The sequence below is a fragment of the Nocardiopsis mangrovi genome (assembly GCF_042653925.1).
Taxonomy (GTDB): domain Bacteria; phylum Actinomycetota; class Actinomycetes; order Streptosporangiales; family Streptosporangiaceae; genus Nocardiopsis_B; species Nocardiopsis_B mangrovi.
This window is the reverse complement of sequence record NZ_JBHSFQ010000012.1, coordinates 1-164,499: the sequence shown is the minus strand read 5'-3', so window position 1 is coordinate 164,499 and position 164,499 is coordinate 1. Positions and strand designations below refer to the sequence as shown.

Genomic DNA, 164,499 nt, shown 5'->3' with positions numbered 1-164,499 from the left:
TGGGGCACGCCGGCGCGATCGTGTCGGGGTCGGCGGGGACCGCGGCGGCGAAGAAGGACGCGTTGGAGGCGGCCGGGGTGAAGGTCGGCAAGACCCCCACCGAAACCGCCGAACTCGCCCGCGCCCTCGTCAAAAGCGCGGCAACATCCGGCGCCGGCACATTCACGTGATGTTTCCGCGAACCGGCGAAATGCGGCCGTCGAAGGACCGGTTGCAGCAAGCGTCCCACCCCTTTCACCGCAGGAGAGTCGAATGACGCTCATGCTCAAGCCCGGGACCGAATGGGCCACCGTCTACCAGCGCTGCCGCGCCGTCGCCCCTGAGGCGTTCGGCGCCGACCGCGTGCACAACCACTGGGGTGGTGAGTGGCGCGCCGACGGCGCGCCGCGCGCCGCCTTCTCGCCCGTCGACGGCACCGAGATCGCCAGCCTGCCGATGGTCGGCCCCGACACCGCCGAGGCCGCCGTCCGCGCCGCTGCCGACGAGCACCGCAGGTGGCGCGCCGTCCCGCTGGCGCAGCGCCGCGCCCGCGTCCGCGCGACCCTGGACGCCTGGGGCGAGCACCGCGACCTGCTCGCGCTCGCCCTGGTGTGGGAGATCGGCAAGCCCTGGCGGCTCGCCCGCCAGGACGTCGACCGCGCGATCTCCGGCGTCGAGTGGTACCTCGACGAGATCGGCGGCATGCTCGACGGGCGAGCCCCGCTCGACGGCCCCGTCAGCAACATCGCCAGCTGGAACTACCCCATGAGCGTGCTCGCCCACGCCATGTGCGTGCAGGCGCTGGCCGGCAACGCGGCGATCGCCAAGACCCCCACCGACGGCGGGCTGGTCTGCCTGACCCTGGCGGTCGCGCTCGCCGCACGCGAGGGGCTGCCCTTCACCCTGGTCAGCGGGGGAGGCCGCGACCTCTCGCCGGTCCTGGTCCGCGCCCCGGAGATCGGCTGCGTCTCCTTCGTCGGCGGGCGCGACACCGGCGGCCAGGTCGCCACTGCACTGGCCGACCTCGGCAAGCGCCACATCCTGGAGCAGGAGGGCCTCAACTGCTGGGGCGTCTGGGAGTTCAGCGACTGGGACACCTTGAGCGCCCAGGTCCGCAAAACCTTCGACTACGCCAAGCAGCGCTGTACCGCCTACCCGCGCTTCATCGTGCAGCGCTCCCTGTTCGACCGCTTCCTGGCCGCCTACCTCCCGGCCGCCTCGGCGGTCCGCTTCGGGCACCCGCTGGCGGTGGAGTCCGCGGACGACGCCCTGCCCGAACTCGACTTCGGCCCGGTCATCAACGCCGCCAAGGCCAAGGACCTCACCCAGCAGGTCGCCGACGCCGTCTCCCGGGGCGCCGCGCCCCTGTACCGGGGGTCGCTGGAGGCCGCCCGCCTGCTCCCGGGCCAGAACACCGACGCCTACGTCGCCCCGGTGGCGCTCCTGGAGCCCCCGCGCTCCTCCCCGCTGTTCCACGCCGAGCCGTTCGGCCCCGTCGACTCCGTGGTCCTGGTCGACACCGAGGCCGAGCTGCTGGCCGCGATGAACGCGAGCAACGGCGCTCTGGTGTCCACGGTCTCCTGCGACGACCGGGAGACCGCCGAGCGCCTGGCGAGCGGCGTGCGGGCGTTCAAGGTCGGCATCAACCGCCCCCGCTCGCGGGGCGACCGCGACGAGCTGTTCGGCGGCTGGGGCGACTCCTGGCGCGGCGCCTTCGTCGGCGGCGAGCTGCTCGTCCACGCCGTCACGGAGGGCCCCGGCAACGAGCGCCTCCCGGGCAACTTCCCCGGCTACAGCCTGCACCCCGACTCCCACGCCTGACCCGGCGCCCCCGGAGGGGCCCGCGCTGCCCGCACACCACGGGAGCACGGGCCCCTCCGGTGGTGTGCCCGCGTGCGGTGAGGGCGGCAACACTCTGGGTGCCCGCTCCGACGCCTAGCCGATCGAGGGGTCGATGCGGGAGAGGCGGATCTCCTCGATGTCCAGGCGTGTCTGGATCTGCCGCAGCACGGTGTCGTCGATCCGCCGCTGGTCGCGGAGCCGGACGACGGTGGCGCGCTTGCGGCTCAGGAGGGCGAGCCGCAGGCGGGTGTACTCGCTGTCGAGCCGCAGGATCTCGTCGTCGGCGGATTCGCCGGTGTCGCGGGCGCGCAGGATCTCCAGGTGCTCCTCGTACTCCCCGCGAAGGCGATCGGCAACGGCCTGGTCGGTACCGAGGTTCGCCGCGACTTCGGGCAGCGCGTCCAGGGCCTCTTCCGCGGCGGTCACCTCGGCGAGCCGGCGCTCCTGCGTGACGCTGTCCCCGGGCAGCCGGGCCCAGCGCACGGTGGGTGCCAGGAGGAGCCCTTGGACGACCAGGGTGAGCGCGACGACGCCGGTCGTGATGAACACGATGAGGTCGCGTTCCGGGAACGGCGCTCCGGAGGAGAGCGTGGCGGGCACGGCCAGCGCGGCGGCCAGTGAGACGGCGCCGCGGAACCCGGCCATGGTGCTGACGGCGCGGGCACGGTTGCTGATCCGGCGCAGCCTCTGCTGGGGGCGGCGGTCGACGAGGCGGATCGTGTAGGCGGCGACCACGAGGAAGGCGAAGCGAACGGCGACGATGACGATGTAGACGGCGCCGACGCCGATCAGCGCCGTCCGCAGATCGGTGCTGACCAGGCCGCGCACCGCCGACTGGGCCTCGATCCCGACGAGCACGAAGAGCGCCCCGTTGATCAGGTAGGTCGCCAGCGTCCAGAACGCGATGGTCTGCTGACGGGTGGCGGCGGCCCCGATGCGCGGGCCGACCTGGGCCATGACCAGCCCGCAGACCACCACGGCGAGGACGCCGGATGCCCCGGCGAGTTCGGCGAGCAGGTAGGCGGTGAAGGGGAAGAGCAGGATCAGCACGCTGCCCAGCAGCGGATCCTCTATGCGGCGCCGGATGCGGACTCCGAGCCAGGAGATCAGCGCGCCGATGGCGATGCCGCCGATGTAGGCGACGGCGACCAGCCGGCCGATGTTCCCGATGCTCAGGTGCTCGGCCCCGATGGTGATGCCGACGGCGATGGCGTACAGGACGAGTGCGGTGCCGTCGTTGACCAGGCTCTCGGCCCTGAGCGCGGTGACGGTGCGGCGCGGCAGGCAGCGGGCGAGGACACCGACCGCGGTGGCGTCGGTGGGCGCGACCGCGGCGCCCAGGACCCAGGCCGGCCCCCACGGCAGGCCGAGCGCGTGCGCGGCGGCCGCGACGGCGGCGGCGGTGACGACCACCAGCAGCGTGCTGTTGAGGACGATGCCGCGCAGCGTGGCCCGGATCTCCCGCAGCGAGGTGGTCAGCGCCTCCCAGTAGAGCAGGACGGGCAGGAAGACCAGCAGCATCAGCTCGGGCGGCAGGTGCACCCTGCGCAGCTCGGACGCGAACCCCAGCGCGATGCCGGCGAGCAGCAGGAGCACCGGGGCGGCCACGCCGGTGCGCCGCGACAGCGCACCGCACACGAGGATGACCGCACCCAGGATCACGACCAGCGCGAGAGCCGCCACAGGGTCCCCCCTCCGCCTCGGCCGCACGCCCCGCGCTCCCATCATCCGCCCGGGTCGACGCCCCGGCCCGCCCCGACACTCGCCCCAAGCGCGCGAAGGGCGGCCCGCGCCCGGGCGGAGGCGCGGCGCGCGGCGGGAAGGGCGCGCCGCCACCGGGAGGCGCGTGGCACGCGGCGGCCGGAGGCCGCCCGCCGTTCTCGTCTCAGGCGCGTACACGCGCGGCGGGACACGCGGTTCCCGGAGGCCGCCGTGGCGGGCGAGCACGACGTGGTGCGGAGTCCGGCCGTGTCGCCGGCCGGCCCGAGGGTGGGGTGAGCGGTCCGGCCGCCCGGGGGAGCCGGGGCCCGGTCGCGCGGCGGGTCGTCCGCGGCGGCCGGGCGGGTGCTCCGGCCGCCGCACGCGGGTATGCGGTGGCGGGGCGCGGGGTTCGGCCGTGCTGCGGGTCGGCGGTCGAGGGCGGGTGGACCGGTGGCTTTCCGGTATCGGCCGCAGGGTGAGGGGTGGTCCGGCCGTCCCGGCCGCCAGGGGTGGGGCCGCGGGTGTTCAGGCGGTGGCGCGGGGGAGGGTGATCGTGACCGTTGTGCCGGACGGTCCGCTGTCGATCCCCACCGTTCCGCCCTGGGCCGCGACGAGGGACCGCACGATCGCCAGCCCCAAGCCGGCGATCCGCCCCGACCCGTCGGTGCGTGTGGTGACGAACGGCTCGAACACGTGGGGGAGGACGTCGGGATCGATCCCCGGGCCGTCGTCGGCCACGGTCAGCGCGACCGCGTCGTCCCCGCCCCGCGCGGCCACGCGTGCCCGCGTGCCCGCCGGGTTGTGGTCGACGGCGTTGGAGATCAGGTTGGCCAGGCACTGTTCGAGGCGGGCCGGGTCGCCGAGCAGGACCTCGGGCGGCGGCGCGTCGACGGTGACGGCGGAGGCGTGGGGCGGCGTCTCCGCCCGGGCGCGCACGGCGTCGAAGAGGTCGGGCAGGAACACCGGCTCGCGGCGGGCGTCGATCTCGTCGCCGCCCCGGGCGACGGCCATGAGGTCCTCCAGCACGCCGCGCAGCCGGTCGAGTTCGCCGCGGACCACCGCCGCCTCCGGGCCGCCCAAGAGCTCCAAGTGGCCCTCCGCGACGGCCAGGGGCGTGCGCACCTCATGGGAGATGGCGGCGAGGTAACGGCGCCGGCTCGTATCGGACTGCTCGATGCGCGCCAGCATCTGGTTGATCTCGGTCGCCAGTTCGGCGATCTCGTCGCGGGTCGCCGGAACGGGGACCCGGGTGGTGAGGTCATCGGGGGAGATCGCCTGGGCCGCGGCCGAGACCTCCCGGACGGGGTGCAGCGTGCGCCGCACCACGAGCCACAGCGCGACCCCGCCGCCGAGGACGCCGACCCCGCCGGCCAGCGCGGCGCGCAGCAGCACGGTGGCGGCCTCGTCCCGGCTCGGGTCCAGCGGTGCGGCGACCGTGACCACGACCACGGCCGTACCCGCTTCGTCCACGACGGAGGCGTCCAGGACCCGCAGCGGCCCCGCGCCGGTGTCGAGCGTACGCAGGCCGCTCTGCGTCTCCGGCGCGTCGCCGCCGCGCATGAGCGCGGCCACGCGGGCGGGACCGCCCGCGCTCTGGAGGCGTACGCCGTCGACCGTCACCAGGGACACGTGGCGGGCCCCGCTGGGCCGTACGGCGAGCGCCTGGCGGGCGGCGCGCTCCGCCTCGGGCCCGGACACCACGCCGTCGAGCCCCGCGGCGGAGGGCAGCCGGTCGGCGAGCGCGTCGCCGAGGAGCTCGGCCTCCTCACGCAGCAGGCGGTCGACGTCGGCCCGGCCCGACACGCGCACCAGTTCGTAGGTGAGTACGGCCACCCCGCCGATCACCAGCGCCATGACCAGCAGCGATCTGAGGATGACGCGGCCGGTGAGGCTCACCGGGCACCGTCGGCCAGCCGGTAGCCCACACCGCGTACCGTCTCGATGCGCTCGGCCCCGAGCTTGCGGCGCAGTTGGCTGACGTACACCTCGACCACGTTGGAGGCCCCGTCGAAGTCGTACCCCCACACCAGGTCGAGCAGGCGGGGCTGGGAGAACACCTGTCCGGGGTGGCGGATCAGCACCTCCAGCAGGGCGAACTCGCGTGCGGAGAGGGTGGCGGTGCGGCCGTCGGCCGACGCGGTGCGCGCCCCCAGGTCGAGGGTCACCCCGCCGGCGGCCAGGACGTCGCCGCGCTCCTGGCCGCCGGAGCGCAGCCGGGCCCGCACGCGGGCCAGGAGTTCGCTGAGGCTGAAGGGCTTGACCATGTAGTCGTCGGCTCCGGCGTCGAGGTTGGCGACCCGGTCGCTGACGGCGTCCTTGGCGGTGAGCACGATCACCGGCACCGAGGGGCGTCGCCGGCGGAGCCGGCGCAGTAGCTCCTCGCCGGGGATGCCCGGCAACCCGAGGTCGAGGATCAGGAGTTCGACATCGGGCGACAGCGCCATCGCCAGCCCGTCGACACCGTCGGAGGCGACCAGGACGCGGTGGCCGGCGGTCTCCAGGCCACGGCGCACGAACGAGACGATCCCCTGCTCGTCCTCCACCACCAGAATCGCCACCGCCGCAGCCCCCGCCCCGCCCGTTCCCCGCCGGATGGCCCCAGCGTCTCACGCGCCGCTGGACCGTCCCTGAGCGCAACCTGAAAACAGGCTTCAGGTCGCTTTCAGCCCCCGATCATCGCGGCGCCGGATGCTGGAACCGGAAACCACTGCGACAAGGAGGCACCATGCGCGGCCGAACGACGATCGTCCTCTCCTCGGTTGCCGGACTGGCGGCCCTCGGTACGGGCGCCTACCTGCTGGCCGACGATCCCGAGCACGCGATCGAGCCGATCCGGGTCAGCGGGGTCACCGCGGGTGAGGCGCCGGGCGGCGGCCCGGCGGACCAGACCGCGTCGACCCAGCCGGTGGCCGGGCTCGAACAGCTCGAGGGCGTGCTGAGCGCCGGGGACGACGTCGACGACTGGTACGTGTCCGGCGTCGAGGTCGACTTCGGCCCCGAGGAGTGGCTGCTGACGGACCCGGCGGTCCCCGGCCTCGACGGCGAGGGCGCCTCGGCGCCGGTCCTGGACGTCCTGCGTGGGCTGGAGGGCGGTGAGGTCACCCTCGGGGTGCGCTACGAGGACGACGACGACGGCGACCGGGACGACGCCGATGTGTACACGGTGAACGGGGCGTCCTACCGCGACCACGAGGGCGGCCCCGCGCCCTGGCAGGACACCGGCGACCGGCCCGAGGCCGACCGCGACGCGGTCGCCGCGGCGGCCGAGGCGGCGGTCGGCGACGGCGCCCGGGCCGGCGAGGTGGAGCGTACCCGCGAGGACGGGTGGGAGGGCTGGGACGTCGAGGTGCACGGCGCCGACGGCCGGGAGTACGAGGTCCTCCTCGACGCCACCGGCGAGGTCGTCGACACCCGCGCCGACGACTGAGCGCCGGGGCGCCCGCGGACCCGCCGGGTCACGGGGGCGCCCTGTTCGGCCGTCGAGCAGGTGCATGGTGGGGGCGGCGCCCGTCGGGCTCACCCGCCGGTGCCGGTCCGCGGCCGTTCGGGCGCGCCCGCCCTCCGCAGGGCTCGACCGCCGCGGCCAGGCGGGCGGCGTCGGCCTCGTCGCGGTCGCCGGCGGCGGGGGTGAGCCGCTTCGCGCCGCGGTAGGCGGCCCTTCCCGGGGAGGGGGCGTCGATGATGCCGATGATCGGGCGGACCGCGGCGTCCGGGCGCTGGCCGACCAGCGGTCCGAGGACCGCCGCGGCGACCTTCATGCCCGTCCCGGCGTCGCCGGCGAAGCCGGAACGGACGAGCCGGGACGGGCCCCAGGTCACGTAGGTGAGGCCCGGATCGTCGGCGGTGGCGCGGATGCCGAGCAGTTCGTTGGCGCGGCGCTGCTGGGCGTTGGACCGGGCGAAGGTGAACCCCTCGGTCATCTCCAGGTCGTCGAAGTCGATCGCGTCGGCCCGCGCGCCGGGAACGGCCGTGTTCACGACGACCGGCCGCCCGGCCGCGCGGAGGTTGGCCGCGAGCCCCGTGACGAGCAGGTACTTGGAGACGAAGAACAGCACCCAGGACGCCTCGTGCCCTTCGGGGGTGGTGTGCCGGCGCTGCCGGATGAACGAGGCCGCGAGGACCAGCGCGTCGATGCGCTCGTGGTCCGCCCGCACCCGCTCGGCCACGCGGCGGCTGTCGGCGACGGACGACAGGTCGGCCGCGACGAACTCCGCGCGCGACGCCGCCGACCGGTCGTCGTCCGCGACGGTCGCGAGCAGCGCCTCGAACTTGGTGCGGCTGCGCCCGACCACCACGACGCGGTCGCCCGCTGCCAGGAAGTGGCGTGCCAGCGCCGCTCCCATGCCGTCGGTCCCACCGGTGATCACGATCGTCCTCATGGCTCCGCCTCCACTCTTCCGGAACATGTGTTCCGCATCAGGTTAGCATTAATCGGAACCGATGTTCCGAATTGCTATAGTGAGGGGATGGCAGGGGATCGAGAGGACCGGAAGCAGCGGCGCGACGCCGTCGCCAACAGGGAGCGGATCCTGGCGGCCGCGCAAGCGGCCTTCCGGGACGGCGGCATGGCGGTGGACATGCGCGCCGTCGCCGCGGCGGCCGGCGTGGGCGTCGGCACCCTCTACCGGCACTTCCCCACCCGCGAGCACCTCGTGCAGGCGGCCACGGGGACCGACCTCGCCCAACTCGCGCAGGCGCGGCTCCCCGAGGGCGTCTCCGCGATCACGGGCCTCCGCGGGGTCTTCACCGCGACGGTCGGGCACCTCGCCGGGAACAAGGCGATGGTCGACCTCCTCGCCGCCGGGGCGCCGGCGGACGAGGACCTCCGGCGGTGCCTCGCGCACCTCACCGCGATCGGCCGGGAGGCGGTCGACCGCTCCCGGTCCGACCACACCCTCGCCGCGGATGTGACCGCCGACGACATCGCCTACCAGCTGCTCGGACTCATCCGCATCGCCCAGCTGCTCGCCGCCTCCGGACCGGGCGCGATGGACCACCAGATCGACCTGGCCCTCCGCGGCCTCGCCGCGACGTGACGGCCGGCACCGCCCCCGTTATTCCGGTTGACGTTGACGCTGCGGCAACCCCTACCGTCGGGGGACATGACGATCAACGTTCTCGACACCTATTCCGCCATGGGCCGGATCCTGCGGGCTCCGGCGGCCGACCGCGCCGCCCTGCTGGGCGCGATGCTCGAACCCCTCCGGGGCATGTACCGCTACGCCCCCGGGGAGATCGATCCGGTGGACATGCACCGGCAGTCGTTCGGGTTCCCGCTCGACCGCGACGAGGAGCGCTGCCTCGACGCACTGGAGACACTGGCGGCGGCCGGGGCGTGGGAGCGCATGCAGCGCGCCCTCGACGACGCCCTCGCCGTCCTGACGGAGGCGACACCGGGCCTGGAGGTTCCGGACACCACCGTGGCGGTGGTGCTCGGCGACCCCGGCGACGCCCTCTTCATGCGCCCCGCCCTCGGCCTGAGCGGGTTCGGGGGGATATCGGGCTATATCCTGATCACGCTCTGGCCGTTCCCCGAGAACGTCGACCGGGTGGAGGCCACCGCCGTACACGAGCTCCACCACAACCTGCGGTGGGGACCGGGCGGGGTCGTGTGGGACCCGATGACCGTCACCGTCGGCGACCACGTGATCGGGGAGGGCCTGGCCGACGCGTTCGCCCGCGAACTGCACGGCGAGGAGCGCGGCTACGCCCGGATCGGCGTGCCGCACCTGCACGACGACGAGGTCTTCACCAAGGTGGTGTCCGGGCTCGGCGTGACCGGCATGGAGAACTTCACGGCCTGGGTGCTCGGCGACGCCTTGGCGGAGCGCTTCGGCGGCACCGCGGTCGGGCTGCCGACGGGCGCCGGGTACGCGGTGGGCAACCGGCTGGTCGACACCTACCTGGAGGCCACAGGGCAGACCGCGGCGCAGGCTCTGCGGGCCGACAGCTCGGAGATCATCGCCACCGCGCTCGGCCGCGCGGGCTGACCGCCCGGCCCCGGCGGCGCTCCACCGCACGTTCCCGACAGCAGGAGTAGGCGATGGAGTGGACGATCCACGAGCTCGCGACCAGGGCGGGCGTCACGAGCCGCACCCTGCGCCACTACGACCGCATCGGTCTACTGGCGCCCTCCCGCGTGGGTGCGAACGGCTACCGCTACTACGGTTCGGCCGCGGCCGCGCGGCTCCAGCGGATCCTGCTGCTGCGCCGGCTGGGACTCGGCCTGGCGGCCATCGCCGGGGTCCTGGCCGAGGAGGTCGACGAGTTCGACGGCCTCCGGGCGCACATCGAGGAACTGGAGGGCGAGCGCGACCGGATCGAGCGGCAGATCCGGGCCGCGCACCGGACGCTCGAGGCCCTCCGGGCCGGGGCCGAACCGAGCATGGACGCGGTACTCAGCGGCTTCAACGACGACTACGAGCACGAGGTGGTCGAGCGCTGGGGCGAGCACGCCTTCCGGGTCAGCAACGACTGGTGGCACGCGAAGAGCATCGAGCAGCAGCGGGCCTGGCAACGGGACGCCGACGACCTCGTGGCCTCCTGGATCGCCGTCTGGAAGGCCGGGGTCGCTCCGACGGCGGAGCGCGCGCAGTCGATGGCCGCCCGGCACGTCCGGTGGCTGAGCGCGATCCCCGGCACCCCCACGGCCGAGGGCGACCGGGAGCGCTCGATCCTGATGGTGAAGGGCCTGGGCGACATGTACGTCGGCGACCCCCGCTTCTCGGCCATGTACCAGGATGCCGAGGGCGCGGGGTTCGTCCGCGACGCGCTGCACGCGTACGCGCGGACGCGGATGTAGGCCGCGCCCTGCTGTCCGCGCGCCGTTCCGGCGCGTGCGGCGGGTCGCCGTCGGCGGGGGAGCGGGGTCCTTGGGAGGATGCGGGCATGACGACGACGCTGCACCTGGCCGGAGAGGCCGGCGCCGACGAGCTGCTGGCCGCCGAACCGCTGGCCCTGCTCATCGGGATGCTCCTGGACCAGCAGATCGCGATGGAGACGGCCTTCGCCGGGCCCAAGAAGGTGGCCGACCGGCTCGGCGACGGCCTCGACCCCCGCCACATCGCCTCGATCGACCCCGACGCGTTCGCGGCGATCTGCGCGGAGCCGCCCGCGGTGCACCGCTACCCGGGCTCGATGGCCAAGCGCATCCAGGCGCTCTGCGCCTACATCGACGAGCACTACGACGGGGTCGCCGAGCGGCTGTGGACCGACGGCGCGCCCGACGGCCGCGAGGTCCTGCGCCGGTTCAAGGCGCTGCCGGGCTACGGCGACCAGAAGGCCCGCATCCTCCTCGCGCTCCTGGGCAAGCAGTTCGGGCTGGAGGCCGAGGGCTGGCGGGCGGCGGCCGGGGAGTACGGCGAGGAGGGCGCGCGCCGCTCCATCGCCGACGTCGTCGACGAGCAGACGCTCGCCGAGGTGCGCGCCAACAAGAAGGCCATGAAGGCCGCGGCGAAGAAGCGCTGACCGGCGCCCGGGTGCGGCCCGCCCCCGCGGGGCCGCCGGGCCGCCCGCGGATCCGGGGCCCCGCGGGTCGGGCGGGCGAAGTGTCGGGACCGGCCGGCGCTGGGGGCTGGATCACGCCGGCCGGTCTCCGCGCCTACCGTCCCGGCCGGCGGATTCACCCTGGGGCCGCCATCGGCGTCGTGGACGCCTTCTCCAGGGTGATCCGATGCCGGCCGGCGTAGACGTTCATCGAAGTGCCGCGGAGGAACCCGACGAGGGTCAGGCCGGAATCGGCCGCCAGGTCCACCGCGAGCGAGGACGGCGCCGACACCGCCGCGAGCACGGGAAGGCCCGCCATCAGCGCCTTCTGCGCCAGCTCGAAGGACGCGCGCCCCGACACCATCAGGGCGTGCTCGCGCAGCGGCAGCCGGTCCTCGCGCACCGCCCACCCCACGAGCTTGTCGACCGCGTTGTGCCGCCCCACGTCCTCGCGCACCGCGAGCATCTCCCCCTCGGGCGTGAACAGCCCGGCGGCGTGCAGCCCGCCCGTGCGGTCGAAGACCCGCTGCGCGTCGCGCAGGCGGTCGGGCATCTCCGCCAGGGTCGCGACGCCGAAGCGCACCGGGTCCTCGGCGACCGACCAGGAGGCGGTCGTGGCGACCGCCTCCAGGCTCGCCTTGCCGCACAATCCGCAGGAGGAGGTCGTGTAGAAGTTGCGTTCCAGGGTCATATCGGGGACCGCGACGCCGGGGGACAGGCTCACGTCGAGCACGTTGTAGGTGTTCGACCCGTCCTCGGTGGCGCCGGCGCAGTAGCGGATGGCGGCGATGTCCGCGGCGGAGGTGATCACCCCTTCGCTCACCAGGAACCCCGCGGCGAGGTCGAAGTCGTGGCCCGGCGTGCGCATGGTGACGGTGAGCGCCCGGCCGTTCAGCCGGATCTCCAGCGGCTCCTCCACCACGAGGGTGTCGACGCGGCTGCCGACCGTGCCGCCGCGGATGCGGAGGACCTTCTCGCGGACCGTGACGCGTCCCATGATCCCTATGCCTTTCCGGCGCCGTACGCGCCCGGCCGGGCGGCCGGGCGCCGGAGCGGTCCCCCGGCCCGGCGCCTTTCAGTCGTCATCCGTCGTCATATGCCGTTCTCAGTCGCGCCGTCGCTGCTGCACGTGCTGGAACCCGAACCGGCCCTTGATGCACAGGTTGCCGTGGGTCACCGGGTTGTCGTGGGGCGAGGAGACCTTGACGATCTCGTTGTCCTGGACGTGCAGGGTGACGTTGCAGCCCACCCCGCAGTAGGTGCACACGGTGGTGGTCTGGCTCTGGCGCTCTTCGTCCCAGGTGCCTTCGGCGCGCATGTCGAACTCGGTCGAGAACGACAGCGCACCCGTGGGGCACACCTCGATGCAGTTGCCGCAGTAGACGCACGCGGAGTCGGGCAGGGCGACGTCGTGCTCGGTGGAGACCCGGGCGTCGAACCCGCGGCCGGCGATGCCGATCGCGAAGGTGTTCTGCCACTGCTCGCCGCAGGCGTCCACGCACTTGTAGCACATGATGCACTTGCCGTAGTCGCGCACGTAGAGGTCGTTGTCGACCTTGGCCGGCTGCTCCACGGTGGCCGCGACGCTGCCGTCCCCCGCGTGGTGCTCCCCGGCGTGGCGGGAGTCGCGCTCGCCCAGCGGAGCGGGTTCGGCGCGGGGGCCGAAGCGCTCGGGCCGGGCCTCGTAGCGCTCCATCCACTCCGGGACATCGGGGGTCGTGGACAGGTCGACCGACGAGCCGAGGAGTTCGAGGACCATCTTGCGGCTGTGGCGGACCCGCTCGGAGTCGGTGGCCACCGTCATCCCCGGCTCGACGGCGCGCGAGCAGGCGGGGGCGAGGGTGCGGGCCCCCTCGACCTCGACCACGCACACCCGGCAGGCGTTCTTCGGTGTCAGGGTGTCGCCGTAGCACAGGGTCGGCACATCGGTGCCCACGGCCGTGCAGGCGTCGAGGATGGTGGCGCCCTCGGGCACCCGAACCTCGCGTCCGTCGACGGTGATGTCGACCAGTCGTCGTGGCGCGTCCAGGGATACGGGGGTAGTCACCTGACCTCCTTCAACGTCGTTTCCTCGGGGCCGAAGACGCCCAAGCGGTCGATGGCCGACTCAACGGCGTTCCACGCGGTCTGGCCCAGGCCGCAGATCGAGGCGTCGCGCATCGCCGCGCCCACTTCGCGCAGCAGCGCGAGGTCGGTGCGGCGCGGCCCGGTGCCCAGGGACAGGCGCTGTAGCGCCTCCTCCTGGCGGACCGTGCCCACCCGGCAGGGCACGCACTGCCCGCACGACTCGTCGCGGAAGAACGCGGCGATGCGGACCAGGATGGCCGCCAGGTCGACGGTGTCGTCCAGGACCAGCACCACGCCCGACCCCAGGGTGGCCCCCGCTTCGCGGGCGCCCTCGAAGGTGAGCGGGATGTCGAGTTCGTCGGCGCGGACGAACCCGCCGGCGGCGCCGCCGAGCAGGACGGCGCGCAGCGGCGCGGGGCCGGCGCCGCCGGCCAGGGTGAGGAGTTCGCGCAGGGTGGCCCCGAACGGCACCTCGTAGACCCCGGGCCGGCGCACCGAACCCGAGACGCAGAACAGTTTGGGGCCCGTGGAGCGGCCGGTGCCGATGCCCGCGTAGGCGGGCCCGCCCATGAGCACGATCGGCAGGACGTTGACCAGGGTCTCCACGTTGTTGATCGCGGTGGGGCGGCCGAACAGCCCGCGCTCGACCGGGAAGGGCGGCTTGCTGCGGGGTTCGCCGCGCCGGCCCTCGATCGAGTTGAAGATCGCGGTCTCCTCGCCGCAGATGTAGGCTCCGGCACCGCGGCGGATCTCGATGTCGAAGTCGAACCCGGAGCCCAGGATGTCGGTGCCCAGCAGGCCGCGGTCGCGGGCGCGGGCGATCGCGTTCTCCAGGCGCGACAGCGCCCGCGGGTACTCCCCGCGGATGTAGAGGTAGCCGGTCGCCGCGCCGTTGGCGTAGCCCGCGATGGTCATCGCCTCGATGACGGAGAACGGGTCGCCCTCCATGAGCACGCGGTCCTTGAACGTGCCGGGCTCGCTCTCGTCGGCGTTGCAGACGATGTAGCGGGGGGTTTCGGGGCGCCGGGCCGTGGCCTCCCACTTGCGGCCGGTGGGGAAGGCGGCGCCGCCGCGTCCGACCAGGCCGGAGTCGGAGACCTCGCGGATGACCCCGGAAGGGCCGAGGCGCAGCGCCTCGCGGAGCGCGGCGTAGCCGCCGTGGGAGCGGTAGTCGTCGAGGCTCTCGGGGTCGACCACTCCGACGCGGCGCAGCAGGATCAGCCCGGGGTCGCCGGACTGGGGCACGGCCGTGCCCGCGTCGGGCTCGGGCGCGGGGCCCGGCAGCGGGGCGGGGGAGAAGGTGGTGGTGCGCGGGCGGCGGTGGCCGTTGGCGGACGCGGGTGCGGCGGGTGCGGCGCCGTCGCCATCGCGGGTTCCGGTATCGGCGGGCGCGTCGAGCAGGTCGGCGGCCTCGGCCGGGGCCGCCACGGAGTAGGCGGGCGGGTCGCCGGCCTCGATGGTCAGGGCGGCCGGTGCGCGCTCGCACAGCCCCAGGCAGGGGCTCTCGTGCCAGACGAGGCCGGCGTCGGGGTCGGCGGAGCCGGCGGCGCCCGCGCGCTCGGTCATCGCCGCGCACAGGCGGTCGGATCCGGCGGCGGCGCAGGCGATGTCGGTGCACACGTGCACCACCCGCCGGGGGCGGCGCTCCATGGCGAACATGGCGTAGAACGAGGCGACCCCGTAGGCCTCGGCGGGCGGCAGGGTCAGCCGGCGGCAGATGTAGTCCAGGGCCTCCCGGCTGATCCAGCCGACGCGGTCGTTGACGGCGTGCAGCGCGGGCAGCAGCAGGTCGCGGCGCCCGCGCGCGGCGTGGCCGCCGTGGGCGAAGCGGAGGTCGGATGCCTGGCGCTCGCCGCCGTCCCACCCCGATTCCGGGGGGCCGAGGACGGCGTCCACGGCCGCCCGCTCGGTGTCGGTCGGCGGAGCGTCCAGGAAGTGCAAGTCCACGTGCCCGGTCACCTCGAATTCCGTGTAAGCCAGATCACAGCACTTTGTATACGGGCTACAGTATGCTCCGCGTTCGATCTCTCGGCAAGACCCTGTACCCGGTGGGTCACCCGGGATGTCGGCCGCGCGCCGCGCGGCCGGGTCCTGCCGCCGTCGACACAGGTCAGGAGCGGCGCGGAAGAAGGCGCCGTGCGCGCCCGCTCCGCGCGGAGGGCGCCCCGCCGCGCCGGGGGCGGCGCGGCGGGACGCACGTGCGTGGGCGGCGGGCTAGGTCGCCGCCGCGACGGCTTCGCCGTCCGGGGCGGGCTGGGCGACCTTCTCGATGCGCACCGCCGCCGCCTTGTACTCCGCCGTCCCCGCGATGGGGTCGGTGGCGTCCAGGGTCAGCAGCTGGGTGTCGACCTGGTCGGGGAAGTGGAAGGTCATGAACACCAGCCCGGCCCGCATTGACGAGGTCACCGACGCCGGCACGAGCACCGAGCCGCGCCGCGACGACACGCGCACGATCTCGCCGTCGGCCACGCCCAGCAGCTCGGCGTCCTCGGGCGAGATGTCGAGCAGCTCGCCCCGCCGCAGCGGCGAGGAGAACCCGCTCGTCTGCACCCCGGTGTTGTAGTCGTCGAGCCGGCGCCCCGTGGTGAGCCGGAACGGGAAGTCGTCGTCGAGCAGGTCGACCGGCGGGGAGTGGCCGACCAGGCCGAACGGCGCGGGGATGCCCCGCTCAACGGGGTCGGCCGACCACAGCCGGGCGTGCAGGTAGCCCGGTTCGAGCGTGTCCTCGGAGTAGCAGGGCCACTGGATGCCGTGGTGCTCCTCCAAGCGGGCGTAGGTCATGCCCCGGTGGATGGGCGACAGGGAGCGCAGCTCGTCCCAGACCTCCTCGGCCGAGGGGTACTGCCACGGGTGGCCCATCCGCTGGGCGAGGTCGCAGATGATGTGGATGTCGTCGCGGGCCCCCGGTGGCGGGTCCAGCGCCTTGCGCACGAGCTGCACGCGCCGCTCGCTGTTGGTGAAGGTCCCGTCGGACTCGCACCACGACGCGCTCGCCGGGAGCACGATGTCGGCCAGCTCGGCGGTGCGGGTGAGGAGGATGTCCTGCACCACCAGGTGGTCGAGCGACTCCAGGCGGCGGGTGGTCTTGAGCGTCTCGGGCTCGGACTGCACCGGGTTCTCGCCGATGACGTAGAGCGCCTTCAGCTCGCCCTCGTCCATCGCCTCGAACATCTGGGTGAGCGTCTTGCCCTTGTGCGGCTGGATGTCGGTGTTCCACGCCTTCTCGAACCGGCCGCGAACCTCGGGGTCGAGGATGTCCTGGAACCCGGCCAGGCGGTCGGGGATGGCGCCCATGTCGCCGCCGCCCTGCACGTTGTTCTGGCCGCGCAGGGGCTGGAGGCCGGAGCCGGGCCGGCCGACATGCCCGGTGAGCAGGGAGAGGTTGATGAGCGCCCGGACGTTGTCGGTGGCGTTGTGGTGCTCGGTGATACCGAGCGTCCAGCTCAGCTGGGCCCGCTCGGCGCGGGCGTAGGCGTGGGCCAGCTCGCGGATCGCCTCGGCCGGGACCCCGGTCTCGGCCTCGGCGGCGGCCAGCGTCCACGGCTCGACCAGCTCGCGGTACTCCTCGAAGCCGGTGGTGCCGCGCTGCACGAAGGTCTCGTTGACCAGGCCGGCGTGGATGATCTCGCGGCCGATCGCGTGCGCGAGCGGGATGTCGGTGCCGACGTTGAGCCCGAGCCAGCGGTCGGCCCATTCGGCCGACGACGTGCGCCGCGGGTCGACCACGTAGAGGCGGGCGCCCTTGTGCACGCCCTTGAGTACGTGCTGGAAGAAGATCGGGTGGGCGAAGCGGGGGTTGCCGCCCCACACGATGATCAGGTCGGTGTCCTCGACATCGGAGTAGGAGGACGTGCCGCCGCCCGAGCCGAAGGCCGCGGACAGCCCGGCCACACTCGGGGCGTGGCAGGTGCGGTTGCAGGAGTCGACGTTGTTGGTGCCGACGACGACGCGGGTGAACTTCTGTGCGACGAAGTTCATCTCGTTGGTCGCCCGGGCACAGGAGAGCATGCCGAAGGCGTTGGCGCCGTGCCGCCGGACACTGTCGGTGAAGGCGGCGGCGGCGCGGTCCAGGGCCTCCTCCCAGGAGGCCGGACGCAGCTCACCGCCCTCGCGGACGAGGGGGTGGGAGAGCCGTTCGTAGGAGGTGGGCTGGCGGTCCGATCGCATCTCGGCCTCGCTTGGGTCGTCGTGGCCACGGGTCATCGATTACAGAGATTGTCTACAGTATGCGTGGATTCGGACTGGCGGCAAGGCCGCCCGGCGCGGCGTGCGCAGGCGCGGGGCGGCGCGCCCCCTGCGCTCCGCGGGGCGGCGGGGACCTCCAGCTTCGCACGCGGCCGCCCCCGAGAGGAGGCCGCCGTGCCGATCGCGCCGGTGGGCACGGCCCGCCGCCCCGGGCACTCAAGCCGCCGACGTGCCGGCGCCGGTGCGCGCCGCCGGCACCGGAACGGCCGTCCCGTCGATGAGCCGCTGGTTGAGCAGCCGCGCCACCGCGTCCACCGACCGCAGGGTCGGCACCTCGGCGCCGGTCAGGTCCGCCAGCTCGACCACGGCCGTCAGGATCACGTCCAGCTCCATGGGCCGGCCGCGCTCGACGTCGTGCAGGGTGGAGGTGCGGTGGTCGCCGGCGCGCTCCGCCCCGGCCAGCCGGCGCTCGATCGAGATCCCGGGGCGGATGCCCAATCGGGCGGCCACCTCCAGCGTCTCGGTCATCATGGCCCGGGCGAGGGCGCGGGTGGACCGGTCGCCGCAGATCTGCGCCATCGTCGACCGGGTCAGGGCGCTGAGCGGGTTGAAGGTGATGTTGCCCATCAGCTTCACCCAGACGTCCTCGCGGATCTCGGGCTCGATGGGGCACTTCAGCCCGCCCGCGACCATGGCGTCGCTGAAGGCGCGGCAGCGGTCGGAGACCTCCCCGCTGGGTTCGCCGATGGAGAACCGGGTCCCCTCCAGGTGCCGGATGACACCAGGGCCGGCGATCTCGGTCGCGGCGTAGACGACGCAGCCGATGGCGCGCTCGACCGGGATCGCCCGGCTGACCGACCCGCCAGGGTCGACCGTGTGCACGCGCCGGCCGGCGAGCGGGCCGCCCATGCCGTGGAAGTACCACCAGGGGATGCCGTTCTGGGCGGCGACCACGGCGGTGGCCGGCCCCATCAGCGGGCGCAGCATCGCGCCCGCGTCGGCATAGTGCTGGGCCTTGAGGCCGAGGAAGACGTAGTCGACCGGCCCGACCTCGGCCGGGTCGGAGGTGGCGTGCGGACGTGCGGTGAAGTCGCCTCGCGGGCTGAGGACCCGGACGCCGTCGGCGCGGAGCGCCTCCAGGTGGGCTCCACGGGCGATGAGGTGGACGTCGGCCCCGCCGCGGTGCAGTGCGGCACCCGCGTAGGCGCCGATAGCGCCGGCGCCCAGAACGGCGATGCGCATGAGCGCTCCCTTCTCTCGGGGGACGGAAAGTGTATACAGTATGCTAAGCAAGCGCGGTCGTGTCAGTGGCACTTTCGACGGAGAAGGAACGTGCGACCTGGCGGGAACGGGAAGTTCTCCGGTTCTTCTCGCCGGTCCGCGGCCCCCGGGTCGCCGGGGGTGGGGGCTCCGCGGGGATGCCGCCGGCCACCGCCTGCGTGGTCGCGGGGCTCCGCCGCCAGCGGAGCCCGCGGCCGTCGTGCCGACGGCACGCGGCGCGGCAGGCTGAGAAAGATATGGGATTTCGTAGACTGTCTACACCATCCGTGACGGACCCGGAGTGACGCTTATGACCTCTCAGCCGTTGAAGGCCGCGGTGGCCGGGCGGGTGCAGCGGCCCGTCCCGCTGCGCGAAGCCGTCTACGAGGCGATTCTCGAACTGATCATCACCCGCGAGCTGCCGCCGGGCCGCCACCTGGTCGAGAGCGAACTCGCCGCCCAGCTCGGCGTCTCCCGCCAGCCCGTGCGCGAAGCCCTGCAGCGGCTCAACAACGAGGGCTGGGTCGACCTCCGCCCAGGCTACGGCGCCTTCGTGCACACCCCCACCGAGAGCGAGGCCGACCAGCTCCTCGCCGTCCGCGCCCTGCTGGAGACCGAATCCGCCCGCCTGGCCGCCCGCAACGCCGGCGCCCCTGAGATCGCGCTGCTGCGCGAGCTGTGCCGCGCCGGCGCCGACGCGGTGGGCGACGACGACGTCGACGCGGTGGTCACCGCCAACGCCGACTTCCACCGCGGCGTCATCCGCGCGTCGGGCAACAGCGTCCTGGCCGAACTCGCCGCCCAGGTCGACCGCCGCGTGCGCTGGTACTACGCCCCGATCGCCCGCGCCCGCGGCATGGCCTCCTGGCACGAGCACGCCCTGATCATCGACGCCATCACCGCCCGCAACGAGGACGAGGCGGCCCGCCTCATGCGCGACCACACCGAGCGCACCCGCCGCACCTACCACGACCGCATCGACCACCCCGGCGGCGACGAGGAGTAGCCGCGGCCCCGACCGGACCGGCGCCCCCGACCAGGCCGGCGCGGCCGGCCGTGCCCGCCGGCCCGAGGCGGCCCCGGTCCGGCCGGGGTCACACCCCGTCTCTGGGGATGGTGTTGTTCCATGTCCGCGACGAGACCCGCACGCCGTTCTCGAAGGCGTCGAGGGTGGCGTGCAGGAGGAACTCCGTCGTCGTGGACGACAGCACGGTCGTGGTGACGGTCTCGACGTCCCAGTCGCCGCGCTTGAAGCGCATCCGCCACTCCGTGCGGCCGCGGGCCGAGGTGAAGTCGTCGCCCTGGGCGTGGTAGGTCTCCGTGGAGCGGCGGGTCACGGTGAGGTCGATGTCCTCGAACCGGACCGTGCCCAGGTCCTTGACCACATTGAGCGACGATCCGTAGTCGACGAGGTCGCGCTCCACCCACCACCGGTGCTGGCCTGGGGCGATCTGGGTCGTGGTCAGCGGCTGGGTGCCCTCCGGCGGGTCGAAGGGGCGCGACGACACCCCGTCGCCGGCCTCGCACGGGCGGACGGGCAGGACCAGCTCGGTCGCGCCCGCCAGGAAGACCCGCAGCTGGACGGGCTCCGGCGGCGGCCACGCCAGCGGCCAGTACGACGTCGAGATCGACACCCGCAGCTTGTGCCCCGGCGGGAACGCCTGGGCCACGCCGTTCATGGCCACGGTCACGTTGTAGCGCCGGCCCGGGACCAGGCGCTCCGGCATCGAGTGGCCCTTGGCGTGGGTGAGGTTGAGCAGCCCGTAGGTGACCCGGGTGGCCTTGCCCTGCGGGTCGACGTCCGACAGCCGCACCGCGACCATGGCCAGCGGGCGGTCGCAGGCGAACTCCAGGTTCAGCAGCGGGGCGCCCAGGATCTCCGTCCGCTCGGTGAGCACCTCGCTGTCGAACACCAGCGAGCCGCCGTCCTCCTCCCGCTGGTCGTAGGGCAGGTCGGGCGGGGCGTTGTAGGAGCACCACTTGCCGGCGAACTGGCCGACGGTCAGCGGCGACAGCACGGTGGCCTCGTCGGCCGCCTCCGGGGCGACGACCGTGCCCGGCCGGGCCAGGTGGTTGGCCACGAGCGGCCGGCGCTCCTCGACGACGTGCGGGGAGGGCCACGACGGCTCGCCGACCCACCGGCCCGGGCGCTGGGCGTAGGCGGTGGAGGGCGGCACGCTCTCCTGCATCCAGCTGCGCAGCATCGGCTCGTCCATGACGTCGTTGTCGATGCCCTTGAGCCAGCGGTCCCACCACCGCACGCACTGCTGGAGGAAGCCGATCGCCGGGCCCGGGACGCCCAGGTGCGGGTACTTGTGCGACCACGGCCCGATGAGGCCGAGCCGGGGCACCTTGAGCGAATCCATCAGCCGGAACACCGCGTTGGAGTAGCCGTCGGCCCAGCCGCTCACGGCCAGCACGGGCACCTCGATCGCGGAGATGTCCTCGCACACCGAGCCGCGCTGCCAGAACTCGTCGCGCCGCTGGTGGCGCAGCCAGGTGTCGAGCCACAGCCCGCTGTGGTCGATCCGCTCGTGCCACATCCGCCGCCACTTGTCGCCCACCACCTCGGGGTCAGGCGGGCAGGAGGTGTAGGCGAACATGGTGGAGGCCCACGAGAGGTTGTCACTGAGCAGGCAGCCGCCCATGTAGTGGACGTCGTCGGCGTAGCGGTCGTCGGTGGAGCAGACGGTGATGATCGCCCCCAGGCTCTCGGGCCGCCGCGCGGCCACCTGGAGCCCGTTGAACCCGCCCCAGGAGATCCCCATCATCCCCGTGGGCCCGCTGCACCAGGGCTGTGCGGCCAGCCAGGCCAGCACCTCCTCGGCGTCGGCGAGCTCCTGCTCCAGGTACTCGTCCTGGAGCACCCCCTCGGAATCCCCGCTGCCGCGCAGGTCGACCCGCGCGCACGCGTAGCCGTGGCCGGCCATGTAGGGGTGGTGGATCGAGTCCCGCTGGGCGGTGAGGTCGCGCCGCCGGTAGGGGATGAACTCCAGGATCGCGGGGACCGGCTCCTCTTCGGAGGATTCCGGCCGCCAGATGCGGGCGGCCAGCCGGGTGCCGTCCGACATCGGGATCCAGACCACTTCGTCCTCGCGTACCTTGTGCGGCAGGGACGTCACGATGTGCATGGGTGTCCCTTCTCCTTCACTCGGTCGTCCTCTGGGCGCATTCGGGTCCGCCGGCGACGTCGTCGATCTCGAACGGGAGCCGCGCCACGCACCGGTCATAGGTGCGCTGGAGCTCCTCGGTGTCGTCGGCGGCGACGAACACCTGCGCCAATTCGTAGCTGTAGCTGTCCTGTCCGTGCAGGTCGGACAGGAGGTCGCCTTCCTTGACCGCGATCTTCACGTTCGTCCCCGGTATTTCGCGTTCCATGCGTTCGACGTCCTCCGCGGTGGGCACCGACCGCACGATCCCGTCGGTGAACCGGCGCAGGAACCACTTGGCCGCGACCGCGTACTCCCCGGCGCCGTGCGTCAGTTCCGGTTCGCGGCCCAGGGCCAGCCGGATCTGCGGCTCGTGGTTGGGCGCGCCGTCGACGTGGGAGAGCATCCGGGCGTGCGACTGCGAGTGCCGGGGGTTGACCTCCAGCAGGCGGATGTCGCCGGTCTCGTCGTCCCAGAAGAACTCGATGTTGAACGTGACCGAGTCCAGCCCGATGCGGCGGATCACCCGCCGGCTGAGGTCGGCCAGGCGGCCCTGGACGGCCGCCGGGAGCGAGGACGGGTACTGGTAGCGCAGGAAGCACGAGGTGCCGGGGTAGTGCAGCGAGTCCACGATCCCGTAGACCACGGGTTCGCCTCTCCACACGTAGCCCTCGACGGTCACCTGCCGGCCGCGTCCCTCCTCCTCGGCCAGGCACGCCGACCCGCCGACGCGGGCGATCTCGTCGGGCAGGTCCACCCGGTCGAGCACGAACTCGAAGGGCTCGCCCAGGCGCCCGCTCCCGTCGCGGATCTGGGCGAGGGCGTCGCGGAACTGCTCGTCGTCGGTGACGCGGAAGGCCAGGATCGAGGAGAACGACTTCACCGGTTTGAGCCACAGCGGATACCGCAGGTGCCCGGGGGGCCGCTCGGCGGAGAACCTGACCGCGGCGAAGCCGGGGACCTCGTCGATGACCGCGGCCTGCTCCAGCCGGCTCCAGTACTTGTGCTCGCAGGTGACCACGGACCGCAGCGACGACGCCGGGAGCCCTCGCTCGGCGCACAGGATCGGCACGAGCGCGCTGACGGGGAAGTCCCAGAAGCCGATGATGGCGTCGACCGTGCCCTCGAACGCGTCGAGCCGGGCACGGGCGGCGTCCAGCAGGTCGGGGAGGTCGATCCTGGGCCCCTGGAGCCGGTCCATGTCGAGGAGGGGGTGGAAGCGGTATTCGGACGCGCGCGGGAGGCCGTCGAGGACGGCGCGGTTGTGTTCGTCCAGCCCCAGGACGAAGACGTTGCTCTCCGGTTGTCGCATCATGAGGTGCCCGCCTACCCGGAGTTGGCCGCTCGGAACTTTCGAAACGGCAACGGGCGCCCCCGGAACGGCGGCGCCCGCCGCCGGTCCGGGGGCGGGGGCGCCCGCCGCGGGCGTCATTCGCGGCGCAGGTAGGCCATCGCCGACTTCATCCCGCCCTCGCCGAAGAGCTCGGAGACCGTGACGAAGTGGTAGCCCTTCCGGTGCAGGGCGCTCAGGATGCCGGGGAGCGCCTTGGCGCTGGGCTCGTGGATGTCGTGCATGAGGACGATGCTGCCCTCCGCCGCCTGCTTGAGCGCGATGTCGGTGATCTTCTTGGTGTCGCGGCTCTGCCAGTCCATGGTGTCGACGTCCCACAGGATCGCCGGCATGCCGATGGCCTTGAGCGTGCCCTCGTCATAGGAGCCGTACGGCGGGCGCATGACGGCCGGCCGCACCCCCGCGGCCTTCTCGATCGCGTCGGCGGTGCGCGCGAGGTCCTTGCGCACCCCGGAGTCGGACACCCCGGACAGGTCGGCGTGGTCCCAGGTGTGGTTGCCGATCTCGTGGCCGGCCTTGGCCGCGCGCTCGACCACGCCGGGCATCTCCCGCACCATGCTCCCCAGCACGAAGAACGTGGCGCGCGCCGAGTACTTCTCCAGCTCGTCCAGCACCCCCTCGGTGTACTGGCCGGGCCCGTCGTCGAAGGTGAGGGCCACGCACGGCACGCGCGAGCAGTCCAGGCCCGGTGCCAGGAGCGCGTCGGCGTCGGATCCGCCGAGGTCCACCTTGTGCTCGGGCTTCGTCTTCGCCGCGTCGCGCACCAGCGTCCCGAACTCCGACAGCAGCGGGTCGGTCCCCTCGTTGGAGAAGACGACCCGGACCTCCTCGTCGTGGCCGGGGATCTCGCCCGGGCTGAAGTTCACGGCCAGGGCGCCCGACGAGGTGAAGCCGATGTCGTCCAGCGGCGAGCCGGCCAGCTTCCGGGCCAGGGCCTCGGCGCTCTTGGGCGAAACGGTGAGCGGCGAGGCCGGCAGCTCCGGCTCCTCGGGTGAGACCGTGGGAAGCCCCGCCGGCAGCTCGTCCTCGTCGACCCCGTGCTGCTCGCGCAGCCGCCGCGCGGTCTCGGCCCCGGCGACGGTGGCCGACGCCTCGTCGCTGAACAGGGCCGTCCAGGGCAGCACGACGTCCTTGGCGGTGTCGTACCAGCGGGTGGTGCCCGTCTTCTCGGTCCCGGTCGCGGTCGTGCGGCTGCTGACCACGCGCGCGCCCAGGACCTCGGACGTGGCCGCCAGGAAGGTCGCCTTCTGGTCCAGTTCGGCGTCGCCCTCGCTCTTGCCGCCGGTCAGGAAGTCGGTCTGCGTCTCGGCCATGATGGTCCGCAGCTCGCTGGTGAACGTCCGCGCGCCGGGGACCGACGGAGACTCGATGCTGACGCGCACGCCGCCGCTCTCGGCGCGCTCGGCCAGCATCTGCGCGCCCTTGATCCACTTGGGCGCGACGGTGACGAGGTCGGTTCCAGCGGCGCCGTAGCCTCCGGACTGGCAGGCGGATGTCGCCAGGAGCGCCAGCCCGGCGCAGGTGCTCAGCACGGCGCGCGTGCGTTTGGGTATGCGCATTGCCACGGTGGCCCCTATCTGGTCGAGATGCCTCAGATCGGACAGTTGGTTCTGATCAGACAGTTGGTGTCTGACCAGGACGTCAACACGAAAAGTGGTCGAACGACTCCTTAACGTGAAAGTACGGCGCAGATGGCAACGCTGCAATCAGCCCAAAATCGTGCATTCGGGACCTATGGGCAGGGGTGGAGTGTGGGGGTTACCTGCGGATTACCCGGGAGGCCGCTGTGCGCGGGCGATGCCGGACGGACGGAGCGGGCGGAAGCGTCGTTCGTCGCTATTTTGGTCATTACCCGGTAAACACGACAAATGCGGTGAACGCCCATTTCACCCCTTGTGTGCGCGCCGTCCGGCCGTGCGGCCGGGGGGACACGGCGAAAACCGCTTGCCTCGCCGCGGCGCGGCCCCGTACCCTCTGGGACGTGCGCAACTGACATCGAGACCACGACCCGCGTCCGCGGCGGCCCGTCCCTCCAGGGATCGCGGCCCCATGCCCGGCGGGTGCCCGAACCCTTTCGGTGTGGCCTCGATGTCGGCTCCGGCGCACAGCCCGGCCCCCGATGGCCCGCCGCCGCGCCCGGAGTTCCACGAGGCCCACCTCCCCATGAACCAGGAGGTGGCCCTGTATGCAGCAGGCCATGAACACCCCGTCGGCCCCTCAGCCCGCCGCCGGACCGGCACCGTTGATCGGCGTCCGCGACCTCGCCAAGTCCTACGAGGGCCGGTCCGTCCTCGACGGCATCGCGCTCGACGCCGCCCCGGGGGCGCGCCTCGGCCTCGTCGGCGAGAACGGGATCGGTAAGTCCACCCTGCTCAGGCTCATCGCCGGCATCGAGGACCCCGACTCCGGCACGGTCGCGCGGCCGGAGGACACCGGTTTCCTGCACCAGGAGCCGCCCTATCCCGGCGACGCCACCCTGGCCGACATCGTGGAGCAGGCGCTGCGACCCGCCCGCGAGATCGAGGCGCGCCTCGCCGAACAGGCGGCCGACCTCCAGGAACGGCCTGATGACGCCGCGCTGCTCGCCGACTACGCCGCCACGCTCGAACTCGCCGAAGCGCGCGAGATCTGGGACGCCGACCGGCGGGCCGACATCGTCCTGGCGGGCCTCGGCCTGGACGCGGTGGAGCGCGGACGGCGGACGGACGCGATGTCGGGCGGCCAGCGCAGCCGGCTCGGCCTGGCCGAACTGCTCATCCTGCGCCCCCGGGCGCTGCTGCTGGACGAGCCCACCAACCACCTCGACGACGACGGCGCGGCGTTCCTGGAGGAGTACCTGCGCGCGCTGCCGGGGGCGGTGCTGCTCGCCAGCCACGACCGCCTGTTCCTGGACCGGGTGTGCACCGGCATCCTCGACCTCGACCCGGCGCGCGGCGGCCCCGCCTACTACGGCGGCGCCTACTCCGCCTACCTGCGCGAGAAGAAGCTGGAGCGCGAGAACTGGGAGCGCCAGTACGCCGACGAGCAGGCCGAACTGCGCCGCCTGCGGGAATCCGTGCGCACCACGGCCCGCAACGTCGGCTACAACCGGCCGGCGCGCGACAACGAGAAGATGGGCTACGACTACAAAGGGGGGCGCGTCCACAGCCAGATCTCGCGCCGCGTGCGCAACGCGCAGCGGCGGCTCGATGAACTGGACCGCGACCAGGTGCGCAAGCCGCCCGCCCCGCTGTCCTTCGGAGGGGCGCTCACCGGCGCATCGGGCGACGGCACGGCGCTCATGGCGCGCGAAGTCGCCGTCCCGGGGCGGCTCGCCCTGGACCACCTCGACCTGCCCGCAGGCGGGCGGCTCCTGGTCACGGGGCCCAACGGCGCCGGCAAGTCCACCCTGCTCCAGGTCCTCGCCCGCCGGCTCGACCCCGGCGGCGGCACGGTCCACTGGCAGCGCGGGGCGACCGTCGCCCTGCTCGAACAGGACGTCCGCTTCGCGGAGCCGGAGACCACGGCCCGCCGCTACTACGAGGCCATGACCCTCGACCGCCCCGACGCGCCGCAGCTGGGCGCGCTGGGCCTGGTGGCGCCGCGCGACATCGAGCGCCCCGTGGGGCTGTTGAGCGTGGGCCAGCGCCGGCGCCTCGCGCTCGCGCTGCTCGTGGCCACCTCGCCGCAGGTGCTGCTGCTGGACGAGCCCACCAACCACCTCTCCCTGGCGCTGGCCGAGGAGCTGGAGCAGGCGCTGCGCGGCACGCCCGGCGCGGTGGTGGTCGCCAGCCACGACCGCTGGCTGCGCCGCGGCTGGGACGGCGCCGAACTGCGCCTGGACGGTGGCCGCGTCACCGAGCGCGTCCCCGCGCCCTGACCCGCCCCGCCGATCCCGCACGCCCACGGGAAAGGCAGCGCACGACCGTACCCGGCCCCGACCGCCAGAGGCGGTCGGGGCCGGGTACGGCCCGCCGCCGCCTCCCCGCTGCTGGGGGCGGGGGAGTGCACCTGACGGGCCGGTCGCGGCGTTCGCGGTCGGATACCCGACCCCGCATACGCCCTGGCCCGACGCGCCGCCCGCCCACTGCGTGGTCGCGGACGCACGGCTTGCCCTGCCCGCCCACGGGCGGGACCGCTGCTCCGGTCAGGCGGGCTGTTCGACGTAGGCGTCACCGGCGAACCAGCGCAGCGCGGCGCGAAGCCGGTCGAGGCTCTGCTCATCCGCCGCACCGATGCTCTTGGCGGTGTACCTGATCGTGCCCTCCGGAGCGTTCGCTCCCTTGCCGAAGGAGGTTCCCTCGGAGGGCCAGAGGACGAGCATGGCAGTGCGCCCGTTGCCGACCACACTGACCTGCCCGATCCTGTCCCAGCTCAGGCTTTTCGGCCCGTTGGGGAGCCCGGCTTTCAGCCTTCGGTGGGTCAGGGTGAGCTGAGAGGGAGGGACGAAGAGTCCGATGACGCCGACTATGGCACCGGCCGCCAGGCCGAGGCCCGCTATCACGAGGAGCATTTCGGTGACGTCCACGGAGGGATGGACATCTCCCGCCGCGGTGGCGCCCACTGCGGCTAACCCGCCTAACCCCCAGATCAGCAGGATCCACAAGAGTGCCATCCCGCCGGCCGTCGGGAGTCTGCTTCCGGTGAACACCACTTCCCGGACCGGTTCCGGAACGGCCTGGCGCCGCTCGGGGATGTCGAAGGCCATCTTGACGGCGGCATCCGCCTTGACGTTGATGCTGCGGACCACGCCGCGCCGCCCGGGGACCTCCACCAGGAGGGAGCGCCGGCCCGGGGCGGGGGAGAAGGCCCGGGTTCCGCCCGCCCGCACCCCGCCCATGGCGACGCCGTCGACGATCACGTCTAGAGGCTCCGCGCTGAGATTGCCGACCACCAGCTCCGTCCCCGCCGCGTCGCCATCGGGCTCGGGGGCCGACCTCCGCTTCTCCTTCGGCCCGGTCCGGTCAGGTCCGGTGTCCGGGCGCCGTTTCCTCTTCGGCCGGGCGGCGCGCGCAGTGGGCGGTTCCCGCCGCGTGTCGGCGAGGGTGAGCGCGGCCGTGCGGTGGGTGATGATCCCGGTGAGGGCCTCGGGCAGCCACGGCCGGCCGGGGTCCCCGCCGGCGGCCGCGGCGGGGGCGGTGAGGTCGGCGAGGACCTCCTCCAGGCCGGGGCGGTCGGCGGGGTCCTTGGCCAGGCAGGCTCGGATGGTGGGGGACAGGCCGGCGGGAATGCCGTCCAGGGCGGGGTCCTCGTGGACGATGCGGTAGCCCAGCGCCTCGATGGGGCCCTCACCGAAGGGGCTGTGCCCGGTGGCGGCGTAGCCGAGGACGCAGCCGAGGGTGAAGACGTCGCCGGGCGGGCCGATCCGGCCACCGCGGACCTGTTCGGGGGACATGAACCCGGCGGTGCCCATGACCGTGCGGGTGCGGGTGGCCGAGGTGGTGTCCAGGGCGCGGGCGATGCCGAAGTCGATGACGCGGGGCCCGTCGGCGGCCAGCAGGACGTTGCCGGGTTTGAGGTCGCGGTGCACGATGCCGCAGGTGTGGATCGCGGCGAGCCCTTCGGCCAATCCGGCTCCCAGAGCGGCCACCGATGCCCGCGGCAGGGGACCGTGGCCTTCGACGGCCTCGTAGAGCGTGGGGCCGGGGATGTAGGCGGTGGCCAGCCACGGCGGGTTCGCGTCGGGGTCGGCGTCGACGACCTGGGCGGTATAGAAGCCGCCCACCTTGCGGGCCGCCTCCACCTCGACGGCGAAGCGGCGCCGGAAGGCCGGGTTCTCGGCCACGTCGGGGTGGACCACCTTGACCGCGACGGTGTGGCCGCCCGGGGAGCGGCCCAGGAACACCTGCCCCATCCCGCCGCCGCCCAGCCGTGCATGGAGGGAATAGGGGCCGATCCGCGCGGGGTCGCCGGGGCGCAGGGGGTTGGTCATGGCACCGCTTCCGGATGGGGGTCCGCTGCTCGATGCTGTCAGAAGTCCCCTGGAAACGCAGGACTCCTGCCCGCATCCGGCCACACCGCGCCCGGCGTCCGGACCATCAGGCGACGCGCGACGGTCCCGGCGAGCCCCGTCGTGCCACCCCGGCGCATTGTCACGGTACCGAGTGCCGGCGGCCGCACGCCTGCCGGCACGAGCGCCTCAGCGACGACGCCCCCGCCCGAAGGCGGGGGCGTCGCGTCGCGCCCGCTCACGTCCGCCGGCCCGCGTGCCGCGAGCGGGTACGTGACCGCGCCGGTACCCGCGATGACCGTCAGAGGTCGTACACCCCGTGGTCCTGGACGGGGGAGGGCATGGTCAGGGTGCTGCGGACCCTGAATGGGCTTTCCGTTGTCCGTCCCTCGGAATCCACCACCCAGTGCATCCGCTGGGTGAGTTCCGAGCAGTACACCCACGACGTGAGGCCGTTGTTGCCGATCGATATCGTGCAGTCCGGAGGTACCCGGGCCGCGTCCGCCGAGGCCACGCCACCTCCTGACACCAGGGAGGCGACCAGAGCGGCCGGGATCACCGCGGTGGCGAGAAGTCTTCTCATGACGGCTCCATGCATCGTCTCGATCCGCCCGCCCGGCGGGGTGGGCTGTGGCATCAGGATGCGCGCGGCCCGAGCGGAAGTCGTTGGCGCCGAGTGCCCGGTTCCTTGACGATGAACCCACCTACTCCATCCGCCCCGCACCGCGTACCCGGGCCACGAAGCACGACGCGTCCAGAACCCGCTCTGCCGCGCCCGGCCCCAAGAACTTCCCCCGCAGCGGCGGTACCGGGTGCGGGTGGGGGCAGGGGGGCGGGCGGAGCCCGCCCCCTCCGGTTCACACCGCCGGGTCGGGCTCGGCGGCCGGGGTGGCGATGCGCAGGGCGGCGACGAGTTCGCGGTAGAGGTCGTCGGTGCGCAGCAGTTCGGCGTGGGTGCCGATCGCGCGGGGGCGCCCCGCCTCCAGGACGATGATCCGGTCGGCGTCGATCACCGTGGACAGCCGGTGGGCGATGGTCACCACGGCGCCGCGGGCGGCCAGTTCGCCGATGGAGTGCTGGATCGCGGCCTCGGTGAGACCGTCCAGCTGCGCGGTGGCCTCGTCGAGCAGCAGGATCTCGGGGTCGGAGACCAGCGCGCGGGCCAGCGCGATGCGCTGCCGCTCGCCGCCGGAGATGACCGCCGTCGACAGCGGGGTGTCCAGCCCCTGCTCCAGGGTGCGCGCCCGCTCGTCGAGCCGGACGGCGCGCAGCGCCTCCCACAGGGCGTCGTCATCAGCCTCGGGGTGGGTGTAGCGCAGGTTGTCGGCCAGGGTTCCCGGCACCAGCGGGGTCTCCTGCTCCACGTAGGCGATGCGCCTGCGCAGCTCGTCCAGCGGCCAGTCCGGGAGCGGGACCCCGTCGAGCGCGATGTGGCCGTGCTCGGGCTGGAGGAACCGCAGCATGAGCGAGAACATGGTGGTCTTGCCCGCTCCGGACGGCCCCACGATGGCGGTGTGGCCGGTGCGGGCGATGTCGACCGACACGCCGTCGAGCACGGGCGCGCTGCCGGGGGCGTAGCGGGCCGTCACCCCGTGGAACGACAGCACCGGGCCCGGGGCCGTGCGCCGCCCCGCGCCGGCCCCGCGGGCGCCGCCGTCACCGGGCGCGCCGTCGGGAGCGGTGCCGGCGGTGGTGCGCGGCGAGTCGGGTTCGACGCCGAGCCGGTCCACCTCCGCGATCCGCGCCGCGGCGGCGATCCCCGATTGCAGCGACGTGACCACCTGAGACAGCTCCATGGCCGGCATCATCAGCTGGAAGACGTAGAGGAGGAACGCGACCAGGGCGGAGACGGTGAGCGCCTCGGCGCTGACCCGGTAGGCGCCGATCGCCAGGACGAGCATGATCGCCAGGGAGATGCCGGTTCCGGTGATGGTCCAGGCCACCGCCTCGATGCGCACGGCCCGGATCCCCTGCCGGGCGGACTCCTCGGCTTCGGAGACCACGCGGTCCGACTCGCGCTCCTCGGCGCGGCTGGCCTTGACGGTGCGGATGGCGCGCATCGCCCCCTCCAGCGCGGCGCCCACACGGCCGATCGCGGCCTGCGCCTGCTTCTGCGCCTCCGCCAGCCGCGGCATCAGCCCGGCGATCAGGCCCGTGACCATCGCGATCACCGCCACCACCACGCCCAGCAGGACCAGGTCGAGCGTCGCCATGAGTAGCAGGGCGCCGACCAGGCCGACGATGCTGTTGACGAAGCCGACGACGCTGGAGGCCACCGCCTCGCGCATGAGGACGGTGTCGGAGGTGACCCGGGTGACGAACTCCCCGCTGGAGCGGCCGGCGAGCTCGTCGATCCGGACCCGGAACAGCCGGCGCACCATGGAGGTGCGGACGGACAGGACGACCTGCTCGCCCAGGCGGCCCATCATGATCCACTGCACCAGGCCCACGACTCCGCCGACGACCAGGAGCGCCACCAGGACGCCGACCCAGGGGGCGATCGGAGCGGTCTCGGCCAGTCCGTCGAGGATCTCCTTGGTGACCAGGGGCGTCGCCAGGGAGGTGCCGGTGGCCACGAGCCCCAGCACGATGCCCAGCGCGAGCACCCAGCGGTGCGGCCGGACGAACGACCACAGCAGCCTGAGGTTGGCCCAGCGGACCGGGGGGTCGTCCGGCCGCGGGCTCGTGTCGGTTTCCACCGTGTACTCCGATCGATGATCGATGTTCAGGAACAAAACCGGAGGCTACCACTATGGGACATGAATGTCCCATAATTATTTTTCGGTGGTTCAGTATGGGAAGATCACGTGGTACGTTGCCGTGCATGACGAACCCTGTCAGTGAGCATTCCGGCACTCGTGGTCGCACCCGCCGCGCCATCATCGACGCCGCGGCGACCGTTCTCGCCCGCGACCGCGCCGCCACGCTCGCCGACATCGCCAAGGCCGCCGAGGTCGGGCGCAGCACCCTGCACCGCTACTTCCACGACCGCGACGACCTGCTGCGCGCCCTGGTCGAGGACTCCCTGCACGGGCTGGAGCGCGCGGGGACCGACGCCCACCCGCACGAGGGGCCCCCGCTGGAGGCCATGCGGCGGATGGTCGCGTCAATGGTCGAGGTGGGCGAACGCATCCTGCTGCTGTTCGGCGACGCCAGCCTGCTGGAGACCTACGGGCCCGCCGACGCCGCCGGCGACGCCGACTGCGCCGACGTCGACGACTCCCTCCTCGACCTCATCCGGCGGGGCCAGGCGGACGGCGTCTTCGACCCCGATGTCAGCGACGCCTGGATCCAGAACACCGTGTGGGCGCTCGTCTACACCGGCTGCGAGATGGCCGACAAGGGCCTGCTGCCGCGGCACGGGGTCGCCCAGATGGTGATGCGCACCCTGGAGAACGGCATCGCGGCACCCGCCGCGGCCGCCGCGCCGGCGGCGCGGCCCGCCCTCCGGGTGAACGCCGGGCAATGATCGTTCCACGATCGGCCCAAGGGCGCGCTGAGACCCGCACGGCCGGGCAGGTCCACCCCCGTGCGACCAATGCTCGCCCGAACCGTGGAGACCCTGCCCGAAGGTGTCCACTGGCGGTATGAACCCAAGTGGGACGGCTTCCGCGCCATCGCCGAGCGCGACGGCGGCCGGCTCCGCATCACATCGCGGTCCGGGCGCGGGCTCGACTCCAGGTTCCCCGAGGTCGCGGAGTCACTGCTGGCGGCGCTGCCCGACGCCACGACCCTCGACGGCGAGATCGTGCGCTGGTCGGGGGAGGGGCTCGACTTCGACGCCCTCCAGCGCCGCAACCGCGCCTCCGTGCCGGCCGCCCGGCGCCTCGCCGAGGAGGAACCCGCCCACTTCATCGCCTTCGACCTGCTGCGGCTGACCGAGGCCGACCTCACCCAGAGCGCGCTGTCCCACCGCCGCGACCGGCTGGAGAAGCTCTTCGCCGGCATCCACGACCCCCGCCTGATGCTCGGCTGGCAGACCACCCGCGCCGTCGTGGCCCGGCAGTGGTTCGACGGCCTGGCCGGGGTCGGGGTGGAAGGGCTCATGGTCAAGGACGCGCGGCGCACCTATGTGCCCGGCCGCCGCGACTGGCTCAAGCTCAAGCGCCGCATCACCACCGAGGCGATCGTGGGCGGCGTCATCGGCCGCCCCGACCGGCCCAGCGCACTCGTCCTGGGCCGCCTCGACCCCGCGAGCGGGCAGCTGCGCATCGCCGGGCGCACCGCGGACCTCACCCGCGCCCAGCAGGACGGGCTGGCCGGACTGCTGCGCGCGGCCGAGGACGGCCACCCCTGGCCGACCCGGTTGGCGCCCGCCTGGGGCACGGGCGAGCCCGTGGTCTACGTCCGGGTGGAACCGGAGCTGGTGGTGGAGGTCGAGCCGGACCCGGCGGAGTCGGCCGGGCGCTGGCGCCACGTCGTCCCCTACCTGCGGCCCCGCCCCGATGTACGCCCCGGCGAGGTCCCGACCGGGCTGGACATCGAGACGTGACGCGCCGGCCCCCGCGGGACACGGCGCGCCGGCCTCCGCCGCGGCGTACCGGCGCCGGGCGCGCGTCAGGAGGCGGAGGCCTGCCGCCGGGCGCGGGAGACGGCCTTCTCCAGTTCCGCGCGCGACATCTTGGAGCGCCCGGGGACCTTCATCTCGGCGGCCAGCCGCGAGAGGTCCGTCTTGGACATCTCCGACACCGGCGGCGCCTGCTGCGGCGCCCGCGCGCGGTCGCGGCCGGCCTTGCGCCCCCGGCCCTTCCGCGACCCGGTGTCGCCGCCGAGGCTGGCGCGCAGCGCCTCGGTCAGCTCGACGACGTTGGTGCGGGGCTTGGGCGGGCCCTCGTCGCGGTAGCGCAGCCGGCGGCCCTCGTGCTTGGCGTCGATCAGGTCGCCCAGCCGCTCCTGGTAGGCGTCGGTGTAGTCCTCGGGGCGCCATTCCTCGGCCATGGACTCGATGAGCTGCCCGGCGAGCTCCATCTCCCGCCCGGCGACGTCGGTCTCGGGGATCGCGGGCAGTACCTCCTCGGGGTCGCGCACCTCGTCGGCCCACCACAGGGTGCTCAGCGTCAGCACCCCGTTCTGCGGGCCGATGACCGCCAGGTGCTGGCGCTCGCGCATCACCAGCCGGGCGACGCCCAGCCGCTCGGTGCGCTCCAGGACCGCGCACAGCAGGTTGTAGGGCTTGGCCGAGGTCTTGGCGTCGGGGGCCAGGTAGTAGGTGGAGTTGTACCAGAGGGGTTCCACCGAGCCGGCGGGGACGAACGCCGAGATCTCCAGCGTCCGCGAGCGGCCTGGGGCGATGGTCTCCAGCTCCTGGGGCTCCAGTACGACGTATTCGTCGCTGTCGTCGACGTTGGCGCCCTTGACGATGTCGGCCGGCGCCACCTCCGTACCGGTGCGCTCGTTCACCCGGCGGTAGCGGACCCGGTCGGAGGTGCCCCGCTCGAACTGGTGGAAGCGCACGCCGTGGCGCTCGGTCGCACCGTAGAGCCGAACCGGCACGTTCACCAGGCCGAACGACAGCGATCCCTTCCACACCGGCGATGCCATGGTCCACCTCCCGTCCTCTCGTATGCCCCATGCCCGATATCGGGTAAATCGCCCGAACATAGGAGTAAAGACCGAAAGGGGTTCCGTGCCCGTTCCCGCCGCTGAGGCGCTGAAAGCGGGCGGCCGCACCGTCACCGTCCAGCGGCCGGGCAAGGAGCTGTTCGGCCCGGGCGGTGTGACCAAGGGCGAACTCGCCCGCTACTACCGTGCCGTGGCCCCGGCGATGGTGCGGCACCTGCGCGGGCGGCCGCTGGCCGTCCAGCGCTACCCGGAGGGCATCGAAGCCGAGGGGCAGGGCTTCTACGTCAAGAACCGCCCCGGGTCCGCCCCCGCGTGGGTGGCCTCGGCGGAGGTGCCCCACGAGCACGGCGGCACCTCGCGGATGGTCGTCTGCGACGGTGCCGCCACCCTGGTCTGGCTCGCCGACCAGGCGGCCATCACCCTCCACCCCTGGCTGAGCCGGATCGGCGACCTGCGCCGCCCCGACCGGCTCATCATCGACCTCGACCCCGCGGGCGACGACTTCCCCGCGGCCCGCCGCGCCGCCCGCGACGTCCGCGCCGTTCTGGAGGAGCTGGGGCTGGCCGCCTACGTCATGACCACGGGATCGCGCGGGCTGCACGTGGTGGCGCCCATCCGGCCCGAGATCGACGCCTGGCACGCCCGCGACCTCGCCCATGTGATCGCCGAGACGGCCGCGGCACGCCGCCCCGGCGACCTCACCACCCACGTGCGCAAGCAGCGGCGCCGGGGGCGGCTGTTCATCGACTACCTGCGCAACGGCTATGCGCAGCTCGCCGTGGCGCCGTACTCGGTGCGGGCCCTGCCCGGAGCGCCGGTGGCGATGCCCCTGGCCTGGGACGAACTGGACGGCGTGGCGTCGGCCCGCGCTTGGACGGTGCGGACGATCGGCGACCGCGCCGCCGCCGACCCGTGGCGCGATCTGGCGCGCCACGCGCGCTCGCCCCTGAAAGCGGTCGACCGGCTGGGCGGGTGAGGCGCGGGCGCCCGGCAGCGGACGGGGCCGGAGGCGCGGCCGGTCGTGGCCGATCGGACAAAGGGGATCTACGCCATAAAGGTGGTCGATGGCGTCATTTTCCCCCACCGGTAATGCCTGACCTCTGAAAACGTGACGGCCTCCGTCGGCGGCGCCGTCCGATTGCACTCGAATCGGTAACAGAACGCCCGTTCGAGGAACCTACGGCCGCGGCGCGACTCTCACATTTGAGAACATCGTTGCCATCACCACCGCAACCCGAAAGTGGGAGCACAATGAGCTACGGTACCGGGGGTCAGCCTCCCTATGGGGCAGGGGGCTGGGGAGGGCCCACCCCACCCCCGCCCGGTGGCGGCTACGGCCCGCCGCCGCCCCCGCCGCCCCCTCTGGGCCCCCAGCAGCCGCCCGCCAGCCAAGGCAGCGCGATCGGCGCCCTCATCGCCAACGTCATCGGGCTCTGCCTGTGCTGGGTCGCGACACTGCCCGGCCTGATCCTGGCGATCATCGGCCTGAGCATCGCCTCGAGCAACCCCTCGGCGGCGCGGACCTGCACCCTGATCTCGTGGATCCTGTTCGGCGTCGGTGCGGTGGCGGGCGTCATCTACATCGCCCTCTACGGATTCGCGATCTTCGGGTCGGCGATGTCCGGCTCCTACTAGCCCCCGCGCCCCGACGGGGCACGCGGCACCACGGTATCGACGCCCCGGCCTCTGGGCCGGGGCGCACTGCGTCGTCGGCCCGGAGGCCGGGGCACGGTGACCCGCCGCCGATGGGCGGGTCCGATCCGGGGCGGTGGCGGGGGACCGGAGTCAGCGCCCCGGGCCGGAGTGGTCGGCGTTGGTGATGACGACCGCGCCTTCACGCGTCCGGCGGGCCGATATCCGGCGGCCGAGCTGGGTTCCGGCAGCGCGGGCGGCCCTGCGGATCTTGTCGGCCTCGACCTGGGCGGGGATCTCCACGGCCTCCCGGCGGCGCAGCGCTCGGATGATCTTCGATACCAAGGCCGCGTGTTCGGCGTCGGCACGGCGCTGCTCGTCTCTGAGGGAGGACGTTTCAACGGGGTGAGGGTTGTCGGGCATGGTCCTGAGACTATCCGTGACGGCGGGAACTCACCAGGCCACGATTGTTAACACGTCGCGGACCAGGTGTTTCGCCGGAGCGGGCGGGGCGGGGGCCGCGGAGCGGGCGGTGGCCCCCGCCGCCGTCAGGCGGCCCCGCCGGAGCCGGCGAGGCTCGCGGCGACGATGCCGCGCAGCTGGGCGACGATGTCGGCGCGGTCGCGCTCGAATCCGGGGTCGGTCAGCTCCGCGGGGTCGGACGTGGCCAGGTCGAGGACGGGAGTGTGGACGTGCCCGGCGGGGATGGCGCGCTCCGTGGCGTCGCGCAGCAGGGTGTTGCGGTAGGCGATCTCGTTGGACAGGTAGTCGCCGCCGCCGCCCTCGCGCGCCTCGGAGCCCGGCGTGGGACCGCCGGGCCGGACCACGGGCTCGGCGGCGCCCGCGGGGACCTCGGTGACCTCGGCGTTCTCCGAGATGGGAAAGCGGCCCGCGGCGCGTTCCACGATGGCGTCGGCGGGCAGGGTCGAAGAGGTCCACTGCGGGAGCGGGCTGGGGGCGGGGAAGCCCCGCGCAGGCGGCACCGGGCCGGGGGCGCTGACACGCTCGTTGTCGGTGCCGTGGCCGCGCCGGGCGCCGTTGTACGCCTCCAGGTCGAAGCGGCCCACGCGGCCCTGGCTGACCGTGATGACGGCGTCGGCGGCGACCGCCCCCACACCGGGCGCGTAGTGCGGGTGGAGGGTGCGTTCGACCATGCCGTCGGTGAAGTCGCGCCAGCGCACCGGGAAGACGGCGGTGCGCACGACGGCGGTGCGGTCGCCGACGCGGAAGGTGGCGTCGTGCAGGGTGAGCGCGGCCACCCCTGAGGGGTTGGACCGGCGCACGTCCTCGTCCAGCCCGAAGGGGTCGAAGCCGGTGACGATGACCCGCAGGACGCGTTCGTCGGGCGGGAACACGAGGTCGTCGTGGCCCCGGGAGGCGAGTTCGAGCCGGCCGGAGAGCGTGGCGCGGTCGGTACCGGTGACGGGGAAGGCGGGCGTCCAGGCGCGCAGCCGCGCGCAGAGGGTCAGGCGGGCCCAGTACAGCGGGCGGTCGTCGGCGACCTCCCCGCTCTGCCGGACGGCCTCGGTCCACAGGCGCCGCCCATGGGCGGCGACGACCTGGCCCGCGTCGTCGAGGTCGGTGGCCGCGGCGAGGTCGGCCGCGAAGAGGGGGGCGGCCGCGGCGAACCCGGAGCCGCGAAGGATGGTCTGGGGCGCCTCCAGGCCGGCTCGGTCTTCCTCGATGGTGGTGGCGGTGGCGTTCATCAGACGTCCTTCGTGGATACCCCGGGCTTTAGACCAGGGAGGAAACGAAGCTCTTGCGAGGCAGGGCAGTGGGGTGGGTGGGCGATTCGCCGCCAGGCGGACCGCCGTCGTATGAACTTCGGCCTTGGATCCAGGCGTTGCTCCTTCGGGTCGGGTGGTGGGCCGGAACGGCCCCGCGCGGGTGCGGGCCCGTCCGCGCCGGCGTTGGGCCGCGGGGACGGGGCCCGGCCAGGGGCCGGGGGGCGGTCCGAGCGGGCGGACCCCGTCGGACCGAGCCGGAGTTTACCGTCCGGGGCGGACGGCCTCGGGCGGCACGCGGCTCCGGGGCGGCGGTTAGGCGGTGGTGGCGGGGGGAACGAGATCCGTGCCCGCCCTGCACCTCTCGACGAGGAGAGACCGCATGACCACCCTCCCCACCACTGACCTGCTGCGTGAGCGCGCCACGGCCGCACTCGCCCGCTGCGGCGCCGAGCCGGTCGACGACGCCGCCGGGCTGCCGGGCCGCACCCCCCTCACGGGCGGGGTGCTCTTCGGGGTGCCCGCGACCGATCCCGAGGGGGTCGGCGCGGCCGTCGGCGCCGCGCACGCCGCCTTCCGCGACTCCTGGCGCGACACGCCGGCGCCGCAGCGGGGCGAGCTGGTGCGCCGGCTCGGCGAGCTGCTGCGCGCGCACAAGTCGGACCTGGCCGACCTGGTGACCATCGAGGCGGGCAAGATCCGCTCCGAGGCGCTGGGCGAGGTGCAGGAGATGATCGACGTCTGCGACTTCGCGGTGGGGCTGTCCCGCCAGCTCTACGGGCGGACCATGCCCTCGGAGCGCCCGGGGCACCGGTTGATGGAGACCTGGCATCCGCTGGGCGTGGTCGGCGTCGTCACGGCGTTCAACTTCCCGGTGGCGGTGTGGTCGTGGAACACCGCGATCGCGCTGGTGTGCGGCGACACCGTGGTGTGGAAGCCGTCTGAGGCGGCCCCGATGACCGCGCTGGCCTGCCACGCGCTGCTGGCGCGGGCCGCCGCCGACACCGGGGCCCCGGCCGACGTCCACCGCCTGGTGCCGGGCGGGCGCGAGACCGGCGCGGCACTGGCCGACGACCCCCGGGTGGCGCTGGTCAGCGCCACGGGGTCGGTGCGCATGGGACGCGAGGTCGCGCCCCGTGTGGCGGCCCGGTTCGGGCGCTGCCTGCTGGAACTCGGCGGCAACAACGCCGCTGTCGTGGCGCCCTCGGCCGATCTGGACCTCGCCACCCGCGGGGTGGTGTTCGGGGCGGCGGGCACGGCCGGGCAGCGGTGCACCACCCAGCGGCGGCTGATCGTCCACGAGGACGTCGCCGACGCCTTCCTGGACCGGGTCGTGGCGGCCTACGGGCGGCTCGCCGAGCGCATCGGCGACCCCTTCGACGACGCGACCCTGGTGGGCCCGCTGATCGGCGAGGGCGCCTACGACGCGATGCGCGCGGCCCTCGACCGGGCCGCCGCCGACGGCGGCACCGTGCTCGCCGGCGGCGCCAGGTGCCTGGAGAAGGAGGCCCCCGACGCGTACTACGTGGAGCCCGCGGTGGTGCGGATGCCCGCGCAGACCGACATCGTGCGGGACGAGACCTTCGCGCCGATCCTCTACGTGCTGACCTACCGGGACTTCGACGAGGCGGTGGCGCTGCACAACGGAGTGCCGCAGGGGCTGTCGGGCTCGGTGTTCACCCAGGACCAGCGCGAGGCCGAGCGGTTCCTGGCGGCCGACGGAGCCGACTGCGGCATCGCGAACGTCAACATCGGCACCTCGGGTGCGGAGATCGGCGGCGCCTTCGGCGGCGAGAAGGAGACCGGGGGCGGACGCGAGTCGGGCTCGGACGCGTGGCGCGCCTATATGCGCCGCGCCACCAACACGGTCAACCACTCGGGCGAGCTCCCTTTGGCCCAGGGTGTGAACTTCCTGTGACCCGCGCGCGCTGACAGCCCGCCCGCGCGGCGGCCCGCCGCCGCGCGGGCGGGCGGGGAAGCGGGTGCGGTCCGCCGCCGTGAGCCGGCGCGCATGGACCGCCGCGCCGCGGGGCAGCGGTGGCGGTATGGACGTCCATCCGCCGCCCGATCCGCCGCGGCCCCGCGCCGGCCCGGATGCCCCGCTCCACGGCGCGGGGCGCCGGCCCGGCGCGCGCCCCCGCGCGGCGCGGGCGTGCCGGCGGCCGCGCACGCCCGGCCGGGGGGAGGGGTGAGCGTGTACCTCGACCACTATCTGGCCGTTCTCTCGCGGATCGAGACGGGGCTGGGCAAGGCGCTGGTGGCGGTGGGCCGCCACCATCCCGCCGACGCCGGCGTCGCCCACGTCTGCGCGCGCATGGCCCGGGAGTGCGACGACCACGCCCGCAGCATCGACGCGTTCGCCCGCCGGCACCTGCGGGACGCCTCCGGCGGCGTGGAGCACGCCGGGGCGGCGGCCTTCGCCGGCCCGCACGGCGGCGGGATCGGCCTGCTGCGGGACCTGCACGCCCTCTACCTGCTCGCCGCCGACTGCGAGATCTCCTGGACCATCGCCGACCGCGCCGCACAGGCGGCGGGCGACGCCGAGCTGGCGGAGGTGGTGGCCCGGTGCCGCGCCGAGACATCGGGGCAGGTCGCCTGGTTGCGCGCCCGGATCAGAGAGGTCGCCGGCGCGGCGGTCGCCGGGGGCGGGTGACCGCCGGCAGCCCGCCCGCGGCCCCGCACGCACGGTCCCGGCGCCGCCGCGACCGGGTTTAGCCGCGCGGCGCCGGGTCAGTGGTTGCCCGGACCATGACTGCGGCTCCAGGGGGTGCGAGGCGATGGAGGTCGACATCACGCTGCGGGTGGACGGCGAGGACCGTCCGGTGCGCGTGGACACGCGCACCACGCTGCTGGACGCGCTGCGCGACCGGCTCGGCGTGGTCGCCCCCAAGAAGGGGTGCGACCACGGCCAGTGCGGCTCGTGCACGGTACTGCTGGAGGGCCGCCGTATCGTCAGCTGCCTCACCTTCGCCGTCTCCCACGACGGCGCGGAGGTCACGACCGCCGCGGGGCTGGCCGACGGCGGCCGGCTCCACCCGGTGCAGCAGGCGTTCCTGGACCACGACGGGTTCCAGTGCGGATTCTGCACGCCGGGCCAGATCTGCTCGGCCGTGGGCGTGCTGGACGAGCTGGAGCGGGGCTGGCCCAGCCACGCCACCAGGGACCTCACCGCGCCCGTCCAGGCCGGGCGCGCCGAGATCAGTGAGCGAATGAGCGGCAACCTCTGCCGGTGCGGGGCCTACACCAACATCGTCGACGCGATCGAGCAGGTGGCGAAGTGATGCCCTTCGACTACCGGCGCGCCGCCGACGTCACGGGCGCCGTCGCCGCCGTGGCCGGCCGCCCCGGAGCGGAGTTCCTGGGCGGCGGGACCAACCTCGTCGACCGGATGAAGCTCGGGGTGACAGCCCCTGAGCTGCTGGTGGACGTCAGCGGGCTGCCGCTGGACCGGGTGCAGCCGCTGCCCCGGGGCGGCATGCGCATCGGCGCGACGGTGCGCAACAGCGACCTCGCCGCCGACCCCGGCATCCGCGCCGAGTACCCGGTGCTCTCCGAGGCGCTGCTGGCGGGCGCCTCGGGGCAGCTCCGCAACCTCGCGACCACCGCGGGCAACCTGATGCAGCGGACGCGCTGCGTCTACTACCAGGACACCAGCACGCCCTGCAACAAGCGCGAGCCCGGCTCCGGCTGCTCGGCCATCGGCGGGTACACCCGCCACCACGCCATCCTGGGGGCGTCGGAGTCGTGCGTGGCGACCCACCCCTCCGACATGGCGGTCGCCCTGGCCGCCCTGGACGCGATGGTGATCGTGCTGGGGCCCGAGGGCGAGCGGTGGATCCCGCTGGTGGAGCTGCACCGGCTGCCGGGCGCTGAGCCGGAGCGCGACACCGTACTGCGCCACGGGGAGCTGATCACGGCGGTCGAGCTGCCCGAGCCGATCCCGGGCGCCAGGTCGGGCTACCGCAAGGTGCGCGACCGGGCGTCGTTCGCGTTCGCCCTGGTATCGGCGGCGGCGGTGCTGCGGGTGGAAGAGGGGCGGGTGGCCGCCGTCCGGCTCGCGCTGGGCGGCGTCGCCCACAAGCCGTGGCGGGCCTTCCGCGCCGAGGACGCGCTGGTCGGCGCGCCGGCGACCGCGGCGGAGTTCCGCCGGGCCGCCGACATCGAGCTGGCGTCGGCGCGCACGCTGGCCGACAACGAGTTCAAGCTGCCGATGCTGTGCAACACGGTGACCGAGCTGCTGAGCGACCTCGCCGCAGAGGAGGAGCGATGATCGGGCTCTTGCGCACCCGCGCGGTGGGGGCGGGCATCGAGCGGCTGGACGGCCGGGCGAAGGTCACCGGGGCCGCCACCTACGCCTATGACCAGCCGGTGGAGCACCCCGCCTACGTCGCCCCGGTGCTGTCGGCGATCACGCGCGGGCGCGTGGTCGCCGTGGAGACCGGGGCGGCCGAGAACGTCGAGGGCGTCCTCGCGGTGGTCACGGCGGCCACGGCCGTGCGCACGGCCGACATCGGCGACGGCGAGCTGGACGTGCTCCAGGGCGACGAGATCGCGTTCCGCGGCCAGCTGATCGGCGCGGTGGTCGCCGAGACCCCGGAGGCCGCCCGGCAGGCGGCCGGACTCATCGAGGTCGCCTACGAGGAGTGGCCGCACGAGGTGGAGCTGCGGGAGGGGGGCGGCGGGCCGCCGCCCATCCCGGACCCGGGCGAGGACGACGTGCGCGGCGACGTGGACGGCGCCTTCGCGTCGGCGCCCTTCACCATCGACGCGACCTACACCACGCCGCCGGAGTACAACAACCCCATGGAGCCGCTGACCACCGTCGCGGTGTGGGAGGGCGACGGGCTCACCGTCTACGAGTCCACGCAGTCGGTACACGCGGTGCGGGAGACCCTGGCGCAGCTGTTCGGGCTGGACCTCGAACGGGTGCGGGTGATGGCGCCGCACGTGGGCGGCGGATTCGGGTCGAAGGGGACGGTGCACGCCCACCTGGTGCTGGCGGTGCTGGCGGCGCGCGCGGTCCCGGGCCGGCCGGTGAAGCTCGCGCTCACCCGGCGGCACATGTTCGCCCTGGCCGGGTACCGGACCCCGACCCTTCAGCGGCTGCGGCTGGCCGCGGGGGCCGACGGGCGCATCACCGTCATCGACCACGAGGCGTGGGAGCAGTCCTCGCGGGTCAAGGAGTTCGTGGAGCAGTGCACCACCCCGGTGCGCAACATGTACCCGGCGGCCAACCGGCGCCTGGCGCAGCGGATGGCCGCGCTCGACGTGCCGGTGACCTCGTGGATGCGGGCACCAGGGGAGTGCCCGGGGATGTACGCGCTGGAGTCGGCCATCGACGAGCTGGCCGAGACCTGCGGGATCGACCCCGTGGAGTTCCGGATCCGCAACGACACCGCCGTCGACCCCGACTCCGGCAAGCCGTTCTCCTCCCGCAACCTGGCCGCCTGCCTGCGCGAGGGGGCGCGGCGGTTCGGCTGGGCCGACCGCGATCCGCTGCCGGCCAGCCGCCGCGAGGGCGGCTGGCAGGTCGGCGTCGGGGTGGCCGGCTCGATCTACCCGGTGATCGGGTTCCCCGGGTCGGCGGCGGTGGTGCGGTTCGGCGCCGACGGGCGCTACCGGGTCCTGATCGGCGCGGTCGACCTGGGGACGGGGGCGTGGACGGCGCTGACCCAGATCGCGGCCGACGCGCTGCGGGTTCCCGTGGGCCGGGTCGACCTGCACATCGGCGACTCCTCGCTGCCGTGGGCGTCGGTCGCCGGAGGCTCCTCGGGAACCACCTGCTGGGGGACCGCGATCGTGGAGGCCGCCAAGGCGTTTCGCGACCAGCACGGCACGGACCCGGCCGAGGGCGACGAGGCGCGGGGCGAGGTCCGGGAGAACACCGCCCGGGAGCAGTACGCGATGCACGCGTTCGGGGCCCAGTTCGCGGAGGTCCGGGTGAACGGGACCACGGGGGAGGTGCGGGTGCCGCGCATGCTGGGCGTGTTCGCCGCGGGGCGCATCATCAACGCGCGCACGGCGCGCTCCCAGTTCATCGGCGGTATGTCGATGGGGGTGTCGATGGCGCTGCACGAGCAGGGGGTGCGCGACCCGCGGTTCGGGCACATCGTCAACCAGGACTTCGCCGAGTACCACATCGCCGCCAACGCCGACATCGGGGCGATCGAGGCGGTGTGGGTGGATGAGGAGGACCCGCACGTCAACCCCATGGGGTCCAAGGGGATCGGCGAGATCGGCATCGTGGGCGCGGCGGCGGCCATCGCCAACGCCGCCTACCACGCCACGGGGGTGCGGGTACGCGACCTGCCGCTCACGGCCGACCGGTTCGTGGGCTGAGGCCCGATGAGGCCCGGGGTCAGGGCGCGGTGGCGCCCGGGAGCGTGGGGACGCTGGAGACGAGCGCGAGATGGGCGCGCATGGCGTCGGCGGCGTCCTGGGGGTCGCCCGCGCGGATGGCCTCGGCGATGCGCTCGTGGCCGGCCAGCGACGCAGACGGCCGCTCCGGCTGGGACAGCGACTCCACCCGGGTCTCCATGATCATCGAGGAGATCTCGGCCATCATCCGCTCCAGCAGGCGGGAGCGCGCCGCGTGGGTGATGGCGGCGTGGAAGCGTTCGTCGCCGGCGACCCCGCGCTCGCCGCGGGCGACCTCCCCGCGCATCAGCTCCAGCGCGTCGTCGATCGCGGCGAGGTCGGCGGCGGTGCGGCGCTCGGCCGCGAGTTCGGCGAGCTTGACCTCCAGCGCCTGGCGCGCCTCGATGATCTCGGCCCGGCGGTTGTCGCGGTCGCGCAGCAGTGCGAGGACGCGGTCCTCGGTGACGGTGCGGCGGATGATCGCGCCGTCACCGTGCCGGACCTCGATGATGCCCTGTACCTCGAGGGCGACCAGGGCCTGACTCACCGACACCCGGCTGACCTGCAACGACGCGGCGAGTTCGCGTTCGGGTGGGAGGCGGTCGCCGGGCCGCAGCCCGGCGTCGCGCATGTATTCGCAGAGCCGCTCGACCAGCTGCTCGTACAGGCGGGGCCGGACGATGGGGCGGGGGCGGGACTGGGGTGGCACGCGCGTGGGCTCCTTCGCGGACGCGATGTCGTCTACACAGATTAGCCCTCCCACTGGACAGGCCACCGGCCGCAGCCGCCCCGCGCCCGCTCCGGCGGTGGGGTGTGCGGTCCTTCGTGCCCGGCCCGCGCCGATCGGCACGGCCCGCCTGCCTCCCTGCCGGAGGGGTGGCGCGGAAGAGAAGAGCAAATATGATCTACGTCATAAAGGTGGCTCTGCGGTCGCCGGCCACGGCCTTCGATGGCCGCAGCAGCGCGCTCCGGATCCCCTTCGCGCCGGCGGTGCGGGGTCGAGCGGCTCCGCACCGCCGGCGCCGCCTTACGGCCCGGTGGCGGGCGTGTCACGGGCGCCGTGCCCGTCGACCCTCCGCGCCCAGGCGGTGCGGTCGAGTGCGTACTCCACGATGTCGCCCCCGGAATCGGGGGCGACACGGCGGAAGGACAGCCCGGACTTCTCCATGACCCGGCGGGAGGCTGAGTGGGTGGCCCGGGTGATCGCCGTGACGCGGTGCAGACCGGGGTCGGTGAAGCCGGTGCGGATCAGCGCGCGTGCCCCTTCGGCGGCATAGCCCCGGCCCCACGCCGCGCGGCGCAGGCGGTAGCCGAGTTCGGCGGTGCCGGTGGCGCCGGGCGGGGCGGTCGTGGGCGGACGGAAGTGGAACCAGCCCAGGAACTCCGCGCGCGCCGGGTCGACGGCCGCCCAGAAGCCCAGCCGCTCGTAGCGCTCGTAGTAGCCCAGGATCCGCGGTAGCACCTTGTCGCGGACCACCTCGGGCGGGGTCGGGAACCCGCCGTTGATGTGGTGCATGACGAGCGGGTCGGAGTCCAGTTCCACGAGCAGGCCGAGGTCGTCGGGCGTGAAGCGGCGCAGCAGCATGCGCTCGGTCGCGGTGTGGATCGTCATCGCTCCTCCTCAAGGCGGGGTCGCGGACCCATGCTGCCCCGGGGCGGCACGGGTGTCGAGGAGCGGACAGCGGGGTGTGCCACCCGTGCTCACCCGTTGCAACGTGGGCATCGTCACCGGGCGCGGAAACGTCGCGGCTGTAGAATCCCGCGCATGAGCGTCACGCAGACCGCCGTTCAACGGTTGCTGGCAGATGAGTCGGGACGCAGGCCGCGACTGGATGCGCAGCGCAACGTCGAACGGCTGGTGGCCGCGGCGCGGGTGGCCGTCGCCGAGGTCGGCGTCGACGTCACCGCCCACGAGATCGCCCGCCGGGCCGGTGTGGGGGTGGGGACCTTCTACCGCCGCGTCCCCTCCCGCGAGGTGCTGCTGGAGGCGGTGCTCAGCGAGGTCCTGGGTGAGCTGGTCGACAAGGCCGACCGCGCGCTGGAGCACCCCGACCCCTGGACGGCGTTCTGCGGGTTCGCCACGGACTACGTCCGGCTGCGCACCGAGAGCTGCGGCATCAACGACGCACTCGGCGGCGACTGCGCGCTGCTGCTCGAACGGCCCTTCGCCGAACTGCGGATCCGGATGCGCAAGCTGGTGGAGCGCGCCCAGGAGGCGGGCGCCATGCGCGCCGATATCGCCTGGGAGGACCTGCCGTTCATGCTGGCGGCCGTGGCGACCGTCGAACGCACCCTGGGCATGCGCTCGGACCGGGGGCAGTGGGACCGCAACCTCCAGATCGTCCTGGACGGCCTGCGCACCGACCGCCCCAGCCCCCTGCCGGGTGTCCCGCCGGTGCCCGACGGACCCCGTCCGTCGGCGGCGGAGCCCGAGCCCGACTCCGAGTAGGCCCCCAGGGGGCAGCGGGAGCCGGACCCGCGCGCGTTCGCGCACGTGGGAGGGGCCGACCGACCGTCCTTCCCCGCTGCGTCACGCCTCTCGCGACGCGGCACCGGCGAACGTGGTCCTGACTCGGTTCGAGTGACTCGGGCGGCGCGCGTCCACGGTCGCTCGCAACGGGGCCCGCACCTGCTCCCGTGCGATACACGTTCCTACCTGGCCCGAAGGACACGTTCTCATCGCCTTAGGCGGTTCTTGAGACAGGGCGTCAGAAGCCGTATCAGCCTGGTCGCATGAACGATTTCGCGGCAGCGCTCCGCCACCAGTTGGAGATGGCGAGCGTGAACCAGGGGCAGCTCGCCAACGCGACCGGATGGAGCCGAGCCCAGATCTCCGCCTTCTGCACGGGCCGCAGGACACCGAAGACGAAGGAGACGGTGGACAAGCTCGACGAAGCACTGGGCGCGGGTGGCATGCTCACCCGCCGGTGGATGGAGGACAAACGCCGGGCCGCTCAGCCGGAATGGCTGCGCCGGGTCAGCGACCTCGACGCGATGGCGGCCGAGGTCCGATGCAGCCATCCGGGTCTGCTCCCCGCTGTGGCCCAGTCGGCTGGGTACAGCGAGGCGATTTTCCGAGTAGGGTTCCCGGCTTTGAGTGACGAGCGCATCGCGTCCATGGTGAAAGAGCGCCGTGAGCGGACTGAACACCTGCTCCGGATTGATGGTCCCATCATCTCGGTCGCGGTCCCGGATCTCGTATTGCGGGTTGCCGCGCGTGCGGCTTCGTGTGCTCTTCCGCACCTATTGGAGGTCAGTCATCGGATATCCGTGCAGATCGTGCCGGACGGCTACATGATGCCGGCGATCGGACCGGTGCGCGTGCTGTCGTTCCACGATCGGCTGCCGGTCGCCCTCGCAGAGCATGGGTCGGGGGTCGCGCTCATCGACCACGCTCCCGAGGTGATGCGGTATTCGTCGGCGATTACTACGATTGCCAACTGGGCACTCAATCCGGCCGACTCCCGCAGCAGGATTCAGGAGATCATCAATGACGCAGCATGATGCGTGGCACAAGTCGAGCTTCAGTGAATCGATGGCCAACTGCGTCGAGGTCGCAGAAGGATCGGTCACCCGGATTCGGGATACCCAGAACCGGCATGGGGTCATGCTCGCGGTCCCCGCCGCTGAGTGGGTCGCGCTGGTCGCCGGACTCGACCGGCTGTAGCACTCTCGGCAGTCGGCCCCCGGACCATACGGTCCGGGGGCCGACTGCTGTGCACCGGGGGATGGCGGGTCCGGACGGGCCCGGGCGGGCCGCCGGTTTCCGGGGGTGAGTGCCCGTCCCGCCGGGGGTCTGGGCGGGACGGGGCGATGTGGGACGGGGTGAGGGTGGGTCGCGATCTGGTCTCACCGCAGGTACAGGGCATGATCGGTACTTGACAAGCAAGGGGCCTGGCATATTGGCTAGGCCACTGTTCCTTATGAGCTGGTTCACAGCGATTGACCTGATTGCCCTACTACATCCCCATTTCGAACGGCTGGGACCTGTCTGCCATGCCTCCAGAAATCATCACGATCCTCGTACTGGCGGCGATGTTCGTCGTCGCCACGCTGCTGCCCGTGAACATGGGCGCCATCGCCTTCGTGGCGGCGTTCCTCGTGGGAACGTTCGTCCTGGGCATGGACACCGAGACCATCCTCGGCGGCTTCCCTGCCGACCTGTTCCTGATCCTGGTCGGCATCACCTACCTGTTCGCGATAGCGCAGGCCAACGGCACCGTGGACCTCCTGGTCCGATGGGCGGTCAAGGGTGTCGGCGGGTGGGTGGCCGCGATCCCGTGGGTGATGTTCGGCGTCACCGCGGTCCTCACCGCCATGGGCGCCCTCGGTCCCGCCGCCGTCGCCATCATCGCCCCCATCGCCCTCGGCTTCGCGGCCACCTACCGGATCAACGCGCTGCTCATGGGCATGCTGGTGGTCCACGGGGCACAGGCCGGCGGGTTCTCGCCGATCAGCGTCTACGGCGGAACGGTCAACGGCATCGTGGCCGGGACCGACCTTCCGTCGAACCCGATCGCCCTCTTCCTGGCCAGCCTCTTCTTCAACCTCGGCATCGCCATCGTGCTGTTCTTCGCCCTGGGCGGGCACCGGCTCTTCGGGGTGCACATCCGCGACTTCGAAAAGGTCGCGGCGGGGGGTGACGGCGCGTCGGGCGGCGCCACCGCCTCGGGCGGTTCCGGCTCCGCCGGCCCCGCCGGCACCGAGGCCTCGGGCGGCATCCGGCTGGAGCAGATCGCGACCCTCATCGGCCTGCTCGTCCTGGGCGTGCTCGCCCTGGGCTTCAAGCTGGACGTCGGGTTCGTCGCGATCAGCGTCGCCGTGGCCCTCGCCGTCCTGTTCCCCAAGTCGCAGAAGGGCGCCGTCGGCAAGATCAGCTGGGGCACCGTGCTGCTGATCACCGGCGTGCTGACCTTCGTCGGCGTGATGGAGGAGGCCGGGACCATCGAGTACGTGGGCAACAGCGTGTCCGGCCTCGGCGCGCCGCTGCTGGTGGCCGTGCTGCTGTGCTACATCGGCGGCGTCGTCTCGGCGTTCGCGTCCTCGACCGCCATCCTGGGCGTCACCATCCCGCTGGCCGTGCCCTTCCTGCTCCAGGGCGAGATCGGGGCCGTGGGCCTGATCGCCGCGCTGGCGGTGTCCTCGACCATCGTCGACGTCAGCCCGTTCTCCACCAACGGGGCGCTGGTGCTGGCCAACGCCAAGGGGGTCGACCCCGACCGCTTCTACCGGCACATCCTCATCTACAGCGGCCTGGTGGTCCTCCTCGGCCCGCTCGTGGCGTGGGGCGTCATGGTGCTGCCCGGCTGGATGTAGCGCCGGTCGCGCAGGCACCGGCCCGTGGACAAGGGGGCGCCGCTCGCGGCGCCCCCGCGGGCCGTCTAAGCTGAATTGGCTAGTCCAATAAGCCACTTTGGTCCCGTGTGTAAGCAGGGACCGTCTCCGAGGGGGAAGCCGATGGGCGATCGCCGCACAGCGCACGAGCTGCTCGACCGCACACTCGACGCCGGCACGTTCGTGTCCTGGGACACCCCGCCGATCGACGTACACCCCGACCCCTCCTACGCCGCCGACCTCGACGCCGCCCGCGAGCGCAGCGGCTGCGACGAGGCCGTCATCACCGGCGAGGGCCTCCTGCGCGGGCGCCGCGTCGCCGTCGTCGCCTGCGAGTTCACCTTCCTCGCCGGATCCATCGGCGTCGCCGCCGCCGAACGCCTGGTCGAGGCCGTCGAGCGCGCCACCGCCGAACGCCTCCCCCTCCTGGCCGCCCCCGCCTCCGGCGGCACCCGGATGCAGGAGGGCACCCTCGCCTTCCTCGCCATGGTCAAGATCTCCGCCGCGATCGCCCGGCACAAGGCGGCCGGCCTGCCCTACCTCGTCTACCTGCGCCACCCCACCACCGGCGGGGTCCTGGCCTCCTGGGGATCGCAGGGCCACGTGACCGTGGCCGAGCCCGGCGCCCTCATCGGGTTCCTCGGCCCCCGCGTCTACGAGGCCCTCTACGGCAAGGAGTTCCCCGAAGGCGTCCAGCGGGCCGAGAACCTCTACCGCAACGGGCTCGTCGACGCCGTCCTCGCCCCCGAGGACGTCCCCGCCATCGCCCACCGCGCGCTCAACGTCCTGCTCGCCCGCTCGGAGGGCGTTCCCGATGCCCCCGACCCCGGCGACGAGCCCGTCGGCGACGTCCCCGCGTGGGAGTCCATCACGCGCTCCCGCCGCGGCGACCGCCCCGGTGTGCGCCGGCTGCTGTGGTACGCGGCCACCGACGTCGTCCCCCTCAACGGCACCGGCGACGGAGACCTGGACCCCGGCCTCCTCCTGGCCCTGGCCCGCTTCGGCGGCGCCCCGTGCGTGCTGCTGGGCCAGGACCGCGCCCGCCAGACCACCGAGCACCCCTTGGGCCCGGCCGCGCTGCGCGAGGCCCGCCGCGGCATGCGCATGGCGCGCGACCTCGACCTGCCGCTGGTCACCGTCATCGACACCCCCGGCGCCGCCCTGTCCAAGGACGCCGAGGAGCGGGGGATGGCCGGCCAGATCGCCCGCTGCCTCACCGAGCTCGTCACCCTGGAGGTGCCCACCGTCGCCCTGCTCCTGGGCCAGGGCACCGGTGGCGGCGCGCTGGCCCTGGTCCCCGCCGACCGGGTCCTCAGCGCCCAGCACGCCTGGCTGTCCCCTCTGCCGCCCGAGGGCGCCAGCGCCATCGTGCACCGCACCGTGGACCGCGCGCCGGAGCTGGCCGACGGCCAGGGCGTGCGCTCGGTCGAGCTCCGCGACAACGGCATCGTCGACCGCATCATCGCCGAGCACGACGACGCCGCCGACGAGCCGGAGGCGTTCTGCGCCCGGGCGGGCGCGGTCCTGCGCCACGAGCTCACGTCGTTGCTGAACCAGGACCCGCGGGAGCGGTTCGCCCGCCGCTACGACCGCTACCGCAGGCTCGGGCTGCCGGCGTGAGCCCCCGTCCGCACCGCCCGGAGCCGCCCGGGCCGCCGCACCCGTACCCTCCCGCGGCGCCCGCACCCCCGCGGCCGGACAATACCGGGGTAGCCCGACACCAACGCCGAAACCAGATAGGGGCACACGTGACACGACCCAATGGACCGCTCACGGGGAAGGTCGTCGTCGACCTGTCGCGGGCGCTCGCGGGCCCGCACGCCGCGATGCTGCTGGGCGACCTCGGCGCCCGCGTCATCAAGGTGGAGCAGCCGGGCACCGGCGACGACACCCGCGGGTGGGGACCCCCGTTCGTCGGCCCCGAGGACGACCGCATCAGCACCTACTTCCTGTCCTGCAACCGCAACAAGGAGTCCGTCGAGCTGGACCTGAAGTCCGACGACGGCCGCGCCCTGCTCACCCGGCTCGTGCGCGCCGCCGATGTGCTGGTGGAGAACTTCCGCCCCGGCGTGCTCGACCGCCTCGGGTTCTCCGTGGAGCGACTGGAGGAGCTGAACCCGCGGCTGGTCGTCTGCTCGATCAGCGGGTTCGGCCACGACGGCCCCGAGGGCGGCCGCGCGGGCTACGACCAGATCGCCCAGGGCGAGGCCGGGCTGATGAGCCTCACCGGCCCTTCGCCGCAGGAGCCCACCAAGGTCGGCGTCCCCATCGGCGACCTGCTCGCCGGCATGAACGGCGCCTACGGCGTCCTCAGCGCCCTGCTGGAGCGCGAGCAGACCGGGCGGGGCCGCGTCGTGCGCACCTCGCTGCTGTCCTCCATCGTGGGCGTGCACGCCTTCCAGGGCACCCGCTGGACGGTGGCGGGCGAGGTGCCCAAGGCCATCGGCAACCACCACCCCTCCATCGCCCCCTACGGCGGCTACTCCTGCTCCGACGGCATGCTCCAGGTCGCGGTGGCCAGCGAGGGCCAGTGGGCCAAGTTCGCCGGACTGCTCGGCATCGACCCGGCCGACCCCCGCTACGCCGACAACGCCTCCCGCGTCACCAACCGCCCCGATCTCAACGCCGAGATCGAGGCGGCGCTCGCGGCCGGCACCCGCGACGAATGGCTCAAGCGCATCGGCGGCATCGGCATCCCCTGCGGGGCGATCCGCACCATCGACCAGGTCTACGAGTGGGACCAGGTGCGCTCCCAGGGGCTGGTGATCGGCGTGGACCACCCCGTTCTGGGACCCATCGAGCTGCCCGGTCCCGCCGTCCGCTTCGACCCCCGCGAGGGCGACGGCGACCCCGGCGCCGGCCACGCCCCGCCGCCCCGCCTGGGCGAGCACAACGCGTCGGTCCGCGCCTGGCTGGACTCCCTGGACGACACCGAGCCCGCCGGCTGACCCGCCGGCGCACCGGCCCGGACGCACCGGGCCGCGACCGCCGGGCCGCGCGCGGGGCTCCGACCGACGCGGCGCGGCCCGGCCGGCCGCACCCCGGACCCGCGCGGCTCAGGCGGTGAAGGGCCGCATGGCGATGCGGCGGCGGTCGTCGATCGGGCCGGGCCCGTAGCCGCCGTAGATGCTCTGGTGGACGGTGGGGTCGCCGAGGAACCCGTCGGGATAGCCGGGCTCGATCGCCGAGACCGCGTCCAGGCGGCGCAGGGCGTCGGAGTCGAGCTCGATGTCGCCGGCCGCCAGGTTGTCGCGCAGCTGGCCGGCGCTGCGCGCCCCCAGCAGCGGGATCACGTTGCCGGGGCGGGTGGTCAGCCAGGCGATCGCCACCTGCGCCGGCGACCACCCGCGCTCGCGCGCGAGCTCCACAACGGCGCGGACGGTCTCGTCGTCGCGGGCCAGGTCGGTGCCGAAGCGGAAGGTGTCGCGGCGGCCGCCCTCGCCCCGGAGGTACTTGCCCGTCAGCCGCCCTTCCGCGAGCGGGCCCCACGCCACCACGGCCGTGTCGGTGGCCTCGGCGAACGGAAGCAGTTCGCGTTCGGCGGCGCGGTCCAGGAGGTTCAGCCGCAGCTGGACGCCTGCGAACGGCGACCAGCCGCGCAGCTCCGCCAGCGTGTTGGCGCGCGCGATCTCCCAGGCCGGCCAGTTGGACACCGCGACGTAGTGCACCGTGCCCGCGCGCACCTGGTCGTCCAGCGCCCGCATGGTCTCCTCGAACGGCGTGAACAGGTCGCGGGCGTGCACGTAGAGCACGTCGATGTGGTCGGTCTCCAGCCGGCGCAGGCTGCCTTCGACCGAGGCGGCCAGGCTGGTGCGGTGGCTGCCGCCGGAGTTGGGGCCACCCCCCGCTGGGGCGCAGGTGAACTTGGTCGCGACCACGAAGTCGTCCCGGCGGCCCTTGAGCAGGCGGCCGAGGATCCGTTCGGAGCTGCCGTCGGTGTAGACGTCGGCGGTGTCGATGAAGTTGCCGCCCGCCTCGGCGTAGAGGTCGAACATCCGGGCGGCCTCGTCCTCGGCGGCACCCCAGTTCCAGTCTGTTCCGAAGGTCATGGCTCCGAAGGCGAATTCGGACACGCGCAGCCCGGTCCGGCCGAAAAGCGTGTAGCGCATCGCGGGTTCTCTCCGTCTTTCTCGTTCATCCGTGTTCGTACTACCGGACAGTTCAGCCGGAAACCGGGTGGAACGTCCAAGACCTCCTGCCATAACCTGATCGCATCGCTCCCCGGGAACCGCCGCGGTCGCGCGATCGGACACGAAGGGCCGGTTTTGGACGTCGACACCCGCGTCCTGCGCTACTTCACCGCGGTGGCGGAGGAACTGCACTTCACCCGCGCCGCCGAACGGCTCTACGTCTCCCAGCCGGCGCTGAGCAGGCAGATCGCCCAATTGGAGCGCAACCTCGGCACCCCCCTGTTCGAGCGCCGGGCCCGCGATGTCCGCCTCACCCCCGCGGGCGAGGCGCTGCTGCACGCGGCGCGGCGGACGACCGAGGCGTGGTCGGCGGGCAAGCGCGCGGCGCGCGCCGCGCGTGCGGCGGGCGACATGGAGCTGCGCCTGGGGTTCGAGGCGACCGGGGCGGGCGCCCTCACCACACGCGCCCGCGTCCTGTTCGAGCAGCGCAACCCGGGGGTGAAGGTGGTGCCGCACCGGTTCGACTGGGGCGGCGAGGTGCCCGCGCTGCGGGAGGGCGAGGTCGACGTCGCCTTCGTCTGGCTGCCGAATGACCTCACCGGCCTGCATACCGAAGTCGTCGCCGAGGAGCCCCGGGCGGTGGGGATGGCGGCCGGGCACCGGCTGGCCGGCCGGGAGTCGCTGACGATCGGGGACCTGCGCGGCGAGCCCATGCCGTGGGCGCGCCACGCGCCGCGCGCGTGGGTGGAGTGGTGGGGAGTGGTGCCGCGCCCGGACGGCTCCGAGCCGGTGTGGGGGCCGGCCAACGACAACGCCGAGGAGCTGCTGGAGTACGTCGCATCGGGAGTGGGGATCTGCATCGTCTCCCGATCGATCTCCGCCTACTACCAGCGCCCCGATATCGTGTGGCGGCCCTTGACGGGGGTGGAGCCGTTGCGGGTGGCCCTCGGCTGGCCGTTGGACACCCGCCACCGGCTGGTGCCCGGGTTCGCCGAGACGGTGCGCGAACTCGCGGGCGACCGGACCGCTCCCTAGGGCGGGCGGCACGCCGGGGGCCGCCCGCCCCTCCGGTCAGCCGTGCGGCTCGAACGGGCCCCGCAGCGGACCGCCGCTGAAGACGTCGCTGAGCCGTCGCTGTGTGGAGACGGTGTCGTTGAGCCGGGGGAACGGCTCGTCGGCGGGCATGTCCACCCCGAGGAAGCGGCACAGCGGCTCCCACCCGCGGCCCAGCTCGTAGACCAGCAGCCGGTCCGCCGGGATCTCCGCGCGCACTTGGGCGTTGTGCCGCTCGAAGGCCCCGATCGCCGTCCGCTCGTCGGGCAGGACGCCCGCCCGCGTGCCGAAGTAGGTCCGCCAGATCAGATCCAGTACCGGGCGCAAGCTCGTCATCTCCTTGAGAGCCGGAGAGGTCCCATCGGTGACCTGTTCCGCCGCCGACCCCAGGACGGTGTCGCGGGCGCTGGCGTACCAACCGCGGGGGTCGCGCACGGTGAGCACGACCTTCGCGTCGGGGAACGCCGCGGACAGCTCACGCCAGAAGAAGGAGGCCGGCCAGTCGACGGCCGATGAGAAGCCGGTGAAGACGCGGTGCCAGTCGGCCCCCTCGCGCCCCTGCCCGGTGGAGGCCGCCGCGGCGCCCTCCCACAGGGCGGGCAGGCCGGGGGTGCCCATCACGGTGAACATGTGGTGGCAGGGGCCGAACCCCAGCCGGTCGAGTGCGGCTTTCATCGAGCTCGTTCCGGTCCGCGGGAAGCCCGCGCCTATCACTCTGAGCATGCGTTCCTCCGGTGCGACACGCCATCGGATATCCCCGTAGTGCCGATGTGACCACGGAGGGTATCTACCCGCCCTGTGTCCGCCGAGCCCGCCGGAGCCGAGGAACCTCGGCCGCGGACCGGAGCGCACCTCCTTGCGGTGAAATGGCGCCCCGCATCCCGTTGCGGGGGTGGCCGTGGCCGTTCGTCCGCCCCGGAGCGGGGTGTGCGCCCGGGCCCGCGAGGTCCGGCGGAATGGGACGCATCCGCACACATCGCGATGCGGCCATGCGGTTTTTCGGTGAATATCGTCCGATGACCGAATTGAGAATCATAGGCGCGCGTTCCGGAAATCACGGACGTATTCGCGTCTGCGATTCGGTGATCCGAAGAACGCATTCGAGCTGATCCGATATGCCGGCGGATGCGCGCCGCCGCCCGCCGGAAGGAGGCGAATGCTCCTCCGCGCGCCGTACCTCCACCGAATCGACGGGGATCCCGCATATACGGCACCGTTTTCGGGGAATGCCCGGCCTCCGCCCGCCGCTGCCGATACCGTCCGGGAAGATACGACCGTCCGCGGCCGATGAGAGTAGGCGCGCTCATGGAAGCATTCATCCTGCCCGACTTCTACCTGCCGTACCCCGCGCGGATCAATCCGCACATGGAGGGGGCCCGGGAGCACGGAATGGAATGGGCCCGGGCCATGGGGATGCTCGACACCCCCACCCCCGGCGGCGGCCTGGTCTGGGACCACGCGGGCCTGGCCGCCATGGACTACGCGCTGATGTGCGCCTACACCCACCCCGACTGCGACGCCCCCACCCTGGACCTCATCACCGACTGGTACACCTGGGTGTTCTTCTTCGACGACCACTTCCTGGAGCAGTTCAAGTACGCCCGCGACCTCGACGGCGCGCAGGACTACCTCGACCGCCTCGAACTGTTCATGACGCTCGACGGCCAGGAGGCGCCCGTACCCGGGAACGCCGCCGAGGCCGGGCTCGACGACCTCTGGCGGCGCACCGTGCCGATGATGTCCGGCGGGTGGCGGCGGCGCTTCATCACCAGCACGCACAACCTCATGGTCGAGTCCATGTGGGAGCTCGACAACATCAACCGCGAGCGGATCGCCAACCCCATCGAGTACATCCAGATGCGGCGCCGGGTCGGCGGCGCGCCGTGGTCGGCCAACCTCGTCGAGGTCGCCGTCGGCGCCGAGATCCCCGATCCCATCGCCGCCACCCGGCCCCTCCAGGTGCTCTGCGACACCTTCGCCGACGCCGTGCACCTGCGCAACGACCTGTTCTCCTACCAGCGCGAGGTCCGCGAGGAGGGCGAGAACTCCAACGCCGTCCTGGTCTTCGAGCGGTTCTTCGACCGCCCCACGCAGGAGGCCGCCGAACTCGTCAACGAGCTGCTGACCTCCCGGCTGATCCAGTTCGAGGACACCGCGCTGGGCGAGCTCGCCCCCCTCTTCGCCGAGCACGCGGTGCCCCCGCACGAGCAGGCCGGGGTGGCCGCCTACGTCAAGGGGCTCCAGGACTGGCAGGCGGGCGGCCACGAGTGGCACGCCCGGTCCAGCCGGTACATGAACCAGGGCGCCGCCACCCCCGCGGCCGGGGTCCTCGGCGGCCCCACCGGCCTGGGGACCGCCTCCCTCCTGCCGTCGCTGTCGCTGGCGCCCGGGCTGCGCCACCGCGCCCGGCAGCGGTCGCGGCGGCCGTTCCAGCCCGTGGGGCACCTCCCGCTGCCCGAGCTGTACATGCCCTTCCCCGTCCGCACCAGCCCGCACCTCGACCGGTCGCGCCGCGACTCCGTCGACTGGGCGCGCCGCATGGGGCTGTTCGACTCCCTGCCCGGAGTGGAGGCCGGGGCGCTGTGGGACGAGCGCCGGTTCCGGGGGATCGACCTCGCGCACTGCGCCGCCATGATCCACAACCGCGCCGACCTCGACCAGCTCAACCTGTCGACCGACTGGCTGACCTGGGGTACCTACGGCGACGACTACTATCCCGCGGTCTTCGGTGCCACCCGCAACCTCGCGGCCGCGCGGGTGGCCACCGAGCGCCTGGGGGCGTTCATGCCGCTCGACGCCGGAGCGACCCCCGAACCCGCCGACCCCATAGAGCGCGGCCTCGCCGACCTGTGGCGCCGCACGGCCGGGCCCATGCCCATGGCGGGCAGGGCGCGGTTCCGCGCGGCGGTCGAGACCATGACCGAGAGCTGGCTGTGGGAGCTCGACAACCAGGCCGCGAACCGGGTGCCCGACCCCGTCGACTACATCGAGATGCGCCGCAGGACGTTCGGGTCGGACCTCACCATGAGCCTGGCCCGGATCGCCCACATGGGCGCGGTCCCCGACGGCCTGCACGACCACCGGGTCCTGCGCGAGCTGGAGACCTCGGCCCACGACTACGCCTGCTTCGCCAACGACCTCCACTCCTACCAGAAGGAGGTGGAGTACGAGGGCGAGGTCCACAACATGGTCGTGGTCGTGCAGAACTTCCTGGACGTCGACCGCTGGTCGGCGCGCGACGTCGTGGTCGACCTCATGACCGCGCGGATGGAGCAGTTCGAGTACCTGGCAGGACACGACCTGCCCGCCCTGTTCGACCGGCTCGGCCTCGACGACGCCGCGCGCGCCGCCCTCACCCGCCAGGCGGACGAGCTCAAGGACTGGATGTCCGGGATCCTCGAATGGCACCGCATGTGCGTCCGCTACACCGAGGCCGAGCTCCGCATCAGCCACGCCCCCCGCCTCCCGGGCCTCCCGCACGGTCCGCTCGCCCCGCGTCCGGCGGAGGCCGGGCGGCCGGCGGCCGTCGCGCACCCGCCGGCCGCGGTGCGCCGTCCGGCGGTCCCGGTCGCGGAGGAGCCCCGGCCCGTCGTGCCCCTGCGCCCCACGGGCCTGGGCACCTCGGCCGCCCGCCTGCCCGCCCGGCCGCACGCCGTCTGACCACCGCCCCCACCCGCGCCTTCCGGGCGGCGCCCGGAGCCCCGAGCACGCCGCCGCCCGGAGGGCCTTTCCGCGGTCGCCCGAGACGCGGGCGGCACGGACGAGGGCGGCGAACGCGTTCGAGACGTAGCGCAGGGCCGGTCCGCCGGTGTCGCCGCTCCGGCCGGCGGCCGCCCATTCGGGGCCGCCCGGCCGGGTCAGGTGCGGCGTTTGGCGTGGGCCGAGATCGGGCCGGTGAGGAGCTTGTTGAGGAGGGTGACCATCGTCGCGCGCTCCTCGGGGGAGAGGGCCGATGCCCATGAGCTCTCGCGGGCGTTGTGCTCGCCGAACGCCTCGGCGATCGCGGTGCGGCCCGTGGGGGTGAGGCTGAGGCGGACGGCGCGGCGGTCGTGCTCGGCGGGGCGGCGGGTGACGAGGCCGTCCTTCTCCAGGGTCTTGAGCAGGGCCGACACCGATGCGCGGCTCATGCCCGACAGCTCCGCGGCGGTCTTGGCCTCGACGTCGCCGGCCAGCCACAGCACGAACAGGACCCGGAACCCCGGCCATGTCCAGCCACTGGGCCGGTGCACGGTGGATTCCAGGTCGTAGACGACCATTCCCGTGACCCGGTGCAGCGTGAGGATCAGCCGCATCGCCTCGGTGTCGAGGGACGGCAGTTCGCGCCGGGCCTCGCTGACGGCGTAGTCGACGAAGGACCAGAAGGTCAACCGGTCGGGCGATGCGGGCTCCGGGGTCACTCCCCAAGGCTAGGGCAGGTATCGCTCCAGGTAGGGCGCTTTCCGGAGATCTTGTGATTCACGTCACCATAGAAAGTGATGCCCATCTCTATGGTGAGTCCTGGGAGTCGCGTTACGGTCATATTAATCAAATATTTGATCATATTCTCCCGGTTCACGGTTCACCCGGAAACGGCCCGGAGGTCAACGACCATGGCAGCCAAGCCCTTCGCATCGTCGGCGGACCTGACGGACAAGCCCCGGACGCTGGAGATCCTCGACGACGGCGTCTACGCCCTCACCGCCGAGGGCGATCCCAACATCGGGGCCATCGAAGGCGAGGACTTCCTCGTCTGCTTCGAGGCGCTGGCCACCCCCACCGCCGCCCGCGAGTGGCTCGCCCTGCTGCGCCGCCACACCGGCAAACCCGTCCGGTACCTGGTGCTGTCGCACTACCACGCGGTCCGCGTCCTGGGCGCGAGCGCGTTCGACGCCCAGACCGTCGTCGCGCACGACGCCACCCGCGCCCTCATCGCCGAACGCGGCGAGGCCGACTGGAAGAGCGAGTTCGGCCGCATGCCCCGCCTGGCCAAGGACGCCGCATCGGTGCCCGGCCTGACCTGGCCCACCGCCACCTTCTCCGACACCTTCACCATCGCCCTCGGCGGTGACCGCGGCGACCTCCACCTGCGCCACCCGGGGCGCGGCCATACCGAGGGCGACATCGTCGCCTGGCTCCCCCGGCAGCGCATCCTCTTCGCCGGCGACCTCGTGGAGGCCGAAGCCGCCCTCTACACCGGCGACTCCTACCACCGCGAGTGGGCCGGCCCCACCCTCGACGCCGTCGCCGCCCTGCGCCCCGACACCCTCATCGGCGGGCGCGGGGCCGTCACCCGCGGGCGGGCGGCCGTCGACGCCGCCATCGGCCAGACGCGGCACTTCCTGGAGACCATGATCCGCGAGGTCGGCGCCGTCCACGACCGCGGCGGCACGCTCAAGGAGGCGTTCACGGCGACGCACGCCGCCCTCGCCGGCCGCTACGGCCACTGGCCCATCTTCGAGCACTGCCTGCCCTTCGACGTCTCGCGCCTGTGGGACGAGTTCTCCGGCATCACCCGCCCCGTCATCTGGACCGCCGAACGCGACCGCGAGGTCTGGGACCTCCTCCAGGACTAGGGAGGCCCCCGTGCCCGCAGACGCCACCGCAGCAAGCCCTCCGGTCCTGGTGCTGGGCGCCGGTCCGGTGGGCCAGACCGCCGCCCTGCTCCTGGCCCGCTGGGGCGTTCCCGTGACCCTGCTCGACGGGCGGCCCCGCCGCGACGTCGCCGGGTCCCGCGCGATCGTCCAGCAGCGCGACGTCCTCGACATCTGGGACACCGTCGGGGCCGGCGCCATCGCAGAGGAAGGACTGACCTGGGACACCGCGCGGACGTTCTACCGCGACCGCGAACTGTTCAGCGCCGCGCCCGGCGGGCCCGGCGCCGGCACCCTCCCCCCGTTCGTGAACATCTCCCAGGCCCGCACCGAGCAGATCCTGGACGAGCGCATCGCCGACCTCGGCCTGGACGTGCGGTGGTCCCACGAGGTCGTCGCCGTCGAACAGGACGGCGACGGCGTCACCGCCCACTGCCGCACCCCCGCCGGCGCCGTCCGGCTGCGCGGCTCCCACGCCCTGGCCTGCCTGGGCGCGCACGGGCGCGTGGCGCGCGAGGGCCTGGGCATCGGCTTTCCCGGGGAGAGCTTCGAGGACCGCTTCCTCATCTGCGACATCCGCGCCGACCTCACCGGCTGGGAGCGCGAGCGCCGCTTCTACTTCGACCCCGCGTGGAACCCGGGCAGACAGGTCCTCATCCACCCCTGCCCCGGGTCGGTGTACCGCATCGACTGGCAGGTGCCGCCCGGCTTCGACCTCGGCCGGGAAGAGGCGTCCGGCGGGCTGGAGCGCCGGATCCGGCAGATCATCGGCGACACACCCTACGAGGTGGTGTGGCGGTCGGTCTACCGCTTCCACACCCGCGTGGCCAGCAGGATGCGGGCGGGCCGGGTGCTGCTGGCCGGCGACTGCGCCCACCTCTTCGCCCCGTTCGGCGCCCGCGGCCTCAACTCCGGCGTCCAGGACGCCGAGAACGCCGCCTGGAAGATCGCGTTCGACCGCAACGGGTGGGCGGGGGAGGACCTGCTGGAGACCTACGACACCGAGCGCCGCGCCGCGGCCCGCGAGAACGCCGAGATCACCGGCGCGACCATGCGCTTCCTGGTCCCCCGCGACGATGCCGGCCACGCCCACCGGCGCGACGTCCTGCGGCGCGCCGTCACCGACGACTCCGCCAAGGCCCTGGTCGACTCCGGCCGGCTCAGCGAGCCCTTCTGGTACACCGCGTCCCCGCTGACCACCCCCGCCGCCGACCGCCCCTTCCCCGGCCGCCCGCCGCGCGGCCGCGCGCCCGCGCCCTGCCCCGGCGTCCTGGTGCCCGATGCACCCGTCACGGTCCCCGGCGCCCCCGGGTCCTCCCGGCTGCGCCCGCTCGCCCGCGCGGGGCTGACGCTGCTCACCACCGGAACCGCCGAGGTGGAGGCCGTGCGCTCGGCCGCCGAGCAGGCCACGCCGGCCCCCGTCGAAACCTGGGCGCTGCCCCGCATCGACCCCTCGGGCACCCTGTCGCGCGCCCTGGGCAGCCGCCCGGGGGAGGTGTGGCTGCTGCGCCCCGACGCCCACATCGCCGCCGTCCCCCTCGCCGGCGACCCAGCGGGCATCGCCGCGGCCGTGCGCGCCGCCACCGGCGCGGCGGACGACAGCGGGACCGGCGGCACGGCGGCCACCCGCGTCCCCCCACCACGGAAGGAGCACGACGATGGCGTACTACCGCCTCCTGGGTGAGGTCCCGCCCACCCGGCACACCCAGCACCGCAGCCCCGAGGGCGGCCTCTACTACGAGGAGCTGATGGGCGAGGAGGGGTTCTCCGCCGACTCCTCACTGCTCTACCACCGCCACATCCCCTCGGCGATCGTGGACGCCGCGCCCTGGCGGCCCCCCGACCAGACCCGCACGCCCAACGCGCCGCTCATCCCGCGCCACCTTAGGCTGCACACGCTCTTCGGCGCCGGCTGGGCGGCAACCGACGCCGTGACGGGGCGGCGCCTGATCCTGGGCAACGACGACGTGCGCATCTCCTATGTGGCCGCGGGGCGCCCCTCGGAGCTGTACCGCAACGGCATCGGCGACGAGTGCGTCTACATCGAGTCGGGATCGGCCACCCTGGAGACCGTTTTCGGCGCGCTCGAGGTCGCCGCCGGCGACTACGCGGTCATCCCGCGCTCCACCACCCACCGCTGGGTCCCGCGCGGCGCCGAGCCGCTGCGGGCCTACGCGATCGAGGCCAACAGCCACATCGCGCCGCCCCGCCGGTACCTGTCGGCCTACGGCCAGCTGCTGGAGCACGCCCCCTACTGCGAGCGCGACCTGCGCGGCCCCTCGGCGCCGCTGCTGGCAGACGGCGCCGACGTCGACGTGCTCATCAAGCACCGCGGGAGCGGCCCCGGCGGGATCGCCGGAACCCGCTACACCTACCCGCACCACCCCTTCGACGTCGTGGGCTGGGACGGCTGCCTGTACCCCTACGCGTTCAACATCGCCGACTTCCAGCCGATCACCGGGCGCGTGCACCAGCCGCCGCCGGTGCACCAGGTCTTCGCCGGGACCAACTTCGTCATCTGCAACTTCGTCCCGCGCAAGGTGGACTACCACCCGCTGTCGATCCCCGTGCCCTACTACCACTCCAACGTCGACTCCGACGAGGTCATGTTCTACTGCGGCGGCGACTACGAGGCGCGCAGGGGATCCGGGATCGGCCAGGGGTCGGTCTCCCTGCACCCGGGCGGGCACTCGCACGGGCCGCAGCCGGGCGCCTACGAGCGCAGCATCGGTGTGCAGGCGTTCGACGAGCTGGCCGTCATGGTCGACACGTTCCGCCCGCTGGACCTCGGTGAGGGCGGCGCGGCGGCCGAGGACGCGGGCTACGCGTGGACGTGGTCGGGCCGCGGGCCCGACCGGTGATGCGTCCGGCGGCCGCGGGCCGGCCGGAGCGGCGCGGGGTCAGCCGCGGGCGGAGTCGTAGCCGTCGCGGGCCGCGACGACCTCGCCCATGCGGTCTTCGAGGAAGCCGATCAGCTCCAGCAGCTTCGCGGAGGTGTCGCGGCCCAGCGGGGTGAGCGAGTACTCGACGCGGGGCGGGATCTGCCCCAGGACCGTGCGCACGACCAGGCCGTCGCGCTCCAGAGTGTGCAGCGTCTGGGCGAGCATCTTCTCGCTGACGCCGTCGACCCGGCGGCGCAGCGCGTTGAAGCGGTAGGTGCCGTCGTGCAGCGCCGCCAGCACGAGGACGCCCCAGCGGCCGGTGATGTTCTCAAGGGCGCTGCGCGAGGCGCACCGCCGGGCGAAGACGTCGAAGACGACGTCGTCGAAGGCGCCGGCGCTCCCGGTGGGGGCGGCTTCGGGGCTGCTGGTCATGGGTCCAGCCTACCCGCAGGCGCTTCGCGGTGGCCGGTGCTCCCGCCCGGCCCGGGACGGTGGAAGCGCGTCCGCGCGGGTAGTGGCGCCCCCGAGGGTCGACCGCGGCCCTTGGGGAAGGAGGAACCATGGCGTCGCAGAAGAACGTCGCACGCGCCGTCGTCGACGAGACCGAACCGTTGTCGCGCCGCGCCGGGATCCGCCTTGCGGACCGGCCGGCGCCTCTGTGGCAGCTGCTGGTCCTGGTGAACCTGCTGTCCGCGCCCATCTCCGCCGGCATCGCCGTCGCCGCCGCCCGCGAACTGATGGCGGCCGGCGGTACGACGCCGCGCGGGATGGCCGGCATGACCTGGCGGCAAAGGGTCAAGGCGCTGGGGCGGGGCGGCTACGTGCGCTACGACGAGAGCACCGCCACGCGGCTCGGGGAGTGCGCACGCTTGCTGATCGACGACTACGGCGGCGACCTGCGCCGGCTCGCCGCCGAGGCGGACGGCTCGCGCGCCCGGCTCGAAAAGGGCCTGCGCCGCTTCCCGGGCATCGGCCCGACCGGGGCGGCGATATTCTGCCGCGAGGCGCAGGCGATCTGGCCCTGGCTGCGTCCCTACACCGACCGCCGCGCCCGCGACGGGGCGGCCCGCCTGGGCCTGCCCGAATCCGAGGCGCGCCTGGGCGCGCTGGTGCCGAGCCAGGACGCGGCGTCCTTCGCCGCCGGCCTCGCCACCGCGGCCCGCGACGACGCGGTCGTCGCCCGAATCCGCGCCATGGCCTCCTGACCCGCGGGGCCGCCGCCTCCCCGATCCTGCACCGTCGTGTGCGGAGATCGGGGAGGATTGGGGCATGCGTAGCGAACTGTTCGATCAAGTACGGGAATCCGCCCAGCCGGGGATGACCCTCCAGAACCCCAAGATGCTCCGGGTGAGCTTCAACGGCGAGTTCTTCGCCCGGCAGGGCGCCATGGTCGCCTACCAGGGCGAGGTGGACTTCGCCTACCAGGGGGCGGGCGGCCTCGGGAAGCTGTTCAAGAAGGCGGTCACCGGCGAGGGCCTGCCGCTGATGAAGGTCTCCGGGCGCGGCGACGTCTTCCTGGCGCGCGACGCCTGGGACGTGCACGTCATCGATCTCGACGGTGACTCCGTCACGGTCAGCGGCGAGAACGTGCTCGCTTTCGAGTCCGGCCTGAGCTGGGACATCAAGCGTGTCGAGGGTGCGGGGATCGCCACCGGCGGGCTGTTCAACACGGTGTTCACCGGGCACGGGCGGATCGCGATCGCCTGCCACGGCATGCCGGTGCTGCTCAATGTCGACCAGCCCACCTTCGTCGACACCGACTCCGCGGTCGCCTGGTCGTCGTCTCTGCACACCGGTGTGCGCCGCACGGTCAAGGCCGGGGCGCTGATCGGCCGCGGCAGCGGCGAGGCCGTGCAGCTGGCGTTCGAAGGCCAGGGGTTCGTCCTGGTGCAGGCGTCCGAAGGCCCCCAGGTCCCGGTCCAGGCGGGCTGACCCCGGCGGTGGGCGGGGCCGCGCCCCGTTCACCGCCCCCGCAGCGGACCGCGGAACCCGGTCCGCGCGGCGGCGCGAGGGGGCGTTCCCCTCGCGCACCGGAATGCGGCGTTCGCGCGGGCATCCGCGCGAACGCCGCATTGCCATTTCGATGCGGCTGGGGTCCGGCGCGCATTGGCGCGACCGTGCGATGCCCGTATCATTTCGGATCCGTTGCCGGCGATGAATCGGACCCTCTGAACCGCAGGGTGCCGGAAATGCCTTCCGTGGCGCGGGTGTCCGTTTCGCATGGGAATTCGGAAAACCTTTGATGAGAATCCTTGATATTGCTCTCAGAGGGGCGCTGCGCTGCCGTTCCCTGGTGCGATGGGCGTGTCGGCCCAATGGGCGACACGGGTGGGATGTCCGCTTCCGTGGTACGTGGGTATGCGCGGTGCGTGTTGCACCATGGTGAATGTGGGAGGATACTCGCATCCGGCGTCCGACGCGGCGTGTCGTTCTGTCGTTAATATCCGGTTCGAAAATGGGGAATGGAAAATGACCGACGCGGTCGACGGTGTTTCGGAGCTGCGCGCCTGGCTGATCGAGGAGGTCGCCCGGCGCACCGCGGCCGATCCCTGGCAGGTCGATCCGGCCGTGCCGTTCACCGCGCTCGGACTCACCTCCCGCGGTGCGACGGAGTTGACCGGAGCGCTGGAGATTCACATGGGGCGCCCCGTCCCCACCCTGCTCGCCTGGCAATACCCGACCATCGACACCCTGGCCCGGCACCTGGTCACCGGGGCCCACCCGGCGGCCGCCGCCGGCCGCGCGCCGGTCGCCGCCGCCCCCGCGGGGCGGTCCTTCCCGCGCTGAGTCGATCCGGGGCCGCCACACCGCCGTCGCCCCCGCCCATCGCGAACGGAGCACCACCGACATGACCGGCAGCAGCCCGACCCGCGCCGGCGACCCCGAGCGCGCCGGACCCGCCCGTCGTGGAGCCCGTGCCGCGCGAACCGGGAATTCCAGCTTCGCGCCCTCCTGGGGCGAACCCCTCGCGGTGATCGGCATGGCCTGCCGCCTGCCCGGCGCAACGGGCTCCCCCGCGTCGCTGTGGCGGCTGCTGACCGACGGCCGCGACGCCATCGGCGAGGTCCCCCGCGACCGCTGGGACGCCGCCCGCCACCACGACACCGAACCCGGGGTGCCCGGGCGGGTCGCCTCCCGCGCCGGCGGCTACATCGACGACGTCGGGGGGTTCGACGCCGCGTCCTTCGGAATCACCGCCGCCGAGGCCACGGCGATGGACCCGCAGCAGCGCGTGCTCCTGGAGGTCGCCTGGGAGGCCCTGGAACACGCGGGTCTCCCGGCCGGCGCGCTGGAGGCCACTCGCACCGGCGTCTTCGCGGGTCTGTCCCACATCGACTACGCCCTGCGCTGCGCGGCGGTGCGCGCCGGGGACGACGCCGTCCAGACCTACGCTCCCACCGGCAACTCCCACGCCGTCGCCGCGGGCCGCATCTCCTACCTGCTGGGCCTGAACGGCCCGAGCCTCGCCGTCGACACCGCCTGCTCCTCGGGGCTGACAGCGGTCCACCTGGCGGCGCAGAGCCTGCGCTCGGGCGAATGCGACACCGCCGTGGCCGGCGCGGTCAGCCTGATCCTCGACCCCGGCGTCAGCATCTCCTTCTCCCGCTGGGGCATGCTCTCGCCCACCGGCAGATGCCGCCCGTTCGACGCCGACGCCGACGGCCTGGTGCGCAGCGAGGGCTGCGGGGCGGTGGTGCTCAAGCGGCTGGGCGACGCCCTGCGCGACGGCGACGCCGTCCACGCGCTGCTGCGCGGATCGGCGCTCAACCAGGACGGGCGGTCCAACGGACTCACCGCCCCGTCGCCGCTCGCCCAGGCCGACGTCCTGCGCCTGGGGCTGGCCGCGGCGGGCAGCGCCCCCGACGACATCGGCATGATCGAGGCACACGGCACGGGCACCCCGCTCGGCGACCCCATCGAGTTCGGCGCGCTCGCATCGGTCTACGGGGCCGGGGGCGGCGACCGCCGCACCGCCCTGGGCTCGGTCAAGGCCAACCTCGGCCACACCGAAAGCGCCGCCGGCATCGTCGGGCTCATCAAGGCGGTGCTCTCCGTGCGCCACGGCGTCGTCCCGCCCACCCCGCACTTCCGCCGCTGGAACCCCGAGATCGCCGCCGAGGGCACCGGGCTGTTCGTCCCCGGAGAGCCGGTCCCGTGGCCGGCCCCGGGGGCCGCGCGGCTGGCGGCCGTCTCCTCCTTCGGTATCAGCGGCACCAACGCCCACGCCGTCGTCGAGAGCCCCCCGGCGCGGCGCCGCACCCCGCCGGCCGCGGCGGCCGGGGGCGCGCCCCTCGTGTTCCCGCTCTCGGGCGGCACCCCCGCGGCCGCCCGCGCCACCGCCCTGCGCCTGGCCGCGTGGGCCGAGACCGACGGCGCCGACGTCCCCCTGGCCGACATCGGGCACGCGCTGGCCCGCCGCAGGACCCACCGCCCCGCCCGCATCGCCGTCGTCGCCGGGGACCACGCCGGGCTCGCGCGGCGGCTGCGCGCCGCGGCCGGGGGCGACCGCGATCCGGCGGCGGGCACCGCCGGCGGCACGGCCCCCGTCGGAGCGCAACGCCCGCCGGTGTGGGTGTTCTCGGGGCAGGGGTCGCAGTGGGCCGGGATGGGCGCCGGGCTCCTGCGCGGCGAGCCCGCGTTCGCGGCGGCCGTCGACGCCATCGACCCGCTCGTGCGCGCCGAATCCGGGTTCTCGGTGCGCGAGGCGCTCGCGGGCGGCGAGGCCGCCGTCGGCATCGACCGCGTCCAGCCGACCCTGTTCGCGTTCCAGGTCGCGCTCGCCGCCGCGTGGCGGTCCCACGGGGTCGAGCCCGGCGCCGTCGTCGGCCACTCCATGGGCGAGGCCGCGGCCGCCGTCGTCTCCGGGGCCCTGACCCTCGCCGACGGCGTCCGGGTCATCTGCCGCCGGTCGGCCCTGCTGGCGGCCCTCCCGGGCGACGGCGCCATGGCCGCCGTCGAGCTTTCGGGCGACGAGGTCGAGCGCACGCTCGCCCGCGCCGGCGCCGGACCCGCGGTCGCCGACGGGTTTCCGGGCGGCGAGGTGGAGCCCGGGATCGCCGGCGGCGGGACCGGGGCCGTGGTCGCCGACGCGTCTCCGGTCGAGGAGGGGGAGGGCACGGTCGCCGGCGGCGCAACCGGTGTCGTGGTCGCCGTCCGCAACTCCCCGGAATCCACGGTGGTGGCCGGGCCGCCCGCCGAGGTCGACCGGCTGATCGGTATCTGGCAGGACAGCGGGACCCCCGCCCGCCGGGTGGCCGTCGACGTCGCCTCCCACTCGCCCGCGGTCGCCCCCCTCCTCGACTCCATCACCGCGGCGCTGTCGGAGGTCCGGCCCCGCACCCCCGCCGTGCGGTGCTACGGCACGGTCGGTCCCGACCCCCGCGCCGTACCCGCCTTCGACGCCGCGTACTGGGCCGACAACCTGCGCCGCCCCGTGCGCTTCGACTCCGCCGTGCGGGCGCTCGCCGACGACGGCCACCGCGTGTTCGTCGAACTCGCCCCCCACCCGCTGCTGACCCGGGCGGTCGAGGCCACCGCCCGCGAGGCCGGGCGGACCGTCACCGCGCTGCCCTCCCTGCGCCGCGACGAGGACGGCCCCACCGCGCTGCGCGCCCGGGCCGGCGCCCTCCATTGCGCCGGAAGCCCGGTCGACTGGGAGCGCGCTCACCCCGGCGGCGCCCACGCCGACCTGCCGCCCAGCGCCTGGGACCACCGCACGTTCCTGCTGCCTCCGGCCGAAGCCGGGTACGGGGGCGCCCCCGGCCACCCGCTCCTCGGCGCACACACCGTCCTGCCGGACGACCACGGCCGCCACGTGTGGAACGCCGACATCGGCACCGCTGAACTCCCGTGGCTCGCCGACCACCGCTTCAACGGCGTGGTGTTCCTGCCCCTGGCCGCCTACGTCGAGATGGCGGTCACCGCCGCCCGCACCGTCTTCGCGGCCGGCCCCGCCGACATCGAGGTCACCGGCCTGAAACTGGAGGCGTTCCTCGCGGTCGACGAACACACCCTGCTGTCGACCCGCGCCGACCTCGACCCGGTCGGCGACACCGCGGCGTTCTCCGTCTTCGCCAAGGAGGGCACCGAGTGGGTCCGCACAGCCTCGGCCCGCCTCCACCACACCACCCGGCGCTCCGCCCTCTACCCCGAGCCCTCCGACACCGCCCGCCCCGACGGGAACGGCGCCGGCGCTGATGGGAACGATGCCCGCCCTGGCGGGAACGGCGCTCACGCCGACGTGGACGGTACCCGTCCGGACCGGGACAGCGGCCGCGCCGGCCGGGACGCCGCCCTCTCCGACGGAAACGGCGTCCACGCTCATGGCGATGGTGGCGGCGCTGACGGGGACGGTGGCCGCGAACTCACGGCCGAGGAGTTCTACCGTCTCCTGGACCGCACCCCCATCGGCCTGGGCCCCCTCTTCCGCGGCGTCCGCGGGGTGCGGATGCCCGCCGGAGCCTCCTCGGACACCGCCGCCGCCGAGGGCAGGCTGGCGGTGGCCCACGCGGCTCGCGCCGCCGGCGACACCTGCACCGTGCACCCCCTGCTCCTGGACGCCTGCCTCCAGCTCTTCGCCGCTCCGCTGCTGGACCGGACGCCCGACTGCCGTGTCGGCCTGCCCAACGCCGTCGGCAGGATCCGGCCGCACGGCCCGATCGGCACCGGTGCTCACTGCGAAGTCCAGGGCCGCCGCGACCCATCCGGCGGCGTGACCGGCCGGTTCCGCCTTCGATCGGCCGACGGCACGCCGCTCCTCGACGCCGACGACGTCCGCATCGTCGTCGACACCGACGACCACCCCCGGCTCGCCGAGCGCCTGCACCGCGTCGTCTGGTCGGAAACCCCGTCCCCGAGTCACGCGGACCCCACCACCGGCCCGGCGGCGGCGGAGACCGGTGTCTGCGCCGCCCACCTCACGGACGGCACCACCACCGACACCGAGACCGCACCCGCAGTCGGCGCCGCTGCCGGCGCAGCGGGGTCCTGCTCTGGAGAGCCCTCCGCGCCCCCGCCCGTCGCACGGACGGTGCCCGCCGTACTCTCGGCGGACGGTGCCGGTGATACCGCGGCTCCTCGGATGATGACGGCGGCCGACATCGAGGCCGGCCGTGCCGTTGGCGTGGCGGGCCACGTCGCGGACGGTACGGACGCCTTCCCTGTCGAGGGGGCGGCCGCGGGTGGTGTTCCCGGTAGGGCTGCGGGCGTCCGTCGCGGGGCGCACTCCGTTCCTTCGGTGGACGCGCGGGTGGTCTCCGCGGGCCGGTCGGGGGAGGGTGTCGGTTCCGTTTCTGTGGAGTGCTCGGCTCCGCGGGTGCCGGTGGCGGCCGATGGCGTGGACGGTCGTGTCGTCGGCGTTGTCGCCCACGTCGCCGACGGTACGGGGACCGCCCCTGTCGAGGAGGTGGCCGGTACCCCTGATGGAGCCGCGGGCGTCCGTCCCGGACGGTCTTCCGCGCCTTCGGCCGACGCGCGCGTCGTGTCCGCCGCGCTGTCGGTGGACGGTGCCGGTCCGCGCGTCGCCGATCTCGCGGCCGCGGGGGCCATGGAGGCCGTCGGCGTGATCGGTCGCGTCGGCTGCGGGGAGCGGGCTTCGGGGCCGCTGCCGGAGATGACCGCCGCCTCCTGGGCCGGTGCGCTGCCGGTGCCCGGTGATCCGGGCACGGCGTCCGCGACTCTTCCCGTGCACGACGGCCCCGCGTCCGCCGGGCGCCCGGCCTCCGGGGGCGGCGACGCGGTGTCCGCGGGACCGGGGGCGGGCCGGGCTTCCCGGGCGGCGGGGAACGCCCTCGCCGGTGCCGTCGCGTCTCCGCCCGGCGCGTGGGTGGTGCTCGCCGAGGCGGGGGCGCTGTCGGCGTCCGTTATCGCGGCGCGGATCACCGGCAGCGGCGGAGCGGCCACCACCGTCGCCCTCGCCGCCGACGGCGTCCTCCCTGACACCCTCCCCGACATCCTGCGCGACCACCCGGGCCACCTGCGGGGCATCGTCGTCGTAGCCGCCCCGCCCCGCCCGGTGCCCGACCCCCGGCGCGCACGTGAGCGGGTCACCACGGTGCTGCGGCTGCTGCGCCACCTCCTCGCAGGCGACAACGGGCCCCTGCCCCGGCTGGTCGTCGTCACCACCGACGCCTGCCCCGTCCTGCCGGGCGATGGCAGCGCCGCCGACCAGGCCCCGCTGCGCGCCCTCACCCGCGCCGCCGGCCACGAACACCCCGAACTCGACATCGTCCACATCGACACCGACTCCGCGACCCCGCCCGCCCGCGTCGCCGAGGAGATCCTGTCCGCGCACGCCGACCCGGACGTCGCCCTGCGGGCCGGGCGCCGCTACACCGCCCGGCTGCGCCGCGCCCCGCTCGGCCCCGACGAGCGTCGCCGCACCCGCTGCGCCCCCGGCCGCTCCACCGTGGCCCTGCGCGTCCGCACCCCCGGCGACCTCGCCAGCCTGGAGCCGGCCGTCTCCGCGCGCCGCGCGCCCGCGCCCGGGGAGGCGGAGGTTCGCGTCCATGCCGCCGGGCTCAACTACGCCGACGTCCTCCAGGCCATGGGGGTGTATCCGGGGACGCGCCCCCTCGGCGCCGATGCCGCCGGCACCGTCGAACGCGTGGGGGCCGGCGTGCACGGACTCGCGCCCGGCGACCGGGTCGCCCTGATGGCCGACGGCGCGCTGCGCGGGCACGTCACCGTCCCGGTGGACGCCGTCATCCCACTCCCTGCCGACCTGGACCTCACCGACGCCGCCGCGCTGCCCTGCGCCTACGTCACCGCCTGGTACGCGCTCCGGCACCTGGCGCGGCCCCGCCCCGGCGAAGCCGTCCTCATCCACTGCGCGACCGGCGGCGTCGGCCTCGCGGCACTGCACCTGGCGCGCGCCGCAGGCGCCCGGGTACTGGCGACCGCGGGCAGCGAGGCCAAACGGGACCTGCTCCGGGCCATGGGCGTCGAACACGTCATGGACTCCCGGACCCTCGGCTTCGCGGAACAGGCCCGGGAGATCACCGGCGGCGCCGGGGTCGACGTGGTCCTCAACTGCCTCACCGGCCGCGCGCAGCGGGCCGGCATGGCGGCCCTGCGGGTGGGCGGCCGCTTCGTCGAGATCGGCAAGCGCGACCTCCACTCCGGGGCGGGCATCGACCCCGCCCCCTTCCGGAACAACATCTCCTTCACCGGCGTGGACCTTGCGCGCATCGCCGCCGACCGGCCCGACCTGCTCGCCGAACTGATCGCCGAAGTGGCCGCGGAGCTGGCCGCGGGACGCCTCCCCGCGCTGCCGGTCACCGCCCGTCCGCTGGCCGAGGCGGCCGACGCGTTCCGCACGATGGCGGCCGCGGCCCACACCGGCAAGCTGGTCCTGACCCTGCCCGATCCCGACGGCCCGCCCGATGCGGTCGCCGACCCCGCCGACGTGCCCGTCGTGCGCGACGGCGCCTACGTCATCACCGGGGGGCTGGGCGGGATCGGGCTGCGCCTGGCCGCCCACCTCGGCGGCAACGGCGCCACCCGGGTCGTCCTCAACGGACGCTCCGCGCCCGGGCCCGCGGCGGCGGCCGTCGCGCGACTGCGCGCCGCGGGCACCGACGTGCGCGTCGTGCCCGGCGACATCGCGGCACCCGGCACCGCCGAGCGGCTGGTGGCCGAGGCCGAGGCCGATGGCGTGCCCCTGCGCGGTGCCGCGCACGCGGCGGCCGTCATCGCCGACGGAACCGTCGCCCTGCTCGACGACGCCACCCTCGACCGCGCCTGGCGGGCCAAGGCCGAGGGCGCCTGGCGGCTGCACCAGGCGACCGCGGACCGCGACCTCGACTGGTGGCTGGCCTTCTCGTCGGCCGCGGCGCTGGTCGCACCGCCCGGGCAGGCCGGCTACGCGGCGGCCAACGCCTGGCTCGACGGGCTGGCCACCTGGCGGCGCGCCAACGGGCTGCCCGCCACCAGCATCGCCTGGGGCGCCTGGGCCGGCCTCGGCGCCGGAGCGCACATGGCGCGTCAGGGCCACACCATGATCACCCCCGACGAGGGGATCGCGGCGGTCGACCGGCTGCTCCGCCACGACCGCACCTGCACCGGCTACCTCCCGGCCGACGTGGACCTGTGGCGTACGACCATGCCGCACGCCGTGGCTTCCCCGTACTTCGCCGACCTGGTGGGCGACGGCTCCGGCCCGGCACACGCCGAGGCCGGCACCGACACCGGGTTCCTGGAACGCGTGCGCGCGGCCGGGGTCGCGCGGGCCGGCGAACTGGTCACCGAGCACCTGGCCGCCCAGCTGCGCGACATCCTCGGTGTCACCGCACGCGACATCGGCGGCGACGCCCGCCTCACCGACCTCGGCGTCGACTCACTGCGTGCCTTGGAGCTGCGGACGCGCGTCGAACAGCGCCTCGGAGTGCGGGTCCCGGCCAAGCTCGTATGGGCCGATGGCACCCTGGGCGGCCTCGCCGATCACGTGGCCGCCGTCCTGACGAAGCGGGGGCCGCGATGAGCCCCGCCCCCGCCCGATCCCGGGAGCCGTGCGGGTCGGCCGCGCGCGCCCGCGGGATGCTCCGGCGAAAGCGGGGGCCGGACTCCGGAGGACACGGCGCCGCCTCCCGGCGGCGGGTCGCGACGGGGCGGGGCACGACCGCCGACATCCGCGCCGGGCCATGTGCGCGCGCTCCCTGCCACCGCCTCCGCGGGGCGCGTCCCCGTACCCGCTTCTGCCGGCGTCCCCTCAGGCGCCGCCGTCCCACCATCGAGCCGCCGTGGCCCGGTGCCGATCCGTCCCCGCCCCGGGACGCATCCCCGCACCCCGCCCCTCTCCGGCGCCGCCCACCTTCACCGCCCGAGCCGGACCCCCTCCCGCGCCGGGCCCATGGCACCGGGCCCTTCCCTGCCCGGCCGCCCCCGTATCGACAGCGACCACCCCGGTCCCGCGCGTGCACCGACACGCCGCAGGTGCCGGGCAGTCACGAAAGGACGACCACCGGCATGCCGGCCCACCCGACCCCACCGCAGCTCATCACGCGGTTCCGAGGGCACGTTCGCAGGTGCGGAGACGCCCCGGCCATGACGTTCGCGGACTATTCAGCGGACCCCGCCGGACACGAGACCACCTGGACCTACGCCGAGATCGACCGGCGCGCCCGCGAGGTGGCCGTCGCTCTGCGCGCCGCCTGCGCGCCCGGCGACCCGGTCGCCATCATGTGCGCGCAGGGCCACGGCTACGTCGCCGCGTTCCTCGGGTGCCTCTTCGCGGGCGTGTGCGCGGTCCCGCTGCACCCACCGCACCCCTTCCGGCCCAACGACCGCCTGAACGCGCTGCTCGCCGACGCCCGGCCGGTCGCCGTGCTCGCCGACGGGGTGCTGGCCGAGGCGATCGGGGGCTACCTGGGCGAGGCCGGCCTGTCGGAGGTCCCGGCCGTGCTGGACGCGACCTCGATCGGCCGAGGGGGCGCCGGCTCGTGGGAACCCGGGGACCCGCCCGGCGACACCCTCGCCTACCTCCAGTACACCTCCGGCTCGACCGCCCGGCCGCGCGGCGTCCGGGTGACCCACACCAACCTCGCTCACACCGCCGACCAGTGCTCCGCCGCCTTCCGGGTCGACCACACGTCGGTGTCGGCGACATGGCTGCCGTTCTTCCACGACTTCGGCCTGGCCAGCGCGGTCACCATCCCGCTGGCCGTCGGGGCGCACGTCGTCGCCCTCGACCCCATGGCCTTCGTCCAGCACCCCTTGCGCTGGCCGCGGCTCATGTCGCGGTACCGCGCGACGTTCGTCCCGGGGCCCGACTTCGCCCTGGGGATGTGCGCCGACGCCGTGGAGCGGGCGTCGCGGGAGGACCTCGCCGATCTCGACCTGGGCTCGGTGATCGCGCTGGTCAACGGGAGCGAACCCGTCAGGGAGCGGAGCCTGCGCCGGTTCACCGACGCGTTCGCGCCCCTGGGGTTCCGGCCGGGCGCCCACGCCCCCTCCTACGGGCTCGCCGAGGCGACCATCATGGTCACCGCCACCCCGCCGGAACGGCAGCCGCGGATCTTCTCCTGCGACCGCCGCGAACTGGCCAAGGGACAGGCGGTGCCGGCGCCGGCCGACGCGCCCGGCGAAGCGCGGGGGGTCGTCTCCTGCGGGGTCACCTGGGGAGAGGACGTCGCGATCGTCGACCCTGACACCCGCATAGCGCTGGCCGACCGCCATGTGGGGGAGATCTGGGTGCGCGGGCCGGTCGTCGCGGCCGGCTACCACGGGGACCGGGAGACCGAGGTCGAGGCGTTCGGGGGCGGCCTCGTGGGCGCCCCCGAACAGGACTGGCTGCGGACCGGTGACCTCGGGTTCACCGACGACGGCCACCTCTTCGTCGTCGGCCGGCTCAAGGACGTCATCATCATCGACGGCCGCAACCACCACCCGGCCGATGTCGAGGTGTGCGTGGAGAACGCGACGGACGGTCTGCGGCGCGGGCACATCGCCGCCGTGCCGGTGGACGCCGGGGGGCGGGAGCGGCTCGTCGTCGTCGCGGAGCGCGCCCCGGGCATCGCGCTGGAGGGAGCCGAGGCGGAGCGCGTGCGCGCCGCCGCCCGCGCGGCGGTGGCCGAGCACCACGGCATAGCGGTGCACGACTTCGTCCTGGTCCCGAAGGCGACCCTGCCCAAGACCTCCAGCGGCAAGCTCCAGCGCTCGCTGTGCCGCGAACGCTACATGGCGGGAGAGTACCGGCGCTGAGCACCCTGCCCGGGTGGGGCGGCGCTCGCAGCGGCGAAGGGTCGGCGGGTCAACGGCCGGCCCGACGCCGGCGGTCCCCGATCAGCGGCGTGCGGTGGCCAGGGAGGCGGCCAGCGCGAGGAAGGCGGCTCCCGTGGCGCGGTCGATGAGCCGCCGGGCCCGGGCGGTGAGGTCGAACCGCGACAGCCGCCCCCCGACTCCGGCGTAGGCGAGCGCCGCGACCGCCTCCACCCCGATGTACGCGGCCCCCAGCACCGCGAGCTGACCCGCGACCGCGCCGGCCGCGGGGTCGGCGAACTGCGGGAGGAAGGCCGCGAACAGCAGCATCGCCTTGGGGTTGGACAGGGCGACCATGAACTCCCCCCGCGTGAGGTCCCACCGGCTCGGAGCGGGGGACGGCGGCGCGGCGGAGCCGGCGCCGGTACCGCCGGCCGAGGGGGCCCGGCTGTGCCAGAGCATCCGCCCGCCCAGGTACAGGAGGTAGGCGACCCCGCACCACTTCACCGCGGTGAAGGCGGTCTCCGAAGCCAGGAGGAGGGCACCGAGCCCCGCGACGGTCGCGGCGAGCAGCGCCAGGAAGGCCGCGAACCGGCCGGCGAGGGCGACCACGGCGTGGGCGGTACCGTGCCGGAGAGCGTTGTGCAGGGCGAGCAGCTGATTGGCGCCGGGCGAGGCGGCCACCACCACCGCGGCGGCCAGGAACGTGACCCACTGCTCGCCCGACATGGGGCCACGGTACCCGCCGCGCGGGCCGAGGCGCTGTTCCAGGGGCCGACTGAACGGGGAGAAGGACCGGCCCGGCCGACGCCTCCGACGCGTGTTCCTCCGCGGGCGACCATGGCCTTCCCCGCCCCCCGGCCGTGCGCGGCGACCGCGGACCCGCTCGCCTCCGGCGGCCCGCCATCGGGAGCGGCATCCCGCCCGACCGGACCGGCCACGATCCGCAGTGAGCAGGCCGAGCTCCGCCGCGCCCGCGGGTCCGGGCGCGGTGCGGGAACCGGCTCCCGCACCGCGCCCGCTTCTGCGGGGGTGCCTAGTCCGCCGCGCAGCAGCCCGCGCCGGAGACCTCGGGGTCGGAGTCCGCGACGGCGGTCGCGGGGGCCGCGCCCTTCTGGTCGCTGTCGCCCTTGACCACGTAGACCTCCCACGGCTCCCGGCCGGGGCCGTGGACCCACACCTTGTCCTGCACGGCGTAGCAGCAGGACGTGTCGTTCTCCTCGAAGGTCGCCAACCCGGCGCCCTTGAGGCGGTCGGTCGCCGCGTCGACCTGGGCGGGGGCCTCGACCTCCACGCCCAGGTGGTCGAGCCGGGTGTCCTGTCCGGGCTCGCCCTCGATCAGGACGAGCTTCAACGGTGGCTCGGCGATGGCGAAGTTGGCGTAGCCCGGGCGGCGCTTGGCGGGCTCGACCCCGAACAGCTTGGCGTAGAAGGTCACAGAGCCTTCCAGATCGGCGACGTTGAGGGCGAGCTGGACACGGGACATGGGGTTCCTCCAGGGTCATGTATCGACGGGCGTCGATACAGCGTTGCGTCCTGGATCGAAGTTTGTCAACATAGACGCATGTCGAAACAAGAGATCGGGATGCCCGCCCCCGCCGGCACGGTGCAGGACTGCTGCCCGGGTCTGCTGACGGCTCCACTGGACGAGGACCAGGCCCATGACCTGGCGCGGGTGTTCAAAGCCCTGGGCGACCCGGTGCGGCTGCGGCTGCTGTCGATGATCGCCTCGCGGGCCGGGGGCGAGGTGTGCGTGTGCGACCTGACGCCCGCCTTCGACCTGTCGCAGCCGACGATCTCCCACCACCTCAAGCTGCTGCGCGATGCCGGGCTCATCGCCTCCCAACGGCGGGGGACCTGGGTGTACTACCGGCTGCTGCCCGCCATGACCGACCGGCTGGCCGCGATCCTGACCCGCCCCGCCGGCGCACCCGTGCCCCGGGCCCCTGAGACGGCGCGGTGACCGCCCCCGCCACGGCCGCGGCGGCCCCGGCAGGAGCCGGGGGCCGGCTGCCGGTCCTGGACCGCTACCTGACGGTGTGGATCCTCGCGGCGATGGGCCTCGGCCTTGCCCTGGGCCGGCTCGTGCCGGGCCTGGGCGCGGCCCTGGGGCAGGCCGGTGTCGCCGGCGTCTCGCTGCCGATCGCGCTGGGGCTGCTGGTGATGATGTACCCGGCGCTGGCGAAGGTCCGCTATGACCGGCTCGGCGCGGTCACCGGGGACCGCCGGCTGCTATGGGCGTCGCTCGCGGTGAACTGGCTGGCGGGCCCGGCGGTGATGTTCGCCCTGGCCTGGCTGTTCCTGCCCGACCTGCCGGAGTACCGGACGGGGCTGATCATCGTCGGCTTGGCCCGGTGTATCGCGATGGTCGTCATCTGGAACGACCTGGCGTGCGGCGACCGGGAGGCCGCCGCCGTCCTGGTGGCGCTCAACTCCCTGTTCCAAGTAGTGGCCTTCGGCCTGCTGGGCTGGTTCTACCTCTCGGTGCTGCCCGGGTGGCTGGGGCTGGAACAGGCCGCGCTGGACGTGTCGGCCGTCGAGATCACCGGCTCCGTGCTCGTCTTCCTCGGCATCCCGCTGCTGGCCGGATACCTCACGCGGCGCCTGGGGGAGAGGGCCCGCGGCCGCGACTGGTACGAGACACGCCTGCTCGCGCGGCTGGGGCCGCTGGCCCTTTACGGGCTGCTGTTCACCATCGTGGTGCTCTTCGCCCTCCAGGGCGAGGCGATCACCTCCCGGCCGCTGGACGTGGCCCGCATCGCACTGCCGCTCCTGGCCTACTTCGTCCTGATGTGGGCCGGCTCCCTCGTCCTGGGCCGCGCGCTGGGGATGGGCTACCCGCGCGCGGTGACCCTGGCCTTCACCGCGGCCGGCAACAACTTCGAGCTGGCCATCGCCGTCGCCATCGCCTCCTTCGGCGCCGCCTCTGGCCAAGCCCTGGCCGGCGTCGTCGGCCCGCTGATCGAGGTGCCGGTCCTCATCGGCCTGGTGCACGTCGCCCTGGCCGCCCGCCGCTTCTTCCCACAGAGAGAAACCGATGATGTCTGATACGCCGTCCGTCCTGTTCGTGTGCGTGCACAACGCGGGCCGCTCGCAGATGGCCGCCGCGTTCCTGCGCCACCTCGCCGCGGACCGGATCGAGGTGCGCTCGGCCGGATCCGCGCCCGCCTCCGACGTCAACCCCGCGGTGGTGGAGGCGATGGCCGAGATCGGCATCGATCTCACCGGCGCCACGCCGAAGGTCCTCACCGCGGACGCCGTCCGGGACTCCGATGTGGTCATCACGATGGGGTGCGGGGACGCCTGCCCGATCTTCCCCGGCAAGCGCTACCTCGATTGGGACCTGCCCGACCCGGCGGGCAAGGGGGTGGCGGCCGTGCGCCCGATCCGCGATGAGATCCGCCGCCGGATCACCGGACTGGCGGCGGAACTCCTGCCCGCAACGGGCTGAGGCCACCGCGTCCGACCGTCCGCCCGGGCGTCGTCAGCCGGCGCGTTCGAGGAGGACGACCGGGATCGTGCGCTCGGTGGAGCGCCGGTATTCGGCGAATGCGGGGTCCTCGGCCTCGATCCGCGCCCAGAGGCGGTCGCGTTCCGCGCCCCGGGCGGGGATCGCGGTCGCGGGGAAGGCGTCGGCCCCGACCTCGACGGTGACCTTCGGGTTCGCGAGGACATTGCGGTACCAGAGGGGATCGTCGGCGGCACCCGCGTTGGTCGCGAAGACCACGACGCGGTCGCCGTCGGACATGTAGCGCAGGGGGTTGACGCGAAGCCGCCCGCTCTTGGCGCCGGTGTGGGTCAGGAGCAGGAGGGGGGCGCCGTCGAACATCCCGCCGACGCGGCCGCCGTTGGCCCGGAACTCCTCGATGACGGGGACGTTGAAGGGGGACGCGGTGGGCCCGGCGGCCTCCGGTGCGTCGCCGGTCGTGTCGTTGCTCATGGTGCCGGATCCTCTTCGGGGGTAGGCGCGGTCGGGACGTGCGGCGCGGGGATGCCGGGGGTGGTTCACGGCCGGAGGGCGCCGGGGCCGGGGCCGGGCAGGGTGAGCAGCGGTGAGTCCAGCGCCGGGGAGATCTGCTCCTCCTCGTAGGCGAAGTGGGCCTCCAGTTCGGCGGAGAGCCGCTCCAGCTCGGCGCGGACCGGGCCGGGGTCGTCGCCGGCCCGCAGCCCCGTCACGGTCTCCTCCAGGCCGGCGACGATGGCGGCGACGGCGACGTGCTCGTCGCGCAGCCGCTCCAGCGCGGGCGCGAGGTCGGGGAACCGCGCCTCCAGGATCGGGAACGTGTCGCTCTCCCGGGAATGGTGGTGGTGCATGGACGCGCAGAACGTCAGGCAGTGGGTGCGCAACCGGAGCAGCAGGTCGGGGGCGCGGCCCGCGGCCGTGCCCGGGGCCTGGCCGGACAGCAGCGCGTCGACTTCGGTGCGAACCGCCGCGAGCTCGCCGCGGAGGCCGTCGTGGATGCGCGCCAGCTCCGCGCCCAGGGCGCGGCCGCGCGCGGGGTCGGGGGAGTGCCGACCGGGGGCGGATACAGGGCCGTCCGGCGCGGGGGAGGCGGGCGTCGGGGCGTCGGGGCCGGGGGAGGCGGCGGCGGTCGCGTCGCCTGGGGAGACGGGTGCGCGGCGGGTCGCGCGTCGGTTCGCGTCCATGGGTGTCCTCGGAGTCGTTCGGTGCCGGGTGCGGCGGCCCGGGCGGACGGAGCCGCTCGCGGCGCGGGCCGACGGCCGTGACCGTGCGGCGGCACGCGGATAGCATCGACACACCTCGTGTCTTTGCTTTGCAAGTAAAGATATTTTGTGTTGTTGAGAAAACTACTTTGGAGACAAAGGTATGTCAACGCGTGACGCCCCCGACGCAGGCATGGGCGTCGACGAGAGCATCCGTACGCTGCTGCTCCTCACCCCGCGCATGGTCGGGCGCGCCAAGCGCACCCCGCCCCCAGAGGAGCTGCGCTCACTGAACCTCGCGCCCCGGCACCTCTCCCTCCTCGCCTACCTGCTCTTCGACGGCCCGCTGGGCGTGAGCGAGATCGCCGCGCGCCTGGAGGTGGCCCCGGCCACCGTCAGCCTGATGGTGGCCGAGCTCAGCCGCCAGGGGGTCGTCACCCGCACCGAGGACGACGCCGACCGCCGGCGCACCATCGTCGCCATCGACGAGCGCCGCCGCGCCGCGGTCGACGGCTGGCTGTCCAACGGCGCGCGCGCCTGGCGCGTGGCGCTGGAGCCGCTCACGCCGGCCGAACGCCGCACCTTCGTCACGACGATGGAGGCCTACGAGCGCGAACTCGCCCGAGCGGACGGGGGCGGCGGCTGACCGCGGCACAGGCCGCGGCGGGGCCGCCGCCATGTCCCGTGGTCGTCCGGCCCCGGAGTCTGCGCCGGGCCGGGGCGGGATCGCGGTACCCGCTCCGGCGGCCCGGAACGGCGCCCGGAGCGGGTATTCCATCCCGACGGGAACGGCGGCGGGTGCGCGGCCGAATCCCGGGTCTCCGCTGTCGGCGGCGGGGGCGCCATGCCCCGCTATCGACGGCTCTGCCCCGCCTCCATGCCTGGTCACAGCCGTGAGGACAACGGGGAGCGGTTTCGCTGAGTGCGCGCACGGACACGATCCGGCACGCCGAATCAGCCGAGCCGAATGGAGCACGCGTGAAGCGTCTCTCGACCGTCGCCGCCGCCGGTGCCCTCGCCGCAGCCGTGCTGCTGACCCCCGCCGCAGCGCAGGCCGACACCCTGACCCTCCCCCTGACCGAGGCGGTGGCGGCGCTGCCGGCCGTGACGGAGGACCGCACCGGCTATCAGCGCGACGCCTTCCGGCACTGGGTGGACGCCGACCGCGACGGGTGCAACACCCGCAACGAGGTGCTCATCGAGGAGGCCGTGGTAGCCCCGGTCGTGGACGCCCGCTGCCAGTTGCAGGGAGGGGAGTGGTACTCCTACTACGACGGCGTCACCCACACGGTCGCGCGCGGCCTCGACATCGACCACGTCGTCCCCCTGGCCGAGGCGTGGGACAGCGGAGCATCGGCGTGGGACGACGACCGGCGCCGCGACTACGCCAACGACCTGGGCGACCAGCGCTCCCTGGTCGCGGTGACGGCGTCGGTGAACCGGTCGAAGGCCGACCAGGACCCCGCCGACTGGCTGCCGCCGTCGTCCGAGGTCCACTGCCGCTACATCGGCGAGTGGGTGGCGGTCAAGCTGCGCTGGGGCCTGGCGGCCGACCCCGCCGAGCAGGACGCCCTCACGGCCGTCGCCGCGGCCTGCGACCCCGCTGAAGTCGTGGAGGTCACCGAGGTCCCCGCGGCCTGACCGGTCCCTGATCCCCGGCCGTGGCGATGAACCTCCCGGCCCGTCGCCACGGCCGGCTCCCCCGCTCGGGTCCCCCCGTCCCGCCTCCGGCGGGAGCCCGGCGGTCCGCACACCGGGGCCGTTCCCCGGGCCGCGTCCACGAGAGGAGCGCCCCCCGCGTGCGGGGGGCGCTCCGGGCGTTCACAGGGGAGGGGGAGGGGTCAGGAGAAGTTGACGTCGCTGCATCCGTAGAAGGTCTGGTCGAAATGGCTGGCCTGCCAGACCATGAACACGATGTGCCGGCCGCTGCGTCCCGGCGCGGAGACGTCGATCTCCACCGAGACGCCGTTGAGGCCGGGCTCGGTGCTCGGCGAGCCCGCGCCGGGGGCGACCACGCCGGTCTGGCCGGCGAGTTCGAGGTCGTCCCAGCCCAGCCGCTCGGTGAGCGGGTCGAACCCCTGCTCGGTGACGTAGACGCGGTAGTAGTCGGCGCCGTGCAGCGCCTGGTCGTGCACTGTCACGGTGAAGTCGTTCGCCACGTCGGTGGTCTGCCAGGCGCCGGGGGTGTCCATGGCGTCGTAGCGCCCGGACGCGGTCCGGCCGCCGCTGCAGAGCTGTCCGTCGGGCAGCGCGCCTTCGTGGTCGCCGCCGACCTGCTCGCGGTACAGGCCGTTCCAGTTCCACATGGCCTGGACGTCGGCTTGCCAGGCCTGCCAGCACATGGGGTCCTCGGTGGCCATGTCGGGGTTCTGGAAATCGCCGCCCCAGCGCTGCCAGCAGCCGTAGTTGCGGGAGGGCGGGTCGATGGTGGAGCCGTGGGCGGCGGCGTTGCCCACGAGGAACACCGACAGCAGGATCAGGACGGCCGAACCCACCACGGAGACGCGGCGGAACGGGGAGGAGAGGCTTCGGGCAGAGGACATCGGCACCTCGTCGAGATCAGAGGAGAATGGGGGGTCTCGATCTCGCGGCCTCGTGCCCCGATCGTAGGCCGCCGTCCGCCCACCGGCAAGACAGGTTTCCCTTCCGGGCGGCGGCCGGGGCCGCGCACCCGGTCGCCGGTCGGGGACAACGCGGATCTACGTCGTGAACGCGGGTGTGGGGTCCATGGAGGTGCGTGCGTACACGCCACCCGCACCGACAGTGACGAATGTGACGTGCGGCACACGACCAAGTCCCGTTGCCTGTGCTAACGTCACAGGTGGGTTGCACAGTCTTGATTTCGCCTGATCCCATGTGATCGCCCGCGGAGTTTTTGACCAGCGGGCATTTCTGTTCCAAGAAGGTTCGCAGCACCCCCGGACACCGCAGGGTGTGGGTCCGGAACTGATCTTCGGAATGGGGAGATCGCGCATGGCGCAGGGAACCGTCAAGTGGTTCAACGGCGAAAAGGGCTTCGGCTTCATCCAGCAGGACGCCGGGGGCCCCGACGTTTTCGTGCACTACAGCAACATCAGCGGCTCTGGCTTCCGCAACCTGGAAGAGAACCAGCGCGTTGAGTTCGACATCACGCAGGGCCCGAAGGGCCCGCAGGCCGAGAACGTCCAGGGCCTCTAACCCTGACATTCTGACCTAGCGCGGCGGGGGCCGCCCGGGCGACCGGGCGGCCCCCGCTGTCGTTTCGTGCGTCGTTGCCGAGTCTTGAGGATCGGATCCGCAGATGTTGGTTAGCATGCCGGATATGACCTCGACCCCGGAGTTGCGCACCGACCGGCTCATCATCCGAGACTGGGACATCTCCGACGCTCCGGCCGCCCTCCCGGTGTACGGCGCCGAACAGGTCGCCCGCTGGCTGACCCCCGAGATCCGGGCGGTGCACGACGTCGAGGCGATGCGGTCGGTCCTGCACGCCTGGGTCGAGGCCCAGCCCAACCTGGTCCCGCCCGCCGGCCGCTGGGCCGTGGTCCGCCGCGAGGACGGCCTCCTGGTGGGCGGCCTGTCGCTGCGCCAGCTGCCGCCCTATGAGGAGGACTTCGAGCTGAGCTGGCACCTGCGCCCCGACGCCTGGGGGTACGGCTACGCCACCGAGGCGGGCCGCCGGATCAGCGCGTGGGCGTTCGACCAGGGCATCGAGGAACTCTTCGCGGTGGCGCGGCCGAAGAACACCCGCGCCATCGCCACGGCCCGTCGCATAGGGATGGAGTGGGTCGGCGAGACCGAGAAGTACTACGACAGCCGGCTCCAGGTCTTCCGCATCCGCCCCGCCGACCTCGGCCGCGGCGCGCCCTGACCGCCGGGGGCGGCCGCGCCGGCGCCGACCGGGCGCGCTCGCCGCTTCGCGGCCCGTCCGCCCTCCCGGGCTCCCGCGGCCGGAAGCCGGTCACCCGGCGGGTAGAGTCCGCCCCATGAGCCCCGCCGAACGCGACCTCGACCGCCTGCTGGCCGCACTGGAGCCGCGGCTGCGCCCCGGCGGCTACGTCTTCACCCGCGTGGCGGCGCCGCCCGCCGGGGTGCGCCCGGTGGTCACGGTGGCCGAGGACGAGGCGCTGACAGTGGTCTGCGCCCAGGACGAGGCCGACGCCGCCGGCCTCCCCTACGACTACGTGGCCGCCTGGATCACCCTGCGCGTCCACTCCGCCCTGGACGCCGTGGGGCTCACCCACGCGGTGTCGGGGGCGCTCGCCGAGGCCGGCCTGCCGTGCAACGTGGTGGCCGGCTACCACCACGACCACCTGTTCGTTCCTGCGGCCGAAGGCCCACGTGCGGTCGGGCTGCTGCGCGCCCTGGCGGACCGCGCGGCGGCCGCGGCTCCCGGGGAAGCGGGGCGCTAGCACCGGCGGGGCCGGCGCCGGCTCAGTACACGAAGGCCACGCCCGCGGTCTCCCACACCCGCTGCGCCGGGTCCAGGGGGCGGTCGGCGGGCTGCCGGCCGGGCACGCGCCAGGTGGCGCAGTCGACGGGCCGGGCCCGTCCGCCCCCCGCGTCGGATGCCGGGTCCAGCAGGTCCAGGCCGGAGAACGCCGCACCGGCCTCCTCGGGCGTGCGGACCCGGCCCCACGCGGTTCCCAGCGAGTGGACCTTCCCGGTCAGCCACTCCCGCGTGGCGGGGTCGTCGGAGACCATGTGCGAGTAGATCAGCGCCGACCCGGGAGCCACCCGGCCCAGGAGGTCCCGTAGCAGATCAAAGGGGTCGTGCGCGTCGGGGACGCACTGCAGCAGGGACACCAGCATCAGGCACACGGGTCGGTCGGGGTCGACGATCCGGGTGGCGGCGACGCGGGACATGAGGTCGTCGGTGTCGCGGATGTCGGCGAGCACGACCGCGGTGCCGGGGTTGTCGGCGAGGATCGCCCGGCCGTGGGCCAGGACGATCGGGTCGTTGTCGACGTAGACGGTGCGGGCGTCGGGGCGGACCCTGCGCGCGACCTGGTGGGTGTTCTCGGTGGTCGGCAGCCCCGCGCCGATGTCGAGGAACTGGTCGAGGCCCCGCGCCGCGACGGCCTCGACCGCGCGGGTGAGGAACGCGCGGCTGTCATAGCTGGACCGGAACATCTCCGGGACGCGTTCCAGCAGGGAATCGACCGCGGCCCGGTCGACCTCGAAGTTGTCCTTGCCCTTGAGGATGTAGTCGGACATCCGGGCGACGCTGGGGACGCTCAGGTCGATGTCGGGGGGGAAGCGGCCGGGGGGCTTGCGGTCTGCCATGGAAACGCCCACCTCGCGCGGCATCGATGATCGTGCGGATGCTGCGCATCCTAGCCATCCGAGTCCGGTTCGATGGGTGATTCCTCAATAAAGGCGGTCCGAATAGCCCCTGCGCGCGCCATCCGCGGGGCCGCCGCGCGCCCGCCTCTCGTACAGCGGCGCGAGGTCGCCGACGAGACCTGCGGAGCCCTCCGGCGGGTCCACCGCCGGCACGACCGGTTCCGCACGCGTCACCGGGACGGCCCGGGGCGGCGTGGGGGACGACCAGAACCCCTCGGGGGAGTCCGGCAGAGGCGCGGGTGCGGCGTCCGCGGGCGGCGGGAGGTCGGGGAAGGCGTCGCCGCCGCCCGCGGCGGGGTCCTGCGGCGCGCTCCGGGAGCGGCGGCGCAGCTCGGACAGGAACGCGCCCCGTTCGCGGCCCAGCCAGGCCAGGAGCAGGAACGGGTCGTCGTCGAGGGAGCCGGCGAGCACGTAGAGCGCCGCGGCCACGTGTTTGCAGGGGTGCCCCCAGTCGGGGCACGAGCAGGTGAGCACGGTGTCGCCGAGACCGGCCGGGAACAGCCGCAGGCCCAGGACGTCGAAGACGCGCTCGACCTCGGGCGGCAGTTCGCCGGCGAGCAGGTGCGCGCGGAAGAGCGGCTGGCCGGCCAGCGCGGCGGTGACGGTGGCCCACTGGTCGTCGTCGAGGACGGGCACGATGAGGCTGACCCGGTAGGGGCGGGCACGCGACCCCTGGACCTGGGCGGTGACCTCGCCGGCGCGCACGGTGAGGGCGCGCACGGCACCCTGCCGGGCGTAGCCGCGGCCGCGTTCGAGGCGCCCGGACTCGGTGCCGGACTCCAGGGCCTCGATGAACCGGCGCGACCACCAGGTGCGGCCCTCACGGGGGCCGCCCGCAGCGGGGCTCACCGGGTGACCGCCTCGGGGGCCAGGCGGATGACGTCGCGCAGGTCCTCGGTCGACAGCTCGGTCAGCCAGTCCTCCCCGGTGCCGACGACGCTCTCGGCGAGCGCCTTCTTGCGCTGGATCATGTCGTCCACGCGTTCCTCCAGGGTGCCCACGCAGATGAGTTTGCGGACCTGGACGTCGCGCCGCTGCCCGATGCGGAAGGCGCGGTCGGTGGCCTGGTCCTCGACGGCCGGGTTCCACCACCGGTCGAAGTGGACGACGTGGTTGGCGGCGGTGAGGTTGAGCCCGGTGCCGGCGGCCTTGAGCGAGAGCAGGAACACGGCGGGCTCGGCGGACTCCTGGAAGCGCCGCACCATCTCCTCGCGCCGCGCGCGCGGTGTGCCGCCGTGCAGCCACAGCACCTCGCGGTCCAGCCGCGCGGCCAGGTAGGGCGCGAGCCGGTCGCCCAGGGCGGTGTACTGGGTGAAGCACAGCGCCTTGTCGCCTTCCGCCATGGCCTCCTCCAGCAGGCCCTCGACCCGGTCGAGCTTGCCCGAGCGCCCGGCCAGGGGGGATCCGTCGGCGAGGAACTGGGCGGGGTGGTTGCAGATCTGCTTGAGCCGGGCCATGGTGGCCAGCACCAGCCCCTTGCGCTGGATCCCGTCGGCGTCGTCGATGCGCTCGGTCATGTCGTCGACGGCGGCCTTGTAGAGGGTGGCCTGTTCGGGGGTGAGCGTGCACCAGGTGCGGATCTCGTGCTTCTCGGGCAGGTCGGTGATGATCGAGCGGTCGGTCTTGAGGCGGCGCAGGATGAAGGGGCCCGTGAGCCGCTTGAGCAGGGCCGTGCCGTCCCCGTCCCCGTCCCCGTCGCCGGCGGCGCCGGACGCGCCCGCGGCGCCGGGCGGGGGCTCCGCGCCCCCGGTGCGGCCGTGGACCGAACGCTCGACGCGGTCGGCGATCGCCGCGCGGAAGGCGGCCTGGGACCCGAGCAGCCCCGGATTGGCGAACTCCATGATCGACCAGAGCTCGCCGAGGTTGTTCTCCACCGGGGTGCCGGTGAGGGCGATGCGCGAGGCGGCGGGCAGTTCGCGGACGGCCCGCGCCTGGCGGGTCCCGCTGTTCTTGACGGCCTGGGCCTCGTCGCAGACGACCCGGTGCCAGGGCAGCGCCGCCAGTTCCGCGGAGTCGCGCAGCACCACGCCGTAGGTGGTGATGAGCAGGTCGCTGGCGCCGGCGATGCGGGCGAGGTCGTTGCCGCGCGGGCGCTGGGGGCCGTGGTGGACGTGCACGCGCAGGTCCGGGGCGAAGCGGGCGGTCTCGCGCTGCCAGTTGCCGACGAGGGAGACCGGGCAGACCATCAGCGTGGGGCCGGGGGAGGGCCCGGCACCGCGTTCGTCGGTGAGCAGGGCGAGCAGCTGGACGGTCTTGCCCAGCCCCATGTCGTCGGCGAGGATCGCGCCCAGCCCGAGGCCGCCCAGGAAGCGCAGCCAGGCCGCCCCCCGCTCCTGGTAGGGCCGCAGCGCCCCGGTGAAGTCCCGCGGGGTGGCCATGGGAGCGACCCGGCGCTCGGTATCGCCGTTGAGCAGGGCGCCGAGGGGGCCGTCGGCGTCGATCGCGGTGACGGGCAGCGCGCCGGGGCCGGGGTCCACGATCATGCGCAGGGCCTCGTCGCGGCGCATCGCGCCCCGGCCGCGGCGGCGCAGGAACTCCAGGGCGCTGCGCAGATGGGCCGGGTCGACCTCCACCCAGTGCCCGCGCAGCCGGACCAGTGGCTGTTTGAGGCGGGCGAGCTCGGTGAGCTCGCCGAGGTCGACCGGGGTGTCGCCGAGGACCGCGTCGAGGGAGAAGTCGACGAGGTCCCCGGGGGAGATGCCGCCACCGGCCGCGGCGGGCCGCTCGCGGGCGGTGAGCCGGAGCCCCAAGGACGGGCGCCCGGACCACTCGGGCAGCACGACGGCGAACCCGGCGGCGTCGAGCCGGGGGGCGGTGTCGCGGATGAACACATGGGCGCCGCCGGTGCCCATGGTGATGCCGGAGGGGGCCAGTTCCCGCAGCGCGCCGCGCACGGCCGGGTAGTGGCGGGCGGCACGGTTGAGATCGGCGAGCATGGCGGATTCGACGTCGTCGGGCAGCCACGCGCCGCCGTGGCCCAGCCAGAGGTCGGCCAGGGGGAGTTGGAGGCTGGGGTCGGTGCTGGACTGCACCCAGAACTCCACCCGCCAGGTCTCCGCGGCGGCGCCGGAGCCGGTGCCCGGCGGGGCCTGCGGGTCGGGGCCGGGGGAGCGCTGCGGTTCGATGAGGCGGAACAGGAGCCGGGCCCGGGAGGGCGCGCGTTCGGCGTCGTGGTGCCAGGCGCGCAGCCGGGCGGCCAGGGGGGCGGCCGTGTCGGCGGCGTCGGGCGCGAGGAGGGGATCGGAGGCGGTGAGGGCCGCGGCGAGCGGGGCCAGGCCGCGGGTCGGCGCCGGCCGGGCCCGGGCGACGGCGTCGAGGAGGTCGTTGAGGGCGTGGGCGGCCAGCGCCTGCGGCGGATCGCGGTCGGGGTCGGTGTGGGCGCGGGCGACGGGCGGCAGGGCGGCGGCGAGTTCGGCGGCCTGGGCGGCGTCGGCGCCGGTGAGGACGGGGCGCCAGAGGGCGCGGGGCGGGTGGCCGACGAGGCGGGGGAGCAGCCGCCCGGTCGAGGCGAGGTGCTCGGCGAAGTCGAGGACGGCGGCGAGGTGGCGCAGGCCCGGGCCGGTGGCGGTGTCGCCGGCGGGAGCGGCGCGCAGGGCGGCCAGGAGCGCGGGGGCGTGTTCGGCGGGGACCGCGAGGGCGGGCACGCGCCACGGGAGCAGGGCCGGGGCGGGGACATCGGGGGCGTCGGGCACGGGTCCCAGAGCGGGGGAGGGGAGGGGGTGGGTGGGGGATCCGGGCAGCAGGAGGTCGAGGGCGGTCGCGCGGGTTTTGGCGAGGCGGGCGCCGTGGTCGGCGCCGGTGCCGCCGGGGGCCGCGGCGAGGGTGTCGCGCAGGAGGGCTTCGGGTGCGGCGTAGGGGTGGGGGCGGGGCCGGGCGCGGGCGGCCGTGCGGGCGGGCGCGGTGGAGTCCTCCGCCCACAGCAGGAGTTCGCCGCCGGCGGGCGACGTCCGCCAGGCTCCGTGGACGACGAGCACCCGCGCCCCTTTCGGTGTCATGGTGTCCCCGGTGCGTGGCGCACCGGGAGGTGGACGGCTCCGGCCGTGTCCGCGGCCGTCCGGCCGGCGTGCCGCGGGCCGGTGCCCCGGCCCGCGCCCGGCGGCCCGCGCGCCGGGCCGAGCCCCGCCCGAAGGCGAGGCTAGCCCATGGGCGCGCAAGTGATCGCACGTGCCGACACGTGGTGGACACCGCGCCCCGGCCGCCCCGGGCGGCCGGGGCGGGGGCTCGTGCCCGGTGGGCGGCCCGCGGGGGCTAACGGCCCGTGGCGGTGCTCCGGGGGTGCGGGCCGGGCCCGGAGCACCGCCCACCGGTGGCCGATCGCCCACAGGGCCGGCGCCGGCCGTCGTGACGACCGGCGCCGGAGCGCGTGCCGCGGGGTCATCCGCCGTGGCGGGTGCCGGGGCGCCGGGCGGTGTCCAGGAGGTGGGCGGCCAGGGTGATCCACTGGTCCGGCGCGACGAAGGCGACCACCGTGGTGCGGCCGATCCCGGCGGCGGCCAGGGCGGCGTCGACGCGGTGGGCGGCGTGCGCCGTTCGCAGGGAGGCCCGCAGGGAGCCGCCCGTGCCGGTGAAGCCGAGGTCGACCAGGCGCCGGTAGGCGCCGCGCAGGTGCGCCGGCAGCAGCGGACGCGCCCGCCGGCGCAGGAGCAGGACGGCGGAGTCCACACGGGGCACGGGGTGGAAGCGGTCGCGCGGGATCCGCCGTCCCATTTCCCAGGAGAAGTCGGGCCAGGTGCGGACGGTGAGCCGGCTCCAGCGGCCGTAGCCACCGGTCCGTTTGCGCGCGTATTCGAGCTGGGTGACCAGGGTGGCCGAGGTCAGGCCGCGGGCGGCGAGGCACCAGTCGACGATGTCGGCCGTGATGGAGTAGGGGATGTTGCCGACTGCGGCGAAGGAGTCACCGGGGGGTGCGGCGGTGCGGATGTCGGCGTGTTCGACGGTGACCCCGCGTCCGGCGAAGCGCCGGGAGAGGCCCGCGGCGAGGGCGGGGTCGACCTCGTAGGCGATGAGCCGGCGGCAGGCGGAGGCGAGGAACCGGGTGAGCATGCCCTCGCCGGCGCCGATCTCGACCACGAGATCGCCGGGGCCGACCCCGGCGGTGCGCACCAGTGCGCGGGCGAGCCCGGTGTCGGTGAGGAAGTTCTGCGAGAGGGTGCGGCGCCGGCCGCGGTCGCCGCCGTTGCGGCGGGGGCCGGCCGCGGTGCGGCGCGCGGAGGCGCCGCCGCGGGGCGGGGTGGGCTGGGGGCGGTCGCGTCGTGCGGATCCCATGGGCACGTCCGTTCCTGCCGCTGTGGGGCGGCGGACGGGGACGGGCGGCGCGGGAGCGGCCGAGCTGCGGCCATGGGCATGCGAAAGCGATCCGGGCCGCCCGTCCGATGTTCGGTGGACATGGCTGGGCCCTGGACCGGTGTGGGGCCGCCGCGCGGGGCGGCGGCGGAAGCGAGCGAGCGAGCGCCGGGTATGCGTCGGAACCCCGGCGCCGCACGGCGCACGGGTGGTCGGACGGCACGGTGGTGCCGCCGCGGTGCGGCCGGTGATCGGGCGATCAGGCCGCGACGCGGGTCAGATGCGGGCTCGGGTCGACCGGTCCAGGACGTCGGTCCGGAGGCGCGGACGGCGCACGAGAGCCGCCCCCCACCGGGCCGAACCCCGGCGGTCGGTCAGAGCACAGATGCCACACATGAGGCGCAAGCTACCCCACGGCCGAAGGCGCGCGCCACGGGTTTTTCCGCGGGTGCGCAGCGGGCGGCGCCCGCGCGCCCCGGGCCCCCCTCCGGCGCCGAGACGGCGGATGCGCGGGTTTTCCACGATGAACGGGTACGCCCCAAGGGATTTCGATAAAGTGTTCTTGGGATGCGATTTCTGTTGAATTCCGAACGTTCCCCTGCGATCGGAATTCGCCGATCCGTCCGAATGGGTGGAGATATCACGGTCCGCGTTTCGCGCGGCCGGTGGCTCCTCCAAGCTTCCTTCCGCCCCCTCTCCGCCGTGCACCGCGCCCGGCGAAGGAAATCGAGGTGCCTTATGGAACTCCACGACGACCGGCCGGTTCCGGGTGGGGTCGCCCGTTTCTACGACACGCTCGGACCGCTGTTGAGCCGCGCGTGGGACGACAATTTCCATTTCGGCTACTGGGACACCCCCGACGACCCCCGGTCGGTCGAGAGCGCCACCGACCGGTTCACCGACGTCCTCATCGGGCGGCTCGGTGTCGACGTCGGGCACCGGGTGCTCGATGTGGGGTGCGGAATCGGCAAGCCGGCGCTGCGGGTGGCCCGGGCCACCGGTGCCGGTGTGCTGGGGATCTCGGTCAACGAGGGGCAGGTCGACGACGCCAACCGGCGTGCCCGGGCCGAGGGGCTGGACCGCCTGGTCTCCTTCGAGTGCGCCGACGCGATGCGCATGCCCTACGACGACGCCTCGTTCGACGCGGTCCTGGCGCTGGAGTCGATCCTGCACATGGACCGCGGCGTCGCCCTGCGGGAGATGGCGCGGGTGCTCCGGCGCGGGGGGCGGCTCGTCCTGACCGACGTGCTGGTGCCCGAGGGCGCGGGAGACGCGGACCTGCTGCGCAGGTCCGAGGAGGTCCTCAACGGGGGAGGGGCCACGCTCGACGACTACCTGCGCCTGACCCGCGAGGCCGGGCTCGACGTGGTCGAGCTGGTGGACGTCTCGCAGCACACCAGCCCGACCGTGCCCCGCATGGCCGAGCGGTTCCGGCGGAGCGGGCTGGTGGCGGATCCCGCCACCGACGCCGGCCGCATCGTCGCCGTCACCGAAGAGCTGCCCGAGGTGGGCTGCCTGATCCTCGTCGCCCGGCACGCCGCTCAGACCCGCTGAGGTACCGCGCCGATCGCACATTAAGAAATCTACGACGTACAGGCGTCGGTTGCGGTTCCACCGCACTTCGAACACACGAGAAAACCGGATCGAGCGGCTGCGCCGCCCTCATCGTCAAGGCGAGGCTTTCCCGGGCATGGCTTCCCCGGGAAACCCCTCCTTGCGAGGGCGGCGCAGCCCCGTGTACACGACGGGTCAGAAGGCGGCCTTGTCCTCCGTGGCCGCGGCGACCGCGCCGCCGAGGAGGACCGCCGCGGCATCGGTCGCCGCCATCAGGGTCGCCGCTTCGGTGTCGAGTCCCGCCAGGATGGTGTCGATCCCGCGCACGCCGGCGGTGTCGAGGAGCCGCTTCTCGTTGGTGACCCAGGTGCCGCGCGCGGCCATCACCGCGTGGGCGGCCTGGGCCGCGGCGACCGCGATCGCTCCGGCGGTGTCGGCCAGGTGCCCCCGCTGGGCGTGGGCGGTGCGGGCGTAGTCGAGCGTCAGGCGGGCATCGCCCCACCACCGGGCGGGGGCGGAGGTGCGCAGCGCCTCGGGGTAGCCGGGCCGCGGCAGCTCCCCGTGCAGGACCTCGTTCACCGCGAGTTCGGCGACCACGATGTAGGTCGGGACGCCCGCGAGGTGGAAGGCGAGGCGTTCGACGTCGAAGCGCCCCCGCTGTGCTTCTGCGAGGCGGAACTCGACGTCGTCGAGGTCGCGGTAGTGGACGTCGACCCGGCGGCCGTCGGCCTGGAGCCGGGCCCCGCCGTTGAACACGCCGCCGCCCCAGCCGCCGATGTCGGAGACCTCTCCCTCCCAGCCCAGGTGGCGGAGCTGTCCGGGGTCGAACCGGTGCCGGTAGTAGACGGCTAGATCCCAGTCGCTGTCGGAGGTGTGGGTGCCGGTGGCGCGGGATCCGCCGAGTGCCACGGCGTGGACCCCTTTGAGGTGGGCGAGGGTGTCGGTCACATGGGCGCTGAACGCCTCGTCGCTGAGCGGCATGATGGCACGGTAGCGGAGGGGTTCGGCCGTATGCTGTGCGGCGTGCTGCGAGAGATAACGGCGACCCGGTACGTGCTGCCGCTGCGTGAGGGCGGTTCGCTTCCGGGTCTGGTCGAGGCGGACGACCTCGGCATGTACGTGGTGAAGTTCATCGGTGCGGGGCAGGGGCGCAAGACCCTGATCGCCGAGGTGATATCGGGGGAGTTGGGGCGGCGGCTGGGCCTGCCGGTGCCGGAGCTGACGCTGGTGTGGTTCGACGCGGTGATCGCGCGGGGCGAGCCTGATCCGGAGGTCCAGGAGCTGCTGAAGGCCAGCGGCGGGCTGAACCTGGGGATGGACTACCTGCCGGGGGCGCTGGCGTTCGACCCGCTGGTGTACGAGGTGGACGCCGAGATGGCGGGGCGGGTGATGTGGTTCGACGCGTTCGTGGGCAACGTGGACCGGACGTGGCGCAACCCGAACATGCTGGTGTGGCATGGGCGGCCGTACCTGATCGACCACGGGGCGACGCTGATCTTCCACCACAACTGGTCCGGAGCGGGGCCGGCGGCGGCGCGGCGCTACGACGCCTCGGAGCACGTGCTGGTCGGGGCGCGGCCGGACGTGGCGGGGGCGGATTCGGAGTTCGCGGAGCTGGTGACGGCGGAGCTGTTGTGGGAGGTCGTAGGGCTCGTGCCGGATGCGTGGCTGGCGGACGAGCCGGGGTTCGGGTCGGTCGATGAGGTGCGCGAGGCCTATGTGGGGCACCTGCTGACGCGTGCCGGTACCCGCGGGTGGCTGCCGGAGGTGCCGCGGTGAAGCGTGACGTGTTCGAGTACGCGCTGGTGCGCGTCGTGCCGCGGTTGGAGCGCGGGGAGCAGGTGAACGCGGGGGTGATCGTGTACTGCAAGGCGCGGTCGTTCCTGGCGGCGCGCTGCGCGGTGGATGAGGCCCGGTTGCGGGCGCTGGACGCATCGGTGGACGTGGCGGGCGTGGCGCTGGCGTTGGAGGCGGTGGAGCGGGTGTGCCGGGGCGGCCCGGGGGCGGGCGCGGCCGGTCGTGAGGACGCGGGTCGGCGGTTCCGCTGGTTGACGGCGCCGCGGAGCACGATCGTGCAGCCGGGGCCGATCCACACGGGGCTGACGGTGGACCCGGAGGGGGATCTGGAGCGGCTGGCGGAGTCGTTGGTGGGGTGAGCGCGGCCGGCCCTGGTGGCCGGGTGCGGTGTGCTGCGGCGGGGTACCGGGGGTGCCCCGCCGTTGTGGTGCCGGGGGTCGGGGAGCCCGGTGGGGGGTGGTTGCGCGTGGTGCGGGGGCGTTGACGGGGTGTGGCGGGGTGGGTGGTGCGGGGCCGGGTGGGCGGTCCGGGTATTCGGGGGTGTCGCCGCTGGTGGAGGGGTGGGTAACGCAGGTCACGTCCGGGTAGTGGGCATCGGCGGATGTAGCGGTGGTGGGCGGGTGTTGGCATTGATCGGTGGCCCGGTGCCGCCGATCCCCCGACGCCGACGTGGATGGGAGTCTTTCGCGTGTCTTTGGCCCGTTCGTCCTCTGCGGAGGCGGTGACCGCTCCGGCGGAGCCGCGGTCGCGCCGCTCGGTGGCGTTGTTGGTGATGGTGTTGGGGACGCTGACGGCGATGGGGCCGTTGGCGACCGATCTGTATCTGCCGGCGTTCCCGGCGATCGCGGAGGATCTGGGGTCGTCGCAGGCGCGGATCCAGTTGACGCTGACGGCGATCATGCTGGGCATGGCGTTGGGGCAGCTGGTGATCGGGCCGATGAGCGACGCGTGGGGGCGTCGGGTGCCGCTGCTGGTGGGTGCGGCGCTGTTCACGGTGGCGTCGTTCCTGTGTGCGCTGGTTCCGTCGGCGGGGGTGTTCGTCGCGCTGCGGTTCGTGCAGGGGGTGGCCGGTGCGGCGGGGGCCGTGATCTCCCGGGCGGTGGTGCGCGACCTGTTCGAGGGCGATGACGCGGCGCGGTTCTTTTCCCGGCTGATGCTGGTGATGGGGCTGGCTCCGTTGCTGGGGCCGGTCTTGGGCGGGCAGTTGCTGCTGCTGGGGACGTGGCGGCTGCTGTTCGCGGTGCTGGGCGTGGTGTCGCTGGTGAGCCTGGCGGTGGTGTTCTTCTGGCTGCCGGAGAGCCTGCCGCGTGAGCGGCGCGGGTCGATGAACCTGGCGGGGCTGGTGTCGACGGTGGGGCGCCTGGTGCGCGATGTGCGGTTCGTGGGTCCGGTGCTGGTGCTGGGGTTGAGCTTCGGGATGATGTTCACCTACATCAGCGCGTTCTCGTTCGTGTCGCAGAACGAGTTCGGGGCGAGTGCGCAGCAGTTCAGCATGGTGTTCGCGGTGAACACGCTGGGGATCATGGTGGGCAACCAGGTCAACGGGTTTCTGATCGGCCGGGTGGAGACCGTGCGCCGGCTGGCGGCGGGTCTGGTGGGCGCGCTGACGGCGGTGCTGTCGCTGGGCGTGCTGGCGCTCGCGGGCGTGGGGGGCTTTGCGGGGCTGGTGGCGGTGACCGCGGTGTTCTTCGTGATGATGTTCAGCGTGGGGTTCGTGTTCCCCAACGCGACGACGCTGGCGATCTCCAGTCAGCCTCCGACGGTGGCCGGGACGGCGTCGGCGCTGATGGGGTCGTTGCAGTTCGCGCTGGGCGGCGGGTTGGCGGCGCTGGCGGGGTTGACGGCGTCGGGTGAGGCGAGCCTGGCGAGTATGGCGGTGGTGATGGTGTCGACGGGCGTGGTGGCCGCTGCGGTGTTCGTGGTGGTGGCGCGGAGGTCGGTGCGTCCTGCCGTGTGAGGTCGGATGATCGTGTGATGTGGCCCGGGTGCGTGGTGCGCCCGGGCCGTTGTCGTGGGACGGGTGTGGTGTGCAGGCGGATGGTGACGGTGGGTGATGCCGGGGGCGTGTGCGGTGGGTGAGGGGAGGAGGAGAAAGGCGGTTCCTGTTCAGGTGGGCGTTTTTGCGCTCTTTTCGCGTGTTGTGCGGGTTGCCGCCGGGTGAGGGGAACGTGCACAGTAGGGCACGTCCGTTTGACGTGCGAAATATCGGTGTGGAGGCGAGCGCGGGAATGGGACAGTCTCGGTCGGCCCCGGGGGCACAGGCCCGGGAGATCACGGGGTTGGGTGAGCTCGCTTACCGTAGTGCCGGCGCGGACGCGCGCGCCGACTTCTTCTCGCGGCGGGATACGGAGGGTGACTGGAAGCGGGTCTCCGCCGGGGAGTTCCTCACCGAGATGGGCGCCGTGGCCAAGGGCCTCATCGGCGTGGGCGTGGGCGCGGGCGACCGCGTGGTCCTGGTGTGCGGGAACCGCTACGAGTGGGCGCTGATCGCCTTCGCGGTGTGGGTGGTGCGCGCCGTGCTGGTGCCGGTCGCGCCGACGTGTTCGGCGGAGCGGCTGCGCCACATCCTGCGCGACTGCGGTCCGGCCGCGATCGTCCTGGACGACGGCCGGCACGCCCCGGTGGTGGAGGGGCTCGCCTATGAGCTGACCGATCTGGCGCGCACGTTCCGGTTGGACAGGGAAGGGCTGGAGGCGATCGCGCGGCCGGGCGCCTACATGGACTCCTCGGCGGTGCGGTACCGGCGCGACGAGGCGCGCCGCGACGACCCGGCGTCGATCGTGTACCCGGTGACGGGGCTGGTGCGGGCGCGGGGCGCGGTACTGACGCACGGCAACTACCTGTCGTCGGCGGCGGGGCTGGTGGAGCGGCTGGCTCCGGGCCTGCCCGGGCGCGCTCCCGGGCAGGAGAGCGCGCTGCTGCGGCTGCCGCTGGCGGGGGTGGCCGGGCACGCCGCCCTGGTGGCGTGCGTGCTGGCGGGCGTGCGTGTGGGTGTGGGCCGGCCCGGGGCGGGCTGGGAGGCGGATCTGCGCGTGTTCAAGCCCGCGGTGCTGGTGAGCGGCGCCGAGCTGCTGGGCCAGGTGTACGCGCGGGTGACCGACGGTGCGGGCGGTTCCGGGGATGAGGATCTGACGGCTTTCCGGGCGGCGACGGACCTGGCGGTGGAGTTCGACCGCGCCGAGCGCAAGAGCGCGTGGAAGCGGATGTCGCGGGCGATGTACGAGTGGATGTACGGGCGGGTCCGTGAGGCGCTGGGCGGGCGGGTCCGGCTGGTGGTGTGCGTCGGGGGCGGGCTGGAGGAGCGGCTGGACCGGTTCTACTCGGGGATCGGCATCGCGGTGTTCCAGGCGTTCGGGACGGTGGAGAGCGGCGGGGCGTTCACCGCGAACGCCCCGGGGGAGCGGCGCGCGGGTACGGCCGGGCGGCCGCTGCCCGGGGTGGAGATGCGGCTGGCGCGCGACGGCGAGGTGCACCTGCGGGGCCCGGGGGTGTTCGCGGGCTATTGGGGTGCGCCCGATGCGGGGCGGGCGGCGTTTCGCGACGGGTGGCTGGCCACGGGGTTCGCCGGCGAGATGGACAGCGGGGGGTACCTGACCGTGCGGCGGCGGCTGCGGGCGCAGGCGTCGCTGGCGGCGCCGCCGGAGCAGCCCGCCCGCCGCAGGCCCGTTGCGGGGCCGCCGCCGGCGGTGCCGCCGGTGCCCGCGGCCGGGGCGCGGGGGGAGGCTGCGGCGGGGGCGGTCGCGGCCGGCGCGGCGCCGGAGGCCGACCATGTCGCGGTGCTCGAGCAGCACCTGCGGGCGCACCCGCTGATCAGCCAGGCCATGGTGATCGGGGCGGGCCGGCCCTATGCGAGTGCGCTGGTGACGCTGATCGCCGACCAGCTGGAGTACTGGCGGCTGGTGAACAACCGGCCGCTGTCGCTGTCGCGCGAGGATCTGGCGGCCGATCCCGACCTGCTGCGGGAGATCCAGTCGGGGGTGCGCGCGGCCAACCGGGCGGTGCCCTCGATGTGGGCGGTGCGGGCGTTCCATGTGCTGGCGGAGGAGTTCACGCCGCGCAGCGGACTGGTGCTGGAGGACGGGCGGCTGCGGCGCGACGCGGTGCTGCGGGCGTTCGCCGAGGAGATCGACGGCCTCTACCGCATGCCCGAACCGGGGCCGCGGGAGTAGGGGGTGGCGGGGTGCCCGGGGCGGCGGCCCCGGGCGCGCCGCCGGCGTCTCGGCGGGGCCGGGTCAGCGGTTGAGGTAGGCCAGGACGGCCAGGACGCGGCGGCTGTCGTCGGTGGAGGGCGGCAGGTCGAGCTTGGTGAAGATGTTGTTGATGTGCTTGCTGACGGCTTTGTCGGTGATGAAGAGGCGCCCGGCGATGGCGTAGTTGGAGCGGCCTTCGGCCATTTCGCCGAGGACTTCGCGTTCGCGCGGGGTGAGGGCGGCCAGGGGGCCGTCGTCGTGCTTGGCCAGGAGCTGGGAGATGACGGCGGGGTCCATGGCGGTGCCGCCGGCGGCGACGCGGCGCACGGCGTCGATGAACTGGCCGATGTCGAAGACGCGGTCCTTGAGCAGGTAGCCCACTGCCCCGCCGTCGTCGGAGAGGAGCTCGCGGGCGTAGAGCTGCTCGACGTGCTGGGAGAGCACGAGGATGGGCAGGCCGGGGATCTGGCGGCGGGCCTCGATGGCGGCCTGGAGCCCTTCGTCGGTGAAGGTGGGCGGCAGGCGGACGTCCACGACGGCGACGTCGGGGCGGTGCTCGATGAGGGCTTTGAGGAGGTCGGGGCCGCTCTCGACGGCGGCGACGACGTCGCATTCGTGGGCCTGTAAGAGCCGGATCAGTCCGTCGCGGAGGAGGGCGAGGTCTTCGGCGATGACAACACGCACGGTAGCTCCATGGTGACGATGGTCGGCCCGCCTGCCGGGCTGACGAGGTTCATCGTCCCATCGAACGCGGCCAGGCGGCGCCGGATGCCTTGGAGGCCGGTGCCGTTGAGGAGGTCGGCGCCGCCGCTGCCGTTGTCGCCGACGATGATGACCATGCGGCCGCGGCCGTGGTTGATGCGGACCCAGGCGCGGTCGGCTCCGGAGTGCTTGGCGGCGTTGGTGAGCAGTTCGACGACGGCGAAGTAGGTGGCGGATTCCACGGGGTCGGCGGGGCGGCCGGGCAGCTCGATGTCGACGGTGATGGGCAGGTGCTGGGTGATGGCCAGGGCCCGCACGGCGCCGTCGAGGCCGCGTTCGACCAGGACGGGCGGGTGGATGCCGCGGACGAGGTCGCGGAGTTCGGTGAGGGCGTGGCGGGTGGTCTCGCGGGCTTCGGTGAGGAGTTTGCGGGCGTTGGCGGGGTCGTGGTCGAGCATCTCCTCGGCCATGCCCAGGCTCATGCCGAGGGCGACGAGGCGGGCTTGGGCGCCGTCGTGGAGGTCGCGTTCGATGCGGCGGACTTCGCTGGCCTGGGCGTCGATGGTCTCGGCGCGGGAGGTGGCGAGGTGGGCGACGCGGGCGGTGAGGCGGGCCTTTTCGTTGGGGGCCAGGAGCCAGCGGTTGAGGTGGGCGTAGAGGGTGACGGCGAGGGGGGCCAGGAGGCGGAAGGCGGTGAGCAGGGCGATGGAGATGAGGAGCGGGTACCAGCTGTCGTGGAAGCTCCACGTCCAGTTGAACAGGGCGCTGAGGGCGCTGAGGGCGCTGAGGAAGAGCAGGCCGGCGGGGACGGCGGCGATGGTGATGCCGGCGAGGGTGTTGACGGCGAGCCAGGCGAGGTCGCGCCAGGTGGCGGGGTCGGTGATGGTGGCGCGGATCTGGGCGCCCAGCCTCGTGTCGGGCAGGGGCCGGTAGGGGGTGGGGATGGGGCCGTCGTCGAGGAAGCGGCCGAGGAGCCGGCGGTGGGTGTCGGCGTGGGCGCGGATGAGGCGGGTGATGGTGACCAGGAGGGGCAGGCCGACCCAGATGGCGGAGAGGACGCCGGCGATGAGGAACAGGACGAGGAGGGCGGTTCCGGCGACGGCGTGGGCGACGAGGAGGAGGGACCAGGCCAGCAGGTGCAGGAGGCCGGGCCGGAGGGCGTCGGTTCGTGCCATGGGCGGGGTCCTTCCGGGCGGGGCCGCCGCGCCGGCGGGGGTGCGGTGGTGGGTGTCCTTGTTCATTGTGCTGGGGTGGCGGGCCGGTGGCAGGGGTGCCAGGTCCCCTATCGGGTGGGCCGGGCAGCGGGGGTCGGCTGGATCCTACCGGGCATGCCGCATGAGCTGTGGCGCCGCAGGCCGCCCTGGTCGCGCACCGCAGCGGGGGCGGGCGCCGGTGCCGGGTGAGCGGTGGGGGCGGGGCGCCGGCGGGGCCGGTAGCCGGGAGGGCGCCGGTGCCGTGCCGGCCGGCCTCCTCACGTCCTGCATGGTCGCCGAGGAGCCCCTCGGTCTGCTCCGCTCCGCTGCGGCACGCCGTACCGGGTATCGGGACCGGTGGCGGCGGTGTCGGCCCGCGCCGTGGACGGGGAGGGGGCGTCGGCCCCGCAGGCGCGCCGCGCAGTTCGTCCCCGGCGCGGCCATGGGCCTGATGGGAGTCGTCGAAGCGGCGGCGGCCGCGGGGTCTCCTCGGGGGCCGGCGGGCCGGGGCCACCGCTCGGGCGGGTCGAGCGGTGGCCCGTGTGACCGAGCGCCGGGCGTGAGCCGGACCCTGGGTGACGACCGCCGGGATCCCGGGAGCCGGGCCGCGTGCCGATCGCCCCGGCGGTGCCCGCCGCCTGTACGGCCGATCGGGGACGGGCCGGTGAAAATCCGTTGCGCGCCCCGGGCGGCTCGGTGAGAGTAAGGCCGACCCGTCCACGACTGAGAGGCCGCGACCGCCCGGCGTTCGCGGTGGGAGGTACCGTTCATGCTGTCCGAGCGCGACATCGAGGCGTTCGTCGAGGACGGGTTCGTCGCCCTGCGCGGCGCGTTCCCCCGCGAGCTGGCCGACCAGGGCCGCGAGCTGCTGTGGGCCGACCTCGGCTGCGACCCCGGCGACCCCGCCACCTGGACCCGGCCGGTCGTCCGCCTCGGCGGCTACCACGCCCCGCCGTTCCGGGAGGCCGCCACCACACCGGCGCTGCACGCGGCGTTCGACCGGTTGGTGGGCCGGGGCCGCTGGCAGCGCCTGGGCGGGCTCGGCACCTTCCCGGTGCGCTTCCCCAGCGATGAGGACCCAGGCGACGCCGGCTGGCACCTCGACGCGTCGTTCCCCGGCGCGCAGGGGGAGTACCGGGTCAATCTGCGCTCGCGCGGCCGTGCGCTGCTGATGCTCTTCCTGTTCTCCGACGTCGGCCCCGACGACGCCCCCACCCGCATCCGGGTGGGCTCCCACCGCGACGTCGCACCGCTGCTGGCCGAGGCCGGTGACGAGGGCCGTGAGTTCATGGACCTGTGCGGCGCGGCCGTCCCGGCCGGCGAGGGCCGTCCCGAGGCGCTCGCCACCGGCGCGGCCGGCGACGTCTTCCTGTGCCACCCGTTCCTCGTGCACGCGGCCCAGCCGCATCGGGGCACCGGGCCGCGCTTCATGGCCCAGCCGCCGCTGCTGCCCGTGGGGGAGTTCGACCTCGACGCGGAGCGGCCCACGCCGGTGGAGCGTCCGGTGATCGAGGCGCTGCGCGCCCGCTGACCCGCGCGCCCTACCGCGGGTCGTGTCCGCGTGTGCGGCGCGCGGCTTCGTGGCGGGTGCGGGTCCGGGGCGTCCGCATCGCGCCGGAGAGACGAGCGCGGGTACCTGCCGCGGGTCGACGGGCCGAGTAGGGGGCGGTCGTCGTTTCAGGGCCTGGCGGGGGCTCGGCCGCAGAGGCGCGCCCCGATCGCGGCGCCGCCCGCCGTCCCGCTTCCGGCCGGCGCCGCGGGGCGGCTCGGACCGTGCTCCCGGCGCCTTCGCCGCGACCGTGCGCGACCCCGCCCGGGGCGGGACCGCCATCGACGGCCGGTAGGCGGTGCCGGACGGGCCGCCGCACCACCCCGCCTGAGAAGGGGTGGTGCGGCGGCCCGTCCGCGGACCAGGCGCGGCGGCGGCGCGGGTCGGCCGGATCAGGCCCAGCGCATGTCGGTGGCGACGGGCAGGGAGTCGACCTTGGTCTCGGAGTGGGCGTTGAGTTCGGTGTACAGCTGGTTCCAGGCGTCCTTGGGGGAGTTGTCGGTGGTGGAGCAGCCGCCGCGCTGCTTGCAGGCGGCCTCTTGCGACATGGCTCCGGCGAAGCGGACCGGTCCCGAGCCCTTGGTGGCGCCCCAGGAGCTGATCGCCGACCACTGGCGGGCCTGGATGCCGTCGGTGCGGTAGATCTGCGGGATCGCCTTGATGGTGGGGGCGGCGCCGGTCGCCACATAGTGCAGGTCGGCGAGCTTCCACCCGTTGTTGCAGCTGGTCGAGCTGGAGCCGTGGGTGGGGCAGCCGTCGGCGGAGTTGGCCGCGTAGAGGGTGTGGTCGCTGGCCTGGGTGAAGGCGTCGACCCAGCCGCGCGCCCAGGAGGGCGACGACCATGCGGGTTCGGCGTCGACGGCACCGGTGATGGTGACGGCTTCGGTATCGGCCGTGCCGTCGACGATGGCGGCCCAGGCGCGGCCGGCGGCGGCACCGTCGATGCCGCCGTCGGACTTGTTGTTGACGCCCATGGCGAGGTCGGCGGTGGCGCCCCCGGTGCGGCACTCGGTGAAGCCTTCGGCCCAGGCCGTTGCGACGTCGGCGGCCGTGCTCGCGGCGACGCGGGCGCTGGTGGAGCCGGAGGTGGTTCCGGGCTGGCGGAGCTTGTCGCCCTTCTCCTGGGTGCCGAAGAACAGGACGCGCACCCCGTCGCGTCCGGTGCGCCCTTCGGCGCATCCGGCGTCGCGGGCGGCGGTGCGCTCGGCGGAGCCGCCGGCGAGCGGGGTGTAGCGGCTGACCGTCTGGCCGGGATAGGTGGCCGCCTCGGCGGGTGTGGCGGCGGTGGCGGCGCCAAGGGCGAGGACGGCCAGGGTGGTGGTGATGCGCTGGGTCGCGGTGCGGTGGCTGGTGTTCATGGCTGCCTCCGGCGGATGCGGTTGACGGGGGACCTTGTCCCATTCAGCCGCATCGGAGACGGTTCGATCACGCACCGTGAGTGTTGGGTGATTCTGTGTCATTCTAGGACGAATATGCAGGTGACGGGCGGTGTTCCGCCCGCGCGCAGGGGGCCGCCGCCGACCGCCTGCCGCCGACCGCCTGCCGCCGGGCGCCGGCGAGTCGGGCCACGCCGCGCGCCGACCGCCCGCAGGTGGCGGCGGTGGCCGCAGGGGGCGGCTCGTCGCCGACCCGGCGCCGCCTGTCGGTCGACGGACGGCCGGCCCGGGCCGACGCGTGACGAGCGGCCGCCGGCGCTCCGGCGCGGGCGTCGCACCCCCCTTTCCTGCTGTGGTCCGTGCGGTCATATCGCGGCGGCGGCGATGAGCAACGCGGCCACGGCCCACGCCAGGACGGCCGCGCCCAGCAGCGTGCCCAGCCCCGTCCGCAGGCCGCGGCTCGCGGCGTCGGCGCGTCCGGCGGGGGCGATGCCGAATATGCGGCTGCGGCCATGGCCGCCGAGGCGGTGGGCGGCGACCATGCGGCCGGTCGCGGCGTGCAGGTGGCCGGTGACGGTCACGGGCTGGCCCTGCTCCACCAGCCATTCGGCGAACCCCACGGCCTCCAGGCCCGACGGCGGGTACGCCAGGGGCAGCATCCACGGGAAGCGTGCGGCGACGCGGTGGGCGGATCTGGGCAGCAGGTGCGGTGCGGCGGCGTCGGCGAATGACTCTGCGGTGCGCGCGCGGCCGAGGCGGGGGTGGGGGTGCAGCCCGGCGGGGTGGACGCGGATGCTTCCGGTGTCGCCGGTGAGCCGGAAGGTGGTGGCCGCGGCGGCGGCGCGCCGGGCGACCAGCACGGCCGACCGCGGGCCGGGAACCAGGTGTGTCTCCAGGGCCCACCACACGCAGGCGCGATCGGTGAGGGGGGAGCTCAGCAGGCCGGCGGTGTCGGGTGCGGCGAGGCCGGTGATGACGGCGGGGCCCTGGCTCCCGCGCGCCAGGGCGGCGTCCACCGTCAGCCGCGGCAGCGCCTCCAGGGTGCGGATCCGGGGCAGCAGCGCCACGCCGGCGGTGAGCAGGGCGAAGCCGCCGATGAGGAGGGATGCGATGACGGCGTTCATGGCAGTCTCCGCCTGTGAGGGATTGGCAACTGCGTGTGAGACGCCGGAGGCGGTGGGCGGGTTCAGGCCGCTACCGGACCCCCGCGGGCGGGTGCCGCGGCCGTGGCAAGGGCGGCGCGGGCGGGCCCCGGTGCAGGTGGAAGGGGTGATGAGGGGTGCCGGGCGGCGACGGGAGGGACGGATGTCCGCTTGTGGCCGATTGCGTGCTCATGTGCGATCCGGGGGCCGATGACCTGGGCGGACGGCGCCCTGCGGGGGGAGTGCCCGCCCTCTGCCAGAGCGGAGGCGCTTGTCCGCTTCCGGCCTCACCGATGACGCCACCCGGCGCGTATGCGCCTGCGCGAGATCGCGCTGTGCGTGGGCGGTCGCGGGGGGAGTCGGCCTCGCGACCGCGCCATTTACCGTCGTCCCGCGATGAAGCTCAAAATTCCCTGATCAACGAGGTGGGGGCGCCCCGGCCGAGCGCGTCGTCCTTGGAAAGGGTGGACGGATCCCCCAGCGGGAGTTGGTGGACACCACGGGTTTCCACCATCTTTTTAGGCACCCGTCAGCCCGATTGAATCGCCTCGGGCGGTGCTCCGAGTGGGCTTGCGAGAACCGATCGATCGATCGATTCTCGGACAGGTGCGTGCGGGCGAAAAACCCCGGCTCAGGATCCGGCGGATGTACGCTCGGTCAGCTCCGTCACGGACGAGTGCTACCGCTGAACCCTGTGGTCATCCGGTCGACCCCGTCGTCGGCCGGGCCGCTCACCCCGCGCCGGTGCCGTCCTCGTCGTCGGGCACCCAGCGCAGGATGTCCCCGGGCTGGCAGTCCAGCGTGCTGCAGATCGCGTCGAGGGTGGTGAACCGCACCGCTTTGGCGCGGCCGTTCTTCAGCACGGCGATGTTGGCGGGGGTGATCCCCACGGCCTCGGCGAACTCGCCGACCGACATGTTGTGCCGGGCGAGGTGGACGTCGAGATCGACGACGATCGCCATCAGACCACCTCGGCCATCTCGGTCTGCAGGTCCATGGCCTTGCGCAGGAGGCCGCGCATGAGGACGAGCAGCATCGCCACGGCCGCCCCCGAGCCGGTCAGCACGATCGCGGCGCCCGCCGTCCCGATCAGCCCCATGTCGTCGTCGGGCGTGGGGATCTCGCCCACGACGAGGTGTACGGTGACCCCGGCCGTGAGCAGCGTCGCCACTAAGGTGGCCCCGATGATGACGTCGACCCAGAGGAAGGCCATGGGGGTGAAGACCGCATCGCGCCGGAAGACGGCGAGCAGCATCCAGACCCCGGCGAGGGCCACCTGGACACAGGCGACCCCCAGGATCGCCAGCGTTATATAGGGCGTGGCGAACGGCGCGTATGGGGGGAAGAAGGCTACCGCCTCGGCCGCCGCGCCCGGGATGACCACGAACTGGCCGAAGAAGCCGACGAGGATCGCCAGGACGGCTGCACTGCGTAGGGCGAAGATGAAGAATCGATCCATGCATCGATTATCAATAGATACCGATCGAAAATCAATAGGTTGGGATGGTCGTCCGGGTCCGCGGTGCCGTGGCCCCGGCCGCGAACCGGGTTCCCGACGTGATCTGTTTCTGCGCGGGCGTCGGGGGGCGACCGGCGTCCTGCCCCGCCGGGCGGGTGAGCCTCCAGCAGCCGCGGACCAGTGAACCCCATCTCCTGCGCCGCTTCGAGTGGAGGCTGATCGCTTGCGGGCACGCGGGCGAGAACTCCCGCGCGGGAGGCGCCCCCGCCGCCGGGGTGTTCGAGGGATCCCGGCCTGTCACGCTCGACCCGCCCCGGCGGCGACCGCCTCAGGTGGTGGGTGTCAGCGGTCAGGGGAGCCGAATGGCGAACCCCGCCTGAGCGAGGAGGCGGCGCAGGTAGCGCGTGGCCTCCTCCGGGGTGATCGGCTCGATGGAGAGCAGGAGCCGATGGATGATCGCCCCTTCCATCATGTCCATGAGCATGTCGACATCGGCCGCCGGGTCGATCTGCCGGTCGAGTCGCGCCTGGAGCATGATCGCCCGGGCCCGCTCGCGGCGCGGCAGGACATGGTGGGTCCGGTAGGCATTGAGCAGGGTCGGGTGGCTCGTGCCGGCGGCGAGGAGGCGGGCCGACAGGGAACGGAAACGCGGATCGGCGAGGGCCTCGCCCCATTGGGGAAGGAGCTGCTCGATGACCTCCGTCAACGGGACCCCCGGCGTGAGTCGTGGGGCGACGTTGGGCAGGTCGTCGCGGACCGACTCGATGGCGTGGGCGAGCAGGTCCTCCTTCGTGCGCCAGCGGCGGTAGACGGTCACTTTGGTGACCCCGGCGCGCTTCGCGACGTGCTCGATACTGGTCTGGTCGACCCCGCGCTCGATGAGCGATTCGACGGCGGCCCGCAGGATCGCCGTGTCGGCCTCCGGGTCTCGCGGCCGGCCCGGGCGCTTGCGTCGCGTCCCATCGGCGGTCATACCTGCGCCTGCCCACAGCCCAGGACACGGGTCAGCCAACGTGTCAGGTGGGGAGCCGCGGGAGGGCCCTGCCAGCCGAGATGGCCATCGGGTCGCACGAGCATCACGACGCCCTCCGCCGCCGGTTCATGTGGGCGCAGCACGGTGACATGGCCGCCAAGATACTCGCGCGCCGCTGCGAGGAGTGCACCGGGATCGGTCACGGCCGGCGGTAGGAGGAGCGCCCAAGCGCAGCCGAGTTCGGCGTGGAGCCGGGTCCGTGTCCCGTCGGCACGCCGACAGTCGAGGTCCGGGACGCGATCGCCGGCGTGTGGCCCGCGGCCTCTGCTGCTCGCGCCCAACGGGCCCTTGCGGTAGGTGACCCAGAGCTGGGAGGCGGTCCTGGTCGCGTTGCGCTGAACGGCGGGCAGGTTGAGCAGCGGGACGAAGAGGCGGTCGCGGACCACGCGTGTGACCGCCCGCTCGCCCACCAGGATCTTGGTGTTGGCTGTGGTGCCGGCGAGCACTTCGGTGGCCAGCGGCCGCCGTTCGGCGGTATAGGTGTCGAGCAGGCCGATGCCGGCGCGGCCCGCGGTGACGAGGGCCAGCTTCCAGCCGAGGTTCTCCGCGTCGCCGATGCCGGTGTTCATCCCCTGTCCGCCGATCGGACTGTGGATGTGGGCGGCGTCGCCGGCCAGCAGGACGCGCCCGCGCCGGTAGTCGGCCGCCAGCCGGCGGTGGATGCGGAAGACGGAGGTCCACTCCGCACCGCGGATCTTCACACCGCCGTCGCCGGCCCGGGCGGGGATGATCTGCTCGAACCGGTCGATGATCTGCCGCTCGTCCAGGCGTTCGTCGGCGGCCGGCGCGGGGATATCGGCCATCAGACGCCACAGGTCCCCGCCTTCGCGTGTCTTCTCACCGATGCCCCGCATCGGGATCGCGAGGAGGATCCCGTCTCGGTGGAACCACCCGGCCGACGTCGAGCGGTCCCGGTCCCAGCGCGCACGCACGTCCGCCAGCAGGAACTGCTCGACCACCGGTACGCCGGGGAATTCGATGCCGGTGCGACCGCGCACGGTACTGTGCGCGCCGTCGCAGCCCACCGCCCAGGCCGCGCGCAGCCGCGTCCCGGATGCGAACCCGGCGGTGAGGCCGTCGCCGTCCTGTTCGAGGTCCGTCAGCCGCGTACCCCATTCGACCTCGGTCCCCAGCTCGCTCAGCCGGCGCCGGAGCCCGCTCTCCACACTCGCCTGGGAGACGAACAGCGCCTGCACCGACTCGCCGTCGACGGGTGCGAAGCGCATCGTGGCGAGTGGGCGGCCCTGTACGTGCATCGCCATTCCCAATGGAGCGAGAGCCTGCTCGTGAAGGCCGTTCAGCGCTCCCATCCTGTCGAGGACCTCGACCCCGCGCGCGTGCAGGATGTTCGCCCGGGAGGTGGCGGCGGGCCCTGAGGCGCCGTCGATCACGCGGACCGGGACGTTGTGTGCGGCCAGGGAGCAGGCGAGTGTCAGCCCTGTGGGCCCCGCCCCGATGATCAGCACCTCGGTCGACTGCATCGCTGACTCCTTTGAATACGTGAACGTATCCGTATACTAATAGTACGCGCCGCGGTTGAGCCGGTGGTGGTGGGTGCGGCCGGCGGACGCCGGAAACAGCGGCGGAACGCCGAGCGCTTGGCCGAGGGGAGGCGTGGGTGCCATCGGCACCGGTGTTCACCCATTGGGACGGGTCGGCGTTGCATCCGGCGATGGCCGGGAACGAGGCGTTCAGGTGCCGCTGACAGGTTCGGCTCAGCGGGAATACGCCCGGCGAGGTGCCTACTGACAACACGGATCACGGAAACACAGAACCCCCTACGCACCCGCCAGAGCCGACCTACCCTTGCTGCCGGCGGGATCTGTCCGGGGAGCGTCGGAGGGCGTTTCTCATGATGTCGATCTTCATCCACCTGAGACGGACCTTTCCTGAGGGTGCGGGGCAACTGAACAAGGAGCACAGCCGTCTCAGGAACATGGCGACGCGCGGGGAACGGACGACGTGGGGCTCAGCGGGAATGCTCGCGGCAGGGCTGGCCATCGCCGGCGTGGGCGGCCTGGACTGGATGCGGCTCTCCGAGATCGTCCTGCGCGGTGCTCCGGGCACGGCCGACCGGCTCCTGGCGCTGGCCTACGCCGCCCTTCCCGTGATCGGCGTGGCCGTCTGCCTGGTCCTGGCGGTGCGCCGGGCCGCGGCCCCCTCCGGTTCACCGGCCGGTCGGACGGGCGCAGCGGGGGCGGCGTGGGCGATGCGCGGGTGGTCGGCGCTGGGCGTCCTGACCCTCGGTTCCGCGGCCGCGGTGGGGTGGGTCGACGTGTGGCGGATGTCCGCGGGCGACGGCCCCGTCCATACGGGGCCGGTCGTGTTCTCGGCGGGCGCGACGCTGGCCGTTCTCGCACTCGCCTGGCTGACGTGGGCCCCGCGGGAGTGGGCGCCGGGGGCGTTCCGGCGCCGGTGGGAGAGTGCCGTCTGCGGGGCGGCGGCATCCGGTGTGGCCCTCGCCTGCGTCCTGGGCCTGACGGGCGTGCTGGCCGTGGACGCGGCGACGGCGCAGGCGGCGGATCCGGGGGAGCCGGCCGCCGTGCCCGGCTCCGTCTCCGAGGTGGGCTGGACCTGGGAGCCGCCCGGGGGCCAGGAGGTCCTGGGCGGGCAGAGAGCGGGCCCGGGGGTGGTCGTGCACATCGGCGACGGGGCCGTGGCGCTCGACACCGCGACGGGTGAGCAGCGGTGGCACTACCGCAGGCCCGGGTCGGTCGCCGTCGGGGTGTTCGCGGCACCGGAGGTCTCCCGTGTGGTGGTGGTGTTCTCCCCGGATACGGGGCGGCGTCCGGTGGAGCTGCCGCCGCTGGTGGTCGTGCTCGACGCGCACACCGGCGCGGTCCGCGCGCAGTTCCCCGATACCGGTACCGGGTTCGCGGAGGTGGAGCCGACGGCGCTCGTGAGTGAACACGCCTTCGTCGTGGAGTCGCTCCTTGCGGCGGGCGGGGGCGCGCTGGCCGGGTTCGGCCTCACGACGGGGGAGCGGGTGTGGACGGCCGGCGGGTGCGACGGTGTCGAGCGGGCGATGGCACTGGAGGACGGCGTCGTGGTGCAGGTGGTGCGCTGCCGGACGCAGGGCGAGTGGGACGGCGCGGAGCGGGAGGTGCTGGCGGTCGAGGGGATCAACTCGCGTCGCGGATCCCGGCTGTGGCGGTACGAGGTGCCGGCGATGGGTCCGGCGTCGGCCGTGGTCTACCGGAGCGCGGACGGTGACGCGGTCGGCCTGCGCGGGGTGACCGGTGGCAGGGCCGTGGAGTCGCTGGAGTTCGATGCGCGGGGCCGCGTGGTGGCGCGGGCCGAGTTGGAAGCGGTGGAGGGCCCGGGCGGGGGCCTCGTGGAGGTGTCCCCCGGCGCGGAGGGCCTGCTCGGAGGCTGGGACGGGGAGGACCGGACGGTGGTGGGGTGGGAGGCGTCGGGTTCGGGCCGGGCGCGCGTCGTGGTACCGCCGCAGGGAGCAGATGTGGAGCAGGCGTCGGGGGCGGCGTTGGAGGACGCGGTGGTGGTGGGCTTCGCGCCGGTCGGGGCCGGCGGGGAGGCCGCCGCGGTGGTGAGTGCCCCGTGGGATGGCACGGAGGCGGCGAGGGTGGAGGTCGCGATCGGTGACGCTCAGGAGGTGTCCTTGGTGGCGGCGCCCGGGGCGGTCGTCGTGGTGGGGGCCGGTGGCGGTGCGGTGGCGGGTCTGGTCTGAGAATGGGCGGTCCGAGCACCGGGCGTGACGGGCAGGCGCCCATGGGCGGTGGATGGTCGGTTCGGCCGGTTCGCCGGTGATGGCATCGGTGGCGGTGGTCGAGCACCACCATGAACCGGGCCGAGCAGGCCGGCAGCAGCACGTCCCGGTGCGCCGCACCGGATCCGGTGTCACCGGCGGCACTCTGGACGGCCTGTCCGAAAACGTTCGATCTTCGGATACCCAGGGTGGTGGAGAGCACCGGGCGGGGCTCGGTATCCCGTGCTCGTGCTCCCTGCCGCGGAAACGGGCCGCTCACCTAAGCGCCGCCCCCATTGGCCGGATCCGCCCGGAGGACACCGGTCAGGTCAGGCCGGCGAGCACCTCGGCCATCGCGCCGTAGCTCTCACGGACCGCGTCGGCCTCGGCCAGCCGGTGGCGCTCAAGGCGGATCGCGCCCACGTGCCGGGCTTCGTAGACCCGCGCCCGCCATACCGCTGCGGGCGAGCGGTCCAGCGCACCGTAGGGCTGCCAGAACGCGGTCCGCTCGTCCTGCTTGGCCGTCGCCATACGGATGGTCCAGTCGGCGGCGGGGTCACCGAACCAGGTGCGGTCGAAGTCCAGCACGCCGGTGATGGTCGGTTCGGTGGCCGCCGGGTCCATCAGGGCGTTGACGGTCCACAGGTCCCCTGCCAGCAGCCTCGGTTCGGCGACCTCGTCGAGCTCGGCCCTCTCGTGCGCGGCCGCCGCGGCGACCTTGCGCACGTCCGCGGCATCCAGGCCGGCGCCGTCCAGGTCGGCGGCGATCTCCTCCAGTGACGCGATCACCGCCTCGCTCCACGTCCCATATCCCGGGCCGCCGACGGGCCCGAAGTGCGGGCCCCGCACGCCGTGCACACAGCGGGCGATGGCGCCCATCTGCCGGAAGAACGACGGCCACGCCGTACGCGGATAGGTCCCCAGGTGCTCGGGAGCCGGGACGCCGTCCAGGTGGGTCTGGACCATCCAGTCCCGGGCGATCACCTCGTGCGACCAGTCCGCTGCGAGCACCCGCGGCATCAGCGGCGCGATCACCGCCAGCCAGGGCAGGCTCGCGTACTCGTTGCGCATCAGGTGGCGCTCGCTGCGGAACTGGCGGGCCTGGGATGGCGCGACCCGCAGGATCACCGGCCGGTCCCGCCCGGACAGGGACACGCGGTAGACGCTGTTGTACATCCCCGTGCCCAGCTCGATGGCCGAAACCGGTGTGGCGGTGTCCCCGAACGCCCGACGGCAGACCTCCCCGATCTCCTCCGCGGTCAGTGACTGCTGGAACGCCCCCGGGGCGCGCTCAACCGGCTGGAAGTCCATGGTGCTCAGGATGCCCGGCGCGTGGGCTGTTCGTCACATCAGGTTGGCGAGTCCGCAGGCTTTGATCAGCCCGTTGTGCGTTTCCGGCGTAGGCGGTCTGCCCCCCTTCAAGGCGGAGCGGTCAGGACCCCTTGCCGGCCACATGGCGTTGGAGGCGGCGGATGATGTCCTGTTCGGAGACGGGGGGTAGGGGAGGCCCGCACACGCAGACGGGCCCCGGCGCGGTTGACTGCGCGGGGCCCGTCGGGCGAGTAGAGCGGACCGGTGCGGCGGTCGCCTCACGGCGATGGCACAACGCGGCTCCGAAGTCCGCCGGCGCACCCGCGAGAGCGGGGCGCAGACGCGGTATTCCGCGAAGGCAGTTGTGTGGAGCCCGGGGACACGTTCCGCACCGGCCCGCACACAGTGTAACCGGGGGGAGGGGGGCGATATTCCAGGCCGGGCCGCCTTTTCTCCGAGTGGGTCGGGGGCGCCTCACGGGCCCCGTCCGCCCCGGCGGGCTACGCCCAGCGCGCAGCGGACCGGGGTTTTCGGAATGACCGGATCACCCCCGCGCGCCCCTGACGCCGCGGGCGGCGTCACCGCCCGTGACCACGGCGACCCCGCGCCGCCAAGGGCCGTAGCCGTCCGTGCCGCGGGCCCCGGTGCAGGGCACACCGCGCCGCGCTGTGCGACACGCGGGCCGCAAAACCGTGTCCCAATCCGGCAACTCGCGGCCACCGGTTTCCCGCGCCTTGCCGCCACCTGTGATGATTCCCTATGTGTGGCGTGAACTGATCGGTGAACTGTACCCCGGCGCGGAGCTGCCCGGCCCGGCCGACGAGGCGATGATCGCCGGGATCGAAAAGGCATTGGCGCTGCCGCTGCCCTTCGAGCTGGCCTCGCTCTTGCGCGAGGCCAACGGGGTCGCCAACGAGTACGGCGACGCGGTCGTGTGGCCGGCCGAGCGGCTCGTCGAGGACAACCTCGCCATGCGTTCCGAGCCCGACTACCTGGAGCTCTACGCCCCCTTCGACGAGATGATCTTCTTCGGCGACAGCGACATGGGGCCGCAGTTCGCCTACGTGCACACCGACTACGGGCCCGGGATCGTGGTGTGGGACCACGAGAGCGACCGGCGCCGCCTCACCGTGGTGTCGATGCGCGACTACCTCGTCCGCTGCTTCACCCAGGGCAACGACTGGCACCGCTGAGCCCAGCGCAGGGCCGCCACGGCGTGGGCGGCCAGTCCGGCGGCGCCCAGGACGCCCCAGAAGGCCCATCGGCGCCACTCGGTGGTGCCCTCGGGGTGGACGCGGCCCCGGTTGAGGAGGAACACGGTGTCGGCCTGCGGGGGGCCGTCGGTGTCGACGGTCACGCCGCTCAGCCGGATCCCGCCGTCGTCCGAGGTGAAGGTGCCCTCCCATGCGCAGACTTCGCCGCCCCGGGTGCCGGTGCACCGCTCGCCGGCGGGGGAGAACGTGCCCGGCGTCCCCTGGCCGCTCGCTGCCGCGAAGGCGGGCGGGCCTTCGCTCACGCCGAGCCCGAAGGCGATGCAGCAGGGCAGGAAGGTCACCAGGAGCATCATGAGCACCAGGCCGGCCCTGCGCAGGGCATCGCGCATCGGACTCCCCCTCACAGCAGGCGTACCAACGTTCCGGGCCGATGCTACGGCGGCGCCGACCCTGGCGGCCGCGGTCGACGTCTCGGTCTTCACCACCGGGATCACCACCGTAATCACCGCCGGGCCGTGGCCGGGCGGGCCGGCGGTCGGAGCGGGTGCGGGCCACCCCTCGGTCTCCTGGGTCGGGGCCGCCTTGGCGGTGGCCGCGCTGGGCGCGGTGGCGTGGTCGGCGGCCCTGGAACGGGGGAGCCGGACTCCTGAGGCCGGTGCCGCCGGCACGCGCGTCGCATCGGGTGCCCCGGGGGCGTGAGCGGCCGTGCGGCGGTGCCGGGCCCGGCACCGCCGCACGGCGGGGCGGGTGATCATACAGCTCGCCCGGGTCCGGTGTGACCGCAATGCCGCTTCCGGCCACACCCGAACCGCGTTCGCCCCGCATGGCCTGCTGGTATGTCCGAAATCATCCTCAATATCACTGATCGTGTTCATAAGTAGGCACGTGTGCATGAATTCATGTGTGCACCTCGTGTCACTTGGATCTATCATTTCCCCGTTTTTAGCTATTTCGGGCATTAATGCCCTTTGTCTTGAATCGGGGATGACCATGGCGATCTCGCGCCGTTCCGCCTTACGCACCTCCCTCCTCAGCAGCGCCGGGCTCCTGCTCGCGGGCGGTGCGGCCACGGCCGCCTCCGCGGCACCGGCCCCCGCCCCCGCGCAGGCCGCCGACCCCGACGCCGCCCTGACCCTGCTCAAGGAGGGCAACCGCCGCTGGCGCACCTTCCGCCAGGCGCACCCCCACGAGGACGCGCGGCGCCGCGCGGCGGCCGTCGAGGGCCAGAGCCCCTTCGCCCTCGTCCTGGGCTGTGCCGACTCCCGGGTCCCCACCGAGCACGTCTTCGACCGCGGCGTGGGCGACCTCTTCGTCACCCGCTCCGCCGGCCAGGTGCTCGACGAATCGGTCCTGGGCAGCATCGTCTACGGTGTCGAGCACCTGCACATCCCCCTGATCGTCGTCATGGGCCACGCCTCCTGCGGCGCCGTCACCGCCGCCGTGGAGGCCCACGAGAGCGGCCAGGTGCCCGAGGGCCACGTCGGCTACCTCGTCGAGCAGCTGCTGCCCGTCGTGGAGGCCACCCCCGACAGCGGCGATGACTTCGTCGACGACTGCATCTCGGCCAACGCCCTGGACATCGCCGAGGCCCTGCGCGCCGACCCGGAGCTGTCCGGCCACGTCGACAGCGGCGACCTGCGCATCGTCGCCGCCCGCTACGAGCTCGACGGGTCCGCGGTCAACTTCCTCGACTGACCGCCGCCGCGGCGGTGCGGTCGCGGGGTCCGTCCCGCCCCGAACGGACCCCGCCCCCCTGGAGTGCCCGGAGACGCGCCCTCCCCGCCGCAGCCGGCCCGCGCCCCCCGACCGCCCGCACCCGTCGTCCAGCGGCGGTCCGCTCCCGGAGCGCGCGGGCCGGCACCGCCCCGTTGCCGGGCGGCTACTGCGCCAGGGCGTCGACGATCGCCTGCGTGGCCGCCCGCGTGCCCCCCTCCGGCGATCCGGTGGGCAGGATCCGGATCCGCCCGCCGGCGTAGGCCGCGCGCACGGCCGCCCGGATGCGCTGCGCCGGAACCGTGTGCCCCAGGTGTTCGAGCATGAGGGCGGCGCTGAGGACCTGGGAGGTGGGGTTGGCCAGGTCGCGGCCGGCGATCAGGGGGGCGCTCCCGTGGATCGGCTCGAAGTAGGCGTTGTCGTCGCCGATGTTGCCCGAGGGGCACATGCCCAGCCCGCCCACTGTTGCGGCGCCGACGTCGCTGAGGATGTCGCCGAGGAAGTTCTCCATGACCAGGACGTCGAAGTGCCCAGGGTTCGCCACCAGGTCGTGCCCTGCGGCGTCGGCGTAGCGGTAGTCGCGCTCGATACCGGGGTAGTCCTGGGCGACCTCGTCGAAGATCGAGCGGAAGAAGGCGAAGCTGCGCAGGACGTTGCTCTTGTCGACGCAGGTGACCCTGCGCACGCCGTCGGCGGGGGCGCCCGAGCGCCGCGACGCCAGTTCGAAGGCGCGGCGCACGACGCGCTCCACGCCCGCGCGGGTCATGAGGAGCTGGTCGGCGTAGGCCCTGTCGTTGCCGACGCCCAGGCCCCGGGAGAGGTAGAGCCCTTCGGTGTTCTCCCGGACGATCACATAGTCGATCTCCCGGTCGGAGCGCAGCGGCCCCTGGACTCCGGGCAGCAGGAGGATGGGGCGCACGTTGGCGTAGGTGTCGAGGGTGCCGCGCAGGATTCCGCCCAGGAGGCCGGCCTCGGTGCCGTCGGGGCGCCGCACCTCGGGCAGCCCGACGGGTCCCTTGAGGACGCCGTCGTAGCGGGTCTTGACGCGTTCGAGGGTGTCGGCGCTGAGGGCCGTCCCGGTCCTGCGGTAGGTGTCGGCCCCGGCGTCCTCGGTGGTGACGTGCAGGGCGAGGTCCTGGCCCGCTGCGGCGTCGAGGACCTGGAGCGCGCTGTCGACGAGTTCGGGGCCGATTCCGTCGCCGGGGATGACGGCGATGTCGAGTCGGGGGCGTGTGTCCAATGGGTTTCCTTTCCCCAAGGGTGGGCTGCGTCCGGGCGGGTGTGCGCCGCCGCGGTCGGCGGCGGGGCTCCCGCGCGCCCGGGAGGGCGGATGTGCGGCGCGGCGGGTACCGCGGGGCGTCCTGCGCCCGGTGTGCGCGGGCGCCGGGGCCGCCGGCCGCGCGGGCGGGTGGACCCGCCGGAGTTGAGGATGATTCACCGAATCAACATTGTCAATGTTGACTACATCTCGCAGTGTGCGTAAGGTCTCGTCAACTTCTTGGAGAGGAGATCCGTGGAAGACGATCCCCTGCTGACCGCGGACGAGGCCGCCGAACTCCTCGGCGTCCGCCGCCAGACGATCTACGCCTATGTGAGCCGGGGCCAGCTCCAGCGCCACTCCGAGCCGGGCACGCGCCAGAGCCGGTTCCGCCAGAGCGACCTCGACGCCATGGCCAAAGGCGACCGGGCCCGCCAGCCGGGCCGCTCCTCGCCCAGCAACCGCACCGCGGTCACCTCGATCGTCGGGGGGCGGCTGCTGTACCGCGAACGCGACGCCGTGGACATCGCCGGCGCCCTGTCCTTCGAGCAGGCAGCCGAGTGGCTCTGGCGCGCACACGAGGGCGCCGCACCCGCGTGGCGGCCCAGCGCGCGCCCGGGCTCGGAGGCGCCGGCCCTTCCCCTGCCCGACCAGTGCCTGCCGCTGGACCGGCTGAAGATCGCCGCAGCGGGGCTCGGCGCCGTCGACCCGCTGCGCTACGACCTGTCGCCGCACGCGGTGCTCGCCGTGGCCAGGTCCCTGCTGCCGGCGCTGGTGCTCGCCCTGCCCGCGCAGTCCGACGGCGCCCCGCCCCCCGCCGCGGACGCCGGCTTCGCCGCCGCGCTGTGGCCGCGCCTGACCGCCTCAGCGGCCGGGGACGACCGCGCGCGGCTGCTGGACCAGGCGCTCATCCTCAGCGCCGACCACGGGCTCGCTCCCTCCACCCGCGCGGTCAGGACGGCGGCGTCGGTCGCGGCCGACCCCTACTCGGTCGCGCTGACGGGCATGAGCGTGGCCAGCGGCCTGCGCCACGGGGGCTCCTCGCTCGGGGTGCACAGCCTGCTCACCGACATCGGGCGCCCCGACCGCGTCGAGGCCGTCGTCTCCGACCACCTGCGCCGCGGCGCCGCGCTCCCGGGATTCGGCCAGCCGCGCTACGAGGGCCCCGACCCGCGCGCCGGCTTCCTGCTCGGGCGGCTCCTCGGCGACCGCGACGCCGACCCCGACCGGCTGGCCGCGGTCCGCGAGGTCGTCGCGCTCGTCCGCGAACGCAACGACGAGCACCCCAGCATCGAGTTCGCGCTCGGGGCGCTGTGCTTCCTGCACGACATGGTCCGGGGGGCGGGGGAGGCCGTCTTCGTCCTGGCCCGCTGCGTCGGCTGGATCGCCCACGCGCTGGAGGAGTACACCGACGACGCGCACTGACGGCCCCGCTCGCACCGGGCCGACCGCCCCGCCGCCCCGCACACGCCACACCCCCGAACACGCCAACACCCCGCACCCGGCGCCGTCCCGCCCACCAGGCGGGCCGCCCCCTTCCGCGCTTCCCGGCGGCACCGACCCCGCCAGGACGGCCGGATGCTCCCGCCGTCCCCGACACCCCGCCTTCGCGTGGACACCTCCGCCGCGCACCGGGCGCCCCGCACGGCCCCGCCGACTCCGACGGCCCCGGGCGCGGCCGCGCCGCCGCCCCGCCTCCACGCACCTTCGCCCCTCGCCGCCCGCAGGCGCCGTCCGGTCTCCGGCACGCCCCGGCCGAGGCGTGCCCCGAGCCCGACCACGCCTGCGGCGTCCCCGCCGACAGCGCGGGCACCGACCCCGCGGTCCACCGCGTGAACACTGGAGAACCACCTATGCTCGCAGTTCTGGGTTTCGCGACCCTGGGCACCTTCATGCTGCTCGTCATGCGCAAATACATGATCGCCTTCGTCGCGATCATGGTCACGCCGATCCTCTTCGCGGTCGTCGCGGGATTCGGCGCCGACATCGGCGACATGATGCTCAGCGGCCTGGAGACCGTCGCCCCGACGGCCGTGCTCCTGCTCTTCGCCGTCCTCTACTTCGGCGTCATGATGGACGCGCGCCTGTTCGACCCCGTCTCCACCGCCATCATCCGCCTGTCCAAAGGCGACCCCGTGCGCATCTGCGTGGGAACCGCCGTCCTGGCCCTGCTGGTCGCCCTGGACGGCGACGGCACCACCAGCTACATGATCATCTGCTCGGCGTTCCTGCCGATCTACCGCCGGCTGGGCATCAACCCGCTGGTGCTCGCCGCCATCGCCACGATGGCGCTGGGGACCATCTCCGGGACGACCCCCTGGGGCGGTGCCGCGACCCGCGCGATCAGCGTCCTGCACCTCGACGCCACCGAGTACTTCGTGCGCATGCTGCCCTCCATGCTCCTCACCTCGGCGTTCATCGTCCTCATCGCCTACGTCCTGGGCCGCGCACAGCGCCGGAACGTCGACCCCGCCGCGATCGGGGAACTGGCCGCCGAGATCGCCGAGCGCACCCCGCAGGACACCCTCCTGCGCGATTGGCGCCTGTGGTTCAACGCCGCCCTGACCGTGCTGCTGCTCGTCCTGCTGATCCTGGGCGTGGCCCCCCTGGTCACCCTGTTCATGGGCGCCTTCGTCATCGCGCTCGTGGTCAACCACCCCCGCCTGGAGGAGCAGAGCAAGGTCATCGGCAAGCACGCCGGCAACGCGGTCCCGGTCGTCATGCTCGTCATCGGCGCCGGCGTCTTCACCGGCATCCTGTCCGACACCGGCATGATCGACGAGATGGCCTACGCGCTGCTCGCGGCCGTCCCCGAGTCCATGGGATCGCTGATCCCGGTCATGACCGCCGTCGTCGGCCTGCCGCTCAGCTTCTTCATGTCCAACGACGCCTACTTCTTCGGCATCCTGCCCGTGCTGGCGGAGTCGGCGCAGCAGTACGGGATCCCGCCCGTGGAGATCGCGCGGGCCGGGGTCATCGGCCAGATGATGCACTCGATCGGCCCCGCCTCCGCGCCCCTGTGGGCCCTGCTCGGACTCGTCCGGCGCGATCTGGGGGAGTTCCAGCGCTTCGCCCTTCCGTGGGTGCTCCTGGCGTCCCTCGCCTACCTGGGGTTCGCCGTCGTCACCGGAGCGATCTCGGTGGTCTAGCCGTGCGGTGCGGCCGGGCGCGCGGCCCCGAATGACCAGCGCTTAAGTGATATTTTGCGAGGGTCGCGCCCCGGGCGCACGATCATCCCCTGACGCGGAAAGAGCGATCCTGGCATGTCCGAGCAGTCCACGTCCGAACACCCCGCCGACACGCGGGTCCGCGTCCAGGGGGAGCCGGTCGACTCCTACCCCGAGCTCGCCCCCGAGGCCGCCCGGGGCCGGGTGCGGCGCATCACGGTCGTGGGCGAGGACGTCCTGCACCGGCGCAACCTCGACGTCGACCCCGACGCGTTCGGCACCGAGGAGCTCGCCGCCCTCATCGACGACATGTTCGCCACCATGTACGTCGCCGAAGGCGTGGGGCTCGCGGGCAACCAGGTCGGCGAGGACCTGCGGCTGTTCGTCTACGACTGCCCCGACGACGACGGCGTCCGCCACGTCGGCCACATCATCAACCCCGTGCTCAAGGAGCGCGACCCCGAGACCGACCAGCTGCTGGTCGAGAGCGAGGGCTGCCTGTCGGTCCCCGGCCCCCACGCCGACCTGCCGCGCGCCGAGCACGCCGTCGTCCACGGCTACGACAAGGACGGCCGCCCGCTGACCCTGTCCGGCAGCGGCTACTTCGCCCGCTGCCTCCAGCACGAGACCGACCACACCCTGGGCCGCCTCTACATCGACCGGCTCGCCGCGCGCCCGCGCAAGAAGGTCCTCAAGCAGATGAACGAGATGCGCAACGACGTCTTCGCCCGGCGCGAGGCCAACGCGGCCGAGTTCGCCGGCGGCGCCGCGGACGGCGCCGCCGGCGCGGGCGACTGATCCGCCCCCGCTGCATCAGGTGCCCGGCCCCGGCCGGGCACCGGGCTCACGCCGTAGCGGTCACGATGTAGTAGTCGATCAGGCCGTCCTCATAGGCCGGCAGCCAGTTGCGGCCCCAGGAGACGGCGAACTCCGTCTGGCCGATCCAGGCGTCGAACCACCGCCACACGTGCCCGCCGATCGGCTCCACACCCACACCGGCGAACCCGGCCGCCTCCAGGTCGGCGGCGAACCCGGCCACCGGCAACACCACGTCGACGCCGTTGCCCACGGTCTCCAGCAGCTCCGCCAGCCGGTCGGCGCCGTGCTCGCCCGGGGTGAAGAACGTGGCCACCGCCAGCCGCCCGCCCGGGCGCAGCACCCGGTGCGCCTCGCGCGCGAACCCCGACAGCTCCCCGAAGTGCTGGGCGGCCTCCACCGAGTAGAGGCCGTCGGCGCCGCCATCGGGCTCCGGCAGCGCGAACGCCGACCCCTGGCGGTAGGCCAGCCGGCCGCCGCTGCCGGCGAGCGCCTCGGCGTTGGCGCGCCGGGCGCGCTCCAACTGGGCCGGCGAAAGGTCCACCCCGGTCACCGAGGCGGGCCCGAACTCGGCCATGACCAGCGCCGCCCCCACCCCGATCCCGCAGCCCACCTCCACCAGCCGGTCGCCGGGCCCGGCGCCGAGCCGCCCCACCACCTCGCGGTACATGTCCTGCTGGCTGGCGGTGCGCTCCTCGACGGTGATGGGCCGCTCCGGATCGGGCGGCGCGCCCCGCCAGAACCCGAAGTTGATGAAGTCGCCGGAGAACAGGGAGAAGGACCCCAGGTCCTCCTCGCCGTACATGGCCGCGAGGCGGGCTTCGCGGGTGTCGGAGGAGCCTGCGGAGTGGGACATGGCGGTCGCCGCCTCTCGGTCCGGGGTCATCGTGTGCCTGCCCCGCGGCCGGCCGGCGGAAACGGGCCGGACGCCGGACCGCCGGCGCGCCCGACGTGAGCGGGCGCCGTGGCGTCGCACCCGGACCGCCCCGCAGCGCCTCTGCCGCCGTGCGGGGAGAGGTGGACGGCGGACACCGTGCGTGGGGCTCGGGGCCCAGCCGCGCGGGCCGGCCCCCATTACGCCCCGGCGGCCGACCCCGGTACCAGGTGAGCGGTGAAGCCCCACCCCACCAGCGCGTCGAAGGCGTCGCGCACCCCGGAGGGGACCGCGACCGGGGCGGCCCAGCCGCGCTCGGCATAGACGTCCAGGCGCTGGAGGTCTCCGACCAGGAAGTGGACGAGTTCGGCGGCCTCTGAGGCATCGGCAGGGTAGCCGTCGTATCCGCAGGCGTGGCCGCTGAAGGCCCACTCCGGGTCGGTCCAGCGGACCTTCGCGGTGGCCAGGGCGCGGCGTGCCATGTAGGGCTTGGCGGTGATCAGGATCCGGCCGGAGGCGAGGCCGTCCCGGTCGCACAGCGCGCGGCTGAAGTCGAGGTTCTCCCCGGTGTTGGTCGAGCGGTCCTCCAGCACCAGCGCGGAGCGGGGGACGCCCGCGGCGCGGGCGATGTCGGCGAACACCGCGGCCTCGGTCCGCTCCCATCGGGGATGGCCGTCAGAGCCCCCGGTGCGCCGGCCCCGGCAGCCGGAGCACAGCAGCAGAGGGGCGGCGCCCTGCCGCCACAGCAGCGCCGCGTGGTCGGCGACCCTGAGGTCGTGGCTGCCCAGCGCCAGGATGAGGTCGTGCCGGCCGGGATCGCCGGCGGGCAGCGCCGGAGCGGTGTGGAAGTCCCACAGCATCCGCGCGGCGGCGTGGACGTCGTCGTTCAGTTCCGCTGTCATCCCCGGAAGCCTAGGCCAGGCACCGCCTCCGGGCGCGGATCGGGCAGGGCCGCGGCGCCGCCGGTGTCCGGCCCCAGCCCAGGGGCGGACCGGCCGGCCCAGGTCCGGCTCCACCCCACCCTGCTGGCTCTGTGGATCAGGACGAGGGAACGCTTGTTCACGTCATCGAGCAACGTCCTGAGCTTCGTCGACGGGCAAGTGTCGATGGGATTCGGTAACGGCGCAGGACGATCGAGGCCGCGGTAAGCGGTCAGGTAATCCATGAGCAGTCCTCGACGACGCCGTGTGACGCCACACGGCCATGGGTTCGCGCCGGTGGTGGGCGCCGCGAGCCACGAGTCTGCGTGTCGATAGAGGCCAGGCGCCCCAGGCAGGGGAGTGCGCGAGCAACAGGCGTAGGGGGACTCGTTGTTCAGCCGTCGGACGCACGGGGGTGGGTGGTCAGTCCCGGCAGGACCAGGGTCAGCCAGCGGGCCCGGGCGGCGGGTGAGCGGTCGGTCGGGATCGCGGAGAAGAGCAGGTAGAAGTCGCCGACGGTGATGTCGGGGTGGATGTCGCCGTCGGCCTGCCCGGCCTGGATCAGCCGGGCGAGTGCTGCGCCGCTGCGGTCTTCGGCGCCGGTGTCGCCGCGGTCGGCGCCGAGGGCGCGGGCGGCGGCCTTGGCGGCGTGGTTGCTGACGGTGGACTCGACCGCGCGGGCGAGGAACCCGGTGATCTCCTCCAGCGCGCGCGCTCCCGATGCGACGCGCTCGCAGGCGGCCTCGGCGTCCTCGGCGACCCGCGCGACGTATTCGGCGACGATGGCGGCGACCAGGTCGGTCTTGTTGGGGAAGTGCCGGTAGAGGGTGCCCACGGCCACGCCCGCCGCGGCGGCGATCTCGTCCATCCCGGCATCGGGGCCGTGCAGCGTGATCTGCTCGCGGGCGGCGGTGATGATCTTCTGCCGGTTGCGGATCGCATCGGCGCGGGGTGGGCGGGTGTCGGGCATGCCACGTCTCCTGCGGTGGGTCGACTTGCACAAATATGAACTTGGGTTCATTATAAATGATGAACTGTGGTTCATCTTATGTGAGGACTCGACGCGACATGACCGACAAGACCGCCCTCGTCACCGGTGCCTCCTCCGGCATCGGCGAGGCCACCGCACTGAGACTGCACGCGCTCGGCTACACCGTCTACGGCGCCGCACGCCGCACCGACCGCCTGGAGCGGCTGGCGGCACGCGGCATCCGGCCGCTGGCCATGGACGTCACCGACGAGCAGTCCACACAGGCCGGGATCGACCGCGTCGTCGCCGAGACCGGCCGGATCGACGTGCTGGTCAACAACGCCGGCTACGGCTCCTACGGCGCCATCGAGGACGTGCCCCAGGACGAGGCCCGCCGCCAGTTCGACGTCAACGTGTTCGGCGCCCTGCGCCTGGCCCAGCTCGCGCTGCCGCGGATGCGCGCCCAGCGCAGCGGCAGGATCATCAACATCTCGTCCATGGGCGGCAGGCTCCACACCCCGCTGGGCGGCTGGTACCACGGCACCAAGTTCGCCCTGGAAGCCCTCAGCGACTGCCTGCGCCTGGAGGTCGCGCCCTTCGGCATCGACGTGGTCGTCATCGAACCGGGCGGGATCGCGACCGAGTGGGGCGCCATCGCCGCCGACCACCTGAAGGCGACCTCCGGCGGCGGCCCCTACGCCGACCAAGCCGACGCGGTGGCCTCCTCGCTGGGCTCCGAGGCCACCGCCCGCCGCAGTTCCCCGCCCACGGTGATCGCCGACGCGATCGGCAAGGCCGCCACCGCGCGCCGGCCCAGGACCCGCTACGCCGTCGGCTTCGGCGCCAAGCCGCTGATCACGCTGCGCGGTATCCTGCCCGACCGCGCCTTCGACGCGGTGATCAAGCGGGCCACCGGCATCCGTGGCTGACAGCCCGGCCCCTGGGCCGATGCCACATCCGGCGGGGACGCCCACCGCGGCCCGGCAGGGATGCGCGACAGCCGAGGGAACCCCGGGGGGCGTCTCGCGGTCAGACGGCGGCGGCCTGTTCGCTGCGGGCCTTGGCCGGCGCCGGCCGGGAGGAGTCGGTGCCGGTCTCGGTGATGGTGCCGCCGAGGGGTGAGCCGGTCCACGAGCGCCGCGCACGGCCGCGGGCCGGTGAAGGTCGTGGTCCGCCTGACGGGGCTCGTCGGAGGCGATGGCCGGGCTGTTCCTCTCCTCTCCTCCCGCTCGGTGAGCGCCTTGGCACAACAGCTCGGCCGAGGCGCCGGTCCGGCTTCACGTATCCGGGTTCGTCGATGCGGAGCAGGTCCACCCGCCCATAGCGGGCGACGGCCTTGGAGAGCCGCTTGACGCCGGCGGCCTCGATCAGCGCGTCGACGGGTTCGGTCGCCGGCGTGTACTTTCACCCGGAACCCGGCCATCGCCGACCTCGGTGCCCGACGCGATCCACCGGTGCGACCTTCCAATCCCCGCGTCGCCGATCAGGCGGAGCGGGCTGCCCTTGCGCACCCACTCACAAGCCGCCAGGGAGTGGATCGTGCCCGGTCGATGTCGGGGTTGGCGTCGGAGTCGAACTCCCGCAGCGACTCGTCCCGGGGAAGGCGGCCGCCTTGATCCGGCGTTCGCAGCGGCGCCGGTCGCGGTCGCCGCACTCGGCCATCAGCAGCGGCCAGGAACCCCCGGTAGGTCATCTGGCCGCGGGCGGCCGCTTCGGCCGGCTCGGGGAACTTCGCCCGGATGGTCGGCCGCCGCAGCAGCCGGCAGGCGGCGCGCCGCGCCGCTGTCCCGCCCTCCCCGGCCGGTGAGCGCGCATCGCGCGTTTCCGGCGAAGGCCGGACCCGCGGTCAGTGGGGCCGACCGCACGTCCGGCGGGGCGCCGGCGGACATCGGCAGCCGCACCTGCTGAAGGTGTCGCTTTCGCTCGTTCTCGGTGCCGGCGGATATCGGCTGGCGGCGGTGCGCCCCGCGCGGTTAGGGTCGGCCGCGCACCGCCCCGTGCGCCCCGCTACCGGCACCCGACCAGGAGCAGACGTGACCGCAGCCGAGCCCGACCTCTTCGAACTGTCCCTCGGCGTCTTCGCCACTCCCGATGCCGCCGCGGGGCTGGCCGAGGAGGCCCGGGCCCTGGTGGCCGGCCACGCCCCAGCGCTCGCGGGGTGGTCGGTGCGCGTCGACGACGGCGACACCCCCGTCGGCCCCGGCGACCCCATGACCGTCGCCGAGCTCTACGCGGAACTGGCCGAGCAGTGGAGCGTGGAGAACCCGGGCCGTGAACCGGGCGGGCGCGCCGTCCGCGAACTGCGCGTCGGCGTGCTCGCCGATCCCGCGCTGCGGCGCGGCCTCCAGGACCGCCTCGCGGCCCTGGCCTGCCCCGATCCCGGGCACGCGGGCCCCTGCCCGGTCCCGTGGTCGTCGGGGTTCTCCGGCCCGGGCGGCGACTCCCGCGCCGACCTCGAACGGCTCTACGGCCATCTGCGCCACGGAGTGCGCTGAGCGGCGCGGTGCGATCGCTCCCGGGCAGTCGGGCCGGCGTTGCGGGAGCCGCGGCGGCTGTCCGGCAGGGGCGGCGATGAGCGCTTCCGCGGGCATCGGCGGGGGTTTCGGCGGTGCCGGTGCGGGGTATCCCGGTTCGTACGACGATGACGGCCATCTGCGCGATGCTGGGCCAATCGTCGTTTTTCGCGGCGTCCACTGGGCAGGTCGCCGGGCCAATCCATCACGGTGGCCCTTGATCACGGCCGATGCGGCCCGATTCGACGTCCCCGGCGCCACGCCGGACCACCATGCCGGTGGCGGCCAGGGTCGCCAGGGCCCGGGCGTAGCGGGGGAGCTCGGCGGCGCCGACCCCGGCGTCGTCGCAGGCCGCCCGGGCGGTGGCGTGGCCGGGCAGCGCGCGTACGACGGCGAGCAGCCGGGGGTCCTTCAGGAAGGACAGGCGCCGGGTACCGAAGTGGTAGAGGAGCGCCCCGAAGGGCTCGGGCCGGACGGCCACCTGGGGGTGGAGATCCCAGGACCCGTCGAGGTCGATCGCGGGGGGCGTGTGGGGGGCGGGGGAGTCGTCGGGCGGCACGGGGCGGGCCTAGTAGACGCCGCACATGCCATCGATGGACACATCCTCCACGAGCAGGTCGTCGTCGATGAGGTCGGGTTCCTCGGCTCCGGGGAGGTGGTCGGCGGGCTGCGGGGCGTCGGTGCTCATGGGCTTCCCTTCACCGGCCGCGTGGGGGCGCCCCACGCGGGAGTGCGAATTCGCGCCACCTCTTGCACGGTAACCGCACACGGTGGCCGAGCGGAAGCCCTCAGTCCGCGGCCGAACCGCGTGCGGCCCCATCCGCCACAGCGGTCGCGCACGGGGCGCCGCGCGTCCCCGACCCCCGAGCCGCGCCGGCCGGCGCGGCCGGCGCAGGGCCGGGGCGGGCGCGGGGCCGGGGCGGGCGCGGATGCCGCCCGCGCGGTCCGGCCGGCCGGACCGCGCGGGCGGCACGACCCGCGACACGGCGAGTGAGCACGCATGTTGACCCTGACACCGTGTGAGGCCCTACACCTGGACGCACCATGTTCGCCATAGGAGACTTCGCCAGGCTCGGGCTGGTGTCGGTGCGGATGCTGCGCCACTACGACGCCATCGGCCTGCTGCGCCCGGCCCGCACCGACCCGGACTCGGGCTACCGCTACTACACCGCCGGCCAACTGCCGCGGCTCAACCGCATCGTCGCGCTCAAGGACCTGGGGTTCACCCTGGATCAGGTGCGCGCCATCTGCGACGCCACGGTCGCCCCGGAGGAGTTGCACGGCATGCTCCGGCTGCGCCGGGCGGAGTTGGAGGAGCGGATCGCGCGGGACACCGAACGGCTGGCACGGGTCGGGGCGAGGATCCGCACGATGGAAAGCGAGGGCCACATGCCCGGCCACCACGATGTGATCGTCAAGAAGGTCGCGCCCGTGCGCGTCGCCGAACTGCGGGCCACCGCAGACGGGTTCGGCCCCCAGCACATCGGCCCGGTCATCGGGCCGCTCTACGACGACCTGTGCCGGCGGCTCGACGCGGCCGGGGTCACCCCCGCCGGGCCGCCGATCGCCTACTACGAACAGGTGCCGGGCGGCGACGGGGTGATGGTGCACGCCGGCATGCAGGTGGCGGCCGAACCCGGGAGCGTGCCCGGGGTCGAGGTCGTCGACCTGCCGGCCATCGAGACCGCCGCCACCCTGGTCCACGAGGGCTCCATGGACGCGGTGGGCGCGACCGCCCAGGCGCTCGCCGACTGGATCGGCGCCAACGGCTACCGGAGCACCGGCTACTCCCGGGAGGTCTACCACGCACTGCCCGCCGACAAGGCGTCGTGGGTGACCGAACTCCAGGAGCCGATCGCCCCCGCCTGATCGCCGCCGTGCAGGGGCCGCGCGACGGCCCCGCGGCCCCTGCGCCACCGGCGTCCGGCGGGGCGTACCCTCGCCGGAGGGTCCGTATAACGGTCGCGTGCCTAGACTGCTCGGATGACCGAAACCCGTTTCCGTACGCTTCACGACCGCAGGTTCGGCTATCTGGACTTCGGGGGCGAAGGGCCCGTGCTGCTCGCCCTGCACGGGCACTTCGGGCGGGCGCGGCAGTTCGCTCCGCTGGCCGCCGCGCTCGCGGGCCGCTACCGGGTGCTCGCCCTGGACCAGCGCGGCCACGGCCTCTCCGACAACGGCGGGGCCTTCACCCCCGCGCACTACGTCGCCGACGCCGCCGCGTTCCTGGAGGCCCTCGACGCCGCTCCGGCCGCCGTCCTCGGCCACTCCATGGGCGGGATCGTCGCCACCCTCCTGGCCGCGCGCCGCCCCGACCTGGTCCGCGCCCTGCTGGTGGCCGACATCGGCATGGCCAACCACGAGCCCGAGGTCCGCCCGGTGCTCGATGTCTCCGCGTGGCCGGCGCGGGCCGCCTCCCGCGACGCCCTGGACGCCGCGATCGGCGACTCCGTTTCCCCCGCGCCCGGCTATTTCCTGGACAGCGCCGTCGAATCCGGCGACGGGTGGCGGCTGCTGTTCGATCCCGCCGACATGATGGCCTCGCAGCGCGCGTTCGACGGCGCGTACTGGGACGAGTGGGCGGCCGGGCCGCAGCCCGCGCTGCTCATGCGCGGCCTGGACAGCTTCATGCTGTCGGCCGGCACCGCCGCGCGCATGGCCGCCGCCCGCCCCGGCCTGCGCACCGTGGACTTTCCCGGATGCGGCCACTGGCTCGACCGCGACGACCCCGCGGCCTTCGCCGATGCCGTCGCCGCCTTCCTCGACGGCCTCCCCGCTCCGGCCGCCCGCGCGTGAAGAACCGCGGCCCGGCCCCGCTCCGGCCGCCCGTCCGTCCGCCGGGCCGCCCGACCCGCCTCTCCCCGACCCCGGCCGCCGGTCACGCCGGGACGCGGTTCCAGGAGCGGTGACCGCGACCGTCCGCCGGGGGCAGCGGTTGCACCGCGCGGGGTTCGCCGTCCGCCGGGGGTGGCGGTCGAAGCGCGCGGGGTGCCGACGTCCGCCTCGGCGGTGGCGCGTCAGGCCGCCGGCCGAACGGGCTGCCGGAGGACCGTTTTGAGCCTGGCGGGCTCGGTCCGGCGGGGGTCGCCGATGTAGATCTCGTGGTGGTGCCCGACCAGCCGCAGGCCGTTGGCCGCGAGGTACTCGTTGTGGAGCTCGGCGAGTACGGGGCCTTCGTCGTCGTAGGACCCGATGTGCAGGACCTGGGCACTGGTGCCCTCCGCCAGGACCTCAGGGCGGACCCCGGCGATCGCGGGCAGGCCCTTCTTGACCAGCGCGGCCGCTTTGGCCTCCTCGATGAGGTCGTCGGTGATCCAGTCGGGCTGGCTGATGAGCAGGCGCCAGTGCCATTCGTCCTTGGCGCGGGCGACGAACACCTCCGGGCGGTCCGACCACCACAGCCCTTCGAGCGGGCCGACCACGAAGTCCCTGTCGAGGGTCGCCTTGCTGGTGAACTTGATCGTGTAGGCGACGGAGTAGAGCGCCTCGACGGCGCGGGCGTAGCCGGGACTGGTGTTGGGGTCGCCGTGGCCGTCGACGGCGATGAACCGCTGAGGCGGCACGTCGACCAGCTCCCAGCCGGTGTTCTTGGGCGCGTAGTACCGCTTGAGCTCGCGTTTGACGTCATAGCGGGTCATGGGAGTCCGTCTTTCCGGTGGAGGGTTCGTCGATGGGTCGGCCACCGGGTTCGGTCGCCCTGTAGGCGGCCAGCCACTGCTGTTCGGCGGCCAGCTGGCCCAGCGCGTAGTCGAAGACGGCGCGGACGAAAGGGGGCGCGTCGGGCTGGGCGTCGCGGGCCGCGCCGATGGCGGCCGTCTTCTGCGCGAGTGCCGCGGCCCGCTGGTCGAGCGCGGCGTGCAGGCGTTCGGGCGGGATGGCCGGCTGATTGGCCAGGCCGACCAGGACGGGCGGGAACACCGGCCGGAGTTCGGCCACCGCCGCCTCGGCCGCCTGTGCGCACGCCCGGCGCCCCTCGGCCGTCGCCCCGTAGACCCGGCGGGCCTTACCCCGGGCGGGCGGCGGCGCGTCGGTCTCGGCGATGAGCCTCCGGTCGCGCAGCCGGCCCAGCAGGTAGTAGATCGAGCTGAAGCCGATCTCGGTCCACTCGCGCATGCCGCGCGCGTCGATGACGTCGTTCAGTTCGTAGCCGTGCCTGGGCTTTTCCACGAGCAGGCCGAGCAGTGTCAGCTCGGCGGGTGTCAGGTCCGCAGCCATGTCCATATTCTAGTACTAGAATATGGACGCGAGGGCATCCCCCTCGGCTCATCCGGTCGCCGCGCTGGGCAGTGTTCATCGAACTGGTGGGGTCGCGTAACCGGATGCGGATGGAGGCGGCTTGAACGGTTCCGTCGTGGATCGCGGCCCTCTCGTCGTACCCGGTCACGACCGCCCGGTTCCGCTCGAGACGTGTGCCCGACGATTCCAGAGCACCGGCCCGCCCCGCGGACCGTTCAAGGACGGAACCTAGGTCGGCGACGCCCCGGTGTACTCGCGTATCAACGCGGCCAGAACAAGGAAGTTGGGGATGTAGCTCACCTGCTGTGAGGTCGTGAACAGCTTCCCGGTTCGCTTGACGCAGAGGTAGCCGTTCTCGACCGTGACCCCGGAGATCTCGCCCCACGGGATCTCGGTGCGGTCGATGGTCACCGCGTGGGATGTTACGGTCACCGGCCCGAATGCGACCGGACGGCGGGCGGAGATCTCCGCGCGGACGCGGGGCAGATGGACGCGGGTCACGCCCTCCTCGAGCATCGGGCCCCAGGCGTCGATGCGGTCGAAGAGGGGCGCCCTGACCAGGTCGCCGTAATTCGCCTCGTCGGCGGTATTGGTGAGGACGGTGACGATGATGAAGGCGCCGAAGAGGCTCGCGATCATGCCCGACGCGGTGAGCAGATAAAGGATGAATCCGCCGCAGAGCAAGGCGGGGATCGCTACGGCGACCGGGGTCCACGGGGAGGGGCGGACGGGTCGGAATGTCGAACGAATTTCCCCCATTTCCAGGTCCTGTGCGGCCTGTTCGACTGAATCGTAGGGAGACGCGGTATCCGCCATGAAACCTCCTTTGTGGGTGCCCGCCAAACTTAGTACCAGATTCAACTTTCTTCGATTGATGGCGGCGCCGGCCCTAGCGGTTCCAAAAGAGTTCAGCCAGACGTAATGTTCCGATCGTCTTTTCCCGAAAGGCGGTCCGTTGCACCCATTCGGCGGATACGCGTCCACGGACGCCGGTGGACGGCGTCCGTATCATCCGCGGGACGTGCGGGCGGTCGGGACCAGGTGCGACTAAGAGCCGCGATCCATGACGGAACCGCTCACGTCGCCTCCATCCGTATCCGGCGATGCGACCTCACGCGTTCAATGAACACCGCTTAGCGGGCGGCGCCCCAGGTGCGGACCTTCGGCCGGTCGCCCTTCTCCCGCAGCAGCAGGACCAGCGCGCCGATGTTCCATGCGTCGTCGGCACCGCTGTGGTGGCGGCCCTCCAGGGGCAGGTCCGCCTGCTGTAGCGCCCGCGCCATGCCCACGGCCCCTGGGGAGCCCGTGGGCGTCGGCGAAGAGTCGCTTGGCGTTGGTGTGCTTGCGCGAGAACGGGTAGTCGACGTCGTCGGCGGAGCACTGCCGCGCGAACTGCTTGCGGTCGTAGTCGCCCCAGCTGGCCCAGGCGCGGACGCCGGCCAGGTGGCGCTCGTCCAGGAGCGCGCAGGCGGCGCGGAAGTCCAGCCCGGTGTCGACCTCCGCCTGGGTCAGGCCGGTCAGTTCGGTGCAGAACGCGCCGACCCGCGACCGCCACGGCCGGACCACGATGCGATCGCGCCCCACGCGCTCGCCCGCCTCCAGGTCGACCACGCACACCCCGATCTCGATGATCTCGTTGGCCTGCCCCTGGGGGACCGGCCCGTCCCAGCAGGTGGCCTCCACGTCGACGACGTTGAGGAGCCGCCGCCTCTGCGCACCGTCCATGCGCGGCACCCTGACCCGCGCACCCTCCCGCGATCACCTGGATTTCCCCGGTGCCCCGGTCCCTCGCGCAGCCGGACCGGCGGCGACCGGCTGGGGGAGCGGTCGGGCGCCGTGCCGCTAGCTGTCGGGGCCGCCGTCCGCCGGCTGCGCGGTGAACGAGGCGCTGTAGGCGGCGGCCCCGGCCACGGCGTCGGCCGAGAAGGTGACGTGGCCGACCGGGGCCCGGGTGCCGACCGCCTCGGCGACGCGGGCGGCATCGGGGAGGGAGAAGCCGCCGCACAGCTCGACCAGCGTCGCGCCCTCCTCGACCAGCCGCAGCGCGACCTGCGGGGCGTCGGCGGCCGTGGGGACGGGGACCAGCAGCGTCCGCTGCCCGCCGCGGTCGATGACGACCCGGTCGGCGACGGGGTCGGTCGAGGGGTGTTCGTAGATGTAGGCCCAGGTGGGCATGGGGTCCTCGTCTCGTCTCGGTGGGAACCGCTCGCCGTTCGGCCTCCACCGTAGGACCTCCAGTTAGGTCGAAGTAAAGGGCGGATCGGCCGCTCCCCGCGGGGCGGGACCGGGCAGTGGGCGACCCGGCGCTCGGTGTCCCTGTGGCGGTCAGCGTCTCGGCGCCGGTGCGGCCGGCCGGGTCCCCGCGTCCGTGCGGGCAGGGGGCGGGCCATAGCCTGGATGACGTGGTCATACGAGGTACCCCGCCCGGTTCCGGGGCGCGCGCGGAGGGGCCGGTGCGGCGCGGTGCGGCCGACAGCCGCAGGCTGCCCCTCTACGCCGCCGGCGAGATCGATGTGGAGTACGTCGTCCGGGGTACCGACGAGGCCATCGACCGTGACACCGCGTGGGAGGAGCACTCCCACCCGACGCACGAACTGCTGTGGAACCGGCGGGGCGCGTCGTCGGCGAGCGTGGGCCCGCGGGTGTGGACGATCACCCCGATGGTGGGCCTGTGGATTCCGGCCGGGACGCCGCACGCGGGCTGGACGCCCGCGGGGACGGTGCACCACGCGGTGCAGTTCCGTGTCCGCTCGGTGCCGGCGATCTCCGGCGAGCCCGTGGCAGTGGACGTGACGCCGCTGCTGCGGCTGCTGCTCGACCGGCTCACCGCCGAGGGCCTGGATCCGGCCGCCCGCGCCCGGACCGAGGCGGTGGTGTTCGACCTGCTGGCCCCTGCCCGCAACGGGCTGCTGCTGCGGATCCCGGAATCGCGGCTGCTCGCGCCCATCGTCGCGGCCGTGGGCGACGACCCCGCGGACGCGACGACGCTGGCGGGGTGGGCGTCCCGGCTGGGGGTGAGCACCCGCACCATCACCCGGGCGTTCCAGGCGGAGACCGGTCTCGGCTTCAGCCGGTGGCTGGCCACGGCGCGGGCGCAGCGCGCCGTCGAGCTGCTGGCGCGGGGCGAGCAGATCGCCGATGTCGCCGAGCAGGTCGGCTACCACTCGGCGAGCGCGTTCGGCACGGCCTTCCGGCGTGTCACGGGGATGAACCCGGCGCGGTACCGCTCGCGGTGACGCCGGCGCCCGAGCGGTGACGCTCCCGGTGATGGCGGTGTGCCCTCGCGCGGTCCACCGCTCCCGGTGACGACCGTATGCCACCTCGGTACCCCGGTCCCGGTGACGACCGCGTGTCCCCGCGCGGTACCCCGCTCGCGGTGGCGGCCGCGCGCTCCCGGAGCGCCACCCGTACGCGGCGCGGACCGCGCGCCTGCGGCGTGCTGTCCGATTCGAGAACTTTGGTGTCGCATTCGCGTGGTTGCGAACCCATCGCCCATCACTCTAAATTTGGTTAGGCAAACCTTACTCTGATTGTGTTTCGCGTGGTCACGGCCGCCCTCCGCCCGTGCGCCGCGCCCATGAGGGCTGCCCGCACGGCTCGGCGCGGCCGCGCTCGCGCGCGTCCGCCCAGCGGTGCCGGGCGCCCATGGGCGAAGCGCGATACCCGCCATGGCAGCGCCATGGCCGGCCGCACGGCCAGCACCGAAAGGACACCATGCCTCGCCCAACACGGCGGGCCGCCCTCCCCGCGGCCGCGCTCCTCACCCTCGCGCTCGCGGCCTGCTCCTCACCCGCCGCCGACGACGGGGCCGACGGCTCCGGAGACTGGACCCCCGTCACCATCGAGCACGCGCTCGGCACCACGACCGTCGAGTCCGAGCCCGAGCGGGTCGCGACCGTGAACTGGGCCAACCACGAGGTCCCCCTCGCCCTGGGGATCGTCCCGGTCGGCATGGCCGCGGCCAACTTCGGCGACGACAACGGCGACGGCGTGCTCCCGTGGGTCGAGGAGAAGATCGAGGAACTCGGCGCGGAGACGCCGGTGCTCTTCGACGAGACGGACGGCATCGACTTCGAGGCGGTCGCCGACACCCGCCCCGACGTGATCCTCGCCGCCTACTCCGGGCTGACCCAGGAGGACTACGACACCCTCAGCGAGATCGCCCCGGTCGTCGCCTACCCCGAGACCGCCTGGGGCACCCCCTGGCGGGAGATGATCGAGCTCAACAGCGAAGCCCTCGGCATGGCCGACGAAGGGGCGGACCTCATCGCCGGCCTCGAAGAGCGGATCTCCGCGTCCGTCGCGGAGCACCCGGGGATCGAGGGCAGGTCGGCGATGTTCCTGACCCACGTGGACACCTCCGACCTCAGCGAGGTCAGCTTTTACACCGCCCACGACACGCGCGCCATGTTCTTCGAGGACCTGGGCCTGGTGACGCCCGAGAGCATCGCGTCGGCCTCCGCCGAAACCGACCAGTTCTCCCTGACCCGCAGCGCCGAGCAGGCGGACGCGTTCGATGACGTCGACATCATCGTCACCTACGGCGGCGACGAACTCCTCAGCACCCTGGAGGACGACCCGCTGCTGGCGCAGATGCCGGCGGTGGCCAACGGGGCGATCATCGCCCTGCCCGGCGACGGCCCCCTGGGTACCGCCGCCAACCCCACCCCGCTGTCGATCGAGTGGGTCCTCGACGACTACCTCTCCCACCTCTCCGCCGCCGCCGACGAGGCCCGGTGACGACGCAGGACGCACCGACCCTCTCGGGCGCCGCCACCGTTCGGCGCCCGAGACGGGGCAGGGCCCTGTGGCTGCTCGCCGTGCTCGGAGTGCTGCTCGCCCTCGCGTTCGCCTCCATCACCGTCGGGTCCCGCGACGTGGCCTGGTCCGACATCGCGGCCGCGCTCGGCGGCGGGACCGACGGCTTCGGCCAGGCGGCGGTCGCCAAGCGGATCCCCCGGACCCTGCTCGCGATCCTCGCCGGCGCGGCGCTGGCCGTATCGGGCGCGGTCATGCAGGGGGTGACCCGCAACCCGCTGGCCGATCCGGGCATCCTGGGCGTGAACATGGGCGCCTCGCTCGCCGTCGTCAGCGGAATCGCCTTCTTCGGCCTGGCGTCGGCGACCGGATTCATCTGGGTGGCCATCGCCGGCGCGGCCCTCAGCGCGGCGTTCGTCTACGCCGTGGGCTCCCTCGGCCGCGGCGGCGCGACGCCGCTCAAGCTGGCCCTCGCCGGGGCCGCGACCTCCGCCGCGCTGCTGTCGTTCATCAGGGCCGTGGTGCTCCCGCGCGGCGACATCGCCGAGGGCGCCAGATCCTGGCAGGTCGGCGGTGTCGGCGGCGGGACCTACGCCAGTGTCGCCCAGGTCCTGCCGTTCCTGGTGGTCGGGTTCGTCGTCTGCCTGCTCGCGGCTCGAGGGCTCAACCTCCTCGCCCTCGGCGACGACCTCGCCGCCGGGCTGGGGGAGCGCGTGGCCGTCGCCCGCGCCGCGGCGTCGGCGGGTGCCGTGGTGCTGTGCGGCGCCGCCACCGCGGTCACCGGGCCGATCGCCTTCGTCGGCCTCGTCGTGCCGCACGTGTGCCGCCTGCTCGTCGGTGTGGACCACCGGTGGCTGCTGCCGTTCTCGGCACTTGGCGGAGCCGCGCTCGTGACGGCGGCCGACGTGGTCGGCCGCATCGTGGCGCGCCCCGAGCAGATCGACGTCGGCATCGTGACGGCGCTGATCGGCGCCCCGTTCTTCATCCACATCGTCCGCCGCCAGAAAGTCCGTGCGCTGTGAGCATCCCCACCGTTGAAGCCGTCGCCCGCGGCCGGGTGCGGCGTGCGCGCCGGCGGCGCGTCGTGATCGCCGTCCTCGCCGCTCTGGTCGTGCTGGTGTTCGCCGCGAGCCTGATGGTCGGGCAGACCTTCTATCCGCCCGGCGACGTCGTGCGGGTGATCCTCGGACAGGACGTCCCGGGGGCCTCGTTCACCGTCGGGCGGCTCCGGCTGCCGCGCGCCGTGCTCGCGGTCGCGGCGGGCCTGTGCTTCGGGTTCGCCGGCGTCACCTACCAGACCATGCTGCGCAACCCCCTCGCCAGCCCCGACATCATCGGGATCAGTGCCGGGGCCGGCACGGCGGCGACCTTCGCGATCATCGTGCTCGGCCTGGGCTCGACCGCGGTGTCGGTCTTCGCGATCGCCGCCGGCCTGGCGGTGGCCGTGGCCGTGTACGTGCTGTCGTACAAGGACGGGGTCGTGGGGACCCGGCTCATACTGATCGGCATAGGCATCGCGGCGATGCTCGACAGCCTCACCACCTACATCCTCGACCAGGCCGCCCAATGGGACCTCCAGGAGGCGACCCGGTGGCTGACCGGCAGCCTCAACGGCGCGAGCTGGAACGACGTCCTGCCGGTCGTGGCCGCGCTGCTCGTGATCGCCCCCCTGCTGCTGCGCCGGTCGGCCGACCTCGCCCTGTTCCCGCTGGGCGACGACACCGCGTCGGCCCTCGGCGTCCGCGTCGAGCGCACCCGGCTCATCGCGGTCGTCGGCGCCGTGGGGCTCGTCTCCTTCGCGACCGCCGCCGCGGGGCCCATCGCGTTCGTCGCGTTCCTCTCCGGCCCGATCGCGGCGCGCATCGTGGGGCCCAACGGCTCCCTCCTCATCCCCGCCGCACTCGTCGGGGCGCTCCTCGTCCTCGTGGGCGACCTGGCCGGACAGTTCGCGTTCGGAACGCGCTACCCGGTCGGGGTCGTCACCGGCGTGCTCGGCGCGCCTTACCTCGTCTACCTGATCGTCCGGACCAACCGCGTGGGGGGCTCCTTGTGACCACGGACCATTCACTGCTCGTGGAAGAACTGACGCTCGGCTACAAGGACCGCGACGTCATCGACTCCCTCGACCTCGCGATCCCGCCGGGGCGGATCACCGTGATCGTCGGGGCCAACGCGTGCGGCAAGTCCACCCTGCTGCGCTCGATGTCGCGGCTGCTGGCGCCGCGCAGCGGGCGCGTGCTCCTGGACGGGCAGAAGGTCCACCGCCTGCCGCCGAAGAAGGTAGCGCGGACGCTCGGCCTGCTGCCGCAATCGCCGATCGCCCCGGAGGGGATCACCGTGAGCGACCTCGTCGGCCGGGGCCGCCACCCCCACCAGCGGGTGCTCGCCCGCTGGAGCGACGCCGACGACGAGGCCGTCGCCGCGGCCCTGGAGGCGACGGAGACGGTCGAGCTGGCGGAGCGGCCCGTCGACGAGCTCTCCGGCGGGCAGCGCCAGCGCGTCTGGATCGCCATGGCGCTGGCCCAGCGCACCGACGTGCTCCTGCTCGACGAACCGACCACGTTCCTCGACGTCAGCCACCAGGTCGAGGTCCTCGACCTGCTCACCGACCTCAACGCCTCCCGCGGCACCACGATCGTCCTGGTCCTCCACGACCTCAACCTCGCGGCCCGCTACGCCGACCACCTCATCGCGCTCGCCGCCGGGCGGATCCACGCGTCGGGCCCGCCCGACCAGGTGATCACCCCGGAAACGGTGGAGGCGGTGTTCGGGATCAGCAGCCGGGTCATCACCGATCCCACGTCGGGCAAGCCGCTCATGCTCCCCATCGGCCGCCACCACGACGCGACGCGCACCGGCTGACGCCGCCGGCGCGGCCCCCGCCCACGGCGCGGGCCCGGGACGTGCGGCGAGGCCGTCCGCGGGTCCGGCACGCCCCTCCCGTCCGAGCGCGGGCCGCCCGGGTACGGTGGGTGGACCTCCGGGCGGCCGGCGGCCGACCAGGGGGTATTCCGGTGCCGGCCCGGACCCGTCGGGCCGGGCACGGGGCACACGTCGCGGCGGGGTGTGCGGACCGCCCCGGGCAGCGATCGCCCGGGGCCGAGCGGGTCCCGCCGGGCGTCCGACCAGTAGTCCGACCACATCGGAGCAGATCACCACCGTGAGTCACGACATTCCCACCGTCACCCTGAACAACGGCGTCTCCATGCCGCAGCTCGGCTTCGGCGTGTACCAGGTGCCCAACGACGAGACCGAGCGGGTGGTCACGGCGGCCCTGGAAGCGGGGTACCGCAGCATCGACACCGCCACCCTCTACGCCAACGAGGCGGGGACGGGGCGGGCGATCGCCGCATCGGGCCTGCCCCGTGAGGACGTGTTCGTCACCACCAAGCTGTGGAACACCGACCAGGGCTACGACTCCGCGCTGCGCGCGTTCGACACGTCGCTGGCCGAGCTCGGGCTCGACCACGTCGACCTGTACCTGATCCACTGGCCGATGCCGGCGCGCGACCTGTACGTGGAGACCTGGCGGGCGTTCGAGCGCATCTACACGGAGGGCCGCGCCAAGGCGATCGGCGTGTCCAACTTCAACCCGGCCCACCTGGACCGGCTGGCGCGGGAGAGCGATGTCGTCCCGGCCGTCAACCAGATCGAGCTGCACCCCCGGCTGCCGCAGGCCGAGCTGCGCCGCTATGGCACCGCCCACGGGATCGTGACCGAGGCGTGGGGCCCGCTCGGCCAGGGCAAGGGCGGACTGCTGGAGGAGCCCGTCCTGGCGGAGCTGGCCGCGAAGCACGGCGCGTCGCCCGCCCAGGTGGTCCTGCGCTGGCACCTGCAGCTCGGCAACGTGGTCATCCCCAAGTCGGCCACGCCGGCGCGGATCCGCGAGAACCTGGACGTCTTCGGCTTCACGCTCGACGACGACGACCTCGCGTCCATCGCCACGCTCGACACCGGCACCCGGGGCGGACCCGACCCCGAGACCACGAACTAGGAGCGAGGACGGGGCGCCCCCGCGGGAGGGCGCCCCGTTGCCGTCGCCGGTGTCAGGCCGCGGTCGCGGCGGCCGCGACCGCCGGCGGGGTCATGCGCCTCCCCGCCGCGCCGCGACCGGTTCGGCCATCGGCGCCTCGGCGGTGGCCCGTCCCTGGCGCCGGTCGGCCAGGCCCGAGGTCACCGCCAGGCCCAGGCCGACCACCGCGAGTCCGGCCCCCAGCAGGTTGGGGGCGGTCAGGCCGAAGCCCGCGGCGATGACCAGGCCGCCCAGCCACGCCCCGGCCGCGTTGGCGAAGTTGAGCGCGGCGTGGTTCAGCGCCGCCGCCAGCGACGGCGCGTCCTTGGCGACGTCCATCAGCCGGGTCTGCAACGACGGGATGAGCGCGCTGCCGGCGAAGCCGAGCAGGAACACCATCACCACCGCCCCGGCCTTGAACGGGGCCAGCGCGTGCAGCAGGAGCAGCACCGCGGCGATACCCGCCATCCCGGCGTACATCGTCGGCATCAGCGCCCGGTCGGCGGCGCGGCCGCCCAGGAGGTTGCCCACCGTCATCCCCACGCCGTACACGGCGAGGACGACCGGCACCGCTCCGGCGGAGAACCCGGTGACCTCGGTCATCATCGGCGAGATGTAGCTGTAGGAGGCGAACATGCCGCCGAAGCCGATCGCCCCCACACCGAGAGCCAGCCACACCTGGCCGCGGGCCAGCGCACCGAACTCCGAGCGCACGGAGGCGCCCGGCCGCGGGCGCTGGGAGGGGACGAGCGCGGCGATTGCGATGACGGTGGCCACGCCAATGGCGGTGACCAGGGCGAAGGTGCTGCGCCAGCCGAACTGCTGGGCGGCCAGCGTGCCCAGGGGGACGCCGATGATGTTGGCGACCGTCAGCCCGGCGATCATCAGCGAGACCGCCTGCGAGCGCTTGGTCACCGGCACCAGTGCCGCCGCGAGCACCGCGCCCACGCCGAAGAACGTGCCGTGGGGGAGCGCCGTTGCGAAGCGCGCGGCGACCAGGAAGGAGTAGGTGGGGGCGAGGGCGGAGGCCAGGTTGCCCAGGGTGAACAGGGCCATGAGCCCCATGAGCAGGTGCTTGCGGTCGAACCGGGCACTCAGCGGCGCCAGGACCGGGGCGCCGGCGACCACGCCCAGGGCGTAGCCGGAGATCATGTACCCGGCGACCGGGATCGAGACCCCGAAGTGCTCGGCGATATCGGGTAGCAGCCCCATGGCGACGAATTCGGTCGTTCCGAGGCCGAACGCGCCGATAGCGAGGGCGAGCAGGGCGATGGGCACGGCGGTTCCCTTCCGGGGGCATCGGGGGAGGTCGGAAGCGGGGCGCTGATGCGCTCCCGGCGTGGCCAACACCGCCCGGCCCGCCGATTCATCCCGTGATCGGCCGATCCGCCCTGTGAGACGCCTCTCTGTCGTCCGCAGAGGGCATCTCCCGTGTGCGGCCTCGGAACGACCGGATTCGTCGCCATGGGGCTGCTACCCGATATCGCTCTTCCCACGGCGGCGCGGACCTGCGCGCCGTGCCGCGCACCGGCTTCCCCTGGATGGTTGCTGCCTATACGGTCTCCGTCCGGTGCGAGCGGGGGTAGATCATGTGTGCCCTCCCGCCCGCCAGCTCACAGGAATACCGTCCTCGTCCTGTGGCCCCGACGATGTGACCGGCCACGGGCGGATCGGGATGTCCGGGTCGGCGAGTTCGGCCAGGATCGCGTCGCGCTGCGCCTGCGACAGGTGCCGCCCGGCCCGGAGCCCCGGGTCCTGCATCTGCCGTTCCAGCTCGACGAGGGTGTCCGCGTGCACGGTCGGCGCGAGGTCGTCGTCGCGCACCCGTGTCGCCACCCACCCGCGGGGCCTGCCGTCGCTCCCATAGGAGCGGCGCACCCGCCACTCCCGCCCGTAGTCGGCGGTCAGTCGCCCCAGCTCAGACTCTGTGGTCTCGTCCATGAACCAAGGCTGGCGGCGTCAAGCGGCAACAATGTTCCAAGGCGGAACAACACGAAACGGTAACGCCGCCTACACGCCCATGCGGGACTGGATACCGCGCAACTCCTCCGGCAATGCGCGCTTCGCATCCACCATGTGCTTCACCAGGGTCCGCGCCTGCGGGTGGTACCGGGTCATCTGCGGGGCGATCCGCTCCGCCGACAACAGCCGCTTCAATGCCCGATCCGCATGTCCCGTCTCCACATGCACCCGCGACATGTCGATCTCGTGGTGCGCCCGCCGCTCAGGAGCCACCCCCGCCAGTACCCGATCGCGCCGGATGACCTCGTCCGTGGTGACCGCAGTGTCGAAATCCCGGAGTTCGATAGCGATCGATGACCGGTGAATCGCCAAATTGCCCGGGTTGAAGTCCGTTCCGTGGGCGTCCAGCGACGGCTTTCCCGCACGGTCGCTCGCCTCCACTGCTTGGCCGTAGTGGTCCCACGCCGACGACACACTCCCCGCGCGGGCGGACACCACAGCGGCACGCAGGTGCAGGGACCCCGTCACCTCCACCGCGTCCACCTTGGCAGCGTCGACCTTGCCCACCGCCTTCTCCAGCAGCCTCATGGCAGGCCCCCACGCCGCGACGTTCATCATCAGCAGGGCGCGGCGGTGCGTCATCATCAACGGCAGGTGCGGGTCTTGTGACTCGCGCGCGGACACCGTCGCCTGCTCCATGATCTGTCCGGCGAGATCCGTGTACCCCAGCCGGCGCGTTAGCGATGCCGCCAGGTTGTGTGCGCGATTCAGCAGTGTCCACGCAGCCGGGTCCTCGGACTCGTGGGCGTGCCACGTGAGTTCCTCGATGAGCGCGGGGAGGTGGCCGCCGAGCTGGACATGGCGGGCTGCGTGCCGCAGCTCTTCGGCGTTCACGAGCGCACGCGACAGCTCACCGAGGGATCGCACGGGCGCGTCGAGGTCGGGGGCGACGTCGGCGGAGGAGATGGCGCGGCGCAGGTCGGCGATGGCGTCGTGGACCCGGTCGTCGTTGACGTTGTCGGTGTGGATGGGCTGGCCATAGAGACTGGTGGGGTCGAGGCCGAGAGCTGAGGCGACTGCCGCTACGAATGCGGGAGTCGGGATCTTGTGGCCGGATTCCACCTGGGCGATGTGGCTGCGTGAGTAGGAGGTACGCGCGGCTAGACCGTACTGGGTGAGCGCGCGGCGTTTCCGCGCGCGAGTGAGCCTCTGTCGGATGCCGTCGCCGGGGGTATCGTTCGCGGACATCGGCCCTGCCTTCCTGAAGCTTCGCAACACCAGGATAAGCAGGGCCGATCTCATGTGCCCGGCTTGTAATGGTTTGGCGTATGCCCCCCAGGAGCTGGATCGCCCGAAAGCCGGAAACGGTCCGTGCCCTGCCGGGTGTCGACTCGGGGCCTGTGCGGGGGCCGCCGCCGTTTCGGCGGGAGAGGCGGGGTCAGTAGCGCCCCTGAACGGGACGCTGCGGCGCGCGGGCGCGGCCCGGTGCCGAGCGGCGGCCCGGTGTCCGGCACCAGAGACAGGGGACCACCGACATGCCCGACGCCCAGACCCCGCGACCGCACGACCGGCCCGGCGAGAGGGACGACAAGGACCGCCAGCTCGACCAGTCCAGGGCCGATTCCGACGGCACGCTCACCACGAGCACCGGCGTCAAGATCGCCGACACCGACAACTCACTGAAGGCGGGGCGGCGCGGGCCCACCCTCCTGGAGGACTTCCACGTCCGGGAGAAGATCACCCACTTCGACCACGAGCGCATCCCCGAACGCGTGGTGCACGCCCGCGGGGCCGGCGCCTACGGCCACTTCCGGGTCTATGAGTCGCTCGCCCGCTACACCTCGGCCGGCTTCCTGGGCGACCCCTCGCTGCGCACCCCGGTGTTCGTCCGCTTCTCCACGGTGGCCGGCTCGCGCGGCTCCGCCGACACCGTCCGCGACGTGCGCGGCTTCGCGACCAAGTTCTACACGCGCGAGGGCAACTACGACCTGGTCGGCAACAACATGCCGGTCTTCTTCATCCAAGATGGTGCGAAATTTCCCGATTTCGTCCATGCGGTCAAGCCAGAGCCGCACAACGAGATCCCCCAGGCCGCCTCCGCCCACGACACCCTCTGGGACTTCGTGGGCCGGCAGCCCGAGACCATGCACATGATGATGTGGCTGATGTCGGACCGCGCCCTGCCCCGGAGCTTCCGCATGATGCAGGGCTTCGGGGTGCACACCTTCCGGCTCGTCAACGACGCGGGCGAGGGGACGTTCGTCAAGTTCCACTGGCGCCCGCTGCTGGGGACCCACTCCCTGGTCTGGGACGAGGCCCAGAAGATCGCCGGCAAGGACCCCGACTTCCACCGGCGCGACCTGTGGGACGCCATCGACCAGGGCCGGTTCCCCGAGTTCGAACTGGGCGTGCAGCTCGTGCCCGAGGCCGACGAGCACGCCTTCGACTTCGACCTGCTCGACCCCACCAAGCTCATCCCCGAAGAGCAGGTGCCCGTCACGCCCATCGGGTCGATGGTGCTCGACCGCAACCCCGACGACTTCTTCGCCGAGACCGAGCAGATCGCCTTCCACACCGCCAACCTCGTCCCCGGGATCGACTTCACCAACGACCCGCTGCTCCAAATGCGCAACTTCTCCTACCTCGACACCCAGCTCATCCGGCTGGGCGGGCCCAACTTCCAGCAGCTCCCGGTGAACCGCCCGCTGGCCGACGTCAACGATGACCAGCGCGACGGGTACGGCCAGCACCGCGTGCACCGGGCGCGCACCTCCTATCTGCCCAACACCCTCGGCGGTGGCCGCCCCCGCCCGGCCGGCCCCGATGAAGGCGCCTACCGGCACTACCAGGAACGGGTCGAGGGCGCCAAGATCCGCGAACGCAGCGACAGCTTCGCCGACCACTACACCCAGGCCCGGCTCTTCTACAACAGCCTCACCGGCTGGGAGCGGGACAACCTGTCGGCCGGCTTCGCGTTCGAGCTGGGTAAGTGCGCCGACACCGGTGTCCGGGAACGGGCCGTGCTCCAGATCGCCCGGGTCGACCACGGCCTGGCCGCGGAGGTCGCCCGCAGCGTGGGGGTCGCACGGCCCGACCCCGCTCCCGCCCCCGGCCACGACCTCTCCTCGCCCGCGCTCAGCCAGGCCGCCACCGTCATGGACACGGTCGCCTCCCGCATGATCGCCGTCCTGGCCGCCGACGGCGTCGACGCATCGGGCGTGGCACGCTTCCGCGAGGAGATGGCCGGTCGCGGCGCGGTCGTCGAGGTGCTCGCCGCCCACGACGGCGAGGTGGCCGCGGCGGGAGGCGGGACGCTGGCCGTGGACCGGGCGATCACCACCACGGCGTCGGTGCTCTACGACGCCGTTGTGCTCCCCGGCGGCACCGACTGCGCGAGGGCGCTCGCCGCCGACGGCGACGCGCTCCACTTCGTGACCGAGGCGTTCAAGCACGCCAAGCCGGTGGCGGCGGTGGACGAGGGCGTGGACGTCCTGGCCGGCCTGCCGCTGCCCTCGCTGCGCCTGGCCGACGGGGCGGCCTCCGGGGCGGTGGTCGACCAAGGGGTGGTCACCGCTCGGGGAGCCGGTGCGGGGGAGGTGCCCCAGGCGTTCGCGACGGTGCTCTCGGGCCACCGCGTCCGGGGCCGCGCCGTGTCCTCGGTCCCGGCCTGAGCCGGCCGCCGCGGCGGACGCCCGGATTCGGCCCGCTTCCGGGGAGGGAGGAAAGCGGGCCGAATCCGCGCGCCCCCGAGGGGAAGGCCGTCGCGGGCCGACAGCGGCGATGCGGCCACGGAACCGATTCCGTGTCCACTGCGCGCCGCCCGCGACCGGTGCGCCGGTAATCCGGCCAGGTGGCGGAGGGTCCCGCCCTCTGTCCGGCGGTAGCCGGAAGGGGGCGGGGAATGCGGGGTCCCCACGCGGGTGCCGCCGAGCTGGCGCGAGGACCCCGGATGCCAGACAAATCGATTTGCCCGCGCGTACATCCTGACACGGAGCCGTGCCCGCGGCAACGTGTGCGCCCCGGGCCCTGAGGCGGTTTCCGGTCCCGCGCCGACGGCGCCGGGGCGGACGCGACAAGGTCAGGGGGTGTCGGCCGGCGCGAAGTGCTCGACCGTGGGGAAGGGATCGTAGAAATGGTGGAGCAGGTCCCGCCACCTGCCATAGGCGGCCGATCCGCGAAAGCCCTCGGTGTGGTCGCGCAGGGTGCGCCAGCGGATCAGCAGCAGGTAGCGGTCCGGATTCTCGATGCCGCGGTGCAGCTCCAGCCCCAGGAATCCGGGCGACGCGGCGACGATCCGCCGCGCCTCGGCGAAAGCCGCCTCGAACGCGTCGTGGTGGCCGGGGCGGACGTCCAGCACCGCGGTTTCCAGGATCATGTGCGGATCACCCCTCGCGGTTGCGTTCCCCTCCGGAACCCGGGCCCCGGGCAGAACGCGGAACGGCAAGGGTGGCCGTGAGGCGGACGGCCGTGGGCAGGGTGCGGCCGGCGGGGCGGCGGCCGGCGGCGTCGCCGACCATCTCGATGAGTGCCGCCACGGCATGGCGCCCCAGGTCGGGGGCCGGCGCGTGGACGGCGGTGATGGGCTCGCCGGGCAGGTCGGCGAAGGCCATGTCGTCGGCCGCGGCGACGCTGATGTCCTGGGGGACGCGCACTCCGGAGCGGCCCAGTTCGAACATGACGCCCAGCAGCAGCAGGCTGTTGTAGGCGAGGACGGCGGTGCACCCGGTGGCCAGGAGTTCGGCGGTGGCGCGCACGCCCTCGGTGAAGGAGGGCGGGACCGGTCCGCAGATGTGCACGCGCAGCCCGGGGGCGCCGGCGTGCTCGGCGAGGGTCGCGCGGCGCCGCAGGTCCATCCACGAGCCCGGCGGGCCGGCGAGGTAGGCGACGTCGGTGTGGCCCAAGTCCACCAGGCGGTCGTAGATGCGGGCGAGGCCGCCGGGGGTGTCGACGGTGAAAGAGGTCAGGCCGGGCACCTTGCGGTTGATGACCACGACGGGCTTGCGCCGGTGCAGGTCCTTCAGCTCGGTGGCGCCGGTCACGGGGGACAGCAGGACGAACCCGTCGACCTGCTCCTCCAGGTCGCCCACCGCGGCGCGCTCGCGTTCGGCCGAGCCGCCGGTGACGGCGATGAGCAGGCGGCGCTCGCGTTCGGCGGCCAGGTCCTGGGCGGCGGCGATGCTGGCGGCGTAGAAGGGGTTCTCCAGGTCGGGGACGAGCATGGCGAAGAACCCGGTGCGCCCGGTGATGAGGGCGCGCGCGGCCGGGTTGACCCGGAACCCGAGGCCGTCGGCCGCCGCGCGGACCCGCTCCAGGGTGGCGGGAGCCACCATGCCGGGCCGGCTCAGTGCGCGGGAGACGGTCGACGCCGATACCCCGGCCTCGCGGGCCACATCCTCCAGGCGTGCCAACCCCGGCTCCTCGCTGGTCGTTTCACACGGTCGTAACCCGGGCGGGGTGGTGCGCGCCCGGGATCCGAGAGTACGCTGTTGCAATCGCTTGCAGTAGCGTTTGCAGAGATTCCCGCAGCTGAAGCGCTTATATTTCCCACTAGTCCCAGTGCCGGTTCGTCCGGACCGCAACCTTTCGGGGGTGGATGTGACCCGGCGTGGCCCCATGCTGGCACTGCTCGTGCCCGGTCTGGCCGTGCTCCTCTTCGCGTTCCTCTACCCGGTGGCCGCCACCCTGGCCGCGCCGCCCGACGGCGACCCCGCCATCGTCGCCAGAGAAACCGGAGCCCTCCTCACCGACCCCTACCTGCTGCCCGTGATCGCCCGCACGATCCGGGTGGCCGTCCTCACCACCGCGATCTGCCTGGTCCTCGGGTTCCCGGTGGCGTACCTGATCTCCCGGGCACCGGCCCGCTGGGCGGGCAAGCTGCTCGCCCTGGCGGTCTTCCCGCTGATGCTCAACACCGTCGTGCGCACCTACGGCTGGATCGTGGTCCTCGGCGGCAACGGCCTCATCAGCCAGGTCAGCGCCGCCCTGGGCCTGGGGCGCGTGCAGCTGCTCTACACCGAGACCGCGATCGTGCTCGGCCTGGTGCAGCTGTTCCTGCCGCTGCTGATCCTGTCGGCCTACTCCAGCCTCTCCCAGCAGGACCCCCGGCTGGAGGAGGCCGCCCGCGGGCTCGGCGCCTCACCCGGGCGCGCCTTCCGCCAAGTCGTCTTCCCGCTGGCGCTGCCCGGCACCCTGGTGGGCTGCACCCTCGTCTTCGCCGGGGCGGTCACCGCCTTCACCACCCCGCAACTGCTGGGCGGCTCCCGCGAGCGCCTGCTGTCCACCCTGCTCTACAGCCGGGTCAACGTCAGCCTGGACTGGCCCGCCGCCAGCGCCGTCGCGCTGGTCATGACCGTCCTGGTCCTGGCCGTCACCGCGCTGTCGGGCCGGCTGGGCAAGATCGGGAGCACCACGTCATGATCCTGCGCCGCCCCATCCTCAGCCTGCTGACCGCGATCGCGTTCACCCTCATGCTGGGCCCCGTGGTGATCCTGCTCGGCGTCGCCTTCACCGCCGGCAGCACCCTGGCGTTCCCGCCCCAGGGGCTGTCCCTGCGCTGGTTCGCCGCCGCGCTGGAGTACCGGCCGTTCATCGACGCCTTCGCCACCAGCCTCACCGTGGCCCTGGCCTCGACCGTGCTGGCGCTGGCCCTGGGCATCCCGGCGGCCCTCGCCCTCCAGCGCGGAACGCTCCCCGGGCGCCGCACGGTCGAGGCCCTGTTCTTCACCCCGATCATCGTGCCCGAACTGGTCCTGGGCCTGGCCCTGTTCCAGCAGGTCATGGTCGGCCTGCACATCACCGCACTGGGCACCCTGGTCATCGGGCACACCGTCCTGCTGCTGCCCTACGCCGTGCGCGTCGTGGGGGCCTCGCTCGCCCTGGCCGATCCCCGCCTGGAGGAGGCCGCCCGCGGGCTGGGCGCCGGCCCAGTGCGCACCTTCTTCACGGTGACGCTGCCGGTCATGCGCCCCGGCATCATCTCGGCCACCATCCTGGCCTTCATCACCTCGCTCAACAACGTGCCGCTGTCGCTGCTGCTGACCGGCCCCGGCGTCGCGACGCTGCCCGTGGAGATGCTCAACTACGTGCAGTCCTCGTTCGACCCCGTGGTCGCCGCCGTCAGCGTGATCCTGCTGGTGCTCAGCGTCGCGGTGGCCTTCGCCACCGAGCGCCTGGCCGGCTTCACCAAGGTCTTCGGCCGGTAGCGGCTGAGTTTCGGCCGATAAGGAGACTCCCGACATGACACCCGTAGTCCGGCTCGACGGCGTGAGCCACCGCTTCGGCGGCCCCGAATCCGCAGCCGCCGTGGCCGACCTCGACCTGGACGTGCCCCGCGGCAAGTTCACCACCCTGCTCGGCCCCAGCGGCTGCGGCAAGACCACCACCCTGCGCATGATCGCCGGGTTCCTGCGGCCCACCGCGGGGCGCATCCTGCTCGAAGGCGAGGACGCCACCGCCACCCCGCCCGAGAAGCGCAACCTCGGGACTGTGCACCAGAGCTACGCGCTCTTCCCGCACATGTCGCTCACCGACAACGTCGCCTTCGGGCTGCGCAGCCGGCGGCTGCCCGCCGACGAGGTGCGCCGCCGCGCCGGCGAGGCGCTCGAACTGGTGGGCCTCTCCCACGCCGCGGCCCGCAAGCCCGGCGAGCTCTCGGGCGGCCAGCAGCAGCGCGTCGCCCTCGCCCGCGCGGTCGCGATCCGCCCCTCGGTGCTGCTGCTCGACGAGCCGCTGTCCAACCTCGACGCCCGGCTGCGCGTGCAGATGCGCCGCGAACTGCTGCGCGTCCAGCGCGAGACCGGCCTGACCGCCATCCTCGTCACCCACGACCAGGACGAGGCGCTGGAGCTGTCGGACTCCATGGTCATCCTCAACGGGGGCCGCCTGGAGCAGGAGGGCGACCCCCGGGAGATCTTCCCCGCGCCCGCCAACCGGTTCGTCGCCGAGTTCCTGGGCTACGACAACTTCCCCGACCTGCCCGGCACCGGCCCGGTGACCATCCGCCCCGAGCACGTGCGGCTCCTGCCGCCGGACCGCGGCGAGGGCGACGACGCCGTGGGCCTGGACGCCACCGTCACCGGCGTCACCTACCAGGGCAGCCACTGCCTGGTCGAGGTCGCCACCGGTGAGGGCCCCGGCGCCACCCTGCGCAGCGTCCACCCCGACGACGACCTGCGCCCCGGCGACCGCGTCCGCGTGGCGCTGCCGCGCCACCGCCTGGTGCACCTGGCCCCCTCCGAGGCGCAGGCCGGCTCAGGGGAGGAGCGGTGAGGCGCGGCCTGCCCGCGGCGGCCGGGGCGCTGGCCGCCGCGCTCGCGCTCACCTCGTGCGCCGCCACCCGCGAGAACGATACCGACACCCTGGTCGTCAGCACCTTCGCCTTCGCCACCGAGGAGTTCATGCAGGTCGTCGGCGAGCCCTTCGAGGAGCGGACCGGCATCGAGGTCGTCCTGGACACCGGGACCAACTCCGGGCGCCTCACCAAGCTGCGCATCAACAAGGACCGGCCCGACACCGACGTCGTGCTCATCTCCGACTACTACGCCGAGATCGGCCGCGAGATGGAGCTCTTCGACACCGTCGACCCCGCCGCGGTCCCCGCCATGGCCGACATCCAGCCCTGGGCGGTCGACCCCGACGGCTACGGCCCCGCCTACACCTTCCAGCTGCTGGGCCTGATGTACCGGACCGACATGGTGGAGGAGCCGCCCACCTCCTGGGACCCGCTGTGGGACCCCGAGCACCCGGGCGGCTTCGCGCTGCCCGATATCTCGGTGTCGGCCGGCCCCATGTTCGTCCTGGCCGCCGGCGAGGCCTACGGGTCGGGGCCCACCGACGCCGACACCGGGTTCGAGCGGCTGTCGCGCATCGGCCCCGACGCGCTCCAGTTCTACACCGGCTCCACCGAGCTGACCAGCCTGCTGGAGCGCGGCGAGGTCGCCATGGCCCCCGGCCTGGACAACTTCGCCATGAGCTCGGTGGAGGCCGGGCAGCCCATCGGGTTCGCCGTCCCCGAGGAGGGGAGGGTGATGACCGCCAACACCGCCCAGATCGTCGCCGGGGCGCCCAACAAGGACGGCGCCGAGCAGTTCATCCAGTTCCTGCTGGAGCCCGAGGTGCAGTCGGAGATCGCCGAGGTCATCTACGACAAGCCCGTCCACCCCGACGCGGAGGTGACCGACCTGATGACCGAGGTCGCCGGCCCAGCCGCCGAGGACCCCGCCGCGGGCGGGTACCACCAGGGCGACCTGGCCCTCATCGCCGAGCAGCGCTCCGCCTGGCTGGACCGCTACATCGAGGAGGTCGCCCGGTGAGCCTGCCGGTCGTCATCGACTGCGACCCCGGCGTGGACGACGCCATCGCGCTGCTGCTGGCGCTCGCCTCTCCGGAGATCGAGGTGCGCGGGGTGACCACCGTCGCGGGCAACGCCTCGCTGGCCGACGTCACCCGCAACGCCGGGCACGTCCTCGACCTGGGGGGCGCCCCCGCCGGCCTGCCGCTGGTGGCCGGGCTGGCGGGGCCCATCGCGCGGACGGCGCGCATCGCCGACGAGCCCATCCACGGCGACGGCGGCCTGGGCGGGCCGGCACCCGCCGCCCCGCCCCGCGCCCCCGCTGCGGGGCACGCCGTCGACTTCCTGGCCGGCCAGGCCCTGGCCGCGCCGGGGGAGGTCACCGTGGTGGCCATCGGCCCGCTGTCCAATGTCGCCGCGATGCTCGCCCGCCACCCCCAGGCCGGGCCGGCGCTGCGCGAGATCGTGGTGATGGGCGGGGCCGCGTTCGCCCAGGGCAACATCACCCCCGCCGCCGAGTACAACTTCTACGCCGACCCCGAGGCCGCCCGCCGCGTCCTGGAATCGGGGGTGCCGGTGCGCGTGGTGGGGCTGGACGTGACCCGCTCCGCTCTGTTCCCCCTCCAGGCCGCCGAGCACCTGGCGCGGCTGCCGGGGGCGGCGGGGGCCGCCGGGGGACTGCTGTGCGGGTTCGTCGAGCGCTACCGGGAGCGCTTCGGCGTCGCGGCGGTGCCCGTGCACGACGCCTTGGCCGTCGCCGGCCTCGTCGACCCCGGCCTGCTGGACTACGGCCACGGCAGCGCGACCGTGGAGTGCGCCGGCGAGGTCACCCGCGGGGCGCTCGTCGCCGACCTGCGCACCCCCGGACGGTCCCGCACCGCCCACATCGCGCTCACCGTGGACGCCGACCGGTTCACCGCCCTGCTCACCGAACGCCTGGCCCGCCACACGGGCTGAGGCGTCCGCCGCTCCCGCCTTTTCGACGCCCCCGTTCCAGGAAGGGACCATGTCCGAGCCCAAGACCGCCGACCTGCTGATCCGGGGCGCGAACGTCCTGTCGGTGCAGACCGGGGAGGTGTGGCCGGCCGACGTCGCCGTCGAGGGCGAGGCGATCCGCGCCGTCGCCCCGCCGGGGGCCGGCCCCCGGGCGCGCGAGGTGGTGGAGGCCGACGGCCTGATCGTCGCGCCCGGCTACATCGACGCGCACATGCACATCGAGAGCTCCCTGCTGGCACCCGCCGAGTTCGCCCGCATCACCCTGCCGCGCGGCACCACCACGGTCCTGGCCGACGCCCACGAGATCGTCAACGTCGCCGGGCGCGACGGCCAGGCGTGGATGATCGAGCAGGGACGCGGCACCGGGCAGACGATGTGCTGGGCGGTGCCCTCCTGCGTTCCCGCGCTCGACGGGTTCGAGACCGCCGGGGCCCGCCTGGACGCCGCCGACATCGAGGAGATGCTCGGGTGGGAGGGGGTGACCACGCTCGGGGAGGTCATGGACTACCGGGCGGTGGTCTCCGGCGACCCGCGCATGCGCGCCATCGTCGAGGCGGCCCGGCGCCGCGGGGTCCGCCTCGACGGGCACTGCCCCGACCTGTCGGGCGCCGACCTGGGCGAGTACCTGTGGGCGGGCATCGACTCCGACCACTGCAAGAACCGCCCCGAGGTCGCGGTCGAGAAGGCGCGGCTGGGCATGCTGCTGATGCTCCAGGAGAAGTGCCTCACGCCCGACGTGGTCGACGCGCTGCTGGGCCTGCCGCACCTGCCCGACCTGTGCCTGGTCACCGACGACATCGCGGCCGACGCCATCCTGCGCAGCGGCCACCTGGACCGCGTCGGGTCGGTCGCCCTGGAACGGGGGCTGCCGCCCCTGGCGGTGCTGCGCGCCATGACCGTCCACCCCGCGCGCCGCCTGGGCCTGCACGACCGCGGGGTGGTCAGCCCCGGCAAGCGCGCCGACCTGGTGCTGCTGCGCTCCCTCACCGACCTGGAGCCCGAGGCGGTCATCGCCGGGGGCGCGGTCGTGGGCCGCGGCGGGCGCCCGCTCGCCGGCCCCGGCTCAGCTCCGCCCAACCCCTTCGCCGATTCGGTGCGGGTGGCGGCCCCGGCCCCGGAGGACGTGCTCTGGCGGGTCGACCTGCCCGACGGCGAGCACACGTTCCGCGCCATCGAGGTCAACCCGGTGGACACCTCGACCCGGCCCGGCGAGGTGCGGCTGCCGGTGCGCGACGGAGTCGTGCGGTGGGAGGGCCGCACCGCGATCGTGGCGGTCTTCGAGCGCCACACCGGTGCCGCCACGATGGCCGCGGCCCCGGTGGCCGGCCACGACCTCTACACCGGGGCGTTCGCCACCACCTACTCCCACGACAGCCACAACCTGACCGTGGTCGCCACGACGGCGGACGCCCTGCACCGCGCGGCCGGCGAGGTCGTGGCCGCCGGCGGCGGGATGTGCGCGGTCGTGGGCGACGCCGAGCCCGTGACGCTGCCGCTGCCGATCGGCGGCGTGATGTCGGAGCGCCCGGCGCCCGAGGTCGCCGAGGCGTCGGGGCGGGTGCGCGACGCCGTGCACGCGTGGGGGTGGCGCAACCGCAACGCCTTCATGAGCCTGTCGACGCTCACCCTCGCGGTGTCGCCCAGCGTCAAGATCACCGACCGCGGCCTGGTCCGTGTCGTCGACCGCGCCTGGGAGCCCGCCACCGTGGACTGACGCGGTGCCGGCGCCCGCTCCGCCGAGAGAGGGGCGGGCGCCGGCTTCGGGGGTGACGGCGCGGGCGCGCCCCGCCACCGGCCGCCGCGCGGCCGGTGGCTCAGAGCCCGAACAGCCGTGCCGCGTTGTCGTGGCAGACCGCGCGCAGCCAGGACGCGCCCAGTCCGGTGGCCTCCAGCGCCCGGAGCGCCTCGATGTAGGGGTAGGGGATGTTGGGGAAGTCGGTCCCCAGCAGGACGCGGTCCTGGAGGCCGGCGAGCCGGGGCAGGGCGTCGGGCGGGAACGGTGCCATGGCCTGGGTGAACGCGGTGAACGCCATGGTGGTGTCCAGCATGGTGCGCTCGTGGCGCTCGGCCAGGTCGAGGAACTCGGTGTACTCCGGCATGCCCAGGTGGGCGATCACCAGCCGCAGCCGGGGGTGGCGGGCCAGCAGCCGGGCGATGGGTGCCGGCCCCGTGTGGGCGCCGGGGACCGGTCCCGACCCGCAGTGGACCACGATCGGCGCCCCCGCGTCGGCGAGCGCGCCCCAGACGCCGTCCAGGACCGGGTCGTTGGGGTCGAACCCGCCGACCTGGAGGTGGCACTTGAACACCCGCGCGCCTTGGCCGAGGGCGCGGTGCACGTCGCCGGGTGCGCTTGGCTCGGCGAAGAACGTCGCCGTGTGCAGGCAGCCGGGGGTGCGCGCGGCGAAGTCCGCGGCCCAGTCGTTGAGCCAGCGCGCCATGCCGGGCCGGTGGGGGTAGAGCATCGAGGTGAACGCGCGCACGCCGAAGCCGCGCAGGATCTCCAGCCGCCGCCGCTCCTCGTGGCGGTAGGTGATCGGCCACGAGCGGGCCACCAGGGGGCCGGCGGCGTCGAAGTAGGCCCAGACCTTGGACAGCACCCGCTCGGGCATGAAGTGGGTGTGCACGTCGATCAGGTGCTCCAGGCCCAGCGCCGCCCGGAACGCGGCCACCTCGGCCCGCTCGTCCACCGGAGCGGCGGGCCGGGTGTCGGCCGCTTCGCCGGCCGGAGAGGCGGACCGCGCGCCGGGCGCCGCGGGCTCGGCGCCGTCGGCGCCGGCGGACTCGGGACCGTCGGGCACGGGGGCGGCTGCCACAGGGGCGGCGGGTCCGGCCGCTACGTGCCCGGGCTCGGCGGAATCGGGGCGCGTGCCGGGCATGAGTGCCTCCGGTTCATCGGGTGCGCCGCGTCGCTCCGCGCGGCCTCGGGGCGCCCCGCCGCACAGCGGTGGCGACCAGCCTCGCACGGCGGCGGCCCGCGGTCCGTCGCGGGTCCCCCCGGATCCGCGGGGCGTCGGGGGCCGCGGGTATCGCGTACCGCATGGCGGGCCGGAATTGGCGCGGACGTGCCCGGCGGCGGCGAAACACCGGGCCGCCCGGGACGCCCTGGTCTAGGGTCGGTTCCATGGTCGACGTCCTGAGCAGCCGGATCCTCATCCGCCCCACCGACCCCGAGGCCAGCCGCACGTTCTACCGCGACGCGCTGGGGCTGTCGGTCTTCCGCGAGTTCGGCACCGGGCCCGAGCGGGGGACCGTGTTCTTCCTCGGCGGCGGTTTCCTGGAGCTGTCGGGGCGCGCGGAACGCGCCCCCGACCCCCACGCCGCGCGCCTGTGGCTCCAAGTGCCCGACGCCGAGGTCGCCCACCGCGACCTGGCCGCGCGAGGGGTCACCATCCTGCGCGCGCCCGAGCGCGAGCCGTGGGGACTGATCGAGATGTGGATCGCCGACCCCGATGGCCTGAAGATCTGCGTGGTCGAAGTGCCGGCGGACCACCCCATGCGCCACCGGCCCTGACCCCCATCCGTCGACAGCCGGGCATCGGCCGTGCCTGCGGGTTCACGGCCGCCGGGCCTCATCCCAGGGTGAGCTGCCCGTCGGGGACGTCCCCGGCCGATCCGGTCAGGCGCCGCCGGCACCGGCGGCAGGTGACGGGCGCGGTGGTCGGGTGCAGCCGCAGCGGGTCGGCGGTGGCATGGCACTCCACGGCGGGGACCCGCACCCCCACCCAGGTCTGCTCGGTGACGGCGTGCACGACCCGGCCGCCGCTGATCACGGCGTTGGCCCCGGCGAGCTCGGCCCGGCGACGCTCGAGGACGGCCGCGAGGTGGTCGACGTCGGCGTGCGGAGGCGGGGTGTCCATGGGTCAATGATGGCGTGCCCCGCTGACATCGCGGCCCCAAGCCCGGCGCCCGGCAGGCACGGGCCGCCTCCGGTGCCGCCGGTGGTCGGGACGGGGGAGCGGGGTACCGACCGCCCACGCACGCGCCCGAGAGGGCTCTCCCCACGCCACACGGGCTCCCGGTGGAGCGCGGGGCCTGGACGCCACGCGCCCGGCCTGCGCGAGGACGTGATCCCGTTCGGTCCGGCGACCGACACGGGGGAGTCCGGGGACGAGGGCGCAGGCGCCCGCCCCGCCACCGCGGGGCTCACCGGTGCAGCGCGCCGACCGGGGTGGGTGCGGCCGGAGGGGGTGCACCGGGTGTATCCGCGGCGGTCGCGAGCAGGTGCACGCCGCGGATGGCGACCATGCCGCTGATCACCGCGACACCCACGCCCCACGATCCGCCCATGTACTCCTCGCCCATGAACCCCATGCCGATGAGCACCGCGGCGACGGGGTTGGCCAGGCTCATCGTGGCCAGCGGCGCCCCCACTGCGACCCCGCGGTAGGACGCCTGCGACAGCAGCGCGCCCGCACCGGCCAGCACGAGGGTCCCCAGCGCGGCCGGGTGCGTCAGGGCGTGGGCCGCCCCGCCCGCGGCGATCTCGTCGGTGAACGTCTTGGTCAGGGCCGAGGCGGCGCCGAAGGCGATCCCGGCGGCCACGGCGTGGACCTGGCTGCTCCAGCGCGGATGGGGGATCCGGTGGGCCGCCGCGACCAGTGCCCCCACGCTCAGCAGGACGGCCGCCAGGACGGCCGCGGTCGTCGCGGGCGACAGGGTGGAAGCGGCGCTCGTGGGGGCCACCACGAGCATGACGCTCAGCGCGATCACGGTGAGGACCGCGCCGTGCCATTCGCGCGGGGTCACCGGGCGCGCGGCCCAGCGCGCGGCCCACGGCAGCGCGAACACCAGCGCCAGTGTGCCCAACGGCTGCACAACGGTCAGCGTCCCGAAGGCCAGGGCCGCCACGTGCAGGAGCGCGCCCGTGGAGTTCAGCGCCACGGCGGTCCACCACAGGCGGTGGCGCATGAGGGCGCCCAGCGCGCGCCGGTCGAAGGGGCCGCCGATCCGGTCGGCGAGCCGCCGCTGGGCGACGGCTCCCGCTCCGTAGCACAGCGCCGAGACGACCGAGAGCAGGACCGCGGTCCAGAATCCGCTCACCCCGCCGCCCTGAAGACGCGCGCGGGGCGGCGGTGCCGTGCGGCGGGCGGATGGGGGTGTCGGCCGGTGCGCCGCGGCGGCGCCGTGGTGTGCATGACTCCACCATGACGGCGCGTCCACCGTCTGTCATCGGCCTTGCAGCGTAGCGGGGCCTACGTCCCGAGGCGTACACGTTCCCCGTGCGTCCCGGCCGTCTCGACCGGGGCGCCGACCCGCCGGGCCGAGGGCGCGATTGGGTCCCCGCTCGCCCGTCCCGGTAGATTGCCCCGCGTGCTGACCAACCGAGAACCGGAACCGGACGGCGACGCCGTGGAGATCTACACCGACGGGGCCTGCGCCAAGAACCCCGGCCCCGGGGGCTGGGGGGTGGTGCTGCGCTACGGGCGCCACGAGAAGGAGCTGTACGGCAGCGATCCCGAGACCACCAACAACCGCATGGAGCTGATGGCGGCGATCATGGCGCTGGAGAGCCTCAAGCGCCCGCTGCCGGTCCACCTGCACACCGACAGCACCTACGTGCGCGACGGCATCACCAAGTGGATCCACGGCTGGAAGCGCAAGGGCTGGGTCACCGCCGGGAAGCAGCCGGTGAAGAACGCCGACCTCTGGCAGCGCCTGGACGCCGCCGCCCAGAGCCACGACATCGAATGGCGCTGGGTCCGGGGCCACAACGGCGACCCGGGCAACGAGCGCGCCGACGCCCTGGCCTGCCGAGGCAGAGACGAGGCCCGCAGCCCCGCCCCGGCCTGACCGTCGTGTCCCAGCGGGCCGCCACACGTCCCGGGCTCACCCCTGGGGCCGCACCGGCCGCGAAGCCGTGGCCGACGGTCCCTCAGCGGGACGCGCGCAGGGAAGCGTCCAAGCCGGCCATGAGTTCGGCGACACGGCTCCTGCCGGCCGGTGCGGGCGGATACCGGTGGAGGACATCGATCAGGACCGGCGTGGCTCGTCCCCGGGCCTGCTCGATCACCGCGATTCCGGCGGCCGGATCACCCCCGGCGTTCAACTCGGCCACGCGCGCCGCACACGCGGCCGCGCGCAGGATGTGGCCCACCTGGGTGGCTTTCGCGATCGGATGCAGGTAAGCGGCGGACGCGGCGTCGCCGGCGGCGCGGGCGCTCGGCTCAGAGCCGGCCGACGATCCTGGTCGGGGTGACGCGGACGATGATGCGCTCCCCGTCCTCCCCCGAGGCCGGGTTGAACGTGGCGTAGTTCTGGCCCGTGTACTTCAGGGACAACTCGTCCGGCAACTCGTCGGCGGGGTCGGGGGTGACCGTCGCGGTGCCGCGGATCTCGGCGTAGGCGTACGGGGTTTCGGGCGGGTTGATCATCACGGTGACGCGCGGGTCGCGGGCGATGTTCTTCCCCTGCCTGCGGTCCACCGTGGTGGAGAACAGCAGGTCGTCGCCGTCGCGCTTGATCCAGACGACGGTCAGGTGCGGGTGCCCGCCGGGCGCCACCGTCGCCACGGTCGCGAAGGCCCGGGAGTCGTCGAGGTACTTCTTCAGTCCGTCGGAGAACTCGGCTGCCACGGTCGACGTCCTTTGCATGAGGGGACCCGGTGCTCCCGAGGAGCGTGAGGGTTCCAACCGCGGCGCGGCCCCGGAAATTCCGGTGAGGCGGGGCGTACGGCGCCCGGCGGCGGGGCGTGAAGTCGAGGAGGGCGGGCACGCTCGCGGGTATCCCGCCGCTCGACCCGACGCCGGCGCCCACGGGGCGATCCAGGTCCGCCGCGCCGTCGAGCGCCTTGCGGAGCCCGGTAGCCACCGGCCTCTCAGCGGTCGGTCGTGAGGTCTTCGAGATGGGCGAGCGCGACGTCCGTGCCGACGAGGTCGTAGCGCGCCGTGGTGTCGCCCCAGGCGTTGTAGCCGGCCATACCGGCCTTGAGGCCGGCGATGTAGTGCTCGGCGATCCGTGGGTAGCCCGGGTCGGGGAACGCGCCGACCACGGCGGGGATCTGCTGTTCGAGCTCGCGGAACCGGTCCATCATCCGGTCGGCGCGCTGCCGCACGAGTGCCGTCGCCTCCGGCAGCGAGCAGTCCTCCCGGCGGCGGGTCACAGCGATCATGTTGTTGACCTCGCCGTGGGCGGCCTCTTTGTCGGCGGAGTGGAGGTCGTTGGCGTAGAGGAGCCAGTCGCAGGACAGCCGCCGCATCGCGAGCAGATGCGGGCAGTTGAACAGCGGCAGGGGGACCTCGCAGTTCCCGAAGCGCTCGATCAGGTCGGTCGAGGTCTCCGCGCCGAGCGCGAGGCGGCGGTGGGCGAGGTAGAGGTCGGCGTCGTCGAAGGCGAAGCGGTGGGATCTGGTGGCCGATTCGGTGACGTAGCCGGTGAGGTAGTCGCGCCAGTTCCGGCCGGCCCGCTGGCGCCATGCCGTCGACATCGGCGGGATGATCCGGCGCCACAGGTCGGCGAAGGCCACCGCGAGCGGGGCCGTGGAGTCGGTCGTGCCCTCGGTGAAGGTGATCGCGCACAGCGGGTCGATGACGCCGGCCGCGTCGCCGGCCGACCGGCCCAGCGCCGTGTCGAACTGGTCGTCGATGTAGAAGTAGAACGTCATCAGGTCGGTGGCCAGATCGGCGTCCTCTCCCACCGCATAGGGCCAGTACAGCGCGGCGTGCTCGTGGAACGCCGCCGCCTCCCAGTAGTCGGCCGACCGCCGGGAGGAGACCAGCCCCGTCCGGCGGGCCCAGGCGAGGCCGTGGGTGCGGGCGCGCTCCACATCCGGGCTGACGCGCGGGGGGAAGGGCGTGCTGAGTTCCGAGCGCATGGTCGATCACTCCGGGGGAGGGGGAGCGGGGATTCGGACGGCGACGGCGGCGGGATTCAGGACATCGAAACGGCTCTCCTGAACGCTTCTTCCCCGACCGGGGGCGTGCGGAACACCGGTCCGGAATCGCGTGTCAGGTGTGCTTCGCGTGCGCGCTCCGGTGTCGTCCCGGCGAGTGCCCGGCAGGCGCCGTTCCCGGCCGCCCCAGGGCGGCCGGGAACGGGCGGGGTCAGCGGGCGGCGGGGCGGGGGCCGACGCCCCGAACGACGGCGGTGAGGCCGAGCGCGACCGCGGCGGTCAGCAGGATGGCCGAGACGCTGCTGCGGATCAGGGTCACGGCCGGGAGGAGGTCCACCATCCACGGCTGGAACACGGGCGGCGGGTAGGTCGTGAGGAAGAAGCAGACCGCCCAGGCGAATTGGAAGAAGGAGACGACGACCAGCAGCAGCCCGGCGGTGCGCACGAGCCACTTGCCCTGCGGTGCGCGTCCGGCCCAGAACAGGGCGAAGACGCCGATCGCCAGGGCCGCCACGGCGAAGAAGCCCGAGCTGATCGTGCCGGCGAGCGCGTTGAAGTAAGGGGAGGAGATGTCCATGATGCTGCTCCGTTGGAGGGAGGCTCAGCCGGCGGGCGGGGGCGGTGACGAAGGTGGCGCCATCGGGCCGCGGTGCCCCGGCTGCCAGGGAACGCCGGGCGGCGGGAAGGGTCCGGCCGGGGCAGGGGCGGCCGGGCTGATCAAGGGCGCGGCGACATGTGGCCTGCGGCAGGCGGCGATGATCAGCAGCACGAACGCGACCATGAGGACGGTGGTGAGGAAGAGGCTCAGCACCATGGTCAGCAGGGGGGACCCGGGGGTGACCGAGATGAGGAACCGGATCGACAGGCCCATCTCCACCAGGGCGTACAGGAGGAACAGCACCATCGCGGTCGCGGTGAGGCCGCGCCGATCGCGGGGGACACGCGAGATGAGCGCGAGCCCGAGGGCGGCGACGACGAAGAGGGGGACGCTGGCGATCAAGCCGTAGGGGATCGATGACGACGTCATAGGTAGGCTCCGGAGCGGGGTCGATGACCGGACACTCTACGGCCACCGTCGGACGAAACGTACATCAGGTCCCTTCGGGCCCCGCCCCCGCCTCTCCCCACCCGGCCTCATTCCGTCCGCGCCGCGGGACGCGGACGGGGCGGCCGTCGTCGGGCAGGACCACGTTGCGTGGTCGGCGCGGTCCCCGGTCTCCCTCCCCGCCCGGAGCCTGGACCCGCCGGCCTCTGGGCCCTGGCCCGGGGCGTGGCCCTGGCCCCTGGCCTCCACTGAGGAACCGCGGACACCGCACATCCGTGCCCGTGCAGCGCTGACACCGGCGTCACAGGGCGGTCCGGCCACGGTCTCCGCCGACCTCGGCGGGCGCGGCGGCGAGATGGGCGTCGGCCAGGTCGCGCAGAACGGCGGCGACGATCGAGGGCGCCTCCAGCGGGGTCATATGGCCGGCGCCGGGGATCTCCACGTACCGGGCCGGGCCCGGCAGGAGCGCCGTCATCCGGTGCGCGTGCGCGATGGGGGTGAGGCGGTCCAGCGTTCCGGCGACGACCGCGGCGGGGACGTCGAGGGCGCCGACAGCGTCGTCCAGGTCGAGGCCGGCCAGGACCCGTGCCCATCGGCGGCGCGGTACCGGCGGGCAGGCGTGCACCAGCAGCGCGCACAGGCGGGCGACGTCGGCGGCCGCCCCGGGGGCCATCGTGGCGTAGCGCAGCGCCGCGCTCGTCAACGAGGTGACGGGGCCCAGGGGAAGCGCAGACCCCAGGGCCACCCGGTGGGCCAGGGCGTTCACCCGCGGGTGCCGGCCCACGCCCGGGACGACCCGGCACCCGCCGAGCAGCCCCGCGCTGCCGGTGCTGATCAGCGCGACGGCCGCGGCGCGCGCACGGAACACCGGTCGCCCGGCCGCCGCCATCAGCGCCATGGCGCCCATGCTGTGGCCGGCCAGCACGGCGCGGGCCCCGTCCGGCACGGTGGCCTCCAGGACCGCGCACAGGTCGTCGGCCAGGGCGTCGGTGCCGTAGCCGCCCCTCGGCGGGGCGTCGCTGCGGCCGTGGCCGCGCTGGTCGTAGCGGACGACGCGCAGCCCCGGCCCCAGGCGCGTGACCATCGGTGTCCAGAAGGGGACGGCGCAGGCCCAGCCGTGCGCGAGCACCAGGGTCGGCGCGGAGTCGTCGCCCTGCACGTCGACGTGGAGACGGGTCCCGTCCGCGGACACCACGCGCATCCTGCGGCGCTCGGCGACGGTCATCGGAGCCCCTGCCTTTCTTCCCGCGCCGCACGGATCCGCCGCGACCGGCGGGGGGCCGGACGGCGCCCCCGAGCCTAGTACGGCGGGTGCCGCATCGGCCGACACAGCAGGGGAACTGGGATGATCGTCATGGACGAGCCCTAGCCCGGGACCCGGACGTGAGGACTGCACATGGACACCGATACCCCCGCTCTCGCCGATGTGCTCGCGGCGGTGCCGTTGTACGCGCCCGTGGGGGAGGCGCGGCGCGGCCGGGTCAGTTCCACGACCGTGGAACCGGGCGGCGGGCCGCCCGTGAAGGTGGTGGTCGACTTCGGGTCGACACCGGAGGGGCCCGACAGCGGGCCCGACCTGGAGATCGCGACCCGTCTATGGGAGCGCGACGGCGGCCCGGGGGAACGCGATGTCCGTGCGTTCTGCGCGGAACGGGACCTCATGGAGCGGCGGATGCGCGACCCGCTCGCCGCGCGGTCCTTCGCGCTGCCCGATGACGCCGTCTGGTCCACGCGGGACATCGCCGTCGACGGGGCGGACGTGGCCTTCACCGTGCTGCGTACGTCGGCGTCCTGGGTCGCGGCCGGCTCGCTGCCCGGGGGCGTCCTCGTGCGCGTCTTCACCCCGCCGCCCGGACCGGGCCCCGAAGCGCTCCGGAGGATCACCGAGGCCGCGGAACTGGCTCCCGTCCGGGGTCGCGGGTGAATGCGGATACCTCACGAACTCTTCCGTCGTATTAAATGCGACAAGGGGCAATAAAAGCGGCTGGGAGAATTGCAATTCGGGCGGTTGTCGCACCATCGGCGCGGGTACGCACCAGGTCAGCGCCCGGGAAATCCTCCCTCTCCCGGTGGAAGGGAAAACACGAAGTGACTGAAATGGTCGTGCTCCTCGATGAAACGGGACGAGCCGTCTCATCCTCTCCGAAATCGACGGTGCATACCGACCGGACACCTTTGCATCTGGCATTCTCCTGCTACCTCTTCGACGACGAGCGCCGGATCCTGATGACACGCCGCGCCGCCCACAAGCTCACCTGGCCCCACGTGTGGACCAACAGCTGCTGCGGGCACCCGGCTCCCAACGAGCCCGTGGCCGAGGCCGTGGCCCGCCGGCTCGACCAGGAGCTGGGAACGATCGGCTCGGCACCCGAGCCCGTGCTCCCCCGCTTCCGGTACCGGGCGGTCATGGCCGACGGCATCGTCGAGAACGAGCTGTGCCCGGTTTTCCGCGCCATCGCGGACGGCCCGATCAAGCCCGACCCCAGCGAGGTCGCCGACATGCGCTGGCTGCCCTGGAGGGACGTCGCCGACGGCGTGCTCAACGGCCTCTACGACGTCTCGCCGTGGTGCAAGGAGCAGGTGGCCGAACTCGTCCTCCTCGGCGACGACCCGCTCGCCTGGCCCACCGCCTCACCGGCGGAGGTGCCGTCCTCGGTCCTCTGACCCCACCGTCCCCGGCGCCCGCGCCGGGGACGGCATCACTCACAGCGGTGGCGACCTTGCTCGTAGCGGTGGCGACCTCGCTCACAGTAGGCACGACCTCGCTCGCAACGGGGACGACTCCACTCACGGTGGAGGCGGGACGCTACTGGTCCCGCCACCATCAGCGACGCCACCACCGGTGACGCCACCGGTCCATCCACGCATTCACGCCGCGCCGTCGCAGGGGCTGCTCTCCAGGCAGTCGGTTCCGGCCGCTGGCAGCAGCCGTCGAGGGCCGGGCCCTTCCTTGGCCAGCTCGTCGTAGGGGTTGGAGAGCACGCAGAGCTCCAATGACAGGCAGCCGCAGCCGATGCAGCCCGTGAGATCGTCGCGAAGCCGCTCCAGCATCCGGATGCGCGCGTCGAGCTTGTCCCGCCACTTCTCCGAGAGCCGCGCCCAGTCCTCCCGCGTTGGCGTGCGTTCATCGGGCAGCTCCGCCAGCGCCTCGCGGATACGACTCAGCGGGATCCCCACCCGCTGCGACACCCGGATGAACGCGATCCGCCGCAGCGTGTCCCGCTGAAACCGCCGCTGGTTCCCGGCTGTCCGCCGACTGCGGATCAACCCCTCGCGCTCGTAGAAGTGCAACGCCGAGACGGCCACCCCACTACGCTCGGCGATCTGCCCGACCGTCAGCTCCTTCGACTTCCACGACACCTGCGTCATCGGCCCCACTCCGAAGATTGACCTCAATCAACCTTCAGGTTACTGGGTTGGAGGATTGGGTGCTCGACATGGTCACGATGAGGGAGCCGGTGCTGGGCAGTGCCCGTGCCATCCGCCTACGGGATCACACGCCATGCCTTCGCCGCACCGCCTGCGTGTGCCGGGCGAACTGTTCCTTCCCCAGTTGCCGAACGCCGTACTCTCGGTACAGGCGTTCCACGAGATCGTTGAGCAGCAGGTTCGGGTCTTCGCGAGTGACGTTGTCGAGCGCGCTACGCTGGAATACGCATACCGCTCCCATGAGCCGGATGAATGTGCACTCGCCTCTGCCGTGCGCCTCCGATGTCGACCGGACATGCACCGTGTCATCGATGAGGGCCAATCGGATCTGGGTGAGTGTACCCGGAAAGGAGATGGCGGACTTTCCGCTTACCGCAAGGCCTCGCAGTGCGGACTGGAGTGACATGCAAAAGTCCAGGAGTGGGGACCCGGGCCTGATGAAATTGAAGGTTCCGATTCGCATTCGTACTTCGTCGAGCAAAAATCGTTCACGCATGTCTCCTTCGGAAACCTGTGCGATGTCGTCGAAGCGGAATGGTTCCTGTTCGGCTGTGTTGTACTTGCCGTCAAGACGCGCGGATCCGATGGTCACCACGGCATTCATGCCTATACATTCTCCTAGTTGTTGTCGGGGATGTACCCGCTCGGGTAGGCGGTGCGTACCGAGCCGTCCGGGTAGAGGATGACCTCCACCTCATAAATCGGGTACCTACCTTGGGAGTCTCCTGCCCTACCCACGGGCTCGTCGAACTCTCCCACATGGATGGTTCCATCCCGGTCGTCCGTGTTCGGGACGCCCTCCGGATCCTGTGCGATGGTCTCGTTGATGAGACGTGTCCTTTCTTCCCGATTGACACTCCAGACCGTGGCATCCGGGTCCCTAAGCCGTCCATTTTCCGTGTGGCGGTCATCGATGTGCTGATTGACTTGCTCGGTGATCGTGCACCGCGGGGCCTCTGAGGTGCGGACCAGGACGTCGGTGGGACCCGTGCCGACGTAGTAAGTGTGCGGGTCGGTGACGGTGAGGTTGTGGACCTCCTGGTCGTTGGTGGCGATGTCTTGGATCGGGGCGGTGGTGCCGTCGGCGCGCGGGACGGGGGTGCCGGGGGTGAAGCTGGAGGGGCGGGTGCAGGACTGGCCGTTGTTCTGTTCGTTGTCGCGGTCGCCGTCGGTCTGCTGCTCCCCGTCGCCGTCGCTGTCGTCGTTGTCGTTGCCGTCGCGGTTGTCGCCGCCTCCGTCGGCGATGTCGGCGATGCGCTCGCCCTTCTTGGCCCAGCCGAAGTAGGGGATGAGGGCGACGAGGTTCTCGACGACGGCCTGGGAGCC

General features: G+C 73.7%; 145 protein-coding genes and 1 pseudogene. 75 read left to right on the top strand and 71 right to left on the bottom strand.

What is annotated here, in order from left to right:
- Positions 1–252: 252 nt before the first annotated feature.
- Positions 253–1,800: an aldehyde dehydrogenase family protein gene (locus tag ACFO4E_RS14545; protein ID WP_378574821.1), complete on the top strand. Its 1,548-nt coding sequence runs from the start codon at positions 253–255 to the stop codon at positions 1,798–1,800.
- A gap of 114 nt (positions 1,801–1,914) precedes the next feature.
- Here ACFO4E_RS14545 and ACFO4E_RS14540 read toward each other — a convergent pair whose 3' ends face one another.
- The 3 genes from ACFO4E_RS14540 to ACFO4E_RS14530 form a co-directional block, all read right to left on the bottom strand.
- Entirely contained in the window at positions 1,915–3,504 is a 1,590-nt protein-coding gene (locus tag ACFO4E_RS14540) for a Na+/H+ antiporter (RefSeq protein WP_378574819.1), read from the bottom strand.
- 543 nt (positions 3,505–4,047) lie between these two features.
- Positions 4,048–5,418 (bottom strand): sensor histidine kinase, encoded by a 1,371-nt coding sequence (locus ACFO4E_RS14535; protein ID WP_378574817.1) that lies wholly within the window; start codon positions 5,416–5,418, stop codon positions 4,048–4,050.
- Positions 5,415–6,080, bottom strand: a complete 666-nt coding sequence (locus ACFO4E_RS14530; protein ID WP_378574815.1) for a response regulator transcription factor — start codon at positions 6,078–6,080, stop codon at positions 5,415–5,417. The genes ACFO4E_RS14535 and ACFO4E_RS14530 overlap by 4 nt, the downstream gene beginning before the upstream one ends.
- Before the next feature lie 167 nt (positions 6,081–6,247).
- Between ACFO4E_RS14530 and ACFO4E_RS14525 the strand changes: the two genes are divergently transcribed.
- Positions 6,248–6,949: a PepSY domain-containing protein gene (locus ACFO4E_RS14525; protein WP_378574813.1), complete on the top strand. Its 702-nt coding sequence runs from the start codon at positions 6,248–6,250 to the stop codon at positions 6,947–6,949.
- Between the two features lie 28 nt (positions 6,950–6,977).
- On the opposite strand, the gene ACFO4E_RS14520 is transcribed toward ACFO4E_RS14525, so the two are convergent.
- Positions 6,978–7,901, bottom strand: coding sequence for an SDR family NAD(P)-dependent oxidoreductase (locus ACFO4E_RS14520; protein WP_378574811.1), 924 nt, complete (start codon positions 7,899–7,901; stop codon positions 6,978–6,980).
- Between the two features lie 87 nt (positions 7,902–7,988).
- On the opposite strand from ACFO4E_RS14520, the gene ACFO4E_RS14515 reads away from it, so the two are divergent.
- From ACFO4E_RS14515 to ACFO4E_RS14500, 4 genes are all read left to right on the top strand, one after another.
- A complete protein-coding gene (locus ACFO4E_RS14515) occupies positions 7,989–8,558 on the top strand; it encodes a TetR/AcrR family transcriptional regulator (protein ID WP_378574809.1) in 570 nt (189 codons plus the stop codon).
- Positions 8,559–8,624: 66 nt separating this feature from the next.
- Positions 8,625–9,512: a DUF2268 domain-containing putative Zn-dependent protease gene (locus tag ACFO4E_RS14510; RefSeq protein ID WP_378574807.1), complete on the top strand. Its 888-nt coding sequence runs from the start codon at positions 8,625–8,627 to the stop codon at positions 9,510–9,512.
- Between the two features lie 53 nt (positions 9,513–9,565).
- The gene (locus ACFO4E_RS14505) at positions 9,566–10,324 is read left to right on the top strand and encodes a MerR family transcriptional regulator (protein ID WP_378574805.1); all 759 of its coding nucleotides are present in this window, start codon (positions 9,566–9,568) and stop codon (positions 10,322–10,324) included.
- Between the two features lie 86 nt (positions 10,325–10,410).
- Positions 10,411–10,989, top strand: a complete 579-nt coding sequence (locus ACFO4E_RS14500) for an HhH-GPD-type base excision DNA repair protein (RefSeq protein ID WP_378574804.1) — start codon at positions 10,411–10,413, stop codon at positions 10,987–10,989.
- Positions 10,990–11,143: 154 nt separating this feature from the next.
- Here ACFO4E_RS14500 and fdhD read toward each other — a convergent pair whose 3' ends face one another.
- The 5 genes from fdhD to ACFO4E_RS14475 form a co-directional block, all read right to left on the bottom strand.
- Complete coding sequence (fdhD, locus tag ACFO4E_RS14495; RefSeq protein WP_378574802.1) at positions 11,144–12,004, bottom strand: formate dehydrogenase accessory sulfurtransferase FdhD; 861 nt, start codon at positions 12,002–12,004, stop codon at positions 11,144–11,146.
- 108 nt (positions 12,005–12,112) lie between these two features.
- Positions 12,113–13,054, bottom strand: coding sequence for a 2Fe-2S iron-sulfur cluster-binding protein (locus tag ACFO4E_RS14490; RefSeq protein ID WP_378574801.1), 942 nt, complete (start codon positions 13,052–13,054; stop codon positions 12,113–12,115).
- A complete protein-coding gene (locus tag ACFO4E_RS14485; RefSeq protein ID WP_378574799.1) occupies positions 13,051–15,021 on the bottom strand; it encodes an NAD(P)H-dependent oxidoreductase subunit E in 1,971 nt (656 codons plus the stop codon). Before ACFO4E_RS14485 ends, ACFO4E_RS14490 begins: the two co-directional genes overlap by 4 nt.
- Positions 15,022–15,288: 267 nt before the next feature.
- Positions 15,289–17,241 carry a molybdopterin oxidoreductase family protein gene (locus tag ACFO4E_RS14480; protein WP_378574797.1) on the bottom strand — a complete coding sequence of 651 codons (1,953 nt, stop codon included), beginning with the start codon at positions 17,239–17,241 and terminating at the stop codon, positions 15,289–15,291.
- Between the two features lie 234 nt (positions 17,242–17,475).
- A complete protein-coding gene (locus tag ACFO4E_RS14475; protein WP_378574796.1) occupies positions 17,476–18,501 on the bottom strand; it encodes a 2-dehydropantoate 2-reductase in 1,026 nt (341 codons plus the stop codon).
- 328 nt (positions 18,502–18,829) lie between these two features.
- Here ACFO4E_RS14475 and ACFO4E_RS14470 point away from each other — a divergent pair, with 328 nt between their 5' ends.
- Positions 18,830–19,525, top strand: coding sequence for a GntR family transcriptional regulator (locus ACFO4E_RS14470; protein ID WP_378574794.1), 696 nt, complete (start codon positions 18,830–18,832; stop codon positions 19,523–19,525).
- 88 nt (positions 19,526–19,613) lie between these two features.
- Here the strand turns inward: ACFO4E_RS14470 and ACFO4E_RS14465 are convergent, their stop codons facing one another.
- The 3 genes from ACFO4E_RS14465 to ACFO4E_RS14455 all read right to left on the bottom strand — a co-directional run bounded on the left by ACFO4E_RS14465 (position 19,614) and on the right by ACFO4E_RS14455 (position 24,578).
- On the bottom strand, positions 19,614–21,650 hold the full coding sequence (locus ACFO4E_RS14465; protein ID WP_378574792.1) for a CocE/NonD family hydrolase: 2,037 nt from the start codon (positions 21,648–21,650) through the stop codon (positions 19,614–19,616).
- A 16-nt stretch (positions 21,651–21,666) separates the two neighbouring features.
- The gene (locus tag ACFO4E_RS14460; protein ID WP_378574830.1) at positions 21,667–22,980 is read right to left on the bottom strand and encodes an ATP-grasp domain-containing protein; all 1,314 of its coding nucleotides are present in this window, start codon (positions 22,978–22,980) and stop codon (positions 21,667–21,669) included.
- Positions 22,981–23,096: 116 nt separating this feature from the next.
- On the bottom strand, positions 23,097–24,578 hold the full coding sequence (locus ACFO4E_RS14455; RefSeq protein ID WP_378574791.1) for a polysaccharide deacetylase family protein: 1,482 nt from the start codon (positions 24,576–24,578) through the stop codon (positions 23,097–23,099).
- Positions 24,579–25,204: 626 nt separating this feature from the next.
- Between ACFO4E_RS14455 and ACFO4E_RS14450 the strand changes: the two genes are divergently transcribed.
- Positions 25,205–26,878, top strand: a complete 1,674-nt coding sequence (locus tag ACFO4E_RS14450; protein ID WP_378574789.1) for an ABC-F family ATP-binding cassette domain-containing protein — start codon at positions 25,205–25,207, stop codon at positions 26,876–26,878.
- A gap of 267 nt (positions 26,879–27,145) precedes the next feature.
- Here ACFO4E_RS14450 and ACFO4E_RS14445 read toward each other — a convergent pair whose 3' ends face one another.
- The 3 genes from ACFO4E_RS14445 to ACFO4E_RS14435 all read right to left on the bottom strand — a co-directional run bounded on the left by ACFO4E_RS14445 (position 27,146) and on the right by ACFO4E_RS14435 (position 31,683).
- Complete coding sequence (locus tag ACFO4E_RS14445; protein WP_378574788.1) at positions 27,146–28,930, bottom strand: serine/threonine-protein kinase; 1,785 nt, start codon at positions 28,928–28,930, stop codon at positions 27,146–27,148.
- Positions 28,931–29,249: 319 nt separating this feature from the next.
- Positions 29,250–29,531 carry a hypothetical protein gene (locus tag ACFO4E_RS14440; RefSeq protein ID WP_378574786.1) on the bottom strand — a complete coding sequence of 94 codons (282 nt, stop codon included), beginning with the start codon at positions 29,529–29,531 and terminating at the stop codon, positions 29,250–29,252.
- Between the two features lie 274 nt (positions 29,532–29,805).
- Positions 29,806–31,683 (bottom strand): ABC transporter ATP-binding protein, encoded by a 1,878-nt coding sequence (locus tag ACFO4E_RS14435; RefSeq protein WP_378574785.1) that lies wholly within the window; start codon positions 31,681–31,683, stop codon positions 29,806–29,808.
- 89 nt (positions 31,684–31,772) lie between these two features.
- On the opposite strand from ACFO4E_RS14435, the gene ACFO4E_RS14430 reads away from it, so the two are divergent.
- Both ACFO4E_RS14430 and ACFO4E_RS14425 read left to right on the top strand, forming a co-directional pair.
- Positions 31,773–32,417: a TetR/AcrR family transcriptional regulator gene (locus ACFO4E_RS14430; protein ID WP_378574783.1), complete on the top strand. Its 645-nt coding sequence runs from the start codon at positions 31,773–31,775 to the stop codon at positions 32,415–32,417.
- A 69-nt stretch (positions 32,418–32,486) separates the two neighbouring features.
- Complete coding sequence (locus ACFO4E_RS14425; RefSeq protein ID WP_378574782.1) at positions 32,487–33,440, top strand: ATP-dependent DNA ligase; 954 nt, start codon at positions 32,487–32,489, stop codon at positions 33,438–33,440.
- 65 nt (positions 33,441–33,505) lie between these two features.
- On the opposite strand, the gene ku is transcribed toward ACFO4E_RS14425, so the two are convergent.
- The gene (gene ku, locus ACFO4E_RS14420; protein WP_378574780.1) at positions 33,506–34,489 is read right to left on the bottom strand and encodes a non-homologous end joining protein Ku; all 984 of its coding nucleotides are present in this window, start codon (positions 34,487–34,489) and stop codon (positions 33,506–33,508) included.
- A gap of 85 nt (positions 34,490–34,574) precedes the next feature.
- Here ku and ligD point away from each other — a divergent pair, with 85 nt between their 5' ends.
- Positions 34,575–35,486 (top strand): non-homologous end-joining DNA ligase, encoded by a 912-nt coding sequence (ligD, locus tag ACFO4E_RS14415; protein WP_378574778.1) that lies wholly within the window; start codon positions 34,575–34,577, stop codon positions 35,484–35,486.
- Positions 35,487–35,761: 275 nt separating this feature from the next.
- Entirely contained in the window at positions 35,762–36,145 is a 384-nt protein-coding gene (locus ACFO4E_RS14410) for a hypothetical protein (RefSeq protein ID WP_378574776.1), read from the top strand.
- A 150-nt stretch (positions 36,146–36,295) separates the two neighbouring features.
- Here ACFO4E_RS14410 and ACFO4E_RS14405 read toward each other — a convergent pair whose 3' ends face one another.
- Positions 36,296–36,565: a hypothetical protein gene (locus ACFO4E_RS14405; protein ID WP_378574775.1), complete on the bottom strand. Its 270-nt coding sequence runs from the start codon at positions 36,563–36,565 to the stop codon at positions 36,296–36,298.
- A 125-nt stretch (positions 36,566–36,690) separates the two neighbouring features.
- Positions 36,691–37,848 (bottom strand): pyroglutamyl peptidase, encoded by a 1,158-nt coding sequence (locus ACFO4E_RS14400; RefSeq protein WP_378574773.1) that lies wholly within the window; start codon positions 37,846–37,848, stop codon positions 36,691–36,693.
- A gap of 400 nt (positions 37,849–38,248) precedes the next feature.
- Between ACFO4E_RS14400 and amaB the strand changes: the two genes are divergently transcribed.
- The 5 genes from amaB (at position 38,249) to ACFO4E_RS14375 (ending at position 44,205) form a co-directional block, all read left to right on the top strand.
- Complete coding sequence (gene amaB / locus ACFO4E_RS14395; RefSeq protein ID WP_378574771.1) at positions 38,249–39,784, top strand: L-piperidine-6-carboxylate dehydrogenase; 1,536 nt, start codon at positions 38,249–38,251, stop codon at positions 39,782–39,784.
- A 270-nt stretch (positions 39,785–40,054) separates the two neighbouring features.
- Entirely contained in the window at positions 40,055–40,519 is a 465-nt protein-coding gene (locus ACFO4E_RS14390; RefSeq protein ID WP_378574769.1) for a hypothetical protein, read from the top strand.
- A 124-nt stretch (positions 40,520–40,643) separates the two neighbouring features.
- Positions 40,644–41,147 carry a 2Fe-2S iron-sulfur cluster-binding protein gene (locus tag ACFO4E_RS14385; RefSeq protein ID WP_378574767.1) on the top strand — a complete coding sequence of 168 codons (504 nt, stop codon included), beginning with the start codon at positions 40,644–40,646 and terminating at the stop codon, positions 41,145–41,147.
- Positions 41,144–42,136, top strand: a complete 993-nt coding sequence (locus ACFO4E_RS14380) for an FAD binding domain-containing protein (protein ID WP_378574765.1) — start codon at positions 41,144–41,146, stop codon at positions 42,134–42,136. The genes ACFO4E_RS14385 and ACFO4E_RS14380 overlap by 4 nt, the downstream gene beginning before the upstream one ends.
- Positions 42,133–44,205 (top strand): xanthine dehydrogenase family protein molybdopterin-binding subunit, encoded by a 2,073-nt coding sequence (locus ACFO4E_RS14375; RefSeq protein ID WP_378574764.1) that lies wholly within the window; start codon positions 42,133–42,135, stop codon positions 44,203–44,205. The genes ACFO4E_RS14380 and ACFO4E_RS14375 overlap by 4 nt, the downstream gene beginning before the upstream one ends.
- A gap of 19 nt (positions 44,206–44,224) precedes the next feature.
- On the opposite strand, the gene ACFO4E_RS14370 is transcribed toward ACFO4E_RS14375, so the two are convergent.
- Both ACFO4E_RS14370 and ACFO4E_RS14365 read right to left on the bottom strand, forming a co-directional pair.
- Complete coding sequence (locus ACFO4E_RS14370) at positions 44,225–44,932, bottom strand: FadR/GntR family transcriptional regulator (RefSeq protein ID WP_378574762.1); 708 nt, start codon at positions 44,930–44,932, stop codon at positions 44,225–44,227.
- A 318-nt stretch (positions 44,933–45,250) separates the two neighbouring features.
- Positions 45,251–45,835 carry a GNAT family N-acetyltransferase gene (locus tag ACFO4E_RS14365; RefSeq protein ID WP_378574760.1) on the bottom strand — a complete coding sequence of 195 codons (585 nt, stop codon included), beginning with the start codon at positions 45,833–45,835 and terminating at the stop codon, positions 45,251–45,253.
- Positions 45,836–45,988: 153 nt separating this feature from the next.
- Between ACFO4E_RS14365 and ACFO4E_RS14360 the strand changes: the two genes are divergently transcribed.
- The 6 genes from ACFO4E_RS14360 to ACFO4E_RS14335 all read left to right on the top strand — a co-directional run bounded on the left by ACFO4E_RS14360 (position 45,989) and on the right by ACFO4E_RS14335 (position 52,505).
- On the top strand, positions 45,989–46,672 hold the full coding sequence (locus ACFO4E_RS14360) for a TetR/AcrR family transcriptional regulator (RefSeq protein WP_378574758.1): 684 nt from the start codon (positions 45,989–45,991) through the stop codon (positions 46,670–46,672).
- A 284-nt stretch (positions 46,673–46,956) separates the two neighbouring features.
- Positions 46,957–47,727, top strand: coding sequence for a helix-turn-helix domain-containing protein (locus tag ACFO4E_RS14355; protein WP_378574756.1), 771 nt, complete (start codon positions 46,957–46,959; stop codon positions 47,725–47,727).
- A complete protein-coding gene (locus ACFO4E_RS14350; RefSeq protein ID WP_378574755.1) occupies positions 47,714–47,890 on the top strand; it encodes a DUF397 domain-containing protein in 177 nt (58 codons plus the stop codon). Before ACFO4E_RS14355 ends, ACFO4E_RS14350 begins: the two co-directional genes overlap by 14 nt.
- 329 nt (positions 47,891–48,219) lie before the next feature.
- Positions 48,220–49,539 carry an SLC13 family permease gene (locus tag ACFO4E_RS14345; RefSeq protein ID WP_378574753.1) on the top strand — a complete coding sequence of 440 codons (1,320 nt, stop codon included), beginning with the start codon at positions 48,220–48,222 and terminating at the stop codon, positions 49,537–49,539.
- A gap of 141 nt (positions 49,540–49,680) precedes the next feature.
- Positions 49,681–51,177 (top strand): carboxyl transferase domain-containing protein, encoded by a 1,497-nt coding sequence (locus tag ACFO4E_RS14340; protein ID WP_378574751.1) that lies wholly within the window; start codon positions 49,681–49,683, stop codon positions 51,175–51,177.
- 128 nt (positions 51,178–51,305) lie between these two features.
- Complete coding sequence (locus ACFO4E_RS14335) at positions 51,306–52,505, top strand: CaiB/BaiF CoA transferase family protein (protein WP_378574749.1); 1,200 nt, start codon at positions 51,306–51,308, stop codon at positions 52,503–52,505.
- Positions 52,506–52,613: 108 nt separating this feature from the next.
- Here the strand turns inward: ACFO4E_RS14335 and ACFO4E_RS14330 are convergent, their stop codons facing one another.
- Positions 52,614–53,666 carry an aldo/keto reductase gene (locus ACFO4E_RS14330; protein WP_378574748.1) on the bottom strand — a complete coding sequence of 351 codons (1,053 nt, stop codon included), beginning with the start codon at positions 53,664–53,666 and terminating at the stop codon, positions 52,614–52,616.
- Between the two features lie 156 nt (positions 53,667–53,822).
- Here ACFO4E_RS14330 and ACFO4E_RS14325 point away from each other — a divergent pair, with 156 nt between their 5' ends.
- Positions 53,823–54,722 carry a LysR family transcriptional regulator gene (locus ACFO4E_RS14325; RefSeq protein ID WP_378574746.1) on the top strand — a complete coding sequence of 300 codons (900 nt, stop codon included), beginning with the start codon at positions 53,823–53,825 and terminating at the stop codon, positions 54,720–54,722.
- 36 nt (positions 54,723–54,758) lie between these two features.
- Here the strand turns inward: ACFO4E_RS14325 and ACFO4E_RS14320 are convergent, their stop codons facing one another.
- Positions 54,759–55,463 (bottom strand): sulfotransferase family protein, encoded by a 705-nt coding sequence (locus ACFO4E_RS14320; protein WP_378574744.1) that lies wholly within the window; start codon positions 55,461–55,463, stop codon positions 54,759–54,761.
- Positions 55,464–56,045: 582 nt separating this feature from the next.
- Between ACFO4E_RS14320 and ACFO4E_RS14315 the strand changes: the two genes are divergently transcribed.
- A complete protein-coding gene (locus ACFO4E_RS14315) occupies positions 56,046–58,400 on the top strand; it encodes a terpene synthase family protein (RefSeq protein ID WP_378574743.1) in 2,355 nt (784 codons plus the stop codon).
- A gap of 197 nt (positions 58,401–58,597) precedes the next feature.
- Here ACFO4E_RS14315 and ACFO4E_RS14310 read toward each other — a convergent pair whose 3' ends face one another.
- Positions 58,598–59,137: a MarR family winged helix-turn-helix transcriptional regulator gene (locus ACFO4E_RS14310; RefSeq protein ID WP_378574741.1), complete on the bottom strand. Its 540-nt coding sequence runs from the start codon at positions 59,135–59,137 to the stop codon at positions 58,598–58,600.
- Positions 59,138–59,329: 192 nt separating this feature from the next.
- Here ACFO4E_RS14310 and ACFO4E_RS14305 point away from each other — a divergent pair, with 192 nt between their 5' ends.
- The 3 genes from ACFO4E_RS14305 to ACFO4E_RS14295 are packed head-to-tail and all read left to right on the top strand — an operon-like array spanning position 59,330 to position 63,171.
- Positions 59,330–60,292: an MBL fold metallo-hydrolase gene (locus tag ACFO4E_RS14305; protein WP_378574740.1), complete on the top strand. Its 963-nt coding sequence runs from the start codon at positions 59,330–59,332 to the stop codon at positions 60,290–60,292.
- A gap of 10 nt (positions 60,293–60,302) precedes the next feature.
- On the top strand, positions 60,303–61,994 hold the full coding sequence (locus tag ACFO4E_RS14300; protein ID WP_378574738.1) for an FAD-dependent monooxygenase: 1,692 nt from the start codon (positions 60,303–60,305) through the stop codon (positions 61,992–61,994).
- Positions 61,969–63,171 carry a homogentisate 1,2-dioxygenase gene (locus tag ACFO4E_RS14295; protein ID WP_378574736.1) on the top strand — a complete coding sequence of 401 codons (1,203 nt, stop codon included), beginning with the start codon at positions 61,969–61,971 and terminating at the stop codon, positions 63,169–63,171. Before ACFO4E_RS14300 ends, ACFO4E_RS14295 begins: the two co-directional genes overlap by 26 nt.
- Before the next feature lie 39 nt (positions 63,172–63,210).
- On the opposite strand, the gene ACFO4E_RS14290 is transcribed toward ACFO4E_RS14295, so the two are convergent.
- On the bottom strand, positions 63,211–63,624 hold the full coding sequence (locus ACFO4E_RS14290; protein ID WP_378574735.1) for a winged helix-turn-helix transcriptional regulator: 414 nt from the start codon (positions 63,622–63,624) through the stop codon (positions 63,211–63,213).
- A 128-nt stretch (positions 63,625–63,752) separates the two neighbouring features.
- Here ACFO4E_RS14290 and ACFO4E_RS14285 point away from each other — a divergent pair, with 128 nt between their 5' ends.
- From ACFO4E_RS14285 to ACFO4E_RS14265, 5 genes are all read left to right on the top strand, one after another.
- The gene (locus tag ACFO4E_RS14285; RefSeq protein ID WP_378574733.1) at positions 63,753–64,397 is read left to right on the top strand and encodes an HhH-GDP family DNA glycosylase; all 645 of its coding nucleotides are present in this window, start codon (positions 63,753–63,755) and stop codon (positions 64,395–64,397) included.
- Between the two features lie 64 nt (positions 64,398–64,461).
- A complete protein-coding gene (locus tag ACFO4E_RS14280) occupies positions 64,462–65,124 on the top strand; it encodes an AIM24 family protein (RefSeq protein WP_378574731.1) in 663 nt (220 codons plus the stop codon).
- Positions 65,125–65,661: 537 nt separating this feature from the next.
- Entirely contained in the window at positions 65,662–65,979 is a 318-nt protein-coding gene (locus tag ACFO4E_RS14275; RefSeq protein WP_378574729.1) for an acyl carrier protein, read from the top strand.
- A gap of 61 nt (positions 65,980–66,040) precedes the next feature.
- On the top strand, positions 66,041–73,672 hold the full coding sequence (locus tag ACFO4E_RS14270) for an SDR family NAD(P)-dependent oxidoreductase (RefSeq protein WP_378574727.1): 7,632 nt from the start codon (positions 66,041–66,043) through the stop codon (positions 73,670–73,672).
- A complete protein-coding gene (locus ACFO4E_RS14265) occupies positions 73,600–75,891 on the top strand; it encodes a fatty acyl-AMP ligase (RefSeq protein ID WP_378574725.1) in 2,292 nt (763 codons plus the stop codon). Before ACFO4E_RS14270 ends, ACFO4E_RS14265 begins: the two co-directional genes overlap by 73 nt.
- Positions 75,892–75,972: 81 nt before the next feature.
- On the opposite strand, the gene ACFO4E_RS14260 is transcribed toward ACFO4E_RS14265, so the two are convergent.
- Together ACFO4E_RS14260 and ACFO4E_RS14255 are read right to left on the bottom strand one after the other, a co-directional pair.
- A complete protein-coding gene (locus tag ACFO4E_RS14260; protein ID WP_378574723.1) occupies positions 75,973–76,617 on the bottom strand; it encodes a LysE family translocator in 645 nt (214 codons plus the stop codon).
- A gap of 307 nt (positions 76,618–76,924) precedes the next feature.
- On the bottom strand, positions 76,925–77,374 hold the full coding sequence (locus tag ACFO4E_RS14255) for an ArsI/CadI family heavy metal resistance metalloenzyme (protein WP_378574721.1): 450 nt from the start codon (positions 77,372–77,374) through the stop codon (positions 76,925–76,927).
- A 78-nt stretch (positions 77,375–77,452) separates the two neighbouring features.
- Here ACFO4E_RS14255 and ACFO4E_RS14250 point away from each other — a divergent pair, with 78 nt between their 5' ends.
- The 3 genes from ACFO4E_RS14250 to ACFO4E_RS14240 are packed head-to-tail and all read left to right on the top strand — an operon-like array spanning position 77,453 to position 79,339.
- Positions 77,453–77,851 (top strand): ArsR/SmtB family transcription factor, encoded by a 399-nt coding sequence (locus tag ACFO4E_RS14250; RefSeq protein ID WP_378574719.1) that lies wholly within the window; start codon positions 77,453–77,455, stop codon positions 77,849–77,851.
- Complete coding sequence (gene arsB / locus ACFO4E_RS14245) at positions 77,848–78,936, top strand: ACR3 family arsenite efflux transporter (RefSeq protein ID WP_378574717.1); 1,089 nt, start codon at positions 77,848–77,850, stop codon at positions 78,934–78,936. Before ACFO4E_RS14250 ends, arsB begins: the two co-directional genes overlap by 4 nt.
- On the top strand, positions 78,926–79,339 hold the full coding sequence (locus tag ACFO4E_RS14240; protein WP_378574716.1) for an arsenate reductase ArsC: 414 nt from the start codon (positions 78,926–78,928) through the stop codon (positions 79,337–79,339). Before arsB ends, ACFO4E_RS14240 begins: the two co-directional genes overlap by 11 nt.
- Before the next feature lie 33 nt (positions 79,340–79,372).
- Here ACFO4E_RS14240 and ACFO4E_RS14235 read toward each other — a convergent pair whose 3' ends face one another.
- Positions 79,373–79,828, bottom strand: a complete 456-nt coding sequence (locus tag ACFO4E_RS14235) for a nitroreductase family deazaflavin-dependent oxidoreductase (RefSeq protein ID WP_378574714.1) — start codon at positions 79,826–79,828, stop codon at positions 79,373–79,375.
- A 65-nt stretch (positions 79,829–79,893) separates the two neighbouring features.
- The gene (locus tag ACFO4E_RS14230) at positions 79,894–80,535 is read right to left on the bottom strand and encodes a hemerythrin domain-containing protein (RefSeq protein ID WP_378574712.1); all 642 of its coding nucleotides are present in this window, start codon (positions 80,533–80,535) and stop codon (positions 79,894–79,896) included.
- 181 nt (positions 80,536–80,716) lie between these two features.
- Here ACFO4E_RS14230 and ACFO4E_RS14225 point away from each other — a divergent pair, with 181 nt between their 5' ends.
- The gene (locus ACFO4E_RS14225; protein WP_378574710.1) at positions 80,717–81,199 is read left to right on the top strand and encodes a MarR family winged helix-turn-helix transcriptional regulator; all 483 of its coding nucleotides are present in this window, start codon (positions 80,717–80,719) and stop codon (positions 81,197–81,199) included.
- Positions 81,200–81,531: 332 nt separating this feature from the next.
- The gene (locus ACFO4E_RS14220) at positions 81,532–82,194 is read left to right on the top strand and encodes an HNH endonuclease family protein (RefSeq protein WP_378574708.1); all 663 of its coding nucleotides are present in this window, start codon (positions 81,532–81,534) and stop codon (positions 82,192–82,194) included.
- Between the two features lie 200 nt (positions 82,195–82,394).
- Here ACFO4E_RS14220 and ACFO4E_RS14215 read toward each other — a convergent pair whose 3' ends face one another.
- Positions 82,395–83,096 carry a lytic polysaccharide monooxygenase auxiliary activity family 9 protein gene (locus tag ACFO4E_RS14215; protein ID WP_378574707.1) on the bottom strand — a complete coding sequence of 234 codons (702 nt, stop codon included), beginning with the start codon at positions 83,094–83,096 and terminating at the stop codon, positions 82,395–82,397.
- Positions 83,097–83,526: 430 nt separating this feature from the next.
- Between ACFO4E_RS14215 and ACFO4E_RS14210 the strand changes: the two genes are divergently transcribed.
- The 3 genes from ACFO4E_RS14210 to ACFO4E_RS14200 all read left to right on the top strand — a co-directional run bounded on the left by ACFO4E_RS14210 (position 83,527) and on the right by ACFO4E_RS14200 (position 84,944).
- Positions 83,527–83,730, top strand: a complete 204-nt coding sequence (locus ACFO4E_RS14210; protein ID WP_378574705.1) for a cold-shock protein — start codon at positions 83,527–83,529, stop codon at positions 83,728–83,730.
- A 124-nt stretch (positions 83,731–83,854) separates the two neighbouring features.
- Complete coding sequence (locus ACFO4E_RS14205) at positions 83,855–84,403, top strand: GNAT family N-acetyltransferase (RefSeq protein ID WP_378574704.1); 549 nt, start codon at positions 83,855–83,857, stop codon at positions 84,401–84,403.
- 115 nt (positions 84,404–84,518) lie between these two features.
- Positions 84,519–84,944: an ACT domain-containing protein gene (locus tag ACFO4E_RS14200; RefSeq protein ID WP_378574702.1), complete on the top strand. Its 426-nt coding sequence runs from the start codon at positions 84,519–84,521 to the stop codon at positions 84,942–84,944.
- Between the two features lie 22 nt (positions 84,945–84,966).
- Here the strand turns inward: ACFO4E_RS14200 and ACFO4E_RS14195 are convergent, their stop codons facing one another.
- From ACFO4E_RS14195 to erm, 4 genes are all read right to left on the bottom strand, one after another.
- Entirely contained in the window at positions 84,967–85,818 is an 852-nt protein-coding gene (locus tag ACFO4E_RS14195) for an SAM-dependent methyltransferase (protein WP_378574700.1), read from the bottom strand.
- An 84-nt stretch (positions 85,819–85,902) separates the two neighbouring features.
- Positions 85,903–86,727: an SWIM zinc finger family protein gene (locus tag ACFO4E_RS14190; RefSeq protein ID WP_378574698.1), complete on the bottom strand. Its 825-nt coding sequence runs from the start codon at positions 86,725–86,727 to the stop codon at positions 85,903–85,905.
- The gene (locus tag ACFO4E_RS14185) at positions 86,724–89,873 is read right to left on the bottom strand and encodes a DEAD/DEAH box helicase (RefSeq protein ID WP_378574696.1); all 3,150 of its coding nucleotides are present in this window, start codon (positions 89,871–89,873) and stop codon (positions 86,724–86,726) included. The genes ACFO4E_RS14190 and ACFO4E_RS14185 overlap by 4 nt, the downstream gene beginning before the upstream one ends.
- Before the next feature lie 379 nt (positions 89,874–90,252).
- Positions 90,253–91,143 carry an ErmE/ErmH/ErmO/ErmR family 23S rRNA (adenine(2058)-N(6))-methyltransferase gene (gene erm, locus ACFO4E_RS14180; RefSeq protein WP_378574694.1) on the bottom strand — a complete coding sequence of 297 codons (891 nt, stop codon included), beginning with the start codon at positions 91,141–91,143 and terminating at the stop codon, positions 90,253–90,255.
- 756 nt (positions 91,144–91,899) lie between these two features.
- On the opposite strand from erm, the gene ACFO4E_RS14175 reads away from it, so the two are divergent.
- Entirely contained in the window at positions 91,900–92,715 is an 816-nt protein-coding gene (locus ACFO4E_RS14175; protein WP_378574692.1) for a methyltransferase domain-containing protein, read from the top strand.
- Positions 92,716–92,910: 195 nt separating this feature from the next.
- Here the strand turns inward: ACFO4E_RS14175 and ACFO4E_RS14170 are convergent, their stop codons facing one another.
- Complete coding sequence (locus ACFO4E_RS14170; protein WP_378574690.1) at positions 92,911–93,696, bottom strand: nucleotidyltransferase domain-containing protein; 786 nt, start codon at positions 93,694–93,696, stop codon at positions 92,911–92,913.
- Between the two features lie 30 nt (positions 93,697–93,726).
- Here ACFO4E_RS14170 and ACFO4E_RS14165 point away from each other — a divergent pair, with 30 nt between their 5' ends.
- The 4 genes from ACFO4E_RS14165 to ACFO4E_RS14150 all read left to right on the top strand — a co-directional run bounded on the left by ACFO4E_RS14165 (position 93,727) and on the right by ACFO4E_RS14150 (position 98,681).
- Positions 93,727–94,494 carry a HipA family kinase gene (locus ACFO4E_RS14165; RefSeq protein WP_378574688.1) on the top strand — a complete coding sequence of 256 codons (768 nt, stop codon included), beginning with the start codon at positions 93,727–93,729 and terminating at the stop codon, positions 94,492–94,494.
- On the top strand, positions 94,491–94,871 hold the full coding sequence (locus tag ACFO4E_RS14160) for a DUF3037 domain-containing protein (RefSeq protein ID WP_378574686.1): 381 nt from the start codon (positions 94,491–94,493) through the stop codon (positions 94,869–94,871). Before ACFO4E_RS14165 ends, ACFO4E_RS14160 begins: the two co-directional genes overlap by 4 nt.
- A gap of 314 nt (positions 94,872–95,185) precedes the next feature.
- The gene (locus ACFO4E_RS14155; RefSeq protein WP_378574684.1) at positions 95,186–96,469 is read left to right on the top strand and encodes a multidrug effflux MFS transporter; all 1,284 of its coding nucleotides are present in this window, start codon (positions 95,186–95,188) and stop codon (positions 96,467–96,469) included.
- A gap of 322 nt (positions 96,470–96,791) precedes the next feature.
- Entirely contained in the window at positions 96,792–98,681 is a 1,890-nt protein-coding gene (locus ACFO4E_RS14150) for an AMP-dependent synthetase/ligase (protein WP_378574682.1), read from the top strand.
- A gap of 63 nt (positions 98,682–98,744) precedes the next feature.
- Here ACFO4E_RS14150 and ACFO4E_RS14145 read toward each other — a convergent pair whose 3' ends face one another.
- Positions 98,745–99,386, bottom strand: coding sequence for a response regulator (locus ACFO4E_RS14145; protein ID WP_378574680.1), 642 nt, complete (start codon positions 99,384–99,386; stop codon positions 98,745–98,747).
- A complete protein-coding gene (locus ACFO4E_RS14140) occupies positions 99,338–100,579 on the bottom strand; it encodes a sensor histidine kinase (protein WP_378574679.1) in 1,242 nt (413 codons plus the stop codon). The genes ACFO4E_RS14145 and ACFO4E_RS14140 overlap by 49 nt, the downstream gene beginning before the upstream one ends.
- A gap of 787 nt (positions 100,580–101,366) precedes the next feature.
- Between ACFO4E_RS14140 and ACFO4E_RS14135 the strand changes: the two genes are divergently transcribed.
- Positions 101,367–102,128, top strand: coding sequence for a phytanoyl-CoA dioxygenase family protein (locus tag ACFO4E_RS14135; RefSeq protein ID WP_378574677.1), 762 nt, complete (start codon positions 101,367–101,369; stop codon positions 102,126–102,128).
- A 410-nt stretch (positions 102,129–102,538) separates the two neighbouring features.
- Here the strand turns inward: ACFO4E_RS14135 and ACFO4E_RS14130 are convergent, their stop codons facing one another.
- The 6 genes from ACFO4E_RS14130 to ACFO4E_RS14105 form a co-directional block, all read right to left on the bottom strand.
- The gene (locus ACFO4E_RS14130; RefSeq protein ID WP_378574675.1) at positions 102,539–103,504 is read right to left on the bottom strand and encodes a hypothetical protein; all 966 of its coding nucleotides are present in this window, start codon (positions 103,502–103,504) and stop codon (positions 102,539–102,541) included.
- Between the two features lie 383 nt (positions 103,505–103,887).
- Entirely contained in the window at positions 103,888–104,646 is a 759-nt protein-coding gene (locus ACFO4E_RS14125; RefSeq protein WP_378574673.1) for a hypothetical protein, read from the bottom strand.
- Positions 104,647–105,395: 749 nt separating this feature from the next.
- Positions 105,396–105,626 carry a helix-turn-helix domain-containing protein gene (locus ACFO4E_RS14120; protein WP_378574671.1) on the bottom strand — a complete coding sequence of 77 codons (231 nt, stop codon included), beginning with the start codon at positions 105,624–105,626 and terminating at the stop codon, positions 105,396–105,398.
- The gene (locus ACFO4E_RS14115; RefSeq protein ID WP_378574669.1) at positions 105,626–106,123 is read right to left on the bottom strand and encodes a DUF2975 domain-containing protein; all 498 of its coding nucleotides are present in this window, start codon (positions 106,121–106,123) and stop codon (positions 105,626–105,628) included. The genes ACFO4E_RS14120 and ACFO4E_RS14115 overlap by 1 nt, the downstream gene beginning before the upstream one ends.
- Positions 106,124–106,472: 349 nt before the next feature.
- A complete protein-coding gene (locus tag ACFO4E_RS14110) occupies positions 106,473–107,096 on the bottom strand; it encodes a TetR/AcrR family transcriptional regulator (RefSeq protein WP_378574667.1) in 624 nt (207 codons plus the stop codon).
- The gene (locus ACFO4E_RS14105) at positions 107,093–108,637 is read right to left on the bottom strand and encodes an FAD-dependent monooxygenase (protein WP_378574665.1); all 1,545 of its coding nucleotides are present in this window, start codon (positions 108,635–108,637) and stop codon (positions 107,093–107,095) included. Before ACFO4E_RS14105 ends, ACFO4E_RS14110 begins: the two co-directional genes overlap by 4 nt.
- Before the next feature lie 497 nt (positions 108,638–109,134).
- Between ACFO4E_RS14105 and ACFO4E_RS14100 the strand changes: the two genes are divergently transcribed.
- Positions 109,135–110,844 (top strand): hypothetical protein, encoded by a 1,710-nt coding sequence (locus ACFO4E_RS14100; RefSeq protein ID WP_378574663.1) that lies wholly within the window; start codon positions 109,135–109,137, stop codon positions 110,842–110,844.
- A 342-nt stretch (positions 110,845–111,186) separates the two neighbouring features.
- Here the strand turns inward: ACFO4E_RS14100 and ACFO4E_RS14095 are convergent, their stop codons facing one another.
- Complete coding sequence (locus ACFO4E_RS14095) at positions 111,187–112,173, bottom strand: phosphotransferase family protein (protein ID WP_378574661.1); 987 nt, start codon at positions 112,171–112,173, stop codon at positions 111,187–111,189.
- Between the two features lie 749 nt (positions 112,174–112,922).
- Between ACFO4E_RS14095 and ACFO4E_RS14090 the strand changes: the two genes are divergently transcribed.
- Positions 112,923–113,366: an SMI1/KNR4 family protein gene (locus tag ACFO4E_RS14090; RefSeq protein WP_378574828.1), complete on the top strand. Its 444-nt coding sequence runs from the start codon at positions 112,923–112,925 to the stop codon at positions 113,364–113,366.
- On the opposite strand, the gene ACFO4E_RS14085 is transcribed toward ACFO4E_RS14090, so the two are convergent.
- Positions 113,321–113,776, bottom strand: a complete 456-nt coding sequence (locus tag ACFO4E_RS14085) for a hypothetical protein (RefSeq protein ID WP_378574659.1) — start codon at positions 113,774–113,776, stop codon at positions 113,321–113,323. The genes ACFO4E_RS14090 and ACFO4E_RS14085 overlap by 46 nt on opposite strands.
- Between ACFO4E_RS14085 and ACFO4E_RS14080 the strand changes: the two genes are divergently transcribed.
- Together ACFO4E_RS14080 and ACFO4E_RS14075 are read left to right on the top strand one after the other, a co-directional pair.
- On the top strand, positions 113,739–114,086 hold the full coding sequence (locus ACFO4E_RS14080) for a hypothetical protein (protein ID WP_378574657.1): 348 nt from the start codon (positions 113,739–113,741) through the stop codon (positions 114,084–114,086). The two genes, ACFO4E_RS14085 and ACFO4E_RS14080, sit on opposite strands and share 38 nt — an antisense overlap.
- A gap of 291 nt (positions 114,087–114,377) precedes the next feature.
- Positions 114,378–115,082: a carbonic anhydrase gene (locus ACFO4E_RS14075; protein WP_378574655.1), complete on the top strand. Its 705-nt coding sequence runs from the start codon at positions 114,378–114,380 to the stop codon at positions 115,080–115,082.
- Positions 115,083–115,266: 184 nt separating this feature from the next.
- On the opposite strand, the gene ACFO4E_RS14070 is transcribed toward ACFO4E_RS14075, so the two are convergent.
- A complete protein-coding gene (locus ACFO4E_RS14070; RefSeq protein ID WP_378574653.1) occupies positions 115,267–116,340 on the bottom strand; it encodes an isocitrate/isopropylmalate dehydrogenase family protein in 1,074 nt (357 codons plus the stop codon).
- A gap of 273 nt (positions 116,341–116,613) precedes the next feature.
- Here ACFO4E_RS14070 and ACFO4E_RS14065 point away from each other — a divergent pair, with 273 nt between their 5' ends.
- From ACFO4E_RS14065 to def, 3 genes are all read left to right on the top strand, one after another.
- Positions 116,614–117,783: a citrate/2-methylcitrate synthase gene (locus ACFO4E_RS14065; protein ID WP_378574651.1), complete on the top strand. Its 1,170-nt coding sequence runs from the start codon at positions 116,614–116,616 to the stop codon at positions 117,781–117,783.
- 428 nt (positions 117,784–118,211) lie between these two features.
- On the top strand, positions 118,212–119,507 hold the full coding sequence (locus ACFO4E_RS14060; protein WP_378574649.1) for a CitMHS family transporter: 1,296 nt from the start codon (positions 118,212–118,214) through the stop codon (positions 119,505–119,507).
- 114 nt (positions 119,508–119,621) lie between these two features.
- A complete protein-coding gene (def, locus tag ACFO4E_RS14055; RefSeq protein ID WP_378574647.1) occupies positions 119,622–120,323 on the top strand; it encodes a peptide deformylase in 702 nt (233 codons plus the stop codon).
- A 46-nt stretch (positions 120,324–120,369) separates the two neighbouring features.
- On the opposite strand, the gene ACFO4E_RS14050 is transcribed toward def, so the two are convergent.
- The 3 genes from ACFO4E_RS14050 to ACFO4E_RS14040 all read right to left on the bottom strand — a co-directional run bounded on the left by ACFO4E_RS14050 (position 120,370) and on the right by ACFO4E_RS14040 (position 123,105).
- On the bottom strand, positions 120,370–121,197 hold the full coding sequence (locus ACFO4E_RS14050) for a class I SAM-dependent methyltransferase (RefSeq protein WP_378574645.1): 828 nt from the start codon (positions 121,195–121,197) through the stop codon (positions 120,370–120,372).
- Between the two features lie 218 nt (positions 121,198–121,415).
- A complete protein-coding gene (locus ACFO4E_RS14045) occupies positions 121,416–122,117 on the bottom strand; it encodes a YdcF family protein (protein ID WP_378574643.1) in 702 nt (233 codons plus the stop codon).
- Positions 122,118–122,529: 412 nt separating this feature from the next.
- A complete protein-coding gene (locus ACFO4E_RS14040) occupies positions 122,530–123,105 on the bottom strand; it encodes a TetR/AcrR family transcriptional regulator (RefSeq protein ID WP_378574641.1) in 576 nt (191 codons plus the stop codon).
- 98 nt (positions 123,106–123,203) lie between these two features.
- Between ACFO4E_RS14040 and ACFO4E_RS14035 the strand changes: the two genes are divergently transcribed.
- A complete protein-coding gene (locus tag ACFO4E_RS14035; RefSeq protein WP_378574640.1) occupies positions 123,204–124,034 on the top strand; it encodes an oxidoreductase in 831 nt (276 codons plus the stop codon).
- 1,104 nt (positions 124,035–125,138) lie between these two features.
- The gene (locus ACFO4E_RS14030; protein ID WP_378574638.1) at positions 125,139–125,600 is read left to right on the top strand and encodes a hypothetical protein; all 462 of its coding nucleotides are present in this window, start codon (positions 125,139–125,141) and stop codon (positions 125,598–125,600) included.
- Positions 125,601–125,823: 223 nt separating this feature from the next.
- On the opposite strand, the gene mftB is transcribed toward ACFO4E_RS14030, so the two are convergent.
- Together mftB and mftA are read right to left on the bottom strand one after the other, a co-directional pair.
- Positions 125,824–126,177: a mycofactocin biosynthesis chaperone MftB gene (gene mftB / locus ACFO4E_RS14025; RefSeq protein WP_378574636.1), complete on the bottom strand. Its 354-nt coding sequence runs from the start codon at positions 126,175–126,177 to the stop codon at positions 125,824–125,826.
- A 9-nt stretch (positions 126,178–126,186) separates the two neighbouring features.
- Positions 126,187–126,306, bottom strand: coding sequence for a mycofactocin precursor MftA (mftA, locus tag ACFO4E_RS14020; protein WP_378574634.1), 120 nt, complete (start codon positions 126,304–126,306; stop codon positions 126,187–126,189).
- 356 nt (positions 126,307–126,662) lie between these two features.
- On the opposite strand from mftA, the gene ACFO4E_RS14015 reads away from it, so the two are divergent.
- Together ACFO4E_RS14015 and ACFO4E_RS14010 are read left to right on the top strand one after the other, a co-directional pair.
- The gene (locus ACFO4E_RS14015) at positions 126,663–127,487 is read left to right on the top strand and encodes a MerR family transcriptional regulator (RefSeq protein WP_378574632.1); all 825 of its coding nucleotides are present in this window, start codon (positions 126,663–126,665) and stop codon (positions 127,485–127,487) included.
- A gap of 114 nt (positions 127,488–127,601) precedes the next feature.
- Positions 127,602–128,414, top strand: coding sequence for an alpha/beta fold hydrolase (locus tag ACFO4E_RS14010; RefSeq protein ID WP_378574630.1), 813 nt, complete (start codon positions 127,602–127,604; stop codon positions 128,412–128,414).
- Positions 128,415–128,635: 221 nt separating this feature from the next.
- Here ACFO4E_RS14010 and ACFO4E_RS14005 read toward each other — a convergent pair whose 3' ends face one another.
- The 5 genes from ACFO4E_RS14005 to ACFO4E_RS13985 all read right to left on the bottom strand — a co-directional run bounded on the left by ACFO4E_RS14005 (position 128,636) and on the right by ACFO4E_RS13985 (position 132,029).
- Entirely contained in the window at positions 128,636–129,256 is a 621-nt protein-coding gene (locus ACFO4E_RS14005; RefSeq protein WP_378574628.1) for a GyrI-like domain-containing protein, read from the bottom strand.
- Positions 129,243–129,833, bottom strand: a complete 591-nt coding sequence (locus ACFO4E_RS14000; protein WP_378574626.1) for a PadR family transcriptional regulator — start codon at positions 129,831–129,833, stop codon at positions 129,243–129,245. Before ACFO4E_RS14000 ends, ACFO4E_RS14005 begins: the two co-directional genes overlap by 14 nt.
- A gap of 249 nt (positions 129,834–130,082) precedes the next feature.
- Complete coding sequence (locus tag ACFO4E_RS13995) at positions 130,083–130,670, bottom strand: DUF6585 family protein (protein ID WP_378574624.1); 588 nt, start codon at positions 130,668–130,670, stop codon at positions 130,083–130,085.
- 303 nt (positions 130,671–130,973) lie between these two features.
- Positions 130,974–131,579, bottom strand: a complete 606-nt coding sequence (locus ACFO4E_RS13990) for a 3'-5' exonuclease (RefSeq protein ID WP_378574622.1) — start codon at positions 131,577–131,579, stop codon at positions 130,974–130,976.
- 117 nt (positions 131,580–131,696) lie between these two features.
- Positions 131,697–132,029 carry a DUF6506 family protein gene (locus ACFO4E_RS13985; RefSeq protein ID WP_378574620.1) on the bottom strand — a complete coding sequence of 111 codons (333 nt, stop codon included), beginning with the start codon at positions 132,027–132,029 and terminating at the stop codon, positions 131,697–131,699.
- Positions 132,030–132,256: 227 nt separating this feature from the next.
- Here ACFO4E_RS13985 and ACFO4E_RS13980 point away from each other — a divergent pair, with 227 nt between their 5' ends.
- The 6 genes from ACFO4E_RS13980 to ACFO4E_RS13955 all read left to right on the top strand — a co-directional run bounded on the left by ACFO4E_RS13980 (position 132,257) and on the right by ACFO4E_RS13955 (position 138,606).
- Positions 132,257–133,090 carry a helix-turn-helix domain-containing protein gene (locus tag ACFO4E_RS13980; protein ID WP_378574618.1) on the top strand — a complete coding sequence of 278 codons (834 nt, stop codon included), beginning with the start codon at positions 132,257–132,259 and terminating at the stop codon, positions 133,088–133,090.
- Positions 133,091–133,568: 478 nt separating this feature from the next.
- Positions 133,569–134,594, top strand: coding sequence for an iron-siderophore ABC transporter substrate-binding protein (locus ACFO4E_RS13975; protein ID WP_378574616.1), 1,026 nt, complete (start codon positions 133,569–133,571; stop codon positions 134,592–134,594).
- Positions 134,591–135,634 carry a FecCD family ABC transporter permease gene (locus ACFO4E_RS13970; RefSeq protein WP_378574614.1) on the top strand — a complete coding sequence of 348 codons (1,044 nt, stop codon included), beginning with the start codon at positions 134,591–134,593 and terminating at the stop codon, positions 135,632–135,634. Before ACFO4E_RS13975 ends, ACFO4E_RS13970 begins: the two co-directional genes overlap by 4 nt.
- A complete protein-coding gene (locus ACFO4E_RS13965) occupies positions 135,631–136,665 on the top strand; it encodes a FecCD family ABC transporter permease (RefSeq protein ID WP_378574612.1) in 1,035 nt (344 codons plus the stop codon). The genes ACFO4E_RS13970 and ACFO4E_RS13965 overlap by 4 nt, the downstream gene beginning before the upstream one ends.
- A complete protein-coding gene (locus ACFO4E_RS13960) occupies positions 136,662–137,474 on the top strand; it encodes an ABC transporter ATP-binding protein (protein WP_378574610.1) in 813 nt (270 codons plus the stop codon). Before ACFO4E_RS13965 ends, ACFO4E_RS13960 begins: the two co-directional genes overlap by 4 nt.
- 310 nt (positions 137,475–137,784) lie before the next feature.
- Positions 137,785–138,606: an aldo/keto reductase gene (locus ACFO4E_RS13955; protein WP_378574826.1), complete on the top strand. Its 822-nt coding sequence runs from the start codon at positions 137,785–137,787 to the stop codon at positions 138,604–138,606.
- A 90-nt stretch (positions 138,607–138,696) separates the two neighbouring features.
- Here ACFO4E_RS13955 and ACFO4E_RS13950 read toward each other — a convergent pair whose 3' ends face one another.
- The 3 genes from ACFO4E_RS13950 to ACFO4E_RS13940 form a co-directional block, all read right to left on the bottom strand.
- Positions 138,697–139,902, bottom strand: a complete 1,206-nt coding sequence (locus ACFO4E_RS13950) for an MFS transporter (RefSeq protein WP_378574608.1) — start codon at positions 139,900–139,902, stop codon at positions 138,697–138,699.
- A 309-nt stretch (positions 139,903–140,211) separates the two neighbouring features.
- Entirely contained in the window at positions 140,212–140,565 is a 354-nt protein-coding gene (locus ACFO4E_RS13945) for a hypothetical protein (RefSeq protein ID WP_378574606.1), read from the bottom strand.
- A gap of 69 nt (positions 140,566–140,634) precedes the next feature.
- The gene (locus tag ACFO4E_RS13940; protein ID WP_378574604.1) at positions 140,635–141,834 is read right to left on the bottom strand and encodes a helix-turn-helix domain-containing protein; all 1,200 of its coding nucleotides are present in this window, start codon (positions 141,832–141,834) and stop codon (positions 140,635–140,637) included.
- Between the two features lie 287 nt (positions 141,835–142,121).
- On the opposite strand from ACFO4E_RS13940, the gene ACFO4E_RS13935 reads away from it, so the two are divergent.
- The gene (locus ACFO4E_RS13935) at positions 142,122–144,257 is read left to right on the top strand and encodes a catalase (protein WP_378574602.1); all 2,136 of its coding nucleotides are present in this window, start codon (positions 142,122–142,124) and stop codon (positions 144,255–144,257) included.
- Positions 144,258–144,664: 407 nt separating this feature from the next.
- On the opposite strand, the gene ACFO4E_RS13930 is transcribed toward ACFO4E_RS13935, so the two are convergent.
- Complete coding sequence (locus tag ACFO4E_RS13930) at positions 144,665–144,961, bottom strand: antibiotic biosynthesis monooxygenase family protein (protein WP_378574600.1); 297 nt, start codon at positions 144,959–144,961, stop codon at positions 144,665–144,667.
- Positions 144,962–144,968: 7 nt separating this feature from the next.
- A complete protein-coding gene (locus ACFO4E_RS13925) occupies positions 144,969–145,994 on the bottom strand; it encodes a LacI family DNA-binding transcriptional regulator (RefSeq protein ID WP_378574598.1) in 1,026 nt (341 codons plus the stop codon).
- A 205-nt stretch (positions 145,995–146,199) separates the two neighbouring features.
- Between ACFO4E_RS13925 and ACFO4E_RS13920 the strand changes: the two genes are divergently transcribed.
- From ACFO4E_RS13920 to ACFO4E_RS13895, 6 genes are read left to right on the top strand one after another with little or no spacing between them, the layout of a single operon-like run.
- Entirely contained in the window at positions 146,200–147,003 is an 804-nt protein-coding gene (locus tag ACFO4E_RS13920; protein WP_378574596.1) for an ABC transporter permease, read from the top strand.
- Positions 147,000–147,788 (top strand): ABC transporter permease, encoded by a 789-nt coding sequence (locus ACFO4E_RS13915; RefSeq protein WP_378574594.1) that lies wholly within the window; start codon positions 147,000–147,002, stop codon positions 147,786–147,788. The genes ACFO4E_RS13920 and ACFO4E_RS13915 overlap by 4 nt, the downstream gene beginning before the upstream one ends.
- Positions 147,789–147,822: 34 nt before the next feature.
- Positions 147,823–148,854: an ABC transporter ATP-binding protein gene (locus ACFO4E_RS13910; RefSeq protein ID WP_378574592.1), complete on the top strand. Its 1,032-nt coding sequence runs from the start codon at positions 147,823–147,825 to the stop codon at positions 148,852–148,854.
- Complete coding sequence (locus tag ACFO4E_RS13905; protein ID WP_378574590.1) at positions 148,851–149,897, top strand: ABC transporter substrate-binding protein; 1,047 nt, start codon at positions 148,851–148,853, stop codon at positions 149,895–149,897. Before ACFO4E_RS13910 ends, ACFO4E_RS13905 begins: the two co-directional genes overlap by 4 nt.
- On the top strand, positions 149,894–150,832 hold the full coding sequence (locus ACFO4E_RS13900) for a nucleoside hydrolase (RefSeq protein ID WP_378574588.1): 939 nt from the start codon (positions 149,894–149,896) through the stop codon (positions 150,830–150,832). The genes ACFO4E_RS13905 and ACFO4E_RS13900 overlap by 4 nt, the downstream gene beginning before the upstream one ends.
- A gap of 49 nt (positions 150,833–150,881) precedes the next feature.
- Positions 150,882–152,585, top strand: coding sequence for an adenine deaminase C-terminal domain-containing protein (locus tag ACFO4E_RS13895; protein ID WP_378574586.1), 1,704 nt, complete (start codon positions 150,882–150,884; stop codon positions 152,583–152,585).
- Positions 152,586–152,685: 100 nt separating this feature from the next.
- On the opposite strand, the gene ACFO4E_RS13890 is transcribed toward ACFO4E_RS13895, so the two are convergent.
- The gene (locus ACFO4E_RS13890; protein ID WP_378574584.1) at positions 152,686–153,747 is read right to left on the bottom strand and encodes an amidohydrolase family protein; all 1,062 of its coding nucleotides are present in this window, start codon (positions 153,745–153,747) and stop codon (positions 152,686–152,688) included.
- Positions 153,748–153,992: 245 nt separating this feature from the next.
- Between ACFO4E_RS13890 and ACFO4E_RS13885 the strand changes: the two genes are divergently transcribed.
- Positions 153,993–154,382: a VOC family protein gene (locus ACFO4E_RS13885; protein ID WP_378574582.1), complete on the top strand. Its 390-nt coding sequence runs from the start codon at positions 153,993–153,995 to the stop codon at positions 154,380–154,382.
- Positions 154,383–154,440: 58 nt separating this feature from the next.
- Here ACFO4E_RS13885 and ACFO4E_RS13880 read toward each other — a convergent pair whose 3' ends face one another.
- Both ACFO4E_RS13880 and ACFO4E_RS13875 read right to left on the bottom strand, forming a co-directional pair.
- Complete coding sequence (locus ACFO4E_RS13880) at positions 154,441–154,728, bottom strand: hypothetical protein (protein ID WP_378574580.1); 288 nt, start codon at positions 154,726–154,728, stop codon at positions 154,441–154,443.
- 286 nt (positions 154,729–155,014) lie between these two features.
- Positions 155,015–155,911 carry a DMT family transporter gene (locus ACFO4E_RS13875; protein ID WP_378574578.1) on the bottom strand — a complete coding sequence of 299 codons (897 nt, stop codon included), beginning with the start codon at positions 155,909–155,911 and terminating at the stop codon, positions 155,015–155,017.
- A gap of 270 nt (positions 155,912–156,181) precedes the next feature.
- Here ACFO4E_RS13875 and rnhA point away from each other — a divergent pair, with 270 nt between their 5' ends.
- Positions 156,182–156,661, top strand: a complete 480-nt coding sequence (gene rnhA, locus ACFO4E_RS13870; RefSeq protein WP_378574576.1) for a ribonuclease HI — start codon at positions 156,182–156,184, stop codon at positions 156,659–156,661.
- Positions 156,662–157,035: 374 nt separating this feature from the next.
- Here the strand turns inward: rnhA and ACFO4E_RS13865 are convergent, their stop codons facing one another.
- The 5 genes from ACFO4E_RS13865 to ACFO4E_RS13845 form a co-directional block, all read right to left on the bottom strand.
- On the bottom strand, positions 157,036–157,443 hold the full coding sequence (locus ACFO4E_RS13865; RefSeq protein WP_378574574.1) for a PPOX class F420-dependent oxidoreductase: 408 nt from the start codon (positions 157,441–157,443) through the stop codon (positions 157,036–157,038).
- A 242-nt stretch (positions 157,444–157,685) separates the two neighbouring features.
- Positions 157,686–158,681 carry a terpene synthase family protein gene (locus ACFO4E_RS13860; RefSeq protein ID WP_378574572.1) on the bottom strand — a complete coding sequence of 332 codons (996 nt, stop codon included), beginning with the start codon at positions 158,679–158,681 and terminating at the stop codon, positions 157,686–157,688.
- A gap of 229 nt (positions 158,682–158,910) precedes the next feature.
- Positions 158,911–159,276 (bottom strand): hypothetical protein, encoded by a 366-nt coding sequence (locus ACFO4E_RS13855; protein ID WP_378574570.1) that lies wholly within the window; start codon positions 159,274–159,276, stop codon positions 158,911–158,913.
- Between the two features lie 24 nt (positions 159,277–159,300).
- A complete protein-coding gene (locus ACFO4E_RS13850) occupies positions 159,301–159,726 on the bottom strand; it encodes a hypothetical protein (RefSeq protein ID WP_378574569.1) in 426 nt (141 codons plus the stop codon).
- A 319-nt stretch (positions 159,727–160,045) separates the two neighbouring features.
- Positions 160,046–160,969, bottom strand: a complete 924-nt coding sequence (locus ACFO4E_RS13845) for an alpha/beta fold hydrolase (RefSeq protein ID WP_378574567.1) — start codon at positions 160,967–160,969, stop codon at positions 160,046–160,048.
- A 171-nt stretch (positions 160,970–161,140) separates the two neighbouring features.
- Here ACFO4E_RS13845 and ACFO4E_RS13840 point away from each other — a divergent pair, with 171 nt between their 5' ends.
- Both ACFO4E_RS13840 and idi read left to right on the top strand, forming a co-directional pair.
- Positions 161,141–161,668, top strand: coding sequence for a hypothetical protein (locus tag ACFO4E_RS13840; protein WP_378574565.1), 528 nt, complete (start codon positions 161,141–161,143; stop codon positions 161,666–161,668).
- Positions 161,669–161,841: 173 nt separating this feature from the next.
- On the top strand, positions 161,842–162,408 hold the full coding sequence (gene idi, locus ACFO4E_RS13835) for an isopentenyl-diphosphate Delta-isomerase (protein WP_378574824.1): 567 nt from the start codon (positions 161,842–161,844) through the stop codon (positions 162,406–162,408).
- Positions 162,409–162,612: 204 nt separating this feature from the next.
- On the opposite strand, the gene soxR is transcribed toward idi, so the two are convergent.
- The 3 genes and pseudogenes from soxR to ACFO4E_RS13820 all read right to left on the bottom strand — a co-directional run.
- Positions 162,613–163,113 carry a redox-sensitive transcriptional activator SoxR gene (gene soxR, locus ACFO4E_RS13830; protein WP_378574823.1) on the bottom strand — a complete coding sequence of 167 codons (501 nt, stop codon included), beginning with the start codon at positions 163,111–163,113 and terminating at the stop codon, positions 162,613–162,615.
- A gap of 124 nt (positions 163,114–163,237) precedes the next feature.
- Complete coding sequence (locus tag ACFO4E_RS13825; RefSeq protein ID WP_378574563.1) at positions 163,238–163,777, bottom strand: hypothetical protein; 540 nt, start codon at positions 163,775–163,777, stop codon at positions 163,238–163,240.
- Between the two features lie 14 nt (positions 163,778–163,791).
- Positions 163,792–164,499: pseudogene (locus ACFO4E_RS13820) on the bottom strand (hypothetical protein); the annotation flags it as partial.

Bases quoted from the DNA above. Each gene is read 5' to 3' on its own strand.
- ACFO4E_RS14545 (WP_378574821.1), top strand. From the start codon at position 253: ATGACGCTCATGCTCAAGCCCGGGACCGAATGGGCCACCGTCTACCAG.
- ACFO4E_RS14525 (WP_378574813.1), top strand. From the start codon at position 6,248: ATGCGCGGCCGAACGACGATCGTCCTCTCCTCGGTTGCCGGACTGGCG.
- ACFO4E_RS14520 (WP_378574811.1), bottom strand. From the start codon at position 7,901: ATGAGGACGATCGTGATCACCGGTGGGACCGACGGCATGGGAGCGGCG.
- ACFO4E_RS14515 (WP_378574809.1), top strand. From the start codon at position 7,989: ATGGCAGGGGATCGAGAGGACCGGAAGCAGCGGCGCGACGCCGTCGCC.
- ACFO4E_RS14510 (WP_378574807.1), top strand. From the start codon at position 8,625: ATGACGATCAACGTTCTCGACACCTATTCCGCCATGGGCCGGATCCTG.
- ACFO4E_RS14505 (WP_378574805.1), top strand. From the start codon at position 9,566: ATGGAGTGGACGATCCACGAGCTCGCGACCAGGGCGGGCGTCACGAGC.
- ACFO4E_RS14500 (WP_378574804.1), top strand. From the start codon at position 10,411: ATGACGACGACGCTGCACCTGGCCGGAGAGGCCGGCGCCGACGAGCTG.
- fdhD (WP_378574802.1), bottom strand. From the start codon at position 12,004: ATGGGACGCGTCACGGTCCGCGAGAAGGTCCTCCGCATCCGCGGCGGC.
- ACFO4E_RS14480 (WP_378574797.1), bottom strand. From the start codon at position 17,241: ATGCGATCGGACCGCCAGCCCACCTCCTACGAACGGCTCTCCCACCCC.
- ACFO4E_RS14475 (WP_378574796.1), bottom strand. From the start codon at position 18,501: ATGCGCATCGCCGTTCTGGGCGCCGGCGCTATCGGCGCCTACGCGGGT.
- ACFO4E_RS14470 (WP_378574794.1), top strand. From the start codon at position 18,830: ATGACCTCTCAGCCGTTGAAGGCCGCGGTGGCCGGGCGGGTGCAGCGG.
- ACFO4E_RS14465 (WP_378574792.1), bottom strand. From the start codon at position 21,650: ATGCACATCGTGACGTCCCTGCCGCACAAGGTACGCGAGGACGAAGTG.
- ACFO4E_RS14460 (WP_378574830.1), bottom strand. From the start codon at position 22,980: ATGCGACAACCGGAGAGCAACGTCTTCGTCCTGGGGCTGGACGAACAC.
- ACFO4E_RS14455 (WP_378574791.1), bottom strand. From the start codon at position 24,578: ATGCGCATACCCAAACGCACGCGCGCCGTGCTGAGCACCTGCGCCGGG.
- ACFO4E_RS14450 (WP_378574789.1), top strand. From the start codon at position 25,205: ATGCAGCAGGCCATGAACACCCCGTCGGCCCCTCAGCCCGCCGCCGGA.
- ACFO4E_RS14445 (WP_378574788.1), bottom strand. From the start codon at position 28,930: ATGACCAACCCCCTGCGCCCCGGCGACCCCGCGCGGATCGGCCCCTAT.
- ACFO4E_RS14440 (WP_378574786.1), bottom strand. From the start codon at position 29,531: ATGAGAAGACTTCTCGCCACCGCGGTGATCCCGGCCGCTCTGGTCGCC.
- ACFO4E_RS14430 (WP_378574783.1), top strand. From the start codon at position 31,773: ATGACGAACCCTGTCAGTGAGCATTCCGGCACTCGTGGTCGCACCCGC.
- ACFO4E_RS14425 (WP_378574782.1), top strand. From the start codon at position 32,487: ATGCTCGCCCGAACCGTGGAGACCCTGCCCGAAGGTGTCCACTGGCGG.
- ku (WP_378574780.1), bottom strand. From the start codon at position 34,489: ATGGCATCGCCGGTGTGGAAGGGATCGCTGTCGTTCGGCCTGGTGAAC.
- ACFO4E_RS14410 (WP_378574776.1), top strand. From the start codon at position 35,762: ATGAGCTACGGTACCGGGGGTCAGCCTCCCTATGGGGCAGGGGGCTGG.
- ACFO4E_RS14405 (WP_378574775.1), bottom strand. From the start codon at position 36,565: ATGCCCGACAACCCTCACCCCGTTGAAACGTCCTCCCTCAGAGACGAG.
- ACFO4E_RS14400 (WP_378574773.1), bottom strand. From the start codon at position 37,848: ATGAACGCCACCGCCACCACCATCGAGGAAGACCGAGCCGGCCTGGAG.
- amaB (WP_378574771.1), top strand. From the start codon at position 38,249: ATGACCACCCTCCCCACCACTGACCTGCTGCGTGAGCGCGCCACGGCC.
- ACFO4E_RS14385 (WP_378574767.1), top strand. From the start codon at position 40,644: ATGGAGGTCGACATCACGCTGCGGGTGGACGGCGAGGACCGTCCGGTG.
- ACFO4E_RS14375 (WP_378574764.1), top strand. From the start codon at position 42,133: ATGATCGGGCTCTTGCGCACCCGCGCGGTGGGGGCGGGCATCGAGCGG.
- ACFO4E_RS14365 (WP_378574760.1), bottom strand. From the start codon at position 45,835: ATGACGATCCACACCGCGACCGAGCGCATGCTGCTGCGCCGCTTCACG.
- ACFO4E_RS14360 (WP_378574758.1), top strand. From the start codon at position 45,989: ATGAGCGTCACGCAGACCGCCGTTCAACGGTTGCTGGCAGATGAGTCG.
- ACFO4E_RS14355 (WP_378574756.1), top strand. From the start codon at position 46,957: ATGAACGATTTCGCGGCAGCGCTCCGCCACCAGTTGGAGATGGCGAGC.
- ACFO4E_RS14350 (WP_378574755.1), top strand. From the start codon at position 47,714: ATGACGCAGCATGATGCGTGGCACAAGTCGAGCTTCAGTGAATCGATG.
- ACFO4E_RS14345 (WP_378574753.1), top strand. From the start codon at position 48,220: ATGCCTCCAGAAATCATCACGATCCTCGTACTGGCGGCGATGTTCGTC.
- ACFO4E_RS14340 (WP_378574751.1), top strand. From the start codon at position 49,681: ATGGGCGATCGCCGCACAGCGCACGAGCTGCTCGACCGCACACTCGAC.
- ACFO4E_RS14330 (WP_378574748.1), bottom strand. From the start codon at position 53,666: ATGCGCTACACGCTTTTCGGCCGGACCGGGCTGCGCGTGTCCGAATTC.
- ACFO4E_RS14320 (WP_378574744.1), bottom strand. From the start codon at position 55,463: ATGCTCAGAGTGATAGGCGCGGGCTTCCCGCGGACCGGAACGAGCTCG.
- ACFO4E_RS14315 (WP_378574743.1), top strand. From the start codon at position 56,046: ATGGAAGCATTCATCCTGCCCGACTTCTACCTGCCGTACCCCGCGCGG.
- ACFO4E_RS14305 (WP_378574740.1), top strand. From the start codon at position 59,330: ATGGCAGCCAAGCCCTTCGCATCGTCGGCGGACCTGACGGACAAGCCC.
- ACFO4E_RS14295 (WP_378574736.1), top strand. From the start codon at position 61,969: ATGGCGTACTACCGCCTCCTGGGTGAGGTCCCGCCCACCCGGCACACC.
- ACFO4E_RS14290 (WP_378574735.1), bottom strand. From the start codon at position 63,624: ATGACCAGCAGCCCCGAAGCCGCCCCCACCGGGAGCGCCGGCGCCTTC.
- ACFO4E_RS14285 (WP_378574733.1), top strand. From the start codon at position 63,753: ATGGCGTCGCAGAAGAACGTCGCACGCGCCGTCGTCGACGAGACCGAA.
- ACFO4E_RS14280 (WP_378574731.1), top strand. From the start codon at position 64,462: ATGCGTAGCGAACTGTTCGATCAAGTACGGGAATCCGCCCAGCCGGGG.
- ACFO4E_RS14275 (WP_378574729.1), top strand. From the start codon at position 65,662: ATGACCGACGCGGTCGACGGTGTTTCGGAGCTGCGCGCCTGGCTGATC.
- ACFO4E_RS14270 (WP_378574727.1), top strand. From the start codon at position 66,041: ATGACCGGCAGCAGCCCGACCCGCGCCGGCGACCCCGAGCGCGCCGGA.
- ACFO4E_RS14265 (WP_378574725.1), top strand. From the start codon at position 73,600: ATGGGCCGATGGCACCCTGGGCGGCCTCGCCGATCACGTGGCCGCCGT.
- ACFO4E_RS14260 (WP_378574723.1), bottom strand. From the start codon at position 76,617: ATGTCGGGCGAGCAGTGGGTCACGTTCCTGGCCGCCGCGGTGGTGGTG.
- ACFO4E_RS14255 (WP_378574721.1), bottom strand. From the start codon at position 77,374: ATGTCCCGTGTCCAGCTCGCCCTCAACGTCGCCGATCTGGAAGGCTCT.
- ACFO4E_RS14250 (WP_378574719.1), top strand. From the start codon at position 77,453: ATGTCGAAACAAGAGATCGGGATGCCCGCCCCCGCCGGCACGGTGCAG.
- ACFO4E_RS14240 (WP_378574716.1), top strand. From the start codon at position 78,926: ATGATGTCTGATACGCCGTCCGTCCTGTTCGTGTGCGTGCACAACGCG.
- ACFO4E_RS14235 (WP_378574714.1), bottom strand. From the start codon at position 79,828: ATGAGCAACGACACGACCGGCGACGCACCGGAGGCCGCCGGGCCCACC.
- ACFO4E_RS14230 (WP_378574712.1), bottom strand. From the start codon at position 80,535: ATGGACGCGAACCGACGCGCGACCCGCCGCGCACCCGTCTCCCCAGGC.
- ACFO4E_RS14225 (WP_378574710.1), top strand. From the start codon at position 80,717: ATGTCAACGCGTGACGCCCCCGACGCAGGCATGGGCGTCGACGAGAGC.
- ACFO4E_RS14215 (WP_378574707.1), bottom strand. From the start codon at position 83,096: ATGTCCTCTGCCCGAAGCCTCTCCTCCCCGTTCCGCCGCGTCTCCGTG.
- ACFO4E_RS14210 (WP_378574705.1), top strand. From the start codon at position 83,527: ATGGCGCAGGGAACCGTCAAGTGGTTCAACGGCGAAAAGGGCTTCGGC.
- ACFO4E_RS14205 (WP_378574704.1), top strand. From the start codon at position 83,855: ATGACCTCGACCCCGGAGTTGCGCACCGACCGGCTCATCATCCGAGAC.
- ACFO4E_RS14200 (WP_378574702.1), top strand. From the start codon at position 84,519: ATGAGCCCCGCCGAACGCGACCTCGACCGCCTGCTGGCCGCACTGGAG.
- ACFO4E_RS14195 (WP_378574700.1), bottom strand. From the start codon at position 85,818: ATGGCAGACCGCAAGCCCCCCGGCCGCTTCCCCCCCGACATCGACCTG.
- ACFO4E_RS14185 (WP_378574696.1), bottom strand. From the start codon at position 89,873: ATGACACCGAAAGGGGCGCGGGTGCTCGTCGTCCACGGAGCCTGGCGG.
- erm (WP_378574694.1), bottom strand. From the start codon at position 91,143: ATGGGATCCGCACGACGCGACCGCCCCCAGCCCACCCCGCCCCGCGGC.
- ACFO4E_RS14175 (WP_378574692.1), top strand. From the start codon at position 91,900: ATGGAACTCCACGACGACCGGCCGGTTCCGGGTGGGGTCGCCCGTTTC.
- ACFO4E_RS14170 (WP_378574690.1), bottom strand. From the start codon at position 93,696: ATGCCGCTCAGCGACGAGGCGTTCAGCGCCCATGTGACCGACACCCTC.
- ACFO4E_RS14165 (WP_378574688.1), top strand. From the start codon at position 93,727: ATGCTGTGCGGCGTGCTGCGAGAGATAACGGCGACCCGGTACGTGCTG.
- ACFO4E_RS14155 (WP_378574684.1), top strand. From the start codon at position 95,186: ATGGGAGTCTTTCGCGTGTCTTTGGCCCGTTCGTCCTCTGCGGAGGCG.
- ACFO4E_RS14140 (WP_378574679.1), bottom strand. From the start codon at position 100,579: ATGGCACGAACCGACGCCCTCCGGCCCGGCCTCCTGCACCTGCTGGCC.
- ACFO4E_RS14135 (WP_378574677.1), top strand. From the start codon at position 101,367: ATGCTGTCCGAGCGCGACATCGAGGCGTTCGTCGAGGACGGGTTCGTC.
- ACFO4E_RS14130 (WP_378574675.1), bottom strand. From the start codon at position 103,504: ATGAACACCAGCCACCGCACCGCGACCCAGCGCATCACCACCACCCTG.
- ACFO4E_RS14125 (WP_378574673.1), bottom strand. From the start codon at position 104,646: ATGAACGCCGTCATCGCATCCCTCCTCATCGGCGGCTTCGCCCTGCTC.
- ACFO4E_RS14120 (WP_378574671.1), bottom strand. From the start codon at position 105,626: ATGGCGATCGTCGTCGATCTCGACGTCCACCTCGCCCGGCACAACATG.
- ACFO4E_RS14115 (WP_378574669.1), bottom strand. From the start codon at position 106,123: ATGGATCGATTCTTCATCTTCGCCCTACGCAGTGCAGCCGTCCTGGCG.
- ACFO4E_RS14110 (WP_378574667.1), bottom strand. From the start codon at position 107,096: ATGACCGCCGATGGGACGCGACGCAAGCGCCCGGGCCGGCCGCGAGAC.
- ACFO4E_RS14105 (WP_378574665.1), bottom strand. From the start codon at position 108,637: ATGCAGTCGACCGAGGTGCTGATCATCGGGGCGGGGCCCACAGGGCTG.
- ACFO4E_RS14100 (WP_378574663.1), top strand. From the start codon at position 109,135: ATGCTCGCGGCAGGGCTGGCCATCGCCGGCGTGGGCGGCCTGGACTGG.
- ACFO4E_RS14095 (WP_378574661.1), bottom strand. From the start codon at position 112,173: ATGGACTTCCAGCCGGTTGAGCGCGCCCCGGGGGCGTTCCAGCAGTCA.
- ACFO4E_RS14090 (WP_378574828.1), top strand. From the start codon at position 112,923: ATGATTCCCTATGTGTGGCGTGAACTGATCGGTGAACTGTACCCCGGC.
- ACFO4E_RS14080 (WP_378574657.1), top strand. From the start codon at position 113,739: ATGAGCACCAGGCCGGCCCTGCGCAGGGCATCGCGCATCGGACTCCCC.
- ACFO4E_RS14085 (WP_378574659.1), bottom strand. From the start codon at position 113,776: ATGCGCGATGCCCTGCGCAGGGCCGGCCTGGTGCTCATGATGCTCCTG.
- ACFO4E_RS14075 (WP_378574655.1), top strand. From the start codon at position 114,378: ATGGCGATCTCGCGCCGTTCCGCCTTACGCACCTCCCTCCTCAGCAGC.
- ACFO4E_RS14060 (WP_378574649.1), top strand. From the start codon at position 118,212: ATGCTCGCAGTTCTGGGTTTCGCGACCCTGGGCACCTTCATGCTGCTC.
- def (WP_378574647.1), top strand. From the start codon at position 119,622: ATGTCCGAGCAGTCCACGTCCGAACACCCCGCCGACACGCGGGTCCGC.
- ACFO4E_RS14050 (WP_378574645.1), bottom strand. From the start codon at position 121,197: ATGTCCCACTCCGCAGGCTCCTCCGACACCCGCGAAGCCCGCCTCGCG.
- ACFO4E_RS14045 (WP_378574643.1), bottom strand. From the start codon at position 122,117: ATGACAGCGGAACTGAACGACGACGTCCACGCCGCCGCGCGGATGCTG.
- ACFO4E_RS14040 (WP_378574641.1), bottom strand. From the start codon at position 123,105: ATGCCCGACACCCGCCCACCCCGCGCCGATGCGATCCGCAACCGGCAG.
- ACFO4E_RS14035 (WP_378574640.1), top strand. From the start codon at position 123,204: ATGACCGACAAGACCGCCCTCGTCACCGGTGCCTCCTCCGGCATCGGC.
- mftA (WP_378574634.1), bottom strand. From the start codon at position 126,306: ATGAGCACCGACGCCCCGCAGCCCGCCGACCACCTCCCCGGAGCCGAG.
- ACFO4E_RS14015 (WP_378574632.1), top strand. From the start codon at position 126,663: ATGTTCGCCATAGGAGACTTCGCCAGGCTCGGGCTGGTGTCGGTGCGG.
- ACFO4E_RS14010 (WP_378574630.1), top strand. From the start codon at position 127,602: ATGACCGAAACCCGTTTCCGTACGCTTCACGACCGCAGGTTCGGCTAT.
- ACFO4E_RS14005 (WP_378574628.1), bottom strand. From the start codon at position 129,256: ATGACCCGCTATGACGTCAAACGCGAGCTCAAGCGGTACTACGCGCCC.
- ACFO4E_RS14000 (WP_378574626.1), bottom strand. From the start codon at position 129,833: ATGGCTGCGGACCTGACACCCGCCGAGCTGACACTGCTCGGCCTGCTC.
- ACFO4E_RS13995 (WP_378574624.1), bottom strand. From the start codon at position 130,670: ATGGCGGATACCGCGTCTCCCTACGATTCAGTCGAACAGGCCGCACAG.
- ACFO4E_RS13990 (WP_378574622.1), bottom strand. From the start codon at position 131,579: ATGGACGGTGCGCAGAGGCGGCGGCTCCTCAACGTCGTCGACGTGGAG.
- ACFO4E_RS13985 (WP_378574620.1), bottom strand. From the start codon at position 132,029: ATGCCCACCTGGGCCTACATCTACGAACACCCCTCGACCGACCCCGTC.
- ACFO4E_RS13975 (WP_378574616.1), top strand. From the start codon at position 133,569: ATGCCTCGCCCAACACGGCGGGCCGCCCTCCCCGCGGCCGCGCTCCTC.
- ACFO4E_RS13945 (WP_378574606.1), bottom strand. From the start codon at position 140,565: ATGGACGAGACCACAGAGTCTGAGCTGGGGCGACTGACCGCCGACTAC.
- ACFO4E_RS13940 (WP_378574604.1), bottom strand. From the start codon at position 141,834: ATGTCCGCGAACGATACCCCCGGCGACGGCATCCGACAGAGGCTCACT.
- ACFO4E_RS13935 (WP_378574602.1), top strand. From the start codon at position 142,122: ATGCCCGACGCCCAGACCCCGCGACCGCACGACCGGCCCGGCGAGAGG.
- ACFO4E_RS13930 (WP_378574600.1), bottom strand. From the start codon at position 144,961: ATGATCCTGGAAACCGCGGTGCTGGACGTCCGCCCCGGCCACCACGAC.
- ACFO4E_RS13920 (WP_378574596.1), top strand. From the start codon at position 146,200: ATGCTGGCACTGCTCGTGCCCGGTCTGGCCGTGCTCCTCTTCGCGTTC.
- ACFO4E_RS13915 (WP_378574594.1), top strand. From the start codon at position 147,000: ATGATCCTGCGCCGCCCCATCCTCAGCCTGCTGACCGCGATCGCGTTC.
- ACFO4E_RS13910 (WP_378574592.1), top strand. From the start codon at position 147,823: ATGACACCCGTAGTCCGGCTCGACGGCGTGAGCCACCGCTTCGGCGGC.
- ACFO4E_RS13895 (WP_378574586.1), top strand. From the start codon at position 150,882: ATGTCCGAGCCCAAGACCGCCGACCTGCTGATCCGGGGCGCGAACGTC.
- ACFO4E_RS13890 (WP_378574584.1), bottom strand. From the start codon at position 153,747: ATGCCCGGCACGCGCCCCGATTCCGCCGAGCCCGGGCACGTAGCGGCC.
- ACFO4E_RS13885 (WP_378574582.1), top strand. From the start codon at position 153,993: ATGGTCGACGTCCTGAGCAGCCGGATCCTCATCCGCCCCACCGACCCC.
- ACFO4E_RS13880 (WP_378574580.1), bottom strand. From the start codon at position 154,728: ATGGACACCCCGCCTCCGCACGCCGACGTCGACCACCTCGCGGCCGTC.
- ACFO4E_RS13860 (WP_378574572.1), bottom strand. From the start codon at position 158,681: ATGCGCTCGGAACTCAGCACGCCCTTCCCCCCGCGCGTCAGCCCGGAT.
- ACFO4E_RS13855 (WP_378574570.1), bottom strand. From the start codon at position 159,276: ATGGACATCTCCTCCCCTTACTTCAACGCGCTCGCCGGCACGATCAGC.
- ACFO4E_RS13850 (WP_378574569.1), bottom strand. From the start codon at position 159,726: ATGACGTCGTCATCGATCCCCTACGGCTTGATCGCCAGCGTCCCCCTC.
- ACFO4E_RS13845 (WP_378574567.1), bottom strand. From the start codon at position 160,969: ATGACCGTCGCCGAGCGCCGCAGGATGCGCGTGGTGTCCGCGGACGGG.
- ACFO4E_RS13840 (WP_378574565.1), top strand. From the start codon at position 161,141: ATGGACACCGATACCCCCGCTCTCGCCGATGTGCTCGCGGCGGTGCCG.
- idi (WP_378574824.1), top strand. From the start codon at position 161,842: ATGGTCGTGCTCCTCGATGAAACGGGACGAGCCGTCTCATCCTCTCCG.
- soxR (WP_378574823.1), bottom strand. From the start codon at position 163,113: ATGACGCAGGTGTCGTGGAAGTCGAAGGAGCTGACGGTCGGGCAGATC.
- ACFO4E_RS13825 (WP_378574563.1), bottom strand. From the start codon at position 163,777: ATGAATGCCGTGGTGACCATCGGATCCGCGCGTCTTGACGGCAAGTAC.